Below are 210,449 nucleotides of genomic sequence, written 5' to 3' on the forward strand. Positions count from 1 at the left end.
CCCAGCTGGTCGCGGAGGGTCCCCTCCTTGTATGACGTGCGGAAGCGTCCTCGCTTCTGCAGTTCTGGAACGACGAGGTTGACGAAGTCTTCCAGCTCTTCAGGCAAGCCCTGGACAAGGAGACAGAACCCGTCGCATGCGCCGGACTCGATCTCGTTCTCCATGTAGTCCGCAATGGTGGAGGGGCTTCCGACGACCGTCCCGGGGCCCTTGTAGTTCTCGATCAGTTCCCGGACTGTGGGCTTTCTTCCGTCGGGCATCCGGAAGCTCAGTACCGCGTCGCGGTAACCGACGATTGCGTCGGGCGAGGTAGTTTCCGGGAGAGGTTCATCCAAGGGGTATCCGCTGATGTCTTCGCGCAGCATCGATTCAATGGCGCCGCGGGCGATGTCGGGGTGGAGCAGTCGTTGCAGTTCCGCCCACTTTTCCTGTGCTTCCTCGTCTGTGGGTGCCACGACCGGCATTAGCTGGGCGAGGACCTTGATATCGGTCGCCTTGCGGCCGACCTGGGCCGCGACCTCATGGATGTCCTTTCGGTAGGCAATGCCAGCTTCACCACTGAGGGGTGTGAAGATCAGTTCCCCCACGGTGCCTGCCAAGACCTTTCCAGGACCGGACCCGCCAGCCTGGGCCAGAACAGGGTATCCCTGTGGTGACCGCATTACATTAAGGGGACCACGCGCTGAATAGTACTTGCCTTGGTGGTCAAGGGTGTGGAGCTTGTCCGGGTCGAAAAAGACTCCGGAGTCCTGGTCGATCACATAGGCGTCGTCCTCCCAGGAGTCCCACAAACCTTTGACGACCTCAACGAATTCGGTCGCCTTCGCATAGATCTTTTCCTTGTCAAGGATTTGCTCCTTGCCGAAGTTCGCGTACTCGGCCGGGATGCCGGAGGTGACGATGTTCCAGCCGATGCGTCCCCGGCTGAGATGATCCAGGCATGCCATCTGCCGTGCCAGGATATAGGGCTGCTGGAACTCGGTGTGCGCCGTAGCGATGACACCGATGTGATCGGTTACAGAAGCGGCGACAGATGCGGCGATGATCGCATCCCAGACACCTACCTTGGCTGTGTGATGCCTCAGGTGTTCCGGGACCGGCCAGAGGGCGGCGTTGTCGGCGAAGAACACTGCATCGAGCAAACCCCGCTCGGCGGTGCGGGCGATGTCCTTCCATAGGTCAGGGTTCCAAATGTCGTTTCCTTTGGCTCCCGAGCGCCGCCATGAGGCTTGATGAAAGCCACCTGCATGCGGCATTGCGCAAACGGTAATGTGTTCAGTTCCCATATCAAGGGCTCCTTTGTCCTGAAGTGTTGAAATATGCCAAGGCAGGGAGTCGGTAGAGACGCAGCCGCCCGGTAGTGTGTTTGGGTTGTGGCGAGGGCTTTTACTTGTTGAACCCGACAGTGATAGCGATGTAGACGCAGTCTTCGTCGTAGTGGTTCTTCCAGGCGTGCGGGACGCCGCCCATGACCAGGAGGTCGCCGGGCTTCAGGGTCCGGACCTTTCCGCCGGGGAGTTCGATGTCGACCTTGCCGGAAAGGACGATCTCGTAGTCAATGGAGTCCGTCGCATGCATGGCCGGGTCATCGTGGGACGCTCCGCCGGCTTCTTTGATGTTCTCGTTCGCGGCGGCAACGTCGAGCTTTCCGGCCGAGTTGGCGGGGAAACACATCACCCCGAACGTGGACCCGTTGGGCCCGGCGATGTTCAGGGCCTCGGGGACTGCGCCGATATTGCTGGGGCTGTGGCCCTCGGAAACCTCCCAGTACCAAGCCCCGTTCACGGCGCCGGGGACCTCCATCGTCGCCGGCGCGGGCACATCGAGGAAGTCAACAATCCCGTCGGCATCAGTGGCCGCAACCACAAGGTTGAATTTATCGGGTGCTGGGAAACTCATGAATTCTCCTGGACGTCGGTGTCGGATCTGTGATTCCGCCCTCTGACTCCCGTGAGCTGCATCACCGGAGGAAGGCTATGAAACAACGTTAGGGAGATCCGCACCTCGAACGGGAGCCCCGCCGACGCCAATAAATTGTTTTTTCCCGCCACGCGGACTTACCGATGCGGAAGCGGCGACGCCCGGTACTGCGAGGGAGAGCGGCCGGACCAACGCTTGAAGGCGACGGTAAAGCTCGCTGGCTCCTCATAGCCAAGCCGCCGCGAAATTTCAGCAATGGAGACGTTGGTGCCTGTCAAGAGGTCGATGGCCAGTTCGAAGCGGGCTAGGTCGCGCGCCTGCCGGAAATTCATGCCGCTTTGCTCGAGCCGTCGCTGCAAGGTCCGGACCGAGGTGTTCAGCATCGAAGCCACATCGGATACGGCAAGGCCGATGCCCGCAGTTGCCTTCATTGCATCGACCACGCTACGTCCCCAGTCCTGCTCCAGCCGGAACTGCCGCAGATGTTCCTTGGCCTGTCGGACGTAGGTCTCGTGCTGAAAAGTGTCCCCAAACGGCAGGAGTTCCCTGGACAGGTGCTCATCCCACTCCAACCGGACCTCCGGGGCGCCCACCATGATCGGGGCCGTGATCATGTTCGCGAGTTCTTGGGAAACCTCTCCCAGCGGCAGGTGCACAGAGGAGAAAGGAAAGGGATCCTTACCCGACATCGTCGCCATGGCTCGGAAAATTGAGGTGACGTCTCGGTAGACGCTGAAGGGGACGAGCTCGGGCGGTGCCTCCGGATAACTCAGTTGGTGGCCGACTAACGCACCGCGGTTGTTAAGGATCGCGGAAGCTTCGGCCATCGTGTAAGTGATATCCATTTCAACGGCTACACGCAACCAGTGCGTTAGTGTCGGTGATGTCGACAAGGCCAGACCATGGATTCCAAAAGCGGCAAGGGAGTAGCCCTTCCCGGCCTTGATCCACAGATCCGTCCGACCGTCTGTCAGTTCGACGAACTTCAGCTGGAACGCAAGCTCCTGCTCTCCTGTGACGACGGAACCAGGGAATTCGGCGATAGCCGGGTCGAGTTTTGCTGCCAGGAACGGGGAAAGGTGATCCATCCCGGCCCCGATCAGCACGTCCCGGAGGATGCGGACGCTGAGATTCGGCACCCGGATGTTGCGATATGAAGCCTTACGCATGACACTTCCTCCTTGAAGTCCTTGGCGTGTAATCAAAAGTAGATGTCGCCTGGCCGTATGGCAACCCCTTCCAACCCGCCGTAGCGTTGCCGTAGTGGCACACGCCACAACAGTTCATGGCCCCCCATGTCAACGCACACCGGCCGTCAAAGAAGACAAACCGTCAATGAAGACGCCCGGAGTGGCTTGGAGCCGTATGGGCATGAACGCTGCCACTCAGAAGCCCCCTCGGCGCCGGCCGTGACTCTGCGGACCGCCGAACGGGGATGCAGAACTGAAAGTTGCCGGCGCCAGTCGCGCAACATCGAGGAGAACGAACATTATGGAAGAGCTTGCAGGAAAATCCGCAGTGGTGACAGGCGCTGGCGGCGGAATGGGACGGTCCATCGCGCTTGCCTTGGCCGACGCGGGGGTGAACGTGGCGGTCGTTGACATCGACGAAGCCGCCGCCCTCAGTGTGTCCAACGAAGTTGCGGAGCGAGGGGTAAAGACTTTTGGCATCCGCACAGACGTCTCGAATTTTGACGACGTCAAGAAGCTTGCTGACACCGCTTACAATCATTTCGGATCGGTCGAGATCCTGGTCAACAACGCCGGTGTCACCTTAAGGCCGTTCCGAGCATCATGGGACACCAGCTACGATGATTTCCGCTGGATGATGGACGTCAACTACTACGGCGTCCTGCACGGCCACATGGCCTTCGTGCCCCGGATGCGCGAAACGCCGGGCGAAAAGCACATCGTGAACACCTCATCAACGGCCTCGGTAATATCCATTGCCGGGCATTCGGCCTACTCTGCCTCAAAAGCCGCGGTGGACGGGCTGTCCAATGCCGTCCGCGATGAGCTCAAGACCCAGAACATTGGTCTGAGCATCCTGCATCCCGGCGCTGTCCGGACCCGCATCGCCACCAGCGAGCGACTTCGCCCCGAAGACGAGAAGTCAGAAAACCGCGGCGTCAAGCCCTGGGCCGACTACGTGCAAAACGTGGCAAACCCGATTGTTGCTGGCCAGACCGGTCCGGCTGAGGACCCGGATGTGGCAACGTCCGCAACGGAATACATCACACCCAACGATGTAGGACGGTTGGTGGTCGAGGGAATTCTGGGGAACAAGCCCCACATCCTTACCCACCCGGCCCCCTTGGAGGCACTGCAGGAACGGTTCGACACCCTTCTGGCCGGACAGCCCCAACCGGCCAAGTAAACCGCCGACAAACTTCGTCCCCCGCAGCACCACCACTGCTGGCTCCTCAAGTTCTCATGAGGCCCGGGCCCTGCAGGCCGCACACTGTGCCCGGGCCACGTCCAGACATCAAACCCGAAAGCAGAATTCAGAATGAATGATTCCAAAAAAACAACGCGCTTGCGCGAGTTCTTCTCCAGTCCCCGTACCGAGCTGATGCCGTTCGGTGTGCTGCCTATCCATGCCCAGATGGCGGAGGCTGCCGGTTTCGGTGCCTTCCACATTTCCGGTGGCATGGCCTCATGGTGGCTCAACGGCGTTCCTGATGTTGGACTGATGACCAGGACCGAGATCATCGACAATGCCCGCCGCATCGTGCAGTCCGTGGATATCCCGGTCTACTGTGATGCCGACACCGGATACGGCGGCATTCAGAACGTTCGGAAGACAGTTCAGGAGTTCATTGACGCCGGCGTCGCCGGGATCCACATTGAAGATCAACTCGACCCGAAAAAGGCGGGTGGCCAAGCAGGCATCTCGCTGGTCTCGGACGAAGAGGCAATCGGACGATTGAATGCCGCTGTCGAGGCGCGCAATGAAATGGACCGGGACTTCGTCATCACGGCCCGGACCGACGGGTACGCGGTAGCCGGTGGGGGAGTCGAAGAAGCTTTGCGGCGTGGCCGGCTCTACCGGGAGAACACCGACGTGGACGTCATTTTCTACGAAGGCATCCGGACGTGGGAAGAAGTGCGCTACCTCCTGGCCGAAACGCCAGGCCCGGCCTACGTGATCGCCAGCCGTCATGCTGGACCGACGCCGCCCGTGGCGCAGCTCTCGGAATGGGGACAGGCCATCAACATCGTCCCGTTCCTCACCCCCGGCGTCCAGGACGCCTGGAAACTGCTCCTCAAGGTCAAGAACACTGGTGAAATGGCTGCTTACGACCAATACCAAGCTGATTCGTTTGCCCTGGAGGGAACTGAAGAGTTCGTCGGTCACGGTGACAGGTTCGTCAAGCCCAGCTACCAGCAGGTCCGCGACCTTGAGGCACGGTATCTTCCCGCGTCGCTGCAGCGGGACTACGAAAACTCCATCCACGACTGAATCTGCGCCGGGGACGTAGAAAGACCATGAACATGAATTCTGACAGGTTGATTGTCAGCGTCCCCGACGCAGCGTTCAAGGCGTCACTCGGCGAGACTCCGGCAGGGGTCGAAATCGCTGTCTGGGACATGCAAAGCCGCTGGGAGCGAAACGAGGTACTGGACCTTGTCGTGCTGCCCTACCAGAGAGAACTGACCAGCCTGCCTTATCTGCAGAATGTTCAGCCGCGTCTCATCCAGACACAGACCATCGGATACGACGGATTCGGCGGTGCGCTATCGGCCGGCAACGTGGTCGCCAATGCCAGCTCCGTACATGAGACCTCAACAGCAGAGCTGACCCTCGCACTGATCCTCGCATCACAGCGGGGACTGCCCGAGATCATCCGTCTTGGACCAAACAATGCCCGCCGGTGGCACCCCTCCCTAGCCGACCGCTCAGTGTTGCTCCTCGGCTACGGAGGGGTGGGGCGCGCCATCGAAAGTCGACTGGCACCGTTCGAAGTCCAGCTCACACGTGTAGCCGGGCGCCGACGCCAAGACGAATCAGGCGTCGTTCACGGGGTCGCAGAGTTGCCCCGGCTGCTCCCGGACGCCGAGGTGGTCATCGTCTGCGTGCCTCTGAACGACAGCACGGCAGGCCTCGTTGACGACACCTTCCTAAGTGCAATGCCCGACGGGGCACTCCTCGTCAACGTCGCGCGAGGGAAAGTAGCCGACACCCAGGCTCTGACTGATCACGCGCAAAAGGGGCGTCTCCGGCTGGCCCTGGACGTCACCGAACCCGAGCCACTGCCTGACGATCACGCCCTGCTCAATCTGCCCAACGTGCTGGTCACCCCGCATATTGGTGGAGCTTCTTCATCCATGGAGACACGAATGGCTCGCCTCGTGAAGACCCAGATCACCCGCCTCCGTGAGGGGCATCAACCAACCAACGTGGTTCTCCGCACCTAGTCCCAACTTCCCCAAGGTATCCAATGACGCTAGCCCTACCGTTATCCATCCAGGATTTGACCGTCAAAGCTGACCAAATCCGCGTTTCGATTCTCGATATGCTCGCCCGGGCAAAGAGCGGCCACAGTGCCGGACCTCTGGGTATGGCAGAGATTCTCGCTGTCCTGTACTTCAACGTTCTTCGCCATGATCCCGAGCGCCCGGAATGGGGCGACCGTGACGTTTTTTATCTCAGCAACGGGCACACCGCCCCGGTTCTCTACGCGGCCCTCGCCCACTCCGGCTACTTCCCGGTTGAGGAACTGCAAACCTTGCGTCAATTCGGTTCGCGGTTGCAAGGCCATCCTGAACGCGAAAAACTCCCGGGCCTCGAGAGCACAAGCGGCCCCCTCGGGTCCGGGCTCTCCCAGGCCGCAGGACACGCGTACGCCGTTCAGCACATAGACAAGCAGCTGGACCGCTTCGTCTACGTGGCGATGGGCGATGGTGAGTTGAACGAGGGCAATATCTGGGAAGCGGCGATGTTTGCCGGGAAGTACAAGCTGGGCAAACTGATCGGCATCGTTGACCGCAACTACATCCAGATCGACGGCCAAACCGAAGATGTTATGCCCCTGGATAATTTGCGGGCGAAGTGGGAGGCCTTCGGTTGGCATGTCCTGGAAGTCGACGGCAACAATGTCGCCAGCCTCCTCGATGCAATTAACACCGGAAAAGCGGTTGCCCAAAAACCCACGGTGATTCTCGCGTACACCGTTCCAGGCAAGGGAGTCCCGTTCATGGAGTACGACCATAAGTGGCACGGCAAACCACCCACCGCAGAACAGGCGAGGGAAGCCATCACATTCATCAATGCCACCGGGAAGGCTGCAAAATGACTCTTGACTACCCCCTCGATTCAAGGATCGGAACACCTGACATCCTTTCCGAACCCATCCGCGCAGGATTTGGCCGTGGCCTGGTTGAGGCGGGCCGGCAGGATCAGCGCATCGTGGCACTGTGCGCTGACCTGACCGAAAGCACTCAGATGCACCTGTTCGAGAAGGAATTCCCGGAACGGTTCATCGAAGTTGGAATTGCCGAACAAAACCTGGTCACTGTCGCCGCAGGCCTCGCCCGGGCCGGAAAGATTCCCTTCACCAGCAGCTATGCGGCGTTCAGCCCGGGACGCAACTGGGAACAAATCAAGACCACCGCGGCACTGAACAACCAACCCGTTAAAATTATCGGCTCCCACACAGGGGTCAACGTTGGCCCAGACGGGGCAACCCACCAGATGCTTGAAGACATCGCCCTCATGCGGGTACTGCCCAACATGATCGTCCTCGCACCCGGCGACAGCATCGAAGCAGAAAAGGCAACCCTCGCGCTGGCCAAAATCGACAAGCCCGGATACCTGCGGCTCACCCGCGATGCAACACCAGTGTTCAGCACCAAGGATTCACCCTTCGAAATCGGGAAGGGCTACATTCTCCGGGAGGGCGCCGACCTGACACTGATCGGCACCGGCACCATGACCTATCAACTTCTCGTGGCCGCCGACCTTCTCGCCGAAACAGGCCTCGACGCCGACGTCCTGCACATCCCGACCATCAAACCACTGGATACCGCCCTGATCCTAAAGAGCGCGGCCAAGACCGGGTACATTGTCACGGCCGAGGAAGCACAGGTCGCCGGGGGACTGGGCGGGGCTGTTGCTGAACTGCTCAGCGAGCAACTCCCCACACGCCTGCTGCGTCTTGGCATCCAGGACCGCTACGGCGAAAGCGGAACACCCGCCGATCTCCTGGAGGCCTTCGGACTCACCGGACCGCACCTCGCCGCACAGATCCACGCCGCGTTCACCAAACATGCAGCATATGTGTAACAGGCTGCTTCAGGCCGTTCTTTCATCCCCGGCACGGGTACGGGCGTAGTCAATGCGTGTCATCATCGCCCCTGACTCGTTCAAAGGAACCATTGCAGCATCCGAAGCCGCCGCCGCCATCGAAAGCGGCTGGCGGGACGTGCGACCGCAGGACCAAATCCTCAGACTCCCCATGGCCGACGGGGGAGAAGGAACAATCCAAGCCGTCGAATCCGCCGTCCCCGGCGCAGAACGAATCCCGGTCGAGGTGCTCGGACCCGCACCGGGCGACAGCCTCGAAACCGCCAGCCATGAGGCCGAATGGCTCCGGCTCCCGGCCCGGGACGGGCACGGACCAATCGGGCTGATCGAGCTGGCAGCCGCATCGGGCATCGAACACCTGTCAACTCTCGCACCCCTGACCGCCCACACCTACGGATTCGGCCAACTGATCAACCACGCGCTTCGATCAGGCGTGACCAGGCTCCTCCTGGCCATTGGCAGCAGCGCCTCCACCGACGGCGGCACGGGAGCACTCAGGGCCCTCGGTGCCCGCTTCCTGGATGCAAAGGGAACCCAACTTCCACTGGGCGGGGGCTCCTTGCCCGGCTTGGACTTCGTTGATTCCAAGGAAAAGTTCTCACCCCCGCCCGGAGGCGCCGCTATTCTCAGTGACGTCAGCAACCCACTGCTCGGACCACACGGCGCAGCCCACGTTTTCGGACCGCAAAAAGGCGCCGACAAGACACAGATCGAGCTCCTGGAACGGGGACTGGCAGCGCTGGCATCCCGTCTTGGAACCGATCCCGACCTCCCCGGGGCCGGGGCCGCCGGCGGCGCCGGATACGGCTTTGCCTGGTGGGGAGCTGAAATACGTTCCGGCGCCGCGGAAATCGCTGAAACTATCGGACTGACCAAGGCCATCACGAACTGCGACCTTATCGTCACCGGTGAAGGCCGATTCGATAACCAGTCCCGACACGGAAAAGTAGCCGGTTACGTCGCAGGCCTCGCTGCGCGGGCTCAAGTCCCAGTGGCCCTGATCGCAGGTGCCATCGAAGGCGATGCCAGTGACTACATCAATGCGCTCTCCCTCGTCCAGTTCGCACCAACCACACAAGCAGCATTGGACAACCCCCACCAGTGGCTCAAAGAAGCAGGCCGCACACTTGCAAGAACGACTGCAATACCTGCAAATACGTCAGCTCTCGTGGCGCAAACTAAGACCTAGTTGGCATGCTGAATACTGCAAAGTTACGCAGGTCACAACCTATATTTGTAGTTATAGATTGAAAGAGCTTCCCGAACTCTAATGCAAGAAATAGTCACTGACCGCTTACTTACGGCGACAGGGTAGCTACGCGGTCCACCTTTATAGATAAACCCCGTATTCCGGGTGTCAAAGATGACAGAAACAGGATCTGGAGAAAGCAAATGAAACTTTCCACCGTGAAAACGATTGCCGCATCCGCTCGTTCCCACAACCACAACCTGGACCAAGGCCCCTACCTTGGGCAGCTGGACCACAGCCGTGAGGATGACAGCAATGGACAGTTCGTCACTTCGCCCTGGGAGGGTCTCAACTGGGAGCCAGGCCCTCAAGAAAAGTTACAGGCAGAATCAGAGTTGATTGACGGAATCGAGAAGTTTCTGAAATCCCGCACCTATGGTGAATAGCCATTGTACGACAGGCCTTTTATTACTCTCACCGAAGTAGGGTCATGCCGCTAAGCCTGGGGTCATAAGATCCCTGCCGCGAAGAAGCGGCCATAACAGTTGCCCAGGCTGAAGGTCGGCAACCGCGTACATACCTCGCAGGCTCTGCTGCAGGAGAGAGCAGTACGAGTCCGTCTCCTCGTTGTTGAACCACGCGTCGGGGACATTGCCGGAGCATGCGTTGTGTCGGCTCCGGTTCCGACATTTCTTAATTCAAAGTGAAAGTAAGAGTAAATGCAATTGACGGTAACAGTTGTCGTGGGTAACCCCAAGCCTGAATCACGCACACGGATGGTCGCGGAGTTGTTTGCCGAAAAGCTCCTCGATCCGGGCTCATACTCCATAGATGTGATAGATCTTGCCAATCACAGCGCCGAAGTATTCGCCTGGCCCTCGGAAGAGATGGACAAGCTGACTGCCAAGGTCGCCGAAAGTGACCTTGTAGTATTTGCTTCACCCACCTATAAAGCCACATACACCGGGCTCCTGAAAGCGTTTCTGGACAGGTACCAAGCTAATGCACTAGCGGGAGTGACAGCGATCGCGATTCAGACCGGTGGCGACCTTTCCCACTCCATGGCCCCGACCTTCACACTGTCACCTCTCCTGGCCGAGTTGGGCGCGATCCTTCCAGGTCGCGGACTGTTCCTGCCTCTTAGCCAGCTGGAAGATCTCCAGGACACCGTAGCGGCGGCGGCATTGCAGTATGCGCTCAACTTCCGGCTCGTTGGCAGAATTGCCAACGCTTCAAAAGCCCTCGCCTCCTCAGCCAACTAGACTCGGCACCCCCTTTGTTCCCCGGCCGAGGTTGCTCAGAGGAAGCCCTCACTTATGTCGATCATTCACCTGTTGATCACTGACAAGAAAATGTGGCTAATCGCCCACGAGAAAGAAACGAGAAACTTATGACGACACTTACTCACAATCCCAAAGTGGCGACATTTGACGACGCGACGATGCTACGGAAGGCCTTCGCTCAATTTCCGTCCGGTGTGGCCGTACTGGCTGTTGACATCGACAACGAAAAGCACGCCCTGGTGGCATCATCATTTATGGTCGGAGTGTCACTCCAGCCATGCCTTGTAGCCGTCGCGGTCCAGAAGTCATCCGAGACGTGGAAGTTTATTAAGGAAGCAGGCTTAATCGGCGTATCCATCATCGGCAGGGGCCAAGGCGATCTGACCCGCAAGCTCGCAAGCAAAGACCGCGCTGTCCGCTTCGAGCAGGTCGCCATCGAAATTGACAAGGAGGGTGCCGTATACATAGACGACGCAGCACTATGGCTTGAGTGCTCAATCCAGAAGGTCTCCGAAGCAGGCGATCACTGGCTCGCCCAGCTTGAGGTAAAGAAGCTCGGCGTCGGCGAAAACGAGCCTCTCATTTGGCACGGCGCGAAATTCCGCGAACTGGCCAACGCGCAATCCATCGACGTCAAATAGTCACCCGCCCCGAAAGCCACCGCCCCGACCGACCTATTTTTCACAACAGCGGACGTCCCGACGGAGAGGCCGGGTATGTGCTGCGAGCGTGAGCGGGCCGGTCCCAGCGTTTTTGGAGCCACCGTGAAGCTCGCAGGACGACGGAGACAGTCGGTAAACATGCGCTCACCCCTCATCGCACCCCTGAAAGCAGCCCATGCCCCGCTCCTCCGCCCTCGAACGGCGGCGACGTCCGTCCCCCTCAGCGATCACTGCAGTCCTGGCTCTCAGCGGTACGCTGGTGGCGCTGATGCAAACATTGGTTATCCCGCTTCTTCCGGATTTCCCCGGGATCCTGGGCGTGACGGCCGACGACGCCTCGTGGCTTGTGACCGCCACCCTCCTCTCCAGCGCCGTGGCTACGCCGATCGTGTCCCGCAGTGCGGACATGTACGGCAAACGCAAACTGATGGTGGTGTGCCTAGGCATTATGGTGGTTGGGTCAGTGTTGGCAGCACTCTGCGAAACGTTCCTGTGGCTGGTTGTTGGCCGCACCTTTCAAGGCTTCGCCTCTGCCCTGATTCCGGTGGGCATCAGCATCATGCGCGATGAGCTGCCCAAAGAGAAGATGGGCTCCGCTGTAGCGCTGATGAGCGCCACCCTGGGCATCGGCAGCGCCATGGGCCTTCCGCTGGCCGGGGTGCTTTACCAGAACCTGGGCTGGACTTCGATCTTCTGGGTTTCCGCCGCCGGCGGAGTGTTGCTGCTCTTGGCTGTGCTGCTGGTTGTCCCGGAATCAAAGGTCCGCACGCACGGAAGCTTCGACTACGCAGGTGCGCTAGTGCTGTCCGCGGCGCTGGCAGCCCTTCTGCTGGCAATCTCTAAAGGAAGCTCGTGGGGCTGGGGCTCCGAGCCAGTACTGCTGCTGTTCCTCGTCGCGGTCATTCTGCTGGCCGTCTGGATGCCCTATGAACTGAAGGTCCGCCAGCCGATGGTTGACCTTCGGACTTCCGTTCGCCGGCCCGTGCTGCTGACCAATCTGGCCTCGCTGATGCTCGGCTTTGCAATGTTCGCCAACATGCTGCTCACCACCCAGCAGCTCCAACTTCCGGCCGACACCGGGTACGGCTTCGACCTGAACGTGATTACTGCAGGGCTGTGCATGGTCCCGTCCGGGCTTGCCATGGTTGTCTTCGCACCGCTGTCTGGACGCATTATCCGGATCTTCGGCGGCAAGACTGCGCTCATGGCTGGTGCCGTAGTGATGGTTGCTGGCTACGTGGGCAGGGTGTTCTTCTTCGACTCCATTGCGTGGGTCATCGTCGGTTCAACGGTGGTGGGCGTCGGCACGGCCATTGCTCACGCTGCCATGCCCACACTGATCATGGGCGCCGTTCCCATCACCGAGACGGCCTCCGCCAACGGTTTGAACAGCCTTGTCCGTGCCATCGGCACTTCCACTTCCAGCGCGGCCATCGCAGCCGTCTTTACCTCGGTAACCCTCACCGTCGGTGACACCCGCCTCCCATCATTCGAGGCATTCAAGGATGTTTTTTGGATGGCGGCTCTGGCTTCGGCGGGCTCGGTGCTTGCCGCGGTCTTTATCCCCCGCGCCGGCGGGGTCCGCCGCCCGCCGTTTCCTGACGTCGTCGCCGCCGAACTCGTGGTGCAGGGACGCGTCCTTGCCTCCGACCACCGCCCCATCACCCCCGCCGTCGTCACCGTCCTCCAGACCGATGGCCAGCCGGTGGACTGGAGCCGGGTGGACGCCGAGGGTAACTACTCCGTTGCGCTGCCCGGCACCGGGAAGTACCTGATGGTAGCCAACGCCGCCGGTTGGGCGTCCATGGCAGAGGTCTTTGAGTTCGACGGCCGTACCCTAAAGCAGAATTTCCTGCTGTGCGAGCAGCTGCAACTGAGCGGAACGGTCACAGCCGGCACAGTGCCACAGGCGGGCGCGGTGCTGACCCTTCTAGGAGCCAAGGGCGGCCACATCGGAACAACGACGACCGACGCCGATGGCAGGTATGCTCTTCCGCTGCCCGTCACCGGCCCCTATGTCGTGACCATGCTTGATCCGGCCACTCACGATTCCGCGGCACAAAAGATCATCGCGGGTGGCCAGTCGGTCACGCTGGACTTCGCTTTGCCGCGCGCTGAACATACGTTGTTGGGAGGGTGAGCAGCCCCAGCCACGACGCCGTCCTCCGCCCATCAGGCTGCTTGTTCGGGGCGCGCGTGCCGTCACAGTGCGGGACATCGCCGCCATGGCCCACGTTTCCGCCGCCCTACCTCATGAACCTGTTCCTCTCCAAGGAGAAGCCCGACGCCGCCATCCGGCCCGACGATTGGCAACTCGCCGAACTGGATGTCCCGGCGGCACTCGGCAGGGCGCGGTACGCAGGAGCCCTGGGCCGCCATAACCTTCGCCGTGCTGGATCCCCGGACCCCGAGGCTGCACGAACAGAACTTCGCGAAAGATACCTAGGCGCCAGGGCCCGGCTGTTCGGGGACACCGACCCGGACCGCCGCTTCGCATCCACCATGACCGCCCTGATGGCCGCGTTCGCGTTCCAGAACACGCCAGGCAGGCAAGTTATCAGCCCAACTTCGAATAAGGCCTATTTGGAATGTTCTACGAATTCTGACCTCGTCATCTTGGGGCTTTTCACGCAATGAGGAGCGAGTTCACGATATTGCTGTACCTGCCAGCGATGAGGCGTACATGATCAACGAAGTGGCCACATCCCCAATGGTGGGACGGTCTCTGAGCCCCCAGGTCACTCAAGGTACAAGATTTCGTCCGCCAGAGTTACAGCCTCCACGAATAGCCAGTGTGCAATCCACACGCATATGACTACCTACAACGTTTCTCATAGCTTGTGAACAGGGCGCTCCCATATCGTCTGGCGGCTCGTGTCGGAGGCTGATTGTTCGAAATCGTCACGGACGGACACATCATCGCAGTGCTAACCGTGCGACAACCAAACTTACTGGCTGACGCTACTTTCAGAGTGCGCCGGTTCCGTATGTCTGGGGTAGGCCAAATTACGGATTTGAATTCTTGTGGTCTTGAAGTCATGGCGTTAACTCAGAGGTTGTTGTCATGTGGCCATCTGACAGCCGACCCCTGCCCGGCAATAGTGTTGCCGGGTGGCCTACACAATTAGGGCTAACCCGCTTCCGGGCATGGGCCCAGCCGGGTCGTCAATGAAGACAGCAGTCGTCAACGAGGACACCTGCCCAGTTGGAGCGGTATGGGCACCCCGGCGTTGCCGCGCTGAGGTGCCCCCGATACCGCTGATTTGAAGCTGGCCACGGATTCTCGACTTCCGGCGGGTTGTTCCGCAGTCGAGACCTGATCACTAAGAGCGAGCTGTGGCTCGCTATCCGGAGTCCCTATGCAACCTCAGGGACCAACGAAAGGTTATTAACATGTCAGCTCCCACACGACCCTTGGTCTACAACTTCTTCCTTATGGACACCCCCTCCCACATCTCGCAGGGGATGTGGAGACATCCAGAGTCGCGCGCGACGGAGTACAACGACCTCGGACTTTGGGTGGAGCTCGCCCAACTGGCGGAACGGCATCACTTTGACGCCATCTTCATCGCGGACAACTTCGGCATGTACCCGCCGGTGGGCGGTTCCAGCGATGTCGTGATAGAACGCGCACTGCAGTTCCCGATCAGCGAACCGGCGATGCTTGTGTCCGCAATGGCGCATGCAACCAAGGACTTGGGCATCGTGTACACCAACTCAGTTCTTCAGCAGCATCCCTTTGCCTTCGCCCGGCAGATGTCTACCCTGGACCACCTGACCAACGGCAGGGTCGGCTGGAACATGGTCTCGAGCTTCAATGCGAACGGCTTCAGGAGCATGGGCATGGACGGCTTCGTCGACCACGACGAACGCTACACGTGGCTCGAGGAGTACGTTGAGGTGGTTTACAAGCTCTGGGAAGGCTCATGGGCCGACGGTGCCGTCCTCAAGGACCGGGACACAGGAATCTACGCCGATCCGAGCAAGGTACGCAAGATTAATCACCTGGGTAAGCGCTACTCGGTGGAGGGCCCCCATCTGTCTGAGCCTTCCCCGCAGCGCACTCCTGTCCTCTTTCAGGCCGGGTCATCCGCGGCCGGTTTGGATTTCGGGGCACGGCATACCGAGGGCGCTTTCATGATCTCTGGTAAACCCGAGGCGTCGGCCTCCAAGATCGCGAAGATGAAAGAGCGTGCCATCGCCCTCGGGCGAAACGCCAATGACATCCACTTCATCGAGGGACTGACATTCGTCGTTGGATCCACGGAAGAAGAAGCGCAGAGGAAGGCTGACGAGCTGGACGAATGGGCCGATGTCACGGCGCAGATGGCGATGTCCAGTGCGTCAGCCGGCATCGACCTGACGAGGTTTGATCCGGACGAGCCGCTCGTCAACATCATCGATCAGGCCCAGGGTCTGCGGGGTAGCATCCAACTATGCATCGACAACGCGCCGAAGGGGAAGGTCGCAACAGTTGCCGACCTCGGCCGGGACAATGCCCGCCAATGGAGGATCACGGGTACACCGGAGTCCATTGCTGACCGGATCACCGAATACGCAGAAGCAGGAGTAACGGGCATCAACATCATGAGCATCACGGTCCCCGGGACGTTTGCCGATTTCGCTGAACACGTCACCCCCATCCTCAAGGAACGCGGACTCATGCAGCGCGAGTACCAGGAAGGAACTCTGCGCGAAAAGCTCTTTCCCGGAGGCGGACCGCGTCTTGGCGAAACCCATCCGGCAAGGGCGTACCGCGACAGCCATGAGTACAGCCACTAGCCACAATTCATAGGTACCAAAACTATTGGTCCTGCTCGGCATTCCCAATTCTTTGACCCCGCTTGGCTCTGCGAGGGCTTGGCGGGGTCAAAGTGAGGAAGGAACCCACGAGTCCCTTAAAGGAACACTCTGGAGGACCCCAGCCGCCCATCTATCGAAGCATGGCAGGACCAGCACCACTATGGGGCCGCCTCTGCAATTGTTCCAGATGCCAACAAGTCTAACCACACGTTATCGAGAACTGGCCCGGATATTGGGCGGAACGACGTCAACAACTGGTTTCGCCACACTTTTTAGCGTTGCGGAGGCGGGGACACCCTGTATTGGGAGGGGGAGCGGCCGGACCAGCGCTTGAAGGCGACCGTAAAGCTTGCCGGCTCTTCGTAACCAAGCCGACGTGAGATTTCGGATACCGAAATGTTTGTGCTGGTTAGTAGGTCGGTGGCAAGTTCGAAGCGGGCCACGCCGCGCAGCTGGCGGAACGTCCTGCCGTGCTGCTCAAGTCGCCTCTGTAGCGTGCGGACAGACGTGTTCAGCATCGACGCGACCTCGCCTAATGCAACACCAGTGCCTGGTGTTGCTTTCATGGCTTCAACCACGGAGCGCGTCCAATCCTGTTCCAGTTGGAATTGTCGAAGGTGGTCCTTGGCCTGTCGCACATAGGTTTCGTGCTGAAACGCATCCCCGAACGGCAACTGTTTCACGGATAATTGCTCGTCCCATTCAAGCCGGACCTCTTGAGCGCCGAGGGTGATCGGTACTGGAACCATCTGCACAAGCTCAGGGGAGACTTCTTCCAAGGGAAGGTGCATCCCGGTGAAGGGAAAGGGATCCTTGGCTGTCAGCATGGTCAAGCCCCGGACCGTGGCCACGGTGTCGCGGTAAACGCTAAACGCAACCAACTCAGACGGAGCCTCAGAATGCCGGATTCGAGCCCCAGTCAACGCTCCATGACTGTTGTGGATCGATGAGAACTCAGCCATCGCATAAGCAACGTCCATTTCCATGACAACCTCCACCCAATGTGTCAACGTGGGTGCGGTAGCAATGGCTAAACCGTGAACGCCAAGAGAGGCAAGGGAGTACCCTTGGCCGGCCTCAATCCATAGGTCAGTCCGCCGGGCCGTTAGCTCAACAAACTTAAGCTGGAAGGCAAGCTCCTGTTCACCCGTGACGACGGAACCCGGGTATTCGGCGATGTCAGGATCGAGCCCAGCGGCCTGAAACGCAGCAAGATAATCCAGACCGGCTCCACCTAGAACGTCCCGCAGGATCCGGACACTCAAATTCGGCATCCGAATGTCGCGATAAGAAGCGAAACGCATGAACTTCCTCCTCGAAGTCTTGGCGCAAACCCAAGGCAGTTGAGAATCCAGCCTCGCAGATAGATTTTGTAAAATCATAACGTTGCGTATTGGCATACGCCGCAGCAGTACCCTTGCTCTGACGTCGAAAATCGGCCCTCGTCAATGGATCGACCAATATCAACGAGGACCCCAGCACGGCTTCAGAAAACCACCAGGAAAGCCATCCGTGCGCCCCGGGTCGTCGGAGAGTTTGGGAAGAACACCGGAAACCGCGGGGTACCCAATGCCCGCCCGGGTGCCGCTTGATTGCCAGCATCAAGGATGCGACCGTTTCCCGCAGTCTTCACGCGTGGCGGAAAAAAACAAGTTTTTGGCGTCGGCGGGGCTCCCACACTGGGTGCAGATGTCCTTACCGTTGGTTTATGCCTTCCTCTGAGTGACGCAGCTCACCGGAGTCTGAGAGCAAAATCATAGATCCGACAACGACGTCAAGGATAAGCCCATGCCTTTCCCAGCCCCTGACAAATTCAACCTCGTCGTAGCAGCCACGAATGCTGACGGAGAGGTAGACTTCCTCGACCCCGATTCTGGCCCAGCTACCATCGAAATTCCCGGTGCCGTCAACGGAGCCTGGTACTGGAAAGTCGCCCAGGGCCACAGCCTTAATAACTTCGGCGACACTGCCGACACAGTCGATATCGCCGGGCCCAACGGTTCCACGTTCGGGGTGATGTGTTTCCCCGCCAACTCGGCCGGAAAGCTCGACGTTGCCGCCGCGAACGAGAACATCAAAGAAGCCGGCGGAGCGTCCCACGATGACCCGGCCATGCATGCGACGGACTCCATTGACTACGAGATCGTCCTTTCCGGCAAGGTCGACATCGAACTCCCCGGCGGAAAGGTCCGGACCCTGAAGCCCGGCGACCTCCTGGTCATGGGCGGCGTCCCGCACGCCTGGAAGAACCACTACGACGAAGACTGCGTCTACATCGCCATCACCATCGGCTTCAACTAAGCCGTACCGTCCCCAGCCGGATCCCCTAGCCGGTATTCGAACCCCCGTGCCTCCCAGGACGCGGGAAGGACCACCGGTGCATTTTCTGTGTGGCGGTTCCGTCGTCAGTGATCGCCGTGAGCCGAACGCCGCCACATCAACACACGCGTAATGCACTTCCGAGCCCCCATAGATCCTAATCACCCCCATGTGAGGGTTGCGCCCTTCCCAAAGTGCCCGTACGGATACGACCCCGGTTCCGGTGGGCTGCAAGCACATCGGAACCGGGAAGAACCCGAACGCGACCACTTCACTGCCCCGTCACATGCCGTCCTCCCTCAACCCCAACCAACCAGATAGGCAAGAAATGGCAACAACAAAGATTTCAATTCCCGAAAAGAGTTCAGTGCCCAATAGAGGAGGTCTTTGGGCAAGCGTGGGGGCACTCCTCACCGCAGGCTTGATCGCCGATGTTGCCAGCGGCACCATGTACGGGCCGCTGATCACGACGATCATGGGGGACACAGGTTTCTCGGCCGCCGAAATCGGCTGGTTCTTCAACGCGACAACCATTGGGGGCGCTGTATCCGTCGCCCTGACGTCCCGAATGGGGGATATCTACGGTTCGCGAAAGGTCCTGATAATCGTATCTATTTTGGCGTTGCTCGGATCGACGGTAGCAGCCCTGATGTCTGACTTCTGGCCGCTGGTCATCGGGCGCTTCCTTATCGGATTATCGGCTGGTATCCCGCTTGGCTGGGGACTTGTGCGCCCCGGGGCAGACGCTACCCGGACGCAGCGCATCTCAGTTTGGCTCGCGACGGTAATGTCCGTCTTCTCTCCACTGGCTGCTGTTCTGGCGGGCGTGTTGGGACTGGCTGGCATTTCCTGGCGCTATATCACCTGGTTCATTTTTGGACTCTTCGCTATTCAACTGCTGTTCGCTCTGGCGTCCCGTACCGCTCCGATCCAACCCCGCACTACCGCTGTGACCGCGACGACAAACAAGTTGGATTGGACGGGCGCCATCGGCCTCGGTCTGTGGGTGACCGCGGTACTGCTTGGCATTAGTGCCGGGCCGACAGACGGTTGGACCTCTCCGGCAGTTCTCGGTTTCTTTGCCGCGGCTGCTGTGCTGTTCGTAGCATGGGTCTTCCAACAGCGGCGAGCCACGTCACCTGTGATGTCATTCGAGAACATGGATGTGCGCCAGACTGTATCGGGCTACCTCACCATAGTGCTCATCTGCTTCGCCGGGATACCGCTTTACGTCGGCCTTCCGAACATGATGCAGAACCCCCAATGGGGACTTGCACTTGATCCACTAGCCTCGACCCTGCCCCTCCTAATGGTGTTCCCAGGGACGTTGGTCGCAGGACAGCTCGTCAAGCGTCTCCTGCCTCTTATGGGACCCAAGGCCTTTTTGCCTTTGGCCGCTGCATCGACGCTCACGGTATTCCTTGGCCTTGCTTTTGCACATAACAGCTACTGGTTGTTCTTCCTCTGGGCCTTCTTGTACGGCGTTACAGTGATGAGTGTCTTCGCGGCGGGCCACGTTCTGGTGGCTGCGTCGACCCGCCAAGACAATCCGTCAACGGTGTTCGGAGTCCACGGCGTTATCCAGTACCTCTCCGCGGCGATTTCGACTGCGATCATCTTCAACGTGATTGCCCCCGGGCCGGACGGCTTCACACCGGAGTCTTCCTGGATCGGACTCTTTGTCGGACTGTCCATCTTCGTTCTCGCACTAGCAGGTGTGTGGTGGCTGCTCGCTCCTCGTAACTTGACCGACAGGCACGCAGTCAGCGTCCCTACCGACGTTCAAACCGATCTTCCAGTTCCGCCGGTAGTCGCCAGATAGGTCCTAGTACCCGAGGTGTACGAGGCGTGGAAGCGGCTGGTCGATGTATAGCGAGCCTGGCACGTCTGCGCCAATGGATGCCTGCATCAGGAAGATGAGCGAGGCGGTCGGCTCCGAATATGCCATCGGATGGGGCGACCGATTCTGTCGCCATCCTACGCCGAGGCGCGACGCACCGAAGACGCTTTCCTGCCAACCGAGTTGCGGCGCAACTACGAAAACAAGTTCAAAGCCCTGACGGCAACCAACAAGTAGAAAGAGAACTGACCAATGCAGATAGAAGACATGGCAGGACGCGGAGCAGTCGTAACCGGTTCTGGTGGCGGAATGGGGCGATCGATCGCCCTCGCACTCGCAGACGCTGGGTTGAACGTCGTCATCGCCGACATCGACTTCGACGCCGCAACTGCGGTGAGCGAACAGGTCAAGGCGCTCGGCGTCGCTAGCATCCCGTTCAAGGTTGACGTGTCCAAGCGCGACGAAGTCGAAGCGCTTGCGGAAGCGGCGTACGAAGCGTTCGGCGACATCGCTGTGCTGGTGAACAACGCAGGTGTCACCTGGCGGCCGTTCCGGGCTAGTTGGGATGCGACCGATGCAGACTTCGAATGGATGATGAACGTGAATTTCTGGGGCGTCTACAACGGCCACCGCGCGTTCGTGCCGCGCATGCGGGCGACCGCCGGACCGAAGCACATTATCAACACCTCCTCCATGGCGACGCTCAGCCCGACCGCGGGGCACGCAGCCTACACAGCTGCGAAATCCGCGGTGGATGGGTTTTCGCTTGCCACCCGCGCGGAATACGAGGCGGCTGCGTTCGGCATCGGCGTCTCAGTGCTGTACCCCGGTTCGGTGAAAACGGGCATCGGCGCGACCAGCGAACGACTTCGCGCCAGCGCTGAGCAGGCGGGCCACCGCCAGATCATTCCGTGGGAGAGCTACGTCGTCAAGACGGAAGCGGTAGGCGCAGAAGAGAAAGAGACCTTTGAACTCGGGGAGGTCACTCACTTCCAGCAAGCGATTGCACCTGAGTGGGTGGGCCCTATGGTGGTTCAGGCCATCGTCGAGAACCGTCCGTTCATCATGACTCACCCCACCCCACCGGCAGTAGACGCACGAGCCACGGAGCTGAACCGCTCCTATGCACCTTCCACTGCGCCGACCCCCTAACGCATCCGGGAGATACCAATGCCAGCATTTACAAACCGCAAGGGCGCGGTTACTGAATCGGCTCTAGAGGCGCGCGCGTACCGCAAGATCCTCTGGCGGCTAATGCCGTTCCTCTGCGTGCTGTACTTCGCCGCCAACGCCGACCGCGCAGCCCTGGCGTATGCCGGGCCCGCAGGCATGAACAAAGAGCTGATGCTCTCGGCTGCTACGTTCGGGCTCGTGTCTGCCGTGTTCTTCATCGGCTACGTACTCTTCGAGATCCCCAGCAGTATGATGCTGCAAAAGTTCGGCAGCAGGAGGTGGTTGGCCCGAATCATCTTCACCTGGGGCATCATCCAAGCGCTATCCGCGTGGGCACCCAACGAGTTCGTGCTCGCCATCTGCCGTGTGCTACTCGGAATCGCAGAGGCAGGCTTCGCGCCGGGCGTGCTGTTCTACCTGACGCTGTGGCTGCCGGCCAAAAAGCGCGCATGGGCATATGGCATCTTTTTCGCCAGCGCCCAGTCGATGACCCTCTTCGGCGGCCCCTTGATGTCCAGGCTCATTCAGATCGGCAATGAGGTACTGTTCCTTGGCCTCTCCGGGTGGCGCTTCATGTTCCTCGTGACCGGCGTGGTTCCAATCCTGCTCGGCATTGCGACACTTTTCGTGCTGAGCGACAGTCCGGCGAAGGCGAAGTGGCTCAGCCCGGACGAGAAGCAGGTCATCGTCACCGACCTTGCCATCGAGCAGTCTGCTATCCCCGCCGGGGAGCACAGCAGCATCGGCCAGGGCCTGAAGAACTGGCGCACGTGGGTGCTCGGGATCGCTTACTTCACGGTTCCGTTCGCTGCCTACACCACGACGTTCTTCATGCCGACCATGGTGACGAACTTCAACACGCAGTTCGCCCTCACACTCGACGCGGTACAAGTGGCATGGATCGTCGCCATCCCGGCGCTCTTCGCAATCGCCGCGAATCTCCTTACATCGCGACTGGTCGCAAGGTCGGGCAAGTACGGCACGTGGGCGTTAGCACTGACGTCCATCGGCGCTGTCGGCGCGCTCGTCGTCACCTTCTCGACGTCACCGATAGTGATGATGGCCGGCCTCTGCCTCCTCGCCGTGAGCAGTGCAACCGCAACTCCCTTGTTCAGCATCGTGCCGAAGCTGTTCGCGGTTGCCGCCGTCGCTACCGCGATGGCACTCGTGAACTCCATCTGCAGCCTGGGCGGTTTCGCCGGACCCTACGTGACCGGTTCGATCATCTCGGCGACCGGCAGCGACACGCTCCCGTTCATCGTTATCGCCGTACTCCTCGTGCTCGGCGGACTGACGATGTACCTGATCGACAAGTACGCCGACCGCCTGCGAGAGACGCACGCGGCAACGGCGGCTGATGCGGACACCGATCCCGCAGCTCCGTTAGCCTCTCGCTGACGGAAACGAGGGGTGTGGGACAGCGTGACAGGCTGTCCCGCACCCGTCATCTTGCGTTGTTTTCGCTAGGTACGCCGACAGTGGCTGTTCACGTTCACTTGCGGTGCGCCCGCCGGGCTCCTGGAGCAATGCGTTGCCGGTTCCCGTGAACCTCTCGTCGAGCAGGCCGCTCATGGGAGAGCCAATAGAGCGTGTAAGACTAATTCCGGAGCCATGCGAAGCGGCAGGATGGCAGCTGGGCGGTAGACGATAACGAGCTGTCGTGTATGGTAGCGACGACGTTCCAGCTTCGGTGGCCAGCCGGGCCGGGCCGGACCCGTCCCGCCGCGCCGGCCCCGCCGCCTGCGGAGTCCCTGCTGATCAGAGGGCTCAGGGATGATGGCCCCCTGGCCCTACGGGCGCGCTCGGGTCGCCCGCAAGGAGTAGGCGTTGTCCCGGTGCAGCGCCCCGCGCATCACCTATATGAGGGAACTTTGCACGTCTGCGGCCTTGCCCGGACGCTCCGCAACCTGCTGTTCAAGAGCCGAAAGGACAGCAACTCTCAGTGCTGACCCGTTCCCGACGCGGGAAAACGCCCAAAGGCAGGCTGAGACGAGTTCTCTCACCTACTTCTGTCCGTCCTACTCGAGAGCCGATAACGGACGTTCTGTCGTCGGCCCGGCCGGGAGGTCTTGTCATGATGCTCGGTGTCGTCTCCGCCACGTAATAGATGAAGGAGGTGCAGCTACTGTGTCGAACTATTCATCGTTCTGGCGGGTTGAGTGCCGTCGAGTTGTGGGTTGCTCTACCGACCCGGCGGGAGCCACACGTTGGAGGGCGGGGCCTCATCCTGACCGGAGGCTTCACGCGGACTCAGGGGGTCATCGAGCGGACAATACGCAAGGCCGCAGCGGCCCACTGCAGCCGCGGGGTATGAGTGCGGAGGGGAAGATCGGGTTCTCGTTGTCGGTGGTCCATCGAGCGAAAAGGAAGTGTGGACAATGTCCACACTGTCCACCTCGGACTGCCTCGTACAGCCACCGGACTGGCCCGGATTCCGCATGTTTCCGCCACTTTCCAGTGTTACCAGTACCAGGAATCCCGTTCGAGTCCCACCTCGGGCACGGCAGACCCCCTCGTCAGAGGGGGTTTTGCTTTAACGTGTGTACATTCTGGGTGGTCAGGTCCCTCTGACACTGGCCGCGGGGTGTGCCTGGCGCCGCGGGTCGCCTGTTCGGTTGTGGGGGAGCGGGTTCAGGGCCGTGGCTGGTTGCCCTCCGTTCGCTGTGAGCTGGGGTTATGTGCTCCTTTCCTGGTTCGTCGGGTAGGTCGTGGTTGGCCTACACCTCTTCATGGGTAGGGACGCTACGCACGACATGACTTTGGAAACTTGCACTAAAGATCCTGACTTTGGTTCGTTCCTGGAGCGATGAGTCGTGGATGGTGGCTGCTTTGTCAGGCCAAAGGGGTGTGGACATTGTCCACACTTAAATCGTCTTTATGGTGCCTACTTGCGGCCATTGGCTCTTCCCTCCTTGGGCCTACATCTGCTCATACGTGTGAGTGGCAGTAGCGACATGACGCGGATCCGGAAGCGCTCTGCATGTGCAGGGTCATTTCGAGGTGAGAGTTCGGCGGCCACGATCGGCCGAGTGCCATCAAATGGGTCTCGGCCGTGTCATCGAAGCGCACTGCAAAATCAAGCGATCCATGGTGCCCCTTAAAGACAGATTCGGCGGGAGCCAGGCGCACCCAAGTGTTCGAATCTTCAATCAACAAGGGGACTGCGGGGTGCACCTTGCGGTGCGCCCCGCTGCGTAGCTGTGGGTTACTTGCTGAATCCGGCGGTGAGACCGGCCACAAGTTGGCGTCGTCCCACGATGTAGACGAAGACGAGGGGGAGTGCGGATAGTACGACGGCGGCGAGGATCGCCGGGGTATTGATGGTGCATTCGCCTTGGAAGGCCCAAATGGAGAGCGGTAGGACACGGTTTTCGGCGCTTGGCAATCCGTACCTTGCCGCCGTTGTCCCCAGCACTAGTAGTTCAGCTTCAAGAATGAGTTGCTGGCCAACGCGGGCCGGCCCACGGTAGGTCCACGTTTCTCGGGGGTGTGGAACACGTCGGGAACGAGGGAGTCTCGAGCTGAATGCTCATTCACCCAGGAAACCGGTGTCAATGGGCGCGTTAGATTGGCCATATTTGTCGGGATTCTGTTGTAAGTTCTAGTAATGGAATTACGACGGTACGGCACCGCTACTTTGATGGACGTGGCCCGCTTGGCGGGGGTTTCGCGTTCCACTGCCGCGCGGGCTCTTGGCAAGTATGGTTCGGTCAGTCCGGAGCTCCAGTCAATGGTGTCCGCGGCGGCGGAAGCGTTGGGCTATCGCGGCAACGCGCTGGCCAGGAGCGTCAGCTCGGGCCGCTCCCACACCATCGGCGTAGTGGTCAGCGATATCGAGAATCCCCATTTCGCCCGGGCTGTGCGCGGAATGACGGATACAGCGAAGGCCGCGGGTTTCGATGTCATCCTGGCCAATACGGATGAGAACGTCGAGGCGGAGCGTGCGGCAGTCCAGGTGTTTCTGGACAAGCGGGTGGACGGTTTGATCGTGGCATCAACGAGCCGGAGCGATTCGGGGCACCTGTTGGACGTCGTGGGCATGGGTCGGCCCCTGGTGCTCTTTGACCGGCGCCCGGACAATGTGGACACCGACTGGGTCGGAACTGACTGCTACACGGACGCCAAAACCGTGATGGAGTATCTGATCGGCAAAGGGCATGAAAGCATCGCGTTCCTCTCGGCCACTACCAAGACACCCGAGGAACTTGAAGCGGGGCATCCGCTGCCCATTTCGACCATTGCAGACAGGGTCCGTGCCGTGCGGGAATCGGCACTGGGTGCAGGAGTGGGTTATGAGTTCATTTCAGGGGCCATGTCGCCGCAGCGGACCCAGGAAATCGTGGCCGCGCTGATGGGCCGCCGGGACAGGCCCAGCGCCATTATCGCCTCCTACAGCCGGATCGCCCTCCCGGCATTCCAGGCCATTCACGCCGCGGGGATGAGTGTGCCAGACGATATCTCGTTGCTGTGTCTGGATGACACCGAATGGATGACCGTCAGCCATCCCGAAGTCACCGCGATCTCCAATCCCGCCTACGAGATGGGCATGAAGGCAGCCGAAGTCCTGCTGGGACGCATTGATGGCTCCGGCCCGGAGACAAGGGACCACTTGTTGCCGGCAACCTTCATCCAACGCGCCTCCGTCGCAGACCTCGCAGGGGCCCGAGTCGGCCACAGCGCATAGCCGTCGCTCCTGTTCGTCAGGGCCCGCAGCCATCCGGCTGCGGGCCCTGTTTCGTAGGGCAGGTGCATGCGTCACGACGGTCACGGCGGGCCGGGCATGGGCGTCATCTTCCAAAAACAATTGCCCAAGATACCGGTGTCTCTTACCCTTAAGCAATTATCTGAGATACCGGTGTCCCACGAAGCGTAATCTGCCCGTAACGACTAAGAAACTATTGACTATTAGTGTTTACCCCAGAAATACTTTCGTTGCGTGAGTGACATGGATCACCTAACAAGCGCAGACTTCCCAGCTAGGAGCAGTACGAATGAAAGAACAGACCAAGTTGTGGGGCGGCCGGTTCGCCGGAACGTCCAGCCCGGAACTGAGCCGCTTCTCGCGCTCCGATCCCCGTTACTTCCGAATGGCACCCTACGACCTGCACGGGTCCCGGGCACACGTGAGGGAACTGAACCGCTCCGGCCTCATCGACGACGCCGAGCTGGTCATCTTCCTGGACACCATCGATGCCCTCGCCCGCGACATCGAGGAAGACCGCGTCGCACCCCAGGAATCGGACGAAGACGTCCACACCTTCCTGGAGCGCCTCCTCATCGAACGCATGGGCGCCACCGGCGGAAAAATCCGTGCCGGCCGCTCACGCAACGACCAAGCCGCGAACGACCTTCGCCTCTACATGCGGGACAAAGTCCGCACCGTCAGTGAACTCCTCATCGAGCTGACCCAGGCATTGGCGAGCCAGGCCGACCAGCACCTGCACACGCCCGTTCCCGGGTTCACGCACCTTCAGTCTGCACAGCCGGTGGTCTTTGGCCATCAGATCCTGGCTCACGCGCAGCCGTTGATCCGGGACCTTGAACGCTTCCAGGATTGGGACCGCAGGGCAGCGGTATCACCGCTGGGCGCTGCTGCCCTGGCAGGGTCGACGTTCGCGCTCAACCCGGAACTCGCAGCGAGGGACCAAGGCTACGAGACCAGCGCGGAGAACTCGATCGACGCCGTCGGCAGCCGCGACGCTGCCATTGAATTCCTCTTCGTCTGTTCCCTGACCCTTATCGACATCTCCCGCTTGTGCGAGGAGATCATTTCCTGGGCCTCGCAGCAGTTCCGCTGGATCACGATGGATGATGCCTACTGCACCGGCAGCTCGATCATGCCGCAGAAGAAGAACCCTGACATCGCCGAGCTGGCACGAGGCAAGGCAGGACGTGTCCTCGGTGACCTGATGGGGTTGATGGCTGCGGTCAAGTCCCTGCCCCTGGCCTACAACAGGGACCTGGCCGAAGACAAAAACGCTGTCCTGGACGCCGTCGATACGCTCGAAGTCGCCCTTCCCGCGCTCAGCGGCCTGGTCCGAACCTTCAGCGTGAACATCGAGGAAGTCCGCCGTCAGGCGACAGCCGGCTACACCCTGGCCACCGAAGTCGCCGACTGGCTGGCCCGCCAAGGCATCCCCTTCAGCGAAGCCCACGACATCTCCGGAGCCTTGGTTCGCTTCTGCGAATCCCGTGGCCTGGACTACGACGACCTCAGCGACGAGCAACTGGCGTCGGTCGATCGACGACTGACCCCTGACATCCGGGAAGTCCTCACCCTCGAAGCCGCCCTCGAAGCCCACTCCGGGTTCGGCGGCACCTCACCAACACGCGTAGCCGAGCAGCTGATCCGGCTCCGGGCAAAGCTGGACCAAATCAAGAGCTGGGCAGCAGACTACAACGGCCTGCGGGTCAGGTCACACCACGCGGGCTGAACCATGGGCCCAACAAGCGCAGATTCACGCGGCGCAGCAGATACCCTCCACGATCAGGAAAAAGCCATGAACACTCAAACAGAGCCGAACGTCACCGGCGCTGCATCGGTCGACTTGAAAATCGTCCCCCGGCGGCACATAGGGCGGTGGGTCGGTGCAGCCGCCGTGGTCCTTCTTCTCGTATGGCTGGGCGTCTCTTTCTCCCGCGCCAAAATTGACTGGCCCACAGTCCAGGAATACCTTACGGTCCCCGTCCTGATCCAGGGCATCGGTGTCGCGTTGCTTTTGACCGCAGTCGCGATGGCACTCGGGCTGATCCTGGGCGTTGTCAGCGCTGTAATGCGCCTGTCCAAGAACCCCGTCGTCTCCGGGGTGGCCTGGCTCTACATCTGGGTTTTCCGGGGAACTCCGGTCTACTTGCAACTGCTGATGTGGTTCAACCTGGCCCTCATCTTCCCGGTGATCGGCATCCCTGGTCTCTACTCGGGACGCATGATCGACGTGCTGACACCCTTCGTCGCTGCATCCATCGGCCTCGGTCTGAACCAGGGCGCCTACACCTCCGAGGTCGTCCGCGGCGGCATCCTCTCCGTCGACGAAGGTCAGACCGAAGCGGCCCAAGCCGTGGGCATGACACGGCTGCAGGCCATGCGCAGGATCGTGTTGCCCCAAGCGATGCGCGTCATCATCCCGCCGGTCGGCAACGAAGTGATCGGCATGCTGAAAACCACCTCTCTCGCATCCGCGATCGGCGTGAGCGAAATCCTCTCCGAAGCCCAACACATCTACTACGTCAACAACAGGATCATGGAACTGCTCATCGTCTGTGCCGTCTGGTATCTCGGCGCGGTCTCTGTCCTCAGCATCGGCCAGTTCTACCTCGAACGGTACTTCGCCAAGGGATCCTCCAGCCGACAACTGCCCCTGACGCCCTTCCAACGGTTGAAGAGCATCTTCGGCACCAACAGGAAAGCACTGTCATGACCACCAATGTTCTGGTCCGCGCCGAAAACGTCCACAAGAGCTTCGGCCTCATCGAAGTCCTCAAAGGCATCAACCTTGAAGTGAACAGCGGCGAAGTCGTCTGCCTCCTGGGAGCCTCCGGGTCGGGGAAAAGCACCTTCCTGCGCTGCATCAACCACCTCGAAACACTCTCCAACGGCCGCATCTGGGTAGGGGACAAGGTGGTTGGCTACCGGCAGGACGGCGACCGGCTCTACGAACTTTCCGACAAGGAAGCTGCCAAACAGCGCCGGTCCATCGGAATGGTTTTCCAGCGGTTCAACCTCTTCCCCCACATGACCGTCCTGGAGAACATCATCGAAGGACCCGTCCTGGTCAACAGGGTCAAACCGGCAGAAGCCAAGCGCCATGCCTCCGAACTCCTGGCCAGGGTGGGCCTGGAAGGCCGCGAACACTCCTACCCCCGGCAACTCTCCGGCGGCCAGCAACAGCGTGTCGCCATCGCCCGGGCACTGGCGATGAAACCCGAATTGATCCTCTTCGACGAGCCCACCTCGGCTCTGGACCCCGAACTGGTTGGCGAGGTGCTGGACGTCATGAAAGACCTCGCCAAATCAGGTCTGACCATGATCGTCGTGACCCATGAGATCGGCTTCGCCAAGGAAGTAGCTGACCGTGTCGCGTTCATGCACGGTGGCGAGATCGTCGAGCTCGGGCCGCCGGCAGAGGTCCTCGGCAACCCCCAGCATGACCGCACCAAAGCCTTCCTGTCCCGCGTTTTTTAGACCCGACAACCCCAACAAGTTGGAGTAATCATGAAGCACTTCAAAAATGCCGCACGCGTCGCGGCGATCACCGCAGTAGCAGCCTTCGGTCTTACGGCCTGCGTGGGCGGCACCGAAACCACCAGTGACCCCGGAGCAACCACGGCCGGGCTGCCCCAAGCCATCAAAGACGCCGGAAAGCTCCGGATCGGCCTGTCCCCGGACTTCCCGCCGATGGAGTTCCGGGACAGTGACAAGAAGCTCGCCGGCGTCGACATCGACCTGCAGCAGAAACTTGGCGAAGTCCTCGGCGTCCAGATCGAAGTTGTCGAATCCCCCTTCGACCAGCTGATCAACTCCGTCCAGACCGGGCGGGTGGACATGGTCATGTCCGGCATCTCTGACACCGTGGAACGGCAGAAAACCGCTGATTTCGTGGACTACTTCAAGTCCAAGGGCAGCCTCTACACGGCCGGTTCCCGCGTCGGGGAATTCACCAAGCAGAGCGACATTTGCGGTAAGAAGCTGGCCGTGAGCGGCAAGACCGACTACTTCGAGCAGGTCAAGACACTCAGCAAGACCGTGTGCACTGACAAGGGACTTCCGGAACTGGGCATCCTGCCCACCGACTCCGGCGCGGCCGCCCGACTCCAGATCGACCAGGGGCGTGTTGACCTGGCGGCCCAAGGGGGCGAGAACCTGGCCTACTTCGAAAAGACCGAACCCGGGAAGTACGCCGCCGTGCTGGACCCGCTGCCGGCCAAGCCCTTCGGGATTCTGGTCATGAAGGGTGAAACCCAACTGGCAAACGCCATCAAGGACGCCTTCACCAAGATCATCGACAGCGGCGACTACCAGAAGATCCTCGACAAGTGGGGCGTAGGTTACGGAGCCATGACCCCTGAGATCAACGGAACCAAGTGAACCATCCCGCAGCAGTGAAGGCAGGGGCGGCGGTGTGGCCGGAAGGCAAACGCAGCGCCGTCGCCCTGGCCTTCGACTTGGACGGCCCCACGGGTGATGCCATGCTCAAAGGCAGCATCTGGGACAAGCCCGAATACTTCAGCCAAGGCGCCTACGGGCCATGGCGCGCTCTCGACAGGATCCTCGGGATACTGAAAAACCATGGAACCCCCGCGACGTTCTTCACCCCCGCGTGGGTCGTGGAGACCTGGCCGGAGCAGTGCCGGCGCATCATCGAGCAAGGCCATGAAATGGCGCACCATGGTTACAAGCACGAAAAGTACTGGGACCTCACCCTGGAGCAGCAACGGCAGGTCATCGAGACGAGTCAGAGTATCTTCCATGATGATCTGGGCACCAGGGCCACCGGCTTCCGGACGCCCTCGGGGGACTGGCGCCCTGAGACACCGGCCCTGCTGGCGGACATGGGATTCGAGTACTCAAGTTCGATGCGCGGGGACGACCGTCCCTACTTTCATCCCGGCGGAAAGCTAGTGGAGATCCCGGCACGGTCGGACATGGACGACTACGCCTCGCTGGCCTACACCACCAACCCGGACTGGCCCTCGGGCGGAGACCGGATTGCCAGCTACGAACTCACCTTGGACAACTGGACACGGGAATTCGACGGCTATCACGCCGAAGGGCTGTGCTTGTCCACGATCTTCCACCCCAAAGTAGTGGGAAAACCCGGTCGGGCAGCCTTACTGGACCGGTGGATCGGCCACATGAAAGACGCCGATGCCGTGTGGTTTAGCACCTGCCGCGACGTCGCCGCATGGTGGCACCAGCCAGGACCACAAGCCCAGGAGCCGAACAAGGAGTCCGCGCCGTGACCACCACTCAACAGACACACGCAGGGCGCTGGCCGGACAACAAGAAAGCCGCATTCGTCGTCACGGTCGGGTTTGAAGCGGAACTCTCGGTCCTCGCAGCGGCGCCGGACGCCGTCGACCGCGCCAAAAGCCTGTCCGTGGGCCAATACGGGGGAACCCGCGGCGTGGACCGGCTGCTGACGGAACTGGCCCGCACAGGCACCAAAGCCACTTGGTTCATTCCTGGGGCGAACCTCGTCACCTACCAGGGGCAGGTCGAGTCTGTCCTCCGGGCAGGGCATGAACTGGGCAACATGGGCTGGGCGCTGGAGGACATGGGCGCCCAATCCCTGGCTGAACAACTGGACAGCATCGGACGCGCCCAGAACGTCTTCGAGGAGCGGCTGGGGGTTCGGCCCGTAGGTTTCCGTGCCGGACGCGGATCCTACGCTGCCAGGCTGCCGGAGGAATTGCTCGGCAGGGGGTTTACTTGGTCCTCGTCCTGGCATGGCGACGACCTGCCCCACTTCCACGCCGGCGCTGCATCCGAACTGGTGGAAGTTCCCCGCCATCACGAACTGGACGACTACCCCTACTTCGTGTTCAACCTGGACCCACCCATCCCCAAGGGCAGCCCCCGCATCGCCTCCAGCAGGGAGGTGCTGCGCAACTGGATTCTCGAATTCGACGCCTACCGGGCCGAAGGACTCTGCTTCGTGCTCACCCTCCATCCGGAGATCATCGCCACCCCCGGACGGATCGGCATGCTCCGGGCCTTCATGGACCACGTCCACTCCCACGAGGACATCTGGCACGCCACCGGCAGCGAAGTAGCCCAGTGGTGGCGGCAAACAGCTTCACCGAACACTCCGGACCATCCGGCCGAAATATTCCATGCACTGACCCGCGAAGGTAACCCCGTATGACCGAGCACCCCACAGCCTCCGAACGCTTTACTGCGTTCATTACCGGGTTGACGCCCGAAGAAATCCCCGATGAAGTCCGGCACCGGGCAAGGATCCACATCCTGGACACCCTCGGCGCCGGGATTGCAGGGGCAGCCTCCCGCGAAGCAGACATCAGCCGGGCAGCTCTTGGAACCGCCTACGGAATTCCAGGCCAGGGGACAGGAGTATCACTGTGGGGCGCCCCGGGGCAGCTGCCCCCACTGGGAGCAGCATTCGTCAACGGTGTCGCCGCCCATGCCTTCGAACTGGACGATTCCGGCGGCTGCGACCACTCCGGCGCTGTCGTCCTACCCGCCGCTCTCGCCTCAGTGGCACTGCGTGCGGGGGAGGCGGGCACCTGCGAGGAGACCGTGCCGGTTGACGGCGCCCGGTTCCTTCGCGCCGTCGTCAGCGGATACGAAATCGCTCGCCGTGTCCAAGACGCCTTGGGCGGCTATGACTCCGTCAACAACGCCGGCTGGCATTCGACCGGTGTGTGCGGAACGTTCGGCGCGGCCGTGGCCGCGGGCGTAGTCCTCGGTTTGGATGCCGAGCAGCTCGCATCAGCGATCGGCCTGGCAGGGTCCTTCACCGGCGGGACCTGGTCTTTCATCGGTGACGGGGCTATGTCTAAACGAATGCACGTCGGCCGTGCAGCCGAAGCCGGCTTGAATAGCGCACTTCTGGCCAGGGCAGGGTTCACCGGACCCAAGGACCTGTTCTCCGCACCCTGGGGAAGTTTTCTTCGTCTCTACGGCCAACCAGGGGACATCGACGAGACCGCTCTGTACGAAACCCTCGGTCGGGAATGGCAAATTGAAAAAGCCTCCATCAAACCCCATGCCACCTGCCGAAGCACGCATTCGGCCATTGACGCAATCCTGGACCTACGCTCAAGCCACGCCATCACCGCAGAGTCTGTCCAAAGCGTCACTGTGCACACCAGCTCACTGATCGCCGATATGTGCGGCAACGCCGACGTAGGCTCCTTGATCTCCACCCAACTGAGCATGCAGTTCTCCCTTGCCGCGGCCCTCGTGCACGGTCAGGTAGGGCTGGACCAGATCGCACTACACAGCCGCACCAACCCCCAAATCCTGGACCTCATGGAGCGCATCCACCTGGAAGTCGACCCCCAGCAACAAGGCGGAGCCGCTGAGCCACGGCTGTCTGTACGAACAGACTCCGACACAATCGAGATCCAAGCGGTCCGCGCTAAAGGAGCTTCGACCAACAGGCTCAGCGACAAGGAAACCATCAACAAATTCACCGCCCTTGCCTCCACCCGGCTTACCCACGACGCAGCCTCAGCCATCGCATCGTTGGTGCTGGACCTGGACGATGCAGCGGACATCAGCCCGCTCCTTGGACTCCTCGCGGCTGAGTCTGAGCCTGTGCTGCTGTGCTAAATCCCGGGGTTGACGGACTCTTTGCTGTCCCCGCGCGGGGCGTAGGCGCCGGTGCCCCATCAGAGACAGGAGCGGGGACGTGGTGGAAGGAGGAGGACGGGCAGGGGCTGGTCGCCTCCTGCACAAAAACCACAGTCTCGGCCTGCACCTGCGGCGACGGTTAACAACGCTCATGAGCGCCAAACGCTTCATCGCCCGCCAGATTTCCGCCAACTCCAGACACTCATGGCTTGACTTAGAACCATAGGGGGTCGTCTAGAGGCGATATGCACACATGTGATAAGCGCCTATGCAAGGTCAGCAGCAGCTAGCTGCATGGACAGTGAAAAACCGCGAGTGAATGCCCCTGCGGAGGGCGGACGCACTAAGGGTTTGCTCGAGCCCAGGCTCAAACTCGTCATGGTGTCCGTGACACGCCATCAGTGCTCGAAACAGCCGGCGAAGTGTGGTGATCAATCTGTGGAACCACGCGTTCGGCACGCTAGGTACCTCGTCCTGCTTCTGCAAGGAATCTAAAGGCGCTCCAAGGCCTGGAAACCAATCGGCAGTCCTGCCGGTGCCGGGCTGCGAACGACGGCTGACGCTGCTGTCCCGCTCGGAACACGGCCCGTCCGTCACAAGAAAGGCATGCCAATTCCTGACGGGTGGCATTCTGCTCTTCCGGAAGAAGCCCGGCAAATTCCGTTGCGGTCCATTCCGTGCCGTCCAATATGCTTTTTGCCATATACAAGGTGCCTCCTCGTGTATTGCTAACTGAAGTTCAAACGGCCATCAATAAGCTCCGCCGCCGGCCACCTCGCGAACGCCGGTATCCCACGGGCCACTGTCAGTCACCAGCGGGGGCGGGGTAAGTTTCGGCGCCTCATTGCCTGCCGTGTTTGTTCTGGAGACGATTCGGCCGTCTGAAGGTCATGGGCCGCAGGTAGCCACTGCGGGCCCATGACCGCCTTCAGGCCTGCTATTTCGAGCTGGGTCGTCCGGGGATATGGCTAAGAATGGACTTGGAGAAGCCGCCATCGACGCAGATATCCTGACCGGTGACGTAGCCGGATAGTGGGCTTACGAGAAATTCGATCACGTTGGCGATGTCCATCGGATCTCCTATTCTTGCGAGCGGGATAATTTCCTCCCGTGCCTTCTTGATTTTGGGATCTTCATACATTTTTTCGGTCATCCGGGTATGGGTCATGCCGGGGGAGACTACGTTGACGCGGATGCCGTCGGGTGCCCATTCCAATGCCAGTGTCTGGGCCAACATTGTCAGCGCGGCCTTGCTTGGGCTGTAGGCGCCGGATCCCGCGTGTGGTTGTTGACCGGACATTGACGAGGTGAAGCAGGCGGCGCCGTGGCTGTCCTTCAAGTGCTGGTAGCTTGCTTTGGCGAGAAGCCATGGGCCGCGCAGGTTGACGGAGAACATTGCGTCCCAGTCTTCAAGGGAGACGTCGCATATGGGTCCGGGGTTGGCGATTCCGGCATTGGCTACTAACGCGTCCAGGCCACCGAATTCTGCAACGGCAGCTTTGACCAGCTGGCTCGGCACGTTGGGGTCGCCGAGATCACCTGCCAGTGCGATGGCGGTGCCTCCCACAGCCTGGATTGAACGAACAACCTGCTCTTGGCTGCTGTTTGATTCGTGTCCGCAGACTGCAATCATTGGCTGCTCCCCGCGCGCAAGGGCTGCCTCCGCGAGTCTCAGGGATGCTGCAGCGCCGATTCCACTGCTTCCGCCACTGACCAAAGCCCTCATTACACAAACTCCTCTTTCAGGTTTTTTCGCATTGATAAATTAGATTTCAACAATGCTCGTTTCTTCCGTGCTCGAATAAATTCTTGGTGGAGCCCGGTTTCCGGCGGAAGGAGTTAACTCTCCAGTTCCCATCCGTGGTTTTTGAGGTCCTGCATCGCTTTCGCAAATTCGTGGACTGGATTGTCCTCACGGATGATCTCCAGAACGACATTCCCGACGCCGCATGTGTCCTTGACGGCGTCGCCCAGCCCAGCCCAGTCAATGACTCCCGTGCCGATGGGGTCGTGACCCCAAGTGTCCACGCCGGTGTCGGAAATGTGCACCAGTCCGATGGCCTGGTGATGCTCCCGCAGACTGGCGACGGGATCTTCTCCGATGAAGGCGGCGTTGGCGACGTCGTAGACGATCTTGACAGAATCGTCGTTGATCGTGCTGACGACACCTGCCAAGTCCTGGATTGTGGGAGTGAAGCAGTAGGGGGTGTTTTCGAAGAGCAATCGTGTGCCAGCCTGCTTGGCCACCGGGATGAGACTTTCCAGGCTTTCATACATCCATCCGTGGACGCTTTCGAGCGAGGGCGAGATCATAGGACGGCGGGTGCCGGGGGAGATCACGACCTCAGCGACGTCCCAAGCGGCCGCCAAGTCAATTACCGACTTGATGTGATCAATACTTTTGCGGCGCATGCTGGCCCCGGGGCTGGCCAGGTTGATGTCATATCCGCCAGCGTTCAAGGACCGTATTTCCGCACCGTACCGGCTGAGCCTGTCTTGGATGGCCGTGCGTTCGGAGGTTGCTAACTCATCCGGCCAGCAATGCGGAGAACTGACTGGAACCTCGAACGTTTTGTAGCCGTTGTCGACAAGCTCGGCTATCGCATCGATCGCCGTCGCTGACCAAAGATATGAAAACGTATTGATAATCATGCTGTTCACGTAGGAGAAGTCCTCTCAGTTCCGCGCCATGGAGAAAGAAGCTTCCCTTCATAACGCACTATAAATTCTGAGCTGCCGCGGAGCTGCGGCCGAACTGCCGCAGCTCCGAACCGACCGTCTATTTGGAGTGCCGGGAGACGTCGACCATCGAGGTCGTGCCCGAAACCAACTTTTCGCCTTCGAGTACCTCAGGGTCTGCCAGTGCCACAGTGGAACGGTCACCGCGGTTGCCGGTCTCCGGCAGCGTGAAGTAGACGACGAGGCACAATGCGACGACGACGATCATGTAGACAGCGACGAGCATCGGCTGCCCGGCTCCGACAAATGCGGCAGCGATCAGAGGTGCGGTTCCACCAAAGACGGCAATCACGATCTGATGCGCGAAACCGATGCCTGATACCCGGACGGAGGCCGGGAACAATTCGGCCTGGATGGTCGGATAGACCGACTGCCAGATGCCGAGAACTACCCACCCGGAGGCCGATACCAGGACGTATACCCAGAATCCCGGCTGGTTGAGGAGCAGGAGCAAGGGGTAGAAGAGAACGATCATGCCGATGGCGCCGATGATTGGGAAGATTTTGCGCCGGCCGAGTCGATCAGAGAGTGCGCCGCATGTCGGCACGATAACCACCAGCAGGGCCAGCCCTATAACACTTCCGGCGAGTGTGGAGGAGAGGTCCCGGCCGCTGGTGAGTTTGGCGTACGTGGGAAGGAAGGTGGCCCAGGTGTAGTAGGCCACGGCTGGTGCGGAGAGTGCTGCTGCCTGAAGCAGGGCCTTCGGGTGCTCGCGAAGCAGATCCATCAGGCGCGCCGCAGCGGACTTCTGGTCGACAAGGGCTTCTGCCTCGAATTCGGGGGTTTCTTCAGCCCGGGCCCTCAGGATCAGGCCGACGATGCCGAGGAAGCCGCCCACAACGAAGGGGATGCGCCATCCCCATGCGGCGAGATCGGCGGTGGAGAACGATGACGTCACCATCGCTGCGGCGCCCGTAGCTGCCAGGGTTGCAAGGCCGCTAGCCATGTTTGTGAAGGAACCGAACAAGCCTCGCCTGTTCGCTGGAGCGTGTTCGACCATGAACGCGATGGCACTTTGGCCCTCGCTGCCGGCTGAAATGCCCTGGATGACGCGGGCAACCAGGAAGAGGACGGGTGCCGCATAGCCGATGCTCGCAAATGATGGTGTGAGGCCGATGATGAGTGAGCCGAGCGCCATCCCGGACACGGATAGAGTCAGGATGAGCCGCCGTCCAAAACGATCAGCCAGTGGCGAGATGATGATGCCGCTAAGAGGCCGTACAACAAACCCGACGGCGTACGTCAGGAGTGCGGCGATCAGGGAGGCGAACGGGGAGTCGCTGGGGAATATCTGCGACGAGAATACCGCTGCGAGCAGGCCGTAGATGTACCAGTCGTACCACTCAACGAAGTGGCCGATCGTGCCTGCAATCAGGTTCAGGGTGCGGCGCGGATGTTTGGACGTTTCGGGACGCCCCGAAGTGTCGGGACTGCCGACTGCTTCTTTTGAGGTCTTCATTGAACTCTCCATGTTTTCACGTTTAGCGCTGTGGTTATAGTGCTGGATCTGGGCACCTGGTGTGCGGGGCCGGGCCGCCTGTTAGTGCGTCCGACCGGTTGACGAAATGCCAGGGGAGGCGGCCGGTGCGGGGCGGGCGGCGCTGCTTGCCAATAAGCGAAGAAAGCTTTCACAAACGTCCAGGCTCCGAATGAGATCGGTTGCTGAGATCGGTTGCATTCAACAATACGGATGGAATGTGATCTTTGTCAATGCACAATAGCGACGTTTCGTCCCATGCCAACGCCACTCACGGCCCGTCGCTAGGCTGCATCAATCGAGGGAAAGCGGTGCCTCGTTGTCGAAGTCCTGAAACTGCACACCTGACCAGGTGCATTCGAGGCGGCCGTAAGTGGCCCAGTAGTCATCCCAGTGTGCGAGCTTCCAGTTATCGCGCTCCAAAGCACGCTTGATGAGTCGCGAACGCAGGACGTCTTGGGGTACCCGGACTCGTATCACGGTGATCTCGGGAGAGGGCCAGTGGAAGTCATTTACCGCACGGGTCAGGTAGCCCGGATCGTCAAAATAGGCCCCGAAGGGGGCATCGAGGACTACGGAGCGGCCGAGGCGCAGGTTTACTCCTGCCACATCCATGAGGGTCTCGTACTCAAGGGGCAGCAGATTGGCGCGATAGTAGTCGTTTGACTCGCGGTCGGTTGGGTCATGCCCCGTGGCGGTCAGTGCGAATTCGACGAAGCGGCCGCTCACCCGGTCCTTGTCCAGGTAAGCCGCTTGATGCTTCTCAGCCGTTTGTTGCGCGATGGTTGTTTTCCCTGAGCCGGCTGGTCCAATGACGATGAAGACCTGGGGAGACATTATCCGCGTGCCTCTGCTACTGCTGCGAGGAAGGCCCGGGCTGCCTCGGTGACGCGGGTGAAGTCCCCGTCAGGCTGCCATGCCTTGGTAACGTAACTGCCCACGCCGACGCCCGCCACGCCTGCGGCGAACCACTCGCCAACATTTTCCAGTGTGACGCCACCTGCAGGCATGATCGGCAGGTGCGCCAGAGGTGCGAGCACTGCCTTTGCGTAGGCCACCCCGCCGGCCTCGGTGGGGAAGAGCTTGAGGATGTCAGCTCCTGCCTCGGCGGACTCAACGAATTCCGTGGGTGTGAAGGCTCCGCTGATGGTTGGCACCTGATAGCGGTTCGCGGTCCGGATCATCGCAGGGTTCAACTGGGGGCTGACGAGGAACTCGGCGCCAGCGCGGATGCATTCGTACGCGGAGTGCTCGTCAAGAACCGTTCCCGCACCAACCGCCACTCCGCTTGGTCCATGCTTTGCGGCCAGGCGCCGGATCACCTCGACGGCCCCGGGAATCGACAGGGTGATCTCCAATGCCCGGAAGCCACCCTCGATGGCAGCCTCCGCGACCTTCTCGGCAACCTCGGCGCTCTCAAGCCGCACAATAAGGACAGCCCCGGACTCGTCGATGGTCTGCAGGGTACGAAGTTTCTTATTCATGATGGCCTCTCTCTGGCCGGGTGGCTCTTTTGCTCCAGCCAAACCCGGCTCTATTGATGTTTCGTTGACAAACTCTCCCACCATCCATAGTGTTATTGCAACCGATCTCAGCAACCGATCTCATACAAGGGGGTATTGCGGTTGACTAAAGTACGAACAATTATTCTTGGTGCATCCCATTGGCATGTTCCACTCTGCGCACAGGCCATGGCCGAAGAACACGACATGATCGCAGTAGGCGACGATGATGTCTCCCGTGTGCAGGTGCAGAAACTGGCAGACGGCTGGGGAGCGCCGGTTGAAGCTGACTGGCAGAAACTGGTGGATTTGCCCGACGTCGGACTCGCCTATGTGTTTGGTCCCCACGAGGGTATGGCAGAAAAGTGCATGGCCCTGATCGAGCGGAATATTCCGTTCGTCGTGGAAAAGCCATTGGGCACCTCCCTTGGCGAGCTGGCCACCGTGCGTCAGGCCGCCGAAGCAGCTGGCGTACCGGCCACGGTGCCCTTGGTGCAGCGTGGCGGCCCGACGGACCAATGGCTCGCCAAGGCAGGCCGGCCAAGTTATCAACGGTCCTCGTTCATTGCTGGTCCGCCATCCCGGTACCTCCACAATGCCAATCCCTGGATGCTCGATCCTTCCAAGGCTGGGGGAGGCTGCCTGGCCAACCTGGCCCCTCATTTTGTTGACCTGTTTCTACGGGGCACCGGCGAATCAGAGCTGCAGGTGCAATCCCGGCTCTCATCGGTTCTTCACGGCCAAGATATTGAGGATCACGCGAGCCTTATCCTCACTACGCCCGAGGGCCGCGAAACCATCGTGGAAGTCGGCTACGCATTCCCGGGCTCGCCGCTGAAGCGTTACTGCAGCTTCACATCGGTCGGCGAATCGGGATTTGCCGCCGTTGATTCCGACGGCACAGCTACTTTCACGTCGACGGACGGCACCACGGAAGTGGACAAGATTAATGTCGACAGCGACCCACTCTACGATCCGTTTGTCCGAAGTGTCGCCAGGACGCTGGAAGATGGATTCCAGGGCCTGACAACGCTGGCCCAGCTCGAAGATGTCATGCGCCCCATTTGGCGGGCCTATGACGATCAGCACGGAGGAAGAGAACATGCCTGACTTGAGTATCGACGTCGTCGCTAAAGCCGCCGGGGTTCACCGGTCAACCGTCTCCCGGGCGTTCTCACGCCCTGAGGCTGTGAAGAGTGAAACGCGCGAGCATATCCTTCGGGTCGCCGAGGGACTTGGCTACACCATGAGTCCGCTGGCACAGGCGCTTCGTCGCAAGACCAGCAACATCATTCCTCTGATCGTCCCGGACATTACGAACCCGTTCTTCGCGGAACTTGCCAAAACGATGACACAAGCAGCTGACGAGCGCGGCTACCAGCTCATGCTCTGCGTCACCAACGGCGACCCTGCCAAATCTGATGGATACTTCACGGCCATGCAGGCGATGTATGCCCCGTTCGGGATTGTGGCACCCTCCACAAAGGTGGACACCGAGGCGCTGAAGCGTTTCGCCTTCGGCCACAAGGTTGTGGTGATTGACCGCGTGGAAGGCGACGACTCCGTTCCAACGGTTACCGTCGACAGCCGCAAGGGAATCATGCTGGCGTTGGATCATCTGCATTCCCTGGGGCATACCTCGATCGGATACGTATCCGGTATCGCCGGGACACACACGGCCCAGGACCGGATGGACGCCTATCTGGAGCTCACCGCCCAAAGCGGCAGCACACCTGTGGTGCTCGACAGCGGGTCAGACCTCGATGCGGGCACGCGCGGTGCGGAGCATTTCCTGGCTATGGACAATCCACCCACAGCGATCATTGCAGCCAACGACATGGTGGCTTTCGCGGTGATTTCGGCGCTCGGCCGAAGTGGCCTTCGGGTACCGGAAGACGTGTCGGTCATCGGGTTTGATGGGCTCGCTCTAGGTGCCCGCTTCAACCCACCACTGACAACCGTGCGGCAGCCGATCGCTGACATGGGACACATCGCCATCGAATTGGCTGAAAAGCAAAATGTTGACGGTTCCGTGGACCATATCGTCCTCGAACCCGAACTTCTGGTCCGCGGCTCCACCTTGGAGCTCCGTAAATGAGCGGGGCGCAGGAGCAGAAACTTCGGCCTCTGCCGGGGCTCCAGCACACGGACCACGTCGGTTTGACGGTTCCCAACCTTGAAGAAGGCATTCGCTTCTTCGTCGACGTTCTTGGAGCTGAAGAGTTATACCGCTCCGAACGCGGGCCGGACGAAGAGTTCATGCCCACGAACTTTGAAGTCCCGGCAGATGCCAAGCTCACGCTCGCCATGTTGCGGCTGCCACCGAATCTCAATATCGAGCTTTTCGAGTGGAGCAGTGCCGAGCGGCGCGAGACGCCACCGAGGCATTGCGACGCCGGAGGGCACCACCTGTGCTTCGTTGTGGATGACGTCGATGAAGCCATTGCCGTGCTGCAGGAAACGCCTGGAGTACGTGTGCTCGGTGAGCGCAAGGAAGTTGCCGGCGATAGCCCGCGCGTAGCCGGCAATCGTTGGACCTATTTCGTAACCCCCTGGGGCCTGCTGATGGAAATCGTGGATCGATCCCGCGTCCCGGCCCCTCCCCGACTGGTCGGTCCCACGGACTGGGCAGCAGCTCCACACACTTCAGAAAGGACATAGAACAATGCGGCTAGCGGGTCACACACTAGGCACCCCGAACCACACGGTTCCCCAAGCACTTAGTCTCTTCCGGGCCGCAGGGCTCGATGCGGCAGAAGTCATCTACCAGGACGACTACAAGTCCGGCTTGCCCCTAGGGGACCGGCACTCCGCGGCGGAGGCACTCAAAGCGTCCGAAGGCGAAGGCATCCCCATCGTGGGACTAACGCCGTACACCACCGCCATCAACTCACTGGACGATGCCGAATGGCGCAAAGCCGTCGACGAATTTCGTGGAGCCATAGATACCGCACAACTGCTCGGGGCTGACAGGGTCCGCGTCTACGCCGGCTCCTGGCACCCCGGAGACACCGACCACGCTACGCGGTGGGGGCAGTTGCGCAAAGCCTTGGAGACCCTCGCGCCCGAAGCCCATCAAGCCGGCGTCCGCCTTTGCGTAGAGAACCACTTCGGCACGATGACCCAGACCGCAGCGGACACCGCGGCACTCGTCCGGGAAATTGCCCAGCCCTCCGTCCGCGTGCTCTACGACCAGGCCAACCTGACCTTCACGCACGACGAAAGCTACGAAGAAGCCTTCGCCGTCCAAGGTGACGTGATCGGCCACGTCCACGTCAAAGACCTTGTCTTCACCGACCCGACGGCGACCTTCCGAGCTTCGGAGACGGCCAGGGTCAACGCCTCAGAGCGTGCAGTCCGGTCACGTGTGGTCGGAAGCGGCGTTGTACCGTGGTCACCGATTCTCGCCGCTCTGCTGAAGCACGGCTACGACGATGTACTGAGCATCGAACTCGAATACCGCTGGCACCCGCAAGATCTCCCCACCCCCGAGGATGGATTCCGGGAATCCGCCGCAGTCCTGCGCTCAATGCTCACTGATTTGGCCGAAGTAAGGAACGCCTGATGAACACCAATCGCCTCCGTGTCGGAGTTATCGGCGCCGGCAACATCGCCACCATCGCGCAACTGCCCACCCTCGTCCAACGGGACGACGTCGAGCTGGCCGCCTTGGTTTCCCGGCGCGAAGATCCCAGCGGCCTGGTGCGGCGCTGGGGCTTCAACGCCGCCTACAAGACAGTGGAGGAGATGCTGGCCGCGCAGGAACTGGATGCAGTGTTCGTGCTGACCCCGCGCTCCGAGCACGCCCACGCCGTCGAGCTTTGCCTCAACCGCGACGTGGACGTGTTCTGCGAGAAACCGCTTGCCCCAGCGACAGCTGAGGCAGAGCATTTGGCAGACCTCGCCGACGAGCGGGGACGGATACTCATGGTTGACTTCAACCGGCGCTATGCACCCGTCTACACGGCCGGCCGGGAGGCTTTTGGCGACAAAGGCGCCACCTTCTGCGTTGCCCAAAAGAACCGCCCTGGATCCGAATATCGTGCAACGTTCGAGAACGCCATCCACATGGTCGATCTCCTGCGCTGGTACTGCGGGGGCGAACCTGAGCACGTGGCCGCCCACGCTGCTGGTGAAGATCCTTGGGAAGAAGACGGAATCGCAGCGACCATCCGCTTCAGCACCGGTAACACCGGTGTCCTGATGGCAGCCCGAACAGCGGGAGCATGGAACGAGAAACTGGACGCCTACGGTGACGGGAAGACCGTCGAAGTCAGGGCGCCCGAAACAGTTTCCACCACCATCAACGGCGTCACTACCTCACGGGAACTCAGCGCCGAAGCGTATGGCTGGGCTACTGCGACAGACACCCTCGGATTCTCAGCCGCCGTTCACCATTTCCTGGACCGGGTGGCCGACAGGGCCCAGCCGCTGACTTCAGGCCGCGAAGCAGTACGCACCCAGCGCCTGCTGGACCAGATCCTCGCCGCGGCCGGCCTGCCCACAGAGGAGCAAACGGGGCGCGAATGGGCGAGCCACGCAGTCAACGCAAGCTGAATCTTTACTCACGTAAGGAGGTGTCACCATCGCTCTCCTTCGTGCTCGTAGGGATGCATCGGAAGTCGTCGGAGCCGGGAAGCGGCCACTTCGTGGACGTTTCACCGCCCTTGCCGGCATCCTGCTGGTTGCCTTTAGCGCTCGCGAAGCGGTTTCGGCGGCGTCTCCGCTCTTGGGCCGAATTGGCACGGACCTTCCCTTTGACGCCCTGACCACAGGAATTCTCGGAATGCTGCCGACCGCCAGCTTCGCAGTGGTGGGCTTCGCTGCCCTTCCGCTCCTGCGGCGCCTCCAGCTGGAGCACCTCCTAATGATTGCGATCCTGCTAACAACATTGGGTCAGCTAGGCCGCGCAGTGGGATGGAATGTCCTGGCATTCCTGGTGTTCACCTGTGTCGCCATGCTCGGGATTGGTCTGGTCAATGTCGTGGCTCCACCTCTCCTGGCGAAGTACTTCCCAGACAGAATCGGTCTTCTCGCAGCGATCCACGTCACACTCCTGGGTGTCAGCACGGCAGTGGCCGCCCAATTCGCCATTCCTTTGGATGCTCTTTATGGCTGGCGTTTCTCCATCGGTATTTGGGCTGCCCTCAGCGCCTTGGCTGCGGTCCCGTGGCTGATTCTTCTTGTGGCCAGAAGGACCGTTGCCCGCTCGGGGGACCATGCAGCGGAGGGCAGGCAGTTGCCTTCTGCGAATGGAGTCAGACCGTGGCGATCAGCTATCGGCTGGGGCACAGCATTGGTTTTTGCTGGTTGTTCCAGCAATACTTTTGCGGCGCTCACTTGGCTCCCGGCTGTCCTCGTTGACAGAGGACTGAGCCAGGAAACTGCCGGATCCATGCTGGCGCTCTATTCAATTCTTGCTCTGCCGGTCGCTTTGATTGTGCCCATGGTTGTTGTGAGGATGTCCCGGCCACTACCTGTTGCCGTCCTGTTTGTCGTAGCTTTCGCCTTAGGCTACGGCGGAATCATGATGGCGCCGCCAGCTTCGGCAGCCTTGTGGGTCGTCATTGCCGGGCTGGGCCAGGGCGCCTATTCCTTTGCATTCATCATGATCAATAAGCGAACACGAACGCAGTCCGGTTCAGGAAGTCTGTCTGCGTTTTCCCAAGGAACCGGCTATGCCCTCGCAAGCGTCGGCCCGTTCCTTTTCGCGCTCCTGCACACTCCCGGGGATGGTTGGCTGCCCTCGTTCGGCATGCTCGGTGTCTGGCTCCTGGTGCTTGTGGCAGGGGCCATCATGGTCAACAAACCACGCATGCTTGAAGACACCACAGTCTGGTGCCGCCGTTCCAAGCAACCGATTCATTAATTTTCGAACCAACTCAAAGGAGAGATTACATGAGCACCGCTTATGGCCCTGGGCCTGATCTTTGCGCGTCCGACATCATGACGACGGCGACACAGCCCCCGCGCGTCGCCGTGGTGGGCGCGGCCGGGTGGGCAGGATCCCGTCATGCCCGGGCTTTCGCCCAGGTGGGCGCCAACGTCACCCACCTTGTGGAGAAGGACGAACGGGCGGTTTCATTGGCTGACGAGCTGGGCGCGCGGGTGGTGCCCGGCATCCAGGACCTTCATTCTGATCAACTGGACTTGGTCGTGGTAGCGCTACCCACCACTCTGCAACCGGAAATCTGTGCAGATTTGCTGAACAGGGGATTCCGGGTGCTGACGGAAAAGCCCGTGGCGGCAGATACAGCAGGTGCCGCCGTCGTGTCCGCCGCTATAGGAGTGAACGAACGACTCATGGTGGGCTATACACTCCATCAGCATCCCGCCGTCGAACTCCTCTCCGAGTGGATCCGAGACAACGACGTGATCGCTGTCAACGTTCGATCGGTCGCCCACAAGGAGACCATCGACTCATGGCGCGCTGATCCGGGTGAGGGCGGCGTTGCGGTGGTAAACGGGATTCATGCCATCGAACTGGTCTCTTCGTGGTTCGAGGGTGACCCAAAAGTCCTTGCCACAAGCGTCAGCAGCAGCCTGTACGGGTCTCCGGTACCGGAACACGTCGTTTCCACGCTCGAATTCCCGTCTGGCGTGGTGTTCACTCTGCAGACTTACTGGTCTCCCTGGCAGGAACCCCAAGGGCTCAACCAGGGGGATTGGAGCCTCACCGTGGATGTTCTGGCCACTGGCGGCCGTATGTTGTGGTCGAACGATTCCCTTCACGTGTGGAACCGTGACGGCGGACAACAGGAGAAAAACTTCGAGCCCTCGGACCTCTTCCTGCGCCAGGCAGCAGCAGCCGTGAGGTTCTGCAGGGGTGACGCGCCTGCCGTTACGTTTGCCCAGGCGCTCCGCGCCACGGAAATCGCCGACGCCGTTCAGGCGGCCTCGGCCTCCGGCGCTCCGGAGGTGCCAGCCCCCTAAGCACCAATCGAACCGATCAAAGGTCGACCCGCCGAACCGAGCATTATCGAGTAAGGAAAATGAACATGAAACCAGCACCTCACACTCCGACCGCACGAGCACTGCGCTCGAGCTGCACCCGGAACGGAGAGAACCGATGAGCCTCAAAGACCAAGTGGTCCTGGTAACGGGATCAAGCGGAGGAATCGGCGACGCCGCGGTCACCGCACTCATAGCCGCCGGAGCCAAGGTCATCGGCGCCGATCGTTCCCCCAAAGAGGACCAGTCCTTGGAGGCGTTTTACCCCCTCGACATCACCTCGGAACAACAATGCGCTACGGTCATACAGGACATCCAAGCCCAACACGGCCGTGTTGATGTCCTCATCCATGCAGCAGGAGTGCTCGGTCCCACCCCGGACATCATGGAAACAACCACCGAAGAGTTCGACTCCATCCTGAGGATCAACGCCACCGCGACTTTCACCATGGTCCGGGAGACCGCAAAATCCATGCTTGCGACCGGCACGGCCGGCTCCATCGTGGTCCTGTCCTCAGTTGCGGCCAAAGAATCACGCCTCAACTACCTGCCCTACAACGCGAGCAAGCTCGCCGTCCTCCACATCATGTGGTCCTTTGCCGAACTGCTCGGACCCAATGGAATCTCTGTAAACGCGATCGCACCAGGACCGGTGAACACACCCATGTGGGCACAATTTGCCCGGGATTCCGGTCCGGACGCTGCAGCCAACCGAGCGAAGAGGGCAGCGCAGCTGCCGATGCGCCGGTTCGCTGAACCCGATGAAGTAGCCCGGGCCATCCTGTTCCTTTCAGATCCCGACAACCGCTACATCACGGGGGTGTCCTTGGACGTGGCCGGCGGGGCACATCTGGGAATAGGAACCTGAGACACCCGACAGAGCTTGTCCATTGGCGGCCCGTGGCTGTGTGCCCTTGACTCACCCGGAGCAACATCAACGCCATAGGGCTGCCCTCATCCAGGAAGGTCATTGAGCAGTCAGAGACGAGTCCCTGACCTACGAAGGAGACACATAATGCGACATCACCACACTGCCCTGCACGTCACAGATATGGAGCGGAGCGAGCGATTCTATGTGGATGGCCTCGGACTGGCGCGTTTGGATGCCTGGACGTCGGGACCATATATCGGAGAACTTTACGGCCGTCCTGACGTGACCGTTAGAGCCATGCTTCTCGCTACCAGCGACGGATCCTTCCGGCTGGAACTAGCACATGCCGAGCCGCTACTGCCAGCAGTTGATCCATCACGGGCGCAACCGGGCACAGCTCACCTGGCCTTTACAGACATTGACGTTCGAGAGGTTTACGCCAGGATGACAGCGCTGGGTTACAGCGCGGTGTCTGAACCCGTTGCCCCGACCTCGGGCCCCATTGCCGGCGGGTGGTTGGTTTACCTCCTCGATCCTGACGGAAATCGTGTGGAGCTGATTCAGCCGCCGGACTGGCGCCCAAGCCAGGACACGTAAGGCGCCCGCCGGCTGAATGACGCGCCGGCCCCGCCACCCCCGACTGCTTCGGGGGTGCAAGAGCTCCGCTCAATGTTGTGCAAAAGCAGGCCCCGTGAGCCGTCGGCGACGGTCACAGGGCCTGCTTTTTGTGTGTTGCGGGAGAGTGCGGCTGGTTGGTGCGTCGACTTACCCCTTGACACCACCGGAGGTCATGCCGGCCACAAACCAGCGCTGGAATGCCAGGAAGATTGAGAGAACAGGGATGAAGGCAACCACGATGAAGGCGGCGAAGAGTCCCCAGAAGCTACCGAAGCCGGTGGTTATGTATCGCACTATGCCGTTCTGCACGGTCTTCATGTCTTCAGTGGTGGCGAGGACAGTTCCGACAAGGAAGTCGTTCCAAACGAACACGAAGATGAAGATGGCGACGGCAGCGATACCAGGACGGATGAGAGGGAGGATGATGCGCCACAGGATCTGCATCCGGGAGCAGCCATCGATGGCGGCCGCTTCCTCGATTTCCACAGGAATATTCTCGATGAAATTACGTAAGAACAGGATGGTTTGTCCGCAGATGATTGCCGTGTAGACGATGATCATCATGGGGTAAGTGTTGATTAATGCGGTCTTGACGAACATCGAGTACAGCGCGATAAAGACTACGATGGCCGGGACCATGGACAGGACCAGAATCCCTGTCATCAGAGTTTCCATGCGGCGGCTCCGATACCTTGTGGCCACATACGCCGCAGGGATACAGATGGCCAGAGCCAGGACGATAGAGCCGCCGGCATAGATGAGGGAATTTACGAAGAATCGGATGTTGGTCGAGGTCAGAAGGCCGACATAGCCCTCGGATGAGAATGGGGCCGGTATCCATTTTGGCGGGAATTCCAGTGTGCCTGAACCGGTCTTCAGTGACGTGGACACAATCCATGCGACCGGCGGGAGTACGACCGTTGCGGAGAGGATGATGTACGCCCAGGCAGGGACTGCCCGGATGAAACTGCCCAAGCGCCGCTGGCGGCGCGGGGTTGTGATGCTCACAGGCTTTCCTTCCGTCGGAAGCGAATGGCGACGAGGGTCAGGACAATGTTGACGGCGAAGAGCAGGATTGCCGTTGCTGATGCTCCGGAGAGATCAAACTTGTCGAACATCTGGTTATAGACCCGCATGGACAGGGTTTCTGTAGAACCGATGGGGCCTCCTCTTGTGGTGACGAGGATGATGGTGACCATCTGCACATAGAGCATGAGAAGGACGACCACGACGGAGACGATGGTGTTGCGCAAGTAGGGCAGCGTGATGTTCACGAACTGGTGCCAAATACCGCCGCCGTCCACTTTGAGGCTTTCGCGGAGCTCCTCAGGAATCGTTTGAAGGGCGCCCAGGAAGAGGAGCATCGCTTGCGGGTAGGACCACCAGGCTGTCATCAGTGTTACTGCAACCAGCGCACTGGTCGGTGTTGAGAATACGTCCGTGGGACCGAACCCGAGGGACTTGGTGATCGCTGATGCTGGGCCGTAGTTGGGGTTGAGGAACCACAGCCAGATTGTTCCTGCAGTGGCCTGGGACATCAGCCAGGGAAGGAGGAAGAGGCTCCGGACCGAACGCTTGAAGCGGTGAAGGTTGTTGAGCACGATTGCAGATAGCAGCCCTGCCGGCAAAGCGATTACCAAGGCCCCGAGCGAGAACACCAAGGTTGTCCATATGCGGCTCGGCAGGTCGGAGTCTGAGAACAATCGGGCAAAGGAATTCAGACCCGAGAATTTGCCAATCTGGTAATACGACGTCTCGTGCAGGGCCGTCCACGCTGTGTAGATGAGCGGCCCCACAAATACAAAGAGGAAGACGGCGCTGACCGGGAGGACGTAGAGCCATACCATTCGATCCCTACGGACTCGGCGGCGGGTCTGGGTGCCTAAGGGCGACGTTGGGGTCTTGCGTGGGCTGCGGATGGGGCTTTTGGTTGACATTATCTGTCCCTTCCAGGGGGAGCCTGGTTTCCCAGGCTCCCCCTATTTCGGGCGGCTACTTCTTGTTGGCCGCGTCCTGGGCGGAACGAATAAAGTCGTTGCCTGATGAGCCGTTGAGAGTCAGCTTCTGCCCGGCTTGGGAGAGGCCAGTGGCAAGCGCGGTCCATGTATTGGAATACGTGCGTGGTTCACTGTTGGTCTTGACGTAGGCCGCGATGTCGTTGACCGTTTTTGCCTCTGGAGTGGAGAAGAACGGTTGCTGGTAGGTGGCGGCACGGGTGGGTACCTCACCGCCGGTTGCCATCAGCGCACCGGCTTCCGGCCCGGTCATGTACTCGATAAACTTCCAGGCAGCCTCGGTGTTTTTACTGCCGTTTCCGATCCCCAAGGTCCATCCAATGGTGGTACCTGTCGTGTCGCCGGTACTCGCCTTCGGCAGGGCCGTCCACTTGAGGTCCTTGTTCTGCGAGCCGAAGGAAACCGCTCGTTCTGTGCCCAGGACCGCCATCGCGACAGTGCCGCTCGCCATGCCGTCAGCTACCGTGCCGTACGTGTCGGATACGACGTTGCTACCAAGAGCCTTTGCGTCCCTGAGCTTGGCCAGGAAGTCACCAAACTCGTTGCCTTTGTCCGTCGCGAAATCAGCTTGACCATCCTTGTTCCAGATTTCCTGATCCACCTGGGACATGAAGCAGTTAAAGAAGGTACTGATGATGGCTGAGTTATCTGTGTCCGAGAAGCCCGTCCCGAACCCGGTAAAGCCAGCGGCGGCAGCCTTCTTGGCGACTTCGACAACCTCGTTGTATGTGGTCGGGACGGCCGCGCCGATCTGGCTAAGGATCTTTTGGTTGTAGTACAGGGCACAGGTTCGGTATTCGTACGGCACTGCAACAGGCTTGCCGTCGGGCCCCGCAAGAGTGTCTGTAGGACGCAGCCAATCAGTTACCTTCGAGGCGGCGTCCGGCAGAGGGGAGTAGACGCCGGCAGATGCCATCTGGGGAACGACGGGAGTGAACATCTTGAAGACATCAGGGGCCTGACCTGCTGCCGCGGCCTGAGGGAGTCTGTTCAACATGTCGCCCAACGAAACGACGGAGAGGTTGATCTTGATGTCCGGGTTGGCCGCCTCAAACTTGGCAATGTTTTCCTTCAGTGCCTTTGAACGCGGATTAGCCTGGCTGGGATCGAGGAAGTCCCAGTAGTTCAGAGTCACGGGACCTTTGGGTTCCGTAGCTGAGGGTGAACAGCCGCTGAGGGCAAGGCCGGCCACAACGGCTGTTACGAGCGCCAAGCCCCATCGCTTTTTGATCATGAATTTCTCCTGTGAATGGGTGTGCTGATGTGGGAGCATGCCGTGCTCAAGCGACGCGTGCTAAATGCGGGACTTCGACGGTAGGGAGAAGCCGATTGGTTCATCGAATCTCTCCTTTGAGATCGGTTGCATTTTCAGAAGTAGGACTGAGATCGGTTGCTGAGATCGGTTGCACTAAATTTAGGGCCGCGGGATGGCTCTGTCAAGGAAAGATTCGATATAGATCCGGAACGGACTAAATCCCTGAGTCAGCCTTGGGTGTCGACCTTTGAAAGCCGGAACCTTTCGGAGCCCACAAGCACGGGTTGAGCACCGCAGAGTGAACAGCCCGTGGCTTGGCGTGCTGGACTGGGCGTGCTGGTCTGACGTGGAGAAGTTCCAGCCGGAAATGCTGTCACCCGTGGTGGGCATCAGGGCTCTGACCCAGGATCCTCCGCCTGCTGTCGATCAATCAGGGGAGGCCGCTGCGGGCCTTAGCAAGCGATCACGTTAACAGCGAGGCCGCCGCGGGACGTTTCTTTGTACTTGCTTTTCATGTCTGCTCCTGTCTCGCGCATCGTCTTGATGGCTGTGTCAAGCGAGACGTGGTGGACGCCGTCTCCGCGCAGGCTGATCCGCGCAGCGTTGATGGCTTTGTTGCTGGCCATGGCGTTGCGTTCGATGCACGGGATCTGGACCAGGCCACCAACGGGGTCGCAGGTCAGCCCGAGGTTGTGCTCGATACCAATCTCGGCGGCGTTCTCCACCTGCTGGGGTGTGCCGCCCAGAATTTCGCACAGTGCGCCCGCTGCCATGGAACAGGCTGAGCCGACTTCCCCTTGGCAGCCGACTTCGGCGCCGGAGATGGAGGCGTTCTGCTTAAACAGGACACCTATGGCAGCTGCGGTGAGGAGGAATCGGATTACTGCTTCTTCGTTGGCTCCGGGTGTGAACATCATGTAGTAGTGCAGCACCGCTGGAATGATTCCGGCAGCGCCGTTGGTGGGGGCGGTGACGACGCGTCCACCCGTGGCGTTCTCTTCGTTCACCGCCAGGGCAAACAGGTTCACCCAGTCCACTGCACGCAAGGGATCGCTGGTGTCGTCTTTCGCTTGCAAGTCCGCCAGCAGCCGCGGCGCACGACGGCGGACCATCAGGTTCCCGGGCAGGTGTTCTTCCGTTCGGCTACAGCCGCGTGACACGCACTCTTTCATGGTTTCCCAGATGTGCATCAACTGCGCGCGGGTTTCCTCCTCGCTGCGCCAAGCGCTTTCGTTGGCGAGCATGACGTCGCTGATGGAAAGGCCTTCACGCTTGCAGTGGGCCAACAGTTCCTCGGCGTCGGAGAACGGGTAGGGGAGTTGTGTCGTCTCGGGATGCGAGTTCCCAACGTCATGCTCGTCAACGACGAAGCCGCCGCCCACTGAGTAGTAGACGCGTTCGCTCAGCATTCTCCCCTGATTGTCGAAGGCTTGGAACCGCATGCCGTTTGGATGCGCAGGCAATGACTTGCGCAGATGGAGCACCACGTCCTTGCTTCTGTTGAAGGTGATCATTCGGCGCCCTGCAAGCAATATCTTCCCGGCCTCAGTGGCTTCGTTGACCACAGTGTCTGCCGTCGTTGTGTCAACGGTTTCCGGCGACTCGCCCATGAATCCCAGGATGACCGCCTTATCCGAGCCGTGCCCGCGTCCGGTAGCCCCCAGCGAACCGAACAGTCCAGCATGAAGGCGATCAACGGCGTCGAACTTTCCTTCCCTCTCCAGTACTTCGACGAACGCGCGGGCGGCGCGCATCGGCCCCACGGTGTGGGACGACGAGGGGCCGATTCCGATTGAGAAAAGGTCAAGGGCACTTAAAGCCATGGCATACCTCCGGTGCAGATTTGGTGTGGGGTCTGCTACCAGCTTGGGTGCGAATGCGGTCAGCGTCTATCGGAAACTTTTGAACAGAACGTCAAGCAGAACTTAACAATTCGCCTGGACTCCCGCGCGCGTCACGCTTTGGGGCGGGCGTCAGTCGCTTTCCGCAGTTCGTCGACGACGGCCGCTACGGCCGGCGATTCCCGGCTGGCCGCCCGGTGCAAGACAATGATGTTGCGGCCGCAGCTTGGATCTACGCGACGCACCACCAGGTCGTCCGTTTCCCGGCCGAGGTTCAGTTCACTCATCAGAGCGACCCCGAGGCCACCACGGACCAATCCCAGGGTGGCCATCAGGTTTCGACAGTGGGCTATGACGTTCGGCTCGAATCCAGCGTCGCGGCAGGTTTGCAGGACGAATTGCTCAAAAACGCTGCCTTCCTGGTCCAGGATCCACCGTTCATCGGCGTAGTCGGCCAGCGTCGCAGCGTCCGGTGCCTCCCGGTCCTGGGGGAGGCAGAGGATGATTTCATCGCGGGCCAGAATAGTCTTCACGAGCCCCTCATCCTGGATGTCGTGCAGGTCATCCACCACTGCGACGTCGATGTGCCCTTCCCTCAACTGGGCCACACTTTCGAATGGTTCGAGGTCGGACACGGTGATGACGAGTCGCGGGTAGCTGGCCTGAAGGGACATAACGGCGGCGGGGAGCACCGTGCTGCAAAAGCTGGGGAAAGCGCTGATGGCGAGGTGTCCACGGACATCTGTCTGGAGCTTCTTTAAGTTCGCCTCGGCCGCCTCAACTTCAGCAGCTATCCGGCCAAAATGCTTCACCAGCATGACTCCGGCTTCCGTCAGCCGCACTTTCCGGCCGGCACGGATCAGGAGCGCCAGCCCGGCCTCCCGTTCAAGCACGGCCAACTGCTGGCTGACCGCCGACGTTGTCATATGGAGCTTGGCGGCAACGGCCGTCATGGTTCCCTCAACCTCAAGGGTCTTGAGGATTTGCAGGCGTCGGATATCGAGCACGGGACCTCCCAGGGTTTAGGACCACTTAACCTCAGAACTGCGGTCTCAGCTACTTTCCGACGACGGGTGGACGAATCCCAGCGTCGCGGCCCCTTGTTCATCGATGAGCCGGCCGAGGTGCTTGCTCATCCTGAACACCACGCTGCGGTCAACGATGCGGGCGCTCGGCACGGCAGCTTCCATGGCAGCCTCGAAGCGCATGACATCGGACATTTCCTTCAGCCAGACCGCCACCACCAAGTTGTACTGGCTTGCGACGGCCAGCGCCGTTCGGGCTTCAGGAATCTTAGCCATGAGCCCCTTCATCTGCTGAACGTGCTTGGCGGCGGTCCGCATGAAGTACCAGGCATAGACAGGCCAACCCGTGACCGTGCGTGCGACGTCCGTGCGTATCCGCAGCATGCCATCGGCGCGCATGCGGGCCAGCCCATCCGCGACGCGCTGTTCGCTGAGTCCATGTTCTGCGGCAATGCGGCTGACGGGGCGCCGCCCATCTTCGGCCAGGCAATGGCGGAGCGCTGCTTCGACGTCAGGGTGCACGGTCCGCGGCGCCCGTGCCCGTGGTGGGCGGGGGCGGGGGACCCTGGCTGCCTCCTGCGGTGTGAGTGCGCGGAGCCTCCAATCGGAGGCCTCCATGACTACTTCGGTAACGAGATGCGTCTGGGTGTTCCTGACGCCTTCCAAGCCGCCGATGCGGTTGGTGACTGTGTCCCAGATGGAGAGCGGGGTGTCGGCGAGGACCGTGGCCAACAGATCCCGTCCGCCGGAGGTGTGGTCGAGGGTCATCACTTCCGGGATCTGCGCCAATTGGCGGGCCACGTCGCCCGTTTGCTGGGGCTTGCAGGTGATGTCCACCAGGGCCGATGCTCCGTCGGGGAAGATGCCGGTGACCCACGCGAGCCCGCGTTCCCGCAGCGAGTCCCAGCGCCTGGCGAGGGTTACGGCGTCGACTCCGATCATGGGGGCCAGTTCACTCCACGGCGCCCGACCTTCGATCTGAAGAGCATGGATGAGGCGCTCCTCGAGTGGATCAAGCATGTTTTCCGGCATAGACGACAGAATAGCCACGGAAAGCTGCAATTTCATCAATTGGAAACACGGCACTTCCATGATGTTGTGATCCCGTTCACTTCTCATCACATCGGAGCGCACATGCGTACAACGGCGCAGAAATCCACTACGGCGGCAGGAGCCGTCGGTTTCCTGGTGGTCATGGAGCTTGGCAGTGGCATACTTCAGGGCTGGCTGAATCCTCTCTTCTCTTCCATTGGTGAACACCATGGAGTCTCGGCAGCATCGCTGAATTGGATCAGCGCCGCCTACTTGCTGGCGACAGTGCTGGTGGTCCCTTTGCTGTCCAAGCTGGGTGACATCCACGGCCACAAGCGGATACTCATGATCTCCACGGCTATCGTTGCCGCGGCTTCCGTCTTGGTTGCCTTCGCCCCAAACTATGAACTGTTCCTTCTGGGACGTGCTATCCAAGCCCCGCTGGCCGTTTTCCTCCCCTTGGAATTCGCCATCGTCCATCAACGCGACTCTGAACGCTCCGGGCGAAGCATCGGCAGGCTTGTGGCGGCGTTGACCCTCGGCGCAACCATCGGCGGTCTCCTGGCCGGAATTGTCCTCGACGCGACTGAGAGCCTTTCCATCACTCTGCTGATGCCGGCGATCTTCATGGCCCTGTGCGTTCCTGGCATCGCGTTCTTCGTCAAGGAAAGCCCGCTGCGGAGCGAAGGGCGGGTGGATTATCTCGGTGCTGCACTGCTTGGCGGTGGCTTGGCTGCTCTCCTGGGAGGCGCTTCGAATCTCTCAACGTGGCCGCCGCTGACCACGGCCCTCGCGATGGCGGTCGGCATCGCCCTCCTGGCCGGCTGGGTGGTTTCAGCCCGCAGGACAGAACACCCCCTGGTGGACCTCACCATGCTCCTTCGTGGCGGCATTGGCCTTCCGATTGTCGTCGCCTTCCTTTACGGCGCGCAACTGTTCGGCGCCCAAGCACCCATCTCCGTCTACCTGCGCTCCGATCCGGCCACGCTTGGATTCGGCTTCGGCGCTGCTGCCTCTGCCGCGGGAACAATGCTCAGCATCATGGCTCTTGCGGCCTTCCTGGGTGCCTCGCTCAGCGACCGGGCATCCCGGCTGATCGGCGGCCCACGGAGTGTTGCCCTTGGGGGAGGGCTCAGCGCCATCGCGTACGTCCTCATGATTCTGGCGCCGGGTACCCTGGTGACCTTCGCGGTGTGGCTCGTCATGGCCGGACTCGGCGCGGGGCTGGTCAGCGGCACGCTCCCCACTTTGGTGGTCCAGCGGGCAGCAGCCGATTCAGTGGGGATCGCTTCGGGGTTGTACAACACAGCCCGCACCGCCGCCGGAGGAGTCGCCGGTGCTCTTTTCGCGCTGCTGATGGCAGCACTCACCACACCAACAGCCGCCGGAACGCGGGCGGCCACCGAACTGTCCTTCCACGCCGTTTGGTGGATCTGCGCCGGAGTCTGCGTCATCTTCGCCGTGGCCGTTCTGTTCATCCGGCCTGCCCGGGCCACACCGGTCGAATCAACCACATCGTCATCGAATGCCGACGACGTCCTCGAACCTGCCAACTAATCCACCTCGACACGAAGGATCAACAATGACCGTTTCCATCGACACCACCTCCCAGGACACTTTGCGCGACACCGTACGCGAGTCCGCTGCCGCCGTCGGGCCTTCCATCCTTGAACTTAGCCACAAGGTCCATGCACTGGCAGAGATCTCCTGGGAGGAACACGACTCAGCAGCGGCCGTGGCCGCTGTCCTCCGCGACGGCGGCTTCGAGGTGACCGAACGCGCCTATGATGTTCCGACGGCGATCGAGGCCGTCTACGGCACCGGCGAACTGACCGTGGTCATCTGTGCCGAATACGATGCCCTCCCCGAAGTCGGCCATGCGTGCGGGCACAACATGATCGCCGCAGCCGGCGTCGGCGCTGCGCTGGCCCTTAAGCCCGTGGCCGACGCCGCCGGACTGCGGATCAAACTCCTCGGCACTCCCGCGGAGGAACACGGCGGCGGAAAAGTCTCGCTGCTTCAGGCCGGAGCGTGGGAGGACGCAGCGTTCTCCCTTATGGTGCATGGCATGACGGGCGCTGAGCGGAGTGCGGCGGCCATTGGTATGGCCGCCGTCGAGCGCTTCGAAGTGCAGTTCAAAGGCAGCGAAGCCCACGCAGCCGGAGCCCCGGACAAGGCCATCAACGCAGGCGCGGCGGCGAGCCTGGCGCTGATGAACATGGCCGTCCTGCGGCAGCACCTGCCGGAGAACGCAAACACCAACGCGTTCATCTCGCACGGCGGCGGTGCCACCAACGTCATCGCCGGCGACTCCACGGTTCAGGTGGAAGTCCGCGCGGGAGACGTTGATGTTTGGCGGGACCTCAAGCGGCGCGTCCTCGCGTGCTTCGAAGGTGCGGCCATCGCCACCGGCTGCACCTGGACCCACCGGCAGACCGAGCACCCCTACGCCCCGCTCAATACCCACGTCGGGCTGGGCGAAGCATGGGACGCCAACATGGAAACCGTCGGAAGGCCCGTGGACACGACGCCCATCTTCGGGGGCGGTTCCTCCGACATGGGCAACGTTTCCCAGGTAGTCCCGTCCGTGCACGGCATGGTGGTGGTCCGCAACAGCACCGCGGTCCCGCACCACCCGGACTTCACCGCCGCCGCCATCTCACCGGAGGCGGACGAAGCCATTCTCGACGGCGCCACCGTCCTGGCACTCACCGTTCTGGATGCGGCTCTGGATACCTCACTCCGGGCCGAACTGCTGGAACTCCAGGCTGCGCGGGTTCCCGGCGCCACGACGGTGACGCTGGAAGCCTGATTCCCGCAGGTTGACCGGTGGCGTCTCTTAGTCGAAACGCTAAGGGGCGCCACCTCGTCGCGGTCGGGCCGTGCGCAGTGCGACGGGGACGGCTTCGTTTGATGCAAGACATACGAAGTTGCCGTGCCCTGCTACCAGACCCGGGCTAATCGGAGGTAAATGAGCAGTGGGGACAATGTCCACCCTTTCCACCACGGATTGCCCCGTTCTTCCGCCGGAATGCCCCGGATTCCGCATGTTTTCGCCATTTCCCAGTGTTTCCAAAGCCCTGAATCGCCTTCGAGTCCCACCTTCGGGCACGGCATACCCACTCGTCAGAGGGGTTTTTGCTTTTAAGCGTTGACAATTGTTGACACGGGTCTCTGCCGGGTTGGGCCTGGCTGCCGGGTGGCCTGTTCGGTCGTGGGGGCCGTCAGCGGGCAGATGAGACTGTTGCGCGTGAGCTTGCTTAGGTTGGATCGAAAATTGACTTAAGTAAATGAATAACTCATTAGTGATCTGGGCTCTGCGTCTTGAACATGAAGTTCGCGCCCCAACGATGCAGCGCGCTGAGGGCAGCGCCGTGACTGGCGTCGAATTCGGATCCCTCGTGCAGGATCAACTCCGGGCGAGGAAGCATGACGGCATCGCGCCGCGCATTGACTTCCCGCTCGGCAGCATCGAGCAGTCGCGGGCCCAGGCTGGCAAGTTTCCCGCTGAGGATGATGCGTCGCGGGTCGATCAGCATGGAGGCTCCGCTGAGGGCGATTCCCAAGGTGCGGCCAACCTCGGTGACAAGGTGCCGGGCGGCAGCATCGCCGTCGTTCGCCAAGACCGCCAGCCCGGATATGTCGTCGACGCGAAGCCCCGCCGCACGCGCACGTTCGATAACAACATCCAGGCCGATGCAAGCTTCAAGGCACCCACGCGAGCCGCACCAGCAACTCGGCCCCGCGGGGTCCACGCACATATGCCCCAACTCGCCCGCCGTGCCATGGCCGCCCCGGAACGTCGATGCGCCGTCAACAATGCCGGCACTTATTCCCGTGGACAAAACCACGTACAGCAGGCCCGCGCGCCCGACCCCGGAGGTTAGTTCTCCCAAGTGTCTGACGGCCGCGAGCTGCGTGTTGTTGTCCCAGAGAACGGGTGCGGGGATGAGCTTTCGGAGCTTTTCGAAGCTGACTCCCTCCGGGTCGGTGGTTCCCCCGCTTCCGTCCAGGGTGGACGGAAGATGACGTCCTGCTATGCCAATCCCGGTGCCCAGGACCGACGAGGGGTTCAGGACACCGGCAGAGATGAGTGTGCGCAACGAATGCAGCGCCACTCCCAGTCGTTTCTGGATGGATAGCCCGCTATCGACGGTGGTGAGCTTTTGGGCGTGGATCGTGCCATCCACGGTTGTCACCGTGACTGCCACACGGGCGCGTCCGAGCTCGATGCCCAAAGCGGCTCCCGCACTCCTCCTGGGAGCCAAAAGTGCCTGTGGCCTTCCATTTCGGCCTTCCCCGTAGGCGGCCATGCCGGTCTCCTCAAGCAAGCCGCGGCCCATCAAACGCGTCACGGCGCCGGAGAGGGTGGGGCGGGAGATCCCCAGGCGCTGCTGCAGCGCCAGCCGGGTGGCCGGACCTTCCGCCAGGAGAATCTCGACGATCTGCCGCTCGGTTGATCCTGCTTCTGTTAGCTCGGGCATAGGAGCATCATATCCGCCGCAGGCACCTGGAGAACACTTCAGGAAGCGAAAGCATCACGATTTATGTAAAAGGCATTGTCGTTAGTCAAATCACACATTAGAGTGATCCGCATGACATCGCAGTTCGCCGCAACAGGCAACATCAAAGAGGGGCCGGCAGTCCCTGGTAGTAAGCGTTCGGGCACCTCCCCTTCTTCGCCGGGAAAGCCAACAAAGTCGGCGCGACAACCGGCCGCAAGCCGGGAAAGCCGCATCGGGCGCACGTCCCTGCAGCTCATCAGCGTTCTGTCCGTCGTCTGTGGCATTGGCCTCTGGGCACTTGCCTCTGCCACCGGGGCGGTGGTCATTCCCGGACCGCGGGCAGTCCTGGACAAGGCCGTGGAGTTGGTCAGCACCGGTGTGCTGCCCTCGGACCTGGGGGCCAGCCTGGCCCGTGTTCTCACCGGTTTTGTGCTGGGCACCATTCTGGCCATTCCCGTAGGTTTCCTCATGGGGTGGTATCCGTTGATCCGTGCCGCAGCGGAACCCTACGTACAGTTCTTCCGCACCGTGCCGCCGCTGGCGATCATCCCGCTGGCGATCGTGATTATGGGCATCGACGAGACCCCTAAGATCTTCGTCATCTTCCTGGCATCGTTCCTGTCCTGCGTCGTGGCTACGTTCCAGGGCGTGGTGACCGTAGACAAGACTCTGATCAACGCGGCCCGCGTCCTTGGCGCCTCCAGCTTCGTGGTGTTCCGCCGGGTGGTCGTGCCAGCCTCAAGCCCGTTCATTCTGGTCGGCATGAGGATCGGCCTCGGCGCATCCTGGGCCACCGTAGTGGCGGCGGAACTTATCGCAGCACAGAGCGGCCTCGGTTTTCGCATGCAGCAAGCCCAGCTGTATTACGACCTTCCCACCATTTTCGTCCAGCTCATCTGCATCGGCACCCTGGGCCTCATCATGGACCGGGCGTTGCTCCTGCTCGAGGCCCGGCTGACCCGCTGGCAAGAACGCCGCTAGGAAGTGAACATGACTACCCAGACCAAAACCATGATCCGCTTTGAAAACATCCACCAGGAATTCGTCGTCGGCAAAACCAGCTTCACCGCCGTCGAGGACGTCTCCCTGAATATCGCCGATGGCGAATTCGTCACGGTAGTAGGCCCCTCCGGCTGCGGTAAGTCCACGCTGCTCAATGCGGCCGCCGGACTGCTGCAACCCACCAGTGGCCAGGTGGTGGTGGACGAAACACCAGTGGACGGACCCAGTCCACGCACCGGCGTCATATTTCAGCAATACGCGCTTTTCCCCTGGCTCACTGTCCGCAAGAACGTCGAGTTCGGTCTGGAATTGCAGAAGAAGCCGGCTGCCGAACGCCGCAGGGTCGTTGACCACTACCTGGACCTGGTGGGTCTGAGTCGCTTCGCAGATGCCCTGCCCAAGGAACTCTCGGGCGGTATGAAGCAGCGTTGCGCCATCGCCCGCGCCTACGCCGTAAACCCCGAAATCCTCCTCATGGATGAGCCTTTCGGCGCACTCGATGCCCTGACCCGCGTCCACATGCAGGAACAGCTTCTTGAAACCTGGGGAAGGGAACGCCGCACCGTATTGTTCGTCACCCACGACGTCGACGAGGCCGTCTACCTCGCGTCACGGGTGATCGTCATGGCCGCCCGTCCGGGACGTATCTACAAGGCGATCGACGTGAACCTTCCCTACCCGCGGGACAACAACCTGCGCCTCACCCGCGAATACGCCGACCTCCGCGCCCAGGTATGGGACGCGGTCTACAACCAGCCAGGTCAAGCTGACGACAACTGAACCTCAGCACCACCAACACTTTTATTCACGTATTCCACTGGAGGCACCCATGAAAGACTTCAACCGCAGAAACCTGCTCACCGCCGGGCTCGGCCTCGGCGCCGTCGCCGTCCTGGGCGCCTGCTCCGGCCAGGCCGCCACCCCGGCGCCATCCGGGGCGCCGTCACCACTGCCCATCAAGGTGGGCTACATCGCCGACTACAACGGTGCTGCCCTCCTTGCCGTGGCGGACAAGCAAGGCTTCTGGGCCAAGGCCGGCCTCAAGCCGGAGTTTGTGCCGTTCACCAACGGCCCGCTCGCCATCCAGGCCTTGGGCACCAACAACGTAGACGTCGCCTACATTGGTTCCGGCGCACTGTGGCTTCCTGCCTCAGGCAAGGCCGAAATTTGGGCCATCAACTCTGTCTCCAACGCGGACCGCATCATCGCCCAGCCCGGTGTCACATCTCTCGCTGATCTCAAAGGCAAGAAGATCGGTGTCCCAGCCGGCACGTCAGGGGATCAGTTGCTCAGCCTCGCACTGAAGAAAGACGGCCTGCAGCGGAGCGACTTCAACATCGTGCCCATGGATCCCTCCACCGCGGTGTCGGCGTTTGCTTCAAAGCAGATCGACGGCGCAGCTCTGTGGTATCCGTTGATAGACACCATCAAGGCCCGGATTCCGGAGATGGTAGAGCTCGCCAAGAACGAGGACTACGTCTCCGAACTGACTTTCCCCAGCACCTACGTGGCTCAGCCTGGACGGGCCCAAAAGGACAAGGAGCTCGCCACTCGGTTTATTGGCGTGGTCAAGGCATCCAACGACTACCGCCAGGACAATCAGGCAGCCACCATCACCGCCACAGCCGGGTTCCTCAAACTTGGCGAGGAGGTCCTCAAACCACAGGCCGGAATTGCCAAGACCTTCATCAGCGCCGAACTGGAAAAACTCAGCACGGACGGCACGGTGGGCAAGTGGCTCACCGGACTACAGGAACAGTTCGTCACTGACAAGAAACTCACAGCGGTGACCAGCCCCGACAAGTTCTATGACAGCGCCCTTTACGCCAACGCAAAGAAGGTCTAGCCCCGGTGACTGGAAACAAGCCCGATGTTGGAAACAACATCCTCTTCCTCATGACCGATCAGCAACGCATCGACACGCTGGGCTGCTACGGAAACACCAGCGGCCACACGCCGAACCTGGATGCCTTGGCAGCCCGCGGCACCGTGTTCGAACGTGCCTACACCCCGACCGCAATCTGCACGCCTGCCCGAGCATCCCTGCTGACCGGGCAGCACCCCTTCGAACACGGGCTGCTGTCCAACTACGAGTGGAACTCGGGCCACCGGGAAGAACTACCGGACGGCACACCCACCTTCGCCGACCAGCTGATCAAACAGGGATACAGGCTGGGGCACGTGGGCAAATGGCATGTGGGCCGACACCGCGGACCTGACTACTACGGCTTCGAAGGAGAGCATCTGGCCGGTGCCCTGAACACCTTCGACCACCCCGGGTATGTCTCCTGGCTTGAAGAGAAAGGCTTCCCCGGATTCCGGATCGTTGACCCCGTCTACACCACTCAGCGGGACGGCACGCAGGGCCACTTGATCGCCGGTGTCACGGATCAACCCACCGAGGCGACCTTTGAAGCATGGCTCGCGGACCAGACCATTGAAAAGCTGCGCGAGTTCGCCGTGGCGCGCGACGGAAGCACCGCCGTCGAGCCGTTCTTCCTGTCCTGCCACATCTTCGGCCCCCATCTGCCCTACCTGATACCCCGGCATTGGTACGACCTGGTGGATCCGGCGGGCATCGAGTTGCCCGGTTCCTTCGCGGAGACTTTTAATGGCAAACCCATGGTGCAGCAGACCTACGCCGAATACTGGTCCACGGAATCGTTCAGTACGGAGGAATGGAAGAAGCTCACTGCGGTCTACTGGGGCTACGTGTCCATGATCGACCATGAGGTGGGCCGGATCATGGCCGCCGTTGAGGAACTTGGACTGGCTGATTCCACCGTCACCATGTTCACTGCGGACCACGGAGAGTTCACCGGCGCGCACCGGATGAACGACAAGGGACCGGCCATGTACGAGGACATTTACCGGATTCCTGCCATCCTTGCCGCCCCCGGCCAGACGGTCCACCGCGAGAACAAGTTCATCTCCCTGCAGGACTTCACCGCTACGTTCATTGACATTGCAGACGGTGACTCCGGCGGCATCCGGGGTCGTTCCCTGATGCCAGCCACCGACGGCGGCCTGCCGGAAGACTGGCGGACCGAGATGGTGTGTGAATTCCACGGCCACCATTTCCCATACGCGCAGCGGATGATCCGGGACGTACGGTACAAGTACATCGCGAACCCCGAGGGCATCGATGAGTTCTACGACCTTGAAACCGACCCGGACGAACTCAACAATGCCATCGACGTGCCCGTCTACAAGGAAACCGTTAAAGACCTGCGGCTGCGCCTCTATAAGGAACTCATTAACCGTGGCGATCGCTTCTATCAATGGCTCGCCTTCGCAGGAGACATCAGCCCCGAGGACCGGCTCCGGCCCGAAACGGCCGTAGAGAGATTCATCTCCGCTTCGACCGACAACGAGCAACGCAACCCTGAAGAGGCGTGAGTTGGCCGTACGGGTCAGGTCCGAGGAGGAACCTTCCTTCAAGTTGTAGCAGGGCGTCCTTTGTCCAGTTCAAGGCGCCAGACCCACGGGCCCAAGCAGAGCAGGTTGGAAAGCGCCGAACGCCGTGGCCATCACCTTTGAAGTCAGAAGCACGCAACGCCAACAACCGTGTCCACCGTTTGAGGACACTGCTTGCGTCCGCGTGCTACGCGATCCCTCGGCGTCAGCGGGCTTCAATCCTGATGCCTGGCGCATACGGCCGGATCTGATTCACTGAGGTGCGCCTGGGACAATTGCAGTTGCTACCCCCGAGGCTGCCGACTTCGAAACCCGCAGGACGTTTGATGAATGGTATCGCCCGGATCTTCGGCGGCGAGCCTTGTTGGTTCGCGATCCGGTATTGCACTCGAAGGCGTCTGTACGCGGCCGAGTCAGGGCAGTCCGGTGCTGAGAGCGAACGGGAGCTGGTCGCCGGCAAGAGGAGTCCGGGGTACCGGTTTCCAGTTCGCGTGCGAAGGAGTCGGGCCACCTGGCCCCTGTTTTATGGGTGGATCCCAGGGAATAGGGTCCAGTGAGTCCATGGCGGCAATTTGCGTGGTCCCTCGGACAAATACGGTGATGCGAACCGATTTGACGCCGAGCCACAGGGGAACGGAACTTTCCGTTCCCGCGTCGAAGCGTTTGCCCGAGTTGTTTGCCGTACAGGCATCCTGGTTGGCCCGGTCAAGGCCCTCGACGATAAATTCGAGAGGGTCATGACCGGGCACTGACGAGAGGTCAACATCGAGGATGCTGAACCGCATTGCGGTATCGCAGGCTGCTCCGCAACTGTTTGTCATAGCAGCCGCCGGCAGTAACAGCCACAGCAGATGGACACCTCTGCGTTTCATGCCCCCACAATGCGTGCACGGCACGTTGTTCGGTCGGTGCTACCCCGTTGTGTCCCCGGAAGTGGGGAAACCGCATCCCGGCCGCCCGGCGCATCGAGGGAGAGCCGCGCGTGCGTCTACGTCTGGTCGAACGTCAGGCCGAGCAGGGCGTTTTCGGTGACCTCCGGTAGTGCGGGGTGGATCCAGTACTGCTTCGCGGCAAACTCGCGGACGTCGAGGTCGAAGGCCAGGACGGTGATCATTTGCTGGATCAGCGTTGAAGCCTGGGGGCCCATGTAGTGGGCGCCCAGGAGTTTGCCGGTGTCCTTGTCGGCGATGAGTTTGCAGATGCCGGTGGTGTCTTCCATTGCCCAGCCGTACGCGACGTCGCCGTAGGCCTGGATTTTGACTGTCACGTTGTGGCCCTTTTCGCGGGCCTGGGACTCGGTCATTCCGACGGTGGCGATCTGGGGGTGTGTGAAGGTAGCGGCAGGGACGTTGTCGTGCGGCATTTTCTGCAGGTTTCCCGGGTTCAGCAGGTTGTGGCGCACGGCGCGCATTTCGGCGTTGGCGACGTGTTTGAGCATGTAGGGGGAGGAGACGTCGCCGAGCGCCCATACACCTGCGGCGGAGGTCGACCGGCCATACTCATCTACTTTGATGCGCCCGCCGCCTATGGTCTCTATCCCGGCGGCGGACAGGTCCATCAGGTCTCCGTTGGGGGTACGTCCGGTCGCTACCAGAAGTACCTCCCCGGTGGCGGTTGAGCCGTCGTCGAGCCGTATGGTGATGCCGCGGTCATTCTGTTCGGCGCTGACGGTAGTCCGGCCGGCCCGGACATCGAAACGCTCTGCGGCGAGGTCGTTGAACGGGTCGTGCAGGTCGTCGTCGAGGTTCCGCAGGAGGGTGGAGCGGGCAATGATCGTGACATCCGTGCCGAGGGCATCAAAGATGTGGGCGAACTCCATGGCGATGTAGCCACCGCCGATGATGACCAAGGATTTAGGCAACTGCGGAAGCCGCATGATGTCTTCGCTGGTGTAGTAGTGAACGCCTGAGGCGGAGATGACGTCGGGGACGACGGGCCGGGAGCCTGCAGCGATGACGATCCGGTCACCGGAGATGGTCCTCTGGTGGGCCCCTTGGCCGGTGCGCAAGGTGCGTTCTCCGGTGAAAACGGCGTGTTGGTCGTAGACGTCCGTGTTCGGGCTCCGCTGGCTGCGCCGGTATTCCTCGCCAGCGACGGAGATGGGGTCTACGCGGTCCTCGAAAATGCGGCGGACGATGCCGGGCCAGTCCACGGAGTTGGCGGAGGCGTTAAGGCCCAGCCGTGCTGACTCGCGGGTCTCGAGTGCGGTGTCCGCTGTGTGCACGAACATTTTTGTTGGGATGCATCCGGCGTTCAGGCAGGTGCCTCCGAACGATGCTTCCTCGATGATCGCGATCGACTGGTCTTCGAAACCGGGCCCGGGTATGGAGTTCCCGGAGCCGGTGCCAATGATGACCAAGTCATAGTGGCGATCTACGGCGGGGCTGCTGGTGACGGTGTGCATGTGGTCCTTACTGCGGGTTTACTTCCACCCTAATGACCCCGACGCCAACAGGCCCTCATCAGCGGATGGCGGGACGGACCCGCAGCGACGGGGTCCGGCACTCGGTCGGCTAGTGCGAGCCATCGTTCGCTCTGGCCGAATACCGGGCCCGCATGGCAGGACTTGCCGCTGGCCCGGCCGTGAAGGCATGCGCCTGATCGTCCACGCGACGACCGCTCGTGCGGTCTACCAGGACGGGCTCGACTTCCATGCCGGTCTCGCTATCGACAAGGATCATGGCGCGTTCGGATGGGTCAAGGCGGGAGTTGCTCCATGCGGCCATCGCGACCAGCACCGGTCGGAGGGAGCGCCCCTTTTCGGTCAGGATGTACTCGTGCCGGGGCGGATTCGACTGGTAGGGCCGCTTTTCAAGCAGTCCTTGTTCCACGAGCACACGAAGTCGGCTGGTCAGCATGCTGGATGACAAGCCGATGTTCTCTTGGAACTGATCGAAACGGCTGTAGCCGTCGAAGCAGTCATGCAGAATGAGCATCGTCCACCACTCGCCCACATAGCCCAATGCTGTCGAGAGCGGGCACTCCCTGTCTTCGAGTCGGATCTTGCCACCCATTGCGGACACCTCCCTGGTTACTGCTATTCTAGCACTTAGTTGCTGCTAAATTAGAAGTTACTAAATCCGGCCTGAGCGGCGGGGGCACATCCCGCCACGAGGCGCCACCCACGTCACCGAACCCACGGAGTAAACCTTCATGACAAAAGAAATCCTGCTCTCAGACCTTCCCTCACCCATCACTACTTACCTGGATCGATCCCAGGGAATTGAGCGGAAAGCTGCCATAGACACGTTCGACGACGATGCCTTGGTTGTCGACGACGGCCGCCGGTACCGCGGCACTTCCGAAATCGTGCGATGGCTGGACCGGGTCGTATCCGAATTTGAATACACGACCACGTTTCTTGGGGCCAACAGTGATGGCCGGACCATAACTGTCGTCAACCGCCTTGAAGGGACATTCCCCGGGGGAATCGTCGAACTCAAGTACCGGTTTGTGCTCAATAAGCAAAATGACGCAATCAGCGAGTTGACCATCGCACCTTAGGAGCGCGTGGACAAGCGGCGAACCCAAGGCGGGTCCAGATTTTCAGAATGGATCATCTCTTGTGGTGGCCAGAGATCACTGGGAGACTGGGCAGTGCGTCGCGCCGCTCCCTCTGAGGGTTGAGGAGGTGCCACGAGGCCAGTTCGGTCCGCATCATCTTCGCCGCAGTACCGTTCCAGGGAGGCTCCGCATGAAAACTGTCGTGCATTATGGAATCCGTCAGATCGCGGTGGGGGAGGAAGCATGATTTCCGTCGCGTTATCTGTGATTTTGACGGCGAAGCCCGGCAAGGAAAAGGATGTTGCCGAGTTCCTCCGCAGCGCGCGTTCGGTCGTTGAACAGGAACAAGGTACGCGTGCCTGGTTTGCCCTCCAGTTCGACGAATCGACTTTCGGCGTCTTCGACGTGTTTCCCGATGACGACGCCCGCCAGACCCACCTCTCCGGGGGTGTAGGGCAAGCCCTGGCCGCTCAGGGAGCTGAGCTGTTCAGCGCGGAACCGAACATTCAGAATGTCGACGTGCTCGCTTACAAATTGCCCGGCGAAAGCGGATAAAGAGCTCCAACGTCATGCACAGGCTTGGCAGCGGGCAATGACACGTTCGGACACAAGACGTGCCGAGGCGTTCAGCGACGCCGTCATCGCGATCGTTATCACGCTACTGGTACTTGAGCTCACGCCACCGGAGACCGAACCCGGGGAACTGCTGGCCGGATTGCTCGGTCAATGGCCGACATACCTGGCCTACGCGGCCTCCTACAGCTATTTGGCCGTTATCTGGCTCAACCACAAATCTGCCTTCTCCCGTATCCGGCAGATGGACATCGGCCTGCAGTGGGCCAACCTGGGCATCCTCGCCACCCTCGCACTCTTGCCTTGGCCGACAGCCGTGATCATCGATACAGCCAAGACAGGCAATCTGGCCGACGAGCGGGTTGCGGTCGCGCTGTACGCGATCGTCGGGGCCCTGCTGTGCCTGTCATGGCTGGTCTTCTTCTCGCACTTGGCGAGGCATCCCGAGCTCACCGAGGAAGAGGTGGAGGATTCCTACTTCGTACGCGAGCGCCCGCGCGCCCTTGCCGGTGTCGTGCTGTACCTCGGTGCCGGAGCGGCAGGTGTCCTCGTTCATCCGCTCGTCGCATCAGTGATCTTCGTGGTTCTGCCCATCTTCTACGGGCTCACCAGTCACGGGTTAGACCACAGGCCTGCTTTTCTCCGTGGTCTCTAATCCGTTGCTGTTATCCAGTTCCGGCCGCTCTCTTTGGCTCACCTGACGTTGCAAGCATGATCTCCGGCCTCTAGGGTACTAAGGAGGCTTACCTTTTTTGGTTGAGTGCAGTAATCGATTTGCCGATCAACATCGAGGAGAACGCGCAGTGCCAGTTGAGGACAACATCAAGATTCCAGGAGCTCCATCGATTGAGAGACCGGCTCTGGATGAGCCGACAGCGGCCCGTGAGCCGTTGTCGCCAAAGCCTGATCAGCAGGGCCCGGAGGCCGTGTCACCTACAGGAAGCCCCACCGGCGCCCCCGCAAACTCGCGTGCCCAGTCCGGCCAGTACCTGACAACGGCCCAGGGTCTAAGGCTCGGCGATACAGACCATTCCCTGAAGGCCGGACCGCGGGGCCCGATTTTGCTGCAGGACCATCACCTGCGTGAGAAGATCACCCACTTTGATCACGAGAGAATTCCCGAGCGTGTGGTTCACGCCCGGGGAGCCGGGGCGCACGGAACGTTCCGCTCTTACGGCACGGCTTCGAAAATCACCAAAGCAGGGTTCCTTGCGCCCGATGTGGAAACGCCCGTGTTCGTGAGGTTTTCCACTGTTCTGGGATCCAGGGGGTCCGCTGATGCGGTCCGTGACACGCGTGGTTTCTCCACCAAGTTCTACACGGATGAGGGTACCTACGACCTGGTAGGGAATAACATTCCTGTCTTCTTCATCCAGGACGGCATCAAGTTCCCGGACATCATCCACGCGGGGAAACCGCATCCGGACAGGGAAATCCCGCAAGCCCAGAGTGCACACGACACGTTCTGGGATTTCGTTTCGTTGCACACCGAGGCGCAAGCCCACACGATGTGGAATATGTCCGACCGCGGAATTCCCCGTTCCTACCGAACAATGGAAGGGTTCGGCGTCCATACATTCCGGTTGGTGGATGCTGCAGGTAAGACCACACTGGTGAAATTCCACTGGAAGCCGAAGCTGGGTGTTCACTCTTTGGTGTGGGAGGAGGCCCAGATTATCAACGGCATGGATCCCGATTTCCACCGTCGTGATCTGGCCGATGCGATCGAATCAGGTGCTTACCCGGAGTGGGAGCTTGGCATCCAGACGTTCCCGGACACTGAAGATCAAATGTTCGAAGGTATCGACCTCCTGGATCCCACCAAGTTCATCCCTGAGGAACTGGCTCCCGTTCAGCCGATCGGGCTGATGACGCTGAACGCCAACCCGACCAACTACTTTGCCGAGACCGAGCAGGTAGCCTTCCACCCGGGACATCTCGTCCCAGGCATCGATGTCACTAATGATCCGCTGCTGCAGGTTCGGCTGTTCTCCTACCTGGACACGCAGATTTCGCGGCTCGGTGGACCGAATTTCGCCCAAATTCCCATCAATCGTCCCCACGCCCCGGTCAATGACATGCTGCGGGACGGTATGCACCAGACTGCCGTGCACGGGGGAGTGGCCCCTTACCATCCGAATTCCCTTGATGGTGGCTGCCCCTTTATGGCCGGGCAGGACGTTGGAGCCTTTGTGGATGTCCCTGAGGAAATCGCGGCAGGAATCAAGGAACGGAGAAACCCGGCGTCGTTCGATGACCACTTCAGCCAGGCCAGGCTGTTCTTCCGCAGTTTGACTCCGGTGGAGCAGGACCACGTGATCCAGGCCTACACATTTGAGCTTGGCAAGTGCTATGAAGAAGCGATCCGGGAACGGCAACTCATGGCGCTGGCCAATATTGACGCCGGACTTTGCGCTGCCGTCGCCAAGGGCCTCGGGATGCCCGCTCCGGCGGCCACCGTTGACACACCGGACGCGGAGCCCAGCCCTGCCGTGTCCCAGATTGGTGGGAAGTGGCCTGTTGCGGGTCGCGTCGTGGGCATCATCGCGGACAGTGAAAGCGACCTGTCCTTGGTGGCCGCGGCACGCGAGGCGGTTTATGCGGCAGGCATGGTCCCCCTGGTCATTGCGCCGTCCGGTGGCGTGCTTGAGCCGGAGCATGGTCCCTCGGTGACAGTCCAAAGGAGCTACCTCACCGCGCGCTCCACCGAATTCGACGCAATTGTTGTGGCTGGTGGAGGCATTCCAGCAGCCGATGCCATTCCGGGCCGCGATGCCAAGGCTGGTGAACCGGGTGTGACCCTTGATCCGCGCGTGGTTCTCATGGTTTCTGAAGCTTTCCGTCATGGCAAAGCCATTGGTGCCTGGGGTCCGGGTGCTGCTGTTCTGGACGCTGCCGGCATCCTTCAAGATGCCCCCGGGATCACCAGTGGTGAAGGTCCGGATACGGTGATTCCGGTGGTCCGGGAACTGCTTTCTGCACACCGGGCGTGGGAACGGTTCCCGGCGGCAGGGTCAGCTTCGTAGCATTTCCTTAGAACGCTATTAAGTTCGACGGCGGTGGGTTGCCCATGCGGGCCAGCCCGCCGCCGTCGTAATTTCCTGGGTGACGTTTGCCGGTGGAGTGACTGTTCTTCTGTGTCGTCCGGGGCATGGTGCTGGGCGGAGCAGATCCGTCGACGAGATCGTCATCCTCAGCGCGCCGGATGACCATGGTTCGAGCTGCGGTTTCTTCGCGGAGGGAACGAATGATCCGGGCCTGTGCCTCTTCCACTTGTGACGCCCGGACGGGGCCGGCGGCGACCATTTGAAAGGCCGGAATTCCCTATTTCGATCAGAGATTTTGATCAGAGATATTGTTGCGGACCGTTTCGAGGACCACGCCCGGAGCGCCTTTGAGGGCGATACCTAGGATCGCGGGACTGACGCCTCGCAGAAGCCGCTGAATGTCGCCCCGTTCGAGCCTGACGATGTTCTTGAATGTCAGCGTTTGAGCGCGTACGTCGCCTGCGAGTTCAGCGTCAAGCACTTCCACGCCTTCCAAAACCGTGCGCTCTGTCTTTGACCGGCAGGGAAAGAACAAAGAACCTGACTGTCCCAGACGCGACGGACTCCCCGCGTCCCTGGGGCGGTTCGTGATCATGATGTTGGAGTGGTTGGCCGACAGCAAATTCTACCTGTGGCCGATAGGGAGGGTTATTCGCCGTCGGCGACTGACTGGCGACGGTGACGTTCCCGCTGACCGTACGCGGCCCGAAGAATGTCGTCCTTTGACTCGAATCCCGAGCCCAACGCCCCACCGATAAGAGCCGCCGAAGTGGTCATCCACGCGACTTCGGCGAAGTCCCAAACGGTCACTGGGTGTTGCAGGGTTACCGCCAACAGGGTGTTATCGATGGTGAACGCCGCGGCCAGCAGCACAGCCACGAACAGTAGGAAGTAGCTGATCACGACGCCGATCACCAGGGACCACACCGTAGAGATGTTGTATAAGGAAGCCTTGTATCGTTCGAGGGAATCGTCGCGTTTGGCGCTTTCCCACAGATCGTGCTGGACGATAATCCAGAACACCATCGAACTGATGGAAAGTGCCATCAACAACGTCAGTCTCGTCGCCCCGAGCAGGTCTGCGAGCTGCCAGATAGTGTTCGTGACAAGGGCGAAAGCGCCGGTGGCAATGGCGGCGGCCATCGCGCTTCTCAGGCCGAAGACGAGCCGCCATGGACGGTTCGCCCGCAGCATGCCCGCCAGTAGTCGTCCCCGGCCGAGACGGGTTGCTGAGACGTAGCGGAACCCAATGGGCCCTTGGTCGGGAACGGTGGTCTCGATATGCCTAGATTTGTGCAACGAGAGTGGACCGAATTCCACCGCTTCATCCTCGGGATCGAAAGGACGGTGCATCGCCCAGCTGAGATCCGCGACGGCGGTGCGGACCCGGCGGTCGATGTTGACGGCACCGAGAGCGGGCACGGAGACAAGGGAGATCTGCTCGCCTAGCGCAACCTCCGCGACCACAGTCCGGCCATCCATCCGTATTGGAAGGTCGGTGAGGCAAACCATAACGTCCCATGCGCGGAGGTTCCTATGTTTCGCCAAGGAACCCAACATGGGCTCCAACCCGTTGCCGGCAGTAAAATCCTGGTACTCAATCACCACTGACCAGACGTGCCGCTCATCGGCGAGGTTGAGCAGATCGCGTACTTCGCGCCCGTTGCGATCGGCAAATTCGGCGGTGACCTCGGGTTCGGCGAGCACGCCTAGAGTACGGGCATTAGTAGGGTTCATATCGAAAGTATGTTCCGGCACGCGCTTGCCTCCTGTTGTTCAACGTTCATAACGAGTGAAGCCGGTTCCCGGGACGCATCCCCGCATGGTCAACCAGTGGCGCGCTCACTGCGGCCCCGGCCTGACTTAGGCACCGCTATGGAGGTGGAACAAGGCACCGTGCGGACGAAGGCGCCAAGCCCGCGTTGCTACGTGCAGATTCAGGCGGGTCTCGGGATGGGCAAGATCGAAGCCGGTGATCTGCCGGATGGAATTCAAACGATAGCGCAGAGTGCTTCGATGGATGGCCAGGCTTTCGGCCGTCTTGTCGTAGTTGCCGCCGTGGTCAAGGTATTGGGCCAAAGTTTGGACCAGGTCCGACCCTCGGCTCTCGTCCGAACGCTGAAGGTCACCCAGCCACTCGTCGAGATAACCGACCAGGTCCGGTTCGCTCCCAGCGGTGTCCAGGATCCGGTAGATCCCGAGTTCATCAAAGCGGGTGGCCCCATAGCAATCACTTGAAGTGGTTCGAATGTGCAGTGCGTGCAAGGCTTCCGAGAAGGAACGCGGAATTTGGTCGACATCCAGGCTGGGACCACCGATGCCCACGGAGCCGGTGGCACTTCGCAGGGTTTTGGCAAGGACGGAATACACTTCGGCACCCAACGGATCTCCACGTACCACCGCAACAGCCATGTCCGAACGCCCTGATACAAGTGCGGAGGAGCGGAGTTTCTGAAACGTCCGTCGCATAGCGTCTACCACCGTGTCATCAGTTCTTGGCGGCTCCCACACCGCCACCACGACGTGCTGCGGACCACTGATGTCATATCCCAGCGCCGCGGTACGGACGACCGCTGTTGCGGCGGCCATTCCGGATACGAGTTCGTCCACGAGGTCCCGCCCCAGCTTCAGCTCCAGCAAGGCAAGAGCGCGGCGGTGCGACAACTCTGCTTCCAAGAGCCGCGTTGCGTACTTCAACGCGAAGACATTGGCGGCCGTGACCGGGAGGTCGGTTTCCAACATGCAGACAGCTCCCAGCACCTCTCCGTGCGAGAGGGCGAGGGCGACGAGCCTTCGCTGTTCGCTGACTGGCAACCCCGAGGAAATCCAAAGTTGGGCCGTGCGTAATCTGGCCGCTGCGGGCAGCTTCGGGTACGGGGGAGTCGAGCCGATGCCAGCCTCCGCACTGACATTCCCGAAGGCATCCTCGATGTAGATGGGCCGGCCTGTCAGCCGTGAAAGGACCTTGGCCAGCAGCCCCTCCCTGGTTTCATTTGTCCCGAGGTCGCCGGTTGCGCCCTGGTCCAAAGCCTCCCGGATACTGTCGTGTTCTTCCAGCTCAAGGATTCGCGCCGACAGGGACCGGAGTCGCTGGTCCACGCCGTCACTGCGGTGTGGTTGACCGGGAGTGTCCTGGGGAAGTTCTGGGGTGCGAGCTGCTTCCACGACCCCTGCAACTGCCCGGAGCTGTGTCAGCTGGGGGATGTCCGGCGGGTTGTCGGCGGACAGGACCAGGCACCCATTCAGTTCGCCGCCGCTGGTTGTGAACAGCGCATAGAGCCAGCCAGGCCTGGCGCCCGGGAGCACCGAGCTCTTGCCGTTGAGGCGTCGGACGTCCTGATCCTGCGGTGATGCCGCGCGTGCCAGGACGGGGTTCAACTGGCCATTCACCGCAAGGTACCGGTCCTGGATCTCACAAAACGAAAATTCGGATACCGCCTGCGTGGCCGTGTTGAGGAATTCCTCTGCCGCACGTTGGTCGATCATGTGAATCCTCGCTTCGTCCAATGGAGGCTTGCTGGATACAAGACCGGGCAGAACTGTTGCTCTAAGTGATCACGACCCGGCCAGGCCGCATGCCTCCATCACGGGGAACAATGAATCGACTATCTTGGGGCATTCGGTACGCCTTCCTGCAGATGAGCCTCCACGCGTTACCCAACGCCGTATTTGGCCAACATGCCGTCTTTCATTCACTTCCCCATACGGCAGGCTTGAAATCGGCATCCTTGAACCCAACCTACGCCCGTAGCCCGCCGTTGTTAAGCTGTTGTGGTCTATGTGCGATCTGCGGTTAGTGGTTCAGCGTCCGACGACGGCCCGAACCGGAGGCTGCGCAGGTGCTCATGGATCATTGCGACGGCTGTCGAGCCTTCGCCGGCAGCAGCTGTTACGCGTTTCACCGATCCGTGTCGAACGTCCCCCACCGCGAACATCCCCGGGACGCTGGTTTCCAGAGGCAGTCTTCTGCGTCCCGGATGGCTGAACTCAGGAGGGAACTCCCCGAGGTCAGCTCCGGTAAGAATGAAGCCATGGTCATCCAGCGCGAGCGTACCCTGCAGCCATTCTGTGTGCGGCGTGGCCCCGATGAAAATGAAGAGGTAGCGGGAGTCGAAGATACGTTGTTCACCCGTAGCCCGCAGGTCGACGACGATCCGTTCAAGCGCGCCTGAACCACTGACGCCCACGATGGTGGCCCCCAACAGTACCGTTATGGCGGGTTGCTCTTCGATGCGTTCGGCGAGGTACCGCGACATATCCGCGCGGAGGTCCGCCCCGCGCACTACCAGTAGTACTGCTGCTCCGGTGCCGGCCAGGAAAAGCGCGGCCTGCCCGGCGGAGTTTCCCCCGCCGACGACGGTCACTGGCTGCGATCCGCAGAGCCTGGCTTCGTGGACAGTTGCCGCGTAGAAGACGCTGTTTCCTTCCAGCTCCTCCAGCCCAGGGATTGGTAGCCTGCGGTACCGGACCCCGGTCGCCAGTAGCGTTGCCCGCGAGAAGGCAGGGCCGCTGCCGTTAAAATCCGCGCGGAACCCGCCATCCCTCAACTCAATGGTGCGTGCCCAGCAAGCGACATTGATCTGGACCCCGAACTTGCGGGCCTGAAGGATCGCCCTTTCCGTGAGCTCTCCGCCGGAGATGCCGGCGGGGAAACCGAGAAAGTTTTCGATCCGCGGCGATGTACCGGCCTGCCCGCCCAGCCCGACGCCCTCTTTGAGGACAACGGACAATCCGTCGGACGCTGCGTAGACGGCGGCCGCCAGGCCGGCCGGACCAGCCCCGAGCACCATGAGATCGTAGATGGTCGAATGTTCTTTGACAGCTCGCAGGCCCGTGGCGAGTGCCAGGTCCGCATTTGAGGGGTTCCTGAGAATTTGCGAAGCATTCAGCACCACGGCGGGAAGGTCAGCTGCGAGGATATCGGCCCTGTCCACGATGGCCTGTGCCTGGGGGTCGTGCTCCAGATCAACCAGCCGGTGAGGCAAGCGATTGGATGCTGAAAACTCGAGGAGGCGAAGTGTGTCCCGGCTGAAGCGGGAGCCCACAATCCGGATCCCCGCGCCAGCGCCGATCAGCAGGATTCGGCGCTGAAGATACGCACGCAGGATGGTCTCGCCCACCGCGGCGTCAGTCAGAACGACACGGCGCAGATCATCCCCGCTGATTTGGAGCACCTTGGAACCTTCGGCTGACACGCTGCTGACAAAAGCCGGTTGCCCCTCGACCAGGCCCAATTCACCGAGGAACCGCCCCGGACCGTGGACTTCGAGGATTCGGGTGTCCGGCCCCAGCTCCGCGGGTTGTTCGCTGCGAACGTCAGGCAGCCCTTCCACGACCAGCACCGTGCCCTGCAGAATGACGAAGAAACATCCGCCGGTGTCGCCCTCGTGCGTGAGGACTTCTCCCGCGGTTGTTGCCCTGATTGTCCCTACGCGCTCCAGCAATTCGATCTCGGCTTTGCTCAGACGCGGATAGGCGCCGGAGACATCCGGTGTTTCGGCCGGCGAAGAGTCTGTAAAAGGCTGCATCAGCTGAGGGCGTCCGTCGATTTCTTAGACGAACGCCTCATGGGGATAGCACCAACGCCAGTTTTCGCCGGGCTCCAAGGAAAGAACGATTGGATGTAACTCGGTGGCGTGGGCCCGGGCATGGCGCATGGGTGAGGAATCACAGCAACCCACATGGCCGCAGGACAGACATAGTCGCAAGTGAACCCAGGGAGTACCCAGTATTAGACATTCCTCGCAGCCTTGCGGTGTGCGCACTGTGACCGGATGAATCTGCGCGAGGTGCGGGTCGGGAATCAGTGTACTCATTCGGGCTCCTATGTTGGTTCATCCATGGAGCCGACCCGGCCGTGACAGCGAACATTGATGTTATGTCAGCACGGACCAATGATGTGGCTACCATCCGGCCCGGCGAGCGGGGTGCACCTGATATAGCCCAGTACTAGACCCGGCTCAGCTGCCTGTCAAGTGGTTCACGCGCTCGCGGCCCTCACGTGCTCCGGCTATGAGGTGGACGCTCCTCAACGATTACAGCGCCCTCGACTTCACGCCCGTGGACTCTCCGCATGACAGGTTGATCGCTGGAGTATTTCTGACCTCACAGGGCCATGCGGCGCTCCCGTCCAGGGGGCAGACTCAACCTCATAAGACTGCATGAGAAAGTCATGGACACCCTTGAGTTTTTAGCTCAGCGGCACCGGCGTTCGTCTTGCGGTGCAACCTCGGGCGGACGTCGCCGCAGGGCCGGTCGCGTTCTCCAGGACCGGAGTCAGTCATGGGCAAGGCAGTAGGAATTGATCTCGGAACAACCAACTCGGTGATTGCTGTCTGGGAAGGTGGGGAGGCACGCGTCATTCCCAACGCGGAAGGGGCGCGGACAACCCCGTCAGTTGTGGCTTACACCGACAGCGGGGAACGGCTTGTGGGGCAACTGGCCCGCCGGCAGGCGATCCTCAACCCCAAGGCAACCATCACGTCGGCCAAGCGATTTATCGGCCGTCACAATGATGAGATCACTGATGAGGCCAAGGCAGTGAGTTTCGACGTCGTGGCGGACGACAACGGTGTGGCGCGTTTTCAGGTGCAGGGTAAGAAGGTGGCACCGGAGGAAGTGAGTGCGCTGGTTCTGCGTAAGCTGGTGGACGACGCCGCGAAGCAACTGGGCGAGAAGATAACGGAAGCAGTTATTACCGTTCCTGCGTACTTCAACGATGCACAGCGCACCGCCACCAAGGACGCTGGCAGAATCGCGGGGTTGGAAGTCCTGCGGATTATTAATGAACCTACCGCGGCCGCCCTGGCCTATGGCATCGACAAACGTCAGCATGAGACGGTTCTGGTTTTCGACCTGGGCGGAGGAACCTTTGACGTTAGCCTGCTGGACGTCGGCGACGGCGTTGTGGAGGTCCGTTCGACGGCGGGCGACACGCACCTTGGCGGGGACGATTTCGACCGTCGCCTTGTTGACTACTTGGCTGATGACTTCCAGAAGCAGGAGGGCATTGACCTGCGTGCGGATGCGCAGGCCTTGCAACGCCTGTTCGAAGCGGCCGAGAAAGCGAAGGTCGAGCTGAGTTCTGTGACCCAGACGCAGGTCAGCCTCCCCTTCGTCACTGCGGACGCGGCGGGGCCCAAGCATCTGACCACCACTGTTCGGCGTTCTGTTTTTGAAGACATTACCCATGACCTGGTGGAACGGACCATGGATCCGGTCAAACAGGCGATGACGGATGCCAAGGTTACCGCCAACGACATCGATGAAGTGATTTTGGTGGGCGGCTCCACCCGTATTCCAGCGGTACAAAATGTGGTCCGGCGCCTGACCGGTGGAAAAGATCCGAACATGAGCGTCAATCCGGACGAAGTCGTGGCCATCGGTGCGGCGATCCAGGCCGGAGTTCTTAAGGGCGAAGTCTCGGATGTCTTGCTGTTGGATGTTGTGCCGCTGTCCCTGGGAGTCGAGACCCGCGGCGGTGTCATGACAAAGATCATCGAGCGCAACACGACCATCCCCGCACGGCGAAGCGAAGTGTTCTCCACCGCCGAAGACAACCAGCCCGCTGTGGACGTCGTGGTCCTGCAGGGGGAGCGGGAACTGGCTGCGGATAATCGGGTTTTGGGTCGATTCCAGCTAACCGATATCCGGCCGGCGCCTCGCGGCGAACCGCAGGTTGAGGTCACGTTCGACGTCGACGCAAACGGCATTCTCAACGTCACAGCCCGCGATAAAGACACCGGCAAGGAACAAGGGATCACGATCAGTGAAGGTTCCAACCTCGACGCCAAGGAAGTCGAACGAATGATTGCCGAGGCCGAGTCCCACAGGAGCGAGGATGTGCAGAATCGGGAGCGCATTGACACCCTGAATGAACTCGACGCGGTGGCGTATCGGGTTGAGCGGGCCGTCAATGAACTTGGTGATGCTGTCCCGGTGCACGACAAGGCCCGGGCTGAACTACTGGTTGGTCAGGCGCGGGAGGCCGTCAGCAACCAGGCGGACGTTGGCGCGGCGAGGGAACTGATTTCCGAGCTCCAGCAGCTGCAGTCGGCCTTGAGTGCCTCGGCAGCGTCAGCGGCCAGTGCAGGGCCGGGCGCGGGACCCGTGTCTCAGCCCGGGACTTCTGACAGTGTGGATGACGATGACATTGTCGATGCAGAATTCGATCGTGGCTAGGTACGGCCATGAGCGACCACGCAGGGCCGGCTGGGCACGCCGATCCAGGAATTGATGGAACAGAGGCCGCCGCGGCCGGCGAAACGGAAACCATGCCTGGGGTGTCGGCGGAAGCGCTGGCCAAAATGGAGGATCTTTGGCGCCGCGCGCTGGCTGACGCGGACAATATTCGAAAACGCGCTGCCCGGGAAGCCTCACAGCTAAGGTCACAGGAGCGCTCGGCGGTCTCACTGCTGTGGCTGCCTGTCTTGGACAATCTGGAACTCGCCCTGGCTCATGCCCCCTCTGCCGGGGACCCCCTTGTCGATGGCCTGGCCGCTATCCGTTCTCAGGCCATCGATATCCTGGCCCGCCTCGGGTACCCGCGGATCGACGGCGTGAACGTCCCCTTTGACCCTCGGATTCACGAGGTGGTGAGCGTATCGGAGACGGACGAGGTTCCTCCCGGGACAGTGATCACCGTCCTTCGCCCGGGCTACGGCGGGACGGATACCGTCCTCAGGCCAGCCGCCGTCGTCGTGAGCCGGGCGGTGAACGCTGACCGTGGCTAAGGATCACTACTCAGTGCTGGGCGTCTCTCGCGCGGCGAAGCCGGAGGCAATCCAGCGGGCTTACCGCAAACTGGCAAGAAAGTACCATCCGGACGTCAACCGGGAGCCGGATGCCGCGGACAAGTTCAAGGAGATCGGCGAGGCCTACGATACTTTGTCGGATCCCGAAACCAGGGCGCGCTATGACCGGTTCGGCGCGGACTACCGGCAGTATGCCGGTCGCGGTGCTGATTCGGAGGGCGGCGGCACGGGGCGGGGTTCCGGTGGTCCGCGCCCGGGCCCACGCCCGGGACGCGGCCCGTACGGCGGCGCCCATGTCGACATGGGAGGGGACGTCGATTGGGAGGACCTGCTTAGTGGCTGGTTCCGTCAGCAGGGGGCGGGTCCGGCGCCGGGCTCAGACCACGAGGCCGGGCTTCGGTTGACGCTCGAAGAAGCAATCCACGGCGGACGGCGCACGGTTCGCCTGGCCGCGCCAGGTGGCGAGACGCGGAATTACGACGTCGACGTGCCGCCCGGCGTGGTGGACGGCCAGCGCATCCGACTCGCGGGGGAGGGCGCCGGTGGCCGCGAAGGGGGCCGGCCGGGGGATCTCTTCCTGACCGTAAGCATTCAGCCGGACGCGAGATACCGCCTCAAAGGCCGGGACATCCATTTCGACCTTCCCGTTACGCCGTCGGAAGCGGCGCTCGGGGCCAGGATCAGGGTCAACGCGCCTGGCGGGCCTGTGACCATCACCGTACCCGAAGGGTCTTCCAGCGGACGCAGACTTCGGCTTCGCGGGCAGGGTTTGCCCGATCCGAAAGGCCAGCCGGGGAATCTCTACGCCGAAATCCGGGTCATGGTGCCCCCGCGGTTGAGTAGTGAGGTGCGCAAGCTCTATGAGCAGCTTGCAGCCGTGTCCGATTTCCACCCGAGGGAGGGGCTGCTATGAGCCGGGAATATCCACTCGCCTATCCGTGGCGCCTGAGCCTCGAAGGGGTGGCCCGCAGCAGCGGTGTCCACTCCGACGTCGTCATGAGGTTCGTGGAGCTGGATCTGGTTCGACCTCTGGGAGGCGACGGCCCGGGCGGCCCCTGGTTCAGTCCGGGGGCTCCGGAAATGATCGCGCGCGTCCTGCGGCTGCATTCAGAGCTGTCGCTCAACTATGCGGCAATCCCGCTGGTACTGGATTTGCTGGCGAGGGTAGAGACGTTGGAACGACGTTTGGTTGAAATCCCGTATGTGGAAAGGACTGCTGAGCCATGAACATGGAGAGCTTTACCCGGAAGTCGCAGGAGGCCTTGGCAGGGGCACAGCGGATCGCCCAGCAACACGGGCATACCGAGACCGACGGGGAGCACCTGCTTGCGGCCCTGCTGGAACAGGAGGGGGGACTGGTCCCGCGACTTCTGGCAGGCATGCAGGTTGAGGTTGAGGAGCTGAACAGGGCGGTTGAGGCCGAGCTGCAAAAGAAGCCGAAAGTCACAGGGCCTGGCGCAGCACCCGGCCAGGTATACGTCAGCCGCAGGCTTGGCACACTCCTTGATGCTGCTGAACGTGAAGCCAAACGGCTCAAGGACGAATACGTCTCGGTGGAACACCTGCTGGTCGCGCTCGCGGAGGAAGGCCGGGCCACGGCGGCCGGCAGGGTGCTGGCGGACCACGGCATCACCCGCGAGGCATTCTTGTCCGTCCTGACCCAGGTCAGGGGAAACCAGCGCGTTACCTCGGCCACGCCGGAACAAACCTACGAAGCGCTGGAGAAATACGGCCGCGATCTGGTGACGGACGCGCGTACCGGAAAGCTGGATCCCGTCATCGGCCGCGACGCGGAAATCCGGCGGGTGGTCCAGATACTTTCACGCAAGACCAAAAATAACCCGGTGCTTATTGGCGAGCCTGGAGTCGGCAAAACCGCCATTGTGGAAGGACTGGCCCAGCGGATCGTCCGGCAGGATGTGCCGGAAGGCCTGAAGAACAAGACCATCTTCTCGCTGGACCTGAGCGCCCTCGTGGCCGGTGCCAAGTACCGTGGCGAATTCGAGGAGCGGTTGAAGGCGGTGCTCGCCGAGGTGCTTGCGGCAGAAGGAAGGATCCTGCTTTTCGTGGACGAACTGCACACCGTCGTCGGGGCAGGCGCCTCCGAGGGATCGATGGACGCCGGCAACATGCTCAAGCCCATGCTGGCACGCGGGGAGCTGCACATGATCGGCGCCACCACGCTCGACGAGTACCGCAAACACATCGAGTCTGACGCCGCATTGGAGCGCCGCTTCCAGCCGGTCACCGTTGAGGAGCCTGACGTCGAGGACGCCATTTCCATCCTTCGAGGTCTGCGGGAGCGGCTCGAGGTATTCCACGGAGTACGGATCCAGGATAGTGCCCTGGTGGCTGCGGCCACCCTTTCGCACCGGTACATCACCGACCGCTTTCTTCCAGACAAGGCCATTGACCTCGTGGATGAAGCGTGCGCCAGGCTCAGGACGGAAATTGATTCGATGCCGGCCGAGCTGGATGAGCTGACCCGGAAGGTCACGAGGCTCGAAATCGAAGAAGCGGCACTTGCCAAGGAAACCGATCCGGCCAGTAAGACGCGGCTCACGGAACTGAGGCGTGAATTGGCGGACCTGCGCGGCGAAGCAGACGCCAAGAGGGCCCAATGGGAAGCCGAGCGCCAAGCGATTCACAAACTGCAGGGAATTCGTACTGACCTTGAGCGGGCGCGTCTGGAGGCTGAGGAAGCCGAGCGCAACTACGACCTCAACCTGGCGGCAGAGCTACGCTACGGCCGGCTTGCCGACCTCGAACGGCGGCTGGCCGCCGAAGAAGAACGACTGACTGCGAAACAGGGCGAGAAGCGCTTGCTCCGCGAGGTGGTGACCGAGGATGAGATCGCTGACATCGTGGCGGCCTGGACCGGAATTCCGGTGGCCCGGCTGAAGCAGGGCGAACGCGAAAAGGTCCTGCACCTGGATGAAATCCTGCGTGCCCGTGTCGTCGGACAAGAAGAAGCAATCAACGCGGTGTCGGATGCCATCATCCGGGCCCGCTCCGGCATTCGGGATCCCCGCCGACCCATCGGCTCCTTCATCTTTCTGGGCCCCACGGGCGTCGGAAAGACCGAGCTTGCCAAGGCATTGGCTGCCTCGCTATTCGACAGCGAGAGCGCAATGATCCGGCTGGACATGAGCGAATATCAGGAGCGCCACACCGTGAGCCGTCTGCTGGGGGCGCCGCCTGGCTACATTGGCTATGACGAAGGAGGGCAACTCACGGAAGCGGTGCGCCGGAAGCCCTATTCGGTGGTGCTGTTCGACGAGGTGGAAAAGGCCCATCCGGACATCTTCAACACGCTGCTGCAGGTCCTCGACGACGGACGGATTACGGACTCACAGGGCCGGACTGTCGATTTCCGCAACACTGTCATCATCATGACCTCCAATATCGGTTCCCAGTATCTTTTGGAAGGCTCGGCCGAAGGCGGGACTATCACCGAGGAGGCGCGCAGCATGGTGATGGGTGAACTCAGGGCACATTTCCGACCCGAGTTCCTTAACCGCGTCGACGATACAGTCTTGTTCGCACCCTTGGGACTGGCACAAATCGAACGAATCGTTGATTTGCTGTTCCAGCAGCTGCGGCAGCGCCTGGCCGAGCAGCAAATCGAGCTTCACCTGGCCGAAGAGGCACGCCTTCTTATTGCTGAGCGGGGCTTCGATCCGGTCTACGGAGCCCGGCCGCTGCGCCGCTACATTTCCCATGTCGTCGAAACACAGGTGGGTCGGGCCCTGTTGCGAGGCAGCATCGCCGAGGGCGGAGTGGTCAGTGTGACCGTGTCCGGAGGCGAACTCGTGGTTGAATACAGCACTACGGAGCTCACGGAGGCCTCAATCACATGAACAAAGCCATCATCAAATGTCCTCACTGCGGCAAGTCGAACCGCGTTCCGGCCGCCGCCGACGGCCGGCCGCGCTGCGGGAGCTGCCACAAGGACCTGCCTTGGGTGGTTGAAGCGGGCGACGACGACTTCAGCGCGATCGCCGAACGGTCCAGCGTTCCGGTGTTGGTGGACTTTTGGGCTGTGTGGTGCGGACCCTGCCGGATGGTGAGCCCCGTGCTCGACCAACTGGCACACGAACGCGCCGGTCGCATCAAACTCGTGAAGGTCGATGTGGATCACTCGCCGCAGCTCTCTGCCAGGTTCGCCATCCAGGCGGTGCCGACGTTGATGGTCATCGTTGACGGCAAAATCGTGGCGAGGCAGGCCGGCGCGGCTCCCGCGCCGGTGTTGAGGTCCTGGTTGGAGGAGGCACTCTCGAAGTAGTCCGGGAACAGTGGACGACGGCGGCAGGGGCGGCGCCCCGCCGTCGTGCCTTTACGGCTGCGCGCGTCAGGTTCACGCCGCGAATCCGGGGGATACAGGGCGCGACCCTACGCTGAAGAAAGAGTGTTGACAGAGTTCAAGTAACGCGGGTAACCTGAGTCACATGTCCGGAAAGTAACGCGCGTTACCAACGCTGCTTTCCACCCCGGGCCGGCCGAACAACAACGTTTGGCGCAGACCTGGATCAGCGAAGAACACCGGAGCATTCGATGGCGAAAAGCACCAACCCAGACACCCCCGTGGCTGTGAAGCAGCGGGGAGTCACCATGAAAGACGTAGCCAAGCACGCCGGCGTTTCCCGGACAGCTGTTTCGTTCGTGCTCAGCAACCGGGAGAACGCAAGCATCTCCGAAGAAACCCGCGCCAGGATCAACGACGCCGTGCAGGAATTGGGCTACCGCCCGAACGCCGGCGCCCGTGCGCTGGCATCCCGCCGTAGTGACTGGTACGGGATCGTGACGGAGATCGTCACGGCTCCGTTCGCCGTCGACATCATCAAAGGAGCCCAGGACCAAGCCTGGCTTGACCGCCGGTTCCTGCTCATCGCGCCCTCCGACCAGGCCGATGCCGTGGGACCCAACGAGGGCCTGGAAGATGCTGCCACGGAGAAGCTGTTGGAACAACGGGTGGAAGGACTCCTCTACGCAGCCACCTTTCACCGGGGCGTTCACGTCCCCGAAAGTGCCAACGAAGTCCCCACAGTCCTGATCAACTGCTTCGACGCGGACGGGAAGCTGCCCTCGATCGTCCCGGATGAGCGGGCGGGGGGGCGGGTGGCCGTCGAACGCTTGCTCCAAGCCGGCCATACCCGGATCGGTGTCATCAACCTGGACCCGGCCATTCCTGCGGCAGTAGGGCGTTTGGAGGGTGCCCGCGAAGCACTCGCCGTCGCCGGACTGGAGCTGGACCCCGAACTGGTGGTGTCCGGGTATGCAACGGCCGACGGCGGTTACGACGCCGCGTGCCACATCCTGGACCGCTACCCGCCACAAGAGAGACCGACGGCGCTGTTCTGCCTCAATGACCGCATGGCGATGGGCGCTTATGACGCCATTAAGGAACGGGGCCTGACCATCCCCGGGGACATCGCCGTGATCGGCTTCGACAACCAGGAACTCATTGCGGCCTACCTGCGGCCCAAATTGACCACGGTTGCGTTGCCGTTCGAAAAAATGGGCGCCCTGGGCGTCCAAACGCTTGCCGCTCTTACAGCAGGACAGCCGATCCTTGCCGACCAGCAATTGGTCGACTGTCCGCTGCTAGAACGCTCTTCGGTCTGACCGCGAAATCAATGCCGAAGAGCAACCCTTACCCACCCCTTCACCTTGGACGATGAAGATAGGAAAGAGATAACCATCATGACACAACCCCGATACTTCCGGGCTGCCCGGATCACGGCGGCGAGCCTTGCAGTGGGCGCGATGCTGCTCACCGGCTGCACGGCAAACGTCTCTAAAACAGGCACCTCCGACGCCGGAGCGAACGCCGGCGCGTTCCTCACCATCCCGCGGGAGGACATGGGCACATTCGTGCAGAATTTCAACCCGTTCGCTCCCACGGTGAACCCGATGGTCCAGCAGTCCATCTATGAATCCCTCCTCATTTTCAACCCGGCCAAGGGGGACACGGTGCCGTGGCTGGCCACGGAGTGGAAAGCAGCCGAGGACGGCAAATCGGTCACCTTCACGCTCCGTGACGGTGTGAAATGGTCCGACGGGCAGCCCTTCGTGGCTGATGACGTTGCCTACACCTTCGAACTCCAGAAGAAGATCAAGGGCGGCTTTGAGTACCTGGACACCGTCACCGCCGAGGGCAACAAGGTCACTTTCAACTTCAACAAGCCATGGTCGCCGGCCCTCTACGACGTCGGCCAACTCAGCATCCTGCCCAAGCACATCTGGTCCGCTTTGCCGGACCCGGAGAAGGATGCGAATGCCAAGCCGGTAGGTACCGGGCCGTACACCGAGGTTGATACTTTCCAGGCCCAGTCCTTCGTGCTGAAGAAGAACCCCAATTACTGGCAGCCTGAAAAGCAGAAGATCGCCGGCATCAAGATGCTCGCTTTCGCAGGAAACGACGGCGCCAACCTCGCCGCAGCGAACGGGGACGTGGACTGGGCTCCGCAGTACATTCCCAACATCGAAAAGACCTTTGTTTCAAAGGACAAGGAACACCGCCAATACTGGTTCCCTGCCACCGGTGCCATGATCAACTGGCAGCTCAACACCACCAAGGCGCCGTTTAACGATGTCGACGTCCGCAAAGCACTGAGCATGGCCGTGGACCGTGACCAGGTCACCAAGATCGGCATGAGCGGTTACGCCAAGCCGGCTGACTGCACCGGGCTCTCCGGTAATTATGAGACCTGGAAGAACGCCCAGGTGAAGGACAACTGCACGTGGACCAACCACGATGTGCAGAAGGCCAACGAGCTTCTGGACAAGGCGGGATACCCCAAGGGAGCAGACGGCAAGCGCACCCTCAAAGACGGCAAGCCTTTCGAATTCAAGATCTCCGTAGGTGCTACATCCTCTGACTGGCTTTCCGTGGCCAACGTTATCTCGCAGAACCTGGCCGAGGTGGGCGTCACGGCCAAGGTCGAGTCCCCGGACTGGGCCGCTGTGGTCGCGGGCTATGAGACCGGCGACTTCGATTCCGGCATCGTTTGGAGCGCCAACGATCCCAGCCCGTACAAGTACTTCAACACCTCCATGGGCACCGCAACGGTCAAACCGGTAGGCACGAAGACGTTCGATAACTACCACCGCTTCGGCGACACGAAGGCCGATGCCCTGTTGGCCGACTTCGTTGCGGAGACGGATGAATCCAAGCAAAGGGACATCGCCAACAAGCTGCAGGAAGAGTACAACGACGCAGCACCGCTGGTGCCGCTGTTCTCAGGCCCTGAATGGGGTGCCTTCGATGACACCCGCTTCACCGGCTGGCCCACCGAGGGTAACCCGTACGCCACGCTGTCCGTCCGATCACCTACGACGGTGCTGGTCCTGACCACCCTGGAACCGCGGAAGTAAATCCCCGCAACTCTTCTCACTGCACGCCCGGCGGTTGCCCGCTGCCACGACGCCGCCACCTTGCCGCTGAACCGGCCACTGCCGCCGGGCGTGCCCTCTTCACTTTCCGCAATCCCCGCAATTCCCGAATGGAGGGAAACCGTGCGCTTCATCCTGCGCCGCCTTGGTTTCTACCTGATCGCCTTCTGGGCATCTATCACCCTGAATTTCCTGCTCCCGCGCTTCATGCCGGGAGACCCCGTATCCCGCATGTTTGCCCGCTCCCAGGACCGAATGCAACCGGAGCAGATCGAGGCCCTGCGCAAGCTGCTGGGCGTTGACGACCGGCCCATCTGGGAGCAATACATCGACTACCTGCACAACATCTTCACCGGCCAGATGGGGGTCTCCATCTCCCGATTCCCCACGCCGGTCACCGAAGTCATTTCGTCCCAGATCGGCTGGACGCTGTTACTGGGCGGAACCGCGCTGGTGATTGCCGCCGTCGTGGGTAACCTGCTGGGCGTCCTGGCCGCATGGCGGCGCGGCGGAGCGATCGACTCTGCGCTCCCGCCGGTGCTGGTTTTCATCGGCTCGTTCCCGTACTTCTGGCTCGCGATGGGTGCGCTGTACCTGTTCGGGGTGGTGCTGGGTTGGTTCCCGATCCGGCATGCGTTCACCGATGGTTTGGAGCCCGCGTTCACTTGGGAGTTCATCGGCGACGTCGGCGCTCACCTGGTGTTGCCGGCGCTGACGATCGTGCTGGTTTCCATCGGCGGCTGGATGCTGGGAATGCGCAACACCATGATCGCCACGAATTCCGAGGACTACATCACCATGGCCGAAGCCAAGGGACTCCGCCCGGGCCGCATCATGCTTCGCTACGCAGCACGCAACGCCATGCTGCCCTCGGTGACGAGCTTCGGGATGGGACTGGGATTCGTGGTGGGCGGTGCGCTGCTCACTGAAGTGGTTTTCGCCTATCCGGGCGTCGGCTACCAACTGCTGAACGCCGTCCAGGGCCTCGACTATCCACTGATGCAGGGCTTGTTCCTGACCATCACCGCCGCCGTGCTGCTAGCCAACTTCCTGGTGGACATCCTCTACGTCCGCCTCGACCCGCGCGTGCGCAGCAACTAGAGGACTGATCATGACAACCGCACTTCTGAAGCAGCCCACTCAAGCTCCGGCTGCCCGCAAACCCAACCGCAGCTTCGTCCACGGACTTCTCACGAACAAGAAAGCCTTGCTGGGCATGACCGTGATGATCGTGTTCATTGCGTTGGCACTCCTGGCGCCGGTGTTGTTCCCCGGCGATCCGTCACGTATCACCGCGATGGCGTCCCTGGAACCGGATGCAGAGCACTGGCTGGGGACTACCGCCAAGGGACAGGACGTGCTGGCGCTGACCGTCCACGGCTCACGGAGTTCCCTGTTCGTGGGACTGACGGTGGGTCTGGCGTCCACTTTCATCGGCATTCTCGTGGGTCTGGCCTCGGCGTACTTCGGCAAGTTCATTGACGAAGCCCTGTCCCTGGTCACCAACGTCTTCCTGCTTCTGCCCGGACTGCCCCTGCTGGTCATCCTGGCGGCGTTCCTTCCGCCGGGCCTGGGGACTGTGATCCTGGTTCTTGTGGTCACGGGATGGGCCGGTTCGGCCCGCGTCCTGCGCTCCCAGGCACTGTCAATCCGGTCCAAGGACTTCGTCGCTGCGGCCGTCGTGTCCGGCGAACGGGCAGGACGGATCATGTTCCGCGAGATCCTGCCCAACATGGCCTCGATCGTCATGGGCACGCTGCTGGCCTGCGTCATCTACGGCATCGGAGCCCAAGCGGGCCTGGAGTTCCTGGGTCTTGGTGACGTCAGCACGGTCTCGTGGGGCAACAACCTCTTCTGGGCCGGTAACGAAGGTGCCCTGCTCACCGGAAGCTGGTGGGTCTTCGTACCCTCCGGTGTGTGCATCGCACTGGTCGCGTTCGCCCTTGCCCTGATCAACTACGCCGTGGACGAAGTCACCAATCCGCGGCTGCGAAAGATCAAGACGCCCAAAACAACACCCACGAAAGCCGAAACGAGCACCGCCAAATGACCATCTCCCAAGTCTCCTTCGGCTCCCACGAACCCGTCCTCGACGTCAAGAACCTCACCGTCAAGTACATCGGAGATACCCGCTCCACCACCGCCGTCGACCGCGTTTCCTTCAGCATCGGCACCGGCGAGGTGTTCGGTCTGGCGGGGGAGTCCGGCTGCGGCAAGTCCACCATTGCCAACTCGATCATGAGGCTCCTGAAGGACCCCGCAAAGATCGCCGGCGGCAGCATTTCCTTCGGCGGCAAGGACGTCCTGGCCATGAGCGCCGAGGAGCTGCGGCGCTTCCGGTGGCAGGACGTGGCGATGGTGTTCCAGTCGGCCATGAATTCGCTCAATCCGGTGATGACCATCGGCGACCAGATCGTGGACATCTTCACCACCCACGCCGGTTACTCCCGGAAGGAATCGTTGCGACGTGCCGGTGAACTGCTGGAGCTTGTCAGGATCGATCCCGCCCGGCTGAAGTCCTACCCGCACCAGCTCTCCGGCGGAATGCGTCAGCGTGCCGTCATTGCCATGGCCGTGGCGCTCAAGCCGTCACTGCTGATCCTCGACGAGCCCACCACAGCACTGGACGTGGTGGTGCAACAGGAAATCATGGCCCAAATCAAGGAACTGCAACGCGAGCTTGGCTTCTCCGTCCTTTTCATCACGCACGATATGTCCCTCATGGTGGAACTCTCGCACCGCATGGCCGTCATGTACGGCGGCCGGATCGTGGAAACCGCGAAAGCCCAGGACGTATATGCCGATCCCCGTCACCCCTACACCCAGGCACTGATGGGCGCGTTTCCGCCCCTTACCGGTCCCCGCGTTCCGTTGACGGGACTGCCCGACGGCGTGAAGTTCCGGGACATCCCGGACCTCACCGAGGCAGCACCCGGCCATTTTGTGGCCCCGTTTGGTGCCGACGCTTCGGTGATTGATTCGACTGACTTCGAAGGAGCTGCACGATGAGCCACTCCCTGATGACCCCCTCGGCCGCGTCCAAAACCAGTACCCCGGCCCTTGAAATCCGTGGACTGGGAAAGTCGTTCCCGATTGGCGGCTTGTTCTCCCGGGACTCCGTCCGCGCCCTGCACGACATCGATCTGACCATCGGCAAGGGCGAAATCGTAGCCCTCGTGGGAGAGTCCGGTTCCGGCAAGAGCACCCTGGCCCGCTGTGTGGCGCGGCTCGAGAAGCCGAGTTCGGGGGAGATCCTCATTGACGGCGTCGATGTCCTCAAACGGGATCGTTTCCAAGCGTCCCGGGCCTTCCGGTCCCAATTGCAGATGGTGTTTCAAGACCCCTTCGGCTCCTTGAACCCGGCCCACAGGATCGAGCATTTCCTGCGGCGTTCCCTGGCGATCCACGGCAAGGGCGGTTCCGAGGAGCAGACCCGGCACCGCCTGGAAGAACTTATGACCACCGTCGGCCTGGAAGCTGACATGCTGAACTCGTACCCGCACGAGCTCTCGGGAGGTCAGCGCCAACGCGTTGCGATCGCCCGGGCCCTGGCCGTTGAACCGCAGGTCATCCTGGCCGACGAGCCGACGTCCATGCTGGACGTCTCCGTCCGGATCGGCGTGCTGAACCTGATGCGCAAGCTCCGCGACGAGCAAGGCATCTCCATGCTGTACATCACCCACGACCTCGCCTCCGCCCGCTACCTGGCGGACCGGACGGCGGTCATGTTCGCCGGAGAGCTCGTTGAAGAGGGCGAGTCCCTGGATCTGTTGGCCAACCCTGCGCACCCCTACACCCAACTGCTGGTCTCGGCCGTGCCGGATCCGGCACGGGCGGGCTCGTACGATCCCGTCCGCCGGGCCGAACTGAGGCAGGCGGTCATGGCCTCGACGCACTGCATGTTCGACGGCGACCCGGACCAGGCCTGCTCGGCCGAGGAACCCGTCCGCCATCGGGTGGGGGACCCCGAAAACCGTCACTGGGTGCGCTGCCACCTGTACCGTCCATGGGCCGCTGCCGGCGGCCACGCCCTGGCGAGTGAACCAATCCAACCCGGCCACCCGGCGTCGACCGCTCAAGATGAGGCTTCCGCATGACTGAAGTGACCCATCCGCTCGCCACGGTTCCGCAGGATGAATTAGTGGCCCGTGCCGAAGCAGATCCACTAAGGCCGCGTTTCCACTTCGTCTCGCCGGCCGGTTGGCTCAACGATCCCAACGGTGTCAGCCAATGGAACGGCACTTACCATCTCTTCTATCAGTACAACCCGGAGGGTGCCTTCCACCACCGCATCCAGTGGGGCCACGCCACCAGCACCGATCTGGTCTCCTGGAGTGACCAACCCGTAGCTTTGGAGCCGTCCGCGGGACCGGACGCCGAGGGCTGCTGGTCAGGGGTGTTGGTGAACGACGGCGGCACGCCCACCTTGGTGTACTCCGGGCGGTACGCCGGCAAGGAGTTGCCCTGCGTCGCCGCAGGAACTCCGGACCTGCAGGACTGGACCAAGGACCCCGGAAACCCGGTCATTGGCGCACCGCCGGCCGGTGTGGACATCACGGCCTTCCGCGATCATTGCGTGTGGCGGGAGGGAAGCGTTTGGCGGCAGCTGGTTGGTTCGGGGATCCGGGACGTCGGCGGCACGGCGTTTCTTTACGAGTCCTCGGACCTGCGCACCTGGGATTATCTCGGGCCACTGTTCATCGGGGATGCCTCCCAAGGTGATCCTGAAGGCCCTGACTGGACAGGGACCATGTGGGAATGTGTTGATCTTTTCCGTGCAGGACAAGGATCGTTGGGATCTCCACATGCCGGTGACTCGACGGATGTGTTGGTCTTTTCCGCGTGGAACGACGGCGAAACCCGCCACCCGCTGTACTGGACGGGTCGTTACGCCGGCGACACCTTCGAACCCGAGTCGCTGCACCGGCTGGATTTCGGCGGCCGCTTCTTCTACGCACCCCAGTCTTTCCAGGATGAATCCGGCCGGCGGGTCATGTTCGGCTGGATGCAGGAAGGGCGAAGCGACGCAGCCATGGTGGAAGCCGGGTGGTCGGGGGTCATGAGCCTGCCGCGGGTCGCCACGTTGGGCAACGACGGAACCCTGGAGTTCGCGCCAGTGCCCGAAATCGGGAAGCTGCGCAGGAACCACTCCCATGTGCCTGCCCAGGTACTGGTGGCCGGAACGGCCATGGATACCGGTGTTTCCGGTAACCAACTCGACCTTGAGGTGGAGTTGCAGCTCTCCGCAGGTGCGGAGCTGCGACTCGGACTGCTTGGATCCGTGGACGGCGCTGAAGAGACGGTGGTCATTCTGGGCCGCTCGGCCGACGGAGGCGCCACCGGCATGCTGCATCTGGACCGCACGCGCAGCAGCCTGGACCCGGCCGTTGATGTGGAGGAGAAGTCCGGCCCCCTTCCCATGACGGACGGCTGGGTTCGCCTACGCATTCTGGTGGACCGGTCCGCCGTCGAAATCTTCGCCAACGGCAAGCCGCTGACTGCCCGCGTCTACCCGACCCAAGGCGGCGGGCGCGTAACACTGGCCGCCACCGAAGGTACGGTGCGGCTCCTCTCCTTTGATGCTTGGACCATGGCCGGGGTGTTCGAAGAAACCCGCAGCCTCCTGCCGGAACGGAAGTGAAACCCATGAAGAATTCATCATCATTCTCCCGCCGCGGACTACTGACAGGCGCCGGTGCGGTTGCTTTGGGCGGATCCCTGGCTCTGTCCGGCCCCGCGTCGGCGGCAGGCAGCCCCTCGAAAGGACCAACCCGGATGCGCCCCGACTATCACTTCAGCGTCAGCGACAACTGGAAGAACGATCCCCAACGACCCATCTACCTGGACGGGGAGTACCACTACTACTACCTGTACAACGCCGACTACATCACCGGCGGGGGCGGCACGTCCTGGCGCCGGGCCACTACAACCGATCACGTAGCGTTCCGGGACCGGGGTGTCGCGATCCCGAAGTTCAGCAACGGCAACGGTGACTGTTGGTCCGGATGCCTGGTGGTGGATGAGCGAAATACTGCGGGATACGGTGCGGGGGCGGTCATAGCACTCGTCACCCAGGCGCCGGAAGGGCGCCAGGCGCAGTACCTTTGGTACTCGACTGACAGGGGGCGTTCGTTCAAGCCCGGTAGCGCGGCTCCGGTGCTGCCCAACCCCGGCGTGCACGATTTCCGTGATCCCAAGGTGATCCGGGACGCGGACCGTGGGCGGTGGTTCATGGCCAACGCCGAGGGGCAGAAGCTCGGCTTCTACGCCTCCCCGGACCTGCGGTCCTGGAAGCGTGTTGGGGAGTTTGTCCGCACTGACCTTGGGCTTCTTGAGTGCCCTGACCTCTTTCGGATGACAGCCGACGACGGCACCTCCCATTGGGTCCTGGGCACCAGCGCGAACGGCAAGGGCCGCGGATTGCCCGCGACGTATGCGTATTGGACCGGCGCTTTCGACGGCAGTTCCTTTACACCCGACCATGCCGAGCCGGAATGGCTCGATTACGGTTTCGATTTCTATGGCGCTGTGACCTACCCGCATCACACAGAATCGGGTGCGGAGGACCCAACCCTGCGGCGGGCGATCGGATGGGCTAATTTCTGGGACTACCCCCACAACACGCCCACCCTTGCCGCTGACGGTTACAACGGCGACGACATGATCGTGCGTGACGTCCGGCTCAAGCGTGGAAATGGCGCCTACTACCTTTCCTCCACCCCCACGACCGCGCTGGGTAACCACGTGAAGCGCACACATCGGCTGGGTGATGTGGCAGTTGCCGGTACATACGACTTGAAGGTCCGCTCGAACGCGTACGATCTGAGCTGCGAGGTGGTGTGGGATCCGGCTGCGCCACCGGCCAATCTCGGTTTCGAGCTATGCCGCGCACCAGGAGGAGGCAGACACGTTGCAGCAGGCGCCTACCTGCGCGGGCCCTTCGCCTACGTCAACCGCCGTCCCACCGTCAACCCCACGGCCGGGGAATCCCAAACCCCGGTGGACCCCGCCGCCGGAAGACTCACGCTACGCATCCTGGTGGATCGGACAAGTGTAGAGATGTTCGTCGGCGACGGGCGCGTGGTCCATTCGCACCGGGTCTTCCCGCTCGACGGCGATGACGGCATCCGCCTCTACGCCCACGAAGGTGCGGCCACGTTCCGGGAACTGACCATCCGGGAACTCAAGGTCACGCCGTAGCGCGAAAAGCCCGCCGGCGTTGCCGGCGGGCTTTTCCGGAGTTGACGTCAGGCCGGGTCTGCGGTTTCGGCGCCTAAAGCGTTCTGGAACTGGCTGAGCGTTTCCTTGCGGTAGCCCTCGATGTCACCGTTCAAAGCAAGCTCCGCCAGCTTTTCATGTTCGACGGCAACTTGATGAAGATCGCTGTACGTAGGATGGTCCGCCGCGAAGTAAAGACGCAACTTGTTCTCCCAACCGCTCCACAGACTGTAAAGCGCCGCGTTACCGGAGTGTTCGTAGAAGAGCCGGTGGAACCTAAGGTGGGCATCAATGCTCGCCGGGATATCGTTCGCATCGGTTGCTCGGTAGAGTTCCTCGATGGTCTGCTTGAGAAGAGGCCGTTTCGCATCCCGCAGTGTCGGGGCAGCGAGCTCGGCGGCATAAGGCTCCACCAGCAGGCGGATGGATGCGATCTCGGAGACGTCCCGATCGCTTACCTCCACAACGAAGGAACCACGGAAGGGGACTTTCACCACGAGGCCTTCCTCTTCAAGCTTGGTCAACGCCTCACGCAGTGGCGAACGACTGATGCCGAGATCCGTAGCGATATGCGTTTCCCGCAGCTGTTCCCCGGGAGAGACGGTTCCGTCCAAGATGGCGGTGCGGAGCACCCGGTAGACGCCGTCAGGCGTGGTCGTTCGCTGCTCTTGCCACTCAAACCTGCAATCCACCCTGGGCCTCCTCGTCGATTGTCGATTATACAGGGGGTGTTGATTTCGTCCGTGGCGGGCTCTACTCAGGGAAGGTTTCTGAGCTGGGGTGCCCTCATCGGGCGCCGGTGGTGAACCGCTCCGGACGCACGAAATCCAGGCCTTCGATTGGTTGTTTGCCAAGCGCTTCATGCGCGGCGATGTGACCGTACCCTGTGGCGTTCTTAAAACCGCCTCCGGAGAACCCCGTCGCACAGTAGATCCGGCTCGATTCGCTGAGCCATCCCAACAAAGGGTTCCGGTCCTTGGTGTACAGCTCCGGAAAGGCGTCTGAGCGGACGATCGACGGAACCAGGCCCGGGATGAAGTCCGAGACTGTCTTCAAGGTCTCGGTGGTTTCGGCTTCCGAGAGTTCCCTGGGAAAACGGTCGGCTTCGGTGACCACTGTTCCCCGCCCATCCAAGGTGGCTTTGACCGTTACCCCATCGACGGCGGGCGCGCCGTACATGGCGCGGTCGTCGTACATGCGGCTAAAAACGGGGAACGTTTCCGGGGTGAAGCGGGTTGCGTCGCGGGCCACGAACCACGACAGGAACACCCGGCGTGTCTCAACATGCGACTTGAGATTCTCAGGCATGAGTCGTTTCGACCAACCGCCCGAGGCGAGAATCACGTTCTCGAAGCTCCACGAATTCCCACCTGAGGTGACAACAACGCCGTCGTCGGTTTCGGAGATGCTGTCGATAGGGGTGTTGATGTGCACCGTAGCTCCATTGGCCCGTGCTGCGCCTATGGCGGCTGTGACGGCGCGGTCCGTGCGCAGAACCCCCGCATTCGGATCGTAAACGGCGACATCGTCTGCGCGGAGGTTGTGCTGTGGATAGCGTTCGGCGAGATCTTCGCGGCTGAGGACTTCGTGGGCAGCCCCGTTGAGCCGTGCGGTTTCCAAGAGGCCGCTGATGTACGGGCCGCCGGCGGTGCCTATGGATAGTCCTCCGGTCCGTGTGAGAATGTGCTGCCCGCTTTCTGCTTCCAACTCAGCCCAAAGATCACGGGAGCGTTCGAGGATCGGGTAGAGGCTGGGGGTCCCGAGGTAGATCATTCGAAACAAGCGGGTGTCACCGCCCACGGCGCTTCTCCCGTGAGCAGGGGATTGTGCCTCGAACCCGGTGACCGGGCCGGCCATCCGGGAAGCCTGCCACAACGCCATACTGCCGATACTGCCGAGTCCAATGACTGCGAGTCTTCCATCCATGGTCAGGCCCTCCCTGAAGATTGGTTTTTTGCCGGGCTGGTATTGGCGCCGCGCCCTGTTTCAGGCCCATGCCGGCGTCTGGAACCGGTTTTCATGATGCTTCCCTTCGAGGGTTTAGCCAGAGCGTTGGCAGATGCGCTATTCATGGAGTCCGGCGAGCCTGCTGCCGAATTTGGCCAAGAGTGAAGTTTTGGTTGAATCCCGGCGCTCTTCCCATTGGTCAGCCAGTCCGAAGAGACGGTACATGCCATGAACACCCAACCAGCGGATGGGCTCCGGTTCCCACTTCCGCGCGCGGTAGCCCACCCAGGGAAGTGAAGTCCGTTCAGTCTCGCGTTCGAACGCCAGCTCGGCGAGGGTTCGCCCACCGACATAGGCTGCCGTGACGCCGTGTCCCGCATAACCCGTTGAAGAGCCGACGCCGGCCGTTGGATCCCAGTGGACACCGCCGTTCCAGTCACGGGTTACACCAAGAACACCGGACCAGGCATGGTCCACCTCGAAGGGGACATCCGGGAAGAATGTCCGGAGCTTCTCCGCAAGCAGATTTACGGTGGACTGTGCTGTTGAACCGCTTCCTCCAGTGCCGGAGCTGTAGCGGTAGGGGACTCCTCGCCCTCCCATGGTGATACGGCCGTCCGCTGTTCGCTGGGCGTAGATGAAGGTGTGTGCTGAGTCGCTGAGGCACTGGAGTCCCTTCCATCCGATGTGCTGCCAGGCTTCGTCCGGGAGCGGCTTAGTCACGATCATGGAGGAATTGATCGGTATAAGGGTTCGGGTTCCAAGCAGCGGGCCCGAGTACCCTTCCGTGCAGATGAAGGTCTTGGCGGCGCTGACCCGCCCGTTCGCCAGGGTGAGCGTGTCCTGCCCGACACTGTCTACCCGACTGTCCTCGTAGATGCTGACCCCCATGGACTGCAGGGTGTGTGTCAGCCCGTGAACCAGCTTCGCAGGGTGGAACCGGGCGCAGTGTTTGTAGTAAAGCCCTCCGTGGACCGTGGAGATATTAATACGGCTTTGAAAGTCATCGCGGTCCAACATCTGGATTTCGTCTTCGGTCAGGCCGTATTTCAGGTCGGCATCGCGGCGGGCCACCAGTCGGCCCTGCCCCGCCCTGGTGTGGGCAGCCACCAGGGCACCACCCTTGTGCTGGTCCGCGTTGATGCCTTCGGCCTGGAGAATGTCCAGCACGGAATCGACGCCCGCCACAAACTCCTGCTGCAAAGCCCTGCTCGCTTCCAAGCCACCTGCTGATGCGCGGGCGAACGTTGCCCGGTTTCCCGGAGGCATTGCTGAGAGCCAGCCGCCGTTTCGACCGGAGGCGCCATAGCCGACCTGCTCTGCCTCGAATACCGCTACCTTGAGTGAGGGTTCGAGTTTCTTGGCAAAATAGGCCGCCCACAGGCCTGTGTAACCGCCACCTATGATGGCCAGGTCCACAGTGTCCTGCCCCGTGAATTGCGGGCAAGTGGGTCTATTGTCTGTGCGGCCGGCCATCCAGAAGCCGAGGTCTCCGTTGCGGGGGGTTGCTGAAAGGGCATTCATTTTGGTCCTGCTTTGTGTGTGATGTCGTGCATTGGGGGACGTGGTGGTCAGAAGGCGGTGTAACCGCCGTCGACAGGGAGAACCGCGCCGGTGACGTAAGAAGATTCCGATGACGCCATGAAGAGGATGGCGTCGGCAATCTCTTCGGGGGAAGCGAGGCGTTGTAGCGGGATCTGTGCTTCCCGCTCCCGACGATAGGCCAGGGGGTCCTCCCTGCGGCGGAACGATGCTTCGATGACAGGGGTTGCCGTCAGTCCTGGAGCTACGACGTTGACCCGGATGTTTCGGGGAGCCCACTCTATCGCTGCGCCCTTGGCCAGCATGATGAGGCCCCCTTTGGCTGCGGAATACAGGACCTCATCAGGCTTTCCGACCATACCCAGCCGTGAGCTGACCAAGACGAATGAACCTCCGGCAGCCGGCATCAAGGGCGCAAAGTGTTTCATCATCAGGAACGAGCTGAGCAGGTTGCTGTGAAGCACGTTCTTGGCGTCGTCGTAGCTCATCTCTATCAGGGGGCCGCTGACCTGCAGCCCATGGTTTAGGACAACCACGTCTACGGTGCCGAACGACTCTGCCGCTTGACGGGCCAGGCTTTCGACAAACGCTTCGTCGTTGAGGTCGCCGGGAACGTACAGGTCCTCGGGCAGGGCGCTATCGAGCTGTTCCCTCCGGCCAGTGAGGATGAGACGGGCGCCTTCGCGGTGAAAGTGCGAACTCACTCTCTCGCCGATTCCGCTGCTTGCTCCGGTTACTACAGCAGTCTTGTTTTCGAGTCTCATGGTGTCTATCTCCGTGAAGTCGGTGATTGTTGGGACGGGTATGCCTTCGGCCCGCTGGCGGCGGTTCAGCTGAGGAATCCGCGGGCATCCACTGTCCAGCGCTCCAGGAAAGCGCCAGCGCTGTCGGTGACTATCAGCTCGTCAAAATTGATGACTACCGGGCAGACGTGATTGGGGACGATCGGAAGCACAGCGCCGATGCCGGGATGGAAATCGCCTGGGGGCACGGCGAGGAAGCCGTGGTATTCGTTGAGTTTGGACAGGACTGCCTGTGTGCCGGCGACGGCGCCGTAGCCGGTTTCAGGACTGCCTTCACGGCTCAGCACTTTGGTGCCTACGTCGAGTATGACCTGATCGGATACCCAGTCGCTCACCACGGTCCCGGCAACAAAAAGCGCGATCTGTTCCTCGGTGCAGGCGCCCAGCCTACTGTTGTTGAGGTCGTTGAAAACGTACTCGCCAGGCCGGATTTCGGTAATGATGCTGTTGCTTGCAAATTCGATGGTGGGTGTCGATCCTGCACTGACCACGTCGGCTCTGATCCCTACGGCATTGAAGCTGCGCACGGCGGTGGTGAGCGCGGCCTCCTGGTCCATGGCGGCACGCTTGCGGGCGTCCGGACTCAGACTGCCGTGGCCTGGGTAGGTGAACACGCCCACCGGCACCAGGCCTCGCTTGCGGGCGGCCGACCCGAGGGAGCCTGCTGCCTCCGGAGGTGCTCCGGAACGACGGGCACCGCAGTCGACTTCGATTACGACTTCCAGCCGATCGGCCTCAGAGCCCATCGCGTCGGCAAGAGCGTCGACTGCCGCAAAGTTGTCAACGCCGACCCGCAGCCGGGTGGTGGCGGCAAGCTTTCGGATCCTCAGGCCTTTCGTCACTGAAGGCCAGATCGGGTAGGCGATGAAGATGTCGTCGAAGCCGGCCGCGGCAAACACTTCGGCCTCACCCACGTTGCCTGCGGTGATGCCCACCGCGCCGGTTTTTACCTGGCGACGGCCTATTTCCAAGCATTTGTGCGTTTTCACATGCGGTCTGACGTCGAGGTTCCGATGAGTGGCAAAGGCCTGCATGCGATCGATGTTGTCCTGCATGACATCGATCAACACGATCGGGGCCGGGGTGTCGATCCGATCCTGCAAGCTGTCCAAGGCTTGTTGAAGCCGGTTCACGGTGTTCTCCTTATTCGTCAACGGCCGTGCAGACCATTTGGATCTCGACTGGTGCGTTGAGCGGCAGCCCTGCGACGCCGATAGCGGTGCGTGCATGTCGTCCGTTCTTGCCCAGCACCTCCAGGAGCAAGTCGCTGGCCGCATTGGCCACCCGCGATTGCAGTCCGAAGTCGGGTGCACTGGCAACGAAGACCAGCATCTGGATTATCCGGACCCGGTTCAGATCTCCCACTGCTTGTTCCGCGGCGGCGAGGCAGTTCAGTGCGGCGTGTCGTGCGAGTTCCCGCGCTGCCTCCAGCTCCACGTCCCGTCCAACAATGCCTTGCCCCAGGAGGACGCCGTTCTTGAATGGCAGCTGGCCGGAAATGTGAATGCTCGAATGAACGGCCCGGTGATCCACGTAATGGGGGTTGTTGGCGAGGGTGGGAAGATCCAGGCCAAGAGCCTGGCGATAGCCGGCCCGGTCTTTGTGGCGCTCATCTGTATGCGGGCTTTCTCATGTGGCTGCTGGACGCTGCAGGCCAAAGAGGACCGGCAGGTCGGCGATTTCAGTGATTCGTTCGTAGCCGAGCCAGTGCTCGTCGTGCTCAAAGCCGCGGTCGACGTAGACCTTGTTGCTGATACCCAAGGTGGCTGCGGGTCGCAGGTCGTACATCGGGCTCGCGGAAACGTGCACGATCTCGTGCGGCGTCACGCCGAGCTTGTCGAACATGTACTCGAATGCGCCGAGCCGAGGCTTGTACATGCCCATTTGTTCGGCGCTGATAACAGCTTCGAACGGTGCCTTCAGGTTTTCGGAAAGGCGAGTAGCGTGCGCAGTGTCGCTGTTGGTGATGATGACCAGCGGAACGGCCTCAGCCAGCTTGTTCAGCGCCTCGGTGACGCCCGGGTAGGGGCCCCACTCGGGGACGGTCTCGTAGACAGCGCGGGCGTCGGCGGATTTGTAATCGATGCCAACCCTGCGGGAAGCCCGTTCCATGGAGTTGGCGATGATTTGGTGGAACGGCTTGTAGTCGCCCATGCATTCGTCGATGCGGTATGCCTTGCAGGCCCGCAGGTAGTGATCAGCGATGTCGGCCGGAAGCCGGTCAGCCAGGACGTCACGGATCGCATCGTTGATGCTGAATTTGATCAATGTTCCGTTCATGTCGAACGTAACGAATTTTGGGTTGGTTGCGAATGCCATGTTTCCTCCGGTTCTAGTGATGTCGATTGTCGACGAAACACGCTCACGCCTTCGTCGATTGTCGACAATACGCTTGTTCGAGCCGGATTGTCAACAAGATAAGGAGGTCGGGAAAGCGGCACCAGGGGTGGACCCAAAAATTACAGACCCTCACCCTTTCGTAGATTGTTGACAATTGCTAGGCTCTATTCATGTCCTCGCCCCATCCACGGGGCGTTACCCGGAGAAGGAATTGCCATGAAGAAGCGCCGCCCTGCTGCCCCAGCCCCTAACGAGTCCGAGACGGCGAGCACTGGTCACCACTGCCCGCAGGCGGGGTGGTGGTCCGTAGGTCATGAAGCTGCCCCGATGTTCATTGCCGAGGGCCAGGTGATGCCCGCCGTGGGCGGAGTTCCGGCTGTTTGGATTCTGCGCGAGGCGGCCGGCCGCGGCCGTTTCGTTGCGACATCCTTGCGCGCGGCGTTCTAGAACGTTAGCTCCTTTGGGGGTCCCTGCCCGGGCCGCCATGCGATCGACTGTTGGCATCGAGGTCATTCCACAAGCCCGCCTGCCCCACGAGTTCGGTCAACCAGGGCCGGTGTCCCCGGTGGAACTTCATGCCATCCGGCAATCCCTGCACCCTGGGAATTGAATCGGCGATGTCGATGGTCACCCGGCCGCCCGCCATGGGCGCGTTGGTGATGTGCAGGTCGCCGTAGGAGGCAGGCAACCGGGGATCCATCCAGAAGCCGCCGCGCGACACGTGGGCGTCATATCTCATCAGGCTCGTGATCAGTTGGATGGGCGAGGTGGCTGCCCAGGCTTGGGGTGAGCAGGCGGTGGGGTAGGGGACTGGTTCGCTGTACTGCTCCCGGCTGAACCCGCAAAACAGCTCGGGAAGACGGCCCTCGGAGTAGTCGGCTGCATCAAGCAAAGCTGTGGCAATCCGTTGAGCCTCCTCCACGAACCCGTAGCGCATCAGACCTGCTGCGATGACTGCGTTATCGTGCGGCCAGACGGAACCGTTGTGGTAGCTGGCGGGGTTGTAGGCGCCCATATCGGTTGCCAGCGTCCGTACGCCCCAGCCGCTGAACATCTCCGGTGACATAAGCCGCTCAGCTACGAGGGGCGCCTTGTCCTCGTCCACCAGGCCAACCCAGAGGCAATGCCCCATATTGGATGCGCAGGCATCCACCTGCCGCTTCCTTCCGTCCAATGCGATCGCATAATAGCCACGATCCGGCATCCAGAATTCCTCATTGAACCTGGCTTTCAATTGCGAGGCACGATCGGCGAGTTCGCGCGCCAGGGGTGAGTCGCCGGCGTCGTATGCCATCCAGGCGCGGGCCATGTACGCGTCGTAGACGTATGCCTGGACCTCGCACAGCGCGATAGGCGGCTCAGCGGGCCTTCCGTCCGCGAAGTTGATCCCGTCCCATGAGTCCTTCCAGCCCTGGTTGATCAGCCCGCGATCGTTGAGCCGCTCATACTCGACGAACCCATCGCCGTCCCTGTCGCCGTAGTCCCGGATCCAGTCGAGGGCGCGGTCTGCGTGGGGCAGCAGCGCGGCAATGGTGTCCTTGGCGAAACCCCAACGGCTGACCGAACCCAGAACCACCACGAACAGCGGAGTGGCATCGACACTGCCGTAATAGATTGACTTGCCACCCAAGGCCAGGCTGCTGGAGACATCCAGGCGGACCTCATGCAAAATCTTGCCCGGTTCTTCCTCGCTCACGGGGTCGACTACCGAACCCTGCCTCTCAGCCAATGTTTGCAAGGTTCCCAAGGCCAGCGAGGGATCGACCGGCATGGCCATTTCCGATGCCCACAACGAGTCCCGGCCAAACAGGGTCATGAACCACGGGGCTCCCGCCGCCACAACCACCCTCTCCGGGTGGGCTGGGTCCTCGATGCGGAGGGCTCCCAGATCGTCGTAACTCCGCCTCAAGGTCCTCTCTATTGAGTGGTTGCCCATATGCAGGACGGGAATCTTGGCCACCCATTCCTGTCGGCGTTGATCGCTTCGGGATAATTCGCCGACGGCGGGATGCACCACCGGCGCTGACGGCGCCGACCCTTCAAGTCCGGGCATCACGGTCAGCTCGGTGCTCCAAGAGCCCCTGGCCGGGATAATGGTCCTGTAGCTAAAACCTTCACGGCTCGCTTCGGCAACATCGGAACGTACGACGACGGACTTCCGGATGTCCCGCCAGCGGGCGCGAAGGATCAGTGTGTTGGCATCGGCTTCGCAGCTTTCCTCCCACTGCGTCAGAACCCGCGCTTCCTTGACTTCGAAGACGTCGGCGAAATCCGCACCGACCGTGATTTCCATCAGGCAGTCCGCGGGTTTCATCGAATAATTCCAAACGGTCATGCGTTCCACCATTCCTACGCCCAATTCGCGGACACGTTCCACGATCAGCGGGGTGTCCGCATATCCGTCGGACATGGTGATGCGGCCGGCGAAGATGGCTCTGTACGGTTCCTTCGTTTGGGCTGTCAGGGGTTCCACGGGCTGACCGTTCACCGTCAAGCTCCAGGCGGACAGGATGCGCGTGTCCTGGAAGAACAGGCCGTGCGGATGATCCGGACCAATGTCGCCGCTGGGCAGGAGATGCAGAAGGAAGTACCCTCCACCAGCGTGACGGTCCCCGCGCCCAGGGGGCCGGCGGCGGTATCGGCATTCCATCCAGCCATGTCTGGCTCCTTTGGCTGTTCTGCTACCTGCTCAGAGCGACGCTACTCCTGCTCGGCGTCGTGGGCCAGACCCGGGGTCGGGGCGGTTTCAGCCGGCGATGAAGGTCTCGCTTGTTCCTCGGTGAATGGGTCTCCGCCCTGGTGTGGGGCGTCCGCCCTGTGGTCACTTCTGGCAAAACATATCGTCAATTGTTGACAATTGCTAAAATAGAGATCGGCCTGCCAAAGATGGCGGGCCCATTGACGTCGGGCCCAGGCCCGGAAGGAGCAGCAATGGTCAAGGCCACTGTGATGAACGATGCATTAACCGCCAACCCCGGGGAGCACATAAGCAAGGCAACCAGCAGCACACCAGGGCAGACCGAGGTCTCGTTCCGGCTGTGGGCAAGGGAGGGACACAAGACAGGCATCTGGGAGGTCACGCCAGGAGTATTCAAGAGCACTCGTCCCGGCTACGACGAAATCTGCCAGATCCTCAGTGGCAAAGGGACAATCACTGAAGAAGACGGGAGCAGCTTTGAGATTGGTCCTGGCACATTGTTCGTCACGCCGGCCGGCTGGACGGGTACGTGGACCATTCACGAGACGCTGCGGAAAATGTGGGTCGTGACTGACGTCCCGACCAATTAGAGGCAGAAAGGAAGGGCCCGGTTCACATGCGAACCGGGCCCTTCTTAGTGCGAAGCAGTTTAAAAGCCTAAGCGGTAATTTCCGTTACTTCAGGCTTGGAAGTGAGGTCCTCGACGGCCTTTTGCATGTGCCGTTTGATGGCATCCTGAAGACCACTTCGGTCACGGGCCTCGAGCAGGTCCAGGATCTTCTGGTGTTCCTGCACCAGGGCATCGATGCGGGGGTAGGCCACCTCAAGGCTCAAAATGCACATGCGGGATTCCGCTGCGAGGGTTTCATAGATCCGGATCAAACGCGTATTGCCGGTTCCTGAAACGAAGGCCGTGTGGAACTGCATATCCAGCCGCGCGATAGCTTGCCAGTCAGACGCAGCGACCTGTTTGGCCATGCCTCGGATGATGCCCTTCAGTTCCCTGCAGGTATCAGTGACCTGATCCGGCTCCGAGTCCAGCAGTGTGTTGGCGGCCGCCAGCTCCACCGCCTCGCGGACGGCGTAGATTTCCCGGATGTCTTCTGTAGAGAGCTCCAGAACGAAAACGCCACGATTGCGCTTGCTGACCAGGATGCCCTCCTGGCACAGCCGCTGTAGCGCTTCCCTGAGCGGGCCCCTGGACGTGCTGAGCTGGCTGGCCAGCGCTGATTCGTTGACCTGTTGTCCAGGCGTGAAAGCTCCCTGCACAATCAGCTCACGTAATTGGTCAGCAATCAGCTGCGCCGTGGGCCGGCCCTCCAACACGAACATTCCCTCCGGTGCCGCCATTGACATCCCCTCATTCCATGCTTCGGCAAGTTGAACCTATTAGACCGCTGCCGCGGTGTACTTGTATTCCAAAAACTCGTCAATCCCAATTTTGCCGCCTTCGCGACCCAATCCGGACTGCTTGACACCGCCGAATGGTGCGGCGGGATTGGACACCAGGCCAGTGTTCAGGCCAACCATTCCCACCTCCAGGTCGGCGGAGAACCGCATTGCTTTCTCCATACTCTCCGTGAACACGTACCCCACCAGACCCCACTCGGTATCGTTGGCCAGGCGGAGGACTTCGTCTTCGCTGTCAAACGGCGTGATCGCCGCTACCGGTCCGAAGATTTCCGTTGACATCAGGGCGGCCTCCGTGGGCACGTCCATCAGTACGGTGGGGGAGTAGAAGTACCCCGGACCTTCCGGACGGCTTCCCCCGGTCAAGACCCGCGCGCCCTTGGATACGGCATCTGCAACCAGGCTTTCGACCTTATCCAGACCCTTCTGCTCAATAAGGGGTCCGACGTCGGTCCCCGCTACAGCGCCATTGCCTACCTGCAATTCTGACATTTTTTTGGCGAACTTCCCGCCAAACTCTTCCACGACGGAGCGGTGGACAAAGAAGCGGTTGGCGGCCGTGCAGGCCTCTCCCATATTCCGCATCTTGGCCTTCATGGCTCCATCGACGGCCTTCTCGATATCCGCGTCGGCCAGCACGATGAAGGGTGCGTTTCCGCCGAGCTCCATGGAGGAACGCATCACGTTGTCGGCAGCTTGCCGCAGCAGGATCTTTCCCACCTCAGTTGAACCAGTGAAGCTGATCTTGCGTGCGATCCCACTGTCCGTCCAGGTCCGGACCACGCTGGAAGCGCCCGACGTCGTCACGACGTTCAGCACGCCGTCGGGAAGTCCTGCTTCCTTGAAGATCTCAACGAGCGCCAACGACGTGAGGGGCGTCAGCTCCGCCGGTTTGAACACCATGGTGCATCCGGCAGCGATGGCAGGAGCGATTTTCCGCGCACCCATGGCAAGCGGGAAGTTCCATGGAGTCACCAGGACCGAGGGCCCTACTGGTTCTTTAGTAATGAGGATGCGGGTGTTGCCATCCACGGAGGTGGCGTTGTCGCCCCCGATCCTGACTGCTTCCTCAGAGAACCACCGGAGCATCTCCGCGCCATAGGCGACCTCGCCTTTTGCCTCCGCGAGCGGCTTTCCCATCTCGGCGGTCATGATTGCCGCTAATTTCTCCGTATTGGCGATGACGAGGTCGAACGCCCGGCGAAGGATGTCCGCCCGTTCGCGGGGAGTGGATTTGCCCCACGCTGCCTGTGCCCTTCCGGCGGCCTCAATGGCCAGGGCGGCATCGTCGGGGCCTCCGTCGGCGACGTGGGCGATGACTTCGTTCGTTGCGGGGTTCTCCACGGCAAACGTGGCGCCATTTGCGGCCGGCTGCCAGTGACCGTCGATGAAGAGATCTGTCTGCAGTGAGCTTGGATCAAGTGTGTGGGACATCGTGGCTCTTTCAGTAATCAAGGGGGACTAGGAGGTGGCCGACTTGAGCGCTTGCGAGAACCTTGACAAAGCAACTTGGATCTCGTCGCTGCTGACGTTCAACGCTGGGATGAGGCGGATGACGTTGCCGTGCGGACCGCAGGTGAGGAGCAGGAGTTCTTCCTTGATGGCTGCCTGTTGGACAGCCAGTGCAGTAGCGGCATCGGGGGTCTTGTCCGCTGCTGTGAATTCGACACCCTGCATCAGGCCCCGGCCGCGGACGTTGCCGATTCCGCTGAATCCGGCTTGGATCGCCTCCAGCCCTGCCCGTAGTTCCTCGCCGCGGAGACGAGCGTTTTCCACGAGGTTTTCGCGCTTGATGACGCCGAGAGTGGCGACACCGGCTGCTGCCGCGACGGCGTTCCCTCCGTAGGTTCCGCCCTGGGAGCCAGGCCAGGCCTTGCCCATGAGTTCCTTGGAGGCGGCGATTGCCGAGATGGGGAAGCCGCTGGCGAGGCCCTTGGCGGTGATGACGACGTCGGGCGTTATGCCCGCCCAGTCGTGTCCCCAGAACTTGCCGGTGCGGCCGACTCCGGCCTGGACTTCATCAAGGATCAGCACGATGCCGTGCTTGTCCGCGCGCTCGCGCAGCCCTTGGAGGAAGGCAACAGGGGTGGGAATGTAGCCGCCGTCGCCGAGGACGGGTTCGATGATGAAGCCGGCCGTGTCGCTCGGGGCGCTGATGGTCAGCAGGAGGTGGTCCAGTTCCTTCAGTGCGAATTCGACGGCGGTGGCTTCGTCCCAGCCGTACCGGTACCAATGCGGGAACGGGGCTACGTGGACGCCGCCCATGATGGGCGAGAATCCTGAGCGGAACTTTGTTCCCGCAGTGGTCAGGGAGGCCGCTGCGACGGTCCGGCCGTGGAAACCACCCTGGAAGGAGATGATGTTTGGCCGGCCGGTGGCCATGCGGGCCAACCGGATGGAGGCTTCCACTGCTTCCGAGCCCGACGTTGCGTAAAAGACGCTGTCCAGACCCTGCGGCAATACGGTGCCGAGGAGCTCGGTGAGTTCCAACAGGGGCTTGTGCATGACGGTTGTGTATTGCGCGTGGACAATCCTGCCCACCTGTTCGCGGGCGGCGGCCACAACATCGGGATGGCAGTGACCGGTGCTGGTGACGCCGATCCCGGTGGTGAAATCGAGGTATTTTTTCCCGTCGGTCGCGTGGATCCAGCTACCTGCGGCGTGATCGACAACCACGGGGGTCGCCTGCTTCAGGATCGGGCTAAGTGTTGCCATGGCTTCATACTTTCTTAGGAACTGTAGATTGTCAACAATACGCGATCCGAACGGATGTCCTGATCAGCGCGATACTCACTGGGTCTGCTGAAACCTCTGGGGGCGCAGGAAGTCCAAATCATCGAACCAGCGCTTACCGAGTGCTTCGCTGGCCGCGATTTCTCCGTAGCCGGAGGCCATCTTGAAGCCGGCTCCCGAATAGCCAGTGGCCGAGTAGATCCTGCTGGACCCGCCGAGGAAACCCATCAGCGGGTGGGAATCGGAGGTGAAGAGGTCCGGGTACGCATCCGAACGCACGATGCTTGGGATCAAACCCGGGAAGAATTCCGAAACCGTCTCCGTGGTTTCCTTGATCTCCGCTGTGCTGAGGTCGCGGGGCACGGAATCGGCAGCGGGTGTGGGTGCCCCGCGACCGTCCAGAGTGGCTTTGACGGTGACACCATCCACTGCGGGAGCGCCGTACATGGAACGATCACCCGAAATCCTGATGAAGACGGGGAATTTCTCCGGGGAGAACTGCTCCGCGTCCCGGGCGACGAACCACGAGAGGAAGATCCGCCTGGTTTCCGTTTGGCGTTTGAGATATTCCGGCATGAGCTGCTTGGACCAGGCGCCCGAGGCGACGATGACCCGTTCGAAAGTCCAGGAGTTTGCACCGGAAGTGACAACGACGCCGTCGTCGGTGTCAGTGATGCTCTCGATAGGAGTGTTGGTGTTGACGGATGCGCCGTTGGCTTCCGCTGCTGTGATGGCCGCGGTGATGGCGCGGTCGGTTCGCAGGGCGCCTGCGTTGGGGTCATGGATGGCGATGTCGTCGGCGCGGAGGTTGTGCTGGGGGTAGCGTGCAGCCATTTCCTCACGGGTGAGGACGTGGTGGGCAGCGCCCGTTTCTCGTGTCGTCTCGAGCAGGCTGCGGAGGTATGGTCCGTCGTTGGTGCCGATGGAGAGACCACCACAGCGGGTGAGGATGCTCTGCCCGGTCTCTGCTTCAAGTTCTGCCCATAGTTCGCGGGAACGAGCCAGGATGGGATAGTAGGCAGGGTTGCCGCGGTAGATCATGCGGAAGAGTCGGGTGTCTCCGCCGGCTGCACTGCGCGCGTGGGCAGGGGCTTGCGCTTCGAAACCCACTACAGAATCGGACAACCGCGAGGCCTGCCACAGGGCCATGCTTCCGATGCTGCCCAGGCCGATGACTGCAAGTTTTCCATCCATGGTTTAGAGCACCTGCTTCAGGAAGGTTTGGGTACGGGGTTCTTTTGGATCGGTAAGTATCTCGCGTGCGTCGCCGCGTTCTACGACGAAACCTTCGTCCATGAAAAGCAGGGTGTCTGCTACTTCGCGGGCGAAGCCCATTTCGTGGGTGACAACGACCATGGTCATGCCCTTCTTGGCGAGGTCCTGCATGACACTGAGGACTTCCCCGACCTTTTCGGGGTCCAGGGCGCTGGTGGGTTCGTCGAAGAGGATGATTTCGGGATCCATCGCCAGTGAGCGGGCGATGGCCACGCGTTGCTGCTGGCCGCCGGAGAGTTCCGCAGGGTAGCGGTCGCCGAAGGCTCCAAGGCCGACGCTGGTGAGCAGCTCCTGGGCGCGTTTGGCGGATTGCTTCTTGTCGGCACCTTTGACCAGGACCGGTCCGGACATGACATTCTGGCGGGCTGTCATGTTGGGGAAGAGGTTGAATTGTTGGAACACCATGCCGACACGGGTGCGCTGTTCGGCCAGTTTCCTGGGTGGCAGAGCGTGGTAGGCGTTCTCGGTTTCGTAGTACCCAAAGTCGTCGCCGTTGACTTTGAGCACTCCGGAGTCGACGGTCTCGAGGCCGTTGATGCAGCGCAGGAGGGTGGACTTGCCGGAGCCGCTGGGGCCGATGATGCAGCAGATTTCACCGCTGGCGATGTCGAGGTCGATATCGTGAAGGACCGTTTTGGGTCCGAAGGATTTGCGGATTCGGCGGGCGTGGATGGTGCCGTCAGCGTTCATCGTGCGATGCCTTCCGGTGCGGTGAGTGTCACCTTGCGGGCCTTGCGGGGGACCCGTACGGAGGTGTGGGAGTATTTCTGCTCGAGCTTGGATTGGGGGTAGCTCAGCAGCAGGGTCATGACGAGGTACCAGAGGCTCGCGACGATCAGCAGCGGGATGGTTTCGTAGGTGCGGGCGTAGATGAGCTGGGCGCTCTGGAGGAGTTCGGCCACACCCAGGACGGAGACCAGGGAGGTTTCCTTGAACATTCCGATGACCTGGTTGCCTGTAGCGGGGATGATGGAGGGCATTGCTTGGGGAATGATGACCTTACGCATTTTCATGGATGCGCTCATGCCCAGGGAGTCGGCCGCTTCAATTTGTCCTTTGCCCACCGAAGAGAATCCGCCGCGGATAATCTCCGCCATGTAGGCCGCTTCGTTCAAGGTCAGGCCGATCAGGGCTGCGGTGATCGGGCCCATGAGGGCGTTGGTATCGATCGCAGTGCCGATGTTGGTGAACGGGATACCGATGGTCAGGTTCGGGTAGAGGGCTGCGATGTTGAACCAGAAAATCAGTTGGACCAGGACAGGGGTGCCGCGGAACAAGGTAATGAAGAGACCTGCCGTGGCCGCGATCGGCTTGATTTTCGAGGACCTCATGATGGCGATGACCAGGCCCAGGAGGGTACCCAGTACCATGCTGGCCACGGTGAGGAAGATGGTGAGCATCAGCCCGCGAAGGATCGCCTCGTGGGTGAAGTACTTCGCCACGACGTCCCATTTGAAATTCGGGTTCGTCGCTACGGAGGCCAGGATGCCCAGGCCAAGCACAATGCAGAGGACCCATGCGACGTATTCAAAGGTGCTCCTGCGACGGATTCGAGGTTTGAGTGTCGCGTCCATCCCGTTCATTGCCGGTTTGCTTCTCTCAATAGTTGCTTGTCTCATCGGTGACCCGCTAGTTCAACTTGGCGTCAGTGATGGCGCCGGATTCAAGTCCCCAGGTCTCCAGTGATTTCTTGTACTCAGGGCTGTTCAGGACTGACTGGATGGCTGCCTGAAGGGCGGGGGTCAGGGGCGAGCCCTTCTTGACGCCGATGGCGGTAAGGTCGCTCGAGCCGACGTTAACCTGCGGGGTCAGGAGAGTGAAGGCGTTGGGCTGCTGCTTTCCGGCCCATGCGAGGGATGTGGTGTCGTAGAAGATGCCATCGATGCGCTTGGATGCCAGCTGGGTCAAGGCTTCCTGGACATTGGGCAGCGTGACTGCATTGATCGCCGGCTGTCCCTTGGACGTGCAGGTCTGCTCGTTCAGGGCCGGGAGGCGCTTGAGCTGGCCGGTCGAACCCTGCGTGACGGCAATGTTCTTACCGCAAAGGGTCTCGTTGGTGAGCTTCAGGGGATTTCCCGCGCTTACGGCTACTGAGTTTCCGGCCTTGAAATAGTCGATCATGTCCAGGACCTTAAGGCGCTCATCCGTTTTGGACATGGTCGTGGCGGTGAAGTCGTAGCGTCCGCCATCCAAGCCGGGAACGATGGTGTCGAACTTCGTGTCCTGGAACTTCAGTTTCAAGCCGAGCTTCTTGGCTACCAAGCGGGCGATGTCCGGGTTCAGGCCGATCGCAGTGGAGTTGTCTTCGGCGAGGAAGGTTGTCGGCGGGTAATGAAGGTCCATTGCCACCGTCAGTTCGCCCTTCTCCTTATAGGATGCGGGCAAGAGGCTCACGGCCTTTTCGTCAGGCTGGACGCCCTCGGAAATGTCGGTGGTGTTGGCTGTCTTGCTGCTGTCTGCAGAGTCGCTGTTGGCGGTGCCGCCACATGCGCTCAGCGCCAGCAGAAGGGCGAGTCCGGCAGCGGCCGTCTGAGCTTTCGTGCGAATCTTCATAGTGCTTCCCTTCGAGGGGTCGGGCGGTGGGGGAGGGGGAGTCTTTAAGTTGAAATGTGATCCGGATCTCTCCGTCATCTACAGCAATGCAACCCTCTCAAAAGTAGATTGTCAACAATTTACAGAAAGTTTTTCCTGAAATCTGCCCGATGAGAACCGTTCTGATTTGCCGTGAGAAACTGTTGACAATTGACAATTTAACGCCCTAGAGTCGAGTCATCGGTCGAGCAGCCCGCACCCCGCCCGCCCTGCAATTGCGGCGGAATCCAGCCTCGCCCGACACCTTCACCAGCGGCCCGCCCGCTTCAATCTCCCGACAAGAAACGGAATCGACATGGCAGAGAGCAACTTCCGGCCGAAGTACATCTCCTTTGATATCTACGGCACGCTGATCAACTTCGACATCGATCCCACTACCCGGCGCTTGCTCGACGGACGTATCTCTGAAGAGCAGTGGCCAACGTTCAAGAAGCAGTTCCGCGGATACAGGTTTGACGAGGTCCTGGGGGACTTCAAGCCCTATGAGCAGATCCTTCAGGATTCTTTTGATCGCGTGTGCAAGCGTTGGGGCATTGGGCCCACCGAAGGAGCAGGCGCAGCGTTTGCCGAGGCGGTCCGCGGCTGGGGTGCCCACGACGACGTGCCGGCCCCACTCAAACTCATGGGCGACAACTTCCAGCTCGTGGCCCTGTCAAACGCCGACGACAGCTTCCTGGACATCAGCATTCCCAGGCTCGGCGCAAACTTCCACTCCGTCCTTACCGCCGAGCAAGCCCAGGCGTATAAGCCGCGCTACCAGGCCTTCGAATACATGCTGGACACCCTGAATGCCAAGCCGGAGGACTTCCTGCACATCTCCTCCCACACCCGTTACGACATGCATCCCATGCACGACATGGGTTTCCGGAACCTCTGGATGCTGGACCGCGGCTACGACCCCATCGGTGATGGCTACGACCTCCGCACGGCCAAGTCCCTGGATGAGATCAACACATACCTCGGTCTCTGAACCGACGTCGAGGCGAAAGGCCAAACCGTGAAACTTGTTCCCTACTGGCTAGATACTGCAGAGCCCTCCGGCGACTACCGCCGCACTCCGGTCCCCGAGAACGTTGATGTTGCGATTATCGGCGCCGGCTTTACCGGACTGTCCGCTGCCCTTGAATTCGCCAAGCAAGGCGCCAGTGTTGCTGTGTTCGAACGCCACACTGTCGGCTGGGGCGCATCGGGCCGCAACGGGGGCATGGCAACCACTGGTTTGGCCATTGGCTTTAGTACGGCCGTAAAGCGATACGGGGCGCCGCGCGCGGTAGAGATGTTCCGCGAATACAACGACGCCATCGAAACCATCGAGAAGCTGGTACACGACAACGGCATCGATTGTGATTTTCAGCGATTCGGCAAGCTCTCGCTTGCGTTCCATAAGTCGCACTACGACGGATTCCTGAAGTCCCAGGAACTGCTCGCCAACCTTGTTGACCACCACGTGAACGTCATCCCGAAGTCGGAAATCCACAGCGAAATTGGAACGGACTTTTACCAGGGCGCCATGATGGATCCCCTGGGTGCGGGCCTGCATGTGGGGAAGTTCGTTCATGGGCTGGCCAAGGTGGCCGCTGACAACGGAGCATCGATCTGCGAAAACGCGGGTGTTACCGAGCTGAAGAAGGTTGCGGGGACAGTCCACGATGTCCACACCACCCGGGGGATCACCAGGGCCAAGCAGGTGCTGGTTGCCACCAGCGGCTACACAGGCAATGTCACTCCGTGGCTTCAGCGCCGAGTCATCCCGGTGGGCAGCTTCATCATCGTCACCGAGCCTTTGCCCGAAGACGTGGTCAACCGGATTCTTCCGAACAGGCGCCAGGCGTCCGACAGCAAGATGCTCACCTACTACTTCCGGATCACTCCAGACAACAGGTTGCTGTTCGGTGGCCGGGCACGCTTTGCACTCTCCAGCCCGGACTCCGATGTCAAGAGTGCCGGGATTCTGCATAAGGCCATGACGGAACTCTTCCCGTACCTGGCGAACGTGGAGGTGGACTACATCTGGGGCGGCCTGGTTGACCTCTCCATGGACCAGATGGTCCACGCAGGCGTTCACGACGGTCTCTTCTACTCGCTCTGCTACAGCGGCCACGGCGTGCAGATGGCAGCCCACATGGGCAAGCGGATGGCCCACTACATGGCCGGGGACAAGCAAGCGAACGTCTGGGAAGACCTGAAGAACCCGCCAGTGCCCGGCCACTTCGGGCCGCCATGGTTCCTGCCCTTCATCGGGGCAGCGGCAAAAGTCATCGACCGGATCAAGTAAGCAGGACAAAGGTATCCATGAGTTCATCAACGAAAGTCGCTGGAGAGCGCCCAAAACCGGCTCAGGAGACCGCCTACAGGCGGGCAAGCATCGCCGCACTGCCAGGTGGCGCGTTCATCGAAGGCCGTTGGGAGACAGCCGGGATGACCGTAGAGGTCCGGGATCCCGAAGATGGACTCTTGCTGGGGGAAGTGTGTTCATCGTCCCCGCAGGATGTCCGCAGGGCCGTTGCCTTCATTCATCGTCACCTCCAGGAAGATGATTGGGCTCTCCGGGACCGCCGGGAGGCCTTGGAGCGGGCCGCAGCGCTGCTTGCCGAGCAGGACGGGCGTTTCGCGGAGATCATTGCAGCCGAAAGCAGCAAGACCATCACCGAAGCTGAGCGTGAAGTGCGCCGGTGCATCGAGACGTTACGTCTTTCCGCTGCGGCGTCCAGCGAACTCGTTGGAGAAACACTCGCCTTTGAAGACAGCATGGCCGGGGCCAACAAGATCGGCTGGTACAACCGGAAACCCGTGGGAATCATCGCGGCCATCACCCCGTTCAATGATCCGCTGAACCTCGTGGCACACAAGTTGGGTCCGGCGCTGATCGGAGGCAACGGCGTCGTGCTTAAACCTTCCGGCCGTACGCCCCTGACGGGACTTGCCTTCGTCCAGCTGTTGCTGGACGCGGGCGTCCCGGCCGGCAGGCTCGCCGCTGTCGTCTCGGGGCCGGGCGTCTCCGAGGCGATCGTGACCGACCCCCACGTGGACCTCATTTCCTTCACCGGCGGACCAAAGACGGCGGATCGTATTGCTGCCGCCGCGGGATCAAAGAAGATCCTTTCTGAGCTCGGCGGCAACAACGCCACAATCGTCTGCGCAGACGCTGACGCGGGGGCCGCTGCCAAGGCAATCGTGTCCGGTGCCTTCGGCGTGGCCGGTCAGAACTGCCTGTCCGTGCAGCGGGTCTATGTGCACATCTCCCTGTTCGAAGAAGTCCTTGAAAAAGTGGTCGCCGGGACCAGTGCCCTCCGAACCGGAGCGAAATTGGACCGGGCTACGGACATCGGACCGCTGATTACCGAAGCGGAAGCCCGTCGTGTGGAGGACTGGGTGGAGGAGGCCAAGGCAGCCGGCGCCACTGTGCACGTGGGCGGTCAGCGCCGCGGCGCTTTTTACCAGCCGACTGTTCTCAGCGATGTACCTGCAGACGCCAGGGTCATCAGGGAGGAAGTGTTTGGCCCGGTCGTCAGCATCGCGCCCTTCATCCAGGTCAATGACGCCATCCACGCCGCCAATGCTTCAGAATACGGGCTTCAGGCCGGGGTGTTTACTGAGTCGATCGGCTTGGCCTTGGCCATTGCCGACAAGCTGCATGTGGGGGCTGTGGTCATCAACGAGACCAGCGATGTCCGGATTGACTCCATGCCCTTTGGCGGTTTCAAGAAGTCCGGTGTGGGCCGTGAAGGCGTAAAGCACGCAGTACGCGAGATGACCGAACCAAAAAGCACCATCATCAAATTGGCCGGATCCGCCACCCGATGGCAGCAGCTCACCGCCACCTCAGAACGGAATGCATCATGACTACCCATAAAATCGCAGTCATCGCCGGCGACGGAATCGGTAAGGAAGTTGTTCCCGCAGCCATCGAATGCCTCGAACGGATCGCGCAGCTTCACTCCATCCGTTGTGAATTCACCTACCTGCCCTGGGGATCGGACTACTACGGCGAACACGGACGGATGATGCCCGTTGACGGTTTGGAAGTGCTCGCGAATCACGACGCCATCTTCCTTGGCGCCGTCGGCTCACCTGAGGTCCCGGACGCCGAATCGCTGTGGGGGCTGTTGATCCCCATCCGGCGCGAATTCCAGCAGTACATCAACCTCCGTCCGGTCAAAACGCTCGACGGCGTGAAGTCACCCCTGGCCAACAAGACGCCGATCGATGTGCTCATCGTGCGTGAAAACAACGAAGGGGAGTACTCGGAGGTTGGTGGCCGCACCTACCGCGGTCTGCCGCACGAGACGGCGGTCCAGGAAACGATTTTCACCCGGCTGGGCGTATCGCGGGCAGCACACTACGCTGCATCGCTGGCATCCTCGCGGAGCGGTCACCTGACCTCGGCAACCAAGAGCAACGGCATCATCCACACCATGCCCTTCTGGGACGAAGTGGTGGAGGAAACCACCCGGCTCTACCCTGATGTGACGCTCAGCAGCGAACTGGTGGACGCGCTTGCTGCGCACTTGGTCCTGAAGCCGTGGACCTATGACGTCATTGTCGCCTCCAACCTGCTGGGAGACATCCTCTCTGACCTCGGCAGCTCCGTTACCGGCTCCATTGGCGTGGCCCCCAGTGCCAACCTGAACCCGGACGGGGACTACCCGTCGCTTTTTGAACCCGTGCACGGATCAGCTCCGGATATTGCAGGCAAGGGGCTGGCAAACCCGGTGGGTCAGATCTGGTCCGGAGCGATGATGCTTGAGCACCTGGGCCATCCTGAGGCTGCAGGGCACTTGCAGCTGGCGTTCGAGTCGGTACTGCGCGAAGGCCTTGGCACCCGCGATGTCGGGGGACCATCGTCGACGTCGGAGTTCACGGCGGCGGTCCTGGCCGCCATCGACGACTTGTACGCCGCTGACTCCCTGGATACGGGGACTTCCGGAAAGCCGGCGGCAGCAGCGGCGTCGTCGTCATGACGGTCGCCGAACCCAAAAGGCCGGTCGTCGCTGTGCTGTACCGGGAGGACCTGCCGCCCCGGCTGGACGAAGTCCAGGAGCTGGCTGAGCTCCGCCTGACCAAGGCGGACGGTTTGGCCGAGGCGCTTGACGGCGCGGACGTGCTGTACCAATGGCATTCATTCTCCCCGGCACTGCGCGAGAACTGGGCCGCGGCCTCGTCGCTGAAATGGGTCCATGTGTCGGCGGCCGGCATCAGCCAGCTCCTCTTCGATGACCTGATCAACAGCGGGGTTGTCTACACGAATTCGCGTGGGGTCCTGAGCCGCGCGATTGCCGAGTTCGCGCTGGGATTCGTCCTGGACATCGCAAAGGACTCGCAGGGTTCGCTGAGGCTCCAGCAGGCCGGGCGCTGGCAGCACCGCGTCACTCGCAAGATTCAGGGCCAGCGCGTACTGGTGGTTGGGACCGGATCCATCGGGCGTGAGATCGCGTCCCTGTTCCGTGCCGTGGGCCTGCGTGTCAGCGGTGCCGGCCGCAGCAGCCGACCCGGGGACGCGTCTTTCGATGAGATCCATTCCTCGGAAGACCTTGCCCTGGTTGTTCCCGGCTTCGACTACCTCGTGCTGGCCGCACCGCTGACGGAAGACACCAGGGGCTTGGTGGACGCCGATGTGCTCGCGGCCATGAAACCTACCGCCCAGCTCATCAATGTCGGCCGCGGCGAACTGGTCCGCACTGATGCCTTGGTACAGGCACTGACCTCCGGGTCCATTGCCGGGGCGGCCTTGGATGTGGTTCATCCCGAACCACTGCCTGCCGGGCATCCGTTGTGGAGCATGGACAACGTCATTCTTACTCCGCACATGAGTGGCGATACCGAGGACTACCTCGACGATCTCGGCCAGCAGTTCGTGGAGAACCTCTGGCGGTTCAGCCGTGGCCTGCCACTGCAGAACATTGTGGACAAAAAGCTCGGGTTCGTCCCGTACCACTGAGTTCTGCGACTTCCCTCCACCTGACCCGATACTGAAAGACGCCGCTGGTATGCCCACCATTGCCCAGGCTTATGTAGCTTCTTCCCCAACATCCGGCCTTGAGCCCGGCACCGTGGAACGGCGGGATCCCGGTGACTACGACGTTCGAATTTCCATCAAGTACACCGGGATCTGCCATTCAGACATCCACGCTGCCCGCGGAGAGTGGTCAGGGGTTCGGTACCCACTGGTAGTCGGTCACGAGATAGCTGGCGTGGTGGAAGCGGTCGGACGAAGAGTCACCCGCCACCTCGTGGGAGACCGGGTTGGCGTGGGTTGCTTTGTTGATTCCTGCAGGGAATGCGCCAATTGCCGTGCGGGCGAGGAACAGTACTGCTTGCAAGGCTCCACCAGCACCTACAACTCGTTCGGACGTGACGGGCTCCCCACCGCCGGTGGATACAGCACCAGCATCGTTGTGGACGAGAAATACGTCCTGAACATTCCCGACGGCATTTCCCTTCAGGATGCGGCACCCCTGATGTGCGCGGGCATCACCATGTATTCCCCGCTGCGTCACTGGCGGGCAGGGCCGGGGAAACGCGTAGCCATCATCGGCATGGGCGGCCTTGGCCATATCGGCGTCAAGATTGCCGCCGCCATGGGAGCCGAGGTGACCGTCCTCAGCCAGTCGCTGAAGAAGAGGGAGGACGCGCTCCGGCTCGGCGCCCAGCAGTACTACGCAACATCGGAACCCGAAACGTTCAAGTACCTCGAGGGGCAACTGGATCTGGTCATTAACACTGTTTCTGCGGACATCGATGTTGACGCCTACCTTTCATTGCTTTCCCTCGGCGGCACCATGGTTTTGGTAGGCCTGCCTTCGAAGCCATTGAGTCAACGCGCCTGGTCCCTCATTGGAATGCGGCGCAACCTCTCGGGCTCCAAGATGGGCGGCATCCGCCAAACTCAGGAAATGCTGGAATTCTGTGCCGCCAATGGACTCGGAGCAGAGGTGGAAGTCATCCGCGCCGGACAGATCAACGAGGCCTTCGAGCGGGTGCTGGCGAGCGACGTCCGCTACCGTTTCGTCGTAGACGCCGGCACGCTCTGACAACAGCCTGTGGGCTTGCGCACATTGTTACGGAGGAACGGGCGCGTCATTTTCGCGGTAGAAAGAGGTAAGGCTAACCTAAATAGTCTTCATTTTCCTCAAGCCCACCCGTTCGGGCGTTCTCAGCAGGCGGTTCCTTTGCGCAAACTCAGCCGATTCTCCGTGACAGGGCTTGCCGCCCTCCTTACCCTTACAGGTTGCGGCCTGAGCGGAGGCCAGCCCGGCACTGAGGGTAAGGTGGCCGACACGAACCAGCGCATCGTGGTGGACAACTTTCGTGCCCCTGTAGCCAATTGGGCATTGGAATCCGACGCTGCTTACATCCTCTCGCTGTCCGGCTGCCTGGAAACGTTGACCAAGTATGATGCCGCCCAGGGCAAAGTGATGCCGTTCCTCGCCAAGGAGTGGAAGCAGGTCTCACCCCTTGAGTGGGACTTCACCATCCGCGACGGCGTCAAATTCCAGGACGGTACCGAACTCACAGCCGAGTCAGTGGCAGCGTCCTTGAACTCCGTGCTCAAAGCGAAGGTGCCCGCCAGGGCGTTCGGCCCCAGCACCGTGAGCAGCGTCCAAGCCATGGACGCCAGAACCGTCCGGGTGACCACGCCGGCGGAAAGTCCGCTCGTCCCGTTCCGCCTCGCCAGCGTCAACACCGGCATCCTCGCACCGGCTGCATACCAGGGCGCGACGGTCGATCCCTTCGGTCACTGCACCGGCCCGTTCACTCCCGTCTCGGAGAAGGCCAAGCAGTCCCTGACCCTCGACCGCAACCCCGATTATTGGGGCGGCGAGGTCAAACTCGCCGGGGCAGAGGTCCGGTTCATTACCAACGGCGCCACGCGCGCGGCCCAAGTCCAAACAGGGGAAGCCGATATTTCGCTCTCCATCCCTGCCGCCTCCCTGTCCTCCCTGCAGAACGCGCCCGGGGTTTCTGTCCTCAAGGCAGACTCTCCCCGGACGGCCACGCTCTACATGAACAACGGTCGGGCACCGTTCAATAACCTCGGGTTCCGCAAGGCACTTCGGTCCGCCCTGGACCTCGAAGCACTGTCCGCCAGCGTCTACGAGGGTGCCGCACTTCCCGCAGCGGGTCCCTTCGCGTCCTCCGAACCGTGGGCCTCACCCGAGGCAAGTTCGCCCAAGCAGAACGTGGAGGAAGCCAGGAAGCTCCTGGCGGACGCCGGGTACTCCGCGGACCGCCCCCTGGAAATCATCGCCATCGTGGAGCGGGCAGAGTTCGCGGACGTCGCTACGGTCATCCAGGACAACCTGAAGAACATCGGTGTCCCGGTGAGCATCCAGGCCAAGGAATACGCCGCAGCCGAGCCGGACGTTCTTGCCGGCAACTACGACATGATCCTCAGCCAACGCAACAGGCTGATCGACATCGCGGACCCCATCGGATTCCTGACGGCCGATTACACCTGCAAGGGTACGTACAACCTCAGCCACTTCTGCGACGACGGGTACGACCAGCTCATCGCGAAGGCGGCCCAAACAGCCAACACCGAAGAACGCTACAAGCTGTATGCCCAGGCCGGGGGGATCCTGGACGATCAGGCCGTCAACCTTTGGCTCGTCAACGAACAAGCGACAGATGCCGTCCGCAGCAACGTGCTTTCCTATGTGCAGGACCCCCTGTCCCGCTACGTTCTGACGGCCGATACAGCCAAGTCCGGCTCCTGAGGATCCGGGACCAGCGAACCAAAACGCATGATCACGTTCCTCGCGAAGCGGACGGCGACCCTCGTGGCCGCCGTCCTGCTGTCGTCTTTCGCCGTTTTCCTTATTCCCTACGTCACGCCTGGCGATCCTGTCCGAAAGATCATCAGGTCCCGCGTCGCCGGCGACGTCGTGGACGACTCGACCGTTCACGCACTGAGTTCAAGCCTTGGGCTCCAGGACCCTCTTCCCGTTCAGTATCTGCGCTGGCTGCGAGACTTCCTCACCGGAGACATGGGGCTCTCACATATCAGCCGCACGCCCGTGGTTGATCAGGTCATGCCGGCGCTGGGCATCACGCTCAGCCTCGTGCTGGTGGCCTTGGGGACCGCCGTGGTGGTCTCGCTTCCGCTGGGGATTGTTGCGGCGCTGAAGCAGGGCGGCAAGACCGACAAGCTCATCACCACAGTTACCCAATCCTTCATCGCGATGCCGGAATACTGGTTGGCGCCGCTTTTGGTCCTGGTATTCGCGCTTAGATTGTCAATGTTCCCGTCCGCAGGATGGAACACAGCATCGTCCGTTGTCCTGCCGGCGGTAACGCTGGCATTGCGGCCCATCAGCTTCTTCACCTCGGCTGTCCGTGCAGGCATGATCGACGCCCTTGACGCCGAACACATCCAGGCTGCAAGGGCCCGTGGCCTGAGCCGCGTGCAAACAGTCTGGCGGCATGTGATTCCCAACGGACTGGTTCCGTTGTCCACACTTTTCGCCGTCTGGTTCGCCGGACTTTTGGGAGGGTCGGTAATTGTTGAGGTCATTTTGCCATCCCGGGCATGGGGCGTCTCCTGTACGACGCTGTGGTCAACAGTGACATTCCGTTGGCTCAGGGAGGCGTAGTGGTTGTGGTGGCCCTCGCAGTAGCGATCACGACGCTCGCTGACTTCGTCCACCGCATTCTCAGCCCCAAGGTGAGTGGCGCCCTTGCGTAGGAGTTCAGTGATCGACCGCGCCGCCGTCGTCGTCCTCGCCCTGATTGTGGCAGCGATAGCGGCCGCCCCCTGGCTGGTGCCCTTCCCGCCGGATGCGCAAAACCTTGCTGCGCGCCTGGCGCCGCCCAGCGGCGACCACTGGTTGGGAACGGACCATTTGGGCCGGGACACACTAAGCCGCTTGCTCGACGGCGGTCGCTTTTCTTTGGTGGTGGCGGCACTGGCAACAGTGCTGACCGGGGTCATTGGCTTGGCGATCGGTGTGCTTAGTGCGCGCCGCAAGGGTTGGCTGGATGAATTCTTTACGCGCACCAACGACGTCCTGCTGGCCCTGCCGGAGATGGTCGTAGCGCTCTTCATTGTGGCTGCGATGGGTACCGGCTTCACGTCGTTGTTGGTGGCCCTGACCGTCACTGGATGGACGCCCTTTGCCCGGCTTGCCCGGACTCTTGCCTATGACGTGTCCTCACGCGGCTTCATTGAAGCGGCGCGTGTGGTGGGGTGTCCGCCGTCGTTCATTATTTTCCGACACATCCTGCCGCACCTGGCCGCACCGATGCTGGGGCAGGCGACCCTTCGGTTCGGGCAGCTGCTGATCAGCGTGGGTGCATTGTCCTACCTGGGGCTTGGCGTCCAGCCGCCGCAATCTGATTGGGGATCCATGCTTGCTGCGGCCCAGCCGTACGCGGAGAGGGCTCCGTGGGGCATCATCGCACCTGGTCTTGCCATCTTCCTGGTGGCTCTGTGCATCACCCTTATTGGCCAGCGGGCATCCCGCCGGGCCGCGGATCCCGTGGACGTTCTTGTGGTGGAGGGGCAGCATGCCTGAGCTCGTGATCGAAGATCTGACGGTTCGCAACGCCGGTACCGAACGGAATGTGCTGTCAGGGGTCAGTCTTTCGGTTAAACCGGGCGAGTTCGTCGCCTTGGTGGGTGGTTCGGGCTCCGGCAAAACCATGACTGCCAAGTCCATTCTGCGGCTACTGCCCGCGCAACTGGAGATGGCCTCCGGCTCCATCAGGCTCGGCGCTGTGGACGTGGCCCGCGCCCCGGAGACTGAACTTAACCGAATCCGGGGCGGTCGGCTGGGGATGCTCTTCCAGCAACCCAAAAGGATGTTCAACCCGAACAGAACCATCCGCAGGCATCTGAAGGAACCACTGAAGCTTCACGGTGGCTTGCGAGGCAGGGCGGCCGATGCGAAGGTGCACGAATTGCTTGCCGATGTCGGCTTTGAGGATCCGGCCCGGGGCGCGCGGGCGTACCCGCACCAGTTGTCCGGCGGGATGGCGCAACGGGCAATGACAGCCATGGCCCTGGCAGGTCAGCCAGACATCCTCCTCGCTGACGAGCCGACCTCCGCACTGGACAAGGTGCTGGAGCAGCAAATCCTGGAGTTGCTCGACCGGCAACGGATCCAGCGCGGGCTGGGCATCCTCTATATCACGCACAACCTTGCTTCCGTGGCCGCCTTCGCTGACCGGGTGCTGGTGATGGAAGCCGGAGTGATCGTGGAGTCCGGCACCACCGAAGCTGTGCTTGGGAGTCCCCGGACTGCCTATGCACGCAGCCTCCGTGATGCGTCCAACCTGTCGCCCACCAGCACCTCAGATGCCCGGGTACCCGAGCGGACCGTTCTGACATTGAAAAACGTGGTCAAAAACTTCGGCTCCGGACGACGCTGGGGCGGGGGTGGCGTTGACCACCCGGCGCTGGACTCCGTTTCACTCGATGTGAAGCAGGGGGAGATCCTGGGCGTCCTTGGCCAATCCGGGTCCGGGAAGAGCACCCTTGCCCGGGCGATCGTTGGGCTGGAAGAGATCAGCAGCGGGAGCATCGACAGGACGCTTGCAGGGGGAACGAGTGCCCCCACCGCCGTGCAGCTGGTGTTCCAGGAACCGCACGATTCTTTCGATCCCCGGATGACGCTGCGCGCCAGCCTGGAAGCCCCGCTTCAACCCCGCAAACAACTGGCATCTGCCGAACGGAGCCAGCTGCTCAGGGAAGCCATGGAGGAGGTCGAGCTGGACCCTGACCTGCTGGACAGGCGCCCAAGCCAGTGCTCCGGCGGCCAGTTGCAGCGCATCACGATTGCCAGGGCACTGCTGCTGGAACCCGAGGTGCTCATCTGCGATGAAGCCACCTCGGCCCTGGATGCGCTGACCCAGCGAACCATCCTGGACCTGCTCAAACGCCTCCACCGGGAGCGCGGCATGACCCTTGTGGTCATCACCCACGACATGGACGTGGTCCGGCACATGTGCCAGCGGGTCGCCGTCCTCTTCCAAGGCCGTCTGGTTGAACTCACGGACACCCAGAAGTTCTTCGCCGATCCGCAGCACCAGCACAGCCAGGACCTCGTCTCAGCAGCCATCCCTTGCCGGGGGCTGCACCTGAAGAAGATCCGGGCGGCGCTCTAGCGGGAAGCAGGGGACCCGGCCCGTTTCAGCGTGGTATCAACAGCCGAATCTGGGTCCTGATTTCCTGCACCAGGGCCTCGATGTCAATGCCGGTGTTGTCACTTGCTGCCATGGTCATGAACATGACCGCAGACACAACCCGTGCTGTCGTCGCGGCGTCCTGGGCATCAGCCAGTCCTTCCCGGATGAATACGGTGGCGATGGCTTCCTCGGTTTCCCCAACGATCGCCAGGGCTGCGCTGTGGTGTGGCTCTTTGGGGTCTCCGAATACCATTTCGCGCAGGTAGAAGCGTCCGTTGTCGACCTGGGTTCGGTTGCACTCAACGATCGGCTTAACGATGGACATCACCGCATCCAGGGCGCCGGGGGTTTCTTCCGCAGCGGCCCGGCCGCGTTCGAGGGCGGCGGCGTAGTTGGCGTTCTGAACGAGGAGGAGCAGTTCGCCTTTGGTTTTGGCGTAGAGGAACAGGGTTCCGGTGCCGATGTCAGCTTTGTCGGCGATCTGCTGGGTGGTGACCTCCTCCACCCCATATCGGGCGAAGAGTTCAGAGGCTGCGGCGGTGATCCGGTCCAGCTTCTCCTGCTTGTTCCGCTCGCGCCGTCCGAGAGGCTTGGATGTGACAGGCAAGGGGCTCCTCCGAAATCAAAATGACTCGACTCACTAATGAGTGTATCGAAGTGCGGGCCAGGTGCCTTGGCCGGCGTACTGGTCAGGGGGTGAGGAATTCGACGACGGCGGGTGCGAACGTGGCGTGGTTCTGGAAGATACCGCCGTGGCCGGAGTCTGGGTAGATGATCAGTTGGGAACCTTTGATGCGGCGGTGAAGGTCCTCGGAGAGCCTGGACGGCACCATGCGATCGTTGTCGCCGTTGGCGATCAGCGTGGGCTGGGTGAGCAAGGACAGGTCCGACGGGGCCGAGCGGCCGTACTTCCGGATTGCTTTGAGCTGTGTTTGGAACGCGCGGGTGGTGATTGGTTGGTCACGGTTCCCGGTCCGCTCCTGCAGGCGCTTAATGAAGGCTTTCGCAGCGGTTTTGCCGGCGACGTTGCGGTTGAAGAAGAGGAATTCCTTGGGGTCGGAACGGGTGACGGTCGCGCGCAGGATGTCCCAGTAGGTGGTACGGACCACCTTGTCGATGTTCTTCCCACCGCGGGGACCGGTTCCGGTCAGGACCAGTTTGCGGACAAGGGTGGGGTGTTTGGAGATGAGGTCCTGGGCGATCATGCCGCCCAATGAGAAGGAGAAGACATCAATGGTTGTGAAGCCCAGGGCCTTGATAAAGGTGTAGGCGTCGTCGGCCATTGCTTCGATGCTGGTGGGAACGTGTCCTGTGGAGGCGCCGACTCCAGGCTGGTCGAAGGTGATGACGTGGCGGTTCCTGGCAATGGGGTCAATGATCCTGGGATCCCAGTTGTCCAACGTGGCGGCGAGATGCACGAAGAAGATGACGGGGATCCCGCCCCTGGGCCCAAGCTCGCGGTAGGCGAAGCTGATGCCGCCGGCGGTGATGGTTCTGGCCGGTGCCTCCGCATAGGAGGTGATGACCGGCTCGTTGGATGCGTTGGTGTAGTCCATGATGATGGTTCTCCTGGGTTATTGGATTAGTTCCTGGGCGGATAGCAGCGGTGGATCAGGCGGTGACGCTGAGGACTGCTTTGCCTCGGAAGCCACCTGCGGCCAGGGACTGCAGTGCCTCCGGAGCTTGGCCGAAGGTGAAGACTCTCCCTACGATGGGGCGCAGTGCGCCGTCGTCCACCAGGGCGCTGATTCGGCGAAGTTGATCGCCGCTGGCCCGCATGAAGAGGAATTCATAGCTGACGCCGAGCTTCCTTGCTTTCCGGCGGATCTTGCTGCTGAGTGCAGTGGTCGCAAGGAGCAGCACGGGGTTGAGGCCTGCCCTGCGGGCGAAGGCCGGATCGGGCGGGCCGGCGATCCCTATAGCCTTCCCGCCTGGTTTGAGGATGCGCAGTGATTTCTGGAGGTTTTCGCCTCCGAGGCTATCGAGCACCAGATCGTATCCGCTCAGAAGCTTTTCGAAGTCCTGGTTGCGGTAGTCGATGACGACGTCGGCGCCGAGGTCGCGGACGAATCCGGCGTTGGAGCTGCTGGCGGTGGTAGCAACGGTCGCACCGAGATGTTTGGCGAGCTGGATGGCGATGGATCCCACCCCGCCAGCGCCGGCATGGATAAGAACTTTCTGCCCTGGTTGCACATTGCCCTGTTCTACGAGGGCCTGCCATGCCGTCAGCGCTACAAGTGGCAGCGAGCCGGCTTCCTCCATGCTGGCCGCTACGGGCTTGAGCGCGAGGTCTTCCTCCGCGATTGCTATCCGTTCGGCGAAGGTGCCGATGCGGTCTTGGTGGGGGCGGGCGTAAACCTCGTCGCCGGGCTTGAATCCCTTCACGCTTTGTCCCACGCGAAGCACTGTGCCTGCAACGTCGTTGCCGAGGATCAGCTGGAGTTTGTAGGGAAGGATCTGCTTGAACTCGCCCAATCGGATCTTTTCGTCCAGCTGGTTCAGCCCGGCAGCGTGGACCTGCACCAGCACGTCACGGTCGCCTATGACAGGTTCGGCGACATCGGCTTCCTGGAGGGGTTCCTTGTATTTGGTGACAACAAATGCGCGCATGCCGCGGTACTCCTTTGCTAAGTGATCTAACTCAATTATGAGTGGACTCAGTTTTGTAGTCAAGCGTGAAGGGAGAAAGCGCCGTGGCGATGGGGCTGATCCATCACCACGGCGCGGCTGTTGTTACCGGGACTTGCTGGGGGAGAGCTGGGGGTAGAGCGCCTCTATTGGCGCGCTGAGCCCGGCCTTGAGTTGGACCGATGTCTCGTCGGCGAGTACCTCGTATTCACCGGCCTCGACGGCGTCCAGCACCTTGTTGACCAGTTCGGCCGGGTCCATCTTGGGGTCGGTGGTGTGTGCGGCCATCGCCGTGTCCACATACCCCACATGGACGCCCACCACATGGACGCCCTCGGGCGCGAGCTCCAGGCGCAGCGAATTCGTGGCCGACCACAGGGCGGCCTTGGTTGCGCTGTAAATGCCACCGACGGCGTACCAGCTCATGGCGGAGTGGATATCGACGATCGCAGCATTGTCCTTGGCCGACAGGATCGGTGCGAACGCGCGGGCGAGGAAGAGCGGGCCCAGGAAGTTCGTCTCCACATTGGCCCGGATCTCCGCATCAGTGTGGCTGAGAATGCCCGAGGTGGCCACGGATGCTCCAGCGTTGTTGATCAGGACGGTTGCATCGGGCGCAGCCTCGACTGCGGCCTGTATGGACGACGGGTCCGTGATGTCCAAAGTCAGTGGAACGATTCGGTTGTCGTCCCAGATGCGAGGGGTTCGCGCGGTGGCGTAGACCTTGCTGGCGCCCCGCGCCAGGGTGGCGTGGACGAAGTGGGTCCCGATCCCGCCGTTCGCGCCGGTGACGAGGACAACTGCTCCATTGAGTGAGTACATTTTCACGAACTTTCTGTTGTGATTACCGTCGTGGCCAGCTGGCTGGACGGTTCCGGGAGAGGTTTGGCAAGTGCCGCCTTGGTATCCCGGGTGACTGTACTCATAACTGAGTGTGCTCAGAATATATTCCGCGGGTAACCGCCGTTTGCGGGACAGCTTCGGGCGGTGGAGCACGGACGACGGCGACCTGGCCGGGGCTGCACCGAGATGGCCTCCTGGAGTTCCTCCGCCACGGCGCGGCCCATGTCCTCGAGGTTCATGTCCACTGTTGTCAGCGGGGGTTGGGACGTGGTGCTGAAGAGTTCCCAATTGTCGAGCCCAACCACGCCGATGTCGTGCGGTACGGCGAAGGGATTCCTGATTCGAATATATGTTCTAGTCTTGTTGTCATGAGACCGAAGCAAGACTCCGCCGCCTTTGCCCGGATGTTGGCGCAGATAGATGCCGATAACAGCCACCCCAGGCCTGATGACGGGAAGATCATCGAGTTGGAGCCTGGCAGTCAGCCGCTGGTCCGGGTGGGGGAGATCTATGGCCGGGCGATCAAATATACGAGGACCTTTGGGCTTGTTGAGTGGGTGGATGACCGGCGCGTTTATCATGTGGAGTGGTTTCCGGCTGGGCAAGTCAGACGCGTCGACGAGGAATCGTGGAGGGGTCGTCCGCTGTAGGCTCCGGTTCCGCCTTCGGCTGGGCGTCGACTGGCTGGACCAGCGCCGCCATGGGGTATCGCGCTTCCAGGGGGCGGTTAGTCTTGGCTTCACTGGTGAGGGGCCGGGACCAGTAACAAATGTCGGGCTCGTCGTGGAAGTCGGACAGTACGGGCGCCGTTGTCCTGAACCTCGCAGTGGCGACGCTAGGGCGTACGTCTTCCCGAACGGCCGAAAAGACGCCAGCAGCGCGCGCCCAGCAAGAAAGAAGCGACGCCGATGATCGCCGGTACGATCAGCCATGCCCAACCGCTGGTCCACTCAATGCCAACCGCCTCGGCTGTAGAGAAGGTGGTGACATCGACGAACAGGAACTCCGCGTGCGCCTTCATGGGTGTGCTTGAGTCCGTCGCTGCCAGCATGCCAAAAGCGAAGGTCAGGAAGAGGACCCAGTAAGCGAACAACATCGACCCTGCTGAGATGACGCCGATTGACCATAGAGGTTGGAGGTCTTCATCGTCGCCATATTGCCGGGCTAGCGACTTGGGCGATCCGAGGTCATCGAGGCTTACGTCGATGCCGCGGGGATCGGAGAGTATTGCTTGCCGTAGTTCCCTGATTGTCGACCTGCGGTGCTTGCCGTTCATGACGGCCTCAAGGTGCCAGTCGACACGGGCAAGATACGTCTCCGTACGTAGGCGGGCAGGAAACGATGGGCGGGGATCCTCTGTCTGCAGGGTGCTGCTGGTCATGGCTGGAGGTGCTCCTTCTCGGTTGCTTGGTGGACCGCCGCGGCTACCAGGAGCCACTGCTCTTTCGCGGCCGACCTGGCTTTTGTGCCGGCCGCAGTGAGTGCAAAGTACTTGCGGGGCGGCCCGTTGCTGGACGTGACTTTTCTCGTGCTGACCAGGCCATCGCGCTCAAGTCTGCTAAGCACGGGGTAGACCAATCCGGTTGATACGTCCAGCCCCAGGCCGGCCAGCCGTTCGACAAGTTGATAGCCATAAGATTCGTTCTCGCCGATCAAAGTGAGGGTCAATAGGGGCAGGACGGCCCGAAGCATCTGGGCGTCCTGTTGGGCCTGAATTCTGGACATGGTATTACTGAATCATTAATAGTGAAGAAGGGCAAGCTCGCGAGGAACGACGCGTCCACAGGTGTTCGCCGTGATGGATGGTGGAGCGGCGACCCCTAAAGGGGCGTTTCGGCCGCAAGCATGGATGGGCGGCTGCGGGCCGGGAATCCCGACACCTGCCGGCGTTGCCGCGGGAACTTGGGCGGCCGCATCACGATGACGGCGATCCATCAAGAGAGGCGGAGGCGGATCGTCAAGCAATAGCAAATGGCTTCGACGGGAAGCGTTTGTAGGCGAACCAAAAGGTAGAGCTGGCGCACTGAGGGCGAGGCTCGGCGAGGACAAGCAGCCCACCGTCGCAGCCAAGGTCGTACGACGCCGGGTGGCCCGGAATGTTGCGTCCGGACTAAGCCTGGGCTGCCGCGCCGGGTAGCGGGGAGGCCGCAGGAGGTACAGTCGGCGTCGTCTGATCGACGAGAGGCTGGTAGCGGCGGGCGGCCGGCTCCCAGAGTGAGTTCCAGCGATCTGTCGTGGCATCGATGGCGTGGCTGCCTGAGTGGTCGGGGCTTGCATTCATTTTGTGTCTCCGAAGTTTATTTGGGATCAAAATTTAGTGCCTGAAGTAGTATCTGACCTGTGCGGGAGGGAGGTCAAGAGCCAATAAGTGCAGAGCCCTCCGTGTCCACTCCGCAGGAATCGCGGCTCCCGTAGACCGGAACGGTGATGTTCTGGTGACTCAACCTTTTTGGGCCCTTTTGACGTCGGTCTGATATCGGGCCCTTAAGGAACTCCACGGGGGGACCGTTTTGTTTGGCCAACGACTTTGTTGGCCAACGACGGAGACCTTGCGGCCTTGGGCGATCGCGGGCAAGGTTCGGCGGGCGGGGTGGATGTCGTCGTCGTTATTCTGGCCAGTGAGCGCTTTGGTCCCGGAGCTGTCGAGACTGAACACGTCTACGCCGCCGCGCTCCAAGGCGACGCCGTGGCACGGTGGATTCTTGAACGGCTGGCGGACCGGATGGCGAGGGACATAAGGAGCGGTCGCCGCCATCCACAACCCCGAACCTATGGTGATAGGTGGTGCAGTTGCCAGGTCGGCCGGCGCCCTGCTCGAACCAATTTCAGTGCGGCTCCCCGCGAATTCCCGCTACGGTCCCGTCGCTGGCAGTGTCGCCTTTGGGCGATTCCGTGGTGACCATGGGTGCGGTGCGAAGTGCCCTGGACTTCGTGGAAAAGGAAACCCTCAACATGGAACTGCGCCACAAGCGGGCCACCAAACCACCACCGGCGCCCTAGTACCTCAGCCTCCAAGTACCGGGTGCAGGAACTACCGGTGCGCAGATCCTTGGTTGATCAGAAGGCCCCACATGTGCTGGCAGATCATCAGATGTCCGGACGCTACAAAAGGCGCATCCACAGCCGGCTACCTGCACCTACTCCCGGGGTTCGACGCTTCCCGTTTCCGGGTCGAAGCTATAAGGAACCCGCAGGGGCAGGTCGAAATCCATGATCAGTTCGTTGACGGCCTGAGACACCGCGTCCCTGGCGTCACCGCTGAGCGCGGCCTCTGCAGCGCAATATGCAGCGATCTCCCCCCTGCTCGCATTGCCCCCATTGGCGAGTTGTGCGACCCAAACGTCGTCGGGACTGAGGGCGAGCAGATCAATGGCTGCCCTCGTCAGCGCCTGCTGGTCGAAGCCATTCATCACGCACCTCAGTTACTTCTAATCTGAAGATGCAAGTCTATCTAGCAAAAATGTGCATGAACAGACCTGGGAGCCTCAGCCGTGGCGACCTCCACCGGCAGTGAAGAGCGGGACCCGGCGGTCACCCGATATTCACTGTGAGCTCTTGCCCTTCCTCGTCTGACTCGGCAGCGGCGCGGGCAACGGCCCTGAGCGAACGTTCGGAGCCATGCACCCCAGGCACCATCCATGCCTCCCCTCGGAGTCGCATGGGACCCAACAAAGACAACCGGACCAACCGACGCGCGGGCTAACTGCAGTGCACCGAACGCTTGTGCGCAGGGGAAGCTGCGTCAAAGGAAGAACCGGCCCGGACGTCGCCTGCTCCCTGAGAGGAAGGGGCACAGCGGACGGCCGGGACTTATTCCAAGCCTGCCCGCGTGGCGTCGTCGAGCGGGGTTTGCAGGGACATCGGTGCTGAAAGATCAAAGCGCCTGCCGGTGATGGACCGGGGAACTATCCGATAGAGGAAGTCCTGGCCAATTCCTTGCCAAGGGAAGAGGGCCCGCCGCAATTCGTCCATGGTGGGGCTGCCCGGCCCGGCTGCTTCGGCGGCACCTTTCACCACAACGCTCCAGGCGATGCCGAACTCCCCGCTCACCGAATCCGATTCCAGCGCCACCACGGAGTCGGCTTCCATGGCCTGATGTTTGGTCCCCATCCCGGTTCGAAAGACAATCGTCTCGTTGTCTACCGCAAAGTTCACCGGAAAGATGTCCGGGTGTCCGTCCACGATGACCGAGAGACGGCCAACGTGTGTTTCGCCCAGAAGCCTCCAGCAATCGTCGGCTCCGAGGACTTCTGCCTCAGGCACTATGTTGTTGTCTGTCATGCCGCGATCCTATGGCGGTGCGATCCGCCTCGACAGGGCCCAAAGTCCCGCTGCCGTTGCCGCCAACGCCGGCAGGTCGTGCCGGCTGCCGTGAGCCGCGTCGCCTGGTCCGGTTCCATCTCAGGGGGTGGTTTCGTGTGTATGAACCACGACTACCGGGCAATGCGCGTGGGCGACGACGGCCGAACTCACTGAGCCCAAAAGGAGTCCGCCAAAGCCCCCGTGTCCGCGGCGGCCGACGACGACGAGCGCTGCATGCTTGCTTCCCTCCACCAAAGCGGCGCGTGCGGATCCCTGAACGAGACGCCTGCTCACATTCTTCGGCAGGTCCGCCCCGAAGGCCTTCGCGAGGGCCTCCTCCATGTTCTGCTCGGCGTCGTGGGCAAAACCGTCGATCCCCATTGCCAGGTAGGCCTCGTAGCCAACGGGCAATTCCCAACAGGCCCAGGCTTCCAAAGGCGCAGTGAGGGCCATGGCCAGATGTTGGCCCTGACGCAGGGCTTCAACTGAAGCGGGAGACCCGTCGACCCCTACGATCACCTTGCTGGGATCCAAACGCCCGGCCATCACTGGCTCCTCTTTGCGGCCTGGGACTTCATCAGGGACAGCAGCTGCGCGCCCCAGGTTTTCGCGCGATCGGTTTCGCCGGGAAGGAGGGGTCCCTCAGTGCCTCCGACATAGAAAGGCATGGGCTTGCTGACGGGAGTGGCTCCCGCCTTTTTCAAGTGCCTCGAAATCTTCCCGGCAGCGTCACCGTGGATGAACAGCTTGACCCGGGTGTCGAAAGCAGCAGCCAACACCCCCATGAGTCCCTCGGACTCGACGGCGGTCAGTGTTTCCATGGTCTTTGGAGTGGGGCGCCAGCCATTAATAGGGCTTCCTACTACCAGCAGGTCTCCTACCGAGAGATCAGCACGCCGGAACCGGGCAACTGGTACTGTGCTGGCGTTGGCGGTGCCAAGACCCGAAGCCACCGCTTCCGCGATTGCCTTGGTATTTCCGTAAGCGGAATCGTAAACAATCAGTGCTTTCATGGTGTTTCCTTATCTTTTCCCTGACGTTGCTTGGAGGCGGTTGTCTTCCTGCGGCCGGGACGGGCATCCATGAAGAGGGTTGCCCAGAAGGTGCCACCGCCCATCACCATGAAGCCTGTTATTCCCAGTACCGGTTCACTGAGGGCGACGCCGGTGAGCAACAAGCCGAGTCCGGCCAGTCCGACGAGGACTCCACGCACGGTCTGCGTCCAGCGGATTCGTCCCAAGTCCTCCAAGCTCATGAGCGCAGCCAGCTTGGGATCCTCTTCCTCGAGTCCCTTGGCGATCTTGTCCAATTCAAGTTTCTCGAAGTTGGAAAGTTCCATGGTTTGCCTCCTGTCCTCCAGTCCCAGCATGGGCGGCCGACGGTCCTTCAAACAGGGCCAAAAGTCACAGCGGGCCGGGAGCTGGAAGGCCCGGCTCAGCCGTGTCCGCCAGTGCGGGAGCAAGGCATGCAATCAGCATGTGAGCCTTCTGTTGGAGTGCCCACTCCTTGGGATCTGTCTTTGCCATGACACAGACAGGGAACGTCGCCAGGTTGGCACGCAAGACAGGCACCGAACAAAGCCGAAGGTTACCTGCCCACTTCGGCCAGTTCCCCTAGACTCAACCACAGGACACTGGCGGATCGTTGCAAGGGAGTCCGGCTATGACGAGCGACAAGCACCACTGGAAACCTCCGGCTGATGGACGCCTGGATACTCTCCTCCGGCAATTCGTAGAGCGTGCCGACGAGTTGTTGCACGCCCAGGAGCAAATGAACGATTTGCTGGCAGCAGTCGTGTCGATTGCCGAGGACCTCAGCCTGGAGGCTGTCCTGGACCGGGTGGTCAAGTCTGCGTGCGTCCTGGTGGATGCACGGTATGGTGCCTTGGGCGTCATCGGCGAAGACCAGCGTTTGAGCCATTTCATTACGGTAGGCATCGACGACGACGGCATCAGGTCCATCGGTGAACTTCCCACGGGGCACGGCGTACTGGGTCACCTTATCCGGGAGCCGGAGCCCCTTCGGCTCCATGATTTGCGTCGGCATCCCATGGCTGTGGGCTTTCCAGAGAACCACCCACCCATGAAGACCTTCCTCGGCGTGCCCATCCGGGTGCGTGATGTCGTTTTCGGCAACTTGTACCTGACGGAAAAAAGCAACGGGCAGGATTTCTCGGCCGCAGATCAGGAGCTGGCGATCGCCTTGGCAGCGGCGGCCGGCGTAGCTATCCAAAACGCCCGCCTGTTCGATGAGAGCCGCTGCCGGCAACGATGGCTGGAAGCTGGAATTGACTTGGGCAGCCGCTTGATTGCCAGCCAGTTCGACGAAGACCGCGGCAATCTGGATCGTGTAGCGGAAGCGGCGCTGCGGGCCTCCGACTCAGCATTGGGCGTGGTCGCGGTGCCTGCGGGCGGCAGAGTATTGCGTTGCCGGTCCGCAGTCGGGGTGCAAGGCGTCTACCCGGGGGAAGAACTTCCGGTGACAGATGCCGTGGCCTCGGTACTGGCCACAGGGGAATCCGACATCGTGCGGGACCCTGTTGAGGTGTTCGGGACCGAAGTGTCGGACAAGCTGGGACCGGTGTTGATTTTCGCGCTCGGGCACAGGGGAACCGAGAACGGGGTCCTGCTGCTGGCCCGTCCCGCCGGAGGGCGGCTGTTCACGCGTACGGATATTGAATCAAGTGAGCTTTTTGGCAGCAGGGTCGGGCTTGCCTTGGATCTGGCACGCGTGAGTGCGCTTCGGGAACAGTCGTTGCTGCTGACTGACCGGGAACGGATCGCCCGCGACCTGCACGATCTGGTGATCCAGCGTTTGTTCGCTGCCGGTCTGGGGATCCAGAACCTGCGACGCTTCATGGGCGACCCCTCGGCTTTGGACCGGATGGAAAATTTGACGTCGGAGCTCGATGACATCATCCGCACCCTTCGCCGGACGATTGAGCAGCTTCGCTCGGAAGGCTCCCGGGACAACCGGACCGCAGCATCGTGACCTAAGACTCTGGTCGACGTCGGCAATTCAAGGGTATTTTGCAGCAGACAGGAAGGTTGGTTCGGCGAAAGGACGGTCATGGACCGCGAGGATTCGACGGGAAAGATCATCGTTGGAGTTGACGGCTCCGAGGCATCCATCACTGCTCTCCGCGTGGCCCAACAGCTCGCCGGGCCCCTGGGCGCCGAGGTGGTAGCCACAGCATTTTGGGAGTATCCGCGTGTTTACGACGGCTACGTGGCCATGGGCATAACGGACTTCGAGAAAGCCGCAGGAGAGATCCTTGGCAAGGCTGTCGAAAAAGCGTTCGGGCCCGCGCTTCCGGACAACGTTGTCTCCCGCCTTGTCCGGAATCATCCCAGGCAAGGTTTGATCGAGGCCAGCCGCGAAGCGTACATGATCGTGGTTGGACGCCGCGGACATGGGGGTTTCGGAGGGTTGCTGCTCGGTTCGGTCAGCTCGGCGTGTGTGGCCCACGCCCATTGCCCGGTGCTCGTCGTCCACAACCCGGATAAGGATGCATCGGGGCAGAGCGAGCCGTAGCTTGGGGCCTTTTGGCCCTACGCCTCCCGGGTGGGGCTTCATAGGCTCTCAATCAAAGAAGAGAGCCAATGCGCACGCCACGAAAGGATGAGCGATGACCCTGCCCAGCATGGAACCAGGCCGGATAGATGGAGCCCGGCACGTCAATGAGGATCTCGGGGAAGAGAAATGCTGGGAGCTCCTGCGTTCACGGACAACCGGCCGGGTTGGTTTTGTGCACCATGGCAGGGTCATGATCTTGCCGGTCAATTACCTGGTCCATGAGAACAGCATCTACTTCCGCACCTCTGAGGATGGCATGATCGGCACGCCCGCCGCCAGACTTCAGGTTTCGTTCCAGGTGGATGATTTCCGGTCGGATCGTAGCGAAGGATGGTCCGTGCTGTTCAGCGGACCGTTTTCCCGGGTAGTCGAGCCCGCATTGCTCACCCAACTTTGGGGAAAGGCCCTGGTTGAACCTTGGGCAGGTGGAGGGCGTGACCTTTTCGTCCGGATTCAGCCCGCAGAGGTCACGGGCAAGCACGTCTTCCTGGCCTGAGAGCGGCTGCCTTCCACTATGAAGTGCCAGGGACGCGGCGATGAATGAGAAGGAACGGATCGTTGTCGGGTACGACGGTTCCGACGCGGCGGGCAAAGCTGTGCGGTGGGCTGCCATGCAGGCGCGCAGGAGCGGCTTCATCCTCAATGTGGTGCATTGTTCGCTCTGGCCGGTGTTTACCCACAATATGGGGCCGGTTCCGGGTATAGCAGGCAGCGGTCTGAGGCACGCAGCGGAATCAATTGTTTCCGATGGGGTGGCTCTCGCCCGCGAAGTGTTTGCAGACGCGCAAATCGCAACAAGCCTGGTCTATGGGTGGCCGGCTGAGAACCTCCGCAAGCTGGGGGCAACAGCTTCCCTCCTGGTCGTCGGCACCCGTGGTGCGCAAGGATTTCCAGGATTGTTGATTGGGTCGGTCAGCCTCGAATTGGCTTCCACGGCAGCCTGCCCTGTGGCCGTCATCGGAGGTTCGGAACGACCCCATGGGCCGGTCGTCGTCGGCATAGCTGACGAAGGCTGGGAGGCCACTCTCCGCTATGCGGCGAACTTCGCCTCTTTGGCGCACTCTGTGCTCAAAATCGTGCACGTCCACAGACACCACGGATTTCACCAAGACGCTTTCTACGAAGCGGGTGCAACCGAAAAGCGGGAGATGCTCGACTCGGCCTTGCGGTCAGTACGCAACACCTGGCCGGGTCTGGAGGTCCGGGACGGCCTCCTGCCGGGAACCTCCGTGGCGGGGACGCTGGTGGGGGCAGCGGGGGGTGCCCAGGTTGTGGTCGTGGGCACCTCTGCTCAAGGTGCAGTCAGTGGCAGCTTTGGCTCAACCGCCCATGCGGTTCTCCATCACGCCGGTTGTCCGGTGATAGTCGTCAGGCACCCGCCGGCCTGATGGCAGGGAATGACGTGATGTCCGGCGAAGAACAGTGCGGAGGCCCTGGATCACAATGGCCGGACCACTGTGCCAGGGCCGCCCGTCCTATTCGGAGTGCTTCACTGTATGAAGACGCGTAATGATGGTCGGACAGGGAATCTTGCCGAGCACCGCATGCGCCGTGGATCCGAGCAGCAGTCGCTTGAAGGCGCCATGGCCCTTGCTGCCGACAACCAGCAGGCGCGCGGTGGCCGCATATGCGAGCAGTGCTTCCGCCGGTCGCATGCGGGTTTCGAGGACCTGGTGGATCGCGAGGTCGGGATAGGTATCCGCCAGACCCGCAACTGTTTCCGACAAGACCACGCGCTCTTGTTCGGCAACGAGTTCGGAGTAGTTACCGGGGGGCATGCCGCGGCTCACCACTGGTTCCGGTAAATGGAAGGCATGCAGCACCGTCAGCTCCTGGTCTGTCCGATCCGCCTCTGCGGCGGCGAACGCGACCGCCTGCGTGGATTCTTCCGAACCGTCAACACCGACCAGGACGCCGTGCCGGTTCGACATGTCATGCTCGCCGATGACCGCTACCGGGCACTGGGCCACCGTGGCTACCTGCAAGGCCCGGTCCGTCAGCGAACCACCAACCCAACCGTGCCCGGAGCCGACCACTACCATGGAGGCCTTCTTGGACTTCTTGCCAAGAGCGTAGCCCGACCCCCCTGAGACCAGGTCGGTGGAGATTTCCACAGTTGGTTCCAGCTTGCTGGCGTGGTCTTTCGCGGCGGCGAGAAGAGTCTCGCCGGACTCCCGGATCCATTCGTTGTATCCGACGGCGTCATAGGCCCAGCGGTCGTCGACGGCGTGGACAAGTTGTACGGGCAGCTTCAGGGCCGCAGCCCTCTGCATGGCCCACCGTACTGCGGCGTCACTGCTGGGCGAATCGTTGACACCAACGACAATTGCTTCCTTCATGGCTGTCCCGTTCTTCTTGGATATGTCCCGGAGCGATGGGTCCGGGGGTTGCATGTCCAGTTTCCTGTGTCCCGTCTCCGGGAGTTAGGGCCGGAAGTCCCGCTGTTGGACGTTGATTACCCCAACGTCCCTGGCTGTGCAGCTAGTCCGGGGCATCCAGACTGACCTCTTCCAAGTATTCCGGGACTCGTGCGTTCCACCCGAGTTCGTGCTTGATGCGTAAACGCAAGGCGTCGGAGGCTTCCGGTTCCCCATGGGTGATGTAAGTCATTGCCGGTGCCTGGGGGGCGGAGCGCATCCACTGGATGATCGCGTCCGCATCGGCGTGGGCACTGAACCCCTCGAGCTGAACTACCTCGGCCCGCAGCGGGACATTCTTTCCATAGATCCTGATTTCGCGGGAACCGGCGGCAAGGGCCGCCCCCCGTGTTCCAGCCGCTTGGTAGCCGCTCAGGACAAGGGCATTCCTGGGATCGGAACCGTAGGCTTCGACGTGGTGGAGAATCCGGCCGCCCGTGAGCATCCCGCTGGCGGAAATGATGATCATCGGGCCTCCGCGGAGGTTGAGAAGTTTCGAGTCATCCACGCTGCGGGTCATTTTGGCCAGCTGGTACATGCTGGTGAATTCTTCAGGACGCAGCCTGTGCTCCTCAGGATGCTGTTGGTACATGTAGGAGGCATCGATGGCCATGGGGCTGTTAAGGTAGACCGGCACATCCGGAATGAGTCCCTTGTGGCGAAGCCGGGACAGTTGGAGCATCAGTGTCTCTGCGCGGCCCACAGCGAACGCCGCTATCAGAATCACGCCTCCTCGTTTGACGACCCTGTTGACCACATCAGCCAGTTCGTGCTCCGGGCTGCCCTTTGGATGGAGCCGGTTGCCGTAGGTGGACTCTGTTACCAGGACGTCTACCGTCCCAAGTTGGCGCGGCGGGTACATGAACGGATCATCCGTCCTGCCCAGGTCTCCAGTGAAATGGGCTGACCGCCCTCCCACCTCGAGCTGTATTTGGGCTGCCCCCAGGATGTGTCCGGCCGGGACGAACGTGGCCCGGACTCCGGGGGCAACTTCGATGGCTGTGTCAAAGTCGACGGGCCTGAAGCTGTTAAGCGACTTGACGGCCTCAGCCGCGGTGTAGAGGGGAAGGGCAGGTTTGTGCACTGATGAACCGGTCCGGACTGCGTAGCGGGCTTCTTCTTCCTGCAGGTGCCCGCTGTCGGGCAGCAGGAGTTTGCAGAGCTGCTCCGTTCCGTGCGTGGCGTAAACGGGGCCTCGGAAACCGTCGCGGACCAGGGCAGGGACGTAGCCGGTATGGTCCAAGTGGGCATGGGTCAGGACAACGGCGTCAACGGAAGACGGTGAGACCGGGAAGGGCCGCCGGTTGCGTTCCCGGAGCCGCTTGTAGCCTTGAAAGAGGCCACAGTCCACCAGTACCCGTGAGCCCATGAACCCAATGAGATACCGCGAACCCGTGACGGAGTCTGTTGCGCCGAGGAACTGAAGCCTGGCTGCGTGCTTGTTCTGCATGGTGACCTGTCCACTCATTCGGGCCGGCTGGAAAAGGGGAAAGTAATCGGGTAAACATCTGGCGCCGAGCGGTGCTCAGGCGCCAGATTCCGGATTGGTTATGCCGACGGCATGACGTGGTGGTGCCGGTATTCCTCCGTGCTTGGTTTTATGGCCAGCGCGGTAACTACCAAAGCCACCGCCCCTGGTATCCATGCACTCCACGCAGTGGCCGTAGCGGAGGTAAAACCGGCAACCCACGGGGCCAGCAGCAAAGCCACAGCAATAATGGCCTGCGCCCATTCCGCGGCGGGCATTCCCGGGGCGGCCAGGTTAACGACTCCTCCGATGACCAGAAGGATGCCCAAGGTGACCATTACCGCCGTCGAGGATCCAGTTTGCGTGGTCCACAGCACTGAGAGGGCCGCGTAGGCTCCAGCGGCGACCACTGTCCAGTCCTGCCATCGCGTCCATTTCTTCATGGTGATACTGCTCCTTTTTCTTTGATGGAACCACCAAGCTCCTGCAAGGTGGCGTCCGGTCTTCCCGTAGTTCCAGCGTCCGTTTAATCGCCGAACGGCAACAGGGCCAAAAGTCACGAAGGTTGTGCAGGGTCATTAGGCCCTTGTAACCCGACGAACACGTCGGCAACAATTTGGAGGTGTTCAAAGATCGGCATGTGCGGTGCCGCCCCCGCCGGAGAGGAAACCATGAATCGTTTTGAGGAACCCGGCCCGACAGGCGTCACGGCGAAGCCCATCCGCGTGTTCATCCTCGATGACCACGAACTGGTTCGTCGGGGGCTGCAGGAACTGCTGGAAAGTGAAGGTTTCGAAGTCGTTGGTATGTCCGGGTCGGCGGAGGAAGCGACGCGCAGGATACCGGCCCTCCATCCCGATGTCGCCGTCCTGGACGCGCGGCTGCCTGACGGCACCGGAATTGAAGTATGCCGGGACGTCCGGTCCGTCGACCCCGCGCTGAACTGCCTCATCCTGACCAGTTACGACGACGAGCAGGCGCTGCGGGGTGCAGTGCTGGCCGGCGCGGCGGGCTACATCCTCAAGGAAATCGGGGGAACTGACCTTCTGGGTGCGCTGCGGCGGGCAGCGAAGGGTGAGTCCTTGTTCAATGAAGACGTCAAAGCGCGGATTATCCGCGGACTTACTGAACCAAAGAAGCTTGATCCCCGGATTGCGTCCCTGACTCCACAAGAACGGCGGGTCCTGGAATTCGTGGGGCAGGGCCTGACCAACCGTCAGATCGGCGAGGAGATGCTGCTGGCGGAGAAGACCGTCAAGAATTATGTGTCGTCGTTGTTGGCAAAGCTGGGATTCGAGCGCAGGACCCAAGCCGCCGTCTTCATGGCCAATGCGCCGGGGGAGAATGCCGGCAAGGGCCGCTGATACCGGTCCCGCTCAGCGCAGCGGGACGGTCCACGTCAGGGATGTCCCCTTGCCCGGCGTACTGGTGATGATGCATGAACCGTTGAGTTCCGCCGCCCTGCGGACCATATTGTCCAGTCCGTTGCCGGAACCTGTTTCGCTGAAGCCGCAGCCATCGTCCGCCAACTCCATCGTCAAGGCGTCATCTTCCACAGCAACGGAGACGGTGATTGTTTCCGCGCCGGAATGGCGCACAGCATTGCTGAGGCTTTCGGTCAGGACCGCCAGGAGGTGCTCGACCAGCACGTCGTCTTCAAGGGAATCGATCGCGCCTGTCAACGTCAGGTGCGGTGCGTGCGTGAGCGCTTTGGCTCCTGTTTGGATGGTCTGCATGATGCGGGTGCTCAGGAGCTCGCGATCGTCTCCGGTGGCCCGGAGCGAGTAGATGGTATTGCGGAGGTCCCTGATGCTGGTGTCCAGCTCGTCCGTGATGGCGTTGATGCGTCCTTCGACCGACGGTGCTGCGCCAAAGCGCCGCAAACTTTGGATGCTGAGTCCTGCGGCGAAAAGCCGTTGGATGACCAGGTCGTGGAGGTCCCGCGCAATTCTGTCCCGATCAGAAAAGACCACCTGTTGTTCACGCAGGCGGTGGATACGGTCAAGGGCGAGGGCCAACGCGATGTGTGAGCCGTACACCGAAGCCATCTCTACGTCGGTTGTGGAGAAAGCCCCCTTTCCGGATGATCGGCCAAGGACCAGGATCCCCTGATGGTCGCCCTGGGCGCTGAGGTCCATTGCCAGCAGGGTTCCCGGCTGCCCGGCCCGGTCGACGGGGAAGAGGCGCCATGGGTCCTGGACGGTTGAGGACGATCCATCGTTGCGGCCTTGAATGCCGGTGGAGGCCACGGAAAGGACACGTCCCTTAACCGGGGCGGCATCGGCCATGCCATCATCTCTGCCGGCGTGGCCTTCAACGGTGTATTCCCCGGCCTGCTCCGCTGAAGGCAGCAGCACCAAGGCCAGTTCTGCTCCGGATTCGCGCATTGCCCTTTCCGCGATCAGGTCAAGGGAGGCACCTTCAGGCCGGCCGTCGTCGAGCATCCTGCCGGTGATCTCCATGCAGGCTTCGAGCCACGAGGTCCGCCTGCGGGCGTCTTCGTAGAGGCGGGCATTCTCTATTGCCACCCCGGCTGCCGCGGCGAGGGCGACGGCGAGATCTTCGTCTTCGGGGGTAAAGTCTTCTCCGCCGTCCTTCTCCGTCAAATAGAGGTTCCCGAAGACCTTGTCGCGGACCCGGACAGGCACTCCGAGAAATGACTTCATCGGCGGATGATGCTTTGGAAAACCGTAAGCGTTCGGATGCCGGCTGAGATCGTGGAGCCGCAGCGGCATGGGATCGGTGATCAGCAGCCCCAGGACTCCGTGCCCGGTGGGGAGAGGGCCGATGCGGCTTGCCAGGTCTTCGTCGATGCCGACTGTGATGAAGTGGCTGAGCCCGCCATCTTCGCCTATTACTCCCAGAGCGCCGTAGCGCGCCCGGAGCAGGTCGCAGGCTGAGGCGACCACGCGTTCCAGCACGGACTCCAGGCCCAGGTCTTCGGCCACCGCCACCACGGCTTCGAGGAGACCGCGCGTTCTTTCCTGGGCCTGGAGCAATTCTCCGGCCCTCGCCACGAAGTCCTTGAGGAGTTCCTCCAGCGGTACGCCGGGTACGCCCGGTGGTGTGCCGTGTGGGTCCGGAGTGTCGTTCATCGCTGCCTTTCACCAAGGCCGGCGACCCTCTCCGAGGCATCCCGGCTCCTTGGGTGCCAGCCTACTCCGGGACTCGTTAGGCCTTCCATCAGCGGACGCCCCATCAGTCAATCAGGCAGGGGGTCTTTGTGCCCTGTCACGGAACCGTCGGCCGTCCTAGTGTCGTCGCATGATGAACAAACCTGCAATTCCCGAGGCGGAGAAGCTCGACGCCAACCAATGCTGGCAGCTTCTCCGCAGTGTCTCAGTTGGGCGCCTGGCAGTATGGGCAGTCGATCATCCCGACATTTTCCCCGTCAACTTCAAGGTGGATCACGGAACCTTGGTTTTCCGAACAGGAGAAGGCACCAAGCTGCACGCGGCCCTCGGCGCAACACCTGTGGCCATCGAAGCAGATGGCGTGGATTCCGACACTGGTGTCGCGTGGAGCGTCGTCGTCAAGGGAACAGCGGAAAGCATCAAACTGACGCAGGAAGTGCTGGACACCGTCGGTTTGTTGCTCTTCCCTTGGCAGGCCGGCCGGAAGGACCATTTTGTCCGTATCGTTCCGACGGCCATGACCGGACGACGCTTCAAGGTCACGCCGCCACTGACCTGGTGGAGTCCCTTGGACGACGCTACCCGGGCGTCATTGGAGTAGCCGGCATGTGGGGGAAGCCGGGACCAACGGCCCTAACGACGGCGGCCTGCCGCCGTTAGCGTCAAGGGCATGAACACAAAGCCTGCTGCCGCCGTTGAGCGGCTTGCCCCGGACGACTGCTGGGACCTTTTGGACCAAACCAACGTGGGCCGGCTGGCCGTACTCGTTGACGGGCATCCTGATGTCTTTCCCGTGAACTACGTCCTGGACGGCGACAGCATTGTCTTCCGCACAGGTGCGGGCACCAAGTTCTGGAGCACCATGACGACCTCGTGTGCCTTGGAGATCGACGGCTACGAGCCCGTCAGCGAAAAGGCATGGAGCGTGGTGGCCCGTGGACGGGCACACGTAATCCTGGACCGCCGGGAGAAGGCCGTCGTCGACGCACTCGGACTTGATCCCTGGCAGCCGGGCACCAAGGACAACTACCTGCGCCTGGCGCCTGAAGCACTCACCGGCCGGAGGTTCAAGACCAAACGGCCGGACCTCTGGGGAACCCCCTTGAACGACGCACGCGCCCAGGTATTCCGCTGACCCCTTCTCCAAACCGCCCCGCACCCGGGTTAAGGGCTGTAGCGGGGCCTCACACAGGACGGACCTCATGTCATGAAAGCCCTCGTCTACGGCGGCCCAGGCGTCAAAGCCTGGAAGGATGTTCCGGATCCGGTCATCACCGGGCCCGGCGATGCCATTGTTCGCGTTGATACAACCACGATCTGCGGTACGGATCTGCATATCCTCAAGGGCGACGTCCCCGCCGTTCAACCCGGCCGCATCCTTGGACACGAAGCTGTTGGTACGGTCACCGAAACCGGTAGTTCCGTCAGCGGCATCAGCCCGGGTGACCGTGTCATCATCTCCTGCATCAAGTCCTGCGGGCACTGCATCAACTGCCGGAAGGGACTCTTCTCGCATTGCCTGGGCAGCGAAGGGCAGGTGGGCACGGGCTGGATCTTCGGTCACCTCATCGACGGAACCCAGGCTGAATACGTCCGCGTACCCTACGCGGACAACTCCCTGCACAAGCTGCCGGCCGGCGTCAGCGACGACGAGGCGGTCATGCTGTCAGACATTCTTCCCACTGCCTTTGAAATCGGCGTACTCGACGGCCGGGTGGCCCCTGGGGACATCATCGCCGTGGTGGGCGCCGGGCCCATCGGCCTTGCGGCAATGGCGACGGCGGGGCTTTGCGGAGCATCAACGATCATCGCCATTGATCCGAATGACAGCCGCCTGGCCCGGGCAGCCGATTTCGGGGCAACCCACACCGTCAACCCAGGGAACCCGCAATGGGCCAGCGACGTCCTGGCTCTCACCGACGGAGCCGGCGTGGACGTCGCCATGGAAGCGGTAGGGCTTCCGGAGACCTTTGAGATGGCCCTGCGCCTGGTGCGCCCCGGCGGCAGCGTAGCGAACATCGGCGTCCACGGAAAACCGGTTGAGTTGCCTCTCCAGGACCTGTGGATCCGCAACATCAACATCAGCATGGGACTGGTCAACACGAACACCACCCCGATGCTGCTCCGGCTGGTGGCCCAGCACAAACTGCCGGCCGACAAGTTCGCTACCCACCATTTCCCCCTCGACGGATTCATGGACGCCTACGACACCTTCTCCCGGGCCACCGAGACCGAAGCGTTGAAAGTGGTCCTCAGCAGGAATCACCGTGGGTGACCGCCCGCCGCGGGGGCACGCCCAGTGACACTGCTCGCACGGTTCCCGCTGGTCGCCGGTACCGTGCTGGCCATGCTCGCCGTGGGGGCACTGCTGCTCAACGGAAACGGCGCCGCAGCACAGGGCACAGCGACCATCTACGCCCTCTCCGTGGCGCTTTACCGCGCCGGGACAATGGTCAAGGGCCTTTTCCACGGCAGGTGGGGCATCGACCTGCTCGCTGTCACCGCCATCGGCGCGACAGCCGCAGTGGGGGAGTACATCGCCTCCTTGGTCATTGTCCTCATGTTGACCGGGGGTGAAGCCCTGGAGGACTTCGCCCAGGGCAGTGCCACCAAGGAGCTCCGTGCCCTCCTCGAACGCACACCACGCCACGCCCACCGCGAGGCGGATGGCCGGGTGGAGGATATCGGCGTTGACCTGGTCGCGCCCGGAGACGTCCTTCTTGTCAAGCCGGCTGAAACCGTCCCGGTCGACGGAAGGCTGCTGTCCGACGTCGGGACTTTCGACGAGTCCGCACTGACCGGCGAAAGCCTGCCGGCAGAGCGGCTGACCGGTGACTTGCTGCTCAGCGGCTCCGTCAACGGGGCTGACGCAATCCGTATGGTGGCCACGGCATCCGCGATCGATTCCCATTACAACCAGATCATCGGCCTGGTGAGGGAGGCCGCAGCAAGCCGCGCCCCGACTGTCCGCCTGGCTGACAGGTACGCTGTGCCTTTCACCCTGGTTGCCTTCGTCATGGCGGGCGTGGCCTGGTGGCTCAGCCAGGATCCGGTCCGTTTTGTCCAGGTACTGGTGGTGGCCACACCGTGCCCCCTGCTGATCGCCGCGCCAGTGGCCTTCCTGGCCGGGACCAGCCGGGCCGCCAAGGCGGGGATCATCATCAAGAACGCAGGCACGCTGGAGCAGCTTAGCCGGGTGAGGTCGGCGGTCTTCGACAAGACAGGGACACTCACGCAGGGAAAACCCGTCCTGGCCGGGATTCGTCTCGCTCCGGGGACAGGGCTGTCAGAAGATGATCTCCTGCAGCTGGTGGCATCTGCCGAGCAGTATTCATCGCACATTTTCGCCGCCTCCGTCATTGCGGCGGCCCGCGGACGCGGTTTGTCGCTGCTGCCGGCGACAGGTGCCAGCGAACACGCCACCAATGGCGTGCGCGCCGAGGTCGGGTCGGTGCCGGTCGTTGTGGGAAAGCCCGCGTTCGTGGAAGAGAACACCACCGGCTTTGAGAGCGCAACGCTGGAAGGCGGACAGCTCGCCGTTTACGCGGGGGTCGGGGGAAAGTTCGCCGGAACGCTCATCATGAGCGATCCCTTACGGTCCAATGCCGTTGAGACCCTGGCGGAACTTGGCCGGTTGGGTGTGCGGCACACCATGCTCCTGACCGGGGACGCCTCGTCCACGGCCCGCCACATCGGCCAAAGTGCCGGCATTGACGACGTGGTGGCCGAGTGCCTGCCGCCGGACAAGGTCGCGGCCGTCAAGGCGCTGACGCTGCGGCCGGTCATGATGGTCGGCGACGGCGTCAACGACGCCCCCGTTTTGGCGGCAGCCGACGTCGGCATTGCCATGGGTGCCAAAGGTGCCACTGCGGCAAGCGAGTCCGCGGATGTGGTCATCATGCTCGATGACTTGTCACGGGCCGCGCTGGCCGTGGATATCGGCCAACACACCATGCGGATCGCACGCACCAGCATCTGGACGGGCATCGTGCTCAGTCTTGGCCTGATGGTGGTGGCAATGGCGGGGGTCATCCCGGCGGTAGCAGGGGCGTTGCTCCAGGAGTTCGTGGATCTGGCGACGATCCTGAACGCGCTCAGGGCACTGGGTCCGCGTGCCTCAAAGATGTCCCGCGAGCGGCAGGGCCAAGGAGTCAGTACCGCTCAGGCTCGTCCCCAAGTTCAAAGTAGCGGCCGTGGACCCTCGTAGGGGTGATCTCCACGTAGGTGTATTTGCGGGTGGGGATCCACGGTTTGAGCGGAAGTTTGTCCGCCTCGTCGATTTCTGTCTGGGATTCGATCACCCTTGCCTTGCCTTTGAGGACAACACTCCAGGCCTCGGACCCGACGATCTCCTCGACCTCGAAGGCAACTTTCTCGTTGACGGTCAGTTCGGCCAGCTTTGTTCCCGGATTCGTCCTGAGGAGCAATCGACCTTCGTGGGCGACAAAGTTCAACGGATAGATGTCCGGCTCTCCCAGGACACTGACGGCCAGGCGACCATGCTGGTTCCGTTCGAGCACCTTCCACGAGTCTGCTTCGGAGAGGACGGTGCCTGGTCGTTCGTCGTTTTCCACGGTGTTTCTCCTGCGTGATGTAGGGGCCACAGCGCCGGGTGGGCAGCTGAGAGCTGATGAACGTGATCCTATGGCGGGCACCATCGGCCACGACAGGGCCGAAGGTCCCGCGGCCTTGCGCCATGACCTTCGGCTCTGGCGCCCGGGCAGTCCTTGGGAGAAGCCCGGACGACCGTCGGCAGAGGGGACTTTCTGCCCTACACGTGCCGGTTCGAAGGCGCTAGGCTCGGCGCTATGGAGAACACATCAACGGCAGAGGACACCAAGGCACTCAGCGTCCACGACTGCTGGAAGTATCTGCAGTCGGTGTCCATCGCCAGGATCGCCCTCATCAATGACGGGTTGCCGGAGATTTTCCCGGTGAACTTTGTCCCGAAGTTTGGAACCGTCCTTTTCAGGACCGGGCCGGGAACGAAACTCGACGCCCTCCGGGAGGGATCCGCCATTTCCTTGGAAGCCGATGGATTCAACCGCTATGGAACCGTCGCCTGGAGCGTCATCCTCAAAGGAAGCCCCGAATTTGTCACCCAGCCAGAGGACATCCAGGAGGCCATCGATGCCGGTCTTTCCCCGTGGCAGCCTGGCGCCAAGGACATTCTGGTCAGGGTCACGCCAACAGAGATCAGCGGACGCCGGTTCGTCATCAGCCCACCGTCCAAATGGTGGCCGCCGCTTGATCCCTCCGCTGCCGACGGGCACGACGACGAAACCCGCTAACTGCCGTCAGGTCCCTTTTCTCCGGGGCGCGTCAGGATGGTGGGGCACTGAACGTGCAGCAGCACATGCTGGGCGACGGAGCCGAGGAGTACGCGCAATCCTCCGCGGCCTTTGCGCCCCATGACCAGCACTTGCGCATGCCGGGCCGCGTCCACGAGCGCATCCCCGGGGCCTTTTCCGGCGTCGGAACTTTCCTTGACAATGATGTCCGGGAACTGCCGGCCGGCGTGCTGGGCGGAGGCGCGGAGGACATCCGCGTCCACGGAAGACGCCGCATCGGGGCCCGTGGCGTGGACAAGGATCAACTCCTGACCCAGCCTTGCAGCTTCCGCAGCGCCGAACTCCACGGCGGAGAGAGATTCAGCCGAACCGTCAACACCTACCACCACGCCGGACCGACCCTGCGGGTGGTCGGCAGGAACAACGGCGACGTTGCCCTTGCCTGTGACAGCCACCTGGAAACTGACCGAACCGTACCCTTGCCCTTCTGTGCCTGGTCCACGGTCCGTTCCCACCACCACCAACTCGTAGTCGGCCGACAACGCGGCGATCGTTTCGGCAGGTTCACCTGATAACCGGCGGTGGACGACGCTCAAGCGCGGGAAGGCCGTCGTCAAGCGGGCCGCTTCACTTTCAAGAAGGTCATCGCCACGTCGCTGCGCCAGCTGCCGGTCGCGTTCCTCGGGATAGAGCCATTCTCCGGGAACAACATGCACCAAGACCAGGCCGGAACCCATCGAATCCGCCCGGGCAGCAGCCCAGTCCGCAACATGTCCACCGGCCCGGGAACCGTCCAGCGCAACCAGGATCTGATTCTTCACGAACGGAGTTCCCTTCGGTTGCCAACGGTGATGGTCTCCACTATCGGTGGCACAGGCCGCCGTCGCAAGGGCCGGAAGGCCCTCCCACTGTGCGGCACAGTGCGTTAGGGTCCACAGGGAGGGCACGATCCGTTGCAGTACCGGTGACGAGAGGAGAACATGCGCGTCCTTGTACTGAACCCAGGTTCCTCATCGCTGAAGTACCACCTTCGGGAGACCGTCGATGCCGGCCGGGCTGCGGGCATCCTGCTGTCAGGACAGGTTGACTGGCCACCGGGGGAGCGCTCCAGCCCGGATCGCCTGGAGGCCGCTTTTGACGAACTGGAGGCCACCATCAAAAGCGTTGGATCCGCGCCGGAAGCAATCGGACACCGCGTTGTCCACGGCGGCGCACAGTTCAGCACTCCGGTTCGTGTCACCGCGGAAGTAACAGCGGCCATTGATGGGCTCAGTCCCTTGGCGCCGCTCCACAATAGGGCCAGCGTTGCCTGTATCGAGGCGGCCGGCCAACGATGGCCCGATCTGCCACAGGTTGCGGTCTTTGACACGGCCTTCCATCGCTCCATTCCGGACTTTGCCGCCCGTTATGCCATTCCGGAGGATCTATACCGGGATTATCCCGTGCGGCGATACGGCTTTCACGGAATCTCCGTCGAGATGGCCTGCCAGGACACAGCCGCGTTTCTCGACGGGCCTGTTTCCACCCTGAGCGCTGTGGTGGCCCACGTCGGCAACGGAGCGTCCGTCACCGCCGTCAGGCATGGACTCAGTGTGGATACCTCCATGGGAATGACACCTTTGGAGGGGCTCGTCATGGGCACGCGCTCCGGAGACCTGGATCCATCCGTGGTCCTGCTGTTGCAGCAGGACGGAGCAACCGCGGATGAAGTCGACCACATCCTGAACCACCAATCGGGGCTGCTTGCAGTTGCTGGATCCGCGGACATGAGGACTGTTGGGATGGCTGCCCGCAACGGCGAGCCCCGGGCCCGTCTGGCCATCGACATGGCTGCCTACCGCCTCGCCAAGTACGTAGCCGCGTATTCCATGGTGGTTGGCGGACCCGGCGCCCTGGTGTTTACCGGGGGAGTGGGCGAGAACTCTGCGCTGTTCCGGGAGAAGGTGGTCGCCTGGTTGGGACCACTTGGCCTTGGCATCGACGCGGCCCTGAATAACGCGGCCCTGAACAACAAGGCCCCGAATACGGCCGCCCGGGACGGCATCCGCGTGATCAGCACCATGGACTCCACATTTCCGGTGCTCGTAGTGCCCAGCGACGAAGAACGTGCCATTGCAGAATCGACGGCGGCTTTGCTCGCCATGCCAACTGAGGAAGGTTGATCGCGACATGAGCCGGGACTTGAACACCACCGATACCGATCCTAAGCCTGAAGAAGAGAACTTTGACCTCCTGCACCGGTACTGGTCCGCGGCGAACTACCTGACGGTGGCCCAAATCTACCTCCAGGAAAATCCCTTGCTGCAGGAACCACTGGAACCACGGCACATCAAGCCCCGGCTCCTGGGCCATTGGGGCACCAGTCCGGGCCTATCCCTGATCTATGCTCACCTCAATCGCGTCATCCGCCGCACGGGTGCCCAGGTCCTGATGGTGACCGGACCCGGCCACGGTGGCCCCGCCGTCGTCGCCAATACCTACTTGGAAGGCAGTTACTCGGAGGTTTACCCCGCCGTCGGCAGAGACCTGGAAGGGCTCCGGTCCCTGGTCCGGCAGTTCTCGACGCCGGGAGGCATCGCCAGCCACGTCGGTCCGGCGACGCCCGGATCCATTCATGAAGGCGGCGAGCTGGGCTACTCGCTGATGCATGCCACCGGTGCGGCAATGGACAACCCGAACCTGATTGTTGCCTGCGTCGTCGGCGACGGGGAAGCTGAAACCGGGCCGCTGGAGAGATCCTGGAAAGCGCCATCGTTCATCAACCCGCTCAGGGACGGGGCGGTACTTCCCATCCTCCACCTCAACGGGCACAAGATCTCCGGACCCACTGTGCTGGGCAGACGCTCAAACCTTGCCGTAGCCTCCCTCTTGGAAGCGCACGGCTGGGATCCCGTCATTGTGTCCGGAGATGACCCGGCCTTGGTTCACCCCGCCCTCGCCTCATCGTTGGACGCCGCCTACGCCTCCATTCGCGCCATCCAATCCCATGCGCGTAAGGAGGGAGTCACCGGCCCCGCACGGTGGCCGGCCATCATCCTGCGGACGCCCAAAGGATGGACCGGGCCGGCGACCGTGGACGGGAAAGCCGTGGAGGGAACCCACCGCTCCCACCAGGTCCCGCTGGCCGGGGTCAGGGACAACCCCGGGCACCTAAGGCAACTTGAGGAATGGATGCGCTCCTACCGGCCGGAAGAACTTTTCGACGCCGATGGGCGGCTGATCGCCGAACTGTCCGGGCTGGCCCCCGAAGGCGATCTGCGCATGGGGTCGCTGCCCGCCAGCCGTGGGAAAGGGGGCCGCGACCTCACCACGCCCGAGCTCAAGCAATACGCCATCGAGCCGGTTCCCCGCGGCGCAGTGATGCATGAAAGCACCAAACCGTTGGGGGAGATGCTGCGGGACATTTACCTCGACACCGCCGACGATCCAAGGTTCCGGCTCTTCTGCCCCGACGAGACCAACAGCAACAGGCTCGGCGCGGTCTTCGAAGCCACCGACAGGTGCCTCATGGAGCCGGCCGCGAGCAGTGCTGCCGCGCTTGCAGCGGACCACGTGTCCGTCAACGGGCGGGTGATGGAAGTCCTGTCCGAACATCTGTGCCAGGGCTGGCTGGAAGGGTACTTGCTGACAGGCAGGCATGGCCTGTTTGCCAGTTACGAGGCATTTGCGATGGTGAGTGCTTCCATGACCATCCAGCACGCCAAATGGCTCCAGCATTCCCGGGACCTGGAATGGCGGGAACCCGTACCCAGCTTGAACATCCTGTTGACTTCCACCTGCTGGCGCAACGACCACAACGGATTCAGCCATCAGGGACCAGGGCTCATCGATGCCGTGATTTCACTGTCAAGCACGGTCGTCAGGGTCTACTTCCCGCCGGATGCGAACACCCTGCTGGTCACGGCGGAACACGTCCTCAAGAGCAAGGACTACGTGAATCTGGTAGTGATCGACAAACAGGAACATCCGCAGTACTTGTCGCTCGAAGAGGCGAGGCAGCACGCAGCTGTGGGCGCATCGGCATGGGACTGGGCCGGAAATGAGATCCCGGGGACCCCAAGCGGCAGGGAACCTGACATCGTCCTGGCCTGCGCCGGTGATGTACCCACGCAAGAGACTTTGGCGGCTGCCTGGCTCCTCAAAAAACATGTCCCGGACATGTCCGTCCGTGTCGTCAATGTCATGGATGCCATGGTCCTGCCGCCTCCGGGTACCCATCCGCACGGGCTTTCGAGTGCTAAGTTCCAGGAACTCTTCACTGCCGACGTGGACGTCGTGATGGCCTGGCACGGTTATGCGCGGGCCCTGCACCAACTTCTGCACGGCCGCCCGGAGCCCGAGCGCTTCCACGTCCGTGGATACAACGAGCAAGGAACCACCACCACGCCTTTCGACATGGTGGTCCTGAACAAAGTCAGCCGGTATCACCTGGTGATGGAAGCACTGCACCGGGCCAAGGGAGAATTCGCAGGAGCCGGGCACCTCCTGGAGCATTGCCAGAGCCAACTGGAAGCCCACGCCAACTACATCCGGGAGCACTTTGAAGACCTTCCGGAAATCCGGGACTGGGTATGGACGCAGCAGTAGCTCAACCTCGTCCACTGTGCTCATGAGTGAACACGATAAGACCTGGCACGGTCAGCACCTCGCGGGCCTGAGCAAGGGTGAGCGAGCAGCGGACTACCTCCGCAACGGCATGGGCAGCTGGACTTTCGTCGGGTGTTTCGTCTTGGCGATGGTGGTTTGGGCCGCCATCAATTCCTACCTTCTGGCCGGGAACGCCTGGGACCCTTACCCGTTCATCCTGTTGAACCTGTTCTTGTCGATGCTTGCCGGCCTTCAAGGTGCCATTTTGCTGATCGCAGCGAAACGGCAGGATGCCATAGCCGCAGCAATGGCACAGCACGACTTCGACACAGACGTGCAGGCCAAAGCGGAGATCGACCGGCTGATGGCGATCAACAGCGAACAATTGGAGCTGCTTGGGAGGCTGTTGGCCGCCCTTCCGCAGTCAGGTGTTTCAGAGGAGGACAACGACGGCGAAAAGCCTACGCCAACTCGTGGCGACCCGTCACCATAACCAGCAAGCGGTACGGGGTCTACAGTGGGTGTATGGCTGCCAGCCGCAATCCGCTCGATGACCTGCGTGAGACCATTGGCCATCTGGCCAATCAGCTCAAGCTGCCCGGTTCGGAGCGCGTCGACGACTTGGTCGGCGACCTCATCGGAGTCAAGCCGGGGCCGGCCCGGCCGCTGTCCGAAGTGCAGGCCGAACTCGATACGCTGGTCGGACTGGAGACCGTGAAGGAACAGGTTCGTGCCCTGGTTGCCATGCTCCGTGTCCAGGCCCGCCGAAAGGCGCACGGCCTGCCGGAAGTGGCCACCTCCCAGCACCTGGTGTTCCTCGGAAACCCGGGCACGGGCAAGACCACCGTGGCGCGGCTTTTGGCGGAGATGTACCGCGCGGTCGGTCTGCTGCAGAAGGGACACCTGGTTGAGGTCGACCGTTCGGGCCTGGTGGGGCAATACGTCGGAGCGACCGCCATCAAGACGGACCGGGTGATCCGGCGTGCGCTGGACGGTGTCCTCTTCATCGACGAGGCTTATGCGCTGGCCCCGGAGGACGGGCGGACGGACTTCGGCCCGGAGGCCATTGAAGTCCTGCTCAAGCGGATGGAGGACCATCGGCATCGGCTGGTCGTGATCGTCGCCGGTTACCCCCGGTTAATGGAAGCCTTTTTGCTCTCCAACCCTGGCTTGCGCTCCCGGTTCGCCCGGGAGATCACATTCCCTGACTACTCGGTGGACGAACGCCAAACGATTTTTCACCAAATGCTTGCCCAGCACCAGTACATGTTGGAGCCGGGTGCGGACCAGATGCTGCGTCGCATCCTCGCCGGGCTTCATGCGAGCGAGGACTCCGGTAACGCACGGTTCGCCCGCACGCTGTTCGAGCAGGCACTGAACCGGCAGGCATTGCGGCTGTCCTTGGACGAAGGACAAAGCCTGGATGCTCTTGACCGGGAGGCCGTCATGACGCTCACCGCTGATGACATCGTCGAGGCGGCACTGGCTTTGGGCGAAGAGCCGGAGCCGGAACAAGCCGATGAGGTGGAACGGCCGCGCTGGTGGCGCTGGCTGGCCTGACCGGCCCGGCAGCAGCACGCCTGATTCCTTTGGACAACTCTTCTAGAACAGGGGCCAGGGCACCGCAGGCATGTCACCGCTTGGCGGAGGAAAACGCCCTGCCAAGCGCAACCGGGTGCAGCGCGCAACCAGCGCTTCCAATTCCTCGTCGCTGAGCAACTCTGCCAGCTCTTGGCCCAAGGTACCCGGCAGTTCATCGCTGACACGATCAATGCCGTCGAGTTCCTCTACGGTCAGTGCATCTCCCAGCCAGCCCCACAGCACGGTCCGCAGCTTGTGGTCGCTATGGAAGGTGAGCCCATGGTCAACGCCGTGCCGGTGTCTGTCCGGCATGGGCAGTATGTGGTTGCCCTTTCGGTCAGCGTTGTTGACCACGAGGTCGAACACGGCCATGCGCCGCAGGGCCGGGGAATCTTCGTGGATGAGGGCAACCATCTGTCCGTTCTCATCCTGGCCTTCGAGAACTTGTTTCCAGCCCGACTCCGGTACTTCGTCCATTGACACCAGGTCCACGGGGCTTTGGGTCGGGTCCTGCTCCTGCCAGAGCTGTACCATTCCTTCCCCCAGGGGACCATCGCGCAGCCAAGTCTTCGGGACGATGTTCCAGCCCAGCACCTGCGAAACCAGGTAGGCGGCCACCTCCCGGTGAGCGAGGGTGCCGTGGGGAAAATCCCACAGTGGACTTTCACCGGCTATGGGCTTGTAGACCACTTGGGTGTCGCCGATGCTCCCCAGGAAAGTGGCGTTTGAGGCCGTGGTGATGCGGCCCGTGAGTTTCAGTTCGGCGGTCGCGAGATCCGGCGTCGGCATCAGACCTCGGGAACGGTGCAGGTGTGCCCATCTGCATCCATGGGGTACCCGCAGAGCGGGCACATCGGACGCCCGGCATCCACGATCTCACGGGTGCGCTTGGCAAACGCGCGTGCTGTACCCACCGGCATTCGCACCAGCATCATTTCGGTGTCGCCGGCGCTGTCTTCAAGCGGTTCGTCGTCGGTATCGACGTCGATGATGGGGTAGGCCTCGACGACTATCTGTGCCGTGGTCGGGTCCCAATCCAGAGTCATGGCACCGGCGCGGAACTGCTCGTGCGGGGCCTCAAGCGGGTCGTTGTCGACCAGTTCCATGGGAGTACTTGTGGGAATGCTGAAGGGGTTGCCTTCAATGGTGCTGAGCTGGTCGAGAATTTCGTCTATTTTCTCCGCGAGTTGGGCCGATTGTTGCTTCTCGAGGGCAATACTGACGATTTCTGCCCCTGCGCGTACCTGCAAGTAGAACGTGCGGGCTCCCGGAAGGCCAATGGTGCCGATGACAACCCGATCGGGCCAGGCAAACTCGTGAACACGTGTAGGCATGTCAGTATCTTAGGCACATGCGGTTCATGGCGTCTTCTGACCGGCCCCGCCCCCCACCGGCGCGTCGCCGGAACGGATGCCATTCGAGAGCCAGGACAGATCCCCGGCTTCCGTGTTGGTTGCGTAGACGCTTGGCCGGTCAGCACCGTAGTGGACGATTGATACGGAGGCGGGATTGACGTTAATGCGCTGGAACAGATCCAGGTGCATGCCGAGGGCGTCGGCGAGGATTGACTTGATCACATCGCCATGACTGACGGCAGCCCATACGGCCGCCGGCCCGAACTCGGCCTCGAAGGCCGCATCGTGGCGTCGGATCGCCGCCACCGACCGGGCCTGCATGGCGGCCATGGACTCACCGCCGGGAAAGACGACGGCGGATGGTTGGGACTGCACCAAAGACCATAGGTCCTCAGTCGCGAGATCACTAAGCCTCCGGCCCTGCCACTGGCCGTAGTCACACTCAGTAAGGTCGTACTCGACCGGCGCGTACGGCGCGCTGGACTGTCGGTCGAGGATGAGTTGGGCGGTCTGCCGGCAACGCTCAAGGGGGCTCGATACCACCCCCGCCAAGGGAACCGCGGCGAGCCGGTCTCCGGTCAGGGCCGCCTGGTCACGCCCGACCTGGTCCAGGCTGACTCCGTCGGCGCGACCGGCCAACAGACCGGAGGCATTGGCAGTGGTGCGGCCGTGCCGCACGAGGATAAGTGTCGCCATCCACCCAGCCTAACCATCTGCCCGTGGATGGTGTGGATCAGGCCGCATGGAAAAACCAACGAGGAACGAAATCACCGGTGCTTTGAAGGCCCGTTCAGCAAAGACGGCTGCTCCGCCGGCCTTGGGGTATTTTGTGACCAACTCTGCGTAGGACCCCGCCGTCAGCATTGCGAGGAAAAGCGCCAGGGCAAGGGGAATCCAGATGGCCCCTCCCACCTCGCCCGCGACCTTGCCCACCAGTGCGTAGATCCCTGCACCCAACACATCGCCGAGGATGAAGAGGAAGAGGAGGGGTCCGGTAATGGATTGCTTGAGTCGTGAACTCTTGGCTTTGGCAGGGTCAAGAGTGTCGCACCGTTATGGCCTGTGTTGGCCGGCGAGGGGACAGGTGAAGGGGTCGGCAGCGGCGAGGCCAACCTTATTCAAGTACTGGATGACGATTGAATATGAGTGCATCAGCCCGGTCTCGGTATAGGGAATATCCAGGAGAAGGCAGTGCGCTTTGACGATGTTGCTCGCCTCGCGAAGGTGCCTGCGGGGCATATCCGGAAAGAGGTGGTGTTCGATTTGGTAGTTGAGGCCACCCATGAAGAACGTCACAAACTTCCCACCCGTGATGTTGCGGGAAGTGAGCACCTGCCGAGTCAGGAAGTCGGCACGGCTGTTTTCAGGAAGGATCGGCATCCCTTTGTGGTTTGGCGCGAAGGTCCCGCCCATGTACAAACCAAAGACCGCGACTTGAACCGCGATGAACGCAGCGGCAACACCCGGGGACAGGACGAGGAACAATATTCCGAGATAGGTGCCGAAACGCAGACCCAGCAGGCCCAGCTCAAGCCACCGGAACTTGACCGGCCCTCGACGCAGCAAATACTTCAGCGAATCGATGTGCAGAGTCCAGCCAAGGAACAAAAGCAGGGGGAACAGGAGATAGCCCTGTCGTTTGCCGTAGGCCCTGGAGAACCGACCACAGTTGCCCGGCAATTCGTTGTGGAAGATGATGGCGCCTGGAGCGATGTCCGGGTCCTTGTTGACCACGTTCGGCCGTGCATGGTGCCGTGAGTGTTTGTCTGTCCAGTAGGCGTAGCTCATGCCCACCATCAGGGTGGCGAGCAGACGGGCGGTCCATTCGTTTGCCGCGCGGGACGAGAACACCTGAAGATGCGCTGCTTCATGGCCGAGCAACGCGAACTGCGTGAAAACGACGCCGAGCGCGCCGGCGATGGCGAGCTGGAGCCAGGAGTCACGCAGGAGGAAGAACGCCACCCAGACGCCGGCGCCCGAAACGCCAAGCAGCGTCAGCAGCACCAGGTAGTAACGCCGCGACCGCTCAAGCAATCCGGCTTCCTTGATTAATGTCAAGAGCCCCGCATAGCTGCTGGTGACTTTGTTCACCCGGACTCCCGACGATGCATGCGCGGGGGAAGGCGAACGTGGGGGAACGACCGGCGGCGGCTGGTTAATGAGCGACAAGGTGTTGCCTCCTCGGATGCGCTGGAAAAGCGATGCGCTGGAAAAGCGGTGCGCTGGCAAGCAATGCCGAGGTCTGGGGCAACAACTCAAGCGTAGGCACGGAAGGTTCCGTGAGTCCATAGGAAATGGACTACGGCGCGCGATCCATTGCGAAGTGTCCCAACGGGAGTGCTAGATCATCAGGGTGCGTTTGACGATACTTTCAGCAACGTCGTGGAGATTTTGCCGGGTGGAGCGTGCATGTGCGCGCAGCACGTTGAAGGCACTGTCCATGTCCAGGTTCTTGGTCTGCGCAATGACACCCTTGGCCTGCTCGATGAGCACCCGGGTGGTCAGAGCCCGTTGCAGTTGATCGTTAAGGATGCCCGCTTCCCGAATAGTCCGTTCCTGCAGAAGGCTGATGGTTGCTACGTCGGCCATGGCCTGGGCTATGGCCGCGTCTTCGGGACTCAAGGCACCCGTTTCGGCGCCAAACAGACCCATGGCACCGATAACCCTTGTATGGACGCGCATTGGTACTGCATGCACTGACCGGAAACCCATGTCCAGGGCGATTTGATGGAAGGCTGGCCAGCGTTCGCCAAGGTCCCTGATGTCGTCGACGGTGACGACAGCTCCAGTCCGGTAGCACTCCACGCAGGGACCTGCGCCGGCTTCAAGTTGGAGCAACTCCACCAGCTGGCTTTGCTCGCTGGTTGAAGCCAGCAGCTGCAGGTTCCCGTCAGCGTCAGAGAGCAACAGCCCTGCCTGGGCAGCATCGAGCAAATCGACGGCGTCTTCCACGAGGGTGTGAAGCAGATCCAGGACGTCGTAGTCGGCAACGAGCGTGTCGGTAAGCTTCACGAATGTGTCGCTAAGACGCTCGGCTCTGCTTTTTATTACCATGTCAGCATTTTACTGTGGGCCGGTATCGGTGGCGCCCGCTGCCGGCGTGAAATCAAGCCGCCTGTTCACGACGTCCATTGCGGTGTCCTGCAAAGAACGTCCGCTGGCGAAGGCGTGGCCTCGCAGCAGCAGCAACGCTTCGTCGGCGGTGCTTCCTGTCTGGACCAGCACCATCCCGGTAGCCTGGTGGATTTCCCGCCGTGCCAGCGGAACGGTGGCAGTCCCGGTATCACCGTCCGGCAGTAATCCCCGCAGCAATGTCCATGCCGTCCGGTTGGCAATCCGGGCGGCACGGGCGCCCTGCTCAGTGCTGAGTTCGCGCGGTGAGGTGCAGTAAAGTTCCACGACGCCGATAACCAGGTCACCGGCCAGCAAGGGGAACACGAAGAGCGCCTTTGCATCAGTACTGCTTGCTGCTTCTGCAAAGGCGGGCCACGAGCGGACTCCAGCGTGGCTCAGATCGTTGATCATGACCGGCAGATGGGTACGGAAAACATCCCACCGTGGCCCGTCTCCAAGATCGTACTGAAGCTCATCAAGCCGCGCAGCTGTAGCGTCGGATGCGCACATCAGGGTTTCGGCCGCAGAACCTCCGAATATCGACACTGCCGCTCCGGCGATGGGCAGTTCCTCGAGGAATGCAGAACACAGGTCGCCGTGGGGACCGTGCCCTGGCGCTGAGGTCACTTCAGGCACGCTGTGTCACCTCTCATGTGATGGCTCGGCTGCACCAAGGACAACCATTCCTGTTTTTTCAAGACAGTCATTTTCAAGACAATCGCGCTCTGACTGTTACCCCAACCTTAAACCCGACGGGTGAAGAGATACCCGACGGCGGCTGTCACCGCGGTCAGTTCACGGTCGCTGGAGGCTACGCCGCCTTCAGATTTACGGCCAACTGCCCGGCCGCCGAGTGCGTCCTGCAGTGAGCGACAGCAACTTCGGCAGACGGAACGGCCCCCACTTGGGAGGGCCGTTCGGTCGAATGCTGCTACCTAGTGTCCGGCGTCGGCCGCCGCTTTCTTTTTGGCGTCCTTTTCCGCGTCCTTCTCAGCGCGCAGCGCTTCCGCCTCGTGCTGCTCCTCAGCTTTTTCATGGTGGATAACCTCGGCGAAGAGTTTCTCCATTTCCTTCGCCACACCAGCTGCCGAGGCAGGATTCTGTCCGGTTACCAGCCGATCATCCACGACGACTTTCTCTTCAAAGACACCTGCGGAGACATGGTGCGCTTCCTGTTCTTCCAAACGGTCGGCAAGAAAGAACGGGATGACCTTGTCCTTCCCGGCGGCGACTTCTTCGTCGTTGGTGAATGCGGCCACGTCCCGACCCTGGACGAGCCGGAAACCATCCTTCAATTCCACATTCAGCAGCCCGGCGGGACCATGACAGACAGCGCCCACCAAGCCCCCGGCGTCGTAAACGCTCGCTACCAGCCGCTGCAGTCCTTCACTGTCGGGGAAATCCCACATGGTGCCGTGACCTCCCACGAGGTAGACGGCATCATATTGCTCCGGGTCTATGACGTCGACGCGGGCAGTGTTGTAGAGCCCGGCGCGCGTCGTCTCGTCCTGCGTGAAAGCAACCTGGATGGGATCATCGGTGTCTACTACGTCGCTGGGAGGCTGGCCGCCCTTGATGGAAGCAAAATCGACGAAGTGGCCCGAATCCTTGAAGACCTTCCACGGATGTGCGGCTTCGGCCACGTTGTAGCCGGTCTTTTCGCCCGTATCACCGAGCTCGGAAACGCTGGTCAGTACCATAAGGATTTTCTTCATGAAGTGCTCCTTTCGTCCACCGCCAACACTACGCCCTGGTCCAAATGGGCTCCCTGGAACCGACAGAAGGGGCCGCAAGCCGGTTTCCCTTGACGTCATGGGTGGGCGTCTCCCGTTACCGTCCATTTCTGTTGAACGTGTCACATTTGTTTGCATCCAGCCCCAGCGACCCTGATCCTTGCAAGACCTAGTTTTTTTAGCGCTTGTCAGAGCGTGCCCAATGGAGGACACAATTTATGACTAACGTTCTTTGGTTTTCTGAGCTTGGCTTGTCCGACCTTGACCAGGTTGGCGGCAAAAATGCATCGCTTGGGGAAATGGTTCGAAATCTCGCCTCTGCAGGGGTGAAGGTTCCGGGCGGTTTCGCGACGACGGCGGACGCTTACCGGCGTTTCCTGGCGGAGTCGAAGCTGGATGCGAGGATTGAACAGATTCTTGAGGGCCTGGACAGCGGCGACGTCGCCGCTTTGGCCAAGGTTGGCCAGGAAATCCGTACCCTGATCCGGGAGACCCCGTTCCCCGCGGGTTTGGAAGAAGACATCCGGACCGCCTATGAGCGCCTGACCGGGGAGCATGGTGCGGACGTGTCGTGGGCGGTGCGTTCCAGCGCCACGGCCGAGGACCTCCCCGATGCTTCCTTTGCCGGGCAACAGGAGACATTCCTGAACATCCGTGGAATCGGAAACATCCTGCACGCGATCAAGGACGTCTTCGCGTCGCTGTACAACGACAGGGCGATTGCCTACCGGGTCCACCATGGATTCACGCATTCGGAAGTAGCGCTCTCTGCCGGTATCCAGCGGATGGTTCGTTCCGACGTCGGCGCCTCCGGCGTCATGTTCACCATGGACACCGAAACCGGCTTCACCGACGCCGTGTTCATCACGTCGTCTTACGGACTGGGGGAAGCTGTGGTCCAGGGGGCAGTGAACCCTGACGAGTTCTATGTCTACAAGCCTGCCTTGGCGGCAGGCCGGCCGGCAGTTCTCAAGCGCGGTCTGGGCGGGAAGGCCGTGCAGATGGTGTACACGGAATCCGAAGAGGTCGGCCGGACCGTCGACTTCATCCCCGTGCCGCAGGATTCCCGGAGCCGGTTCAGCCTGACCGACGCGGAGGTCGAGCAGCTTGCCCGCCATGCCGTGGCGATCGAGCGGCACTATGGCCGTCCCATGGACATCGAGTGGGGCAAGGACGGTGTGGATGGGGAGCTTTACATCCTGCAGGCCCGCCCGGAAACGGTTGAGTCACGCAAGGCAGCGGGCGTCACGTCCCGCTACACGCTCACCGAGCGGTCCACAGTCTTGGTCGAGGGGCGCGCGATCGGTCAGCGCATAGGCGCCGGCCAGGTCCGGGTACTTTCTTCGATTGACCAGATGGCCTCGTTCCAGGAGGGCGACGTTCTTGTCGCGAACATGACGGACCCCGACTGGGAACCGATCATGAAGAAGGCTGCTGCGATCGTCACGGACCGTGGCGGGCGGACTTGCCACGCTGCGATCATCGCCCGCGAACTGGGCATCCCTGCGGTCGTCGGCACAGGATACGCCTCGCAGATCCTCAAGGACGGCGCCCCGGTGACGGTGTCCTGTGCCGAGGGCGAAGCGGGGCTCGTATATGAAGGCCTGCTGGATTACACGCTCCAGGAGACCAGCCTGGAGACCATGCCGGAGGCTCCGGTGAAGATCATGATGAACGTCGGAACCCCGGAGCAGGCATTCAGTTTTGCCAAGCTCCCCAACCACGGCGTCGGCCTGGCCCGGCTGGAGTTCATCATCAACCGGCAGATCGGTGTCCACCCCAACGCCTTGCTGGCAGTGGCCGGAGAGATCGAGCGCCCGGCAACACTGGACGATTACACCGTCCGTCTCATCCAGGAAAAGATCGCCGCCTACGACGGCCCCCGCGATTACTACGTCAAGCGCCTGGCCGAGGGCATCTCGACCATCGCCGCAGCCTTCGCACCGGAGCCGGTGATCATCCGGCTCTCGGACTTCAAATCGAACGAATACGCCAACCTGGTGGGCGGTCCGGCCTTCGAACCCGAAGAAGAAAACCCGATGATCGGCTACCGGGGCGCCTCCCGGTATCTCTCTGCGGCCTTCCGGCAGGCCTTCGAACTCGAATGCGAAGCACTGAAGTTTGTGCGCAACGAGATGGGCCTGACGAATATCAAGCTCATGGTTCCGTTCGTGCGGACCCTCGACGAGGCACGCGGCGTGACCGAGCTGCTCGCTGCCAACGGGCTGAGGCGGGGAGAAAACGGGCTGGAGATCGTGATGATGTGCGAACTGCCCGCGAACGCGCTCCTGGCCGATGAGTTCCTGGAGTACTTTGACGGCTTCTCGATCGGTTCCAACGACCTGACCCAGCTCACCTTGGGCCTCGACCGTGACTCCGCTCTTGTGGCCGAAGGCTTCGATGAGCGCAATCCGGCTGTGACCAAACTGCTGGAAATGGCCATTGCCGCCTGCCGGGCCAAGGGACGGTACGTCGGGATCTGTGGTCAGGGACCCAGCGACCACCCGGACTTTGCCGAGTGGCTCCTGGGGCAAGGCATCAGCTCCATCTCGTTGAACCCGGACGCGGTGACTGAGACCTGGCTGCGCCTGGCCCGCTCAACCAACGTCACCAGCCCCACCGTCTAAATGACCGAGCATCAAACCGTGGGGGCAGGCTCCGTGCCTTCCCCCACGGTGTTCTTTCTCTCCGACAGCACCGGGATTACGGCCGAGACGCTCGGCAATACGCTGCTCACCCAGTTTCCTGGCCAACGGCTCGAGCGGCGCACCATCCCCTTCATCACTACCATCGAGCAGGCGCGCGAGGTCGTTGCGCTGATCGACCGGGTTGCGGCCACAGGTCCTGACCCGATCATCTTTTCCACGGCCGTCGGGCAGGACATCCGTGCGGTTCTCTCCAAAAGCCGCGGGCAGTTTTTCGACCTGTTCGGTGCGCATATCGGGAAACTTGAACAGACCCTCGGCGCAACGGCCAACGGAAAACCGGGCCAGGCCCACGGCGTGGGGGATGCCGTCCGCTATCAGTCCCGCATGGCCGCCGTCGAATATGCCATCGAACACGACGACGGCCAGTCACTTCGGGCGCTCGAACGCGCCGAGCTGATTCTTATCGCTCCTTCCCGTTGCGGTAAGACTCCGACCACCATGTACCTGGCCCTGCAGCACGGCATCCTTGCCGCGAACTTCCCCTTGGTCGAGGAAGATTTCGACAACATGTCACTACCTGCGCCCCTGCTGCCTTTCGCGAGCAAGTGCTTTGGACTGACGTCGCAACCCGTCCGGCTGAGCCAGATCCGTCAGGAACGCCGGCCGGGCAGCAGCTACGCATCGCTGAACCAATGCACCTTTGAGTTGCGCAACGCCGAAGACATGTACCGGGCCAACAACATTCCCTATGTGAACTCCGCTTCCATGTCCGTGGAGGAAATTTCTGCCACCGTCCTCCAACGCATGCAACTGCACCACTGACAGCGTTGCGTTCTGTCCGGTGGTATCAGGAAGGGGCGGCACGGCCGGGCTGCCCGGATGGGATATGTTGTTGTGCGCCGCCCTCGTCGCCAACGCACGTGGGGATCCGGCCTGCGACATGCAAAACCCTGAGTCAGGAGTACCCGTGCCCGGAAGCCCACGTGATGGCATAGATGCCCAGATTCTGGCGGAGCTTCGGCGCAACGCCCGCATCAGCCTGGCGCAGCTGGGCGAGAAGGTACTCCTGTCCCGCAATGCCGTGCGGCAGCGGATCGAGCGGATGGAGCGTGATGGCTTCATCAAGGGCTACACCATCAGGGAGTCTGCAGCTGAGGCCACCCGGACCGTGAATGCCGTGTTGATGATCCAACGGCATGACCGCATGCGCGGCAGTGATGTCATCGCCGGCCTGCGGGCCATTCCCGAAATCGCTACCTGTGATGTGGTAAGCGGCGAACTCGATCTCATCGTCCGGGTCGAGGCTCCGGACGCTGCAAGGATCCAGGAGATCTGGAGGCAGGTTTCTGAGTTCCCCGGAGTCCGTGACATCACTACCGCGTTGTCACTCTCGACGGTCATTGACAGGCAGTCACCACGCTGATCGCATCCCCGCAGGAATCGGCGGCCATCAATCTTTCCGCCTGCTCGGGCTGGAGCAGGCCCTCACTGACAGCGATGTCGATGACACTCTGTCCTGAGACGAGTGCCCTGTGGGCGACCCCGGCTGCCACCGCGTACCCCAGGACGGGCAGCAGTGCCGTGGCCTGGGCCGTGGACGCGCGTGCCCTGGACCGAAGCAGTGCTTCGTTGGCTTCGACGCCGGAGACGCATAGCTCGCGCAGGACGTCGCAGCCGTTGGTCAGCCAACTCAGTGACTGCAGCAAGGCGTGGGCGATGACCGGCTCGAACGCGTTCAGCTGAAGCTGTCCGTTGTCAGCCGCCATGGTGACAGTGACATCGGCGCCAGCGACTAAGAACGCAATCTGGTTGATGACCTCGGGGATGACCGGGTTGACCTTTCCGGGCATGATCGAGGAGCCCGCTTGCCGCGGGGGCAGCCGGATCTCAGCGAGCCCTGTCTGGGGTCCGCTGGATAGCAGGCGCAGGTCACTGCAGATTTTGGAGAGCTTGATGGCAGTGCGTTTGAGTGCCCCGGAGAACGTCATGAACGCCCCGGTATCCCAAGTTGCTTCAACAAAATCGTGGGCACGGGTCAACTGGACCCCGCTGACCGCAGAAAGCTTGTCGATGACCCGCTCCAGATACCGCGGGTCCGCGGTGATGCCGGTGCCGATCGCTGTGGCGCCCAAGCTGCATTCGCGCAGCAGGGCGGCTGCTTCGCGAAGGCGGCGCTGGTCTTCCTCGAGCGTGACGGCGAAGGCAGTGAATTCCTGCCCGAGCGTCATGGGCACGGCGTCCTGCAATTGCGTGCGTCCGATTTTGGGGATGTCCGCGAACGCGTGGCCGCGTTCGGCGAACGATTCGGACAACAGGGCCAGTTGTTTCAGCAGGTCTTCGAGTGCGAACACGAGGGCCAAGCGCACGGCTGTCGGGTAGACGTCGTTGGTGGACTGGCATTTGTTGACGTGCCCGATCGGGTCGATCACTTCGTACGACCCCCGGGGGTGACCCAGGGACTCCAGGGCCAGGTTGGCGATGACCTCGTTGGCATTCATGTTCGTCGAGGTTCCTGCCCCGCCCTGGATGACGTCCACGGGGAACGCATCGTCGACCTCACCGGAGGCTACTGTGTCGCAGGCCGAGGCGATCGCCAGGCCAATATCGTCCGGGATCAGGCCCAGCTCGGTGTTGGTCAGGGCCGCGGCCTTCTTCACAACCGCGAGGGCGCGGACGAGGTGACGGTGGGTTCCGAGCTGGATGCCGCTGATGGGGAAATTGAGGATCGCCCGTTCGGTGTGGATGCCCCAGAGGGCGGATGTAGGAACGGCCAAGGAGCCCAGGCTGTCCCGTTCGATCCTGATCCTGGTTTCATGTCCGGTGCTGGTGCTCATGAGGCGATCGCAATGACTTTGGGTTGCGTCATTTCCTCGTAGGCGAAGTGGACCCCTTCGCGGCCCATGCTGCCGTACTTCGAGCCGCCGAACGGCATGGCATCGTGTCGGTAGTCGGAGGAATCGTTGATCATGACACCGCCGGCGTCGATGGCTTTGGCGGTCTGCAAGGCCCGGTTGAGGTCCTTGGTGAACACGCCGGCCTGCAGCGCGTACTCGCTGTCGTTGGCCAGTTCGATGGCTTCCTCAGCGGTGTCGAACGCTTCAATAAGGACGACCGGTGCGAACAGTTCCTCGCTCCAGGCCTCGCAGGTCCGGGGCACCCCGGTGAGCACGGCAGGGGTGAGGACCGGCCCGTCAAGGGTCCCCCCGGTCAGCAGTTTCGCCCCGGCCGCTACGGCCTCATCGATCTTCCGTTTCGCTTCGGCGGCGGAGTCGTGGCTGATCATCGGTCCGACATCGGTGTGTTCGTTGCGGGGGTCGCCGGTTTTCAGCGCGGCGGTTTGCGTGACAAAGGCCTCCAGGAAGGTCTCGAACACTGGGCGTTGGACAAGGATCCGCTGCGCGCCGATGCAGTTCTGGCCGGCTGCCCAGAACGAACCGGACACACTGGCCTCGACGGCTGCTGGGATGTCGGCGTCGTCGAAGACGATGACGGGGGCATTACCACCAAGTTCCATGGAAAGGCGCTTGATTCCGGCGTTCGCGGCGATGGCCCGGCCCGTGGCGAATCCTCCGGTGAACGAGACCATGCGGACCAACTTGGAGGAGATGATGGTTTGCGCGACTGTCCGGTCACCGAGGACAACGGTGACGAAGTCTGAGGGAAGACCGGCCTCACGCAGCAGGTCCACCAGGAGAATGGCGGTCAAGGGTGTCAGTTGGGAGGGCTTGAGGATGACCGTGTTGCCGCCGGCGATAGCAGGGCCGAGCTTGTGGGCCACCAGGTTCAACGCGTCGTTGTAGGGCGTAATCGCCGCGATGAGCCCAAGTGGTTCACGGGTGAACCAGCCTTGTCGGTTCTCCGAACCTGCGAAGGAATCGAACGGGACGACTTCGCCGACGTTCCGGCGGGTTTCCGCCGCTGAAAGCTTGAGCGTGTTCACCGCGCGGGAGACTTCCTTGCGAGCCTGCTTGATGGTTTTTCCTGCCTCGGCGACAATCAGCTCCCCGACATCTTGCGACCGCTGCTGCAACAGTTCCGCAGCGGAATCCAGAATCCTGCCACGCTCGTGGCGTGGCATGGCCGCCGCTGCCGGAGCGGAGGCCGCGGCACGGATGAGCTCGACACGTACCTCCGCCTCAGTGCACTGGGGCAGGGTGGCCAGGGGGCCGCCGTCGAACTTGTTACGCACCACCAAGTGCTCGGCGACGGCTTTCACGGGAGACTCGGCAATGGCTGTCTCAGGCACGGACGGCTCCTTTGGCGAATTCGTCGACGGCGATGATGTCGGAAATGAGGGCGTAGGCGGTTTCGACGCGACCAGCGCCCGGGCCGGACACGGTAACTGCACCGAGCAGGTCGGTGGTGAAGGACACGGCATTGGTGGCACCGGAAATGCCAGCCAACGGGTGATCCGCCGGGAGGGCTACGGGCTGGACGGTAGCGACGATGCGGCCATCTTCTTCACGGCGTGCCTCGCCGATCAGCTTCCACCGGGAGCCGCCCGCCAAGGCCTGGGTAACGTCGTCGCTGGTGATGTCCTGGATACCGGTGGTCTCCACATCGCCGGGGCGGATGTTTGCCCCCAGCAATTCGTTGGCCAGGATCGCGACCTTCAACCGGACATCGGAGCCTCCAATGTCGGCGGTCGGATCAGCCTCGGCATAACCGAGAGCCTGGGCTTCGGAAATGGCTTCATCCAGGCCCAATCCGGCTTCCATGCGGCCAAGCACGTAGTTGCTGGTCCCGTTCAGGATCCCCTGAACCGCGTTCAGTTCCAGACCTCCGAGCATCTTGTGCGCCAGACGGATGACGGGTGTTCCGCTCATGACAGCGCCTTCGTACTCGAAGCGGACGCCGTTCTCGGCTGCTAGTGTGCGAAGTTCCTGGCCGTGCAAGGCCACGGGACCCTTGTTGGTGGTCACCACATGCTTGCCCGACTCAAGGGCCCATTTCACATGCGAAACGGCGGGTTCCCCGTCAACGGGACTGGTGAAAGTTGCTTCGACGACGATGTCGGCCGGGCTGTTCTTGATGACGTCCTCGTTTCGCGGGTCCGGGCTGCCGCCGGGGAGACCCTCGAAGGTCGAGCCTCGCGGCATGGCCAGAACCGAGGCCAGATCGATGCCCTCACCTTGGACAAGCGAACCAAAAGCCAGGTCGGTGATCGCTACGACGCGGAGCTCGAAGCCGAGGGAAGCGAATCGTCCGGGTTCATCGCGGATCAGCTCGGCCAAGGCGCGGTTCACGCCTCCGAAACCAATCAGGGCCAGGTTGTACGTCGTCACAATGATCTCCTTGATAGGGCGGTAATGCTGTTCCTCAAGCCTCTAACCCGGGAGTGTCAGTTCCCTAGGTACAAAACGCTCGTCCGGCATGACGAAACGACCAAAGAAGCGCGCTTTTCGCCCCTTCCGGCCACCCAATAGGCTGTAGCTGTGAACGAGCTTCCGGATACTGGCCCCTTTTTTCACGGCACCAAAGCCAAGCTCCGCACAGGAGACCTGCTGCGGGCGGGCTTCAGGTCGAACTACCGTCCCGAAGTAGTGATGAACCATATCTACTTCACGGCGCTGCGGGACGGGGCAGGTCTCGCCGCGGAACTCGCGGCCGGTGAGGGTGAGCCGCGGGTGTACGAGGTGGAGCCGACCGGGACGTTCGAGGACGATCCAAACGTCACGGACAAGAAATTTCCGGGAAATCCCACCAGGTCCTATCGGAGCACTGCACCGCTGAAGGTGGTCGGTGAGGTCACGGACTGGACGCGGCTCGCGCCGGAGGCCCTGCAAGCCTGGAAGGACCGCTTGGCAGCAATCCTTGCCGACGAGCGCGGCGAGATCATCAACTGACGAAGAACGGGACAGCCAGGACAGGCAGCACCGGGATGCGCAGCGGCCATCAGTAGACGCTTGTCGAGAAGTACCAAGCATGCTTGGTTACGAGAAGGTGGGGGACCACTGGGAGCCCAAGGAAGAGCGAGGTCCTTCGGACGCCCACGCCGAAGGGGGCGTCGATTCGCCCATGCCAACGGCAGGGGGAGTTGATGCCAATGCTTCCAAGGGCCACCTATACCAACTTGCGCAACAGCTTGGGATCAATGGCCGTTCGAAGATGTCCAAGGACGAACTCGTGCAGGCGCTGCAGAAGGCCAATGATGCGGCAACACGGAAGGCCAGGGAGAGCTGAACGGGGTTGAACATGCGTTTGGCAGGGCCACCGTGTGGTGGCCCTGCCAAAGGTGCGTTGGCATCCAGTCCTGCGCCCGTCCTTCGGGCTACCTGTTGCGATGGTGTGCAGGATGTGATTCCGAACGCCCGCCGGGAGTGATTGTTTCGGCGGGTCTTGGAGGCTCGGTGCCGCCGGAGTCCCCTACATGATTCCGGTCGGTACCAGCAGTGCCCAGGCCAGGGCCGGGGCGACGAGGACCACGCCGCCCGCGTAGGCCATGAGCTGCTTGTAGACGCGCTGGCGGTCGTCTTCACGGGCGTTGGCCACAACCAGTGCTCCGTCAGTGGAGAAGGGGGACACGTCCACCACGGTTGCCGCAATGGCAAGGGCTGCCACCGTCCCTGAGGCGCTGAGCGAGCTTGTTGCCAGCAGCGGTCCGGCCAAAGGAATGAAAGCCGTGAGGAGGGCGGTGGAAGAGGCGAAAGCTGAACCGACACCGATCACGTAGCAGAGGACCAGTGCGATGAGCAGCGGTGCCCCGAGCGCGAGCGCTTGTTCGGCGAGGGTGTCAATGACACCCACGTGCTGGAGCAGTGAGACGTAGGTGATCATGCCTGCGACCAGAAGAACGGTCGACCAGGAGACCCCGCCGATGAAGGTCCGGTGTTCCTTGATGTTGACCAGGGCCAGCAGAAGTCCGGCGGAAAGCGCCACGAAGCCGATGGGCATGTGGAAGCCCAAGGCGCAGACGAGCATGGCGGCAATCAGTGCAAGCGTGAGGAGCTGCTGGCCGTGGGGGCGTGCAGTGCGCGTCGTGTCGAGGTCGGCGTGCTGGCCGGCCGCGCCGTCGCGGAGCTTTCCGAGCAGGGCGAACAGAACCACGGTGAGGATGGAAAGGATGAGGTTGAGCGCGAAGCTTGCCCCGAAGAGCGCACCCTGCGAGATGGGGAAGCCGTTCTTCACTGCGATGTCGTGAACCAGGACGCCGGCCACGGACAGCGGGGAGAATCCACCCGCGTGGGCGCCGTTGATGATGAAGGCGCCCATCAGGACGGGGTGGATGCGTGATTCGTAGGCCAGTCCGATCGCTGCTGGGGCCAGCAGGGCGACGGCGGCGGGGGAGAAGGTGCCCAGTGACGTCAGGGCTGCGGCCAGAAGGAAGAACACCCAGGGCAGCAGCAGGGTTTTGCCCCGGACCAGCCGGACGCAGGTCTGGACGATGATGTCGACGGTGCCGTTGCGCTGGGCCATGCTGAAGAAGTACGTCACGCCAATGATGGTGATGACGATGTTGGCGGGGAAGTCAGCAAGGATTTCCTTGTCGCTCATGCCAAGCATGAAGTAGCCGACGCCGAAGGAGGCTACCAGCCCCATCACTCCGATGTTCAAAGGCCACTTCGTGGCGACAACGAACATCACCACGAGTATGACCAGCGGGATGATCTGCGTGGCGGTCATGGTCGGCTCCGATTCCGGGGTGGCCGCCGGGTTGAACAGGGCACCCCCGAACAGGATGGCGACCAGACCCAGGATGACGGAAGCGGCAACCGTTACCAGCAGGATACGGCGGCGCGTAGTGGGACGCTTGGAACTCTCGTCCTTGATATCGCTCTCGGCGTCGGGAGCTGGTTGGTAAATAGTCTTAGCCATGGTGTTCTCTCCTCATCGAGTGGCTGTTTCCAGTGAGGCTTCGACGGCGTTGCCGAGAGTCTCCGGGAGGTGGATGATGCTGGTGGCGATGGTGCGGGCTGTCCGGTCAACGCCTACCAGGATGGAGCCTTGGTGCTCCTCGCTCCAGGTTTCGATGACACCGGCAGGTGTGCGGAGCTTCAGCGTTGGATGGACTGCGTTGCCGGTGATGGCGTTGAGTACTGTTCCGGGTGTGCGTGCGGCGAGCGTCAGGGCGATGCTGCCGGTGATGGCCAAGGCTGGATGCGGCTTGCCCATGGAGAGCATCATGACGTTGACGTCGCAGTCCGGACCTGAATCGCCGGGAGCGCCGACGATTGCCAACTTGGGTACGGCGCGGGCTGCTTGCGCAGGAGTCGCTGCCATCCCCATGCGCACTGCTGCCTGGCGGCGAATGGCGTCCAGTGTTTCCAGATGCTGCTCCACGTGTTCCGTCCACGTGTCGTAGCGGGATATGTCGAGTCCGAGGTCTTCGGCACGGACGATGACGACCGGGGCGCCGGCATCCACCATCGATACTGTCCAGGATTTCCCGCCGCCAAGGACCGTTTCGCTTGCCGTCCCCGTGGGTAGCAGCTCTCCGGTGGTCTTACCTGCCGGGTCCTGGAAGCCGAGGCCCACTTTGAAACCGGGAAAGGCAACGCCTGGCATGTGCGCGTCCGGAACGATGGGCAAGGCTCCGGAGGGAGTGGCCACCTGTTGGATGATGAGCTGCCCGGTGTTGGTATTGCGGGTGACAATTCGAGTGGTGTCTCCCTTTGGGGTGACCCAGCCCTTTTCGATGGCATAGAGACCCACTACTGCTGAGCAGTTTCCGCAGTTGCTGCCCCAGTCCACGGTGGCTTCTTCGATCCCTACCTGGGCGAAAGTGAATTCCACGTCAACGGAGGGGTCTGAAGGGCGGCGAAGGATCATCGCCTTGCTGGTGGTGGAGGTAGCGCCGCCCACCCCGTCGATTTGCCGTGAATCGGGGCTTCCAAAAAGTCGTGGAAGCAATTCGTCAAGGTCGATGCTCGTTTCGTTCAGGGTTTCGGTCTCGAAGACCCAGCACTTGCTGGTGCCTCCACGCATCCATTCCGCTTCTATCTTCATCTGTCCTGCACTCCTTCTGCCGTTACCCGGCGGGCTCTTCAATCAGCATGAGCCGGATCACACATGAAGACAATGTGCAATATCTGAAGGAGTATGTAGCATTGCTTCATTCACTGACGGAGCATGGCTGAATCGATGATCTTCATCGGAGATGGGACAGTTGATCGGGCTTCCTGCCGCGCGCTGAGGCAGGGGCGTGTATAGAATGAACCAATCATTCAGAAGGGTGCAGAAATGCTTAACGATGATGCCCGTGATTTATATGATCTCCGCAGGCTCGCCTTGCTCGTGGAGGTTGTCGAGCAGGGATCCATCACTGCCGCGGCAGACACCATGATGTACACCCCGTCGGCAGTATCGCAGCAATTGCGCAAGCTCGAGCAAGAGGTGGGGCAGCCGCTGCTGAACCGACGCTCCCGTGGTGTGGTTCCCACCGAAGCCGGCCAGGTACTGGCAGGCCATGCGCGGAAGATCGTCGGGCAGATCCGGGCAGCACAGTCGGACCTGGACCAGATCGCGGGTCTGCGGCGGGGGTCCCTGACGATTGGTACCTTTCCCACGCTCGCGGGATCTTTCCTCCCCGTGGTGATCCGCGCCTTCAAGAAGAGGTACCCGGCCATCAGCCTGTCGGTTCGAAGTGCCCGGTTCGATGAGTTGGTTTCGGACCTCGAGTCCGGAGTAACAGGCCTCTGCCTGCTCTGGGACTACCCTTGGAACCCCTTCGAAGACGACTCCATCAGGACCACCGAGGTTTTCCAGGAGAGCACCGTCATCCTCGTCGCCAAAGGACATCCGTTGGCCGACCGTGACGAAGTAACCATGGGCGAACTCAGGAAAGAGTCGTGGATTGTCCGCGCTGATGCCCACCCCGTAGTGGAGGTTCTCCAGCGGTCCGCACACGACGCCGGCTTTGAACCCACCATTGGTTTCCTGGCCAATGACTACCAGGAAGCCCAAGCCATGGTGAGCGTCGGAATGGGCGTAGCCATGGTGCCCAAGACAGCTGTGGCGCTGCAGCATCCCGACGTCAGGGTACTGGGCCTTGGCGCCGGCGCGCCCCTGCGACGCGTACTGCTGGCCCAACGTCAGGACAAGGTGTACGCGCCGGCGGAAGTGGCATTCCACACCACGCTTCTTGAGATCGCCCGCGAGCGGGCCGGCGAGTACCTCTGACGGGTTCCGGTCGCCCTGTCGAGCTGCCGTCAACGCATCTGGCGAGCCGCCGTCGTGCGTCGACCGCCTACAGCCTGACGCTTTGACCCGTCAACGCGTTGCGAACCGAGGGCCACGATTGCAGGACCCCCCGGACGTCGGGATTCAGTTCGGCGCGGAGCGCCTGTTGGTAGGAATCTTCCAGCAGTTCATCCACGGAGATGCGGGCACCCGAAGAAGCGCTGAGAATGGCTGCTTCGACCATGGCCAGGCTCATGATGTTCCGGTGGACGCGCCCCATGGGGTTGCTTCCAGTGCGGACAGCAGAGACGAAGTCGCGCAATGAGCCAGCGATTTCCTGCCCCGGATCCTGTTGCGGTTCGAAGGTGCCGGGAAGCGAGGAAGTTGGTTGCGTGTCACCGTCCCAGAGCACAGTTCCGTGTTCGCCGCTGATGCGCCACGAGGCGTTCCAGGACGTTTCCTGTCCCGGGCTGCACCAGCTGCCGGTGAACACGAAACGCTCGCCGCCGCTCATTTCGAAGATGGCAGTGGCCCCGGAATCGCCGCGATACCAGCTCCAGGAAGGGTTGTATTCCTCGCAGAACACCGAAACGGGATCGGCGTCGAGGAGGAAGCGGGCCATGTCGAACTGGTGGATGGCCATGTCGAGCAGGAGCGGATGGTCCATCGCGTCACGGAAACCGCCGAAGTGCGGTGCCTTGAAGAACTCGGCTGAGACGATGCCGACCGGCCCCAGGGACGATGACAGATGCTTGGCCTCAAACAGGTGCTTGTTGTAGCGGCGTGACTGGCTGACCATGAATAACTGGCCATGCAGTTCCGCGGCTGCTGCCAGGGAAAGACCCTGCGCCACGGTGGACGCCACGGGCTTTTCGCCGAGGACCGGCAGTCCGGCAGCCAGCGCTTCGGTGGTGACCGGGTGATGGGCCGCCGGGACGGTGACGTTGATGACTGCCTGGGCGCCGACGTCGAACGCCAACTGTGCGGTGCGCGCACCGACCGGGAGGTCGGGACGGCCCAATGACGCGGCAGCCGCACGCGCGGCTTCAAGGTCCAGGTCAACGATGCCGACGAGCTCCACCAGTGGCGATTCCTCCACGGTACGGAGCCATGCCTGGCCCATCCCTCCGGCGCCGACAACGATGACGCGAAGGCGGTTCCCGTCGTCTGGGATGGTGGCAAAGGGGGTGTTCACGCGTTGGCTCCCTGGTAGCTCTTGCCGTTGAAGAAGTCGTTGGTGTCGTAGCGGAGCAGTTCCGGGACGGCGCGTTCCGGGCGGTCGGTGACGGCCCATTCGACGGCGTTGGCGATCACCTTTCGGATGTCCTTGTGGTGGTACACGGGGTAGTCCTGGTCACCGGGGCTGAAGAAGAAGATCTTGCCGTGGCCCCGACGGAACGTGCACCCGGAACGGAACACCTCGCCGCCGCTGAACGAGCTGATGAACACGAGTTCTTCGGGCGTGGGGATGTCGAAGAACTCGCCATACATCTCCTGTTCAGGGATGACGATGGGGTGCGGAACGCCTTTGGCGATGGGGTGGGTGGGGTCGACGGTCCAGACGAGTTCACGGTCCTGCTCGGAGCGCCACCGCAGTGTGCAGGAGGTCCCCATGAGCTTGGTGAAGATCTTGGACCAGTGGCCCGAGTGCAGCACGATCAGCCCCATGCCGGCCAGGACGTGCCGGTGAACGCGTTCGACGATGTCGTCGTCGACGTCTGCATGGGACATGTGGCCCCACCAGGTGAGGACATCGGTGGCGGCCAACACTTCTTCGGTGAGGCCGTGTTCCGCTTCGTCCAGCGTCGCTGTCCGGACCTCGACGGCGGAGCCCAGGTTCTCCTCGATACCGGCCTTGATGGCGCCGTGCATTCCCTCGGGGTAGAGCTTCGCGACCAGTTCGTCGCGCTTCTCGTGCCGGTTCTCGCTCCACACGGTGACGCGGATGGGCTTGATGTCAGACATGGTGATGCTCCTTGTTAGTGATGAGGGGCGGTCTACTTGACCGCGCCGCCGGTGGTCCCCGCGGCAATGTATTTCTGGGCCGCGACCAAAAGGACGATGGCCGGGATGGAGGCGAGTACCGCCGTCGCCATGACCGAACTCCAGTCGTTCACATACGCGCCGATGTACTGGAAGATGCCCAACGTGACCGGCCGGACGGCCTCCGTGGTGGTCAGGGTGAGGGCGAACAGGAAATCGCTCCACGCGAACAGGAACGTGAACAGGCCCGCGGTAATCAGCGAGTTTCGGCTCAGCGGAAGGACGATCGACCAGAACGCCCGGAGATGTCCGGCGCCGTCCACCCGTGCCGCTTCGATCACCGACGTCGGCATGCCGTTCATGAAGGCGCGGATAATGAGGATCGCGAAGGGAATGCCGTGCGCCGAATCCGCGAGGATCAGGCCCGGAATGGAGTTGAGCAAACCGAGGTCGTTGTACGCGGTGTACAGGGCGTTGGCCACCACGATGCCGGGAATCATCTGGCTGATCAGGATCGCGAAAAGGACTACTCCGGCGCCGCGGACCTTGAAATAGGCCAAGGCGTACGCGGCCGGGGCCGCTATGGCAAGGCTCAAGGCCACGCTCCCCAGCGAGATGACCAGGCTTGTCCCGAGGTTCCCTGCCTGTTCGCTGATGGCCGTGGCGTAGCCGGTGAAATCGGGTTTCAACGGGATCCAGGAGGTCTCCAGGGTGGTGCCGTTGGGCTGGAGCGAAGCGTTGACCATCCAGTACACGGGGAAGAGCATGATGGCCAGGAAGAACAGGGCCAGCGCCGTGTAGCCCCAGTTCCTGCGGCCCGGGGTGCTTGCTGCCTTGCGGCGTATGGGTGCATGCAGTGCGGTTGTCATGGGGTCCTCACTCGTCCACGGCGCGTCGGCTGGCCCGCAGGTACAAGACCGCGAAGACCAGGGAAATGATTACCAGCACGTTGCCCAAAGCCGCACCTTCACCGAACTTGAACTCGTGGAAGGACAGATCGTAGGACTGCGTGGCGATGGTTTGGGTGGAGTTGGCCGGGCCCCCGTTGGTCAGGCCCAGGATGATGTCCAGCACCTTGAGTGTGTACACGACCCCCAGTACCAAGACCACGCTGACCACCGGGCGGAGCATGGGCCAGGTGATGTGCCGGAAAGATTTCCATCCGGTGGCACCATCAAGGGATCCGGCCTCGTAGAGCTCATCCGGGATCTCCTGAAGACCTCCGTAAAGAATGGTCAGGTTGAACGGGATACCGATCCAGATATTCACACCCACCACGGCAACCAAGGCCAGTGACGTGCTGGTCAGCCATGGAACGCCGGTATCAATGATGCCGATGTCTCCCAGGAAGCGGTTCAGTGCTCCGCTGTCTTTGTCCAGGATCCAACGCCACACGGCGCTGGAGACAATCAGCGGCAGCAGCCAGGGGAGAAGAAGCAGGGACCTCAGGATGCCGTTGAGCGGAAACTTGCGCTGGAAGAAGATCGCCAATGCGAGCCCGATCACGAACTGCCCAAGGATGGAGCCGATGGTGAACAGTGCGGTATTCAGCAACGACGTGGAGAATAACGACGACGACAGTACCGTCACGTAGTTGGCGAACCCCACCCACGGGGCTTCACCCGTGAAGAACGTGGCCGTGGTGTAGTCCTGGAAACTCATGACGACGTTCTTGACCACGGGGTAGCCGAAGAACAATGCCATGTAGATGACGGCCGGTACGAGGAACAGCCACTGGAAAAAACGTTCCTTGCGTTGGCGGCCAAACCGCCGCGGACCCCGTGGGGTCACCCGTGAGTGCTCCTTGGGCGGGCTCCCCGGGGGGAGTCCCGTTGTTTCAGATACATCCGTTGTCAATGACATGGCCGGCTGCTTACTGGCCCTGGGCTTGCTTGAGGGCATCAGCGGGGGAGGCATTGCCGGTCAGTGCGGTTTGGATGGCGGTGTAGATCTTGGTGGCTTGCGCCGGCCATTCTTCGCCGAGTTCTCCGGTTCGTGCGCGGGCTGTCTTGATCAGTTCAGTAAACGTTGCGAGCTTGGGATTTTCGCTGGCGAACTTGTCGGCCAAGGTGGTCTTGGACGGAATCGTGTTACGGACCTTGGCCATTGCCAACTGGTTCTCGTCGCTGTTCAGGCAGGCAACCACTTCGGCAGCCTTGGCCTGGCGGGCTTTGTTTCCTGTCTGGGGCACGGTCCATACTTCACCGCCGAGAGGGGCAACCGCGGTCTGCCCGGCTTCACGGACGGGGATCTTCACGACGCCGTATTGCAGGGTTGGCTGCTTGTCCAGGGCCGGGATCTGCCACGGACCGTTGACCATCATGGCCGCCTTTCCTGCCATGAACTGGTCCTTCACATCCGCCTGGGTCCAGTTCAGTGCCGATGACGATACTGAGCCGCTCTTGACCAGGTCGGTCCACAGCTGGAGCGCCTGCTCCGTCTCCTTGGTGTCGATCTTCTTCTCGTCGCCGCCGTTGGACCACATGACCGGAAGGAACTGCCAGGTGCCCTCGTAGGTGGGGTTGGCGTTGAAGGCCAGCCCGTACTGGTCTCCCGCGGTGAGTTTCGCCGCGGCGGCCTTGAGTTCGTCCCAAGTGGTGGGAGGCGTAACGCCGGCCTTGTCCAGAATGTCCTTGTTGTAGAACAGGGCGATCGTGTTCACTGTGGGAGCCAGTCCGTAGACCTTGTCCTTGTACGTTCCGGCACTCAGGACGCCTTCGGCAAAGTTGTCGGTACTGATCTTGAAGTCCGCCAAGGGAGTCAGGGCACCCGTCGCGGCTATCTGCTGCAAATCAGGGTTATCCAGCATCAGTACATCCGGCAGGGTCTTGGACGATGACTGCTGGAGTACTTTGGATATGAGTGATTTGCCGGGGACGGTCTCACGCTTGATGGTGACCCCTGCTTTGGTACCACAAGCAGTGAGGGCGTCGCCGATGAATGACTTGTCCGGTTCGTTGTTGTAGTAGTCCATGACCGAGACCTCGGTGACGGCTTCCGAGGATGATGCTGCGGAGGAGGATCCGCAGCCGGAGAGGGCAAGCGGCAATCCGACCAAGGCAGCGACGGCCAGGGCGGTGGGGCGGGTTTTCCTATGTGCTGACTTCATTGTCTGTTCCTTTTTCTTCGGGTGATCAAGGTAGTTGCGGCATCATCGATGCGTATCGACGATGCGTATCGATAAAGTTGTTGATACTGGAATGGGGCAGGGTTAATGCGGGGAAATGCTAGCTGCCGTGGGGTGGACGGAGCGTGCTGCCACGGTGCGTAACCACCGTGGGTACCAGTTCCAGGGATTCGTGTGGTCCCGGAGTTCCGGTTTCGAGGAGTTCGCAAATAATTTGTACAGCGCGCCGGGATACTTCCTTCGGGCGCAGATCGATGGTCGAAAGTGGCACGGGCTGCAGTTCGGCAAGGGTGGGAGAAGCGCTGCCGATGATGGAAACGTCCTTGCCGGGCGTTAGGCCACGCGCTGCCAGTGCGCGGCGGAGGATGTCCTGGATGGTGCGGTCAGGCGCAATGAAGGCCGGCACACCCTCCGCGGCGGCCAGCGCTTTGTCCACGGAATCCGTGATGGTTGCCACGTCAGCCCCTCCCGGGAAGTGCTGTACGGATACCCCCACGGATTCGGCTGCTCGGTCAACTCCGCGCATGAACCGGTCAACGTAATTCACGTGGCGGTTGACGACCGCCGGCTGCCATTCGATCATCGAGATGACTGAGTGTCCCGCGGCTGCCAGGTCACGGACGCATTGGCTGCCTGCCATCTCGAAATCCGCATCGATGCAGACCAGTCCGGAGGGATCCCGGGGAATGCCGATGAGCAGCACGGGGACATTGAGTGTCCTCGCTACGGGAAGCCGTTCGTCCTCGTCCTCCACCTGCATCAGGATCAAGCCGTCACAGATCTGCTGGCCCACCACCCTGCGGAGTCCTGCAGCGCCTTCGTCCTCGGTGACCAGCAGGATGTCGTGATCGAACTGCCTTGCTGTTGAGGCAATCACGGAAACGAATTCCATGAGGGAAGCCATTTCCAGCTCTGGAATGAAGGGGATGACCAACCCGATCACGCGCGTCCTGCGCCCGGCCAAGGCGCGGGCCCCGGCGTTCGGCTGGTACGTCAGCTCTTCGATGGCAGCTTCGACTTTTTTCCGGGTCTTTTCGGATATGGGGCGCTTGCCGCTCAGGACGTACGACACGGTACTCTGTGCAACGCCGGCGGCCTGGGCAACGTCCTTGCTGGTGGGCATTGCCAGGCCTCCTCAAGCTCTGTTGAACGGTGATGTGCAGTGAACAAAAATGATGTTGTCGATACGTATCGTCGATGCGTATCGAAAAAAGTATGACATGCGACACATCATTCGTGCAATGCTTTGGTGCAACCGCGTTGTCAGCTCAGGTGGTCAAAGTCACCCCGCGCCCATGCGGCATGCCGCGCGGCGGAGTTCCGAAGAACAGCTTTTGCGTCGGACCGGATGACGTTGTTGAAGTTGCCGTAGATCCGGTCAAAGGTCAGTTCGTCCAGCTGGGCGGCGATCCGCAACGCCACAGAACCTGACAGCGGCAAGTGGTTGGGGTAGCTCCGCATGAAGGAAACGGATCGGCGGTCCGGATTGGGAAAGACACTGTCGCCGGTCAGCAGGACTCCTCGACCTTCGGCCCCGGCTGCCCAGTGCACCACGGCGCTGCCGCGAAAATGGCCTCCGGTTTGGTGGAGTGTCAGCCCGTCGGCAATGTCGAAAGTTCCGGACCAGAAGGAGACCGCGGGATCCTGACGTCCCAGCCACTCCCTATCCGCTTCTGGCACCAGAACCGGAATTCCGCCCAGCCGTTGTGACCATTCCACCTGTACTCCGTACATATGCGGATGGCTGGCCGCGACGGCCAGGACCGGCCCGCGTCCCAGGACCATGTTCACCGCGTGGTCGTCCAGGTATCCGGGTGGATCCCACAACAGCGAACCGGCGGGAGTCACGACGAGTTGGGCCGTCTGGCCGATACCGACTTTCGGTTGCGTTCTGATTCCCATTAGTCCTGGTTCGTTATCTTCCAAGACTGCTTGCTGGCCGGCAGCGGCCAGCCCCTCCAGGGAAAGCCACTGCTGTCCGGCTTCGGGCACGTATTGCCGTTCGTCGGTGCAGATCGGACACAGATCGGGTACGGGTTCCTCGCGTTCGACAGCGCACGCTGCGCAGATCAACATGGCTTCTCCTCCCTGGGCGTCTGCCCACACTATGCCAGCAGAAAGTCCTCGTGGAAGGGGCGCCGTGGGGATCGTCACGCATGAAAACGGGTGCCAAATATGCGCGACGGGGTTTTCACCTGCATAGTTAATGTCTTGGGCTTGCATCGATGGGTACAGTCACCGCAAGAATGCAAGACGGAAACGAACAGGGGCTCGACTTGGCAGGGAATGCAACCTTCCGGCACAGCAATACCGCATTGCTCTCGGTGAGCAGCGTTGAAGCTCCCAGAATTGTGAGTTCGACGGATTTCGACCATAGGTTGGCTGCCACGCTGAAACGGCTGAAGTTTCCGCCGCGGTTGCTTGAGCGCGTGGCCGGAGTGACGCATCGAAGGTGGTGGGCGGCCGGTACGTCCTTCGACGATGCAGCAGTGGATGCCGGGGCAAAAGCCTTGGCTGAGGCCGGCGTCGAAGCTTCCGAAGTCGGCCTGCTCATCAACACCTCGGTGACAAGGCGCAACCTGGAACCCTCTGTTGCCGTGAAGATCCACCACGAGCTGGGCCTGCCGTCGTCGGCCATGAACTTTGACCTGGCCAATGCCTGCCTGGGTTTCGTGAACGGCTTGATCCTTGCGGCCAACATGATCGACTCCGGCCAGATTAAGTACGCCGTGATCGTCAATGGTGAAGATGCCCAAAGTACCCAGGAAGCTACCTTGGCACGCCTGCAGCGGCCGGAGACCACCCGGGACGATTTCAACCGCGAATTCGCCACCCTGACACTGGGATCCGGCGCCGCCGCCGCTGTCCTCGGCCCCGCGAACGAGCACCCGGGTGCGCATCGGCTGGTGGGCGGAGTGATGAGGGCCGGCACCGAACACCACGAATTGTGTGTGGGCGGCATTGACGGCATGAGCACCGATACGAAGGGCCTGCTTGACGGCGGCCTTCAACTGGTGGTGGATGCCTGGTACGAGGCCATGCCCGACTGGGACTGGGCTGCCATGGACCGCTACGTGACCCATCAGGTCAGCAATGCCTATACGCAGGCCATCATCAATGCCATCGATCTCGACCCGGACAAAGTCCCCATCACCTTCCCGCACTGGGGCAACGTTGGCCCTGCCTCCCTCCCCATGACCCTCGCTGCTGAGGCCCAGTCGCTGAGTTCTGGTGACCGGATCTTGTGCATGGGTGTGGGTTCCGGCCTCAATGCGGGGATGGTGGAGATCGTTTGGTAGCCACCAGCTGGCCAGGCGTGGATCCTGCATGGTCCCGGTCGATCGACGTCACGTCAACGTCGGCAGTGGATGCTCCCGGCACCACGCGGCGCTGGCACATTCTGGACAACGGTGCCCAGCTTGCCAGGCGGGGGCTGACCCCCATTGGCACGCTGCTGTGCGTTCATGGCAACCCAACCTGGTCCTATTTGTGGCGGACTCTGTTGTCTGCCGGATCCAACCCGGCCCATCCGTGGCGGGTAGTGGCTGTTGATCAACTGGACATGGGGTTTTCCGAGCGGACCGGCACCTTCCGCCGCTTGCAGGACCGGATCAACGATCTTGGCGACTTGAGCGATGCCTTGGAGCTCCAAGGACCGGTCACCACAGTAGGTCACGACTGGGGTGGAGTGATCAGCCTGGGCTGGGCGCTGGCGCACCAGGAACAGCTGGCCGGCGTGGTCCTGACGAATACCGCGGTCCATCAGCCGTCCGGTTCGCCCATCCCGCCGGCACTTCGCCTCGCTTTGCACCCTGCGGTGCACCGTTGGGGAACCACGACATCGGACGCCTTTTTGCGTGTCACCCATTCCCTCGCGCACCCACCAATGGCTGCCGATATTCGCAAGGCCTACATGGCGCCCTATCGTGGGGTGCAACGTCGGTCCGGGGTAGGTAACTTCGTAGCCGACATCCCGGTAGATGCAGCGCACCTCAGTTTCCCGGCGCTGCAGAGTATCGCGGAGGGCCTCCGTGGCCTGAAGGTCCCGGCGCTCATGATGTGGGGTCCAAGGGATCCCATCTTTTCCGACAGGTACCTCAAGGACCTCATCGATCGGCTCCCGCACGCGGATGTGCACCGCTTTGAAGGTGCCGGCCACCTGGTGGCCGAGGACCGGGACATTGCGTCACCACTCTTTCAGTGGCTCGCCGGGAATGAATCCACCCTTTCCAGCCAACAGGCCCTTTCATGCCACTCAAGCTTGCCCGACCCAGGCCAGCAAAGTGCCGAGGGGAACGGCCCGCCCCTGTTCCGTCCGTTCTGGGATTCTGTTGACGTGTTGGCAACGGGAACGGCCAGTGCAGAAACTGCTGTGGCCGAAATGGGTCCGGACGGCGCTGTCAGCCGCTCGCTGACATGGCACCAGCTGCACCGGAACATCCTGAACCTCGAGGCAGGACTGCGGGACATGGGCGTCGGTAAGGGAAGTCGCGTGAGCCTGATGGTCCCTCCCGGTGTGGATCTCACGGTCACCCTGTATGCCTGTTTGCGCCTCGGCGCCGTGGTAGTCGTTGCTGATGCGGGTCTGGGAACCAAAGGCCTGAGCCGGGCGGTGAAGGGTGCAACCGCGGACTTCATCGTCGGTATCGACAAGGCCCTGCTCGCGGCATCGCTGCTCGGGTGGCCCGGACGGCGGATCAGCGTGCGTGACCTGCCGGCCGTGCGGCGTCGTACCTTCGGGGTGGAAACCTCACTGGACGCCCTAATGCGGCGGGGAGCCGCGAGACCGGCAGCACAATCACCGGAATCAAGCGACCCCGATGCGCCGGCCGCAGTGCTTTTCACCTCCGGTTCCACCGGCCCCGCGAAAGGGGTCCTCTACACGCACCGCCAATTGACGGCAATGCGGGATACCGTAGCCGGGACGTTCGGCATCAAGGAAGGGTCCCGGCTCGTTGCGGGGTTCGCACCGTTTGCCCTCTTGGGCCCGGCGCTTGGCGCGGTTTCCGTCACTCCGGACATGGATGTTACGGCCCCCCGGACCCTGACGGCGCGGGCCTTGGCTGATGCTGTGACTGCCATCGACGCTACGGTGGTCTTCGCCGCGCCTGCGGCCCTCCACAATGTCGTGGCCACCGGCGACGCCTTGGACGAAACAGGGCGTGCGGCGTTGGGCCGTGTCAGCTTGCTCTTGTCCGCCGGGGCGCCGGTGCCCGAACCATTGCTTGTTGACGTGCAGAAGATCCTGCCGGGAGCGTCGTTGCACACCCCCTATGGCATGACGGAGGCACTCCCGGTCACGGACATCAGCCTCGAGGAAATCCAGGCGGCAGAAGCGGAAGCGGCAGCCGGAACTGTTCGCGGTGCCGGGAACGGCGTGTGCGTCGGAACGCCGGTGCAGGGTGCCCGCTTGGCAATCATCCCCTTGGAAGCGGACGGTACGGCGTCCGGGCCGGTTCCCGTGACAAGCCCGGGCGTAACCGGCGAAATCCTGGTGAGCGCGCCGCACGTCAAGGAAGCCTATGACAGGCTTTGGCTCACCCAGCAGGTGAGCGTCAATCCTGCTGGATGGCACCGCACCGGTGACGTAGGCCATTTCGACGCCGTTGGGCGGCTTTGGGTGGAAGGCCGCCTCGCCCACGTCGTGACCGCGCCCGGCGCTGTGGTGACACCGGTGGGCGCTGAGCAAGCCATTGAACGGTTGGATAGCATCCGCCTGGCTGCGATCGTGGGAGTGGGGCCGGCCGGCACCCAGGCTGTTGCCGCCGTCGTCGAAACTGTCCCGCCTGTCCGCAAAGCGGGTCCGGCCACGCCGCAACTTGCCGGCCACGTCAGGCGCGCGGCGCATGATGCCGGCGTCCAGGTGTCGGCCGTCCTGGCGGTACCTGCCCAGCCGACCGATATCCGGCACAACGCGAAGATCGACAGGGCCCGCTTGGCCCGATGGGCTTCGCGCGTCCTGGCCGGCGGCCGTCCGGGAACGCCATGAGGGTCCTTGTCACCGGTGCCAGCGGGCTGCTCGGGGGCGAAGTAGCCCGCTTGCTGGTCCGGCAGGGCCATGACGTGACCACCTTCCAGAGACGGCCTTCCGGAGTTGTCGGCGCTGTGGATGTTTGCGGATCTGTGACGGATGGATCCGCCGTTATGCGCGCCGTGGACGGCACGGAAGGGATCATCCACCTGGCTGCGAAGGTCTCGTTCGCCGGCCGTGCCGAGGACTTCCATGCCATCAACGTCGAAGGAACCCAGCGTCTGATTGACGCCGCGCAGGCGGCCGGAGTGGGGGACACCGTGTTTGTCTCTTCTCCATCGGTTGCGAACTCCGGGCAGGCGATCGCCGGTCTCGGCGCGGAAACGGCCGACCCGTTGCGCGCCCACGGTCACTACTCACGCACCAAGGCGGAAGCAGAGCTGCTTGCCTTGGCCGCGGATTCTCCGGGCTTCCGGGTTGCCGCCGTCCGGCCACACACTGTGTGGGGTCCCGGCGATACGCAGCTGGTGGAGCGCGTCCTGGCGCGGGCCAATAGCAACCGCTTGCCCCTCCTGGATGCCGGTGCAGCCCTCATCGACACTACCTACGTGGACAATGCTGCGTCTGCGATTGTTGCTGCCCTGCACCGGATGGATGCTGTTCATGGCAGGGCCGTGGTGGTCAGCAACGGTGAGCCGCGACCCATCGGCGAGCTGCTGGCAGGGATCTGTGCTGCGGGTGGCGTGCAGGCGCCGTCGTGGACAGTGCCGGGTGTTGCAGCGAGGGCGGCAGGAGCCGTGGTTGAGAAACTGTGGACGTGGGCAGCCCGTAAGGAGGAACCTCCCATGACCAGGTTCCTTGCCGAGCAGCTTTCAACAGCCCACTGGTTTGACCAGCGTGAAACCCGCCGGCTCCTCGATTGGTCGCCGGAGGTGTCCCTCGACGAGGGGTTGGCCAGGCTTGCGGAGTATTACGGGCAGGGAAGGGGCGGGGCGGCCAGCCGGGCAGCGGCGGGAGCGCCGCCTTGGACAGGACGCTGAACCTCTACCGAAAGGGCTGACATGGCACTGAAAGCTGGAACCCACGTTGAGTGGAACACTCCCCAGGGCAAGACACACGGCAAAATCATTGAAAAGAAAACCAGCGACTTCCAGCTGGATGGCAACACCCACCGCGCCAGCGAAGACGAGCCGCAATACGTGGTGGAATCGGACAAAACCGGAGCGCGGGCGGCCCATAAGGGTTCCGCGCTCACCGAGGTGAAATAGCCCGACGGTCAGGGTTTCTCTTTCTCCGGGGCCGGACGTGGCAATGAGGTGCCCTGAAGCTGGCGAAGAGCCAGCAACGGAAACAGCAGGACGGAGAGCATTCCTGCGCCGACCAACCCTGATGCGATGCCACTGGAAATCAGATCGTGATCCCTGCCAATGGCCGTGACAGCCACGATGACCGGCAAACCCGTGGCACCAAAAAGAACGATCGCGCGCTTCGCAGCCGCCGTGGCGCCCACCGGCGCTGCCAGCACGCAGGGCAATCCACGGACCAGGAGGAGCAAGCCGAGGAACAACGGAACCATCGCCAAGGCCAGGGGACTCGACGTCAAGGAAGCCAGCTCGAAGTCAATGCCCGTGTCGATAAAGAAGACCGGGACCAGGAACCCGAAGGCGATCGCGTCGACTTTCCTCTCGATGACGGTCCGCTCCGCCTCCGGCGCCCTGGCGATGGCAACTTTCCACAGCACCCCCGCCGCGAAGGCCCCGAGCAACATGTCAAGACCCAGCAGCGTACTCAGGACTACCAGCAAGCTGAGGATAAGCATGATGGACCGTACGGCGAACTGTCCGCTGGTGTGGAGTGTCCGGGTGATGTGCGAATGGAACAGTACGTGCCGTGAGCGCGAGGCCAGGAATATCGCTGCTGCCGTCAGGAGAACGAATCCAAGAAGCACTGCGGATGCTGCTCCCAGCTGCCTGCCGCTGAAGAAGAGCGAGATGGCGACCAGTGGGCCAAACTCGCCCACGGCCCCCAAAGCGGTGACGGCGATGCCAGTCGGCGACTTCGCCTGGCCGGCGTCCCGCAGGATGGGCAGCAGGGTGCCCAACGCGGTGGAACAGAGCGCGACGCCGATAATCACCGCCGGCTCGGCGGCGGACGTCAGAGCAAAGCCGGCAGCCACGCCGGCCGCCAGGGAGATGACCCAGCCGGCGGAAGCCCGGTCAAGGGGACGGCCGCGTATCGCCCTGAAGTCGATTTCGTTGCCGGCGACGAAGAACAGCATGGCCAGCCCGAAGTCGGCCAAGGTATCCGTGAACTGGGTGGACTGGACCCAACCCAGCAGGCTGGGTCCGAGGAGCATGCCAAGGACGATCTCGAAAACCACGATTGGCACTTTCACCGCGCGCTCCACGAAGCGTGCGGCGAGGGGTGCTGCGACGGCCATGGCCGCGATGAGGACCAGGGACACGGACAAGCTTTGCATCACGGGTCCCTTCGATTTCCGGACCGCTTCGGGTGATGTAGGCGCACAGCTCTACTCCCACCGTGGGACGTGGCGTGTCAGGGTTTTCCGGGCCATTCCCGGCCGGCCCAGGGGTCGTAATCGGCAATAAGCTCCTGCTGTGGGGGGCGGTCCGGTTCCGGAACGTGCTGCAGGTTGACCCGGACCCGATACCACAGCGAGCTCGATCCGCGCATGCCGTCGATCAGAACGTCTGCCGGATGCAGTTTGGGAACGACGCCTTCGTGCAGTTCCTTCCATTGCTCGAGGGCCTTAAGCGCTTCGGGCTTGGTCTTGGTCCGCGCTACCTCGATCAGAGGCATTGAGGATGTCCGTCGGCCGGAACCATCACCGGCACGCGGTGCCTTCTCAGCCGGGCCGAGTTCTGCGGCCAAGGCAAGCAGCCCGTCCAGCGAGCCGGCCGCGTCATCGATTCCGGAATGCGGATCACCTATCGCGGCGAATCGTTCCGGAACAGTTAGTACCGTGAACTGTTCCGGGCGCGCGGAGCGGACTTCATCCCAGGTGAGCGGCATGGAGACCCGGGCGTCGGGCCGCGACCGAATGGAGTAGGCGGATGCCACCGTGCGGTCCTTGGCATTTTGGTTGAAGTCCACGAAGACGCTCTCACCCCGTTCTTCCTTCCACCACCTTGCGGTGGCGAGCCCTGGCGCCCGGTTCTCCACCTCGCGTGCGAGGGTCTCGGCGGCCAACCGAACGTCCCTGAAGGTCCATCGGGGCGCAATCCGGACCAGGATGTGAAGTCCGCGTGAACCGCTTGTCTTGGGCCAGCCAACCAGCCCGACATCGCCGAGCACCTCACGCGCAACATACGCGGTGTCCACTATCTGCGACCAGTCCACCCCAGGCATGGGGTCGAGATCGACACGGAGTTCGTCGGGGTGTTCCAGGTCTTCTGCCCTGACCGGGTGCGGGTTGAGGTCCAGGCACCCCAGGTTGACCACCCACGCCAGGCCCGCGGCATCACGTATGACGGTCTCCTCCGCAGACGTCCCGGATGAATAGTGCAGCGTTGCAGTGTCGATGAAGCCGGGGTGGTTTTCCGGGACCCGTTTTTGGAAGAAAGGCTCCTCGTCAATGCCTTTTGGGAAGCGCTTCAGCACCATCGGCCTGCCGGCGGCCCCTCGGAGTGCACCTTCGGCAACGTCCAGGTAATAGCGGACAAGATCGAGCTTGCTCAACCCTGGCTCGCGAAAGACCACTTTGTCCGGGTTGGAGATACGGACTTCGGCGCCGCCAATGTCGAGTATCTCCGCCGGTGTCTTGGAGGGGCTCATGCGGTCACGCTAGCAATGAACATCGGATCCAACCAGAGCGCGGGGAAGGAAAAATCGAAACCTTGGCTGTCTGCTGCGTAGGGATAATCCGCGGACTGGCTTTAAAAATATAAGTAGGTATGGTGTTGTCATAAGCAAAGAACAAGGAGATGGAAAGGAGATGGAAATGTCCGGTAATCACCCAATGGTGCAAAAATAAAAAAGCAGGGCAAGACCATTCTGGAAAAGCGTGCGGAAAAGCGGGCAAAGGCTGAAACAAGCGACACCGTCTTTTCCAAGCCCAGGAAAAACCAACGATAAGCCGTGCCGAGGCCGCCCACAATGGCGTGGGGCCTCGCCAGTTAGCAGGTGGCACCAACCCTCGGCGGGCTTCATAGAGAACAGTTACTGTCGCTTGGAATTGAGAGTTGCAGCAATGGAAAACCAGATTTTGCCAAAGATAGTTGCCTTGATTGTGCCTGCCCGCCTGGCTGAGCGGGTTCGCCTGGAGGAAATCGGACAAACAGTGGAAGCGTGCCAGTCAATCGTCGAAGGAAATGTTGAAGCAATAGACGGGCAAGGCTGGCATGTCCTTCTGAACGACCAGGCAATTCATATTCCTTTGCCCCTGAATCCGCGCGCAGAGGTCCTGATACGTGAAGCGGGCACGTCCTTGGAAGACACCGTCAGCGGCAATGCCGTGTTCCTGGGACACGGAACCGGGGGATTGGAGGAGGACGTCCCCGACTACCTCGTGGGCCTGGCGGAGCGCCTGTTCGAGGTCCGGCTGGCGGCGTAGGCCGGACCTGCTCCCAGGCGTTGATGAGGCTGGCCGACTATATTGGCCATGTCAGCCCACCACCACAATTGAGGGAGCTTGCACAGCATGGCCAAAGAACTTGCCACCCAACTCATCGAACAACTCCAAGCTGCGGGCGTGCAGCGGATTTATGGAATCGTGGGCGACAGCCTCAATCCAATTGTTGACGCTGTCCGTCAGACAGGCGGCTCGAAAAACGGGGGCATTGACTGGATCCACGTCCGCCACGAGGAGGCGGCTGCATTTGCTGCTGCGGCTGAAGCGCAACTAACGGGAAAGCTGGCCGTCTGCGCAGGATCTTGTGGTCCAGGCAACCTTCACCTGATCAACGGCCTGTACGACGCCAACCGCACCGGCGCTCCGGTCCTGGCCATTGCGTCACATATTCCTAGCAGGCAGATTGGCAGCGGCTTCTTCCAGGAGACCCACCCGGACCGGCTCTTCAACGAGTGCTCCGTGTACTCCGAGCTCATTAGCACCCCCGAGCAAGCTCCACGTGTCATGCATAGCGCCATCCAGAATGCGGTTGGCCTGGGGGGAGTGGCCGTCGTGACGCTTCCCGGCGACATTGCAGATCTTGAGGCGGCAGCACCGACGCCCCTTCCGGCGACGTTCCGTCCCGCCAGTCTGGTGCCTGACCAGGCGAGTGTCCGCGAGCTGGCGGATGCCATTAACGACGCCGGAAAGGTGGCCATTTTCGCCGGAGCAGGCGTTGCGGGCGCCCACGACGAATTGATCTCACTGGCTGAGCTGATCAACGCGCCCATTGGGCACTCGTTGCGGGGCAAGGACTTTGTCCAGTACGACAACCCGTTCGATATCGGCATGACGGGCTTGCTGGGTTACGGAGCTGCGGCGGAAGGCATCGAGGACGCGGATCTCTTGATCCTTCTCGGGACGGACTTCCCGTACGACCAGTTCCTTCCGGACACCCGGACAGCCCAAGTGGACCGGGCGGCGCAGCGCCTGGGGCGACGCACCGACGTCGACATTGCCGTTCACGGTGACGTGCTGCCTACCCTGAACGCCCTCCTGCCACTGGTCCGGCCCAAGAAGAACCGCCGCTTCCTCGACCAGATGCTCAAGAAGCACGATCGCCTGATGAACAAGGCGGTGGGGGCCTACACCCGCAAAGTGGAAAAGAAACAACCCATCCACCCGGAATATGCCGCCTCGCTCCTGGACCAGGTAGCGGCCGAAGACGCGGTTTTCACCGCCGATACCGGCATGTGCAACGTCTGGACGGCGCGCTACATCAATCCCCTGGGGACCCGTCGCCTCATCGGCTCCTACCTCCATGGGTCCATGGCCAACGCGCTTCCGCATGCCATCGGCGCCCAGGTGGCCTATCCGGAGCGACAGGTGGTGTCTGTCTCCGGTGACGGAGGCCTTTCAATGCTGCTCGGCGAGCTCGTGACCGTGGCCGCACACCAGTTGCCTGTGAAGGTGGTTGTGTTCAATAACTCCACCTTGGGCATGGTGAAGCTGGAGATGCTGGTGGATGGGCTGCCGGACTTCGGCGTGGATGTTCCCGACGCCAATTACGCCGCGGTGGCTAAGGCCCTGGGCTTCCACGCCGTGCGGGTCACGGACCCCGCCGACATTGAAGGTGCCTACCGCGCCGCATTCGCCCATCCCGGGCCAGCCTTGGTGGAACTCATCACCGACCCCAATGCGCTGTCCATTCCGCCGAAGATTTCCGGATCCCAGGTCATTGGATTCGCCACGGCCATGTCCAAGGTGGTCCTGAACCGGGGCGCCGGAGAAGCTGTGAGCATGGCACGCAGCAATCTCCGGAACATTCCCCGGCGTTAGCCTATTGGCCCAGGGCGGCGGCGAGGTAGGGTGCCGTGCGTCCCGAAGTGGAACGCGCGACGACGGCCGGCGGCCCTGCGATCATGATCTCCCCGCCGGCGTCGCCGCCACCGGGGCCCAGGTCGATGACCCAATCCGCCCCGGCCACCACGTCCATCTCGTGTTCGACCACCACTACCGTGTTGCCGGCATCGACCAGTCTGTGAAGCTGCGCCATCAAGAGTTGGACGTCGGCGGGATGCAGGCCGGTGGTGGGCTCATCCAACAGGTACAGGGTGTGGCCGCGTTGGACGCGTTGGAGCTCGGTGGCCAGTTTGATGCGTTGGGCTTCACCGCCGGACAGTTCCGTTGCGGGCTGACCCAACCGCAGGTATCCCAAGCCAACTTCCTTGAGGGTCTGCAGGCTGCGGGACACGGACGGCAGATCGGACAAGAAGGCAGCTGCGGCATTGACGGTCATGCCCAGGACGTCGGCGATGTTCTTCCCACGGTAGGTGACCTCGAGTGTTTCGGGGTTGAACCGCGAACCGTGGCATTCGGGGCACGGGCCGTAACTGCCGGGGAGGAACAGGAGCTCCACCGCCACGAACCCTTCGCCTTGGCAGATTTCGCAGCGGCCACCGGCTACGTTGAAAGAGAACCGGCCGGCTCCGAAGCCGCGGGCGCGTGCGTCGTCGGTGGCCGCGAATTCCTTCCGGACCCCATCGAACAGCCCGGTATAGGTGGCCAGGTTGGAACGCGGGGTCCGGCCGATGGGTTTTTGGTCGACCTGGACCAGCCGGTCGAGCTGGTGAAGGCCTGACACCAATGCCGGCGCGTCCGCGGCCCCGGCGTCCACGGCCAGGTTTTCGATGCCACCAGCACCGGCGTCGCCGGGTGACTCCGGATGGAGCCCGGCGCCCACCACGTCTGCGAGTACCCGGCTGACCAGGGTGGACTTCCCGGATCCCGAGACGCCCGTTACCGCCGTCATCACGCCCAGCGGGAAATCCACGTCCAGGTTCCGCAGATTGTGCCGGTGGACGTTCTTGAGCTGCAGCCAGTTGGTGGTTTCCCTGGCTGCCCGGGCTTCCTTTGCTTCCCGGGGCGTGTGTCCGGTCCCGGTGGCGACATGGCCGTCGTCGGCCGCTTCTTTGGCTCGGTCGCCGCTGGCGCCGTCAGGGAAAAGGAACGGGCGGGTGACGGAATCCGCCACAGCCTCCAGCCCCGCCACAGGGCCACTGTAAAGTATCTGGCCACCTCCTTCGCCGGCGTGCGGCCCCACGTCCACCAACCAGTCAGCGGCGCGAACGAAGTCCATGTTGTGTTCGACCACAAACACCGAATTACCGGAGCTTTTGAGCGTGTCCAGCACGGCGAGGAGCGGTTCGGCATCGGCCGGGTGGAGGCCTGCGGAGGGCTCGTCCAGGACGTAGATCACGCCGAAAAGGCCGGAGCGGAGCTGCGTGGCGATCCGGAGGCGTTGCATTTCGCCGGGGGAGAGGGTGGGCGTCGGACGGCCCAAGGCGAGGTACCCCAGGCCCAGATCCAGCAGCACGGTGATGCGGTTGAGGAGATCGCGGGTTATGGCGATTGCTACCTCGTTGGTCTCGCCGGAGGTCTGGGTACGGGATGCTGTGCTGGCCGAGGTGGCCTCCGTGATGGGACGGATCAGACGGGCCAGTTCGGTCATGGGCAACGCGTTGAGTTCGGCGATGGTCTTGCCTGCGAAAGTTACCGCCAACGCTTCCGGCCTGAGTCCGCTGCCTCCGCACATGGGACACCGTCCCGTCTCCATGAAACGAAGTACGCGGTCTCGCATGGTGCTGCTCTTGGAATCCGCGAGGGTGTGCAGGACGTAGCTTTTCGCGCTCCAGAAACGGCCCTTGTACGGCTTGGCCACACGATCCCTTTGCGGCGTCACTTCCACCACCGGTTGTTCGTCGGTGAAGAGGATCCAGTCGCGGTCCTTTTTGGGGAGCTTCTTCCACGGCGTATCGACGTCGTATCCCAAGTGGCTGAGGATGTCGCGGAGATTCTTGCCCTGCCAGGCTCCCGGCCACGCTGCGATGGCACCGTCCCTGATGCTCAGGGACGTATCGGGGACGAGGGATTCCTCGCTTACGGTGTGGGCCACGCCCAGGCCGTGGCATTCGGGGCACGCGCCGGCGGCCGTGTTCGGCGAGAAAGCGTCGGAGTCGAGCTGGCTTGCCCCTTCCGGGTACCTGCCTGCACGTGAGAAGAGCATCCGCAGCGAGTTGGACAGTGTTGTGAGCGTGCCGACGCTTGACCGGGCGGTTGCCGTTCCCCTGCGTTGTTGAAGCGCGACGGCGGGCGGCAGCCCCGTGATTGACTCAACCTTGGGGTTGTGGCCCTGTTGGATCAGGCGTCGGGCGTAGGGGGCGACGGATTCGAAATAGCGTCGCTGGGCCTCGGCGAAGATTGTGCCGAAAGCCAAGGAGGACTTTCCGGATCCCGACACTCCAGTGAAGGCCACGATAGCGTCGCGGGGAACATCGACGTCCACGTTGCGGAGGTTGTTCTCCTTGGCTCCGCGCACCTGGACGAAACCACCGTCAAGGTCGCCGGAGTTCAGGGGCGGTTGGGCGGCTTCGGTCCCGCTGGCGATTGTCAGTTTACTGTCCATTGGTACGACTCTATCGGCCTGACGGACTGTGTGGCCCATGCGGCCTGGGGCGCAGCCGGAGGCATAGCCGGCCGCCGGTCTTAGTCGCGCTCGATGGCGGCCACAGCGCTGATCTCAACCAAGGCGCCGGGTACACCCAGCCCGGCGACAAAGGCCGCGGTCACCAAGGGTGGTTCGTCTGAGGCAAGCCTGGACGCAATTGCCCCGTATCCTGCCGCGAGGTCGGCTCCGTCAACGAACAGGACATTCCACTGGATGACATCACCAAGGCTGGCACCTGCCGCTTGCAGGGCGGTTTCAGCATTGTCGAGGGCGTGCGCGGACTGGATGGCCGCGTCCCCTTCGCCAATGAGCCTTCCACTGGCGTCAACGGCGTTCTGCCCACCGATGTAGATGGTGGTCGCGCCCGGCGGAACCACGGCAACGTGGCTGAAGGCCGGGCTTGAGACAAGCCCCTCGGGACGGATGCGCTGTATGGGTGCCATGACTGTATGGTCCCACCAGGATCCGTTCACCAACAGGGGAGTTCGCACTAATCTGCGGCAGGCCGCCGTCGTTGTTGCTTGGTTGCGGATCGGTGCTCTTTGGCCACCCGGTGACGGCGTGCCGAACCGCGGGTGGGCTTGGACGCACGCCGGACCGTCGCGGGAACCAATCCAGCCCTGATGAGCCCGGCCAGCTTGGCGAGCGCGAGCTCACGGTTCCGCAACTGTGATCTGTCCTCGGAAGCGGTCACAGTAACAGCGCCGGCCACGAGACGCTTTGCCAGGCTTTTGAGCAGTAACTGCCGCTGCTCGTCGGTCAAAGTAGCAGAAGCAGCAACATCCCACGTCAGCTCGGCCCGGGTGTCAGTGGTGTTGACGTGCTGGCCGCCCGGCCCTGAAGAACGCGAGAACCGCCAGCTCAGCTCCCATGAAGGAATCGTCAGGGATGGGGAGATTTCCAGGTCCATTGAACAAGCCTTGCACGTCTGCCCGGGCCCGGACTTCCACCCCGCCGAATACCCGATGTTCACTTGCCCCCTCTAGGATCGAGTCATGACCGGGCCTGTGGATTTTCTGGGCCCCATCCTGGAGATGATGACGTGGGTGGGGTTCGTCCCCGGCGTGCCCTTGCTGGTCTGGGCATGGATCATCGCCCGACGCCGGTGCACATGGGTCACTGCCGACGGCGAGCGGTTCGCTGCCGGAGGCTACCTGGGGCTGCAGTGGATGGACCAGGACCAGGAGGAGCGGAAGGTCCTGCTGGACGTTGCGGCCACGGAGGGCGGGGTTGATTCCGGTCCCGTGGTGGTTCACTACGATGCCTGCCATCCCTCACGGTGTTCGCTGGAGCCGCCGCGGTTCGACCATACAGTGTTGATCCTGGGGTGGATCCTCACGGGCATTGGAATTGTCAGCACGCTCGGAGGACTCGTACTGGTGGCACTTTAGCGTTCCCCCTTGAACGGCTGTCCGGCGCGGGGCTAGCATTTGCGCGCGGGCTTTCGTTCGCGTGCTTTCGTTGACCGCCGTACCGGGAGGACTGCCATGAGCGATCAGACTGCAACCCTGCTGGTGGATCTGATTATTTCCCTGGACGGCTATGCCTCGGCCGAGGGGTGGCCGGGATGGTGGGGCCTTGAGGGTCCGGAATACCTTGCCTGGCTCGATGAAGAGGCCAAGAAGGACGTCACCACTCTCATGGGAGCGAATACCTACCGGCTCATGTCGGGCATGTCCGGGCAGGCGGGCGAGGCGGACTCCGGATTTTCCAAGGAAGAAGGCGACAGCCTGGCGGGCCTGGCGGCCGTTCCCAAGGTCATTTTCTCCTCCACCTTGAAAGAGCCCTTGGCCTGGCCGAATTCCGAACTCGTCTCCGGGGATGCCGTGGAAGCGGTAAGGGAAATGAAGCAGACGCGTACCGGCACCTTAAGCACCCTGGGCAGTTTGAGTCTGTGCAGATCCTTGCTGTCAGCCGGGTTGGTGGACAGATACCGTCTGGTGGTCTTCCCGGTGATCACTGGCAAGACCGGCCGCGAGCGGATCTACGACGGGTACCCGGATGTTGCTTTGGACATGGTGGAGAGCCGGACGTTTGATGGCCGGCTTCAAATGTTGGAGTACGTTCCCCGCGTTATCGATACTCCACTCGGCAGAGGTGGTGGAGGCTAACCGACCTGCCGGGCATCCAGTTCGCTGAACAAAGGCCTTAAGGACTCGGCGTAGTGGTCCATGGTCTCCGGGAATGTCATCAGGCGCAGGCCTGAGAGAGCCCCGGCGACCGGACTGGCCGGCGCTTCGAAAGCGCTGTGGCGCCCTGTCGGCGCCTTTGTGCAGAGAACGGGTTCGGCAGTCACTCCGCGTGAAGTCAGAATCGCGATGCCCCATGGGTCGTTGGGCTCGGCAACAGAGATGCCGGCGTTGTCGAAGGTGTCTCGGAGGACATACCGCGTGACCGTCCGCCATGATTGCAGAAACGGGGACTGGAGCTGCTCTATGAGGTCTTCATCGTTGGCGCTGTAGGCGTCCGTGAGGGCTGTCGACAAGGCGTCCCATTCCTCGGCGTCCCGGACCATCAGGTGCGCGGCACGGAGGTGGGCAATGGTTTCATTCAACATCATGGCAGTCCCCAAACTTCCTCGTACGATGTTCGCCCGATGCCGGGCAGGCTTGCGGTCGGCACGCCTCTTATCAACAGAACGGATGGGGCGCCGTCATGATTCCCAAGAAGTCCCCTTCTTGTTCTCCGTGCTGGCTTTTACACGGCCGCCTAGTAAATAAGGAAACTTACTAATAGGCTGTCCGGGTGGGGAAAGTCCCCAGAGGAAAAGGAAGTGAAGCGGAATATGACTGAAGAGCAGGGCATCAGCAAAGTCACCGGCATCATCAACGATTCCAGGATCGGGATGTTGACCACCATCAATGAAGAAGGCGCATTGGTCAGCCGGCCGCTGGCTGTCCAGGACGTCAAGGACGACGGCGACATGTGGTTCTTCACAGGACTGGGCACCTCCCAGGTTGCCCACATACGCCGGGATTCCCGCGTCAACGTTTCCTTCGGCAAGAATACGGAGTGGGTCTCCGTCGCCGGAACTGCCGAGGTTGTCACGGACCGCGCAAAAATCCATGAGCTCTGGAACCAGGTTGTGGAGGCGTGGTTCCCTGACGGCCCTGACACTCCCGAGGTTTGCCTCCTGCACGTGGATTCAGATTCCGCTGAATACTGGACCAGCCCCGGTGGTACCGCAGCCACGGTACTCCAGTGGGTCAAGTCCAAAGTAACCAACTCACGCTTCAGCGTGGGCGAAAGTGACACCGTGGAACTGTGAGCCGACATGGTTGACGCGGAACGGTTCCGGCTTGTCCTTGAGCAAGAACGAGAACGCAGGCTATTGCTGCTCTCAGATCTCCGGAGCGACATCACGTCGGTCAATGCCGCCCGCCAGGACTCCAATGTGGACGACGAACATGATCCGGAGGGCAGCACCATAGCCTTCGAGCTGTCGCAGGCGTCCGCCCTCCTTGACCAAAGCAAGGAGGGCCTCCAGCACATCGATGCGGCCCTGGCGAGGATCGCCGCCGGCACCTATGGCCGCTGTGGAGTCTGTGGGGTGGACATCCCGGAAGGCCGGCTTGAAGCCAGGCCATGGACGCCGTTCTGCGTTGACCATGCCTCAGGGCGAAGGTAGAGGTTGGCCCATTCCCGGCGAGACCTGGACAAATTCGATTCCCTGTTGCTGCTTTTTGACGGGCCCGCGCTTGAAGCCTTTGGCGTCGAGGTGGTTTCCAGCCCTGTAGGCCGCCAACGCCTCATCAAAGATCCCGTTGAGTCGGCTTGCGGCGAAGATTTCCCGAGTTCCGTCGGTGAACTCGATGGCCACAGTAACGCTTGATGGGAAGTGCCGCTTCATGCGGATGAAGCCTTGGGCGTCCTGGTGCAGTGAGATCACGTAGTGTCCGCGCTTTCATTGTTCGGGTTGGAATCGGGAGTGCTGGACCGGTCTGCCGCTGCGCCCTGCTTGCGGCTCGCCAACAGGAACGGCACGGAAAGCAGTTCGATGACTCCGGCCATGGCCAGCGACGCCGGATATCCGTACAGGTCTGCGCCACGGCCCAACAATGGCTGAATGACGACGCCACCGCTCGAGCCCATCAGAGAATCGAAGCTGAGGACAGTTGCCCGCTGTTTGGAAGGGATCATGTCGTTCACGTACGCCTGCCGGACCGGGGTGACGGCAGATCCCACCACGCCCCATAGCGCCAACAGTACCAAGGCGATCCAAAAACTGTGGGTGATCCCTAAGACCAGCAGGATCACGCAGCCACCCGTCCCGCCCAGGATCAGTACAGAAGTGCGTTTGTGGAAAAGGCTCCGGGCGTGAGGTGCCAACCAACCGCCAAGGATTTGCGAGCCGGCCACGATCGCGGCGGCAAGACCGGCGATTGAATAGGCCTGCGGGTCGCCGAAGAGGTCAAGAAGATAGGGCTGCAACGCATAAAAGACATAGATGCCGACGCCGGCACTGAAGGGCGCGGCCAGCATCACGAATCGTACGGGCGGGTTTTTCAGCCCGTTCTCGATCGACGCCGTCAGTACGGCACGGGTAGCCCGTAGCGGGTGCGTCGAACGCTCCGGTGAGAAGCCGACGTCGTGCATGAGTCCGAAGGCGACGGCGAACATGGCAAGCAGCACCGCGACGCGGAGCAGGAACGGCACCCCAAGGTTGGTGGCCTGGGCGATCACGCCGCCGGCCACGGAACCCAGAAGCATCGCCACGCCCTGGACCATCTGGCCCCGGCCAAGTACGGATTCAAGTCCGCCTTCATAGCCGGAGAAACGAAGGGCATCAACAAGCCATGCCTCAACGGCCCCGGAGAAGAACGTGAATCCCAGGCCCAGGAGGACGGAGACCACAGCCCACATCCAGAAAGCACCCGAGATCTGCCACAGAAGGTAGTACAAGTAGGTGGATGCCGCCAGCGTGACGGTCCCCAGAAGGAACGACGTGCGCCGTCCCCAGCCATCGGCCACTACGCCAGTGGGTATTTCGAAGAGGACCATGCCGGCTGTGAAGAAAGCATTGGCGGCGAAGGCCTCAAGGTTACTCAGCCCGGCGTCCAGCAGGAACAGGGTATTGATGCCCCAGATGAAAGACGCCGCAACCGTATTGCCGAGCGTCAATGTGAGGTAGACGCGTTGGATTTTGCGGGCGTCCTGGTTCAGGGTGTCGCCGGTCCCGCGGGCGCGTGGAGGGGCCACGTGCCTATTCTCGCCCCGTTTGCTTCGCTCCGCCAGATCCGTCTGCAGTCAGCTTTCGGCCGCTGACAGAAGCGGCCCGGATCCCCGCACGAGGCGGGGATCCGGGCCGAAGCCGTTTGTCAGTGCCAGAGTCCCAAGGCGAACTCGGCGATGACTGTGGAGAGGATGAACGACGCAGTGATGGCGACCAGGCCCACGGGGATGATCTTCCAGCCGATGTTGCGCAGGAGGGGAATGTCCTTACCGAGGGAGAGCCCGGCCAACGTCAGCATCACTGTGGCGATGGACAGGAAGTCCACGGTCTTCACAGCCTCATTCAAGACGCCGGCACCGAAGAACCACGGGCTGGAAATGTAGGCGCCGATGGTGGTGATGAAGACTATGGCAGAGATTTTCCTGGTGACCTTTGCCAGGAACAAGCTGACGAGCACCAAGGCGAGCATGATGCCGTAGCCGGCAATGATTGACAGGCTCAGGCCCTTGGCGGCCACCGATGCGGTACCGATGCCCAGCACTGTCAGGACGGACAGCGAAAGCCACAACGGCAACTTGATGGCAGCCGAGGACTTAGCGACTTCTTCGCGGAAGCGGCGGTTCTCTTCTGCTTGGACCTCGTCCTGCTCGACCTCAGCTGCGGTGCGGGTTTGGGGAGCCACAGCCGTGCCGGCGGCAACCTTCTGCGGTTCCTTGTTGCGCGTGAGCAGTTTGTAGAAGCGGTCGGCCACGGGCAAGGCAATGTAGATGCCAACGTAGACACCCAGGATGGTGGTGATGAGGTTGGAGACGGCGGCCATGCCCAGGATGGCTTCCTGGTCGCCCGGGTAGGCTGCGATGATGCTCGCCGCCGAGGCCGCCATCATGGAGCCGGAACCAACGCCCGCACCCATGGCCAGGGCCAGGGGATCGAAGATCTTCCAGTTGGCCACCAACGAGGTCAGCAAGGTGATGAAGATGGCACCGAACAGGGTGCCGAAGACGTACATGGCCAGGACGCCGCGGTACTGATCGGAATCCGGGCCGTACTTCTCCGAGACCATGGCGAAGGAGGGCTCGCGGTCAAGGGAGAAAGTTGCGCCCACGGTTGCCTTACCCATGCGAAGCAGTACGGCCAGGGGCAGCGCCAACACGATGGTTCCCAACAAGTGGCCCACTTCCTGCAGCAGCAGTGCGGGGCCGGCCTTGATGAGGCTCGGCAGGCTCGGCCCGATGTTGAAGGCGAGCCTGGCCACCAGGAGCAGAACCGCGACGCCGACCAGGGCCGCCGCGACGCGCTGGAGGTCGAGGCCGAGCGGCTTGAACTTCTGGATGGAGACCAACAGGCCGAGGATAAGTCCCCACACCATGGGGAAGATGATGATCGCGCCAATGCCAAGATCAATCTTGGCCTGGCCAATGAACTGGACCGCAAGGGCGATGACAAACGCCAGCGCGGCAATGGGAAGCGTAAGCCGTGTTCCGGCTTTGTCCGTCCGCGCGGTTTCGGTGCTGGTGCTCATGATGTTGCTTCCTGGATCGGGGCTTCACTGCGGTAGGCCGCATTGACGAAGCGTTCTCTCTGCTGGGGATTGGTTGCGGCACCCGCCACAGTCCAAGCCAGCGCGGTGGCTGCCTCGAACATCACGGCGTATGCCTCGGGTGTGTTCGCAAGAGCTGCAAAGCCGTGCGAGTGGATGGGGACGTTGGCTCCTGGAATGCTCAGCCACGGGTGCAAGGAGGGAATTACCTGGGAGATGTTGCCCATGTCCGTGGAGCCGCCGCCCATTCCTGCCGCCGGGGAAGTGTCCTTGCCGAACGCGTCCATGGCTTCGGTCCAGTGTGCGGCAAGTTCGCCGTCCTGGATCAGCGGCTCATAGAGCGGTTCCGCCGCCGTGATCTCCAGGGTGGTCCCGGTTGCAAGTGCGGCGCCTTCGAAGCAGCGCTTGACCCGTTCGAGCAGTGCCTCGTACTCCGCGAGCGTGAAGGCCCTGCATTCGAACGGAACCACGGCATGGTCCGGAATGATGTTGGTGACGTGTCCGGCTTCCGCCACGTAACAGGCAATACGGTGGTCTCCCGGAATTTGCTGGCGGAGCAAGCCGATCGCCACCTGGCTGAGCACGGCTGCGTCCCCGGCGTTGACGCCCAGATGCGGGGCGGCAGCCGCGTGGGCAGCCTTTCCGGTGAACACGGCCTCGTAACGGCCCACTGCTTGAGCCGTTGTCCCGGCGGGGTTGTACGTGACGCCGTCCTGGACCGGGTGGACCATCAAAGCAAGGCCGACGCCGTCGAAGGCGCCCCGCTCCAGCATCAGCACTTTGCCGCCTCCGTGTTCCTCGGCCGGCGTGCCGATCGCCTTCAACGTGATGCCGAGTTCGTCCACATGGGGGAGCAGGGCCAGTGCCGCAGCTATCGATGCTCCCGCGATGAGGTTGTGGCCACAAGCGTGACCCACTGAGGGCAGGGCATCGTATTCCACGCACAGGGCAACGGTGAGTTCACCGGTTCCCGCGGTGGCGGTGAAGGCTGTTGGAAGCCCGGACGTTCCTTGGGTGACGTCAAAGCCGCCTTCGGCGAGCAGGGAGGTTATTGACTCTGCGGCCTGGACTTCTTGGAAGGAGATCTCGGGGTTGGCATGCAGCTCCTGCGAGAGTGCCTGAACCCGGGGTTTCCAGGCCGTGACGCCGTCCGCCAAGGCTTGACGCAGCGGAAGTGATGAGGCCGTAGTGGTGATTTCCATGATTCTTCCTGCTAGTAGGACAGGGACGGGAAGGGGGATCCGGCTGCCCGGGTGGGAACCCAAACCGCCTTGGTCTGCGTGTACTCGTCCAATACGCCGGGCCCGGAGGATCGGCCGTGGCCGGAATCGCCGAAACCGCCAAAGGGAACGGCAACGTGGATGGTCTTGTACGAGTTGATCCAGAACGTCCCTGCCTTCACCTCACGGGCGATGTGGTGGGCCCGGGAAACGTCCGAGGTCCACACAGCGCCGGCCAGTCCGAAGTTGGTGTTGTTGGCACGGGCGATTGCTTCGGCTTCCGTGTCAAAGGCGTCGGCACCGACTACTGGTCCGAAGACTTCAGTGGTCTCCAGGCGGTTTGCCGGTGTCACGCCATCCAACAGCGTCGGCATGACCCAGTGGCCGCCAGCCAGAGACGACCCGGCCAAGGACTCAGGCAACGTTCCGCCCGTGAGCCTGCGGCCGCCGTCGTTCATTCCCTGTTCAATCAGCGAAGTGACGGTCGCGAACTGGGGCGCGGTGATAATCGGCCCCACCTCGGTGGCGGCGTCCAGTGGATCCCCGACCCGAAGCCGGGCAGCACGTTCGGCCACCATGTCAATAAACCGGGCGTGAACGCTGCGTTCGACCAGTAGGCGCGACCCTGCGACGCAGGATTGCCCGGCGCCGGAGAAGATGGCGGAGATGGCGCCGTCGGCGGCGCGCTCGAGGTCGGCGTCGGCGAAGACGATATTGGCACTCTTGCCGCCAAGCTCCAACAGGGCTGGAATTCCGGCTTCCGCGGCGGCTACGGCAACCCGGCGGCCCGTGGGAACCGAACCGATGAAGCTGACTTTGCCGACCCGGCGATCGGACGTGAGAGTGGCTCCGACTGTCTGCCCGAGTCCCACGGCTACGTTGAATGCGCCGTCGGGAAGGCCGGCTTCGTGGGCCAGCTGTGCGAGCCGCACGGTTGTAGCCGGGGTGAATTCGCTGGGCTTGATGATGACGGCGTTGCCCGCCGCCAGCGGCGCGGCTGAGTTCCAACCGGCCGTGAACAGCGGGGCGTTCCATGGCGTGATGGCGACGACGACGCCCCACGGAACCCGCTCCGTGTAGGTGTGCCACGGGCCGGGCACGGGTATGGTCTGGCCGGTGAGTTTGTCGGCCCAGCCTGCGTAGTAGCCGAACATTTCAGCTACCTTGGACGCTTCAACGCGGGCGTCGCGGATGGGCTTTCCCGTGGTGGCCGATTCGAGGATCGCCAGTTCTTCGGTGTGTGCTTCGACCATCCTGCTGACGTTGCGGAGGATGGCGGCGCGATCGAAGCCGTTCAGCGATCCCCACGCCGCTGCGCCCCGGACGGAGCTCTGCAGGATGGCATCGGCGCCCTCGGTGCCAGGGTCGGCATAGGTGGCAAAGGCTTCGCCCGTGGCCGCTGACGTCAGGGTGACGGAAGCGCCGGAGCCGGCGGCCACTTCGCCGTCGACGAACGCGCCAAGCCCTGAAGGGAAGGCGGAGTCCAGGACGGTCCGGGCTGTTGCGGTGGAGGAAGCCGCGGGGGCTGTGGTGATGCTCAAGGTAATGTCCTTCTGTTGCTGGGGGCGCTATGCGATGTGCGTGGTGCCGGGGGCGCCGGCGGGGGTAACAGCGGGCGCTACGGTCCTGGCGATTTCGGTGAAGTCGGCGGCCGGGCCGAGGGATGCCAGGGCGGCCTGCCACTGATCGGCCGCGGCAGCCAGGAGTTCCGGCTGTTCGCCGACCTGCCGGGCGATGTCGACGGCCAGGGATGCGTCCCGTGCCATCAGGCCGAGGGAGAAGCCAGAGTCGTGGGTGCCGGACAGGATCCAGTTCGGGTACATCGCGGAGGAGACTTTGCTGCCCCCGGAGGCATTGCTGATGCTCGCGGCGGCCACTGCGGGATCGATTCCGTAGGCCTTTGCAACGCCGAGCGCCTCGCCCACTGACACCAGATTGGCGGCGGCCAGGATGTTGTTCAACAGCTTCACGACGTTTCCGCTGCCAGGCCCGCCGATGCGGGCATACTTTCCGCCGGTGAGGGCTTCGAGGACGGGCTGTGCAGCCGCGGCAGCTGTGTCCGTTGCTCCAACGAACGCGCTCAGAGTCCCGGTGGCTGCGCCTTCGCGTCCACCGGAGACCGGCGCGTCCACAAAGCATGCGCCGTGGGATTCCGCCAGCGCTGCCATGGACGTACTCGTGCCCGGCTCGGAGGTAGTGGTGTCAATGATTGCGATGGTCCCGGGTCCCGAGAGGAGCACCGGCACTGTTGCCTCGACAATGTGGGCCGAGGGCAGGGACAGCACGGCATATGGGATGCCGGCTAGATCCCGGAGTTCTGCCGTGGTGGAAATTCCGGTTGCGGCAGCCGCGTTCCGGGCAACGTCCGAGGGGTCGAAGCCGGTGACGTCCCAGCCTGCGCGGTGCAGCGTGGACGCCATCGCACCTCCCATGGATCCGAGGCCGACGACGGCGATGCGGCGGGTGTTGCTCATGAATGCTCCTAGGTGGGGATTGTGGGGGGAAGAAGAATGTGGTGGCCGCAGGGCGGGTCAGTCCAGGTAGATGTCCAGGTCTTTCCAGAGTTGCTGGGTGCGCCGGATGGCTGATCGACTCCGTTCGGGGTGCGCCGCTTCCATGCCGGCCAAAAGGCCGTAGACCATGGAATTGGCCGCCGTCACGGACTGGAAGAAGGAGATCCCCTCGGAGGCAACGATCAGCAGGTGGTCAGCCGCGGCGGCCAGGCGCCCGCGGCGCATATCGCTGATGGCGACGACGGTGGCTCCAGACTGCTTGGCGGCTTCGGCAGTGACGATGATCTGCTGGACCGACCGCCACATATTGACCACCACCAGCACGTCGCCGGGGCCGAGGCTGTTGGCTGCGGAAGCGAGATGTACGCCGCCACGGTTTTCCAAGGTAATGGGGTACCCCATGGTGGAACCGAGGTGCGCCATGACACTTGCCGGTCCGGCGAAAGAGCCGATGCCGATGGTGGTGATGGACTTTGCCGAGGCCAGGGCGGCGATGGCGGCTTCCACGTCCTCGGAAGTGTTCGAGTCAAGGGTGAGCCGCAGGTTTTCGATGTCGTGGTTCAGTGCGTCGTGGAGGGGGCTGTGGTGTTCACCGTGCTCGAGGAGGGTGTCCTCGGTGGAGATCATCACCAGGTACCGGGAGCGAAGTTCGCGTTGGAGGTCAGGCCAGCCCCGGTAGCCCAGACGCTGGGCGGTGCGTACAACTGTGGAGTTGTTGACGTCTGAGCGCTGCGCAATTTCGGCGATGTCAGCGTAGGAGGACAACTGCGGATTGCGTGCAATGACCTCCACCACCCGTGCCTGGGACTTGGATAATGCGACGTTGGGAAGTGCGTCTCCCAGCCAGGCGTGGTCCACAGGCTCGCGCGCCACAGTGCTGGGACCCGACTCGTCTGGCTTGCTTGTCACTACTCAAACTCCTTGTAACGCAGATCACTTGGCAATCTCGATTGCAATTAACATACTCTGCAATTTCGTTTGCAGCTAGTGGTTTGCGTTACAGGCATGTAAAAGTTCCACCCGAGGGCATGGGCGGGCGTTAAACGACAAGTGCCAGGGACCCTGTGGGGGTCCCTGGCACTTATCGTCACCCTAGGCCGGGTTGCTCACCAGCCCTGCATCCGCCTTCGTAATCCCGGGGCGCCGCGCAGAAAGGAGCGGAGCGAAGAACGCCGCAAGTTCCGCCGTCGCCGATAACGGCAGGACGTTGGCAACATACTGGTCCGGGCGGACGACGACCACGACGCCGTCACGGCTGAGGCCACGCAGCTCAAAGATGTCGTTGGCCGGATCTGCGCCGAAGACCTTCTCAAGGTACGTGAGCTTGAACGGTCCCACGGTCGGCTTGAATGCCGCGGGGACGGCGTTGATGTCCACGTTGGTGTGGTCCTGCTGGTAGATCACTTTGACATCGAACCAAGCGTCCCGGTCAAGGTTCGACGGCGTCGCAGCCAGCGGCGAGTCCGGCGCGTTCGCGATCCACTCGGCAAAGTCGGCAACCGGGCCTTCGGCGCCTGCTTGGGCGGCATCGGCAAAGACGTAGATCCGCCAGCGGCCGTCCGCCTTTGCGTGGTGGCCCAGCTGCATGGGGTTGGTGTCGCAGACCCGCTGGACAGGGGCGGACTTGAAGCGTTTGCCTACCGGGAAGCCGGTTGCGAGTTCCTGGTGCCGCGGCTCCGATACGACCAGGGAGGGCGCGTATTGGGTCATGAAACCTGCGGGGAACTCTGCGGTGCTGGTGTAGAAGTTCTCCAGCTCCGTGGGGTCTTCAAACTCTTCGGGCTTCTTGGCCATGAGGGTGGACCATTGCTTGTCGAAGTCGATTAGGTTCTTCGCGACCACCTGGCGCTCCGCGGAATACGTGTCCAGCAGGCTTTCGGGGCTGCGGCCTTCGAGGACGTGACCGAGCTTCCAGCCTATGTTGAAGCCGTCCTGCATGGAGACGTTCATTCCCTGGCCGGCCTTGGCGCTGTGGGTGTGACAGGCGTCGCCGGTGATGAACACCCGTGGGGTACGCGTTCCGCGCTCCTCCGGCAGGACGTCGTCGAACCTGTCTGTCAGGCGGTGGCCGACCTCGTAAACGCTGTGCCACGCGACGTTGCGAACATCCAAGGTGTACGGGTGGAGGATGTCGTTGGCCTTCTGGATGATCTGTTCGATGGTGGTCTTCCGCACCGCCCCGTGGTCATCCGCTGCGACCTCGCCGAGGTCCACGTACATGCGGAACAGGTGCCCGCCCTCACGGGGAATCAGCAGGATACTGCCGCCGTTGCCGGACTGGATAGCGCATTTCGTCCGGATGTCCGGGAAATCGGTGACCGCCAAGACGTCCATGACGCCCCAGGCATGGTTCGCTTGATCACCGGCCAGATGGCAGCCAATCGATTCGCGGACCTTGCTGCGGGCGCCGTCGGCACCAACTACGTACTTGGCGCGGATAACCCGCTCCTGGCCCTCATCGGCACCGGCGGTGTGGCCGAGGGTCACCTCAACCGGGTAGTCCCCGTCGCCGGTGACCTTCAGGCTGCGGAACTCGTAGCCAAAGTCAGGGACCATGCGCGTGGGGGAGTTCGCCATGAACTCCGCAAAATAGTCCAGGACACGGGCCTGGTTGACGATCAAGTGCGGGAACTCGCTGATCCCGGCGGGATCATCCACCGCCCTGGCTGCCCTGACGATGCGAGAGTGATCGGCCGGGTCCGGCTTCCAAAAGGCCATCTCGGTGATGCGGTACGCCTCGGCTGTGATCCGCTCTGCAAACCCGAAGGCCTGGAAGGTCTCAACACTCCGGGCCTGGATGCCGTCGGCCTGGCCAATGGCGAGCCTGCCAGGGCGGCGTTCGATGATGCGCGTAGTGACTCCGGGGAACTGGGCCAACTGGGCCGCCGTCAACATCCCGGCGGGACCGGTGCCCACGATGAGGACATCGACTTCATCCGGAAGTGCTGACGGCCGGTTGATTCCGACGCCGGCGGCCGGCTCGACCCGCGGGTCACCTGATACATAACCGTGGTGGTGGAACTGCACGGGCTTTCCTCACTTCTTTGTGGGCTGGTGGAATGACTTGGTGTTCGATAATCGAACATGCTGTTCTATTATCGCTCGTTATATCGTAATGCGGGTCACAGTGCTCTTCAAGTCATCTGACGGAGAGCGCTGGAAGGAGACGGGTTCCTGTGGTTTTTGCCCGGGGCATGTCAGGATCAGGTATGCCTCGACTGATGCTCCTGGACACAGCCTCCCTGTACTTCCGCGCCTTCTACGGTGTGCCTGATTCCATCCGGCGTTCGGACGGGACTCCGGTCAACGCCGTGCGCGGCCTGATGGACATGATCGCCCGCCTCGTTACGGACTACGAGGCCACACACGTGGTGGCCTGTTGGGACAACGACTGGCGTCCTCAATGGCGTGTTGACCTGATTCCCAGCTACAAGTCCCACCGTGTCGCGGAAATCGTTCCGAACGGCCCCGACGTCGAGGTCGTCCCGGATCCGCTCGAAGCGCAGATCCCCATGATCCGCAAAGTACTGGAGCTCGCCGGGATAGCCGTGGTGGGCGCCGATGAGCATGAGGCTGATGACGTGGTGGGTACCTACGCCAGCCAGGCAGCGTTCCCCACTGACGTCGTGACCGGCGATCGCGACCTCTTCCAACTCGTCGATGACCAGCGCGGTGTACGGGTAATCTACACAGCGCGCGGGATGAAGAACCTGGAATTGGTCACCGAGGTAGTAGTTGTCGGCAAATACAAGGTTCTGCCGCAGCAGTACGCAGACTTTGCCACCCTCCGCGGCGACGCTTCCGACGGGCTTCCCGGAGTGGCCGGCATCGGCGAAAAAACCGCAGCTGGTTTGCTCGGCGAGCACGGCACCCTGCAGGGGCTGCTGGAGGCGGCAGAGGATCCCGACGGCGGTTTGTCGGCTTCCGTCCGAGCCAAACTGTCAGGTGCCGCGGACTACCTCAAGGTTGCGCCCGCCGTCGTCAATGTTGTCCGCGACCTGCAGCTGCCGTCCTTGGAGGAAGCGGGCGCGGAACTTTCACCTGTAGCGGGCGCTGCCCGCTCTGAGCTGGAGCAGCTGGCCAACGACTGGAACCTGGGTGGTTCCGTCAAAAGACTCCTCGATGCGCTGGACCGGGTCCGCTGACGTTACCGCCCGATAACCGAACCAACATGCATTCACAGCTTCGTCATAGGTACGGGACAGGATGGTCTGTGGTTGGCCCCTCATCGTGTTAGGAGGACGGCACATTGGACCGTCCCTCAGACAACACCCGTAGCAAGGGATTGAGGAGAGGCATATGTCGAAAACCAAGAGAATAACCCTGGGGGTCGCAGCCGGAGCGCTTGCGTTGGGTGCCGGATTGGGTGTGACCAGCATCGCCACAGCAGCGACCACGCCGACGCCGAGTGCTACATCTTCCGCTGATGCGACCACTCCATCGGACCAGGGTGGAAGGCCCGGCGGGCATGGACACGGACGGGACGGCGGCAAGATTGCGTCCGAACTGGCAACCAAGCTCGGTGTGGACGAGACTAAAGTCTCCGACGCGCTGAAGGCCTTCCGCGAAGCGAACAAGCCCACCACCCCGCCTGCCGAGGGAACAGAGGGCACTAAGCCGGATCCCTCGGCCCGCGATGCCGCGTTGGCGAAGTCCCTCGCTTCGGCGCTCGGCGTTGACGAAGCCAAGGTCACCACTGCGTTGGAAGAGATCCGTTCTGAGGGGCAGGCCCAGCGTGCTGCCGCACTGAAAACCCGGCTCGACAAGGCCGTGACGGACGGAAAGCTGACGCAGGCAGAAGCCGACGCCGTAACCAAGGCCGTTGAGGCAGGCGTTATCGGAGGTGGCGGGCGCTAGTACGCCGTGACAAGCCCTTTTGTGGCACTAAAAGGGTCCCCTGGAGTTGTCCGGGGGATCCTTTTTTCGTGCCGCTGGAAGTTTTTTTAGAACCCTTGTCGATTTGACCTCGCACCGTTCGACCTATGGGTGAGAAGGTCGAAGGGCGACCTTCCACAACATAGGAGATTGAGCCAAATGGCAAAGTACATGTTGATCATGCGGGCAGACGACGATTCCTACGCCAAGTTCGAGAACATCGACTTCAACGACATCCTCGAAGCCATGGGTAAATTCAATGACGAACTGATCCGGGCGGGAGTATTGCTGGCCGCCGAAGGTCTGGAGGATCCGAAGGAGACCGTAGTGGTTGATTTCACCGGCGAAACGCCCGTAGTCACTGATGGTCCTTACGGTGAAACAAAGGAGCTCTTCGGTGGCTTCTACATCCTTGATGTCGCATCCAAACAGGAAGCCGTCGAATGGGCCAAGAGGGCGCCCATGACAGCAGGCACCAAAACCGAAATCCGGCGCGTAACCAGCATCGACGAGTTCCCCCAGGACAACGAATGGATTCAAAAGGAACGTGCATGGCGCGAGCAGACCGGCCAACTCTGAAACTCCGACCGGTTTTTCCCTGGAAGCGGCATCGCGCGTGAGCAGCAACGAGGCAAGGGCCGCCGTCGAGGCAGTGTGGCGGAGCGAATCTGCCCGCATCGTCGGCGCCCTTGCCCGCTATACGGGCGATTTCCCGCTGGCCGAGGACCTTGCCCAGGAAGCCCTCGCAGAAGCGATCGTGTCGTGGTCCGTCAAGGGTATTCCGTTGGAACCTGCGGGCTGGCTGCTGACTGCCGGACGACGCCGGGCCATTGACACCTTCCGCCGACGTTCCGCTCAGGACGAAAAGTACGTGCTGTTGGCCCGCGAGCTGACTGAAGAGGCGGCAGGAGCGGACGCGCTGTTCACCACGGATGCGATAGATGACGACGTCCTGGCCTTGATGTTCATCTCCTGCCACCCGGTCCTCTCGAAGGAAGCGCGAATCGCCCTGACACTGAGGGTGGTTGGTGGCATGGGGTCCGATGAAATCGCCAAGGCATTCCTGGTTCCGCTACCTACCGTCCAGGCCCGCATCACCCGCGCCAAGAAGACCCTCGCGGCCGCCCATATACCGTTCGCCGTGCCGGAGCGCGACGAGATCCCCGAACGGCTTGGATCCGTGCTTCACGTCATCTACCTCGTCTTCACTGAGGGGTCCTTCGCTTCTGCGGGGGACTCGTGGATGCGGGCGGAACTCGCTGGCGAAGCACAGCGGCTGGCCCGGGTGCTTGTCCGGCTGGCGCCTGAACCCGAAGTATTCGGGCTACTCGCGCTGATGGAACTAACGGCCGCCCGATTCCCGGCGAGGATCGACGCGGCCGGGAACCCGGTACTCCTTGCCGACCAGGATCGACGGCGCTGGGACCAGTCAGCGATACGACGCGGCAGGGCGGCACTCGCGACTGCGCTAAGCACTGGACGGGGTCTTGGTGCGTACGGGTTGCAGGCATCGATCGCCGAATGCCATGCCATCGCCCGCACTGCGGACGAGACAGATTGGCAACGCATCGTCGTCCTGTATGAAGCGCTGGGGCGGCTCACCGGGTCGCCTGTCGTTGAACTCAATCGCGCGGTGGCCGTGGCCATGGCCGCAGGGCCGGCTGCCGGCCTGAAGCTCGTGGATTCGCTCGCAGCCAGGGGCGAGTTGGAAGGATCTCACCTTCTGCCAACAGTGAAGGGAGAGTTGCTGGCACGGCTTGGGTGCTACGCAGACGCCGAAGAATCTCTGAAACTGGCCCTCGACCGCTGCATGAACGCAGCCGAACGGACTGCCCTGGAGCGAAAGATCGCGCAACTCGGTAAGAGCTGACCGAAGTCACGGGATTGATGAATCATTCCGTGTTGCCGGCCGACGCAGTCCCGGATTCTCAGGAGAATGAAATTCCAGCCGGGTCTAGAGGCAGGCACGTCCCAGCCAGGTCTAATGCACGGCATAGTCACGTCTTGTCATGGGCCGCATGCTGGTTTCCCGCCCGGTGTCATGTTTTGGGTGGTGTGTGGTGGTGGTTGCGTCGGGGTTTTTGGTGGGGGTCGATGTGGGGTGGGGGGATGAACCAGGGGACGCCGTTTTGGATGGTGATGCGCCAGTGTTCTTTG

General features: G+C 62.0%; 198 protein-coding genes and 4 pseudogenes (1 of these 202 running past the window's edge). 108 read left to right on the top strand and 94 right to left on the bottom strand.

Features of this window, described 5'->3' with window-relative positions:
• The 3 genes from PV760_RS10830 to PV760_RS10840 all read right to left on the bottom strand — a co-directional run.
• A protein-coding gene (locus PV760_RS10830; RefSeq protein WP_354627710.1) for an NtaA/DmoA family FMN-dependent monooxygenase crosses the window boundary here: on the bottom strand, nucleotides 1-1,286 show its 5' portion. 61 nt of this gene lie to the left of the window's left edge; 1,286 of the gene's 1,347 nt are visible here — the first part of the coding sequence; the start codon lies at nucleotides 1,284-1,286; its stop codon lies beyond the left edge, outside the window.
• Nucleotides 1,287-1,386: 100 nt separating this feature from the next.
• Nucleotides 1,387-1,899, bottom strand: coding sequence for a cupin domain-containing protein (locus tag PV760_RS10835; protein ID WP_354627711.1), 513 nt, complete (start codon nucleotides 1,897-1,899; stop codon nucleotides 1,387-1,389).
• A 158-nt stretch (nucleotides 1,900-2,057) separates the two neighbouring features.
• The gene (locus PV760_RS10840; RefSeq protein WP_354627712.1) at nucleotides 2,058-3,089 is read right to left on the bottom strand and encodes a helix-turn-helix domain-containing protein; all 1,032 of its coding nucleotides are present in this window, start codon (nucleotides 3,087-3,089) and stop codon (nucleotides 2,058-2,060) included.
• Between the two features lie 322 nt (nucleotides 3,090-3,411).
• Between PV760_RS10840 and PV760_RS10845 the strand changes: the two genes are divergently transcribed.
• The 12 genes from PV760_RS10845 (at nucleotide 3,412) to PV760_RS10900 (ending at nucleotide 16,142) form a co-directional block, all read left to right on the top strand.
• Complete coding sequence (locus tag PV760_RS10845; protein ID WP_354627713.1) at nucleotides 3,412-4,296, top strand: SDR family NAD(P)-dependent oxidoreductase; 885 nt, start codon at nucleotides 3,412-3,414, stop codon at nucleotides 4,294-4,296.
• A 132-nt stretch (nucleotides 4,297-4,428) separates the two neighbouring features.
• A complete protein-coding gene (locus tag PV760_RS10850; protein WP_354627714.1) occupies nucleotides 4,429-5,382 on the top strand; it encodes an isocitrate lyase/PEP mutase family protein in 954 nt (317 codons plus the stop codon).
• A gap of 32 nt (nucleotides 5,383-5,414) precedes the next feature.
• Nucleotides 5,415-6,338 (top strand): 2-hydroxyacid dehydrogenase, encoded by a 924-nt coding sequence (locus PV760_RS10855; RefSeq protein ID WP_354627715.1) that lies wholly within the window; start codon nucleotides 5,415-5,417, stop codon nucleotides 6,336-6,338.
• A 23-nt stretch (nucleotides 6,339-6,361) separates the two neighbouring features.
• Nucleotides 6,362-7,216 carry a transketolase gene (locus tag PV760_RS10860; RefSeq protein WP_354627716.1) on the top strand — a complete coding sequence of 285 codons (855 nt, stop codon included), beginning with the start codon at nucleotides 6,362-6,364 and terminating at the stop codon, nucleotides 7,214-7,216.
• Nucleotides 7,213-8,205: a transketolase family protein gene (locus tag PV760_RS10865; RefSeq protein ID WP_354627717.1), complete on the top strand. Its 993-nt coding sequence runs from the start codon at nucleotides 7,213-7,215 to the stop codon at nucleotides 8,203-8,205. The genes PV760_RS10860 and PV760_RS10865 overlap by 4 nt, the downstream gene beginning before the upstream one ends.
• 52 nt (nucleotides 8,206-8,257) lie before the next feature.
• Nucleotides 8,258-9,415 (top strand): glycerate kinase, encoded by a 1,158-nt coding sequence (locus PV760_RS10870; RefSeq protein ID WP_354627718.1) that lies wholly within the window; start codon nucleotides 8,258-8,260, stop codon nucleotides 9,413-9,415.
• A 203-nt stretch (nucleotides 9,416-9,618) separates the two neighbouring features.
• Complete coding sequence (locus PV760_RS10875; protein WP_354627719.1) at nucleotides 9,619-9,861, top strand: hypothetical protein; 243 nt, start codon at nucleotides 9,619-9,621, stop codon at nucleotides 9,859-9,861.
• A 273-nt stretch (nucleotides 9,862-10,134) separates the two neighbouring features.
• The gene (locus tag PV760_RS10880; protein ID WP_354627720.1) at nucleotides 10,135-10,677 is read left to right on the top strand and encodes an NAD(P)H-dependent oxidoreductase; all 543 of its coding nucleotides are present in this window, start codon (nucleotides 10,135-10,137) and stop codon (nucleotides 10,675-10,677) included.
• A 155-nt stretch (nucleotides 10,678-10,832) separates the two neighbouring features.
• Nucleotides 10,833-11,339: a flavin reductase family protein gene (locus PV760_RS10885; protein ID WP_354627721.1), complete on the top strand. Its 507-nt coding sequence runs from the start codon at nucleotides 10,833-10,835 to the stop codon at nucleotides 11,337-11,339.
• 196 nt (nucleotides 11,340-11,535) lie between these two features.
• Entirely contained in the window at nucleotides 11,536-13,500 is a 1,965-nt protein-coding gene (locus PV760_RS10890; RefSeq protein ID WP_354627722.1) for an MFS transporter, read from the top strand.
• The gene (locus PV760_RS10895) at nucleotides 13,497-13,997 is read left to right on the top strand and encodes a hypothetical protein (RefSeq protein ID WP_354627723.1); all 501 of its coding nucleotides are present in this window, start codon (nucleotides 13,497-13,499) and stop codon (nucleotides 13,995-13,997) included. Before PV760_RS10890 ends, PV760_RS10895 begins: the two co-directional genes overlap by 4 nt.
• A gap of 756 nt (nucleotides 13,998-14,753) precedes the next feature.
• Nucleotides 14,754-16,142 (top strand): NtaA/DmoA family FMN-dependent monooxygenase, encoded by a 1,389-nt coding sequence (locus PV760_RS10900; protein WP_354627724.1) that lies wholly within the window; start codon nucleotides 14,754-14,756, stop codon nucleotides 16,140-16,142.
• 293 nt (nucleotides 16,143-16,435) lie between these two features.
• Here PV760_RS10900 and PV760_RS10905 read toward each other — a convergent pair whose 3' ends face one another.
• Nucleotides 16,436-17,467: an AraC family transcriptional regulator gene (locus PV760_RS10905; RefSeq protein WP_354627725.1), complete on the bottom strand. Its 1,032-nt coding sequence runs from the start codon at nucleotides 17,465-17,467 to the stop codon at nucleotides 16,436-16,438.
• 484 nt (nucleotides 17,468-17,951) lie between these two features.
• Between PV760_RS10905 and PV760_RS10910 the strand changes: the two genes are divergently transcribed.
• From PV760_RS10910 to PV760_RS10930, 5 genes are all read left to right on the top strand, one after another.
• On the top strand, nucleotides 17,952-18,464 hold the full coding sequence (locus PV760_RS10910; protein ID WP_354627726.1) for a cupin domain-containing protein: 513 nt from the start codon (nucleotides 17,952-17,954) through the stop codon (nucleotides 18,462-18,464).
• 415 nt (nucleotides 18,465-18,879) lie between these two features.
• On the top strand, nucleotides 18,880-20,304 hold the full coding sequence (locus PV760_RS10915; RefSeq protein WP_354627727.1) for an MFS transporter: 1,425 nt from the start codon (nucleotides 18,880-18,882) through the stop codon (nucleotides 20,302-20,304).
• A gap of 129 nt (nucleotides 20,305-20,433) precedes the next feature.
• Nucleotides 20,434-20,559, top strand: coding sequence for a hypothetical protein (locus PV760_RS10920; protein WP_354627728.1), 126 nt, complete (start codon nucleotides 20,434-20,436; stop codon nucleotides 20,557-20,559).
• 15 nt (nucleotides 20,560-20,574) lie between these two features.
• Nucleotides 20,575-21,474 carry an SDR family NAD(P)-dependent oxidoreductase gene (locus tag PV760_RS10925; protein WP_354627729.1) on the top strand — a complete coding sequence of 300 codons (900 nt, stop codon included), beginning with the start codon at nucleotides 20,575-20,577 and terminating at the stop codon, nucleotides 21,472-21,474.
• An 18-nt stretch (nucleotides 21,475-21,492) separates the two neighbouring features.
• Nucleotides 21,493-22,893: an MFS transporter gene (locus PV760_RS10930; protein WP_354627730.1), complete on the top strand. Its 1,401-nt coding sequence runs from the start codon at nucleotides 21,493-21,495 to the stop codon at nucleotides 22,891-22,893.
• Nucleotides 22,894-24,700: 1,807 nt separating this feature from the next.
• On the opposite strand, the pseudogene PV760_RS10940 reads toward PV760_RS10930, so the two are convergent.
• Nucleotides 24,701-24,874, bottom strand: a pseudogene (locus PV760_RS10940) (carbohydrate ABC transporter permease); the annotation flags it as partial.
• Between the two features lie 228 nt (nucleotides 24,875-25,102).
• On the opposite strand from PV760_RS10940, the gene PV760_RS10945 reads away from it, so the two are divergent.
• The 8 genes from PV760_RS10945 to PV760_RS10980 all read left to right on the top strand — a co-directional run bounded on the left by PV760_RS10945 (nucleotide 25,103) and on the right by PV760_RS10980 (nucleotide 33,790).
• Complete coding sequence (locus PV760_RS10945; RefSeq protein ID WP_354627731.1) at nucleotides 25,103-26,179, top strand: LacI family DNA-binding transcriptional regulator; 1,077 nt, start codon at nucleotides 25,103-25,105, stop codon at nucleotides 26,177-26,179.
• 307 nt (nucleotides 26,180-26,486) lie between these two features.
• A complete protein-coding gene (argH, locus tag PV760_RS10950) occupies nucleotides 26,487-27,929 on the top strand; it encodes an argininosuccinate lyase (protein ID WP_354627732.1) in 1,443 nt (480 codons plus the stop codon).
• 66 nt (nucleotides 27,930-27,995) lie between these two features.
• Nucleotides 27,996-28,913: an amino acid ABC transporter permease gene (locus tag PV760_RS10955; protein WP_281450393.1), complete on the top strand. Its 918-nt coding sequence runs from the start codon at nucleotides 27,996-27,998 to the stop codon at nucleotides 28,911-28,913.
• Complete coding sequence (locus PV760_RS10960) at nucleotides 28,910-29,677, top strand: amino acid ABC transporter ATP-binding protein (RefSeq protein ID WP_354627733.1); 768 nt, start codon at nucleotides 28,910-28,912, stop codon at nucleotides 29,675-29,677. Before PV760_RS10955 ends, PV760_RS10960 begins: the two co-directional genes overlap by 4 nt.
• 30 nt (nucleotides 29,678-29,707) lie before the next feature.
• Entirely contained in the window at nucleotides 29,708-30,580 is an 873-nt protein-coding gene (locus PV760_RS10965; RefSeq protein ID WP_354627734.1) for an ABC transporter substrate-binding protein, read from the top strand.
• Nucleotides 30,577-31,455: a polysaccharide deacetylase family protein gene (locus PV760_RS10970; protein WP_354627735.1), complete on the top strand. Its 879-nt coding sequence runs from the start codon at nucleotides 30,577-30,579 to the stop codon at nucleotides 31,453-31,455. The genes PV760_RS10965 and PV760_RS10970 overlap by 4 nt, the downstream gene beginning before the upstream one ends.
• The gene (locus PV760_RS10975; protein WP_354627736.1) at nucleotides 31,452-32,360 is read left to right on the top strand and encodes a polysaccharide deacetylase family protein; all 909 of its coding nucleotides are present in this window, start codon (nucleotides 31,452-31,454) and stop codon (nucleotides 32,358-32,360) included. The genes PV760_RS10970 and PV760_RS10975 overlap by 4 nt, the downstream gene beginning before the upstream one ends.
• Nucleotides 32,357-33,790, top strand: a complete 1,434-nt coding sequence (locus tag PV760_RS10980; RefSeq protein WP_354627737.1) for an MmgE/PrpD family protein — start codon at nucleotides 32,357-32,359, stop codon at nucleotides 33,788-33,790. The genes PV760_RS10975 and PV760_RS10980 overlap by 4 nt, the downstream gene beginning before the upstream one ends.
• A gap of 958 nt (nucleotides 33,791-34,748) precedes the next feature.
• Here the strand turns inward: PV760_RS10980 and PV760_RS10990 are convergent.
• The 5 genes from PV760_RS10990 to PV760_RS11010 form a co-directional block, all read right to left on the bottom strand.
• On the bottom strand, nucleotides 34,749-35,537 hold the full coding sequence (locus PV760_RS10990) for an SDR family NAD(P)-dependent oxidoreductase (protein WP_018778623.1): 789 nt from the start codon (nucleotides 35,535-35,537) through the stop codon (nucleotides 34,749-34,751).
• A 113-nt stretch (nucleotides 35,538-35,650) separates the two neighbouring features.
• On the bottom strand, nucleotides 35,651-36,463 hold the full coding sequence (locus PV760_RS10995) for a sugar phosphate isomerase/epimerase family protein (protein ID WP_193591111.1): 813 nt from the start codon (nucleotides 36,461-36,463) through the stop codon (nucleotides 35,651-35,653).
• Nucleotides 36,464-36,590: 127 nt separating this feature from the next.
• Entirely contained in the window at nucleotides 36,591-38,009 is a 1,419-nt protein-coding gene (locus tag PV760_RS11000; protein ID WP_018778621.1) for an MFS transporter, read from the bottom strand.
• Nucleotides 38,010-38,321: 312 nt separating this feature from the next.
• A complete protein-coding gene (locus tag PV760_RS11005) occupies nucleotides 38,322-38,864 on the bottom strand; it encodes a P-loop nucleotide/nucleoside kinase family protein (protein ID WP_193590437.1) in 543 nt (180 codons plus the stop codon).
• Nucleotides 38,864-39,511 carry a bifunctional 4-hydroxy-2-oxoglutarate aldolase/2-dehydro-3-deoxy-phosphogluconate aldolase gene (locus PV760_RS11010; RefSeq protein WP_018778619.1) on the bottom strand — a complete coding sequence of 216 codons (648 nt, stop codon included), beginning with the start codon at nucleotides 39,509-39,511 and terminating at the stop codon, nucleotides 38,864-38,866. The genes PV760_RS11005 and PV760_RS11010 overlap by 1 nt, the downstream gene beginning before the upstream one ends.
• A 207-nt stretch (nucleotides 39,512-39,718) precedes the next feature.
• Here PV760_RS11010 and PV760_RS11015 point away from each other — a divergent pair, with 207 nt between their 5' ends.
• From PV760_RS11015 to PV760_RS11055, 9 genes are all read left to right on the top strand, one after another.
• On the top strand, nucleotides 39,719-40,639 hold the full coding sequence (locus PV760_RS11015; RefSeq protein ID WP_082010172.1) for a Gfo/Idh/MocA family protein: 921 nt from the start codon (nucleotides 39,719-39,721) through the stop codon (nucleotides 40,637-40,639).
• Complete coding sequence (locus PV760_RS11020; RefSeq protein ID WP_354627738.1) at nucleotides 40,632-41,627, top strand: LacI family DNA-binding transcriptional regulator; 996 nt, start codon at nucleotides 40,632-40,634, stop codon at nucleotides 41,625-41,627. Before PV760_RS11015 ends, PV760_RS11020 begins: the two co-directional genes overlap by 8 nt.
• Nucleotides 41,624-42,190, top strand: a complete 567-nt coding sequence (locus PV760_RS11025) for a VOC family protein (RefSeq protein WP_018778616.1) — start codon at nucleotides 41,624-41,626, stop codon at nucleotides 42,188-42,190. The genes PV760_RS11020 and PV760_RS11025 overlap by 4 nt, the downstream gene beginning before the upstream one ends.
• Before the next feature lie 4 nt (nucleotides 42,191-42,194).
• Nucleotides 42,195-43,094, top strand: a complete 900-nt coding sequence (locus tag PV760_RS11030; RefSeq protein ID WP_354627739.1) for a sugar phosphate isomerase/epimerase family protein — start codon at nucleotides 42,195-42,197, stop codon at nucleotides 43,092-43,094.
• The gene (locus PV760_RS11035; RefSeq protein WP_354627740.1) at nucleotides 43,094-44,086 is read left to right on the top strand and encodes a Gfo/Idh/MocA family protein; all 993 of its coding nucleotides are present in this window, start codon (nucleotides 43,094-43,096) and stop codon (nucleotides 44,084-44,086) included. The genes PV760_RS11030 and PV760_RS11035 overlap by 1 nt, the downstream gene beginning before the upstream one ends.
• A gap of 172 nt (nucleotides 44,087-44,258) precedes the next feature.
• A complete protein-coding gene (locus tag PV760_RS11040) occupies nucleotides 44,259-45,398 on the top strand; it encodes an MFS transporter (protein ID WP_354627741.1) in 1,140 nt (379 codons plus the stop codon).
• Nucleotides 45,399-45,427: 29 nt separating this feature from the next.
• A complete protein-coding gene (locus PV760_RS11045; RefSeq protein ID WP_055976343.1) occupies nucleotides 45,428-46,462 on the top strand; it encodes a Gfo/Idh/MocA family protein in 1,035 nt (344 codons plus the stop codon).
• Between the two features lie 136 nt (nucleotides 46,463-46,598).
• On the top strand, nucleotides 46,599-47,348 hold the full coding sequence (locus PV760_RS11050) for an SDR family NAD(P)-dependent oxidoreductase (protein WP_079581318.1): 750 nt from the start codon (nucleotides 46,599-46,601) through the stop codon (nucleotides 47,346-47,348).
• Nucleotides 47,349-47,495: 147 nt separating this feature from the next.
• Entirely contained in the window at nucleotides 47,496-47,948 is a 453-nt protein-coding gene (locus PV760_RS11055) for a VOC family protein (protein ID WP_079581317.1), read from the top strand.
• Nucleotides 47,949-48,116: 168 nt separating this feature from the next.
• Here the strand turns inward: PV760_RS11055 and PV760_RS11060 are convergent, their stop codons facing one another.
• The 6 genes from PV760_RS11060 to PV760_RS11085 form a co-directional block, all read right to left on the bottom strand.
• Nucleotides 48,117-48,977 carry a carbohydrate ABC transporter permease gene (locus PV760_RS11060; protein ID WP_018778609.1) on the bottom strand — a complete coding sequence of 287 codons (861 nt, stop codon included), beginning with the start codon at nucleotides 48,975-48,977 and terminating at the stop codon, nucleotides 48,117-48,119.
• Nucleotides 48,974-49,816, bottom strand: coding sequence for a carbohydrate ABC transporter permease (locus tag PV760_RS11065; RefSeq protein WP_018778608.1), 843 nt, complete (start codon nucleotides 49,814-49,816; stop codon nucleotides 48,974-48,976). Before PV760_RS11065 ends, PV760_RS11060 begins: the two co-directional genes overlap by 4 nt.
• Nucleotides 49,817-49,961: 145 nt before the next feature.
• Nucleotides 49,962-51,218 carry an ABC transporter substrate-binding protein gene (locus tag PV760_RS11070; RefSeq protein WP_354627742.1) on the bottom strand — a complete coding sequence of 419 codons (1,257 nt, stop codon included), beginning with the start codon at nucleotides 51,216-51,218 and terminating at the stop codon, nucleotides 49,962-49,964.
• Between the two features lie 473 nt (nucleotides 51,219-51,691).
• Complete coding sequence (locus PV760_RS11075) at nucleotides 51,692-53,062, bottom strand: L-serine ammonia-lyase (RefSeq protein WP_079581315.1); 1,371 nt, start codon at nucleotides 53,060-53,062, stop codon at nucleotides 51,692-51,694.
• 131 nt (nucleotides 53,063-53,193) lie between these two features.
• Nucleotides 53,194-54,087 carry a LysR family transcriptional regulator gene (locus PV760_RS11080; protein WP_055976335.1) on the bottom strand — a complete coding sequence of 298 codons (894 nt, stop codon included), beginning with the start codon at nucleotides 54,085-54,087 and terminating at the stop codon, nucleotides 53,194-53,196.
• A 45-nt stretch (nucleotides 54,088-54,132) separates the two neighbouring features.
• A complete protein-coding gene (locus PV760_RS11085; protein ID WP_235338904.1) occupies nucleotides 54,133-55,125 on the bottom strand; it encodes an Lrp/AsnC family transcriptional regulator in 993 nt (330 codons plus the stop codon).
• A gap of 114 nt (nucleotides 55,126-55,239) precedes the next feature.
• Here PV760_RS11085 and PV760_RS11090 point away from each other — a divergent pair, with 114 nt between their 5' ends.
• Both PV760_RS11090 and PV760_RS11095 read left to right on the top strand, forming a co-directional pair.
• Nucleotides 55,240-56,694, top strand: a complete 1,455-nt coding sequence (locus PV760_RS11090) for an MFS transporter (protein WP_354627743.1) — start codon at nucleotides 55,240-55,242, stop codon at nucleotides 56,692-56,694.
• Between the two features lie 25 nt (nucleotides 56,695-56,719).
• Nucleotides 56,720-57,949, top strand: coding sequence for an amidohydrolase (locus PV760_RS11095; RefSeq protein WP_018778602.1), 1,230 nt, complete (start codon nucleotides 56,720-56,722; stop codon nucleotides 57,947-57,949).
• A 490-nt stretch (nucleotides 57,950-58,439) separates the two neighbouring features.
• Here PV760_RS11095 and PV760_RS11100 read toward each other — a convergent pair whose 3' ends face one another.
• Complete coding sequence (locus PV760_RS11100) at nucleotides 58,440-59,621, bottom strand: ROK family transcriptional regulator (protein ID WP_354627744.1); 1,182 nt, start codon at nucleotides 59,619-59,621, stop codon at nucleotides 58,440-58,442.
• A gap of 111 nt (nucleotides 59,622-59,732) precedes the next feature.
• On the opposite strand from PV760_RS11100, the gene PV760_RS11105 reads away from it, so the two are divergent.
• The 4 genes from PV760_RS11105 to PV760_RS11120 are packed head-to-tail and all read left to right on the top strand — an operon-like array spanning nucleotide 59,733 to nucleotide 64,043.
• The gene (locus PV760_RS11105; protein WP_354627745.1) at nucleotides 59,733-60,623 is read left to right on the top strand and encodes an ABC transporter permease; all 891 of its coding nucleotides are present in this window, start codon (nucleotides 59,733-59,735) and stop codon (nucleotides 60,621-60,623) included.
• A gap of 9 nt (nucleotides 60,624-60,632) precedes the next feature.
• Nucleotides 60,633-61,424, top strand: a complete 792-nt coding sequence (locus tag PV760_RS11110; protein ID WP_354627746.1) for an ABC transporter ATP-binding protein — start codon at nucleotides 60,633-60,635, stop codon at nucleotides 61,422-61,424.
• A 49-nt stretch (nucleotides 61,425-61,473) separates the two neighbouring features.
• Nucleotides 61,474-62,490 carry an aliphatic sulfonate ABC transporter substrate-binding protein gene (locus PV760_RS11115; RefSeq protein ID WP_354627747.1) on the top strand — a complete coding sequence of 339 codons (1,017 nt, stop codon included), beginning with the start codon at nucleotides 61,474-61,476 and terminating at the stop codon, nucleotides 62,488-62,490.
• Nucleotides 62,491-62,495: 5 nt separating this feature from the next.
• The gene (locus PV760_RS11120) at nucleotides 62,496-64,043 is read left to right on the top strand and encodes a sulfatase family protein (protein ID WP_354627748.1); all 1,548 of its coding nucleotides are present in this window, start codon (nucleotides 62,496-62,498) and stop codon (nucleotides 64,041-64,043) included.
• Between the two features lie 431 nt (nucleotides 64,044-64,474).
• Here the strand turns inward: PV760_RS11120 and PV760_RS11125 are convergent, their stop codons facing one another.
• The 3 genes from PV760_RS11125 to PV760_RS11135 form a co-directional block, all read right to left on the bottom strand.
• On the bottom strand, nucleotides 64,475-64,933 hold the full coding sequence (locus tag PV760_RS11125) for a hypothetical protein (protein WP_354627749.1): 459 nt from the start codon (nucleotides 64,931-64,933) through the stop codon (nucleotides 64,475-64,477).
• A 116-nt stretch (nucleotides 64,934-65,049) separates the two neighbouring features.
• On the bottom strand, nucleotides 65,050-66,465 hold the full coding sequence (gene mtr, locus PV760_RS11130; RefSeq protein WP_354627750.1) for a mycothione reductase: 1,416 nt from the start codon (nucleotides 66,463-66,465) through the stop codon (nucleotides 65,050-65,052).
• Between the two features lie 109 nt (nucleotides 66,466-66,574).
• A complete protein-coding gene (locus PV760_RS11135; protein ID WP_354627751.1) occupies nucleotides 66,575-67,075 on the bottom strand; it encodes a winged helix-turn-helix transcriptional regulator in 501 nt (166 codons plus the stop codon).
• A 139-nt stretch (nucleotides 67,076-67,214) separates the two neighbouring features.
• On the opposite strand from PV760_RS11135, the gene PV760_RS11140 reads away from it, so the two are divergent.
• The 4 genes from PV760_RS11140 to PV760_RS11155 all read left to right on the top strand — a co-directional run bounded on the left by PV760_RS11140 (nucleotide 67,215) and on the right by PV760_RS11155 (nucleotide 71,164).
• The gene (locus PV760_RS11140; RefSeq protein ID WP_354627752.1) at nucleotides 67,215-67,565 is read left to right on the top strand and encodes a hypothetical protein; all 351 of its coding nucleotides are present in this window, start codon (nucleotides 67,215-67,217) and stop codon (nucleotides 67,563-67,565) included.
• A 243-nt stretch (nucleotides 67,566-67,808) separates the two neighbouring features.
• On the top strand, nucleotides 67,809-68,120 hold the full coding sequence (locus tag PV760_RS11145; RefSeq protein WP_018778597.1) for a putative quinol monooxygenase: 312 nt from the start codon (nucleotides 67,809-67,811) through the stop codon (nucleotides 68,118-68,120).
• A 37-nt stretch (nucleotides 68,121-68,157) separates the two neighbouring features.
• The gene (locus PV760_RS11150; protein ID WP_275779156.1) at nucleotides 68,158-68,793 is read left to right on the top strand and encodes a TMEM175 family protein; all 636 of its coding nucleotides are present in this window, start codon (nucleotides 68,158-68,160) and stop codon (nucleotides 68,791-68,793) included.
• 148 nt (nucleotides 68,794-68,941) lie between these two features.
• Nucleotides 68,942-71,164, top strand: coding sequence for a catalase (locus tag PV760_RS11155; protein WP_354627753.1), 2,223 nt, complete (start codon nucleotides 68,942-68,944; stop codon nucleotides 71,162-71,164).
• A gap of 7 nt (nucleotides 71,165-71,171) precedes the next feature.
• Here the strand turns inward: PV760_RS11155 and PV760_RS11160 are convergent, their stop codons facing one another.
• The 6 genes from PV760_RS11160 to PV760_RS11185 all read right to left on the bottom strand — a co-directional run bounded on the left by PV760_RS11160 (nucleotide 71,172) and on the right by PV760_RS11185 (nucleotide 77,001).
• Nucleotides 71,172-71,411, bottom strand: coding sequence for a hypothetical protein (locus PV760_RS11160; RefSeq protein ID WP_354627754.1), 240 nt, complete (start codon nucleotides 71,409-71,411; stop codon nucleotides 71,172-71,174).
• Between the two features lie 60 nt (nucleotides 71,412-71,471).
• Nucleotides 71,472-71,666: a FliG C-terminal domain-containing protein gene (locus PV760_RS11165; protein ID WP_354627755.1), complete on the bottom strand. Its 195-nt coding sequence runs from the start codon at nucleotides 71,664-71,666 to the stop codon at nucleotides 71,472-71,474.
• A gap of 167 nt (nucleotides 71,667-71,833) precedes the next feature.
• On the bottom strand, nucleotides 71,834-72,922 hold the full coding sequence (locus tag PV760_RS11170) for a hypothetical protein (RefSeq protein WP_354627756.1): 1,089 nt from the start codon (nucleotides 72,920-72,922) through the stop codon (nucleotides 71,834-71,836).
• Between the two features lie 126 nt (nucleotides 72,923-73,048).
• Entirely contained in the window at nucleotides 73,049-74,671 is a 1,623-nt protein-coding gene (locus tag PV760_RS11175) for a PucR family transcriptional regulator (protein ID WP_354627757.1), read from the bottom strand.
• 290 nt (nucleotides 74,672-74,961) lie between these two features.
• Nucleotides 74,962-76,713 carry an FAD-dependent oxidoreductase gene (locus PV760_RS11180; protein ID WP_354627758.1) on the bottom strand — a complete coding sequence of 584 codons (1,752 nt, stop codon included), beginning with the start codon at nucleotides 76,711-76,713 and terminating at the stop codon, nucleotides 74,962-74,964.
• 24 nt (nucleotides 76,714-76,737) lie between these two features.
• Nucleotides 76,738-77,001 (bottom strand): UBP-type zinc finger domain-containing protein, encoded by a 264-nt coding sequence (locus tag PV760_RS11185; protein WP_082499814.1) that lies wholly within the window; start codon nucleotides 76,999-77,001, stop codon nucleotides 76,738-76,740.
• Between the two features lie 466 nt (nucleotides 77,002-77,467).
• On the opposite strand from PV760_RS11185, the gene dnaK reads away from it, so the two are divergent.
• The 14 genes from dnaK (at nucleotide 77,468) to PV760_RS11255 (ending at nucleotide 94,533) form a co-directional block, all read left to right on the top strand.
• Nucleotides 77,468-79,366: a molecular chaperone DnaK gene (gene dnaK, locus PV760_RS11190; RefSeq protein WP_354627759.1), complete on the top strand. Its 1,899-nt coding sequence runs from the start codon at nucleotides 77,468-77,470 to the stop codon at nucleotides 79,364-79,366.
• 8 nt (nucleotides 79,367-79,374) lie between these two features.
• Nucleotides 79,375-79,917 carry a nucleotide exchange factor GrpE gene (locus tag PV760_RS11195; protein ID WP_354627760.1) on the top strand — a complete coding sequence of 181 codons (543 nt, stop codon included), beginning with the start codon at nucleotides 79,375-79,377 and terminating at the stop codon, nucleotides 79,915-79,917.
• A complete protein-coding gene (locus PV760_RS11200; protein WP_354627761.1) occupies nucleotides 79,910-80,851 on the top strand; it encodes a DnaJ C-terminal domain-containing protein in 942 nt (313 codons plus the stop codon). Before PV760_RS11195 ends, PV760_RS11200 begins: the two co-directional genes overlap by 8 nt.
• Nucleotides 80,848-81,165: a chaperone modulator CbpM gene (locus PV760_RS11205; RefSeq protein WP_018778588.1), complete on the top strand. Its 318-nt coding sequence runs from the start codon at nucleotides 80,848-80,850 to the stop codon at nucleotides 81,163-81,165. Before PV760_RS11200 ends, PV760_RS11205 begins: the two co-directional genes overlap by 4 nt.
• The gene (gene clpB / locus PV760_RS11210; RefSeq protein WP_354627762.1) at nucleotides 81,162-83,798 is read left to right on the top strand and encodes an ATP-dependent chaperone ClpB; all 2,637 of its coding nucleotides are present in this window, start codon (nucleotides 81,162-81,164) and stop codon (nucleotides 83,796-83,798) included. The genes PV760_RS11205 and clpB overlap by 4 nt, the downstream gene beginning before the upstream one ends.
• Nucleotides 83,795-84,223: a thioredoxin gene (gene trxA / locus PV760_RS11215; RefSeq protein WP_039240984.1), complete on the top strand. Its 429-nt coding sequence runs from the start codon at nucleotides 83,795-83,797 to the stop codon at nucleotides 84,221-84,223. Before clpB ends, trxA begins: the two co-directional genes overlap by 4 nt.
• Nucleotides 84,224-84,492: 269 nt before the next feature.
• Nucleotides 84,493-85,563, top strand: a complete 1,071-nt coding sequence (locus tag PV760_RS11220; RefSeq protein WP_039240987.1) for a LacI family DNA-binding transcriptional regulator — start codon at nucleotides 84,493-84,495, stop codon at nucleotides 85,561-85,563.
• A 78-nt stretch (nucleotides 85,564-85,641) separates the two neighbouring features.
• Entirely contained in the window at nucleotides 85,642-87,315 is a 1,674-nt protein-coding gene (locus tag PV760_RS11225; RefSeq protein WP_354627763.1) for an ABC transporter substrate-binding protein, read from the top strand.
• Between the two features lie 141 nt (nucleotides 87,316-87,456).
• Entirely contained in the window at nucleotides 87,457-88,434 is a 978-nt protein-coding gene (locus tag PV760_RS11230) for an ABC transporter permease (RefSeq protein ID WP_018778583.1), read from the top strand.
• A 10-nt stretch (nucleotides 88,435-88,444) separates the two neighbouring features.
• Nucleotides 88,445-89,383, top strand: coding sequence for an ABC transporter permease (locus tag PV760_RS11235; protein WP_018778582.1), 939 nt, complete (start codon nucleotides 88,445-88,447; stop codon nucleotides 89,381-89,383).
• A complete protein-coding gene (locus PV760_RS11240) occupies nucleotides 89,380-90,342 on the top strand; it encodes an ABC transporter ATP-binding protein (protein WP_189075666.1) in 963 nt (320 codons plus the stop codon). The genes PV760_RS11235 and PV760_RS11240 overlap by 4 nt, the downstream gene beginning before the upstream one ends.
• Complete coding sequence (locus PV760_RS11245; RefSeq protein WP_189075665.1) at nucleotides 90,339-91,430, top strand: ATP-binding cassette domain-containing protein; 1,092 nt, start codon at nucleotides 90,339-90,341, stop codon at nucleotides 91,428-91,430. The genes PV760_RS11240 and PV760_RS11245 overlap by 4 nt, the downstream gene beginning before the upstream one ends.
• Entirely contained in the window at nucleotides 91,427-92,974 is a 1,548-nt protein-coding gene (locus tag PV760_RS11250; protein WP_354627764.1) for a glycoside hydrolase family 32 protein, read from the top strand. The genes PV760_RS11245 and PV760_RS11250 overlap by 4 nt, the downstream gene beginning before the upstream one ends.
• A gap of 134 nt (nucleotides 92,975-93,108) precedes the next feature.
• A complete protein-coding gene (locus PV760_RS11255; RefSeq protein WP_354627812.1) occupies nucleotides 93,109-94,533 on the top strand; it encodes a glycoside hydrolase family 32 protein in 1,425 nt (474 codons plus the stop codon).
• Between the two features lie 47 nt (nucleotides 94,534-94,580).
• On the opposite strand, the gene PV760_RS11260 is transcribed toward PV760_RS11255, so the two are convergent.
• From PV760_RS11260 to PV760_RS11290, 7 genes are all read right to left on the bottom strand, one after another.
• Nucleotides 94,581-95,243, bottom strand: a complete 663-nt coding sequence (locus PV760_RS11260) for a GntR family transcriptional regulator (protein ID WP_354627765.1) — start codon at nucleotides 95,241-95,243, stop codon at nucleotides 94,581-94,583.
• 94 nt (nucleotides 95,244-95,337) lie between these two features.
• Complete coding sequence (locus tag PV760_RS11265; RefSeq protein WP_354627766.1) at nucleotides 95,338-96,477, bottom strand: FAD-dependent oxidoreductase; 1,140 nt, start codon at nucleotides 96,475-96,477, stop codon at nucleotides 95,338-95,340.
• Between the two features lie 138 nt (nucleotides 96,478-96,615).
• Nucleotides 96,616-98,022, bottom strand: a complete 1,407-nt coding sequence (locus PV760_RS11270; RefSeq protein ID WP_354627767.1) for an NAD(P)/FAD-dependent oxidoreductase — start codon at nucleotides 98,020-98,022, stop codon at nucleotides 96,616-96,618.
• A gap of 47 nt (nucleotides 98,023-98,069) precedes the next feature.
• On the bottom strand, nucleotides 98,070-98,804 hold the full coding sequence (locus tag PV760_RS11275; protein WP_354627768.1) for an SDR family NAD(P)-dependent oxidoreductase: 735 nt from the start codon (nucleotides 98,802-98,804) through the stop codon (nucleotides 98,070-98,072).
• A gap of 65 nt (nucleotides 98,805-98,869) precedes the next feature.
• The gene (locus PV760_RS11280; RefSeq protein WP_354627769.1) at nucleotides 98,870-99,976 is read right to left on the bottom strand and encodes an alanine racemase; all 1,107 of its coding nucleotides are present in this window, start codon (nucleotides 99,974-99,976) and stop codon (nucleotides 98,870-98,872) included.
• A 10-nt stretch (nucleotides 99,977-99,986) separates the two neighbouring features.
• Nucleotides 99,987-100,376, bottom strand: a complete 390-nt coding sequence (locus PV760_RS11285; protein WP_354627770.1) for a RidA family protein — start codon at nucleotides 100,374-100,376, stop codon at nucleotides 99,987-99,989.
• A 96-nt stretch (nucleotides 100,377-100,472) separates the two neighbouring features.
• The gene (locus tag PV760_RS11290) at nucleotides 100,473-101,162 is read right to left on the bottom strand and encodes a haloacid dehalogenase type II (RefSeq protein WP_354627771.1); all 690 of its coding nucleotides are present in this window, start codon (nucleotides 101,160-101,162) and stop codon (nucleotides 100,473-100,475) included.
• 237 nt (nucleotides 101,163-101,399) lie between these two features.
• On the opposite strand from PV760_RS11290, the gene PV760_RS11295 reads away from it, so the two are divergent.
• Nucleotides 101,400-101,630 (top strand): hypothetical protein, encoded by a 231-nt coding sequence (locus tag PV760_RS11295; protein WP_144401263.1) that lies wholly within the window; start codon nucleotides 101,400-101,402, stop codon nucleotides 101,628-101,630.
• A gap of 4 nt (nucleotides 101,631-101,634) precedes the next feature.
• Here PV760_RS11295 and PV760_RS11300 read toward each other — a convergent pair.
• Nucleotides 101,635-103,841, bottom strand: a pseudogene (locus tag PV760_RS11300) (amylo-alpha-1,6-glucosidase).
• A gap of 273 nt (nucleotides 103,842-104,114) precedes the next feature.
• On the opposite strand from PV760_RS11300, the gene PV760_RS11305 reads away from it, so the two are divergent.
• A complete protein-coding gene (locus PV760_RS11305; RefSeq protein WP_018778568.1) occupies nucleotides 104,115-104,471 on the top strand; it encodes a cupin domain-containing protein in 357 nt (118 codons plus the stop codon).
• A 67-nt stretch (nucleotides 104,472-104,538) separates the two neighbouring features.
• Here PV760_RS11305 and PV760_RS11310 read toward each other — a convergent pair whose 3' ends face one another.
• The 7 genes from PV760_RS11310 to PV760_RS11340 form a co-directional block, all read right to left on the bottom strand.
• Nucleotides 104,539-105,231, bottom strand: a complete 693-nt coding sequence (locus PV760_RS11310; protein WP_051088518.1) for a GntR family transcriptional regulator — start codon at nucleotides 105,229-105,231, stop codon at nucleotides 104,539-104,541.
• A 39-nt stretch (nucleotides 105,232-105,270) separates the two neighbouring features.
• A complete protein-coding gene (locus PV760_RS11315; protein WP_018778566.1) occupies nucleotides 105,271-106,725 on the bottom strand; it encodes an NAD-dependent succinate-semialdehyde dehydrogenase in 1,455 nt (484 codons plus the stop codon).
• A 27-nt stretch (nucleotides 106,726-106,752) separates the two neighbouring features.
• Complete coding sequence (locus PV760_RS11320; protein ID WP_039241009.1) at nucleotides 106,753-108,006, bottom strand: aspartate aminotransferase family protein; 1,254 nt, start codon at nucleotides 108,004-108,006, stop codon at nucleotides 106,753-106,755.
• A gap of 75 nt (nucleotides 108,007-108,081) precedes the next feature.
• On the bottom strand, nucleotides 108,082-109,218 hold the full coding sequence (gene solA / locus PV760_RS11325) for an N-methyl-L-tryptophan oxidase (protein WP_110504178.1): 1,137 nt from the start codon (nucleotides 109,216-109,218) through the stop codon (nucleotides 108,082-108,084).
• Between the two features lie 3 nt (nucleotides 109,219-109,221).
• A complete protein-coding gene (locus tag PV760_RS11330) occupies nucleotides 109,222-109,989 on the bottom strand; it encodes an amino acid ABC transporter ATP-binding protein (protein WP_018778563.1) in 768 nt (255 codons plus the stop codon).
• Nucleotides 109,986-110,882 (bottom strand): amino acid ABC transporter permease, encoded by an 897-nt coding sequence (locus PV760_RS11335; RefSeq protein ID WP_026267280.1) that lies wholly within the window; start codon nucleotides 110,880-110,882, stop codon nucleotides 109,986-109,988. The genes PV760_RS11330 and PV760_RS11335 overlap by 4 nt, the downstream gene beginning before the upstream one ends.
• Nucleotides 110,883-110,928: 46 nt before the next feature.
• Nucleotides 110,929-111,852, bottom strand: a complete 924-nt coding sequence (locus PV760_RS11340) for an ABC transporter substrate-binding protein (protein WP_354627772.1) — start codon at nucleotides 111,850-111,852, stop codon at nucleotides 110,929-110,931.
• A gap of 334 nt (nucleotides 111,853-112,186) precedes the next feature.
• Between PV760_RS11340 and PV760_RS11345 the strand changes: the two genes are divergently transcribed.
• The 11 genes from PV760_RS11345 to PV760_RS11395 all read left to right on the top strand — a co-directional run bounded on the left by PV760_RS11345 (nucleotide 112,187) and on the right by PV760_RS11395 (nucleotide 123,996).
• Nucleotides 112,187-112,861 carry a haloacid dehalogenase type II gene (locus PV760_RS11345; protein WP_018778560.1) on the top strand — a complete coding sequence of 225 codons (675 nt, stop codon included), beginning with the start codon at nucleotides 112,187-112,189 and terminating at the stop codon, nucleotides 112,859-112,861.
• 27 nt (nucleotides 112,862-112,888) lie between these two features.
• The gene (locus PV760_RS11350; protein ID WP_018778559.1) at nucleotides 112,889-114,166 is read left to right on the top strand and encodes an NAD(P)/FAD-dependent oxidoreductase; all 1,278 of its coding nucleotides are present in this window, start codon (nucleotides 112,889-112,891) and stop codon (nucleotides 114,164-114,166) included.
• A 17-nt stretch (nucleotides 114,167-114,183) separates the two neighbouring features.
• Nucleotides 114,184-115,734 (top strand): aldehyde dehydrogenase family protein, encoded by a 1,551-nt coding sequence (locus tag PV760_RS11355; protein ID WP_039241015.1) that lies wholly within the window; start codon nucleotides 114,184-114,186, stop codon nucleotides 115,732-115,734.
• A complete protein-coding gene (locus PV760_RS11360; protein ID WP_354627773.1) occupies nucleotides 115,731-116,852 on the top strand; it encodes a tartrate dehydrogenase in 1,122 nt (373 codons plus the stop codon). The genes PV760_RS11355 and PV760_RS11360 overlap by 4 nt, the downstream gene beginning before the upstream one ends.
• A complete protein-coding gene (locus PV760_RS11365) occupies nucleotides 116,849-117,829 on the top strand; it encodes a D-2-hydroxyacid dehydrogenase (RefSeq protein ID WP_354627774.1) in 981 nt (326 codons plus the stop codon). The genes PV760_RS11360 and PV760_RS11365 overlap by 4 nt, the downstream gene beginning before the upstream one ends.
• 49 nt (nucleotides 117,830-117,878) lie before the next feature.
• Nucleotides 117,879-118,922, top strand: coding sequence for an NAD(P)-dependent alcohol dehydrogenase (locus PV760_RS11370; protein ID WP_354627775.1), 1,044 nt, complete (start codon nucleotides 117,879-117,881; stop codon nucleotides 118,920-118,922).
• 138 nt (nucleotides 118,923-119,060) lie between these two features.
• The gene (locus tag PV760_RS11375; protein WP_110504183.1) at nucleotides 119,061-120,608 is read left to right on the top strand and encodes an ABC transporter substrate-binding protein; all 1,548 of its coding nucleotides are present in this window, start codon (nucleotides 119,061-119,063) and stop codon (nucleotides 120,606-120,608) included.
• Nucleotides 120,609-120,635: 27 nt separating this feature from the next.
• Nucleotides 120,636-121,484, top strand: a complete 849-nt coding sequence (locus PV760_RS11380; RefSeq protein WP_354627776.1) for an ABC transporter permease — start codon at nucleotides 120,636-120,638, stop codon at nucleotides 121,482-121,484.
• Nucleotides 121,421-121,576 (top strand): hypothetical protein, encoded by a 156-nt coding sequence (locus tag PV760_RS11385; protein ID WP_354627777.1) that lies wholly within the window; start codon nucleotides 121,421-121,423, stop codon nucleotides 121,574-121,576. The genes PV760_RS11380 and PV760_RS11385 overlap by 64 nt, the downstream gene beginning before the upstream one ends.
• Complete coding sequence (locus PV760_RS11390) at nucleotides 121,560-122,405, top strand: ABC transporter permease (protein WP_354627778.1); 846 nt, start codon at nucleotides 121,560-121,562, stop codon at nucleotides 122,403-122,405. The genes PV760_RS11385 and PV760_RS11390 overlap by 17 nt, the downstream gene beginning before the upstream one ends.
• Nucleotides 122,398-123,996, top strand: a complete 1,599-nt coding sequence (locus tag PV760_RS11395) for an ATP-binding cassette domain-containing protein (RefSeq protein ID WP_354627779.1) — start codon at nucleotides 122,398-122,400, stop codon at nucleotides 123,994-123,996. The genes PV760_RS11390 and PV760_RS11395 overlap by 8 nt, the downstream gene beginning before the upstream one ends.
• 25 nt (nucleotides 123,997-124,021) lie before the next feature.
• On the opposite strand, the gene PV760_RS11400 is transcribed toward PV760_RS11395, so the two are convergent.
• The 5 genes from PV760_RS11400 to PV760_RS11420 all read right to left on the bottom strand — a co-directional run bounded on the left by PV760_RS11400 (nucleotide 124,022) and on the right by PV760_RS11420 (nucleotide 127,925).
• Nucleotides 124,022-124,624: a TetR/AcrR family transcriptional regulator gene (locus PV760_RS11400; RefSeq protein ID WP_354627780.1), complete on the bottom strand. Its 603-nt coding sequence runs from the start codon at nucleotides 124,622-124,624 to the stop codon at nucleotides 124,022-124,024.
• An 82-nt stretch (nucleotides 124,625-124,706) separates the two neighbouring features.
• The gene (locus tag PV760_RS11405; protein WP_354627781.1) at nucleotides 124,707-125,573 is read right to left on the bottom strand and encodes an alpha/beta fold hydrolase; all 867 of its coding nucleotides are present in this window, start codon (nucleotides 125,571-125,573) and stop codon (nucleotides 124,707-124,709) included.
• Between the two features lie 55 nt (nucleotides 125,574-125,628).
• Nucleotides 125,629-126,627, bottom strand: coding sequence for an NADP-dependent oxidoreductase (locus PV760_RS11410; protein ID WP_039241032.1), 999 nt, complete (start codon nucleotides 126,625-126,627; stop codon nucleotides 125,629-125,631).
• A gap of 123 nt (nucleotides 126,628-126,750) precedes the next feature.
• Nucleotides 126,751-127,467 carry an SDR family oxidoreductase gene (locus PV760_RS11415; RefSeq protein ID WP_354627813.1) on the bottom strand — a complete coding sequence of 239 codons (717 nt, stop codon included), beginning with the start codon at nucleotides 127,465-127,467 and terminating at the stop codon, nucleotides 126,751-126,753.
• Between the two features lie 116 nt (nucleotides 127,468-127,583).
• Nucleotides 127,584-127,925, bottom strand: a complete 342-nt coding sequence (locus tag PV760_RS11420) for a substrate-binding domain-containing protein (RefSeq protein ID WP_354627782.1) — start codon at nucleotides 127,923-127,925, stop codon at nucleotides 127,584-127,586.
• On the opposite strand from PV760_RS11420, the gene PV760_RS11425 reads away from it, so the two are divergent.
• Entirely contained in the window at nucleotides 127,857-128,138 is a 282-nt protein-coding gene (locus PV760_RS11425; RefSeq protein WP_035733907.1) for a hypothetical protein, read from the top strand. The two genes, PV760_RS11420 and PV760_RS11425, sit on opposite strands and share 69 nt — an antisense overlap.
• 185 nt (nucleotides 128,139-128,323) lie before the next feature.
• Here the strand turns inward: PV760_RS11425 and PV760_RS11430 are convergent, their stop codons facing one another.
• The 3 genes from PV760_RS11430 to PV760_RS11440 form a co-directional block, all read right to left on the bottom strand.
• Nucleotides 128,324-128,869 carry a hypothetical protein gene (locus tag PV760_RS11430; RefSeq protein ID WP_018778543.1) on the bottom strand — a complete coding sequence of 182 codons (546 nt, stop codon included), beginning with the start codon at nucleotides 128,867-128,869 and terminating at the stop codon, nucleotides 128,324-128,326.
• Complete coding sequence (locus PV760_RS11435; RefSeq protein WP_018778542.1) at nucleotides 128,866-129,213, bottom strand: PadR family transcriptional regulator; 348 nt, start codon at nucleotides 129,211-129,213, stop codon at nucleotides 128,866-128,868. The genes PV760_RS11430 and PV760_RS11435 overlap by 4 nt, the downstream gene beginning before the upstream one ends.
• A gap of 385 nt (nucleotides 129,214-129,598) precedes the next feature.
• Nucleotides 129,599-129,769 (bottom strand): hypothetical protein, encoded by a 171-nt coding sequence (locus tag PV760_RS11440; RefSeq protein WP_155845942.1) that lies wholly within the window; start codon nucleotides 129,767-129,769, stop codon nucleotides 129,599-129,601.
• A 590-nt stretch (nucleotides 129,770-130,359) separates the two neighbouring features.
• Between PV760_RS11440 and PV760_RS11445 the strand changes: the two genes are divergently transcribed.
• Nucleotides 130,360-130,488, top strand: a complete 129-nt coding sequence (locus tag PV760_RS11445) for a hypothetical protein (protein ID WP_354627783.1) — start codon at nucleotides 130,360-130,362, stop codon at nucleotides 130,486-130,488.
• 137 nt (nucleotides 130,489-130,625) lie between these two features.
• Here the strand turns inward: PV760_RS11445 and PV760_RS11450 are convergent, their stop codons facing one another.
• The 5 genes from PV760_RS11450 to PV760_RS11470 form a co-directional block, all read right to left on the bottom strand.
• On the bottom strand, nucleotides 130,626-130,901 hold the full coding sequence (locus PV760_RS11450; RefSeq protein ID WP_155845941.1) for a hypothetical protein: 276 nt from the start codon (nucleotides 130,899-130,901) through the stop codon (nucleotides 130,626-130,628).
• A gap of 397 nt (nucleotides 130,902-131,298) precedes the next feature.
• Nucleotides 131,299-131,769 carry a pyridoxamine 5'-phosphate oxidase family protein gene (locus tag PV760_RS11455; RefSeq protein ID WP_018778539.1) on the bottom strand — a complete coding sequence of 157 codons (471 nt, stop codon included), beginning with the start codon at nucleotides 131,767-131,769 and terminating at the stop codon, nucleotides 131,299-131,301.
• 120 nt (nucleotides 131,770-131,889) lie between these two features.
• Nucleotides 131,890-132,336, bottom strand: coding sequence for a universal stress protein (locus PV760_RS11460; RefSeq protein ID WP_039241036.1), 447 nt, complete (start codon nucleotides 132,334-132,336; stop codon nucleotides 131,890-131,892).
• The gene (locus PV760_RS11465; RefSeq protein WP_018778537.1) at nucleotides 132,336-132,803 is read right to left on the bottom strand and encodes a flavodoxin family protein; all 468 of its coding nucleotides are present in this window, start codon (nucleotides 132,801-132,803) and stop codon (nucleotides 132,336-132,338) included. Before PV760_RS11465 ends, PV760_RS11460 begins: the two co-directional genes overlap by 1 nt.
• A complete protein-coding gene (locus PV760_RS11470; protein WP_160291498.1) occupies nucleotides 132,800-133,129 on the bottom strand; it encodes a DUF3040 domain-containing protein in 330 nt (109 codons plus the stop codon). Before PV760_RS11470 ends, PV760_RS11465 begins: the two co-directional genes overlap by 4 nt.
• 431 nt (nucleotides 133,130-133,560) lie before the next feature.
• Here PV760_RS11470 and PV760_RS21470 point away from each other — a divergent pair.
• From PV760_RS21470 to PV760_RS11490, 5 genes and pseudogenes are all read left to right on the top strand, one after another.
• A pseudogene (locus PV760_RS21470) lies at nucleotides 133,561-134,010 on the top strand (GAF domain-containing protein); the annotation flags it as partial.
• A 510-nt stretch (nucleotides 134,011-134,520) separates the two neighbouring features.
• Complete coding sequence (locus PV760_RS21475; protein WP_370874856.1) at nucleotides 134,521-134,781, top strand: histidine kinase; 261 nt, start codon at nucleotides 134,521-134,523, stop codon at nucleotides 134,779-134,781.
• 78 nt (nucleotides 134,782-134,859) lie between these two features.
• Nucleotides 134,860-135,324: a universal stress protein gene (locus tag PV760_RS11480; RefSeq protein WP_018778534.1), complete on the top strand. Its 465-nt coding sequence runs from the start codon at nucleotides 134,860-134,862 to the stop codon at nucleotides 135,322-135,324.
• Between the two features lie 94 nt (nucleotides 135,325-135,418).
• Nucleotides 135,419-135,862, top strand: coding sequence for a pyridoxamine 5'-phosphate oxidase family protein (locus tag PV760_RS11485; protein WP_018778533.1), 444 nt, complete (start codon nucleotides 135,419-135,421; stop codon nucleotides 135,860-135,862).
• 40 nt (nucleotides 135,863-135,902) lie between these two features.
• Nucleotides 135,903-136,754 carry a universal stress protein gene (locus tag PV760_RS11490; protein WP_354627785.1) on the top strand — a complete coding sequence of 284 codons (852 nt, stop codon included), beginning with the start codon at nucleotides 135,903-135,905 and terminating at the stop codon, nucleotides 136,752-136,754.
• Nucleotides 136,755-136,841: 87 nt separating this feature from the next.
• Here PV760_RS11490 and PV760_RS11495 read toward each other — a convergent pair whose 3' ends face one another.
• The 3 genes from PV760_RS11495 to PV760_RS11505 form a co-directional block, all read right to left on the bottom strand.
• Nucleotides 136,842-137,759 carry a universal stress protein gene (locus tag PV760_RS11495; RefSeq protein ID WP_354627786.1) on the bottom strand — a complete coding sequence of 306 codons (918 nt, stop codon included), beginning with the start codon at nucleotides 137,757-137,759 and terminating at the stop codon, nucleotides 136,842-136,844.
• A gap of 88 nt (nucleotides 137,760-137,847) precedes the next feature.
• Nucleotides 137,848-139,251, bottom strand: a complete 1,404-nt coding sequence (locus PV760_RS11500) for an MBL fold metallo-hydrolase RNA specificity domain-containing protein (RefSeq protein ID WP_502921436.1) — start codon at nucleotides 139,249-139,251, stop codon at nucleotides 137,848-137,850.
• 80 nt (nucleotides 139,252-139,331) lie between these two features.
• Nucleotides 139,332-139,694, bottom strand: coding sequence for an SPW repeat domain-containing protein (locus tag PV760_RS11505; protein ID WP_018779703.1), 363 nt, complete (start codon nucleotides 139,692-139,694; stop codon nucleotides 139,332-139,334).
• Between the two features lie 228 nt (nucleotides 139,695-139,922).
• On the opposite strand from PV760_RS11505, the gene PV760_RS11510 reads away from it, so the two are divergent.
• Nucleotides 139,923-140,615: a response regulator gene (locus PV760_RS11510; RefSeq protein ID WP_039241452.1), complete on the top strand. Its 693-nt coding sequence runs from the start codon at nucleotides 139,923-139,925 to the stop codon at nucleotides 140,613-140,615.
• 12 nt (nucleotides 140,616-140,627) lie between these two features.
• Here the strand turns inward: PV760_RS11510 and PV760_RS11515 are convergent, their stop codons facing one another.
• A complete protein-coding gene (locus tag PV760_RS11515; protein ID WP_354627787.1) occupies nucleotides 140,628-142,346 on the bottom strand; it encodes a GAF domain-containing sensor histidine kinase in 1,719 nt (572 codons plus the stop codon).
• A gap of 169 nt (nucleotides 142,347-142,515) precedes the next feature.
• On the opposite strand from PV760_RS11515, the gene PV760_RS11520 reads away from it, so the two are divergent.
• The 4 genes from PV760_RS11520 to PV760_RS11535 all read left to right on the top strand — a co-directional run bounded on the left by PV760_RS11520 (nucleotide 142,516) and on the right by PV760_RS11535 (nucleotide 146,592).
• On the top strand, nucleotides 142,516-142,986 hold the full coding sequence (locus PV760_RS11520) for a pyridoxamine 5'-phosphate oxidase family protein (RefSeq protein WP_018779700.1): 471 nt from the start codon (nucleotides 142,516-142,518) through the stop codon (nucleotides 142,984-142,986).
• Nucleotides 142,987-143,055: 69 nt separating this feature from the next.
• Nucleotides 143,056-143,520 (top strand): pyridoxamine 5'-phosphate oxidase family protein, encoded by a 465-nt coding sequence (locus PV760_RS11525; protein ID WP_018779699.1) that lies wholly within the window; start codon nucleotides 143,056-143,058, stop codon nucleotides 143,518-143,520.
• 72 nt (nucleotides 143,521-143,592) lie between these two features.
• Complete coding sequence (locus PV760_RS11530; RefSeq protein ID WP_018779698.1) at nucleotides 143,593-144,660, top strand: zinc-dependent alcohol dehydrogenase family protein; 1,068 nt, start codon at nucleotides 143,593-143,595, stop codon at nucleotides 144,658-144,660.
• Nucleotides 144,661-144,732: 72 nt separating this feature from the next.
• Entirely contained in the window at nucleotides 144,733-146,592 is a 1,860-nt protein-coding gene (locus PV760_RS11535) for a heavy metal translocating P-type ATPase (protein ID WP_502921437.1), read from the top strand.
• On the opposite strand, the gene PV760_RS11540 is transcribed toward PV760_RS11535, so the two are convergent.
• Nucleotides 146,537-146,959, bottom strand: a complete 423-nt coding sequence (locus PV760_RS11540; protein WP_018779696.1) for a pyridoxamine 5'-phosphate oxidase family protein — start codon at nucleotides 146,957-146,959, stop codon at nucleotides 146,537-146,539. The genes PV760_RS11535 and PV760_RS11540 overlap by 56 nt on opposite strands.
• Before the next feature lie 234 nt (nucleotides 146,960-147,193).
• Between PV760_RS11540 and PV760_RS11545 the strand changes: the two genes are divergently transcribed.
• Nucleotides 147,194-147,676 carry a pyridoxamine 5'-phosphate oxidase family protein gene (locus PV760_RS11545; protein WP_354627789.1) on the top strand — a complete coding sequence of 161 codons (483 nt, stop codon included), beginning with the start codon at nucleotides 147,194-147,196 and terminating at the stop codon, nucleotides 147,674-147,676.
• Here PV760_RS11545 and PV760_RS11550 read toward each other — a convergent pair.
• Entirely contained in the window at nucleotides 147,673-148,497 is an 825-nt protein-coding gene (locus PV760_RS11550) for a universal stress protein (RefSeq protein WP_110504203.1), read from the bottom strand. The genes PV760_RS11545 and PV760_RS11550 overlap by 4 nt on opposite strands.
• A gap of 159 nt (nucleotides 148,498-148,656) precedes the next feature.
• Between PV760_RS11550 and PV760_RS11555 the strand changes: the two genes are divergently transcribed.
• Genes PV760_RS11555 through PV760_RS11570 form a run of 4 tightly spaced genes read left to right on the top strand, consistent with a single transcriptional unit; the run spans nucleotide 148,657 to nucleotide 153,823 of the window.
• Complete coding sequence (locus PV760_RS11555) at nucleotides 148,657-149,838, top strand: acetate/propionate family kinase (protein ID WP_354627790.1); 1,182 nt, start codon at nucleotides 148,657-148,659, stop codon at nucleotides 149,836-149,838.
• Nucleotides 149,839-149,845: 7 nt separating this feature from the next.
• Nucleotides 149,846-152,263: a phosphoketolase family protein gene (locus PV760_RS11560; protein WP_354627791.1), complete on the top strand. Its 2,418-nt coding sequence runs from the start codon at nucleotides 149,846-149,848 to the stop codon at nucleotides 152,261-152,263.
• Nucleotides 152,264-152,285: 22 nt separating this feature from the next.
• On the top strand, nucleotides 152,286-152,756 hold the full coding sequence (locus PV760_RS11565; RefSeq protein WP_055976217.1) for a DUF1003 domain-containing protein: 471 nt from the start codon (nucleotides 152,286-152,288) through the stop codon (nucleotides 152,754-152,756).
• Nucleotides 152,757-152,788: 32 nt separating this feature from the next.
• Nucleotides 152,789-153,823 (top strand): AAA family ATPase, encoded by a 1,035-nt coding sequence (locus PV760_RS11570; RefSeq protein WP_354627792.1) that lies wholly within the window; start codon nucleotides 152,789-152,791, stop codon nucleotides 153,821-153,823.
• Nucleotides 153,824-153,865: 42 nt separating this feature from the next.
• Here PV760_RS11570 and PV760_RS11575 read toward each other — a convergent pair whose 3' ends face one another.
• The 8 genes and pseudogenes from PV760_RS11575 to PV760_RS11610 all read right to left on the bottom strand — a co-directional run bounded on the left by PV760_RS11575 (nucleotide 153,866) and on the right by PV760_RS11610 (nucleotide 160,028).
• On the bottom strand, nucleotides 153,866-154,633 hold the full coding sequence (locus tag PV760_RS11575) for an SCO1664 family protein (RefSeq protein WP_039241076.1): 768 nt from the start codon (nucleotides 154,631-154,633) through the stop codon (nucleotides 153,866-153,868).
• Nucleotides 154,633-155,178, bottom strand: a complete 546-nt coding sequence (locus PV760_RS11580; RefSeq protein WP_039241079.1) for a DUF3090 domain-containing protein — start codon at nucleotides 155,176-155,178, stop codon at nucleotides 154,633-154,635. Before PV760_RS11580 ends, PV760_RS11575 begins: the two co-directional genes overlap by 1 nt.
• A 24-nt stretch (nucleotides 155,179-155,202) precedes the next feature.
• Nucleotides 155,203-155,895, bottom strand: a complete 693-nt coding sequence (locus tag PV760_RS11585; protein WP_354627793.1) for a histidine phosphatase family protein — start codon at nucleotides 155,893-155,895, stop codon at nucleotides 155,203-155,205.
• A 45-nt stretch (nucleotides 155,896-155,940) separates the two neighbouring features.
• Nucleotides 155,941-156,198, bottom strand: a pseudogene (locus PV760_RS11590) (amino acid permease); the annotation flags it as partial.
• 54 nt (nucleotides 156,199-156,252) lie between these two features.
• Nucleotides 156,253-157,290 carry a fatty acid desaturase family protein gene (locus PV760_RS11595; RefSeq protein WP_354627794.1) on the bottom strand — a complete coding sequence of 346 codons (1,038 nt, stop codon included), beginning with the start codon at nucleotides 157,288-157,290 and terminating at the stop codon, nucleotides 156,253-156,255.
• A gap of 249 nt (nucleotides 157,291-157,539) precedes the next feature.
• On the bottom strand, nucleotides 157,540-158,253 hold the full coding sequence (locus PV760_RS11600; protein WP_079581268.1) for a GAF and ANTAR domain-containing protein: 714 nt from the start codon (nucleotides 158,251-158,253) through the stop codon (nucleotides 157,540-157,542).
• A 9-nt stretch (nucleotides 158,254-158,262) separates the two neighbouring features.
• Entirely contained in the window at nucleotides 158,263-158,949 is a 687-nt protein-coding gene (locus tag PV760_RS11605) for a GAF and ANTAR domain-containing protein (protein ID WP_079581267.1), read from the bottom strand.
• Between the two features lie 299 nt (nucleotides 158,950-159,248).
• Nucleotides 159,249-160,028 (bottom strand): type 1 glutamine amidotransferase domain-containing protein, encoded by a 780-nt coding sequence (locus PV760_RS11610; RefSeq protein WP_354627795.1) that lies wholly within the window; start codon nucleotides 160,026-160,028, stop codon nucleotides 159,249-159,251.
• A gap of 236 nt (nucleotides 160,029-160,264) precedes the next feature.
• On the opposite strand from PV760_RS11610, the gene ppsA reads away from it, so the two are divergent.
• The 3 genes from ppsA (at nucleotide 160,265) to PV760_RS11625 (ending at nucleotide 164,117) form a co-directional block, all read left to right on the top strand.
• The gene (gene ppsA / locus PV760_RS11615; protein ID WP_055976193.1) at nucleotides 160,265-162,673 is read left to right on the top strand and encodes a phosphoenolpyruvate synthase; all 2,409 of its coding nucleotides are present in this window, start codon (nucleotides 160,265-160,267) and stop codon (nucleotides 162,671-162,673) included.
• Entirely contained in the window at nucleotides 162,674-163,516 is an 843-nt protein-coding gene (locus tag PV760_RS11620; RefSeq protein ID WP_035734266.1) for a pyruvate, water dikinase regulatory protein, read from the top strand.
• A gap of 145 nt (nucleotides 163,517-163,661) precedes the next feature.
• Nucleotides 163,662-164,117 carry an Lrp/AsnC family transcriptional regulator gene (locus tag PV760_RS11625; protein ID WP_039241455.1) on the top strand — a complete coding sequence of 152 codons (456 nt, stop codon included), beginning with the start codon at nucleotides 163,662-163,664 and terminating at the stop codon, nucleotides 164,115-164,117.
• Here PV760_RS11625 and PV760_RS11630 read toward each other — a convergent pair.
• The 3 genes from PV760_RS11630 to PV760_RS11640 are packed head-to-tail and all read right to left on the bottom strand — an operon-like array spanning nucleotide 164,092 to nucleotide 167,979.
• The gene (locus PV760_RS11630; RefSeq protein WP_354627796.1) at nucleotides 164,092-165,528 is read right to left on the bottom strand and encodes an aspartate ammonia-lyase; all 1,437 of its coding nucleotides are present in this window, start codon (nucleotides 165,526-165,528) and stop codon (nucleotides 164,092-164,094) included. The genes PV760_RS11625 and PV760_RS11630 overlap by 26 nt on opposite strands.
• The gene (locus PV760_RS11635; RefSeq protein WP_354627797.1) at nucleotides 165,525-166,940 is read right to left on the bottom strand and encodes an aldehyde dehydrogenase family protein; all 1,416 of its coding nucleotides are present in this window, start codon (nucleotides 166,938-166,940) and stop codon (nucleotides 165,525-165,527) included. Before PV760_RS11635 ends, PV760_RS11630 begins: the two co-directional genes overlap by 4 nt.
• Complete coding sequence (locus PV760_RS11640) at nucleotides 166,933-167,979, bottom strand: homoserine dehydrogenase (RefSeq protein WP_354627798.1); 1,047 nt, start codon at nucleotides 167,977-167,979, stop codon at nucleotides 166,933-166,935. The genes PV760_RS11635 and PV760_RS11640 overlap by 8 nt, the downstream gene beginning before the upstream one ends.
• A gap of 150 nt (nucleotides 167,980-168,129) precedes the next feature.
• Here PV760_RS11640 and arr point away from each other — a divergent pair, with 150 nt between their 5' ends.
• Both arr and PV760_RS11650 read left to right on the top strand, forming a co-directional pair.
• Nucleotides 168,130-168,540 (top strand): NAD(+)--rifampin ADP-ribosyltransferase, encoded by a 411-nt coding sequence (gene arr / locus PV760_RS11645; RefSeq protein ID WP_018779672.1) that lies wholly within the window; start codon nucleotides 168,130-168,132, stop codon nucleotides 168,538-168,540.
• Entirely contained in the window at nucleotides 168,509-168,877 is a 369-nt protein-coding gene (locus tag PV760_RS11650; RefSeq protein WP_394525631.1) for a Rho termination factor N-terminal domain-containing protein, read from the top strand. The genes arr and PV760_RS11650 overlap by 32 nt, the downstream gene beginning before the upstream one ends.
• A 183-nt stretch (nucleotides 168,878-169,060) precedes the next feature.
• Here PV760_RS11650 and PV760_RS11655 read toward each other — a convergent pair whose 3' ends face one another.
• Together PV760_RS11655 and PV760_RS11660 are read right to left on the bottom strand one after the other, a co-directional pair.
• Entirely contained in the window at nucleotides 169,061-170,509 is a 1,449-nt protein-coding gene (locus PV760_RS11655) for an SLC13 family permease (protein WP_018779670.1), read from the bottom strand.
• Nucleotides 170,510-170,521: 12 nt separating this feature from the next.
• Nucleotides 170,522-171,640, bottom strand: coding sequence for a PrpF domain-containing protein (locus PV760_RS11660; RefSeq protein WP_354627799.1), 1,119 nt, complete (start codon nucleotides 171,638-171,640; stop codon nucleotides 170,522-170,524).
• Nucleotides 171,641-171,874: 234 nt separating this feature from the next.
• Between PV760_RS11660 and PV760_RS11665 the strand changes: the two genes are divergently transcribed.
• Entirely contained in the window at nucleotides 171,875-172,813 is a 939-nt protein-coding gene (locus PV760_RS11665) for a LysR family transcriptional regulator (protein ID WP_354627800.1), read from the top strand.
• Nucleotides 172,814-172,880: 67 nt separating this feature from the next.
• Here the strand turns inward: PV760_RS11665 and PV760_RS11670 are convergent, their stop codons facing one another.
• The 7 genes from PV760_RS11670 to PV760_RS11700 form a co-directional block, all read right to left on the bottom strand.
• Nucleotides 172,881-174,008 carry a Gfo/Idh/MocA family protein gene (locus tag PV760_RS11670; protein ID WP_354627801.1) on the bottom strand — a complete coding sequence of 376 codons (1,128 nt, stop codon included), beginning with the start codon at nucleotides 174,006-174,008 and terminating at the stop codon, nucleotides 172,881-172,883.
• Nucleotides 174,005-174,778 carry a ThuA domain-containing protein gene (locus tag PV760_RS11675; protein ID WP_354627802.1) on the bottom strand — a complete coding sequence of 258 codons (774 nt, stop codon included), beginning with the start codon at nucleotides 174,776-174,778 and terminating at the stop codon, nucleotides 174,005-174,007. The genes PV760_RS11670 and PV760_RS11675 overlap by 4 nt, the downstream gene beginning before the upstream one ends.
• Before the next feature lie 32 nt (nucleotides 174,779-174,810).
• On the bottom strand, nucleotides 174,811-175,665 hold the full coding sequence (locus PV760_RS11680) for a carbohydrate ABC transporter permease (protein ID WP_354627803.1): 855 nt from the start codon (nucleotides 175,663-175,665) through the stop codon (nucleotides 174,811-174,813).
• 7 nt (nucleotides 175,666-175,672) lie between these two features.
• The gene (locus tag PV760_RS11685) at nucleotides 175,673-176,659 is read right to left on the bottom strand and encodes a carbohydrate ABC transporter permease (RefSeq protein ID WP_026267436.1); all 987 of its coding nucleotides are present in this window, start codon (nucleotides 176,657-176,659) and stop codon (nucleotides 175,673-175,675) included.
• A gap of 10 nt (nucleotides 176,660-176,669) precedes the next feature.
• A complete protein-coding gene (locus PV760_RS11690; RefSeq protein ID WP_354627804.1) occupies nucleotides 176,670-177,905 on the bottom strand; it encodes a sugar ABC transporter substrate-binding protein in 1,236 nt (411 codons plus the stop codon).
• Between the two features lie 118 nt (nucleotides 177,906-178,023).
• Complete coding sequence (locus PV760_RS11695; RefSeq protein WP_193590486.1) at nucleotides 178,024-179,046, bottom strand: LacI family DNA-binding transcriptional regulator; 1,023 nt, start codon at nucleotides 179,044-179,046, stop codon at nucleotides 178,024-178,026.
• Between the two features lie 140 nt (nucleotides 179,047-179,186).
• Nucleotides 179,187-179,999, bottom strand: a complete 813-nt coding sequence (locus PV760_RS11700) for an MBL fold metallo-hydrolase (RefSeq protein ID WP_354627805.1) — start codon at nucleotides 179,997-179,999, stop codon at nucleotides 179,187-179,189.
• A gap of 170 nt (nucleotides 180,000-180,169) precedes the next feature.
• Here PV760_RS11700 and PV760_RS11705 point away from each other — a divergent pair, with 170 nt between their 5' ends.
• Genes PV760_RS11705 through PV760_RS11720 form a run of 4 tightly spaced genes read left to right on the top strand, consistent with a single transcriptional unit; the run spans nucleotide 180,170 to nucleotide 185,162 of the window.
• Entirely contained in the window at nucleotides 180,170-181,222 is a 1,053-nt protein-coding gene (locus PV760_RS11705) for a 3-oxoacyl-ACP synthase III (RefSeq protein WP_354627806.1), read from the top strand.
• Nucleotides 181,216-183,912 (top strand): alpha/beta fold hydrolase, encoded by a 2,697-nt coding sequence (locus PV760_RS11710; RefSeq protein ID WP_354627807.1) that lies wholly within the window; start codon nucleotides 181,216-181,218, stop codon nucleotides 183,910-183,912. The genes PV760_RS11705 and PV760_RS11710 overlap by 7 nt, the downstream gene beginning before the upstream one ends.
• The gene (locus PV760_RS11715) at nucleotides 183,909-184,934 is read left to right on the top strand and encodes an NAD-dependent epimerase/dehydratase family protein (RefSeq protein ID WP_354627808.1); all 1,026 of its coding nucleotides are present in this window, start codon (nucleotides 183,909-183,911) and stop codon (nucleotides 184,932-184,934) included. Before PV760_RS11710 ends, PV760_RS11715 begins: the two co-directional genes overlap by 4 nt.
• Nucleotides 184,935-184,955: 21 nt before the next feature.
• Nucleotides 184,956-185,162, top strand: coding sequence for a hypervirulence associated TUDOR domain-containing protein (locus PV760_RS11720; RefSeq protein WP_018779657.1), 207 nt, complete (start codon nucleotides 184,956-184,958; stop codon nucleotides 185,160-185,162).
• 8 nt (nucleotides 185,163-185,170) lie between these two features.
• Here the strand turns inward: PV760_RS11720 and PV760_RS11725 are convergent, their stop codons facing one another.
• Entirely contained in the window at nucleotides 185,171-186,373 is a 1,203-nt protein-coding gene (locus tag PV760_RS11725; protein ID WP_354627809.1) for a cation:proton antiporter, read from the bottom strand.
• 77 nt (nucleotides 186,374-186,450) lie between these two features.
• Entirely contained in the window at nucleotides 186,451-187,689 is a 1,239-nt protein-coding gene (gene ligD / locus PV760_RS11730) for a non-homologous end-joining DNA ligase (RefSeq protein ID WP_055976147.1), read from the bottom strand.
• A 415-nt stretch (nucleotides 187,690-188,104) separates the two neighbouring features.
• Here ligD and PV760_RS11735 point away from each other — a divergent pair, with 415 nt between their 5' ends.
• Nucleotides 188,105-188,467: a DUF3846 domain-containing protein gene (locus PV760_RS11735; protein ID WP_079581254.1), complete on the top strand. Its 363-nt coding sequence runs from the start codon at nucleotides 188,105-188,107 to the stop codon at nucleotides 188,465-188,467.
• A gap of 87 nt (nucleotides 188,468-188,554) precedes the next feature.
• Complete coding sequence (locus PV760_RS11740) at nucleotides 188,555-190,303, top strand: pyruvate dehydrogenase (protein ID WP_039241116.1); 1,749 nt, start codon at nucleotides 188,555-188,557, stop codon at nucleotides 190,301-190,303.
• Between the two features lies 1 nt (nucleotide 190,304).
• Here the strand turns inward: PV760_RS11740 and PV760_RS11745 are convergent, their stop codons facing one another.
• The 3 genes from PV760_RS11745 to arfB form a co-directional block, all read right to left on the bottom strand.
• Complete coding sequence (locus tag PV760_RS11745) at nucleotides 190,305-192,929, bottom strand: excinuclease ABC subunit UvrA (protein WP_318257063.1); 2,625 nt, start codon at nucleotides 192,927-192,929, stop codon at nucleotides 190,305-190,307.
• Nucleotides 192,930-193,009: 80 nt separating this feature from the next.
• Complete coding sequence (locus tag PV760_RS11750; protein WP_079581252.1) at nucleotides 193,010-193,414, bottom strand: RidA family protein; 405 nt, start codon at nucleotides 193,412-193,414, stop codon at nucleotides 193,010-193,012.
• Nucleotides 193,415-193,461: 47 nt separating this feature from the next.
• Nucleotides 193,462-193,881: an alternative ribosome rescue aminoacyl-tRNA hydrolase ArfB gene (arfB, locus tag PV760_RS11755; RefSeq protein ID WP_039241121.1), complete on the bottom strand. Its 420-nt coding sequence runs from the start codon at nucleotides 193,879-193,881 to the stop codon at nucleotides 193,462-193,464.
• Between the two features lie 85 nt (nucleotides 193,882-193,966).
• Here arfB and PV760_RS11760 point away from each other — a divergent pair, with 85 nt between their 5' ends.
• Both PV760_RS11760 and PV760_RS11765 read left to right on the top strand, forming a co-directional pair.
• Nucleotides 193,967-194,362 (top strand): hypothetical protein, encoded by a 396-nt coding sequence (locus PV760_RS11760; protein WP_039241123.1) that lies wholly within the window; start codon nucleotides 193,967-193,969, stop codon nucleotides 194,360-194,362.
• A 96-nt stretch (nucleotides 194,363-194,458) separates the two neighbouring features.
• On the top strand, nucleotides 194,459-195,082 hold the full coding sequence (locus PV760_RS11765) for a dihydrofolate reductase family protein (RefSeq protein WP_039241126.1): 624 nt from the start codon (nucleotides 194,459-194,461) through the stop codon (nucleotides 195,080-195,082).
• On the opposite strand, the gene PV760_RS11770 is transcribed toward PV760_RS11765, so the two are convergent.
• Nucleotides 195,079-195,531, bottom strand: a complete 453-nt coding sequence (locus PV760_RS11770; protein ID WP_179128346.1) for a hypothetical protein — start codon at nucleotides 195,529-195,531, stop codon at nucleotides 195,079-195,081. The two genes, PV760_RS11765 and PV760_RS11770, sit on opposite strands and share 4 nt — an antisense overlap.
• 225 nt (nucleotides 195,532-195,756) lie before the next feature.
• On the opposite strand from PV760_RS11770, the gene PV760_RS11775 reads away from it, so the two are divergent.
• Together PV760_RS11775 and PV760_RS11780 are read left to right on the top strand one after the other, a co-directional pair.
• Entirely contained in the window at nucleotides 195,757-196,239 is a 483-nt protein-coding gene (locus tag PV760_RS11775; RefSeq protein ID WP_055976131.1) for a pyridoxamine 5'-phosphate oxidase family protein, read from the top strand.
• A gap of 6 nt (nucleotides 196,240-196,245) precedes the next feature.
• Entirely contained in the window at nucleotides 196,246-196,599 is a 354-nt protein-coding gene (locus PV760_RS11780) for a TraR/DksA family transcriptional regulator (RefSeq protein ID WP_079581251.1), read from the top strand.
• On the opposite strand, the gene PV760_RS11785 is transcribed toward PV760_RS11780, so the two are convergent.
• From PV760_RS11785 to PV760_RS11820, 8 genes are all read right to left on the bottom strand, one after another.
• Entirely contained in the window at nucleotides 196,585-196,860 is a 276-nt protein-coding gene (locus PV760_RS11785; RefSeq protein ID WP_018779643.1) for a hypothetical protein, read from the bottom strand. The two genes, PV760_RS11780 and PV760_RS11785, sit on opposite strands and share 15 nt — an antisense overlap.
• Entirely contained in the window at nucleotides 196,857-198,170 is a 1,314-nt protein-coding gene (locus PV760_RS11790) for an MFS transporter (protein WP_039241137.1), read from the bottom strand. Before PV760_RS11790 ends, PV760_RS11785 begins: the two co-directional genes overlap by 4 nt.
• Before the next feature lie 119 nt (nucleotides 198,171-198,289).
• Nucleotides 198,290-199,666: a DUF3100 domain-containing protein gene (locus PV760_RS11795; protein WP_018779641.1), complete on the bottom strand. Its 1,377-nt coding sequence runs from the start codon at nucleotides 199,664-199,666 to the stop codon at nucleotides 198,290-198,292.
• Nucleotides 199,663-200,886 (bottom strand): amidohydrolase, encoded by a 1,224-nt coding sequence (locus PV760_RS11800; RefSeq protein ID WP_079581217.1) that lies wholly within the window; start codon nucleotides 200,884-200,886, stop codon nucleotides 199,663-199,665. Before PV760_RS11800 ends, PV760_RS11795 begins: the two co-directional genes overlap by 4 nt.
• A gap of 11 nt (nucleotides 200,887-200,897) precedes the next feature.
• A complete protein-coding gene (locus PV760_RS11805; RefSeq protein ID WP_079581216.1) occupies nucleotides 200,898-202,445 on the bottom strand; it encodes an aldehyde dehydrogenase family protein in 1,548 nt (515 codons plus the stop codon).
• Nucleotides 202,446-202,472: 27 nt separating this feature from the next.
• Nucleotides 202,473-203,378, bottom strand: a complete 906-nt coding sequence (locus PV760_RS11810; protein WP_039241145.1) for an NAD(P)-dependent oxidoreductase — start codon at nucleotides 203,376-203,378, stop codon at nucleotides 202,473-202,475.
• Nucleotides 203,379-203,435: 57 nt separating this feature from the next.
• Nucleotides 203,436-204,326: a MurR/RpiR family transcriptional regulator gene (locus tag PV760_RS11815; RefSeq protein ID WP_354627810.1), complete on the bottom strand. Its 891-nt coding sequence runs from the start codon at nucleotides 204,324-204,326 to the stop codon at nucleotides 203,436-203,438.
• A 183-nt stretch (nucleotides 204,327-204,509) separates the two neighbouring features.
• A complete protein-coding gene (locus tag PV760_RS11820; protein ID WP_018779636.1) occupies nucleotides 204,510-206,444 on the bottom strand; it encodes an FAD-binding monooxygenase in 1,935 nt (644 codons plus the stop codon).
• 167 nt (nucleotides 206,445-206,611) lie between these two features.
• Between PV760_RS11820 and PV760_RS11825 the strand changes: the two genes are divergently transcribed.
• From PV760_RS11825 to PV760_RS11840, 4 genes are all read left to right on the top strand, one after another.
• Complete coding sequence (locus tag PV760_RS11825; RefSeq protein WP_026267433.1) at nucleotides 206,612-207,562, top strand: 5'-3' exonuclease; 951 nt, start codon at nucleotides 206,612-206,614, stop codon at nucleotides 207,560-207,562.
• A 154-nt stretch (nucleotides 207,563-207,716) separates the two neighbouring features.
• Nucleotides 207,717-208,274 carry a Clp protease N-terminal domain-containing protein gene (locus tag PV760_RS11830; RefSeq protein WP_018779634.1) on the top strand — a complete coding sequence of 186 codons (558 nt, stop codon included), beginning with the start codon at nucleotides 207,717-207,719 and terminating at the stop codon, nucleotides 208,272-208,274.
• 177 nt (nucleotides 208,275-208,451) lie between these two features.
• The gene (locus tag PV760_RS11835; RefSeq protein WP_018779633.1) at nucleotides 208,452-208,871 is read left to right on the top strand and encodes a YciI family protein; all 420 of its coding nucleotides are present in this window, start codon (nucleotides 208,452-208,454) and stop codon (nucleotides 208,869-208,871) included.
• 37 nt (nucleotides 208,872-208,908) lie between these two features.
• On the top strand, nucleotides 208,909-210,162 hold the full coding sequence (locus PV760_RS11840) for an RNA polymerase sigma factor (RefSeq protein WP_354627811.1): 1,254 nt from the start codon (nucleotides 208,909-208,911) through the stop codon (nucleotides 210,160-210,162).
• Nucleotides 210,163-210,449: the final 287 nt, after the last annotated feature.

Origin of the sequence: Paenarthrobacter sp. CC6, from assembly GCF_040560085.1 — a bacterium.
Lineage (GTDB): Bacteria > Actinomycetota > Actinomycetes > Actinomycetales > Micrococcaceae > Arthrobacter > Arthrobacter nicotinovorans.

Coding starts and splice junctions, on each gene's coding strand:
- PV760_RS10835 (WP_354627711.1), bottom strand. CDS start 1,899: ATGAGTTTCCCAGCACCCGATAAATTCAACCTTGTGGTTGCGGCCACT.
- PV760_RS10840 (WP_354627712.1), bottom strand. CDS start 3,089: ATGCGTAAGGCTTCATATCGCAACATCCGGGTGCCGAATCTCAGCGTC.
- PV760_RS10845 (WP_354627713.1), top strand. CDS start 3,412: ATGGAAGAGCTTGCAGGAAAATCCGCAGTGGTGACAGGCGCTGGCGGC.
- PV760_RS10850 (WP_354627714.1), top strand. CDS start 4,429: ATGAATGATTCCAAAAAAACAACGCGCTTGCGCGAGTTCTTCTCCAGT.
- PV760_RS10855 (WP_354627715.1), top strand. CDS start 5,415: ATGAATTCTGACAGGTTGATTGTCAGCGTCCCCGACGCAGCGTTCAAG.
- PV760_RS10860 (WP_354627716.1), top strand. CDS start 6,362: ATGACGCTAGCCCTACCGTTATCCATCCAGGATTTGACCGTCAAAGCT.
- PV760_RS10865 (WP_354627717.1), top strand. CDS start 7,213: ATGACTCTTGACTACCCCCTCGATTCAAGGATCGGAACACCTGACATC.
- PV760_RS10870 (WP_354627718.1), top strand. CDS start 8,258: ATGCGTGTCATCATCGCCCCTGACTCGTTCAAAGGAACCATTGCAGCA.
- PV760_RS10875 (WP_354627719.1), top strand. CDS start 9,619: ATGAAACTTTCCACCGTGAAAACGATTGCCGCATCCGCTCGTTCCCAC.
- PV760_RS10880 (WP_354627720.1), top strand. CDS start 10,135: ATGCAATTGACGGTAACAGTTGTCGTGGGTAACCCCAAGCCTGAATCA.
- PV760_RS10890 (WP_354627722.1), top strand. CDS start 11,536: ATGCCCCGCTCCTCCGCCCTCGAACGGCGGCGACGTCCGTCCCCCTCA.
- PV760_RS10900 (WP_354627724.1), top strand. CDS start 14,754: ATGTCAGCTCCCACACGACCCTTGGTCTACAACTTCTTCCTTATGGAC.
- PV760_RS10905 (WP_354627725.1), bottom strand. CDS start 17,467: ATGCGTTTCGCTTCTTATCGCGACATTCGGATGCCGAATTTGAGTGTC.
- PV760_RS10910 (WP_354627726.1), top strand. CDS start 17,952: ATGCCTTTCCCAGCCCCTGACAAATTCAACCTCGTCGTAGCAGCCACG.
- PV760_RS10920 (WP_354627728.1), top strand. CDS start 20,434: ATGGGGCGACCGATTCTGTCGCCATCCTACGCCGAGGCGCGACGCACC.
- PV760_RS10925 (WP_354627729.1), top strand. CDS start 20,575: ATGCAGATAGAAGACATGGCAGGACGCGGAGCAGTCGTAACCGGTTCT.
- PV760_RS10930 (WP_354627730.1), top strand. CDS start 21,493: ATGCCAGCATTTACAAACCGCAAGGGCGCGGTTACTGAATCGGCTCTA.
- PV760_RS10945 (WP_354627731.1), top strand. CDS start 25,103: ATGGAATTACGACGGTACGGCACCGCTACTTTGATGGACGTGGCCCGC.
- argH (WP_354627732.1), top strand. CDS start 26,487: ATGAAAGAACAGACCAAGTTGTGGGGCGGCCGGTTCGCCGGAACGTCC.
- PV760_RS10955 (WP_281450393.1), top strand. CDS start 27,996: ATGAACACTCAAACAGAGCCGAACGTCACCGGCGCTGCATCGGTCGAC.
- PV760_RS10960 (WP_354627733.1), top strand. CDS start 28,910: ATGACCACCAATGTTCTGGTCCGCGCCGAAAACGTCCACAAGAGCTTC.
- PV760_RS10965 (WP_354627734.1), top strand. CDS start 29,708: ATGAAGCACTTCAAAAATGCCGCACGCGTCGCGGCGATCACCGCAGTA.
- PV760_RS10980 (WP_354627737.1), top strand. CDS start 32,357: ATGACCGAGCACCCCACAGCCTCCGAACGCTTTACTGCGTTCATTACC.
- PV760_RS10990 (WP_018778623.1), bottom strand. CDS start 35,537: ATGAGGGCTTTGGTCAGTGGCGGAAGCAGTGGAATCGGCGCTGCAGCA.
- PV760_RS10995 (WP_193591111.1), bottom strand. CDS start 36,463: ATGATTATCAATACGTTTTCATATCTTTGGTCAGCGACGGCGATCGAT.
- PV760_RS11000 (WP_018778621.1), bottom strand. CDS start 38,009: ATGAAGACCTCAAAAGAAGCAGTCGGCAGTCCCGACACTTCGGGGCGT.
- PV760_RS11005 (WP_193590437.1), bottom strand. CDS start 38,864: ATGTCTCCCCAGGTCTTCATCGTCATTGGACCAGCCGGCTCAGGGAAA.
- PV760_RS11010 (WP_018778619.1), bottom strand. CDS start 39,511: ATGAATAAGAAACTTCGTACCCTGCAGACCATCGACGAGTCCGGGGCT.
- PV760_RS11015 (WP_082010172.1), top strand. CDS start 39,719: ATGGCCGAAGAACACGACATGATCGCAGTAGGCGACGATGATGTCTCC.
- PV760_RS11020 (WP_354627738.1), top strand. CDS start 40,632: ATGCCTGACTTGAGTATCGACGTCGTCGCTAAAGCCGCCGGGGTTCAC.
- PV760_RS11025 (WP_018778616.1), top strand. CDS start 41,624: ATGAGCGGGGCGCAGGAGCAGAAACTTCGGCCTCTGCCGGGGCTCCAG.
- PV760_RS11030 (WP_354627739.1), top strand. CDS start 42,195: ATGCGGCTAGCGGGTCACACACTAGGCACCCCGAACCACACGGTTCCC.
- PV760_RS11035 (WP_354627740.1), top strand. CDS start 43,094: ATGAACACCAATCGCCTCCGTGTCGGAGTTATCGGCGCCGGCAACATC.
- PV760_RS11045 (WP_055976343.1), top strand. CDS start 45,428: ATGAGCACCGCTTATGGCCCTGGGCCTGATCTTTGCGCGTCCGACATC.
- PV760_RS11050 (WP_079581318.1), top strand. CDS start 46,599: ATGAGCCTCAAAGACCAAGTGGTCCTGGTAACGGGATCAAGCGGAGGA.
- PV760_RS11055 (WP_079581317.1), top strand. CDS start 47,496: ATGCGACATCACCACACTGCCCTGCACGTCACAGATATGGAGCGGAGC.
- PV760_RS11065 (WP_018778608.1), bottom strand. CDS start 49,816: ATGGTATGGCTCTACGTCCTCCCGGTCAGCGCCGTCTTCCTCTTTGTA.
- PV760_RS11070 (WP_354627742.1), bottom strand. CDS start 51,218: ATGATCAAAAAGCGATGGGGCTTGGCGCTCGTAACAGCCGTTGTGGCC.
- PV760_RS11075 (WP_079581315.1), bottom strand. CDS start 53,062: ATGGCTTTAAGTGCCCTTGACCTTTTCTCAATCGGAATCGGCCCCTCG.
- PV760_RS11085 (WP_235338904.1), bottom strand. CDS start 55,125: ATGCTTGATCCACTCGAGGAGCGCCTCATCCATGCTCTTCAGATCGAA.
- PV760_RS11090 (WP_354627743.1), top strand. CDS start 55,240: ATGCGTACAACGGCGCAGAAATCCACTACGGCGGCAGGAGCCGTCGGT.
- PV760_RS11095 (WP_018778602.1), top strand. CDS start 56,720: ATGACCGTTTCCATCGACACCACCTCCCAGGACACTTTGCGCGACACC.
- PV760_RS11100 (WP_354627744.1), bottom strand. CDS start 59,621: ATGCCCGAGCTAACAGAAGCAGGATCAACCGAGCGGCAGATCGTCGAG.
- PV760_RS11105 (WP_354627745.1), top strand. CDS start 59,733: ATGACATCGCAGTTCGCCGCAACAGGCAACATCAAAGAGGGGCCGGCA.
- PV760_RS11110 (WP_354627746.1), top strand. CDS start 60,633: ATGACTACCCAGACCAAAACCATGATCCGCTTTGAAAACATCCACCAG.
- PV760_RS11115 (WP_354627747.1), top strand. CDS start 61,474: ATGAAAGACTTCAACCGCAGAAACCTGCTCACCGCCGGGCTCGGCCTC.
- PV760_RS11125 (WP_354627749.1), bottom strand. CDS start 64,933: ATGAAACGCAGAGGTGTCCATCTGCTGTGGCTGTTACTGCCGGCGGCT.
- mtr (WP_354627750.1), bottom strand. CDS start 66,465: ATGCACACCGTCACCAGCAGCCCCGCCGTAGATCGCCACTATGACTTG.
- PV760_RS11135 (WP_354627751.1), bottom strand. CDS start 67,075: ATGGGTGGCAAGATCCGACTCGAAGACAGGGAGTGCCCGCTCTCGACA.
- PV760_RS11140 (WP_354627752.1), top strand. CDS start 67,215: ATGACAAAAGAAATCCTGCTCTCAGACCTTCCCTCACCCATCACTACT.
- PV760_RS11145 (WP_018778597.1), top strand. CDS start 67,809: ATGATTTCCGTCGCGTTATCTGTGATTTTGACGGCGAAGCCCGGCAAG.
- PV760_RS11150 (WP_275779156.1), top strand. CDS start 68,158: ATGACACGTTCGGACACAAGACGTGCCGAGGCGTTCAGCGACGCCGTC.
- PV760_RS11170 (WP_354627756.1), bottom strand. CDS start 72,922: ATGAACCCTACTAATGCCCGTACTCTAGGCGTGCTCGCCGAACCCGAG.
- PV760_RS11175 (WP_354627757.1), bottom strand. CDS start 74,671: ATGATCGACCAACGTGCGGCAGAGGAATTCCTCAACACGGCCACGCAG.
- PV760_RS11180 (WP_354627758.1), bottom strand. CDS start 76,713: ATGCAGCCTTTTACAGACTCTTCGCCGGCCGAAACACCGGATGTCTCC.
- PV760_RS11185 (WP_082499814.1), bottom strand. CDS start 77,001: ATGAGTACACTGATTCCCGACCCGCACCTCGCGCAGATTCATCCGGTC.
- dnaK (WP_354627759.1), top strand. CDS start 77,468: ATGGGCAAGGCAGTAGGAATTGATCTCGGAACAACCAACTCGGTGATT.
- PV760_RS11195 (WP_354627760.1), top strand. CDS start 79,375: ATGAGCGACCACGCAGGGCCGGCTGGGCACGCCGATCCAGGAATTGAT.
- PV760_RS11205 (WP_018778588.1), top strand. CDS start 80,848: ATGAGCCGGGAATATCCACTCGCCTATCCGTGGCGCCTGAGCCTCGAA.
- clpB (WP_354627762.1), top strand. CDS start 81,162: ATGAACATGGAGAGCTTTACCCGGAAGTCGCAGGAGGCCTTGGCAGGG.
- trxA (WP_039240984.1), top strand. CDS start 83,795: ATGAACAAAGCCATCATCAAATGTCCTCACTGCGGCAAGTCGAACCGC.
- PV760_RS11220 (WP_039240987.1), top strand. CDS start 84,493: ATGGCGAAAAGCACCAACCCAGACACCCCCGTGGCTGTGAAGCAGCGG.
- PV760_RS11225 (WP_354627763.1), top strand. CDS start 85,642: ATGACACAACCCCGATACTTCCGGGCTGCCCGGATCACGGCGGCGAGC.
- PV760_RS11235 (WP_018778582.1), top strand. CDS start 88,445: ATGACAACCGCACTTCTGAAGCAGCCCACTCAAGCTCCGGCTGCCCGC.
- PV760_RS11240 (WP_189075666.1), top strand. CDS start 89,380: ATGACCATCTCCCAAGTCTCCTTCGGCTCCCACGAACCCGTCCTCGAC.
- PV760_RS11245 (WP_189075665.1), top strand. CDS start 90,339: ATGAGCCACTCCCTGATGACCCCCTCGGCCGCGTCCAAAACCAGTACC.
- PV760_RS11250 (WP_354627764.1), top strand. CDS start 91,427: ATGACTGAAGTGACCCATCCGCTCGCCACGGTTCCGCAGGATGAATTA.
- PV760_RS11255 (WP_354627812.1), top strand. CDS start 93,109: ATGCGCCCCGACTATCACTTCAGCGTCAGCGACAACTGGAAGAACGAT.
- PV760_RS11265 (WP_354627766.1), bottom strand. CDS start 96,477: ATGGATGGAAGACTCGCAGTCATTGGACTCGGCAGTATCGGCAGTATG.
- PV760_RS11270 (WP_354627767.1), bottom strand. CDS start 98,022: ATGAATGCCCTTTCAGCAACCCCCCGCAACGGAGACCTCGGCTTCTGG.
- PV760_RS11275 (WP_354627768.1), bottom strand. CDS start 98,804: ATGAGACTCGAAAACAAGACTGCTGTAGTAACCGGAGCAAGCAGCGGA.
- PV760_RS11290 (WP_354627771.1), bottom strand. CDS start 101,162: ATGGCATTCGCAACCAACCCAAAATTCGTTACGTTCGACATGAACGGA.
- PV760_RS11295 (WP_144401263.1), top strand. CDS start 101,400: ATGAAGAAGCGCCGCCCTGCTGCCCCAGCCCCTAACGAGTCCGAGACG.
- PV760_RS11305 (WP_018778568.1), top strand. CDS start 104,115: ATGGTCAAGGCCACTGTGATGAACGATGCATTAACCGCCAACCCCGGG.
- PV760_RS11310 (WP_051088518.1), bottom strand. CDS start 105,231: ATGGCGGCACCGGAGGGAATGTTCGTGTTGGAGGGCCGGCCCACGGCG.
- PV760_RS11315 (WP_018778566.1), bottom strand. CDS start 106,725: ATGTCCCACACACTTGATCCAAGCTCACTGCAGACAGATCTCTTCATC.
- PV760_RS11320 (WP_039241009.1), bottom strand. CDS start 108,006: ATGGCAACACTTAGCCCGATCCTGAAGCAGGCGACCCCCGTGGTTGTC.
- solA (WP_110504178.1), bottom strand. CDS start 109,218: ATGGATGGAAAACTTGCAGTCATCGGCCTGGGCAGCATCGGAAGCATG.
- PV760_RS11330 (WP_018778563.1), bottom strand. CDS start 109,989: ATGAACGCTGACGGCACCATCCACGCCCGCCGAATCCGCAAATCCTTC.
- PV760_RS11335 (WP_026267280.1), bottom strand. CDS start 110,882: ATGAACGGGATGGACGCGACACTCAAACCTCGAATCCGTCGCAGGAGC.
- PV760_RS11340 (WP_354627772.1), bottom strand. CDS start 111,852: ATGAAGATTCGCACGAAAGCTCAGACGGCCGCTGCCGGACTCGCCCTT.
- PV760_RS11345 (WP_018778560.1), top strand. CDS start 112,187: ATGGCAGAGAGCAACTTCCGGCCGAAGTACATCTCCTTTGATATCTAC.
- PV760_RS11355 (WP_039241015.1), top strand. CDS start 114,184: ATGAGTTCATCAACGAAAGTCGCTGGAGAGCGCCCAAAACCGGCTCAG.
- PV760_RS11360 (WP_354627773.1), top strand. CDS start 115,731: ATGACTACCCATAAAATCGCAGTCATCGCCGGCGACGGAATCGGTAAG.
- PV760_RS11365 (WP_354627774.1), top strand. CDS start 116,849: ATGACGGTCGCCGAACCCAAAAGGCCGGTCGTCGCTGTGCTGTACCGG.
- PV760_RS11370 (WP_354627775.1), top strand. CDS start 117,879: ATGCCCACCATTGCCCAGGCTTATGTAGCTTCTTCCCCAACATCCGGC.
- PV760_RS11380 (WP_354627776.1), top strand. CDS start 120,636: ATGATCACGTTCCTCGCGAAGCGGACGGCGACCCTCGTGGCCGCCGTC.
- PV760_RS11385 (WP_354627777.1), top strand. CDS start 121,421: ATGGGGCGTCTCCTGTACGACGCTGTGGTCAACAGTGACATTCCGTTG.
- PV760_RS11395 (WP_354627779.1), top strand. CDS start 122,398: ATGCCTGAGCTCGTGATCGAAGATCTGACGGTTCGCAACGCCGGTACC.
- PV760_RS11405 (WP_354627781.1), bottom strand. CDS start 125,573: ATGGACTACACCAACGCATCCAACGAGCCGGTCATCACCTCCTATGCG.
- PV760_RS11410 (WP_039241032.1), bottom strand. CDS start 126,627: ATGCGCGCATTTGTTGTCACCAAATACAAGGAACCCCTCCAGGAAGCC.
- PV760_RS11415 (WP_354627813.1), bottom strand. CDS start 127,467: ATGTACTCACTCAATGGAGCAGTTGTCCTCGTCACCGGCGCGAACGGC.
- PV760_RS11425 (WP_035733907.1), top strand. CDS start 127,857: ATGAGACCGAAGCAAGACTCCGCCGCCTTTGCCCGGATGTTGGCGCAG.
- PV760_RS11430 (WP_018778543.1), bottom strand. CDS start 128,869: ATGACCAGCAGCACCCTGCAGACAGAGGATCCCCGCCCATCGTTTCCT.
- PV760_RS11435 (WP_018778542.1), bottom strand. CDS start 129,213: ATGTCCAGAATTCAGGCCCAACAGGACGCCCAGATGCTTCGGGCCGTC.
- PV760_RS11440 (WP_155845942.1), bottom strand. CDS start 129,769: ATGAATGCAAGCCCCGACCACTCAGGCAGCCACGCCATCGATGCCACG.
- PV760_RS11455 (WP_018778539.1), bottom strand. CDS start 131,769: ATGACAGACAACAACATAGTGCCTGAGGCAGAAGTCCTCGGAGCCGAC.
- PV760_RS11460 (WP_039241036.1), bottom strand. CDS start 132,336: ATGGCCGGGCGTTTGGATCCCAGCAAGGTGATCGTAGGGGTCGACGGG.
- PV760_RS11465 (WP_018778537.1), bottom strand. CDS start 132,803: ATGAAAGCACTGATTGTTTACGATTCCGCTTACGGAAATACCAAGGCA.
- PV760_RS11470 (WP_160291498.1), bottom strand. CDS start 133,129: ATGGAACTTTCCAACTTCGAGAAACTTGAATTGGACAAGATCGCCAAG.
- PV760_RS11480 (WP_018778534.1), top strand. CDS start 134,860: ATGGACCGCGAGGATTCGACGGGAAAGATCATCGTTGGAGTTGACGGC.
- PV760_RS11485 (WP_018778533.1), top strand. CDS start 135,419: ATGACCCTGCCCAGCATGGAACCAGGCCGGATAGATGGAGCCCGGCAC.
- PV760_RS11490 (WP_354627785.1), top strand. CDS start 135,903: ATGAATGAGAAGGAACGGATCGTTGTCGGGTACGACGGTTCCGACGCG.
- PV760_RS11495 (WP_354627786.1), bottom strand. CDS start 137,759: ATGCAACCCCCGGACCCATCGCTCCGGGACATATCCAAGAAGAACGGG.
- PV760_RS11500 (WP_502921436.1), bottom strand. CDS start 139,251: ATGAGTGGACAGGTCACCATGCAGAACAAGCACGCAGCCAGGCTTCAG.
- PV760_RS11505 (WP_018779703.1), bottom strand. CDS start 139,694: ATGAAGAAATGGACGCGATGGCAGGACTGGACAGTGGTCGCCGCTGGA.
- PV760_RS11510 (WP_039241452.1), top strand. CDS start 139,923: ATGAATCGTTTTGAGGAACCCGGCCCGACAGGCGTCACGGCGAAGCCC.
- PV760_RS11515 (WP_354627787.1), bottom strand. CDS start 142,346: ATGAACGACACTCCGGACCCACACGGCACACCACCGGGCGTACCCGGC.
- PV760_RS11520 (WP_018779700.1), top strand. CDS start 142,516: ATGATGAACAAACCTGCAATTCCCGAGGCGGAGAAGCTCGACGCCAAC.
- PV760_RS11525 (WP_018779699.1), top strand. CDS start 143,056: ATGAACACAAAGCCTGCTGCCGCCGTTGAGCGGCTTGCCCCGGACGAC.
- PV760_RS11530 (WP_018779698.1), top strand. CDS start 143,593: ATGAAAGCCCTCGTCTACGGCGGCCCAGGCGTCAAAGCCTGGAAGGAT.
- PV760_RS11535 (WP_502921437.1), top strand. CDS start 144,733: ATGCTCGCCGTGGGGGCACTGCTGCTCAACGGAAACGGCGCCGCAGCA.
- PV760_RS11545 (WP_354627789.1), top strand. CDS start 147,194: ATGGAGAACACATCAACGGCAGAGGACACCAAGGCACTCAGCGTCCAC.
- PV760_RS11555 (WP_354627790.1), top strand. CDS start 148,657: ATGCGCGTCCTTGTACTGAACCCAGGTTCCTCATCGCTGAAGTACCAC.
- PV760_RS11560 (WP_354627791.1), top strand. CDS start 149,846: ATGAGCCGGGACTTGAACACCACCGATACCGATCCTAAGCCTGAAGAA.
- PV760_RS11565 (WP_055976217.1), top strand. CDS start 152,286: ATGAGTGAACACGATAAGACCTGGCACGGTCAGCACCTCGCGGGCCTG.
- PV760_RS11570 (WP_354627792.1), top strand. CDS start 152,789: ATGGCTGCCAGCCGCAATCCGCTCGATGACCTGCGTGAGACCATTGGC.
- PV760_RS11575 (WP_039241076.1), bottom strand. CDS start 154,633: ATGCCGACGCCGGATCTCGCGACCGCCGAACTGAAACTCACGGGCCGC.
- PV760_RS11580 (WP_039241079.1), bottom strand. CDS start 155,178: ATGCCTACACGTGTTCACGAGTTTGCCTGGCCCGATCGGGTTGTCATC.
- PV760_RS11585 (WP_354627793.1), bottom strand. CDS start 155,895: ATGGCGACACTTATCCTCGTGCGGCACGGCCGCACCACTGCCAATGCC.
- PV760_RS11600 (WP_079581268.1), bottom strand. CDS start 158,253: ATGGTAATAAAAAGCAGAGCCGAGCGTCTTAGCGACACATTCGTGAAG.
- PV760_RS11610 (WP_354627795.1), bottom strand. CDS start 160,028: ATGAAGAAAATCCTTATGGTACTGACCAGCGTTTCCGAGCTCGGTGAT.
- ppsA (WP_055976193.1), top strand. CDS start 160,265: ATGACTAACGTTCTTTGGTTTTCTGAGCTTGGCTTGTCCGACCTTGAC.
- PV760_RS11620 (WP_035734266.1), top strand. CDS start 162,674: ATGACCGAGCATCAAACCGTGGGGGCAGGCTCCGTGCCTTCCCCCACG.
- PV760_RS11630 (WP_354627796.1), bottom strand. CDS start 165,528: ATGAGCACCAGCACCGGACATGAAACCAGGATCAGGATCGAACGGGAC.
- PV760_RS11655 (WP_018779670.1), bottom strand. CDS start 170,509: ATGGCTAAGACTATTTACCAACCAGCTCCCGACGCCGAGAGCGATATC.
- PV760_RS11660 (WP_354627799.1), bottom strand. CDS start 171,640: ATGAAGATAGAAGCGGAATGGATGCGTGGAGGCACCAGCAAGTGCTGG.
- PV760_RS11665 (WP_354627800.1), top strand. CDS start 171,875: ATGCTTAACGATGATGCCCGTGATTTATATGATCTCCGCAGGCTCGCC.
- PV760_RS11675 (WP_354627802.1), bottom strand. CDS start 174,778: ATGTCTGACATCAAGCCCATCCGCGTCACCGTGTGGAGCGAGAACCGG.
- PV760_RS11680 (WP_354627803.1), bottom strand. CDS start 175,665: ATGACAACCGCACTGCATGCACCCATACGCCGCAAGGCAGCAAGCACC.
- PV760_RS11685 (WP_026267436.1), bottom strand. CDS start 176,659: ATGTCATTGACAACGGATGTATCTGAAACAACGGGACTCCCCCCGGGG.
- PV760_RS11690 (WP_354627804.1), bottom strand. CDS start 177,905: ATGAAGTCAGCACATAGGAAAACCCGCCCCACCGCCCTGGCCGTCGCT.
- PV760_RS11695 (WP_193590486.1), bottom strand. CDS start 179,046: ATGCCCACCAGCAAGGACGTTGCCCAGGCCGCCGGCGTTGCACAGAGT.
- PV760_RS11700 (WP_354627805.1), bottom strand. CDS start 179,999: ATGTTGATCTGCGCAGCGTGCGCTGTCGAACGCGAGGAACCCGTACCC.
- PV760_RS11705 (WP_354627806.1), top strand. CDS start 180,170: ATGCAAGACGGAAACGAACAGGGGCTCGACTTGGCAGGGAATGCAACC.
- PV760_RS11715 (WP_354627808.1), top strand. CDS start 183,909: ATGAGGGTCCTTGTCACCGGTGCCAGCGGGCTGCTCGGGGGCGAAGTA.
- PV760_RS11720 (WP_018779657.1), top strand. CDS start 184,956: ATGGCACTGAAAGCTGGAACCCACGTTGAGTGGAACACTCCCCAGGGC.
- PV760_RS11725 (WP_354627809.1), bottom strand. CDS start 186,373: ATGCAAAGCTTGTCCGTGTCCCTGGTCCTCATCGCGGCCATGGCCGTC.
- ligD (WP_055976147.1), bottom strand. CDS start 187,689: ATGAGCCCCTCCAAGACACCGGCGGAGATACTCGACATTGGCGGCGCC.
- PV760_RS11735 (WP_079581254.1), top strand. CDS start 188,105: ATGGAAAACCAGATTTTGCCAAAGATAGTTGCCTTGATTGTGCCTGCC.
- PV760_RS11740 (WP_039241116.1), top strand. CDS start 188,555: ATGGCCAAAGAACTTGCCACCCAACTCATCGAACAACTCCAAGCTGCG.
- PV760_RS11745 (WP_318257063.1), bottom strand. CDS start 192,929: ATGGACAGTAAACTGACAATCGCCAGCGGGACCGAAGCCGCCCAACCG.
- PV760_RS11750 (WP_079581252.1), bottom strand. CDS start 193,414: ATGGCACCCATACAGCGCATCCGTCCCGAGGGGCTTGTCTCAAGCCCG.
- arfB (WP_039241121.1), bottom strand. CDS start 193,881: ATGGACCTGGAAATCTCCCCATCCCTGACGATTCCTTCATGGGAGCTG.
- PV760_RS11760 (WP_039241123.1), top strand. CDS start 193,967: ATGACCGGGCCTGTGGATTTTCTGGGCCCCATCCTGGAGATGATGACG.
- PV760_RS11765 (WP_039241126.1), top strand. CDS start 194,459: ATGAGCGATCAGACTGCAACCCTGCTGGTGGATCTGATTATTTCCCTG.
- PV760_RS11770 (WP_179128346.1), bottom strand. CDS start 195,531: ATGATGTTGAATGAAACCATTGCCCACCTCCGTGCCGCGCACCTGATG.
- PV760_RS11775 (WP_055976131.1), top strand. CDS start 195,757: ATGACTGAAGAGCAGGGCATCAGCAAAGTCACCGGCATCATCAACGAT.
- PV760_RS11780 (WP_079581251.1), top strand. CDS start 196,246: ATGGTTGACGCGGAACGGTTCCGGCTTGTCCTTGAGCAAGAACGAGAA.
- PV760_RS11795 (WP_018779641.1), bottom strand. CDS start 199,666: ATGAGCACCAGCACCGAAACCGCGCGGACGGACAAAGCCGGAACACGG.
- PV760_RS11800 (WP_079581217.1), bottom strand. CDS start 200,886: ATGGAAATCACCACTACGGCCTCATCACTTCCGCTGCGTCAAGCCTTG.
- PV760_RS11810 (WP_039241145.1), bottom strand. CDS start 203,378: ATGAGCAACACCCGCCGCATCGCCGTCGTCGGCCTCGGATCCATGGGA.
- PV760_RS11825 (WP_026267433.1), top strand. CDS start 206,612: ATGTCAGGATCAGGTATGCCTCGACTGATGCTCCTGGACACAGCCTCC.
- PV760_RS11830 (WP_018779634.1), top strand. CDS start 207,717: ATGTCGAAAACCAAGAGAATAACCCTGGGGGTCGCAGCCGGAGCGCTT.
- PV760_RS11835 (WP_018779633.1), top strand. CDS start 208,452: ATGGCAAAGTACATGTTGATCATGCGGGCAGACGACGATTCCTACGCC.